The organism is Pseudomonas sp. CFBP2511, assembly GCF_030209255.1.
Lineage (GTDB): Bacteria > Pseudomonadota > Gammaproteobacteria > Pseudomonadales > Pseudomonadaceae > Aquipseudomonas > Aquipseudomonas avellanae.
Genome location: NZ_JARVSI010000004.1, coordinates 173,014 through 403,699, shown reverse-complemented (window position 1 = coordinate 403,699; position 230,686 = coordinate 173,014). Strand labels below are relative to the sequence as shown.

The window sequence follows — 230,686 nt, the reverse complement described above, 5'->3', positions numbered from 1 at the left end:
TCCTCTTTTATATGTCCCTGCAGACTGTACCGCTGGGAATTGCCGTGGCACTGGAGTTCACCGGCCCATTGGCTGTCGCCCTGCTCTCTTCACGCAAGCCGATCGATTTTCTCTGGGTCACGATGGCGGTCATCGGCCTGTTGCTGTTGATACCCCTGAGGCACTCGGATGCCGCCATTGACCTGGCCGGTGCGGGCTACGCCCTGGGCGCAGGTGTGTGCTGGGCTGCTTACATAGTGTTCGGGCAAAAGGCAGGTGCCGACAACGGCGTGCAAACCGCCGCACTGGGCGTGATGATTGCCGCAATCTTCATCGCCCCCATCGGGGTCGTGCACGCCGGCGCTGCGCTGCTGGACATTTCATTGATACCGGCAGCAATCGGCGTGGCCATCCTGTCTACCGCCCTGCCCTACAGCCTGGAAATGGTCGCCCTGACCCGCATGTCAGCGCGCACGTTCGGCACACTGGCAAGCCTGGAACCGGTCTTCGCCGCACTCTCAGGACTGGTGTTTCTTCACGAAAACCTATCACTGACCCAGTGGCTGGCCATCGGCGCAATCATCTTCGCCTCGATTGGCGCAACCCTCAGCTCTGCCAACGCCAAACCACAATTGGTGCCCGCCGACTGAATGCAGCGGATGTCAGGAAACGATATGGCACTAGTATTTGTCTCACGCATGCGCCATGTTTACACCTGACTGATCCATTTTAGAGATTTTGCGTTACCGCTTTACCGATCGACACTCCAGCCAGTCAGATGGACCGCGATCAGTAATGGCCCGCTAAGGAAAGGAATGAAATACATTTTTATCGCATTGGCCATTTTCGCTGTGGCAGGTTGTGCAGCCACCTCCAAACCGGTCAAGCAAGGCAAGCGCGGCATTCACATCAATTGCTCGGGGCTCTCATCCTCCTGGGCCAAATGTTATGAGCTGGCGACCAATGCCTGTACTTCAAAGACCTTCAAGATCATTGCCAAGTCCGGTGATGCCACCGAAGAGCCGGAAGACTATCCGTTCGGCCTTAACCCTGCCGGCTACACCAGCCGCAGCATGATCATTGTCTGCAAGAAAGGCACACCGCTGGCCGATCCATTGCCGCAGGACTGATCCCGCAGCAACCGAAGGGTCTTTATCAGATGGCCGTTGTCCGGGCCTGCAACCATTGCAGTGCAGCCCCCTGCAACAGCGGGCTCAGCCGTGCCAGCACATTTGCGTGGTAGTCATTCAGCCAGTTGCGCTCTTCTTCGTTGAGCATCGAGACCTCAATGCAGCGGGTATCGATCGGGCACAGGGTCAGGGTTTCAAAGCGCAGAAACTCGCCGAACTCGGTTGCACCGGCTGGCTGGTTGATCACCAGGTTTTCGATACGCACGCCCCAGCGCCCGGGCCGGTAGGTACCTGGTTCTATGGACGTGATCATGCCAGGCAGCATCGCCGTCTGTGGCGTCGCCGGTGCCTGATAGGCGATGACCTGCGGCCCTTCATGCACATTCAGGAAATACCCCACACCATGCCCGGTGCCATGTCCATAGTTGACGCCGTCGCTCCAGATCGGCGCGCGGGCAATGGCATCCAGCAGCGGCGACAAGATCCCCTTTGGAAAATGAGTACGCGACAGCGCGATCACACCCTTGAGAACCCTGGCGCAGTCCTGCTTCTGCTCGGTGCTTGGCGTGCCTATCGCCACCATGCGGGTGATATCGGTGGTGCCGCCCAGGTACTGCCCACCCGAGTCGATCAGCAATAACCCGTCACCCTCGATCTGCGCATGTTCTGCTTCGGTCGCGCGGTAGTGCGGCATGGCCCCGTTGGCATTGAAGCCGGCGATAGTGGCGAAGCTGGGCGACATGTAGCCGGGGCGACGTTCCCGTGCCTGGGTGAGTTTTTCGTCAACCGTTACTTCGCTGACAGGCTCTTGCCCCAGCGCGCTGTCCAGCCAGGCAAAGAATTCGCACAACGCTGCGCCATCCTGCTCCATAGCCTGACGGATATGACCGGCATCAATCTCGGTCTTTTGCGATTTCAGCAATGTGCTCGGGTTCAATCCCTCGACCAGGGTGACTTCACTGTCCAGATAATCGAGCAGCCCACAGGTCACACGAGCCGGATCGACCAGCAGCCGCGCGTCTTTCGGCAACTCACGCAGCGCCGCGCCGATCTGGGTGTACTCCATGAGATTGATACCGTCGCGCTCAAGGCTGGCCCTTACATCACCCGGGACTTTCTTCGCGTCCACAAACAACGTGACGCTGTGCGGGCCGATCAGGGCAAACGATATGAACACCGGATTGTAGGAAACGTCCGCGCCGCGCAGATTGAACAGCCAGGCAATATCATCCAGCGTCGCGATAAAATGCCAGTCCGCGTTGCGCTCGCCCATGGAGTGACGAACGCGAGTGAGTTTTTCGCCACGATCAAGCGAAGCCTGCGGAGGCAGATGTTCGTAGATCGGTTGAGTCGGCAAGGCAGGACGGTCCGGCCACAGTTCGATAAGCAGGTCGATGTCAGTGCGCAAACGCGCGCCCCGCTCATAGAGCTTGCTGGCCAGCGTGCGTGAAGAAGCAACCGCCAGAACCGCGCCATCGACCGCCACCACCGTTTCAGCGGTGGCCTGATCAGCCAGCCACTCCAGCGGGCCTCGCTGGCCAGGCATCAGCTTGACCAGTTCGATACCGCTGCCGGCAAGCTCCTTGGTTGCCTGCTCCCAATAGCGGCTGTCCGCCCATACGCCTGCAAACTTCTGGGTGATGATCAGTGTACCGACCGACCCGTGAAAACCTGACAGCCATTGACGACCCTGCCAATAGCCGGGCAGATACTCGGAGAGATGCGGATCCGCCGACGGCACCAGATAGGCATCGATGCGCTCCCTGCTCATCAAGGCGCGTGTGCGCGCCAAGCGTACGGCCACTTCTGAACTGGCGTTGGATTGCGTGCTCATTGACTCTCCTGCTGACCCGGGAATTGACTGCTTTTACCGGTTCAGATAATGGAGCACTCATCGAGACTGAGCAACCGCCCAGAATGCCGGCTGAATCAGGCAGGCGCGGATAGACTCGGCGGCACGCTCGATATCCTGTTCGCGAGTGAAGCGCCCCAGGCTCAAGCGGATGGTCTGGCTGGCAGCCTGCGGGCTCAGGCCCAACGCCAGCAGGACATGTGAAGGCACATTCTTCGCCGAGTTGCAGGCGGAAGTGGAAGAAAATGCGAGTGTTTTGCCTAGCGCGGGGAGGTCCAGATCATTGTTGCCGAACGTAAAGCTGAGCGTGTGGGCAATCCGCTGCGTCGGACTGCCGTTGATACACAACCCCGCAATCCCTGCCAACCGTTCGCGCAGAAGACGATTCAGCCGTTCTGTTTCAAGAACTTCAGCGTCGAGCACGTCGGCCGCAAGGGCGAAGGCCGCGCCCATTCCAGCGATCTGATGCGTCGCCAACGTGCCTGAACGCAAGCCGCATTCGTGGCCGCCCCCGTGAATCTGGGCCAGAACCCGCTGTTGTGCACGCGGGCCAACGTACAAAGCACCAATGCCCTTGGGGCCGTAGATCTTGTGTGCCGAGAACGACATCAGGTCTACCGCCAGCCGACTCAGATCAATCGGCAACTTGCCAGCACCCTGCGCCGCATCAACGTGCAACAGCGCGCCATGACCGCGCACGCGCCTGCCGATTTCAGCAATATCGTTGACCGTGCCCAACTCGTTGTTGACCAGCATCAGCGAGACCAGAAACGTGTCATCGCGCAACGCGGCGCTGACCGCATCGGCAGTGATCAGGCCATCGCTGTCCGGCGCCAGCCAGGTGACCTCGACGCCTTGCTCCTCGAGCTGCCGGGCAGTATCGAGGGTAGCCTTGTGTTCGATCTGGCTGGTAATGATATGACCGGTCAGGCTTGCGAGTCTTTTTGCGCGTTCCTGAGCCACACCCTTGAGCGCCAGGTTGCTGGATTCGGTCGCGCCGGACGTCCAGATGATCTGCGAAGCCTGAGCGCCTACCAGACCTGCAACCTGCTCACGAGCATGCTCGACCGCGCGGCGAGCGTTTTGCCCAAATGAATGGGAGCTGGACGCAGGGTTGCCGAAATTACCCGATGCACCCAGGCACTCGACCATCACCTTGATGACTCGCTCGTCCACGGGCGTGGTAGCCGCGTAATCAAAATACAGCACTGGCTCATTCATGCGCGTTCCTCCGCTTGCAGACCATGAGCGAGATCATGCACGAAATCTGATAGAACTAAAAATTATCAATTAGAATTTATATATATCTTAAAGATATATACAGGGCCACGTACGTTGTTGCCTTCTACCCACCTGACCCGGTCGATGCGTTGACGTCCAGCGTTCTGCCTGCCCGCTGGCGAAGCGCCATTTAAATACAGCCCGTGGGTGATATTTTTTTGACACTCTTGTGAATCAATCAGTTAACTCACAACGAATACCGGTTATCAAAAAATTAACAGAAAGCTGACGAAATAATTTGACAGATTCACTGCCGCCAACGATATATAGGACTGCCAGACGCATCCCGGTTTCACGTCAATGCCACAGAGCAAGGCGTCGGGTAATCAAGTCGAAGTTGGCTGCAGTTCTGTCCCGCAATATCAGTTATTTCCACGGTGCTCATCGAGTGCTGGCGGATGTCTGTTGACTCCTTAAAACCCTTGAAAGTACTGAATGCATTCGGTGTGGCGGTAGCGTGCCCGGCCGTCAGCCACAGCTTGGCTCAGAGAAACAGACTCAGAGAAACAGGGAGGCTTCGATGATTAACGTGACCAAGACTTATCTGGGTGATATCGAACAGTTCAAGCGCTATGTCGAAGGCATTTATGCGCGCGGCTGGCTGACCAATCACGGCCCGCTGGCCAAGGAACTGACGGAGCGGCTCAAGGACTACCTGGGGGTCAGGCATATCATTCTGACCAACAACGGCACGCTGGCCCTGCAAGTGGCCTACCGCGCACTGGGCCTGAGTGGCAGCGCCGTGACAACACCGTTCAGCTTTGTCGCGACCAGCAGCTCGCTGAAATGGGAAGGTATTCGGCCGATCTTTGCCGACATAGACCCGGCCACATGGAACATCTCGCCGCAGCACATCAAAAACAGCATCGCCGAGGACACGAGTGCAATCGTGGCGACCCATGTGTTTGGCAACCCTTGCGCCGTGGAAGCCATCGAACAGATCGCCCGTGAACACACACTCAAGGTCGTCTATGACGGCGCACACGCATTCGGCGTGCGCCACGCGGGCCAGTCGGTGCTCAATCATGGCGATATCAGCACCCTGAGCTTTCACGCGACCAAGCTGTTTCACACCATTGAAGGCGGTGCGATCATCACCCACGATGACGAACTGGCCAGACGCGCTCATCTGCTGTGCAACTTCGGTATTTCCGGGGTCGACCGCATCGACGGTATCGGCATCAACGCCAAGCTCAACGAATTCTCCGCAGCCATGGGGCTGTGCATTCTGGACAACATCGGCAACATTCTTGAAGAGCGCGCAGAGATTGCGCACCGTTACACGTCGTCGCTCAAAGACTACCTGGACCTGCAACAACCCGAGACCGACAGCCAGCTCAATAACAGCTATTACCCGGTGGCGCTGCGCGATGAGCAGCAATTGCTGCAGGTGCGCACGGCACTGAATCTGCGCAATATCAACCCGCGCCGGTACTTTTACCCGTCGCTGGACACGCTGGAGTATCTGCAACCGCAGCCCGTCCAACCGGTGTCACGCGCGCTGAGCGAGCGAGTGCTGTGCCTGCCGATTTACCCCGGCCTGCAGAAAGCCGACCAGGCCCTGGTCATCCGTACGCTGATCGAAACCTGCAGCCTGAGCGACGCAAGCCAGCAGGCCGATGCCATTGCATGGGTCGGCTGATGGTCATGCAAAACAGACACTCGGTGATTCGCAATACCGTTCTGAACTACAGCGGGCAGGCCTACGTGCTGCTGATCGGGATTCTGATCATGCCGTTTTATCTGGGCCATCTGGGTGCCGAGGCCTACGGGCTGATCGGCTTCTTCACCCTGCTGCAAGCCTGGCTGCAACTGCTGGATGCAGGGCTGTCTCCCAGTCTGGTTCGCGCAGTGGCCCAGCAACAGAGCCTGCCGGCAGGTGAACAGAGCCTGGGGCGGCTGTTGCGCTCGTTCGAACTGATATTTCTGCCGTTGGCAGTGCTCAGTGGCGTGCTCATTGTCGCTGCCAGCGCCTGGATTGCGACCCACTGGCTCAATGCCAATACCCTGCAACCTGAAACACTGACCCATTGCATCGCGCTGATGGGCGTCATCATTGCCCTGCGTCTGTATTCGACGCTGTACAAAAGTGGCATTCAAGGCCTTGAACAGCATGCCTGGCTCAACGCTGCCAATGTATCGATCGCCACGTTGCGCTATTTCGGCGGTTTAGTGCTGGTCAGTCAGTTTTCCCGGGACCCGCGGGACTTCTTTGAATTTCAGGTGGCGGTCGGGCTGATCGAAACCCTGCTGTTCGCCGGCAAAGCCCACCGGCAGATGCCCGCCCCGCACTGGATGAGCGGGCTGGACTGGCCCTTGCTCAAACCGATCCTGCCCTTTGCCGCCAGCCTGTCGCTGAGCGCTGTGCTGTGGATCGTGCTGACCCAACTGGACAAAGTGCTGCTGTCCCGTCTCTTGCCGCTGGACCAGTACGGTTACTTTTCACTGGTGGCGTTGATTGCCGCCGGCATCATGATGCTGACCAACCCGCTGGTTCAGACGCTGCTGCCACGCCTGACGGTGCTGATGGCCGAGGGGCGTCGCGATGAGATGCACGCGTTGTTTCTGGCCGCCAACCGGCTTGTTTGTACCTGCCTGTTTCCTCTGGCAGCGCTTATTGCCCTGCAAGCCGAACCGCTGATCTTCGCCTGGACAGGGGACCAGGCCGCCGCGAGCTGGAGCGGCCCGGTGATGGGCTGGTATGCACTGGGCAGCGCGATCATGGCGGCCAGCGCCTTTCAGTTCTACCTGCAATACACCTACGGCCGCATGCACCTGCACCTCTGGTACAGCGTGATCTCGACGCTGATCAGCGTGCCCGTGATGTGCCTGGCGATTCATTGGCAGGGCGTGCACGGCGCGGCGCTGGCGTGGTTTTTCCTGCGTGCAACATCGTTCGCCATCTGGCCGGCCATCGTGCATCAGCGCCTGGCACCCGGCATCCATCGGGCATGGCTGAGCGACATGCTGCGCATCAGCGCAATGACCGCACTGGGGCTGGCGATCAGCACACCGGTCTTTGACCTGATTGCCGGTCAGAGCCGCAGCAGCCTGTTTATGGCGCTGGCCGCCAGCGGGCTGATCACCCTGACGCTGGTAGCGGCAAGCCACAAACCGCTGGCATCGAAAATCTATGTTTTGTTCAGCAAAACGAGTACCTGAGCCATGCCCATCATCACAAAAAACACCGACACGACCTGTCAGACGCCGCCGTTGCTGAGCATCATCTGCCCGGCCTATAACCAGGAAGCTTTCGTTGCCCAGGCGCTGGACGGTTTTCTGTCACAGCAAACCCGCTTCAACTACGAAATCCTGATCAACGACGACGCCTCCACAGACGGCACCGCGCGCATCATCGCGCAGTACGCCGAGCGGCATCCGACCATCATTCGGGCCTTCTACCAACAGGTCAATCAGTACAGCCAGGGCTTGCCCTGCGTTCCCGACCTGTTTGCCGAAGCGCGCGGTCGTTACATCGCCTACTGCGAAGCCGACGATTACTGGACCGACCCGCGCAAGCTGCAGCTGCAAGTGGACTTTCTCGAGAGCCATCCCGATTACGTCATTACCTACCACGACGCCGTCGCCTTCGACGAAAACGGTGAGTATGGCGTGCAGTTGCAAGGCCACCTGCGCGCCGACGCCACGGCGCTGGAGTTGCAGCAGGCACGTCGCCTGTCGACCCTGACGACCTGTTTTCGCAATGTGTTCAGCACGATGCCGCCGGAGCTGAACATCCGCGTCGCGCCGTTGAACGACATGTGCTGGTGGTCGTTGCTGGGCGCGCACGGCAAGGGCAAGTTCATGGCCGACATCAAGCCGGCCGCCTATCGGCTGCACGCGGGCGGGGTGTTCTCCATGCGCAGCGACAAGCGCAAGTTGCACATGAACCTGCAAACCTGCTCAAGCCTGGCCAACTACTACAACCTGCAAGGCAATCACGCGCTGTACGAGTATTTCCTGATGCAGACCGTGTGCCTTTCGCTGGCGGCGCTCACCCCGTCGCACAAACTGCAGACGCTGTGGCAAGTGGCGAGCAACGTGGTTGTCAACCTCAGCAGGCGTTTGTTGCCGACAACCGGCAAAGCTCATGTTCAGTAATGTGTTGGTGCTCTGCGTCGGCAACATCTGCCGCAGCCCGATGGCCGTCGCGATGATCTGTCAGCGCCTGGCGGCGACAAACCTTGGGGCAACACAGATGCATATTCAGTCGGCGGGTATTGCAGCGTTGTCGGGCTCGCCCATCGACCCCACAGCACAGGCCGTTCTGCAATCCCATCAGGTGCACCCGCAAGACCATACAGCGCAGCAGATGACCCGCGAACTGCTGCATCAGGCAGACCTGATCCTGCTGATGGAGCAGGCGCATGTTCATGACGTTCTCAAACGTGCGCCGGAAGTACGCGGCAGGACCTTCCTGATGGGTCAATGGCAACACCGGCTCGACATAGCCGACCCCTATCGGCTACCCACATCAGCCTTTGAACAGACCTACGCGCAGCTTTCGCGCTGTATCGACGACTGGCTTCCTCATTTCCAGGCAGGAGCAACACGATAAATGACCGTCATGAGCCGTCCTACCCTGGATTACTACCAGGACGCACGAATCGACCTGGCCACTGTACTGCGGATCCTGTTCGATCAAAAAGCCTTGGTCCTGTGGACCGTCGGCCTGTTTTTTCTGATTGGCCTGGCCTACGCCGTTCTCAGTACGCCGGTGTATCAGGCCAACGCCATGATCCAGATAGAGCCGAGAAAAATCGGCATCGAAGGCACCCCGGAGGTCAGCGGCAAACCGTTGTCAGTGTCCCAGGCAACCACCGAAATCGAGCTGATCAAGTCACGCGCGCTGCTGGGCAAAGTGGTCGACGACCTGCAGCTCAATGTGCTGCAAAAGCCCGATCTGTTCCCGGTGATCGGCCCTTATCTGTATCGCACGTTTGCACCGCCGCAGGACGGTGCACTGGCCGAGCCGTTGTGGGGCCTGTCGCACTACGCGTGGGGCGGCGAAAAGATCGAGGTCTTTCAACTGGAAGTGCCAGAGCACCTGCTGGGTGAGAAGCTCACCCTGACTGCCGGCAAGCCAGGCCAGTTCGCGCTTTACGACAGCGACCACAATCGATTGCTGGGCGGCGCCGTCAATCGCGTTATCGAGGGCAACGGGGTAAAGATTCAGATAGCTGCACTGCTGGCACGCCCCGGCACGGATTTCACGGTGTCCAGACAACGCACGCTCGGCACCGCGCTGATCTATCAGAATCGCCTGAAGATTGCTGAAGCAGGCAGAGACTCCGGCATCATCTACCTGTCCATCGAAGACCAGGATGCGCAACGGGCCAACCGGATTCTGGATCAGATCAGCCGTCTGTACGTCCGTCAGAATGTCGAGCGCAGCTCTGCGGAAGCCGCCCAGCGCCTGCAATTTCTGCGCTCGCAGTTACCGGCGGTGCGCAAGCAACTGGAAGAATCGGAAGCGGCGCTGAACGCCTTCCAGACCAGCGCCCGATCGGTGGACCTGAGCATCGAAACCAAAGGTTTGCTGGACCAGGTGGTGCATCTGGACTCGATGCTGTCCGAGCTGAAACTCAAGCGCGTCGAGCTTGAGCGGTTGTATACCCGCGAGCACCCGACCTATCGCAGCCTGATGAGCCAGATAAACCAGCTGGAACAACAGAAACAGGGCCTGCTGAAAAAGATCGAAACACTGCCCATGACCCAGCAGGAACTGCTGCGCCTGACCCGCGACATGCAGGTCACCAGCCAGACTTACACGCTGATGCTCAACAAGAGCCAGGAGCAGGACATTCTGCGGGCGGGCAACATCGGTAACGTGCGGGTCATCGACAACGCCGACAGCAACATCGAAAAGCCCGTAAAACCGATGAAGACCCTGATTGTGCTGATTGCCACGTTGCTGGGTGCACTGGCCGCGACGGTCATCATTTTCGTGCGCCAGGCGTTCTATCGCGGGGTTGAAAGCGCCGAGGTCATCGAAAATCTCGGCATGCCGGTCTACGCATCGCTGCCCTACTCGCGTCAGCAGGAACGTCTGGAGAAGCGCGGCAAAAACACGCGGGGCAAGAACATGCCCGGCGAGGAGCGCCATGGCAAAGACAGCCAGAGCGTGCAAGTGTCGAGACTGCTGAGCATTGCCGCCCCCAGCGAGCTGGCTATCGAATCGTTGCGCAGCCTGCGCACCAGCCTGCATTTCGCCATGCTTGAGGCGCGTAACAATGTGCTGATGATCTCGAGCCCCACGCCAGGCGCCGGCAAATCGTTCGTGTCGAGCAATCTGGCCGCGATCATTGCGCAGACCGGCAAGCGTGTGTTGCTCATCGATGCTGACATGCGCAAGGGCTACCTGCATCGCCTTTTCGGCCTGCAACCCAAGCACGGTCTGTCCGACACGCTGGCCGCGCGCTTGCGCTGTACCGAGGTCATCAATCCGACACGGATTCGCCACCTGGACTTCATCTCCTGCGGTTTCGCGGCACCCAACCCCTCGGAGCTGCTGATGCATGACAACTTCCACAAGATGCTGGCCGAACTGTCGCCGCTCTATGACCTGATTCTGGTCGACACGCCACCCATCCTTGCCGTGACCGACGCCACGCTGGTGGGACGTCAGGCAGGCACTTGCCTGCTGGTCGCGCGTTTCGGCATGACCACCGTCAAGGAAATCGAAGCCTGCAAGCGCCGCCTGGGCCAGAACGGCATTCTGATCAAGGGCGCCATTTTCAACGCGGTGGTACGCAAGGCCACGACGTCCGACTACGACTGCGCCGCCTACGGCTACAACTACCACCCTGCGCCCCGGTAGTACGCCAGCACCCGCTACCCCTTGAGCTGTTTCATTTAAAAGGAATTAACCATGTACCTCTCCGACCAGGATGCTCGCTGGTATCTGATCCAGACCAAACCGCGCCAGGAAGCCCGTGCCGAAGAGCATTTGCGACGCCAGGACTTCGAATGTTTCCGCCCCCTGCGGGCCGCGGCAAAAAAAATCGCTGCCAAGGCCCAGGTCGAAGAGGCGCTGTTCCCCGGCTATCTGTTCATTCACATGGATCAGGTGCACGACAACTGGTATCCGATCCGCTCCACCCGTGGCGTTTCACGCATCGTGACCTTTGGCGGTCATCCGGTGCCGGTTCGCGACCACCTGATCGAGCAGATTCGCCAACGCCTCTGCACGCCCGCGCCCGCCCTGCGTTTCACTCAGGGAGATCAGGTCATGATTACCACCGGCAGTTGGTGTGACGTGGAGGCCATTTTCCTGACCACTGACGGCACCGAGCGCGCCGTGATTCTGCTCAACATGTTGCAACGCCAGCAGAAAGTGGTGCTGCCCATCAGCAGCCTGTCGCGCATCGAGGCCACTGCGTAAGGCTTGCAGCATCAGCAGCAACCTGCCCGCCGACGCATGACCGACATCCTGCACCGGCGGCCCGTTTCACTCGCATCGGAAGCGCACAATGCCCCGCCAGACCACCCTGGTGACGCTCACCTATGGTGACCGTTTCGACTATCTGCACACATTGATCAGCCGCTCGCTCGACAGTCCGCTGATCAGCCGCGTCATCATTGTCAGCAACGCTTCTGTCGCGCCGTTACAGGCGCTGTGCGACGAGTGGCCCGGGCAGGTTCAAGTAATCTGGCTGCCCGACAACACCGGCTCGGCCAATGGCTACGCGACAGGCATAGACGCTGCGCTGCAAGCTGGCGCCGAGTACATCTGGCTGATGGACGATGACAACGCACCGGCCCACAATGCCATCGAGGTGCTGCATCAAGCCTTGCACAAACGGGAGCAGATTGACGGTGAAGGCAGCACTGCGGTGCTCGGTTTTCGCCCCAGTCATCAAGCCGACATCGCTGCGGGTGTCCCGCTGCGTTACGCGATTCAGCGTCGATCGAGCTTTTTCGGCTTTCACATCGCCCAGTTGCCTTACAAAATCTGGCGACGCCTGCCCTGGGGACAACCCCAGGCCAACCCGCCCATGCCGGAAATGGTCCAGCTGCCTTTCGCAACCTATGGCGGGTTGCTGGCCCATTGCAGCCTGTACCGAAAAATCGGCCTGCCGCTGGATGCCCTCAAGCTGTACGCCGATGACACCGAATACACCTGGCGCATCACCGACGGTGGCGCAAAGATATTTCTGGTGACCGGAGCGCCACTGGACGATCTGGAAGACTCATGGAACATCAAGGCGCGCAGCCGCAATGTCTATGAAAGTTATCTGTTGGGCGGCTCGGACCTGCGCGCCTTTTACGCGGCGCGCAATCAGGCCTGGTTCGACAAACACGTCTGGGCACGTTCGACGCTGAGCTACCGGTTCAATCGCCTGGTTTTTTTCTGCCTGTTGCGGCTGTATGCATGGCGCTGCGACGCCGGACCGCGACTGCGATTGCTCAACAACGCCATTCGTGAGGGCGAAGCCCGCGTGCTGGGCCTGCACAAGGCTTACCCGCTATGAAAATCCTGTTCATCAGCAGCCTTTACGCACCCGACATCGGCGGCGGTGCAGAGATCATTCTGCAGCGCACCGTCGAAGGCTTGCAGCAACGTGGCTACAGCATCGCGGTGCTGGCCACAACCGATCGGCCCGGCCTGCAGTTGGCAGAGGTCAATCGGGTCAAGGTCTATCGGGCCGGTCTGCTCAACCAATACTGGCACTTCATGCCCCAGCGTCCGGGACGTCTGGCACGGTTTGCCTGGCACTGGCGCGATCGCTACAACGGCGGCATGCGCGATTACGTACGCCAGGTGATTGAACTGGAACAGCCAGAGCTGGTGGTGTGCCACAACCTGACGGGCTGGTCGGTGTCGGCATGGGACGAGATCACCCGCGCCAACCGCCCTGTCGTTCAGGTCCTGCACGACCTTTACCTGCTATGTCTGAGCAGTACCATGTTCAAGAAGGGTCAAAGTTGCCAGCGTCAATGCTCGCTGTGCACGCAGTTTCGCAAGCACCATGCGCAACAGTCAGAGCAGGTCAGTACCGTGGTGGGCGTCAGCCGATTCATGCTCGACACCTTGCAGGCACAGGGCTATTTCAAGGGCGCGCGCGGTTATGTGGTGCACAACGCCAGCCCGTTCACCCCACCGCACGCCGGGCAGACCAAAGCAGCCGACGATACGGCACCGCTGCGCTTCGGCTACCTGGGCACGCTGTCGGAAAACAAGGGCGTCGGCTGGCTGATCAATCAGTTCCAGCACCTGCCATTCAAGGCCACCTTGCAGATTGCCGGTCGCGGCCAATCGAATGACGAGAAAAGGTTCAGGGCCATGGCGACCTCACCCGACATCAGTTTCGTCGGCTTCCAGAAGCCCGAAAACTTCTACCAACACATAGACGTGGCCATCGTCCCGTCGATGTGGAACGAACCGTTCGGCCTGGTGGCCGTCGAGGCCTGCGCGCATTCCCGCCCGGTCATCGCCAGCCGCATGGGCGGGCTGCCGGAAATCATTCAGGACCAGCTCAACGGCCTGTTGTGCAGCCCCGATGACCCCGACTCACTAGGGCTGGCGATGCTCAAGCTGCACCAGCAACCCGAACTGCTGGCACGCCTGGGCAGCCAGGCACGCAACAGCGTGGCTTCGCTGTTGAACCTGGACCTGATGCTGGACCAGTACGAAAGTATTTTTGCCCAGACGCTGCAGGACCGCAGCACCTGGCATGGCGAACGCGTGCAGTTGGACCCCGGTTGATGCGTTCACGGTCATAAACGCCTGACAAGACAGCCCCATTCCAGCCAAATCACCCTCACGAGCAGGATGCTTGAGATGATTTTTATCAATTCGCGGTTTCTCACCCAGGATGTCAGCGGTGTTCAGCGCTATGCAGAACAGATGTGCAGAGCGCTGCAACGATTACGCAACGACCTGATCTTCGTCGCCCCGCGCAACATCAGGTTGCACGACTGTGCCAAAACGCTGGACGTGCAACACATCGGGCATGCCACCGGCCACCTGTGGGAACAGGTCGATCTGCCGCTGCACCTAAAGCGCAAGGGCAACCCGCTGCTGGTGTCCATCAGCAATACCGGGCCGATGTTCTACGCCAATCAGATCGCGACTCATCACGACATCAACTATGTGCGCTACCCGCAAAGCTACACCCGGCTGTTCCGGCTGGCTTATCGGACCATCACCCCGATTCTGCTGTCGCGGGCCAGAACGCTGATTACCGGCAGCAGTTTCTCTCGCGGAGAAATCGCGTCGTTCTACGGCTACGCCGAAGACAAGGTGTTGGTCCTGCCGGCTGCGGTCAGTGATGACTTCACGCCGCGTGCGGTGCATCGCGACCAGCCGGACTACTTGCTGGCGGTGTCCTCGCCCGCTGCGCACAAGAATTTTAACCGGATGATTCAGGCTTTTCTGAGCCTGCGCGGCCACGCTGATCTGCAACTGCACATCGTCGGCGCAGCGAGCAGCCTGTTTGCCGACCCGAACCTGCAACGCCTGGCCTGTCGCGATCCACGAATCCGCTTTCTCGGTCGGCTCAGTGATGCCGAACTGATCGAGCAGTATCAGGGCGCCAGCGCATTTGTCTTCCCTTCGCTGTACGAAGGCTTCGGCATTCCGCCGCTGGAAGCCCAGGCGTGCGGCTGCCCGGTGCTGGCGGCCAATGCTGCCTCGATCCCAGAGGTCCTGCAAGCCAGCGCGCTGTATTTCGACCCGCTGGACGTCAGCCATATGGCCGCCGCGATGCATCGCGTACTCAGCGACGCACCGTTGCGTCAGGCATTGCGTCGGCAAGGCCTGAAGAACGTGCAGCGCTTTTCCTGGGAGATTTCCGCACAGCGTCTTTCCCAGCGTATCGATGCGCTGCTGGAGCCTGCCGTGCAAGGCAAACACCATGTCGCCCCCGAATCGTCCCCAGGCAAACCCTGAAACAACAGCAACGCCAGGACGCGCACTGCCGCGTCTGCAGTAGAGCGGGCCATTACCGCAAGGAACTTCCATGAGAATTGCTATCGTCCACGACTGGCTGGTGAGCTACGCCGGCGCCGAGCGCGTGCTTGCTTCGCTGATCAACGTCTGGCCACAGGCTGATCTGTTTTCAGTCATCGACTTTCTCAGCGATCAGGACCGCGCCCACCTGCGCGGCAAGGTGGCCCGAACAACGTTCATCCAGAAACTGCCCGGTGCCCGCAAACACTATTCTCGCTACCTGCCGCTGATGCCGCTGGCCATCGAACAACTGGACCTGTCCGGCTATGACCTGATCATCAGCAGCAGCCATGCCGTGGCCAAAGGCGTGCTCAGCGGCCCGGACCAACTGCATATCAGCTATGTGAATTCGCCCATCCGCTATGCCTGGGACTTGCAGCACCAGTACCTGCGCGAGTCCGGGCTGGACAAGGGAATCAAGAGCAGCCTGGCGCGCCTGGTCCTGCACTACATGCGCCTCTGGGATCAGCGCACTGCGGCGGGGGTAGATGCATTCATCGCCAATTCGGCGTTCATCGGTGCGCGCATCAACAAGGCGTATCGCCGGGATTCGACGGTCATCTACCCGCCCGTGGACACACTGGCCTTCACCCCGCTGGGTGCCCGGCAGGACTTCTATCTCAGCGCCTCGCGCATGGTGCCTTACAAACGCATGCCGATGATCGTCGAAGCCTTCGCTGCCATGCCCGACAAACGTCTGATCATGATCGGTGACGGGCCGGACCTCACCAAGGCGCAGGCCATTGCGCGTCTGGCACCCAATGTCACGCTGCTGGGTTTCCAGCCAGCCGCTGTCCTGCTGGAACACATGCGCAGCGCCAAAGCCTTTGTCTTTGCTGCTGAGGAAGACTTCGGCATCAGCCCGGTTGAAGCGCAGGCCTGCGGTACGCCGGTGATCGCGTTTGGCAAGGGCGGCGTGCTGGAGACGGTGCTCGGCCTGGATCACATGCACCCGACCGGCGTGCTCTACCGACAGCAGAACGTAGCGTCGCTGACCGCCGCCATCGGTGAATTCGAAGCGGCGCAATCACGCATCACACCACAGGCCTGTCGATCCAATGCAGAGCGCTTCTCGGTCGCGCGCTTCGAGCAGGAGATAAAGGCGTTCGTCGAAAACCGCCTGAGCACTGCGCAGTTGGTTTATCTCGCGCGCCTGCCTCAACAGCACTGGAGCGCTCAACAGGCGCTGGTTGCCAGCAGCGAACTGCCTGGCCGTGTTGTTCCCATAAAAACCGTCTGAGCGAACAACACAATGCGCACCTCCGTCCGCGGCATCCTGCATGCCCATCAGTCAGCGCTGTCGCTCGCCCATCGCCTGCTGGACTTGACCGTCATTGTTCTGATCGGACATTGGCAGTCCGGGCTGACGGCCATCGACAGCACCGAAGCCTGGTTCCACATCATCCTTGCGGTGCTGGTGTTTCACTGGGTCAGCGAGTATCACCAGTTGTATGGCTCATGGCGTGGCGAGCGCATTTTGCGCGAGCTGACCAAAGTCTTCAGTTACTGGGCCATGACCTTCGTCACGCTGCAATCGCTGAACTACCTGCTGATCAACCGGATACAACTGCCCGATAACGGACAGTTGCGCTGGTTCGTGCTGGTTCTTGCGGTGCTGTGCGGCTATCGGCTGCTGATCCGTCTGACGCTGCATAAACTGCGTCGGCACGGCTTCAATACCCGGCGGGTCGCGATTGTCGGCACCGGCCAGGTGGGTGAGCGTCTGGCCCGGTCCATTTCCCTGGCGCCGTGGATGGGGCTGAACCTGCTGGGTTTTTACGATTCGCATCCGCAACAGATGAACCTGCAGGGCGAGAAACGTCGCCTGCCGGTGCTGGGTGATCTGGATCAGTTGATCGAGGACGCCCGGGAAGGCCGGATCGACAAGGTGTACATCACCCTCGCCTTCAGCGCCGATGCGCAATTGAGCGAGCTGATTACCGGCCTGAGCGACACCACCGCATCGGTTTACCTGATCCCGGACGTGTTCATGTTCGACCTGCTGCATGCCCGCAGCGAGAGCATCAATGGCCTGGCCAGCATCAGCATCTTCGACTCGCCCATGGACGGCGCATGGAGCCTGGCCAAACGCGCCGAAGACATTCTGCTGTCCAGCCTGATCCTGCTGCTCATCGCCGTGCCACTGCTGCTGATCGCCACCGCCATCAAACTGACGTCGCCGGGCCCGGTGCTGTTTCGTCAGCGCCGTTACGGGCTGGACGGCCGCTCGATCATGGTCTGGAAGTTTCGCAGCATGATCGTGCAGGAGACGGCCGAAGGCGTGCGCCAGGCAACGCGCAACGACATTCGCGTGACGCCGCTAGGGGCTTTCTTGCGGCGCACCTCGCTGGATGAACTGCCGCAGTTCTTCAACGTGCTGCATGGCGAGATGTCCATCGTCGGCCCGCGCCCGCACGCCGTTGCGCACAACGAACAGTACCGCAAGCAGGTGAGCGGCTACATGTTGCGCCACAAGGTCAAACCCGGCATCACCGGCTGGGCACAAATCAATGGCTGGCGTGGCGAAACCGACACGCTGGACAAGATGCGCATGCGTGTCGAATTCGATCTGGAATACATCGAGCACTGGTCGATCTGGCTGGACCTGAAAATCATTCTGCTGACGCTGCTCAAGGGTTTCGTCAACAAAAACGCTTTCTGACGCATTCGCTGGCTGAGCAGAACGCGCCGAGCCCCTCCTTACCCAGCACTGCCTACACAGCCCCCCAAAGAAAGACAGGAGCAATGCCATGAAAGGAAACACCCTATGAAGCTGACGTTAGCGGCCTTGTTGCTCACCGCTCTGACCCTGCAAGGCTGTGCGTTTGCACCGGGCCAGCACATGACACCGGACGACGTTACCAGCAGCGAGCCCGATGAACCCAAAGCGCAATTGGTCGAGGTGACCCCCAAAAGCCTCCAGCAACAGCAGCAACGCGCTACCGCAGAAGCCAGGGCACTGCCACAGGAATTGCTCGACTACAAAACCCCGGAATACGTGATCGGCGCGGGCGACACCTTGCTGGTCACCGTCTTCGAGCACCCGGAACTGACCGCGCCGGGCTCTCAGGACCAACTGGATGCCAATACCCGGGAAGTGTTGAACGACGGCACGCTGTATTTTCCGTATGTCGGCCGAATTCGCGCCGGTGGCAGGACAGTCGGCGAGGTTCGCGAGCAATTGCGCATGGGCCTGGCACCGCAATACACCGAGGTTAAAGTCGACGTCAAAGTATTGCGCTACAACAGCCAGCGGATACTGCTGTCCGGCTCGTTCAAGGTGCCCGGCCCGCAACCGGTCACCAACATTCCGCTGAGCCTGGTGCAGGCGGTGAGCGTCGCAGGCGTTGACCTGACCGATGCAAACCTGGCAGGGCTGACCCTGCGCCGCGACGGCCGGGATTACCTGATCGACATCGACGCGCTGAACCGCAAGGACTCGAAACTGAGCAGGATTTTCCTCAAGGATGGCGATTACCTGCACCTCAACAGCAACTCCAGAAACAAGATCTACGTGCTGGGCGAAGTGCGCAATCCGCAGGTCATTTCTTTCGGCACCACCCGCCTGACGCTGCTCGAAGCCCTCGGAAACTCTGGCGGGCTCAGCCCCGACAGCGCAGACGGCAATGCGGTGTACGTGATACGCGGCGCGGAAAACTTCGCCGCTGCGACATCCACATCGACCGTTTACCACCTCAATGCCAAAAAACCCACGGCCTACCTGTTGGCGGGACAGTTTGAGCTCAAGGCACAGGATGTCGTGTTCGTCGGCCCGGCCGATATCACCCGCTGGAGCCGATTCATCAGCCAGCTACTCGGCTCGGCCAGCGTGGTGCAGACCGGCGCGGCGTTCCGCAACTGATCAGACTGCAGTTGCACGCCCTCCCTGCGACCCCGGTTGCGGGGATTTTTTTGCCTGCGCACACCGCCATACTGTTGCTGGATCAACAGCCAATCAACAGTTATCAGGCCGATGCGTCAGTGCGCGCAGCCCGCAGTCATTGCGCTGACAACCCCAAGCCCCCGCGCCTTGGGGTTATCGGGACGTTTGCATCGGGCTGGCACACAAGCTGCTTTGCAGAGGGACGCTTATCGCAAGGAATTCCCGCATGCTCGTTGTTTCACTTTCAGGCAGTCCGTCCCCCAAATCACGTTCAGGTGTGGTGCTGGCTCATGCTGGCCGCTGGTTGCAGGAGCACGGGGTTGAAGTCACCACATTGCGCATCCGCGACTTCAATGCCGAAGACCTGCTCTTCGCCCGCTTCGACAGCCCGCAGGTACTGGAGTTTGTCGAAGCCGTCAGGCAGGCCGATGGTGTGTTGATCGGCACGCCGGTCTACAAAGCGTCATTTTCCGGGGCATTGAAAACCCTGCTCGACCTGCTACCGGAGCGCGCCCTGCACGGCAAAGTGGTCTTGCCATTGGCCACCGGTGGCAGTATCGCGCACATGCTGGCTGTGGATTACGCGCTCAAGCCGGTGCTTTCGGCGCTCAAGTCCCAGGAAGTGCTGCACGGCATCTTCGCCATCGATACGCAGATCAGCTATGGCGACAACGAAGAAGGTGGCACGCTGGACGAGATTCTCACCGAGCGGCTGCATGAGGGGCTGGAACATTTCTACCACGGCCTGCAACGCCGATTGCAGGCGCGTCACAAGCAGGCAGGCGGGCATCTGCAACTGGCGCTGTAATGCCTTGGGCTTAATGCTCGACAAACAACGGATAGAGCGATGCGACCAGCAGCGCAGCCATCACGCCGTTGAAAATACGCAGGCCCAGCGGATCGCGCAGAACGTTGCGCAACAAACTGCCAAAACCGGCCCAGATGCCTACGCTGGGCAGGTTGATCAACGCAAACACCGCCGAGATCACCACCACGTTGTAGAAGTAACCCTGCATCGGGGTGTACGTGCTGATTGCACCGATCGCCATGATCCAGGCCTTGGGGTTGACCCACTGAAAAAGCGCCGCGCTCATGAAACTGAACGGCTTGCCCTGGCTGTCAGTGTTCTCGGCAGCAGGGCCTGACGTGGCGATTTTCCAGGCCAGGTACAGCAGATAGGCCGCGCCCACATAGCGCATAACCGTATAGAGAATCGGCCACGCCTTGAACACGCTGCCCAGACCAAAACCGACAGCCAGTACCAATATGAAAAAACCGATGCTGATGCCAAGCATGTGCGGGAGGGTTCGGCTGAAACCGAAATTGACGCCGGAGGCCAGCAGCATCATGTTGTTCGGCCCGGGCGTCACCGATGTGACGAAGGCAAACAACGCAAAAGCGAGAAGCAAATCGAAAGAGAGCACCATAAAGCCTGTCCGCAGCAATGAGTCAGATGCTCACCCTAGCGGAGGCGTTACAAGAAACACACGGACAGTTGTCTGATAATTCTTGCCATACAGTTTTAGGAAACAGAAGTTTCAAGCAGACTGTTAACCCCGTGGAGACGGCTCCATAACGCTCACATCGACGCTGGTTTCGCCGTTGTCATCGAACTCACGCACTTGCTGGATCTGCGGGTCTGCCAGCAATTGCGCCTTGCGTGCCTGATACTCTTCAAACGACAGGCCGCGACGATTCAGGTCTTCAAGCGCCAGTTGATGGCTTTCTTCAGCGCTGAATGCACGTTGTTCGACAGCGTGATGCGTGGAGCAACCGGAGACCAGCGCAACAGTAAATATCAGGACAAGCGCAAGCATACGGTTCATCTGGGGCCTCCGGGCGGGCTTCATTGCAGGAATGGAGCAAGGTTACGCCCGCCCCTGGCGCAGCAAAAATCATCCGCCGTGATAGTGCCTATCGACTTTCCCGAGCGTTTTCGATCAATACGTCGCGCAAAGTCTGCGCAGCGGCGGACAATGTGTGATTGGCGAGCATCATCAGCCCGATACGACGCTCGATGTGCGGTTCTACCAGTGCGATGCAACAGGCCCCGAGTTCCTGCATCTGCCCGATGCACAGCGACGGCACCGCGCTGACGCCCAAGCCATTAGCGACCATGCGCCCGATGGTCGACAACTGATGGCTTTCAAACGCCACCGCCAGCTTGCCATGCAGGGGCTCGACGGCCTGCTCCAGCAGCAAGCGCACGGCTGACGGCCGTTGTAACGCAATAAAGTCCTCGCGCAACAGCGCCGCCCAGGACACCTCGCCAAGTTCGGCCAGTGGCGAATCCCTGGCGACCACCGCCACGAAGCGGTCCGTATAGAACGGTGTAAACAGCAAGGCGCTGCTGGACTCCGGCTCGAAACCGATCCCCAGCTCAACGCGACGGTGACGCACCATCTCCAGTACTTGCTCGTTGATCACGTCATGCACCGCGACATTGACCCTCGGGTAACGCCCGCGAAAAACCTTCAGTGCGGCAGGCAGCAGGTTGCCGGCGAACGATGGCATGGCAGCGATCGAAACCCGGCCCATTTGCAGGGTGAAGCGCTGGCGCAGCAGCTCTTCGGTGTTGTCCCAGTCGGCCAATAGCTGGCGCGCCAACGGCAGCAGGGTTTCGCCTTCAGGCGTCAGGCCGACGTTGCGCGTGGTGCGCGTCAACAGTTGCCCGCCGAGATCCTCCTCCAGGCCCTTGATGGTCAGGCTCAGCGCAGGCTGCGACAGGTTCAGCCGCTCCCCGGCCTGGGCAAAGCTCAAATGCTGCGCCACAGCCAGAAAGGCGCGAAGTTGTTTGATGTTCATATATTTGCTTTTCTTATCAATCAATATGAAAAACAAAATTAACAAATCAGTCTCATCAGGAGAAGATGCACATCAAGCCATCCTCCGGCGGCGCGACTGCCGGTCAACAACTATAAAAGGCGGACCATCATGGCTGGACTCGACAAACGAGTAGCGACCTACGAAGAAGCCCTCTCCGGGCTCACCGACAACATGACGGTGCTCTGCGGCGGCTTTGGCCTGTGCGGCATTCCTGAAAACCTGATAGCGCAGATCAAGCGCATGGGCATCAAGGGCCTGACCGTCGTTTCCAACAATTGCGGTGTCGACGGTTTCGGGCTGGGCATCCTGCTGGAGGACCGACAGATCCGCAAAATGATTTCATCCTATGTCGGTGAAAACGCCTTGTTCGAAAAACAGTTGCTCAGCGGCGAGCTGCAAGTCGAGCTCACCCCGCAAGGCACACTGGCTGAAAAACTGCGCGCAGGTGGCGCGGGCATTCCTGCGTTCTATACCGCCACCGGCTACGGAACACCGGTGGCCGAGGGCAAGGAAACTCGCCAGTTCAATGGCCGCAACGTCATTCTGGAAGAGGCCATCACTGGCGACTTTGCGCTCATCAAGGGCTGGAAAGCCGACCATTTCGGCAACGTGATCTATCGTCATACCGCACAGAACTTCAATCCGGTAGTAGCCACCGCTGGACGGATAACCGTGGTCGAGGTCGAAGAAATCGTCGAGCCGGGCGTATTGCTGCCTACCGAGATCCACACGCCAGGCATTTACGTCGACCGCGTGATTCAGGGCACCTTCGAGAAGCGCATCGAACAGCGCACCGTCAGAAAATCCTGATGACCGAGCCTGTTCAGGCCTATAACAACAAAGAGATTTCAGACCATGGCACTTTCCCGCGAACAAATGGCTCAACGCGTCGCCCGTGAACTCAAGGACGGTTATTACGTAAACCTCGGCATCGGCATCCCGACGCTGGTGGCCAACTATGTGCCGGACGACATCGACGTCATGCTGCAATCGGAAAACGGCCTCTTGGGCATGGGCGCGTTTCCCACCGAAGAAACCATTGATGCGGACATGATCAACGCGGGCAAGCAGACGGTGACTGCGCGCCTCGGTGCGTCGATTTTCTCGTCTGCCGAGTCGTTTGCCATGATTCGCGGCGGCCATGTGGACCTGACGGTGCTGGGTGCTTTCGAGGTGGACGTCGAGGGCAATATTGCCTCCTGGATGATCCCCGGCAAGTTGATCAAGGGCATGGGCGGCGCGATGGACCTGGTGGCCGGTGCCGACAATATCATCGTGACCATGACCCATGCATCCAAGGACGGCGAATCCAAACTGCTGCCCCGCTGCAGCCTGCCACTGACTGGCGCGGGCTGCATCCGCAAGGTGCTGACTGACCTTGCGTATCTGCAAATCGAAAACGGCGCCTTCATCCTCCGCGAACGCGCACCGGGGGTCAGCGTGGAAGAAATCGTGGCCAAAACCGCCGGCAAGCTGATCGTGCCGGATGACGTGATCGAGATGATTTTCTGATCCATACACCTGTCGCTCACAGCTCCAGCGCTCAGCGTTACACACCAATCTGGATGAGTCCAAAACACGGGCTTCTGCCCGAAGGGCGTGGGAGCGGACCGGGCGACGCTTCGCTTGTTCGCGAAAGGGCCGGTACATTCTCCAAATTTCATTGTCTGGACCACAGTCTTCGCGAACAAGTTCGCTCCCACGCCCTTCGGCCAGAATCAAGAACGGATTTATGTATAACGCTCAACACTACGCACAATTTCGCTTTTGATTCTGGCCGGAGGCCGTGGGAGTGGACTTGTCCACGAAAGGGTCGGCGCAGCGCCTGAAAAAGGGTGCGTCTGCACCAACGTCTTCATGAGCAATGCGCATCGCCGACCCGGTCGCTCCCACAGGGATCGCTATACCTAGTGTGCCTACGCGCCGGTAAACCCCAATAATAACGACAAAAAGAGGTGCCTCTGATGGCCGCCAACATTGAAGAAAGCCGCTCCGCCCGATTTGCCTTGCGGTGTGCCGCCTGGGCTGAGCGCTGGTTTCCGGATTCATGGGTATTCGCCGCGCTGGCGGTGGTCATCGTCACGCTGGCGACGTTCGCCATCGGTGCGCGTCCGACCGACGCCGCCAAGGCCTTCGGAGACGGTTTCTGGAGCCTGATTCCGTTCACCATGCAGATGGCCTTCGTGGTCATCGGTGGTTACGTGGTCGCCAGCTCACCGCCCGCAGTACGCCTGATCGACCGTCTGGCACGGGTGCCGCGCAACGGCCGCTCGGCGGTGGCCTGGGTGGCGCTGATTTCCATGCTGGCCTCGCTGCTCAACTGGGGGCTGTCACTGGTGTTCGGCGGTTTGCTGGTGCGTGCGCTCGCCCGCCGCACCGACCTGCGTATGGACTACCGCGCAGCCGGTGCCGCCGCCTATCTGGGGCTTGGCGCGGTATGGGCGCTGGGGCTGTCATCGTCCGCTGCACAGTTGCAGGCCAACCCGGCCAGCCTGCCGCCATCGATTCTGGCGATCACCGGTGTAATTCCGTTCACTGAAACCATCTTTCTCTGGCAGTCCGGAGTCATGCTCGCAGCGCTGCTCGTCATCTCGCTGATCGTCGCCTATGCCACGGCGCCCGGCCCCAACAGCGCCCGCGACGCCAAGGCCTGCGGCATCGACCCGGCGTTCAATCTGCCGCCGCTGCCCGCCAGAACCCGGCCAGGCGAATGGCTGGAATACAGCCCGCTGCTGATTATCCTGATGGTTGTGCTGGGGGTTGGCTGGCTGTTCAACGAGTTTTCCAACAAGCCTGCAATCACTGCGATATCGGGGCTCAATACCTACAACTTTCTGTTCATCATGCTCGGTGCGCTATTGCACTGGCGGCCGCGCAGTTTTCTCGATGCCGTGGCGCGGGCCGTGCCGACCACCACCGGCGTGCTGATTCAGTTTCCGCTGTACGGCTCGATCGCCGCCTTGCTGACCACGGTTAAGGGCGCTGATGCCCAGACCCTGGCGCATTACATTTCGACGTTCTTCACCAGCATTGCTTCCCACGACACCTACGCGATTCTGATGGGCGTCTATTCGGCGATTCTGGGGTTCTTCATTCCCTCGGGTGGCGGCAAGTGGATCATCGAAGCCCCTTACGTGATGCAGGTGGCCAATGATCTGCAGTATCACCTCGGCTGGGCAGTGCAGATCTACAACGCAGCCGAAGCCTTGCCCAACCTGATCAACCCGTTCTACATGCTGCCGCTGCTGGGCGTGCTGGGCCTGAAGGCGCGGGACCTGATCGGCTTTTCGTTCGTGCAGTTGCTGGTCCATGCGCCGCTGGTGCTGTTTCTGCTCTGGGCGCTGGGCACCACGCTGACGTATACGCCGCCGATCATGCCCTGACGTTAAAGGGCGTTGAACGAATAATCGCGCTCCACCTTGCAGACCCGCGTGACAAAGGCCTGATACCAGCGCGCGCGGCCCTGCTCGCGGACCGCGGCGTGCTCGGCCTGCTGCTTCCAGGCCAGGATCGCTGCCTCGTCGGTCCAGTAGGAAACGGTCACACCCAGTCCATCGTCGCCCCGCGCCGACTCCACACCCAGGAAGCCCGGTTGCTGACGGGCCAGTTCGACCATCCGCTGTGCGGCCGTTGCGTACGCCTGCCCCTCGTCAGGCATACGCAACGAGGTGAACACCACCGCGAAGTAAGGCGTGGGGAAACGTGCCGCAATCACGATTCGTCACCCGCTGCAGAGGCGATGCAGGCGCGCAGAAAAGCATCGACCACCGGTGGAATTCTGCCCATCAGCGCAGCACGTTCCGGCTGGAACAGGGTGGCGACGAAGAACGGATGCCCCTGCAACTCCATGCAGCGTACATCACGTTCCGGGCCTCGTCCGCTGACCTTCAACGCCGTGCCGAACAGCGCTGATTCCAGCTCGCTGCGCAGGCCATAGCGGCAATGGTAGCGCTCTTCGATATCCAGCGTGCCGTAGGCCTGAGCGATCAGTGTGTCGGGTTGCAGATGAATCGGTGCCAGGGCATCGACCAACGAGCAACTGAGCGGCGCAATGATCACGTTTGCCGCCTCCGGCGCCGTTTCACCATGCTCGGCGTCCGCCCAGCCCAGGCAGTTTCTTGCGTACTCAACCAACGCATGCTGAAAACCGCCGCACGTCCCCAGAAACGGCACCAGCCGCTCGCGGGCAAAACGGATCGCCGTCAGCGCGCCCTGCATGTCGCGGTACGGGCTGGCGGGTACGCACCACACACCGTCGAACTGGCCGAGACGCGCGCCGTCACCGATCTGCGGCGTCGGCAACCATGTGATGGCGACCTGAGCCTGTAGTGCGTCGGCGGCCATCTGCAACGCCAACGGGATCGCCTGATGCGCAGGCACTTGGGCGATGAAATCCCCTACCAGCCCGATCTGCAATGTTCTGACCGCTTTGTCTGCTACGCCCATACCCTGCTCCCCATCCGGTTTTGTGCAATCGGAACGGACTATAAACAGGCAAAAGCGCAATCAGAATGGGCGGTCCGGCAAGACGCTGCATGCAGCGCTGCACGGTCCTCACTCGGTGATGGGCGTGAGCACCGGCTGGCCGGAAAAGAACGCCAGCAGGTTATCGTTGACCCTCTGCACGCTGTCCCTCGACGCTTCGGGCGACAAGCCTGCCACATGCGGCGTGAGCACCACGTTGTTCAGGGTCTTGAACACGTCCGGCACCTTCGGCTCGTCATCGAAAACGTCCAGCGCAGCCCCGGCAATCTGCTCATTCTCAAGCGCACTGACCAGCGCGCCGGTGTCCACAACGCTGGCGCGGGCAATATTGACCAGAAAACCGTCAGGCCCCAGCGCTGCCAGCACCTGCGCATCGACCAGATGTTGCGTGCTGTTGCCACCGGGCGTGGCAATCATCAAAAAGTCCGACTCGGCCGCCAGCGCCTGCGCCGTTTCATGCCAGGTGTAGCTGCAGTCGTGACGCGGCTTGCGATTGTGATAGCCGATGACGATGTCGAATGCAGCCGCACGCTTGGCGATCGCCAGACCTACCGCCCCCAGGCCGATGATCCCCAGGCGCTTGCCTGCCAGTGAGGGACGCACAGCCTTGCGCCACTCACTGCGGCGTACCGAGGCGTCTGCCTGTGGAATGTCGCGCACCAGCGAAAGTAACAATGCCAGTGCATGATCGGCCACGGTAGGCGCGTTGACCCCGGCGCCATTGGTGACGGTAATACCGCGTGCCTGTGCAGCGGGCAAATCGATCTTCTCGTAGCCGGCACCGCTCACACAAATGATGCGCAGGTGCGGCAACGCGTCCATTTCCCCAGCGAAAAACCCCAGTGGCCCACGCGTGACAACAGCGCTGATGTTCTGCCCGTGAGTGGCAATCGCTTCGGCGCGTTTTTCGGCCGTCGGGGCGCGAATCAACTGGAAGCCGCTGCTTTCCAGAATCGGCAAATACGTGTCCAGATTTTCGACCAGCACCAATACCGTTGTCATGTGCGCTCCTGTTCGGTCATCAAAACGCTGACAGTAACGCGACTCGGTGCATTTGTGCAGCGCTACACCGTCATAAAGCGGACGCATTTGCCGGACAGACTGGGGCACAACCCACCTCGGCAACCCGATAGTGCGCTATCGTTGCGTGCAGCACGACGACCAGCGACGGTAGTGGCTGGCGCAGTCGAACGCCTTTCCCCCACAAGGAACCCACCGCCCATGCACGGATTTTCCACCACGCTGTTGACCACAACCCTGTTGAAAAAGACCCTCCTGGCCGCGGCGGTCATGTCGGGCCTGATGCTGTCATCCGGTATGGCAGCGGCGGCGGATGCGCCGGGCAAGGTGTTGAGCGAGAAATACGGCCTGCCCTGGCCCGCCGCGATCGCCCATCGCGGTGCCTCGTTTGACGCACCGGAAGAAACCATCCCGGCCTATACCCTGGCGCGGGATCTGGGCGCGGATTATCTGGAGATGGACATCCAGCGCACCAAGGATGGCGTGCTGATTGCGCTGCACGACGACGTGCTGGAACGCACCACCAACATCGCCCAAGTGTTCCCCACGCGGGTCAAGGATCCGGTCAGCACCTTCACGCTGGCAGAACTCAAACAGCTGGACGCAGGCTCGTGGTTCAACAAGGCCTATCCGGACCGCGCGCGCGACAGCTACAACGGCTTGCAGATTCTGACCCTGGACGAAGTCATCGACATCGCCGAGGGCGGCGCCAACAAGCCGGGTCTGTACATCGAAACCAAGGTGCCGAACAAGTTTCCCGGCGTTGAAGCCGACCTGAAAAAAGTGCTGGCCAAGCGCGGCTGGCTTACTCAGCGGCCCGCTGCTGCTGCCGGGCATGTCAACGTCGCGCACATGCCGGGGCGCGTCGTGTTGCAGACCTTCGAGAAACAGAGCCTGGAACTGCTGCAAAAAGAAATGCCGCAGGTGCCCAAGGTGCTGTTGCTGTGGATTGGCGAAGGGTCGATAGAGCCTAAATCCAGCGTCGCGTTCAAGGACTCGGGGGCCAAGGACAAGGCCAGCTATTATGCAGCGCAGGAGGTCAAGTCGCCGGAGGAATTCCAGAAGTGGATTGACTGGGCCAAAGCCTATGGCGCGATCGGCACCGGCCCTTCGTCGCAATTGGCCCAAGGCGGCGACCAGAGCTACATGGACCTGGTCAAACCCTGGATGAACAACCTGACGCATGAAAAAGGCATGGTCATCCACCCGTATACCGTGGACGACGCGGCGGACTTCAAGCGCATCCGCAATGACGGTGTCGATGGCTTCTTCACTAACCGCACCGCTGAACTGTTGAAGTTCTATGGTCGGCCCGCGAAAGAAAGCATTGATGCCATTCTCAAGCGTAACGGCTACTGATCGAGCGGCTGGCTGCATCCTGCGATGCAGCCAGCGCCGATTCATCAGAAATCGAGGGTACCGGACAGCTTCAAGGTGCGTGGCTCGCCCTGAGTCAGATAGCCTCCGTAGGCCGATTCCCAATAATCCTTGTTCATCAGGTTTTCGACATTTGCACGCAGTGTGACGTCCTTTTGCGCCACGTTGAAGGTGTAGCGTGCGCCCAGATCGAAACGGTTCCAGGTGGGAATGCTCAGGGTGTTTGCGGCATCGATATACTGTCCACCGGTGCGCAGCATGCGCGCATTGATGGCAGCGCCTGCGATGCCTGGCACATCCCAGTCGGCACCGGCATTGAACTGGAAGGTCGGCACACCAATGGCCCTGTTGCCATCGTTGCTGCCACCGGACGTACCGCTCACCTCGGTGTCCATCAGGGTCAGACCGGCCAGCAGACGCAGGCCGCTGACAGGCTCGCCGAACACGTTCATTTCCACGCCACGGTTGCGCTGTTCGCCCTCGCGGACGTAGCGCGTTCCGCTTCCATCCTGAATCTGATAGCCGTCAGTCGGCTGTTCGATGCGGTACGCACCCAGGCTTGCGCCGAACGTTCCCATGTCCAGCTTCACGCCGGCTTCTACCTGTTTGGAGCGCGCCGGTGCGAACACCTCGCCGGGGTTGATCGTCACTGTGCTCGGCGCCGTCGGCCCCTGCGCCAGACCTTCAATGCGGTTGGCATAGAACGACACATAGCGCCAGGGCTTGAACACCAACCCATAGACCGGCGTGGTAATCGCCTCGTCATACAGCGCGTTGCGCGGGCCACTGCCGTAGTCATAACCCTCGACACGCAGTTGCTGGCGACGCAGGCCTGCCGTCAACAACAGGCGGTCATCGAAAAAACCCAAGGTATCGGAGAACGCTACGCTGCGCATGCGGCTCTTGCCGATAATGCCCGGATCACTGAGGTCACCGCCCGAGAAGCTGTCCAGCGCAGGACGCGTTGTTTCAACGGGGTCGTATAGGTTGCTGCTCGCAGGGCCGCCAAACAGAAAGGCACTGCGCTGCTCGGTCCAGATGCCGGACAGGCCGACGTTGACCTTATGACTGACCGCGCCGGTCTGCAGCTTGCCGTTGATGCCGGCCATAACCGTCTTGTTGTCTTCGTCGTGCGGGATCGAAGACGGTGACGCGGTGATGTTGCCTGCGGCATCGTTGATGGTCGGCGAGCCGTAGATTCCGTTTTCACGGGTGTGCTTGGCACCGGCTGCGGCGTACAGCGTCCAGTCGTCATTGAGGTCGTACTCGGCGCGGCTCATGCCGAAGGTGTCTTCGGTTTCAGTCCAGGTCCAGTTCGGCGCGTAATTGGTGTCGGCATCCGGCGCATGCGGCACGCGGGTCAGGCCGCTGCCGACGAATACCGTGTTGCGGCTCTGGTTGATGCGCTGCTTCTGGTAAGCAAAATCGCCGGAAAGTCGGAAGTTGTCACCCCGATAATCAAGCCCCAGGGCAAACAGCTTGCTGCGATGCTCTTCGTCCTCAACGCCGGTTTCGCCTTCGCGCTGAGACAGATTCAGGCGCGCACCGAAACGATTGCCCTCGCCAAAGCGCTGGCCGAGGTCCAGATGCTCGCCGATCCGGCCATCGCTGCTGATGTCGGTGGTAAAACGCCGCGTCGGTGTGTCCTGTGCACGCTTGGGCTGCAGGTTGACGCCGCCGCCAATCCCGGAGCCGGTCGGGGTGACGCCGTTGATGAAGGCATTGGGGCCTTTGAACACTTCAACCCGCTCCAGCGCATCGGTCGAGATGATCTGGCGCGGCAGCACACCGTAGAGGCCGTTATAGGAAATATCGTCGGTGGTCAGCTTGAGGCCACGAATGACGAAGATCTTCGAGGCGTTGGCATAGCCGCTTGACTGGCGCACCGACGCATCATTGAGCAGTACATCGCCGACGTCTTCGGCCTGCTGGTCCTCGATCAATTGTTCGGTGTAGCTGGTCATGGTGAACGGCACATCCATGATGTCGGCATTGCCCAGCACGCCAAGCTGCCCGCCGCGAGCCACCTGCCCGCCTGCGTACACGGGCGGCAGCGCATGCGGGTCGGCCTTGTCGGCGCTGATGTCGGTCTCGCCCAAGACCATCGGCCCGTCCTGCTGACTGGCAGCCGCCGTAGCGGCCCAGGCCGGAGAACCCATGGAACAGCAAAAAGCGAGCAACGTAAGGCGCATCGGGATCGATGAGGTGTGCATGAAGAGGTCCTGCTGACGGAATGAGCGAGATCGGAAGAAACCTTCCTGGAGATGACCGACTCAGTGGATGCGAAATGCTACCATATGTTACTGGGAATGCTTATCATTTATTTGCATGCAAAAAGTTACACAGTGTGCGCTTCGCGTCACACAGCAATGCTTTGAAACAGGTCGTGGACAGCCACCTGAGCGCGACTCTCGTGTAAGCTCGTACGCTGTTGGTTTTCCCATCGAGAGGCCTATGCAGTCCACTTTCCGACGCTCGACCCTGGCAGCGCTTCGCGGTTTTGCCTTGTCGAGTGATGCAATCTCCATTGTTCCTTCTGCCGCCGACTACCGGCGCTGCCTGCTGGAGAAGATCGCTTCGGCCACGCGGCGCATCTATATCATCGCGTTGTACCTGCAACAGGATGAAGCCGGCCAGGAAATCCTCGACGCGCTGTACGCCGCCAAGGCTGCACGGCCCGAGCTGGACGTGGTGGTGCTGGTCGACTGGTTTCGCGCCCAGCGCGGCCTGATCGGTGCCGGTCGGCAACCGGGCAACTCGACCTGGTATCAGGCACAGAACCTTGAATACGACGAAGAAGTGCCGATCTACGGCGTGCCGGTGCAGACCCGCGAGCTGTTCGGCGTGCTGCACCTCAAGGGCAGCGTGATCGATGACTGCGTGATCTACAGCGGCGCGAGCATCAACAACGTCTACCTGCACAAGCTCGACAAATACCGGCTGGACCGTTATCACCTGATCGAAAGCGCGCCGCTGGCCGACTCTTTCGAGCACCTGGTGCAGCGGGAAATACTGCCATCAGCGGCCGTGCACCGCCTGGACCTGCAATCGCCGCCGAGCTCTCGCAGCCTGCGCAGCGAAATCCGCGCCTTTCGCAGTGATTTGAAGCGCGCCACGTACGACACGTCGGCAGGCGACAAGGAAAACGGCCAGTTGCGGGTGATTCCGCTGCTGGGTGTGGGGCCGCGCAACAGCCTCAACCGCGCGATCTGCGACCTGATCGCGTCCAGCAAGATCCAGCTGACCATCTGCACACCGTATTTCAACCTTCCCGTAGCGGTTACCCGCGAGATCAATCGGGCGCTCAAGCGCGGCGTAAAGGTCGATATCATCATTGGCGACAAGACCGCCAACGATTTCTTCATTGACCCGGACGAGCCGTTCAAAGTGATTTCGGCCCTGCCCTATCTGTACGAAATCAGCCTGCGACGCTTTGCCCACAAGCACCAGAAGGCCATCGCCCAGCAGCGTCTGAACGTGCACTTGTGGAAGCACGGCGACAACACCTTCCACCTCAAGGGGATCTGGGTCGATCAGCGTTATACCTTGCTGACCGGCAACAACCTGAACCCTCGTGCGTTCAACCTCGACCTGGAAAACGGCTTGCTGATCGATGATCCGCAAGGCCAGTGGACCGACCCGCGTGAAGCGGAAATCGCCCAATTGATGCGCAACACACAACGCGTCAACCAGTACGACGAGCTCGACACGCTGGCCAATTATCCTGAAGGAGTGCGCAAGTTCCTCAAGCGGGTCAGCCGGGTCAGGGTCGAGCGTTTGCTCTACCGCATTCTCTGATCTGTGCGTTCACCGCCAACCCGTCAGCTTCCTGCCTGGCCGGTTGGCGGTGAAATAGAAGACCCGCCTGATTTCAAGGCTGTTTAGCCCCCAGCTGTTTCCACATCTTTTGCGTGATTTTGCGCCGGTTGCTGTAACCGGCCCACGGGTCACTCTTGAGCTGGCTCAAGCGTTGCTCAAGGTTGGTGATGTCCCATTGCGCCGACGACGTCAGACCGGTCAGCTCATGCAGCGCAATCGGCACCGAGACCGGCAAACCCGGCCGGGCGCGTACCGAATAGGCGGTCACTGTGCTGCCGCCACGACTGTTGCGCAGGTAATCGATGAAAATCTTGCCGACCCGGTTTTTCGGCCCCATTGTGGCTGTGAAGCGTTCCGGCAACTGACGGCTGATGAACTCGGCGATGGCCTTGGCGAAGGCTTTCACGGTGTCCCACTCGGCCTGTCGCGCCAGCGGCACAATAATGTGCATGCCTTTGCCGCCACTGGTCTTGAGAAAAGCCTCAAGCCCCAGCTCCTCCAGTACGGCGAGAACCATTTGCGTGGCCTCGATCATGCTGCGCCAGGGCAGCGCCGGGTCTGGGTCAAGGTCCAGCACAAAATGATCCGGTGTTTCGATCCTGTCGCGGGTCGCGCCCCAGGTGTGCAACTCGATGGCGCCCATCTGCGCCGCGCCCACCAGCGCCTGCACAGAGTCGATCTCCATCAGCGCGGCGTGGCCGGGATCCAGCGCCCGATCCAGCTGCCTGATATGCGGTATGGCAAGGTGCTCGGCGTGTTTCTGAAAAAACTGCTCGCCGTCGATGCCTTCCGGGCAGCGCAGCAATGCCACTGGCCGCTTGTTCAGGTACGGCAGAATCCAGTCGGCGATAGACTCGTAAAACTGCGCAAGCTCGATTTTCTTCGTGCCTGTAGTGCTGTCGATCACCCGCTGCGGATGACTGATGCCAGTGCCCGCCACATCAACCTTGCCTCGGGCAGTTTTCTTGCCGGGCTACCTGGAGGGCTCAGGAGTGACTGACGCAGCCTCGGCTGGCTGAGCGTCTTCACGCACCACATCGCCAGCTGGCTTGTCGCCGCGCAGGCCGAAAAACGCTGCCTGACGCACGATGCCCTCGCGAGTCCACTGCGCAAACTCAGCTTCGCAGACCAGCGTCGGCTCGACCCACTGCACGCCGCGCGCCTGCGCCGAGGTCAGTTTTTTCGCCAAGGGCGATTCCTCGCGGTGCAGCGGTTTAAGTTGCTTGTGCACGTGTTTGAGCGTCGCCTCGGTAAACCCGGTGCCGACCCGTCCGGCATACACCAGCCCCTGAGCATCGTCATTGACCGCCAACAACAGCGCGCCGAAGGCCGAGCGGCTGCCTTGCGGCGCGGTATAACCGACGATCACGAATTCCTGGCGCAACCGGCATTTGAGCTTGATCCAGTCGGCATTGCGCTTGCCAACGTACGCGCTGCCAGCGCGCTTGCCGATTACGCCCTCCAGGCCCATCGCCGCCGCACTGGCCACGATGTCCTGATGCCCGGCCTGAAACGCATCCGAATAGCGCAGCAAGCGGCTGCGCTGGCTGCCGAGCACTTGTTTCAAAGCGTCGCGACGCTGCTCAAGAGGCACTTCGCGCAGGTCTTCGCCGCTCAGAAACGGCATGTCGAACAGGTAATAGAAAATATTTTTGCTGTGCCCCTCATCAAAGGCATTCTGCAACCCCTGAAAATCCGGCAGCCCTTGCTCGTCGAGCACCACCACTTCGCCGTCGAACCAACTATCTTGCAACTTCAGGCCCTTGAGCGCCTTGGTCAGCTCGGGCAACTGGTCAGTCCAGTCGTTGCCGTTACGGGTGAACAGACGCACCTCGTCATTCTGGATACGCGTCAGCATGCGATAGCCGTCAAACTTGATCTCGTACAGCCAGTCGCCCGCAGGCGGCGCATCGACCAGTGTCGCCAGTTGCGGCGCAAACGTGTCCGGGAAAACGGCTTTCGCCTTTTTGGGTGCGGGCTTGCGCGCAGGCTTCGCTTCAACGGCCTTGGCTTTGGGCTTTGCTGGCGCTGAACGCCCTGCCCCGACGTGCGCACCGCTGATCACGCTTTGCGGTTGCGCCTCGGTGATATCGTATTCGGCGGCAGGTCGCGCGATGTCGTCCTTTTCCTTGATCAGCAGCCACTGCTCCTTGCTGCCACTGCCCTTGAGCCGAGTGCGCACCAGCGCCCACTCGCCACTGAGTTTTTCGCCGATCAGGGTGAACTTGAGTTTGCCGTCCTCATAGGTCTTGCGTGGATCACCATGGGGTTGCCAGATGCCCCTGTCCCAGACGATTACATCGCCTCCGCCGTACTGGCCCTTCGGAATGCTGCCTTCAAAAGCGGCGTAGTCCAACGGATGATCTTCGACATGCACGGCCAGACGCTTCTGTTTCGGGTCCAGGCTGGGCCCTTTGGGCACCGCCCAGCTCTTCAGCGTACCGTCCAGTTCCAGCCGAAAGTCGTAATGCAGGTTGCGCGCATCGTGCTTCTGAATCACAAAACTCAGTGCACCGGACCGCGCCTTGCCTTTACGTTTGCTCTCCAAAGGCTCGGAGGTGACGTCAAAGTTGCGCTTGCGCGCGTATTCACTGGCTGGCTTGACCATGGACGATTTCTCCGTATGCCTCAAAAGGCTTATGGCTCAAGAAGCTTTGCCGGTTTTCTTGCGCACGGCAGGTCGTTTCGGCTTAGGGCTTTGCTTGTCTGCGACCTTGGCCTTCGCAGCAGGCTTGCGTGTTTTACTGGCGCTGCTCTTGCCTGCCAGGCTGCGGCGCAGCAGATCGGTAAGGTCAATGACATCGGCGCTCTTGCGCTCTTCCTCGCCCGGATCAGTTTCGACATCCTCGATCTTGCCTTCACCGGCTTTGGTTTGGACCAGTTGCATGATCTTTTCCTGAAACGTGTCGTGATACTGGTCGGGTTGCCAGTCTGCGCTCATGTCCTTGACCAGACGCTTGGCCATGTCACGTTCGCTCTTGGTCAACCTGGCATCGGTTACGGCCTCGGTCAGCTCCAGTGCGTCGAGCTCACGCACATCGGCGGGCCAGCGCAGGATCACCATCACCAGTGCCGACTCCAGCGGCATGACCGCCGCCAGGTGCTCGCGGGTATGCAACACGACGTTGGCCAGCGCGACTTTTTGGGTGTCGACCAGCGTTTCGCGCAACAGCGCATAGACTTTTTCGCCACGCTTGTCGGGGGTCAGAAAATAAGGCGTATCGATGTTCTGCAACGGAATCTGCTGGCTGTCGACGAAGGCAAAGATGTCGATGGTCTGAGTCGATTTAGGGTGCGCAGAGCGAATCTCCTCTTCACTGAGCACCACGTAACGGTCCTTCTCGTGCAGCACGCCCTTGACGATATTTTCCTTGGTAACTTCCTTGCCGGTGACCTTGTTGATTCGCTTGTAGCCGACCGGGTCCATGCTGCGCTTGTCGAGCCAGTCAAAATCGACACTGTTTGACGTGGTCGCAGAAACCAGTGCGACGGGGATGTGCACCAGTCCGAAGCTGATTGCACCTTTCCAGATTGCCCTTGCCATGGTCTTACTCCTGTGGGTCGTGAAAAAGTGACAGGAGCGGCAGAGTAAAAGTTTCGACGGGCTGACGAGCGCCGGAAAACCCGCGCAAGCTTCAGTTTTTTCAAACCGACTGCATAAACTGTCAACGCTTTGGCTCGGTATTTTGCCCACTGCCAAGTGCCGCGTTTAAAGGCGAAATGCCCGCCAAAGCCCTGTTGTAGAGGGGTTTCAGCAGAGCGCACTCAAGATTTCCAGCCTGACATATTCTTTTACGATCTAAAAATATGGTTTAACGTTATTTTGCGGAATAAATCAGACGAACTATAACTGGGCCCACCTCGAACGCTGTTGGTGAACTGTCTGCAACCCAACAGTTGGTCCCGTCAGCTTTCACCTCGCTGATCATTCCCAAGGATTTGTCATGAACGTTTTCTGGTTTCTTCCGACTCACGGCGACGGCCATTATCTGGGCACGACAAAGGGCGCACGTCCCGTTACGCTCAACTATCTGAAGCAGGTAGCCCAGGCTGCCGATGACCTTGGCTACTATGGGGTGCTGATCCCGACTGGCCGCTCCTGCGAGGATTCGTGGGTTATCGCTTCGGCGCTGGTGCCGCTGACCGAACGTCTGAAATACCTGGTAGCGATTCGTCCGGGGATCATTTCCCCTACCGTTTCTGCACGTATGGCTGCGACCCTGGATCGTCTGTCCGGTGGCCGCCTGCTGATCAACGTGGTGACCGGTGGCGACCCGGACGAAAACCGTGGCGATGGCAGCTTCCTTGATCACAGCGAGCGCTATGAAGTCACCGATGAGTTTCTGCACATCTGGCGTCGTGTGTTGCAGGGCGAAGCGGTCGATTTCGAGGGCAAGCACCTGCGCGTGCAGAACGCCAAAGCCCTTTATCCGCCGATTCAGAAGCCGTATCCGCCGTTGTATTTCGGGGGATCCTCCGACGCAGCGCACGATCTGGCCGCCGATCAGGTGGACGTTTACCTGACCTGGGGCGAGCCGCCGGCGGCCGTCGCGCAAAAACTGGCTGACGTGCGCGAACGTGCGGCACGCAAGGGCCGTACCGTGAAATTCGGTATTCGTCTGCACGTGATTGTGCGCCAAACCAGTGAAGAAGCCTGGAAAGCGGCGAGCACCCTGATCGAACACATCAGCGACGAAACCATCGCTGCCGCGCAGAAGTCTTTCTCGCGTTTTGACTCCGAAGGCCAACGGCGCATGGCGGCCTTGCATGATGGGCGCCGCGACAATCTGGAAATCGCCCCCAACCTGTGGGCCGGCGTCGGTCTGGTACGTGGCGGCGCGGGCACAGCGCTGGTTGGCAACCCGCAGGAAGTGGCAGAGCGCATCAAGGAATACGCAGACCTGGGCATCGAGAGCTTCATTTTCTCGGGCTACCCGCACCTGGAAGAAGCCTACCGTTTTGCTGAACTGGTCTTCCCGCTACTGCCCGAGCCTTATGCCAGCCTCGCCGGGCGTGGTATCACCAACCTGACGGGCCCGTTCGGCGAAATGATCGCCAACGATCTGCCCCCGCAGGCCAAGTGATGTCCGGGCAACTGCTGACCTTACCGCACTCGCCTGCGCTGGCGACCTCGATCAGGGCGACTGCGCAGGTATTCGAGGACCCCAAGTCCAGAGCCCTGCTCGCTCATGTGCGCCAAGTGGCACCCAGCGACGCCAGCGTGCTGATCATCGGCGAGACCGGCACCGGCAAGGAACTGGTTGCAAGGCACGTTCACGAGTTGAGCGCCCGACGTGACAAGCCGTTTGTGGCGGTCAACTGCGGCGCGTTCTCCGAAAACCTGATCGAGGCCGAGCTGTTCGGCCACGACAAAGGCGCGTTTACCGGTGCAATCAGCGCCAAGGCCGGCTGGTTTGAAGAGGCCAACGGCGGCACGCTGTTTCTCGATGAGATCGGCGATCTGCCCATGACTCTGCAGGTCAAACTGCTGCGCGTGCTTCAAGAGCGCGAAGTGGTTCGCCTCGGCTCGCGCAAGAGCATTCCGATTGATGTGCGGGTCCTGGCGGCCACCAACGTGCAGCTGGAAAAAGCCATCAATGCCGGGCATTTCCGCGAGGACCTGTATTACCGGCTGGACGTGGTCAATCTGGAACTGAGCCCGTTGCGTGACCGGCCGGGCGATATCCTGCCGTTGGCTCGGCATTTCATCGAGGTCTACAGCCAGCGCCTGCGCCATGGCCCCGTGCGGATCAGTGCCGAAGCCGAGCACAAACTCAGGACCTACAGTTGGCCGGGCAACATTCGCGAGCTGGAAAACGTCATTCACCACACGTTGCTGGTCTGCCGCGACGGGATCATTCAGCGTGATGACCTGCGCATGTCCAACTTGAGGATTGAGCGTCAGGACGAGCAAAACCAGGCTGACGAGTCGGCCGAACAGTTGCTCAACCGCGCGTTTCAGAAGCTGTTTGAAGAACAGGCTGGTGCGTTGCACGAGAAGGTTGAAGACACGCTGCTCAGAACGGCTTATCGCTTCTGCCACCATAATCAGGTACACACCGCCAGCCTGCTGGGCCTGACCCGCAACGTGACCCGCACCCGCCTGATCAAGATTGGCGAGCTGGCGGTCAACAAACGCAGACCGGGTGAGAATGTGCAGGGCGACAGGATGTTGCACTTGTCGGTGTAGCAGGCAATGGCGCCGAGTGGACTGCCACCAGGAAGTTGTACACATAACTGACTATCGTGCCGTCGCTCCGCGTCGGCATGCAGTTCTGGACGCTCTGCGTCCTTTTTGTGTTTGTGGCGCTGCGCGTCGCAAAGCGGTTTTGCGATGTCAGTCGGATATGCTCCAGGCTCAAGGCGCCTTTTCGCCCCTCGGCGACATACTTTGAAGGATCAAGGTATGCAAAATCCCGGCTCCGTCAGTGATATTGCGCTCGCAAAGCACATCTGAAGCCAGAGCATTATCGCGGAGCGTCATGGCCTTGTGGGCTCAGGCCAGACGCATTGCCAGGGCCTTGGCCTGAATCGCTACGTCAGTGACTGCGGTGCTTTCCCACCACATGCCGCGCAACGGCGGGCCCATGGCGAACAGGTGGGCTGAGCGCTGGCCTTGCGCATCAAGCACCGCGCCATCGTGGGCCGCTGCAATGCCCAGTGCCAGCGGGCCGGGCTGGATCAGGCCTCGAGCCAGTAGCTGGCGAGGCAGAGGACGGTCTACGCGACGCCAGTCGTACTCGATACCTGTGGAGTTGATCAACGCATCGCCGAGGATGTGCGTCGGCTCATGCTCGCCACGCCGACGGACACTGATCTGCACCTGACCTGACGGCAGGCTGGCAACACCCTGCAATGAAGCCGCTTCAATGCTCAGCCGCCCCTGCTTGACCAGCCGTGCCAGCAGTGCCGCGCTCGGTGGTGGCGAGCGGTGGTGATGGCTCTCCCACCACGGCCTTACGTGCCGTACGAATTGTCGACGCTGTGTGTCAGTCGCCTGGTTCCACAACCTGCCGACGTTGGCACGCACAGTGTCCAGCGGGGCCTGCCAGTCAATGCCGCTTTCAATGGCCAGTTCACACTGCTCGCGAACCTTGCGGACCAGTTGACGGGTGCTGCGAATGCTCGGGTCCTGCGCCAGAAAATCCGACCATTCAGGCGGCTGACGGCGCACATGTGGTAACAGACCGTGTCGGGAAAAGACCTGAATCGGCCCGCGGTGTCCGGCCTTTTCCAGAGACACCAGCGCATCGACCATGGTCAGCCCCGAGCCGATAATCAGCACACGGGTTTGCGGATCAAGCTGTTGCATGACGCTTACATCCCAAGGGTCCAGCGATGCAGCGTTCAGCGCGTTCGACTCGCGCTGCGGGGTGCGTGAAGCGGCGTACATGCCAGTCGCCAGCACGGCCTGACTGCCGCGCAGTTCACGACCATCAGCCAGTGTGACGCTCACGCCCTGCTCACTGACCTGCACGTCCACCGCCTCGCCGTGCACGTGCCCGACCGTCGAGCCAAAGCCCTCGCCCACCACCTGCGCCTCGCGCAGACGCTGCTGCACATAAAGCCCGAACACCCCGCGCGGCGGGAACAGTTCGGCGACCGGGATTTTCTGCTCGGCCGCTTCAGGCCAGCCGCCTTCGGCCAGATAGCCGGTCAGCCACTCGGTAAGGTCGTGCGCGTTGTCCGGGTCGACGCTCATGCGCGCCGCGTTGCCATTGAGCGTATGGCCCGGCTCGGTAGCGCTGTAGGCCTCGCCCCGGCCAAGCTCGCTGCGAGTCTCGATGATCAGGATGCGGCGCTGCCCAGGCCTGCGCAACAGTTGCGCCGCCAGCATGCTGCCGCTCAGACCGCCGCCGATGATCAGAATGTCAGCCGTCTGGTGTGGGTCTTGGGTCATCGAACAGCGCCTCGGTCGAGTTACGATAAAAGTCGGGTCACGATAGAGTCAAAGCACCACGTTGCGCACGAAGCGTAAGGTGGTGTCAGCCTCATTGCAGTAGCGGTGCGGCTGATTGCTGGGGAACATGAAGAATTCGCCCGGCCCCACCTGCTGCGCGGCGGCAGGCTCGGCAAAACGCAGGGTCAGCCGACCTTCCACGACGTAGACCTGCTCACTCCAGCCATCCGGGTCGGCTTCTGACACGTAGGCATCGCCGGGAGCCAGGCAGAACTCCCACAATTCAACCTCTCGCCGTGCGATCGCTCTGGCCAGCAGCACGGCTTTGCTGCCAGGGATCGTACCTGCCCAGGCCAGTTCGTTGATACGGCTATGATCGCGATTTTCCGGCGCCTGAATCAGGTCGCTGAAGGCAACCTCAAGCGCCTCGGCCACCCGATCCAGCGTTGCCAGGCTGACGTTTTTCTCGCCGGCCTCGATGGCGACCAGCATGCGGCGACTGACGCCGGATTTTTCCGCCAGCGCGGTCTGGCTGAGGTCAGCGGCGTTGCGCAGACGCCGCACGTTATGGCTGACATGTTGCAGAACCGGCGCGCGTGGCGAGTTTTCTTTGTGCATCGTGGTGCTCACATCAAACCGTTGCGCATTATACTGCCCAATCCCAGGGTGCTGTCAGAGTGCTCAGCCTCTCATCATACGCATTGCTGCCATAGCGCAGTCACAGGAGCCCAGAGCTGAAATGAAGTCTATCAGCCACATACCCCGTATCAGCAAGGCCGAAGCCGTGCTGATCCTGATCACTATGCTCTGGGGAGGCACATTTCTGCTGGTACAGCATGCGCTCACCGTCAGTGGTCCGATGTTCTTCGTCGGCCTGCGCTTTGCCGCCGCGGCGCTTATCGTAGCGCTGTTTTCGCTGAAGGTGCTGCGCGGCCTGACCTTTCTTGAGCTAAAGGCCGGCGTCTTCATCGGCACCGCGATCATGCTCGGCTATGGACTGCAGACGGTCGGGCTGCAGACCATCCCCAGCAGCCAGTCCGCATTCATCACCGCGCTGTACGTACCGTGTGTGCCTTTATTGCAGTGGCTGGTGCTGGGCCGGCGCCCGGGGTTGATGCCGACACTGGGGATCATCCTTGCCTTTACCGGGCTGATGCTGGTGTCGGGGCCACAGGGCGCTACCCTGAACCTTAGCTTCGGCGAAATCGTGACACTGATCAGTGCAGTGGCCATCGCGGCAGAGATCATCATGATCAGCGCTTATGCGGGCAAGGTTGATGTGCGGCGCGTCACCGTCGTGCAACTGGCGACCGCCTCGATTCTGGCGTTTTTGATGATCGTGCCGACCCAGGAGCGCCTGCCGGATTTCTCTTGGTTGCTGGTGGTCAGCGCAGTGGGGCTCGGGCTTATGAGTGCGGCGATTCAGATCGCCATGAACTGGGCACAGAAAAGTGTTTCGCCCACGCGTGCAACCGTGATCTATGCCGGTGAACCGGTCTGGGCCGGGCTTGTCGGAAGACTGGCGGGTGAGCGCTTGCCGGGCATTGCGCTGCTCGGCGCGGCATTGATTGTCGCCGGAGTGATCGTCAGCGAAATGAAACGACGCTCTGTTGCTGGCGAATTTGTTGCCGAAGATGAGGCGAGCCTCAATGAAGAAGGCCTGCGAAACGTCGAATAAAGCGCCGGTGGCGTTGCCGTGAAACATTCTTGCTGTAGCAACAATTTGCTGCATAAAAAACAGCAGACACTTTTTGTAGGAAATTTCGGAAACCGTCCCTTTGGTATAGGGGTGTCTGGCACGTATGATGCTTGACATTCCCCTGCAGATTAGAAGCCTATGTCCCTGATAGTTCTACTGCTTCTGCCGTTCATTGGCAGCTGTCTGGCGGCCATTTTGCCGCACAACGCGCGTAACGCAGAATCGTTTCTGGCGGGTCTGGTCGCCTTGATCGGCGCGATCCAGATGGCGTTGTGGTTCCCGCAGATCGCCGACGGCGGCGTGATTCGCGAGGAATATTTCTGGCTGCCAAGCCTTGGGATGAATTTCGTTCTACGCATCGACGGCTTCGCCTGGCTGTTTTCGATGCTGGTGCTGGGCATCGGTGCGCTGGTGTCGCTCTACGCCCGCTATTACATGTCGCCGGACGATCCGGTGCCGCGCTTCTTCGCTTTTTTCCTGGCGTTCATGGGTGCCATGCTCGGGCTGGTCATGTCCGGCAACCTGATTCAGATCGTGTTTTTCTGGGAGCTGACCAGCCTGTTTTCGTTTCTGCTGATCGGCTACTGGCATCATCGCGCCGATGCACGCCGTGGCGCGTACATGGCGCTGATGGTCACCGGCGCAGGCGGGCTGGCACTGCTGGCGGGCATGATGATCCTGGGGCATGTGGCAGGCAGTTACGATCTGGACCGTGTGCTGGCCTCCGGTGACGCGATTCGCGCCCATGCCTTATACCCGGTATTGCTGACCCTGATTCTGATCGGCGCATTGACCAAAAGCGCGCAGTTCCCGTTCCATTTCTGGCTGCCCCACGCCATGGCGGCGCCCACACCGGTTTCGGCTTATCTACACTCGGCGACCATGGTCAAGGCAGGGGTGTTTCTTATGGCGCGGATGTGGCCCGCGCTGTCCGGCACCGAGCAATGGTTCTGGATCGTCAGCGGCGCGGGTGCCTGCACGCTGATTCTGGGCGCCTATGCAGCCATCTTTCAGAATGACCTCAAAGGACTGCTGGCGTACTCGACCATCAGCCACCTGGGCCTGATCACACTGCTGCTGGGCCTGAACAGCCCGCTGGCAGCCGTCGCTGCGGTGTTCCATATTCTCAACCATGCCACCTTCAAAGCCTCGCTGTTCATGGCGGCCGGGATCATCGACCACGAGAGCGGGACCCGAGATATCCGGCGGCTCAGCGGGCTGGTAAAGCTGCTTCCCTATACCGCGACGCTGGCAATGGTCGCCAGCGCATCGATGGCCGGCGTGCCGCTGCTCAACGGGTTCCTGTCCAAGGAAATGTTCTTTGCCGAGACGGTGTTCATTTCCGCCACGGCCTGGGTCGAGATCGCGCTGCCTGTCATCGCGACCATTGCCGGTATATTCAGCGTCGCCTATTCGCTGCGCTTCACGGTCGATGTGTTTTTCGGACCGGCAGCCAAAGACCTGCCGCACTTGCCCCATGAGCCGCCGCGCTGGATGCGTGCGCCGGTCGAACTGTTGGTGCTGACGTGCCTGGTCGTCGGCATATTCCCGGCGCAGTCCGTCGCGCCTCTGCTGGCAGCCGCTGCACGCCCGGTGGTGGGCGGAACACTGCCCCAGTACAGCCTGGCGATCTGGCATGGCTGGAATCTGCCGATGGTCATGAGCCTGGTGGCGATGGCGGGCGGCATCATTCTGTACCTATTGCTGCGCAAGCCCCTCAAGCACGAACGCATCACCACCCCGCCGCTGGTGGGACGTCTCAACGGCAAACGCTTCTTCGAGCGCAGCCTGGTTGTCGTCATGCACTGGGCGCGGCGTTTCGAGCGCAAGGTCAGTACGCGTCGTTTGCAGCCGCAATTGTTTCTGCTGGTGCTGGCGGCGGTGCTGGGCGGCTTCATTCCAATGTATTTCAGCGGCCTGACTTGGGGCGACCGGCCAAAAATTCCGGGCTCCGGGGTATTTGTCACGCTCTGGCTGATCGCGATTGCCTGCGCCATCGGTGCGGCATGGCAGGGTAAATATCACCGTCTGGCAGCATTGGTCATGGTCAGCGTGTGCGGCCTGATGACGTGCATCACCTTTGTCTGGTTCTCGGCACCTGATCTGGCGCTGACCCAACTGGTCGTGGAAGTGGTGACCACGGTGCTGATTCTGCTCGGTCTGCGCTGGCTGCCGCGACGCAACGAAGACGTCGCACCGCTCAGCGCCCGCCTGCGCGCTCGCACCCGGCGGATACGCGACTTTGGCCTGGCGGTGCTGGTCGGGCTGGGAATGGCGATACTGTCCTACGCCATGCTCACTCGGCAGACGCCCAACGCCATCTCGTCGTTCTACCTGAGCCGCGCGCTGCCACAGGGCGGCGGCACCAACGTGGTCAACGTGATGCTGGTGGATTTCCGTGGCTTCGACACGTTCGGCGAAATCACCGTGCTGGCCGCCGTGGCGCTTACGGTATTTGCCTTGCTGCGGCGCTTCCGCCCACCGAAAGAAAGCATTCTGCTGCCGACCCAACAACGCCTGCTCGCCCGAGACGTGGTGACCGACCTGGTCAACCCGCGCAGCGCCAGCGACACCGCGCTCGGCTTCATGATGGTCCCGGCAGCGCTGGTGAGGTTGCTCCTGCCGATTGCCTTCATCATTTCGATGTACCTGTTCGTTCGGGGCCACAACCAGCCGGGCGGCGGTTTTGTCGCCGGTCTGGTGATGTCGGTGGCGTTCATTCTGCAATACATGGTCGCCGGCACTCAGTGGGTCGAGGCGCAAATGAGCCTGCGACCGCTGCGCTGGATGGGCACCGGCCTGCTGTGCGCAGTCCTCACCGGTGCTGGCTCCATGCTGCTGGGCTACCCGTTTATGACCACCCACACTGCGCATGTCGATTTGCCGATACTTGGCGATATTCACATCGCCAGCGCCCTGTTTTTCGATGTCGGCGTGTATGCGGTGGTGGTCGGGTCGACGCTGTTGATCCTCACTGCGCTGGCTCACCAGTCGGTGCGCAGCCACCGTCCGACACAGCTGCCCAAGCCTGTCGCCAACCCGCAAGGAATCCTCTGATGGAAGAAGTCATCGCAACGGCCATCGGCGTGCTGGCCGCCTCGGGCGTCTGGCTGATCCTGCGTCCACGGACCTTTCAGGTGGTCATGGGGCTGTGCCTGCTGTCCTACGGGGTCAACCTGTTCATCTTCAGTATGGGCAGCCTGTTCATCGGCAGAGAGCCAATCATCAAGGATGGCATTCCGCAGGACCTGCTCAATTACACCGACCCGCTGCCGCAGGCGCTGGTGCTAACCGCAATCGTGATCAGCTTCGCCATGACAGCATTGTTTCTGGTGGTGTTGCTTGCCTCCAGGGGCCTGACCGGCACCGACCATGTTGATGGCCGGGAGCCCAAGGCATGAGCTGGATGAACCAACTGATCATCGCGCCGATTCTGCTGCCGCTGCTGACTGCCGGGCTGATGCTCTGGCTGGGCGAAAAGCATCGACCGCTCAAGGGCCGAATCAACCTGTTCTCCAGCATGCTCGGGCTGGGCATATCCGTGGCGCTGCTTGTCTGGGTGCAGCAGACCGGCAGCAGCGGCTCGATCGGCGTCTACTTGCCGGGCAACTGGGGCGTGCCGTTCGGCATCGTGCTGGTGGTGGATCATCTGTCGGCACTGATGATGGTACTGACCGGGATTGTCGGTGTCTGCGCCCTGCTGTTCGCGCTGGCTCGCTGGGATAGGGCCGGCGCGAGTTTTCACGCGCTGTTCCAGATTCAGCTGATGGGCCTGTACGGCGCGTTCCTGACCGCCGACCTGTTCAACCTGTTCGTGTTCTTCGAGGTCCTGCTGGCCGCCTCCTACGGCCTGATGTTGCACGGCTCGGGCCGGGCGCGAGTGTCGACAGGCCTGCATTATATTTCGATCAACCTGCTGGCGTCGTCGCTGTTTCTGATCGGTGCTGCGCTGATCTACGGGGTGACCGGCACGCTCAACTTCGCCGATCTGGCGATCAAGATTCCCCAGGTGGCAGAGTCCGACCTGGGGCTGCTGCACGCAGGCGCTGCCATTCTGGCCACGGCGTTTCTGGCCAAGGCCGGCATGTGGCCACTGAACTTCTGGCTGGTTCCGGCCTACTCGGCAGCCAGTGCACCGGTCGCGGCCATGTTCGCGATCATGACCAAAGTCGGCGTCTACACCCTGTTGCGCCTGTGGACACTGCTGTTTTCCGGTCAGGCTGGAGCCTCGGCATTCTTTGGCGGCGACTGGCTCATCTACGGCGGCATGGCGACGATTTTTACCGCCGCAATAGCCATCATCGCCGCCCAGCGCCTGGAACGCCTCGCCAGTCTGAGCATCCTGGTGTCGGCGGGCATTCTGCTGTCGGCCATCGGTTTCGCCCAGCCGAGCCTGACATCGGGCGCGCTGTTCTATATGGTCAGCTCGACCCTGGCGCTGAGCGCGATGTTTCTGCTCGGTGAATTGATCGAACGTTCCCGCTCCGCCAACGAGATCCCGTTGGAGGACGACGTGGATCAACTGCCGCGCGTAATGGAATCACTGCATCCGCCGCCCGGCACCAACCTGGACGACGAGCAAAAAGTCGTGGTAGGCCAGGTCATCCCCATGACCGTGGCCTTTCTGGGGCTGAGTTTTATCGCCTGCGCCCTGCTGATCATCGGCATGCCGCCATTGTCGGGGTTCATTGGCAAGCTCACCCTGCTCAGCGCCCTGATGAACCCGCTGGGGCTGGATGTCGCGCAGGATGAAGCGCTTTCTACCCAGGCCTGGATGCTCATCAGTCTGCTGATCTTCTCCGGGCTGGCGTCGCTGATTGCCTTTTCCAGGCTCGGCACTCAGCGTTTCTGGACACCTCACGAGCGTCCTTCGCCGTTGTTGCGACGCAACGAATGCCTGCCGATCATCATTCTGCTGGGCCTGTGTATCGCACTGACGTTCAAGGCCGAACCGCTGTTGCGCTACACACAGGACACCGCCGCCGCACTGCACGAGCCCAAGCAGTATGTGCAATCAGTGCTCGCCACACGCCCGATACCCGGCCCTACCAGTCAGGACGTGAACCCGGAGGGACGACCATGAAGCGTCTGTTTCCCGCCCCGCTCTTCTCGCTGGCGCTGTGGGCGCTGTGGCTGGTACTGAACCTGTCGCTCAGCCCCGGCCATTTGCTGCTGGGTGCCATTCTCGGCTTTCTGGCGCCAGTGCTGATGGCCCCCTTGCGGCCGCTGCCGGTACGCATACGCAAACCGGGTACGATCCTCAGGTTTTTATGCAGAGTAGGCGTCGATGTGGTGGTGTCCAACCTGCAGGTCGGTTTGAGCGTATGGCGACTCAAGCAGCGCCCCCCGCGCTCGGCCTTTGTGCTGGTGCCACTTGAATTACACGATGCCCACGGCCTTGCCGCGCTGGCGATGGTCACCACGGTAGTGCCCGGCACGGTTTGGTCCGAGCTGGCACTGGATCGCAGCGTGCTGCTGATGCACGTGTTCGATCTGGAAGACGAGGCGCAGTTCATCGAGCACTTCAAGACCACTTATGAGCGTCCATTGATGGAGATCTTTCAATGAGTGCACTGCTCGACAACGCGATCCTGATCAGCCTGCTGATCTTCGCCCTGGCAATGGTCATCACCCTGATTCGCCTGATCAAGGGCCCCTCGGCTCAGGATCGGGTTCTGGCCCTGGACTATCTGTACATCATCGCCATGCTGATGATGCTGGTGCTGGGTATCCGCTACGCCAGTGACACGTATTTCGAAGCCGCGATGCTGATTGCCCTGTTCGGCTTTGTCGGCTCGTTTGCTCTGGCCAAATTCCTGCTGCGCGGAGAGGTGATCGAATGACCGGGCTGCCAAACACAGTGCCCTTCTGGGCCGAGATACTGACGGCCGGCCTGCTGATCGCCAGCAGCCTGTTCGCCTTGACCGGCGCGCTGGGGTTGCTGCGCCTCAAGGACTTTTTCCAGCGCATGCACCCGCCAGCTCTGGCTTCGACGCTGGGCGCCTGGTGCGTGGCACTGGCGTCCATCGTTTACTTTTCTGCGCTTAAATCAGAGCCGGTCATCCATGCCTGGCTGATTCCGGTACTGCTGGCGATCACCGTGCCGGTGACCACCCTGCTGCTGGCGCGTACGGCGCTGTTTCGCAAGCGCATGGCCGGTGACGATGTGCCTGCAGAAGTGAGCGGCGCTCGTAGCAACGAAGAATCCGCCGGAGGCTGACGTGCAGAGCCTGGGCCGGGATTACTCGCTGGCCTTGAAGCTCAGCTCACCCTTGCGCCATTTGGCAGCCTTGCCGACAGCCCCCTTCAGGGTCTTGCTCATGCCCATCTGCAATTGCTCTTTGGCGGCAAACACCATGACAACTGTCTGACCTTCCTTGAACACAATGCCGTGGCCTTCAGGGATATCGACGAAGGCATATTCACCCAACCCGTACACGGTCATCTTGATTTCACGGAACTTCAATTCCAGCTTGCCACCTTCGCGGCTGGCCAGAACTGAAGCACGAAAGTGATCGCCTACCTTGAGTTCAAGGCGCGGCTTGTCATCGACGACCAAAGCGCTTTCAGTGTCGATTTCAGCAATATAAATGCCTTCGGCAGATTGCTCGGAGATGTAGACAAAACGGGATTGGAACTGCTTGACCAACTGTGCGCGAAGATCGCCGAGCACGAACAAAGCATGGGTATCCAGGTTACTTACAGCCAAAGTACAAACCCTCAAACATGAAAATGAGGCTGCCTGATGTCAGGACAGTCAAGAAAACGATTCATCCATAGGCCGCATCGAGCACGCCAGACCTTTTGGCATGCTGCAGGCAGTAGCACAGGTTAGCGCCACCACAAATCGGGTGCAGGCGGGAGGCGGATTCTACCGGCTCATGCCATCTACGGGATATATACCTTTTGTACACATCAGTGTCGTAGCAGCGGCGATACCGGGAAATACCGGAAAAACGAACCATCGCCCATGGGCTGGACGGGTTCCGGCCCTGAACATTACAGGTGTGTGCGGCAGTGGAAACATACCACTTGTAGGCAGAGTACAAAAGGCCATCTTTTCAGACCGGCAAATGCATCGAACTCTTGCGTGTGCCGATCACTCCCATGAAGGACTGATGAAAACGGGGATACCCCTCGTCGAGGAGATGACATGGAACTGACCACAAACACGCTGAAAGACTTGTTCGATCAATTGGGACTCGACTCCGACGACCACAGCATCGATGAATTTGTCGCCAACCACCAACTGCCCAATGAAGTGAAAGTGGTCGAGGCCGATTTCTGGTCAGAATCGCAGGCCAGATTCCTGAAAGAAGAACTGCACAAGGATGCCGAATGGGCGCCTGTGATCGACGACCTGAATGTGCTCTTGCATGACGCGCCTGAGTGAATCACTCAGGCGGCTGATTATCATTGCGGATAACCGGGTTGGCCAATATTAAGATGCAATGTGCGGCCACCCGGTTGCGGAGCATGGACGAATACCGCATCCCCCAAAGTGCCGGCTCTGCCGAATACGGCGCTCCAGTGCGCGGACTGATGGATGTAGCGCCAACGCAATAGTTGCTCTTCTTGATCTTCCAGTGAATAAGGGGCGCCTTGCGCATAGGCAGTCAACTTGCGCGCAATGCGCTCCAGTTCAGGTGGAAGCTGAAACTCCGGGCTCTGCGCTACAGGTCCGAAGGGCACGCCTTCGTCGCATGCCAGCGTGTGCATGATGTTCAGGTAGACCCTCGATAGATGACCGAACACCTGACGATTCATACGCACGGCTGCGATAACCGGCTTCATGCCATTGAGCGTTTTTCGGCATGCTTGATAGCCGCTTTCATATAGATGGACTTGCAAAGACGCACGGCTGTCGAGCGGATCAATCCACTGATCGCGACTCATGCTATCCAGTTCAGCCTGGGAGTCCTTCCAGCTGGCCGCCGTGTCAGGTGAGCAGCTTCGGCTGACCAGACTTGTCCGCGGACGAGTCAGCAGGACGTCTTCCTCCATTTGCGGCGGGTAGCCACCACCGATATCGGAGTGAGCGCCGGGCAGCGTAATTTCCATCGGCCACGCTGGCTTGACACTGTTGAGCGCAAAATTGCGCCGCGACTCGTCGCGCGCCACCAGATGCAATACCTGCTCGGCACACCCGGGAGGCAGGTACAGATTGACTCGCCGGTTGTTCGCGTCGCCGGTGTTGCCCAGATCCTTCAAGCTGCCTATCGCAGCGACAGTGTCGAACAGGCCGACAACCTTGAGCCGTACGCTGCCATTACGCCACGTGAAATTTTCGCTTAATTTGACCTTACGGCTGGCGAGTATCGGCTCAAGCATTCCAGCGCTTTGCTTGAGAATTTCGTTGACCAGATGCCTGGCCGACGCAGCGCCACGGCTAAAGCCAAATACATCCAGCTCAAGTGCCTCCAGTACACAATCGGGGTTGTCCTGCGGGAAACCCTTCAACACCGACTCGAGTTTTCTGAACGCATTTTCCACCTTGGAAACCACGCCCGTGGCCCCCCGGCCGAAACTCTGCCCAGGCCACACCGAATCTCGCCCACCGGAGATAGTACCGACACCACTCACGTACAGCGGATAATAAACTTTCAGCCCTTCTCCTTCATTTTCGGCGACAGGTTGTCGACGGTAAAGGCTGACCAGTCGGGCGATATTACTGAGATCGTTATTGTAACTGCTGCCGAGCTGAGTATGGCGCCCGCCGCACTCCTTGATATGCTGACCTGCATTGATATCAATCAATGCCTGACAATCGGCACCAATCTGACTGTTGACGCGGTTGTTTCCTGTGCCATCGAAGAAAATACCGACGCGCGCGGTAACCCGTCGTGTTACCGCGCCTGACAGTGCTGCTGAGGGGTAAACATTCCATTTGTCATTCATGACTTTTCCGTCCTTAGAGGCAGTCCTTGAACAGACTGCACTTAAACCAACATTGTAATAAGTTGATTTAAACAGCTTGCTCAAAGATACCGGACAGTCAACCCATGCAGAGTCGTTTCAGACAAGTCCTACAACTTGTGTAGATTATAAATAAACACCCCATCAATAACGGCCTACGTACTGACCTGCAATCCGCTCTAATTACAATAAATTCATCACTTTGAACTCACCGCATTCAGTCAAGGGTGCACAGTTATAGTCTTGACCTGAATTGCATAGTTATAGGGAGGTGGTCAGCCTTGCGGCTTGTAGCCCAGGCGCAAACCACCCCAGTGTCGCCCTTTGAGCATGATCGGCACGGACAGGTCATGCATCAGCTCGCCCGTGTCGCGGGTGTAGGTTTGCAGCAAAACCGGCAACTGATGGCTGCCGCAGCGAATACCGGTCCGGTCATCGAACTTGCGCTTGCTTCGATTACGCGCATTGTCCACCGCCGCATCACCCGTCAAAGGCTGGTTGAACGCATTGTTGTGCGTGGGTACGTAACCCTGTTGCGTGCAGGCAATGGCAAACACCAGACCTTCGTGCCGGGAAAGCAAGGGCTCTTGCAGCCCTGGCAGCGTTTGGTCGGTGTAACGGTCAAAACGCGTCGTGAACCGGGTGGGCGAAGTATTGGGGACAGGTTTATAGCTACGATCAAACAAGTCGTCCAGGCTGACCCGCCCCTGCTCGATATCAGCCTCGAACTTTTCTGCAATCCGTTGCGCACCTTCACGGGCCAGATCGTAGATACGCTGGTGATAATCATCCAGCCCCACCTGAGCCAGGCGCTGGCTGATGGTCTCAGCCTGCCCCTCCATCTGCACGGCAGCCCTGGCCAGTTGGCGGGTCTGCTCATCGCTGACCGCCAGATCACTGCGCATGTGCTCGACGGCCTCGAACAGGCTCGCCAACTGATCCTGATTACTTCGTGCCCCCTGAGCGATTTCGCTGACCTGGCTTTCGACCTCGACGGCCAGCCGGGCAATATTGCCCAGATGCTGACCGGTCAGCTCGACCTGTTCGACGCCGGTGTCCAGATCGGACGACAACTCGCGGATCTGCTCGACAACCTGTGCGGTACGTTGCTGAATGTCGGCGACCATCTGGCCAACCTCCCCGGTAGCGCTGGCGGTTCGACCGGCGAGCCCGCGCACCTCATCGGCAACCACGGCAAAGCCGCGTCCATGTTCGCCTGCCCGGGCAGCTTCGATGGCAGCATTGAGCGCCAGCAGGTTGGTCTGGCTGGCAATCGACTGGATCACCATCGTTACTCGCTGGATCTCCTCGCTGCGCTGGCTCAGCGCTTCGATCAGCTCACGACTGCCGACCGCGCGCTGGCTCAAGCGATGCATGCGTTCGATGGACTCATTCAGCGCGCTGCTTCCGGACTCACTGCGCTGACGCGCCTCACTGGCCGCAATCAGCGCCTGCTGGCTCAACTGCGCGGTCTGCTGCTCGGTGGCAATCATCTGCTCGGCGCTGCTGACCACCTGTTCGGCGGCCCCCAGTTGCGACTGCACCCTGCCCGCCAACTGCCCCACGGAAAACGCCACCTGAGCGGCGGAAAGCGCGTTATGACTGGTGGTGCGCGACAGATCGCGGGTCAGCAAAGCAATGTCGCTGTCACCGGAATCGACGCGCGAAACCAGGCCACTTTTGCGCGCCAGACGTGGCAGCCAGACCACCAGCAACGCCAGCGGTGTGACCACATAGAGAGACAGCCCGGCCACGCTCATGGCCGCCAGCAGCAGGCACAACGCAACACTCTGCACCGCCGGCACCCACCACTTCGACGCAGCGCCCGAAGCATCGGCCAGCGGCAGCCCGGCTGCCATGGATAGGTTCTCGGCCATGCTGCGTCACCCCGTCAGTATTTATCGTTATTGCGTTCATTAAACGCCAGATAACGGCCTTATGCCATGCGCTGTTGGTCTTAGCGACCAGCGTGACTTCAGACAAACTCCGGGCACAAGAAAACCGGGAGGCAATTGCTTGCGTCCCGGTTCGGTCACTCAGTCGCTGTTGCCTGTGTATCAGGCCTGGCGCTGGTGCTTGTCGATCTGCTCGTGGCGCTCTTGCGCTTCGATGCAATACTTGGTGGTCGGGCTGATCAGCAGACGCTTGAGGCCGATAGGCTCGCCGCTGTCATCGCACCAGCCAAAGGTGTCATCGGCAATGCGCGACAAGGCCATTTCCAACTGGGGCAGCATGCGTTGATCGCGGTCGATCACGTTGACCAGCCAGTGACGCTCTTCTTCAACGGAAGCCGCGTCCGCAGGGTCGGCAGGCGTGTCCAGGCTTTCGATGGCAATACGGCTCTGCTCGATTCGCGCGTGGATCTCGACCTTCATGCCCTGCAACAGCTCGACGAAGAAAGCGTGCTGCTCGGCGTTCATGTAGTCATCGGCCGGCATGGCCAGCAACTTTTCCTTTGTCATTTATTTCTCTATAAAAAAACGTGCATTGAGGAGCGGCTCGACGTTGCCGTACAAACCAGTAATCTCCAAGCGCCACCTGGCACTCAATTTACGAGGGGCGGCAGTCTAAGGCCGGCTCACGGGCTCGGCAACACAATTGAAGGATTTTCGTACAACAATTGCGGTAAAACCCTTTAAACGGGGATGTATAACCCGATCAGCGGGCTGCTTGATGAGGCTCTGACCCACTCAAAGCGTATCGGTTCCTGCAATATCAACAGCGCAAAAGGGCCTGAAAAGGCCCTTTTGCACAAATGATCGAAATCAGCGCTTGGTCTTGCGCTTGTTGCGATATTGATCGATTACCACCGCCGCCACAATGATCAGACCCTTGATGATGTCCTGAACGTAGGCGTCCACGCCAACAAACGTGAAGCCGCTGGCCATTACCCCGAGAATCAGCGCACCGATGACCGTGCCGGTAATTCGCCCGACGCCGCCCGCCAGGCTGGTGCCGCCGATGACTGCCGCCGCGATGGCATCCAGCTCATAGGACATGCCCATGCCCGCCTGGCCGGTTGCGGCTCGCGCCGAGGCAACCACGCCTGCCAATCCGGCCAGCAGCCCGGCGATGCTGTAGACAATGATCAGGTGACGCTTGACGTTGATCCCCGAGGTGCGCGCCGCCTGCATGTTGCCACCAATGGCGTAGGTGTATTTGCCGTACTTGGTGTAGCGCAGCGCAATGTGGAAAATGACCGCCACCACCAGAAAGATGATGACCGGCATCGCGCCTTGGCCAATGGCCGTGTAGGAATCAGAGAGCATGCTCACCGGCTGACCTTCGGTGTAGAAGCGTGCCAAGCCGCGTGCAGAGACCATCATGCCCAATGTGGCGATGAAGGGCGGGATGCCGGTGATCGCGATGATGCTGCCGTTGATGGCGCCGGCGAGCAACCCCACCCCGAGCCCGACCACGATCGGAATCCATACGGGCAGGTCGGTCAGCGAAGGAAACACCGCGCGGGAAAAATCCGAGGTCTGCGCCAGACTCGCGGCAATCATCGCCGACAACGCCAATACCGAGCCGGACGACAGGTCGATGCCCGTGGTGATGATCACCTGCGTGACGCCGATAGCGAGCAGGCCGATGATCGACACCTGAAGAATCATCAGTACCAAACGCTGGGAATTGAGCAGAAAGCTTTGATCGCGAACGATCCAGCCGAACAGTTCAAAGATCAGGCCTATACCGATCAGCACCAGAAAAATACTCAGCTCGGTCGGCAGCCTTCTTTTTTTTCCGGTCGGCGCCAGGGCCGGCTTGTTTTGCAGAATCGCGTTGCTCATGTTGATTACCCTCTTGTTCTTCTACCGGGCTCTGTGGCGCAAGCTCAATGAACCCGGTGGCCGGAGGCCAGATGCATGACTTTTTCCTGGGTCGCTTCGCTACGGTCGAGAATCCCCATCATTTCGCCTTCGTGCATGACCATGACCCGATCGCTCATGCCCAGCACTTCCGGCAGCTCCGAAGAGATCATGATGACGGCCATGCCTTCGCTGGCCAGCAGCGAGATCAGCCGATAAATTTCCGCCTTGGCACCGACGTCGATGCCGCGCGTCGGCTCGTCGAGAATCAAGACCCTGGGATTGGTCATCAACCAGCGCGCCAACAGGGCTTTCTGCTGGTTGCCACCGGACAGCGTGTCGATGCACTGCTCCAGCGAAGGAGTTTTCACCCGCAGCTTCTTGCACATGTCTTCGCACAGCGCCCGCAATGCTTTCTGCTGCACGAAGCCATTACCCGCATAATTGGCCAAGACGGCCATTTCCATGTTTTCCATGACCGACAGGCACGGAAACAGGCCGGTCAGCTTGCGGTCTTCGGTCAGCAGCGCAAACCCCAGTTCGATGGCCTGATGCGGGTCGCCAATGCGTACCGTCTTGCCATCGAAACGGATCTCGCCACTGTCGCTGGGAGTGATCCCGAACAGGGTCTCGGCCACATTGGTGCGCCCCGACCCCATCAGCCCGGCAATGCCCAGAACCTCACCGGCCCGCAGGTCGAAGGATACCTGCTGGAAAATGCCTTTCAGGCTCAGGTCACTGACAGAAAGCAGGACATCGCCCGCAGGCTTTTCGCGCTGCGGGAATAATTGGGTCAACTCGCGACCGACCATCATCGAGATCAGGCTGTCGCCATCCATGCTTTCGGCGCGCTGCAGGCCAATGTAGGTGCCATCACGAAACACCGCCACTTCGTCGGCGATCTTGAACACTTCATTCATCTTGTGGGTGATGTAGATGATGCCTTTGCCCTGCGAGCGCAGGTCGGCAATGATTGAAAACAGGTGCTCCACTTCAGTCTCGGTAATGGCCGAGGTGGGCTCGTCCATGATCAGCACGTCCGAATCGTAGGAAACGGCTTTGGCGATCTCCACCATCTGCCGCTCGGCAATGCTCAGGTTGCCCACCAGTTCTTCGGGATCAAGCTTGATGCGCAGACGCTCCAGCAGTTGCGCCGTACAGCGGTGCATTTCCCGGTGGTCGACCATGTGCAGGCCATTGAGCTGCTCGCGGCCGATCCAGATATTCTCGGCGATGCTCATGAAGGGCATCAGGTTCAGTTCCTGATGGATCATGGCGATACCCGCCTGCAGCGCTGAAAGCGGGGTGGTAAAGCTGATCGGCTTGCCGCGCAAGCGAATTTCGCCGGTATCGGGCTGGTAGATCCCGGCGATGATTTTCATCAACGTTGACTTCCCTGCCCCGTTCTCGCCCATCAGCGCCAGCACACTGCCGGGACGCAGGCGCAGCTGGACATCGTCGAGCGCGATAACGCCAGGGAAGCCTTTGCTGATATGGCTGATTTCCAGCAGATAGGGGCACTGAGCATCTGGCGTGAGGCCAGCACCATCACTGGACGGCAGATCGGGTTTTGCGGGAGGGCTGGCAGTAGCGGAACCGGACATGATCACAAACTCCTCAGGCGGCAGGCATGGGAGGACATCGCCCTTCCCTCCCTGGCCTGTCGACTGTTGTTATTTGAAAGTGGAGACGTTTTCAGGCGTGATCAGACGATACGGAATGACGATTGCCTGTGGCTCGACTTTGTCTTTTTTGGCCATTTTCACAGCGGCATCAATCGCGCCATCGGCTTGCCCTTTGGCATCCTGATAAACCGATACTGTCAGATCACCTTTGGTCACTGCGTTGAGGCCATCGGGTGTGCCGTCGACACCAGCGACAAACACCTTGCCTTTGTCGACTCCAGCCTGCTTCAGTGCCATCGCAGCACCAATGGCCATTTCGTCGTTATTGGCGAGAACCGCATTGAATTTGCGCCCTTGAGTGAGCCAGTCATTAGTCAGGTCCATGCCTTTCTGGCGCAGCCAGGTGCCGGTCTGCTCTTGGTCGATCTTGATATCAGGGTATTTGGCCAGCACCTCTTTGATGCCCTTGGTGCGGTTTTGCGTGGAGTTGTTGGCCAGATCCCCCAAGAGAATCATCACGCTGCCCTTGCCGCCCATTTTGTCGGCGACATATTGCGCCTGCAGACGGCCAGCCTCGGTGTCGTCGGATGTTACGGTGGCTACGCCTGCTGGCAGCTTGGAGTCATCCGGGCGGCGGTTGACGTAGACCAGCGGAATGCCGGCGGCGACGGCTTCCTTGGTGATACGCGCGGTAGCGGCGGTGTCTACCGGGTTGACGATCAGGGCGTCGACTTTCTTGTTGATGAGTTCCTTGACCTGATCGATCTGCTTGTTGACGTCGGCGCGGGCATCAACAAATTGCAGTGTTACGCCGTCAGACATGCTCTTGGCCTTGGTGCCCATGTCCTGACGCAGATAGGTCAGCCAGGTGTCGTCGAATTGCGACATGGCCACCCCGACCTTGATATCGGCCAGCGCAGCGCCGCTGCCGAGCATCAATGCCAGGGCGAGTGAGGTGAAAGCAAGCTTGGTTTTCATGAGGGCTCTCCAGATTCTTGTTGTTGTTTGGATCTGATAACCATTGGTCGGGAGCGACAGTAAAGCCAATCAGCGAGGCAGACGAATGCCCGTTGCACCCGGGATGCAGAACAGTTGAGCGTCCTTGTGCCGTACGCACATGCCACGGGCGACGATCGTGAGAAATCGCTCCATGAGCCGGATCCAGAATGACGAGGTGACAGAAAGCTTGGCGGGCAAGCCAGAAGTGGGGGTTTTCATCGACAGTACCTATCTTTTGTTTTGTTTTTGTTGGCTTGTTCCCCGTGGCCTGAAAAATGACTTCATGCCCGGGTGATTCGATAGTCGGTAACCTGAAAACGACTCTATTGGAAAATATTTTCCAATTCAACTGATTTTAGAATTTTATTCCATTTCATTTTTATTCAGTGCAGAAATGCCAAAACCCGACACGTGTCAGGCGTCGGGTTTTGACTAGCGGGCCTTCACTCGGCGTCGGTATGCAGTTCTTGACGCTCTGCGCCACACGGCGGTTTTGCTATGTCAGTTGGATATGTTCACGGCTCAGGTCACCTTTTCGCCCCTCGGCGACATACTTTGAAGGATCAAAGTATGCAAAATCCTGGCTCCGTTTCCGGCCCGACTTCGTCGGGTTCCTTCGCCCTGACACTGATCCGTATGACTATCGTGCCGACGCTCCGCGTGGGCATGCAGTTCTTGACGCTCCGCGTCACACAGCGGTTCTACGATGTCAGTTGGATATGTTTACGACTCAAGGCACCTTTTCGCCCCTCGGCGACATACTTTGAAGGATCAAAGTATGCAAAATCCTGGCTCCGTTTCCGGCCCGACTTCGTCGGGTTCCTTCGCCCTGACACTGATCCGGGGGTCGCCGCAACGGGCCATCCTTGGCCCGATGCGGCTTGCTCGGCGTCCTGCCTCGCATCCCCCGGATCAGCGCCAGGACTCAGCCGTCACTTACGTCGCAATCCGCGTCGTCAATGCCATCGTGGTTGAAAAGCACATCAAAAACACTGTGGTGCGAGTATGACTAGCTTGCCGACGCGAAGCATCGGCTCGAGGGTGAGTCATGAGTGTGTATGTCTACAGCACCACAACCCGTCCTTCGCGGGCGCTCAGGCGTGCTGCGTCCATGACCTGCGCCGAGGCGATTGCATCGTGGGGGTTGACCGGGTTGCTGCCCTGCTCGTCCACTGCACATTGCAGTTGCTGGTAGAACTCAAGCCAGCAGCCCCGCTCCGAGGGCACGCGTTCGCGATGATCGCCCTGCTCGAACCAGCCCCAGCGCCTATGCTCTTCGACGCCCCAGCGCTCGCCTTCGGACCGTGGAGTCAGGCCGGCAAACGCGGCTTCTTCCTGACCGTCCAGCCCGTCGACGCTGTAACACCCCTTCGAGCCACTGACTCGGAAGCGCGGCTTGGGGGTGTTTTGCAGGCAACTGCCGGACAAATGCGAGACCACGCCATTGGCATGGGTCAGCGCGACGAAAAACGTGTGATCCAGCTCTTCGTCGGCGGCGGCGAAGCGCAATTCGCCGTACACCCGCTCGACCGGTCCGAACAGCACCAGCGCCTGATCCACGAGGTGACTGCCCAGGTCGCGCAACATGCCCCCACCGCTGGCCTTGCCGACGGAGCGCGGCGAATAGCGCTCGATGCTGGACTCGAAGCGGCTGATTTCGCCCAACGCATCGTTGTCGATCAGCTTACGCACGGTGAGGAAGTCAGAATCCCAGCGCCGGTTCTGATAAACACTGAGCAGCACCCCGCGCCGCTCGGCAGCCTCCACCAGTTCACGCGCCTGCGCGGCATCATTGGCAAAGGGTTTATCGCTGACCACCGCCACGCCCAGTTCGATAGCCTCCAGAATCAACGCTCGCCGTGATGCCAGCGGTGTGGAAATCATCACCACATCGACCCCGGCAGCCACAAGTTCGGCCAGCGTGTCGAACGTCGCAACGCCGGGATAATCATTGGCGACGTCCTGCTTTCGTTCAGGCGAACGGGTCACCACGCCCGCAAACGTGGCACCGGGCACACTTGAAATCAGCGTCGCATGAAAGTAACGCCCCCCTTTGCCGTAGCCCACCAGCCCTGCTCGCATGGATATCTCCTGTGGTCCATGAACCTCAGGCCGCAGCCATCGGTTGTGTCGTCGCTGCCACTGTATCAGCGCAGCAGCTCACTTTTGACCCGTTCGAGCATGAATCGGCTCGACTCATCGGCGCGCTCTTCCCAGGCAAATACAGCCACCGTGGCGATACCGTCGAACTTGATGTCCCTGAGTGTCGAGAAAAACGCTTCCCAGTTCACCTCGCCCTGGCCGATGTCCAGGTGCTGATGCACGGTCGCCGTCACGCCGGGCGGGTTGACGATGTAGCGCAGGTTGGACGAAGCCCGATGATTATAGGTGTCGGCAATGATCAGGTGCGTGAGCCTGTCGCCTGCGTAACGCAGCATGGAGGCGATATCCCCCACGCCATCATCGTAGAAAAAAGTGTGGGGCGCAGCGTACAGGTAGTTGATCCAGTCGCGATCGAGCCCGCGAATGATGTCTACCGATTCGTTATTGCGCTCACAGAAGTCATAGGGATGTGCCTGAATATCCAGCTTTATGCCTTCGCGCTCGAAATGCGGCATCAGTTCGTCCATCGACTTCATGAACTGGTTCTCGCAGACCAGCGCATGATCGGATTGCCCGCTGAACTCGGTATTCATCAGGTCGCAGTCCATTTCCACCGCCACCTCAATGGCACGCTTCCAGTTGCGCACGGCGGCAATGCGCAGGTCTTCATCGGGCGCGGCCCAGTGGTACAGCGGCAGCAGCGAGGAGAGCTTCACGCCCGCGTCGCTCAGGGCCTTGCGAAACTCTCTGATCCGCGCCCGGTCCACGCGCGGATACTTGTAAAACGGCATGAAGTCTTCACGCGGCGACAGCTCGATGTAGTCGTAGCCCAGTTCCGCGGTTTTATCGACCATCGCCCCGAGGGACAGATGGCGATACATGTAAGGGTCCAGTGCAATACGCATGATGCCTCCCTTTTATTCTTGTCGAGAGATGTCCGGGTTGCCGGAAAAACGGTCAGGCATAGAACGCCGGACGCATGGCCAGGGTAATCGGCACCACAGCGCCATTGTTCTGTGCCAGTACACAGGCATCGGCGGCCACGGCAGCGGCGTAGCCGTCCCAGGCGGAAGGGCCGTAGATCGTGCCTGCCTTTACGCCGTCGATGAAGTCCTGCAACTCGACGTCATAGGCGGCAATGAAGCGATCTTTCCAGTCCATCAGAATCGCGTTGGACAATTTGGCCTCGCTGCGCAACTGCACCTGAGAAGGCTCAGGCAGTCTGGCAATGCCGCTCTCGCCAACCACTTCACACTGGATGTCGTAGCCATACTGGCAGTTGACGAACACTTCGACGTCAATGCGCGTGCCGCGGGCGGTTTCCAGCATCACGATCTGCGGGTCTTTGATGTGCGCCAGGGCTTTGCCGGTCTTGCGCGGGAACACTACCTGCACCGAAACGTAGTCGTCATTGAGCAGCCAGCGCAGCACATTGAGCTCGTGAATGAGGGTGTCGGTGATGGCCATGTCGGTCTTGTAATTCTCGCCCACACGCGGGTTGCGGTGGGCGCAATGGAGCATCAGCGGCTCGCCGATCTGGCCGCTGTCGATCACTGACTTGAGCGCGCGATAGCCCTGGTCATACGGGCGCATGAAACCCACCTGCACCAGACGCCTTCCACTGGCGATCTCGGCTTCGACGATGTGCCGGCAGCCTTCGGCAGTGACCGCCAGCGGCTTTTCACAGAATACCGGCTTGCCTGCGGCGATGGCCGCCAGCACGTACTCTTCATGGCTGGGGCCCCAGGAGCAGACCAGCACCGCTTCGACATCCGGCGCGGCGATCAATGCGTGCCCGTCGGCATACACTTCGGCGCCAATGCCCAGATCACGCACCACGTTGGCTGCCTGCTCCAGATTGATGTCGGTGACGGCCACCACCTGACTGCCGACCAGTGTCTTGCTGCAACGCCGGATATGATCCTGACCGATTGCGCCTGTGCCGATCACGCCGAGTTTCAATGCCATGTTCAGGTTCCTTTTTTTATTGGTTGTTGCCTGTTATTGGTGTTGCCGTGAACGGGTCACGGGCGCTGCACGATAAAAGTGATCAGTACTGACGCGCCTTGGCCAGCTCGCGGTTGAGCGTGTCGTACACCTGCGCGGTGGTGCCGGTAGTCGACACTTCGGCGACACCGACCCGCCACCACGACAGGTATTTATGAATCATGGTCTTGGGCAGCACTTTGATGTCGATCAGCGTCGAGACGGTCTGAAGCCGGGCATCGGCGAGCGCCTGGTGCAGCTGCTCGGCGGTACTGACCTTGTAGGTCTTGCAGCCATAGGCCGCGGCGCTCATGGCGAAATCCACCGGCACGAAGTCGCCATCGAGCTTGCCGGTCTGCGGGTTGCGGAAACGGAACTCGGTGCCGAAGCTGTTCATGCCGTGTTCCATCTGCAGGTTGTTGATGCAGCCGAAGGTCATGTTGTCGAGCAACACCACGTTGATCTTGCGCCGCTCCTGAATCGAGGTCGCCAACTCCGAATGAAGCATCATGTAGGAGCCGTCGCCGACCAGCGCGAAGACCTCCCTATGCGGCACCGCGAGCTTGACGCCCAGTGCGGCGTTGACCTCGTAACCCATGCACGAGTAGCCATATTCAACGTGATAGGTATCGACGCCGGTACTGCGCCACGCTCGCTGCAGATCACCCGGCAGGCTGCCGGCGGCGGCAACGATGACTGCATCGGGCGGCAAGCTCTGGTTGAGAATGCCCAGCACGCCGCTCTGGGTCAGGCACGAACCGGTCAGTTCGATAAAGTCACGCAGCACGGCCGGGGCCATATGGTCGTTGATTTCCGGGACGAAACCTTCGCTTTGGTACTCGACCGCATAAAGGCGATCAACCTCGGCGTCCAGTTCGGCACGCGCCGCCCGTGGCGCGTCGCCCCAGGCAGCCCGGTAGTCACTGGCCTGCAAAACTTCACTCAACGCCTGCAAGGCGAACTGCGCATCGGCCAGCAACTGCACGCCGTCGAGTTTCTGCACATCGAAAGCGCCGACGTTGATATTGAGAAACTGCACATCCGGGTTCTGGAACAGCCATTTCGACGCCGTGGTGAAGTCGCTGTAACGGGTGCCTACGCCAATGATCAGATCAGCTTCTTTTGCCAGCCGATTGGCCGCCACCGTGCCGGTTTCGCCGATCCCACCCATGTTCAGTGGGTGCGCCGACACGATGGCGCTCTTGCCTGCCTGGGTTTCCGCAAAGGGGATGTCAAAGCGCTCGGCAAAGGCTTGCAGCGCTTCAGCCGCGCCCGAGTAACGCACACCGCCGCCGCAGATCAGCAACGGTTTGCGCTTGCCGGCCAGCAGCTTTAACGCATCGTCAAGCATGGCCTTGCTGGGCGGGCGACGGTCGATACGGTGCACGCGCTTTTGCAGAAAGCTGTCCGGGTAATCGTAGGCCTCAGCCTGCACGTCCTGAGGCAGGGCCAGGGTCACCGCGCCTGTTTCGGCCGGATCGGTCAGCACGCGCATGGCATTGATCGCTGCGCTCATCAGTTGCTCGGGGCGGTTGATGCGGTCCCAGTATTTGCTGACCGCCTTGAAGGCGTCGTTGGTGCTGATACTCAGGTCATGGAACTGCTCGATCTGTTGCAACACCGGGTCAGGCTGGCGGCTGGCATAGACATCGCCCGGCAACAGCAGCAGCGGAATCCGGTTGGCGGACGCCGTTGCCGCGGCGGTGATCATGTTCGCCGCGCCCGGCCCCACCGAGGAGCTGCACGCGTAGATCTTGCGCCGCAGGTGCTGTTTGGCAAAACCGATGGCGGCGTGGCACATGCCCTGCTCGTTACGACCTTGATGAACCACCAGATCGCCGCTGTCCTGCTCCAGCGCCTGGCCGAGGCCCAGCACATTGCCATGGCCGAAGATGGTGAAAATGCCCGCGACGAACTTGCTCTGCACGCCATCGACTTCGACATACTGATTATCGAGAAACTTTACCAGGGCCTGAGCCATGGTCAGTCGGGTTGTACTCATGTTCGCACCTTGTTCTTGTTTGAGGTGGCCAGGGTTTGAGGTGACCTGACGGCTGAAATCAAATCAGTGACGCTGCGAAACAGCTCGTGACAAATGCGCCATGCTCGCCGAGATTGCCTGTGGAATGTCTTCCAGCGCATGGACACTTTCGGCGAACGGCTCGAACGACAGATGCCCCGTATAACCGCTGTCCAGCAATCGTTCGATCTGTGCAGCATTGCCCAGAATGTCAGCCTCCCCTACTAGCACGCGGTGGCCGTCGCGAATGCTGTTGAGGGGTGCCTGTGCATCCTCGACACCGGAGATGTGCACCAGCCCGGTCAGCTCGGGAAACAGCTCGACCTCGCCGGCCAGATGGTGATGAAAGGTGTCGTGAACCAGCCGGTAGACATCCAGCCCACCGACAGCCCTGATCGCATCCACGGCCTGACGCTTGAGGCGCAGGGAACATTCCTCGAAGCCCAGCGGCTCGACGAACCCCAGGATGCCGTGTTCACGGAGAATCGGCGCCAGTGCGGTCAACGCCGTGCGCAACCCGGCGGCACGCTGCGCGCCGTTGCGCGGGTCGGCGCGGTCGTTGAGCGGGCACAGCACCAGCCCTTTGGCACCACAGGCACGTGCGTATTGCGCAAGCTTCGTGGCCTGGGCACTGCGCTCGTCATTCCAGACATCGAACGGGTACAGCGCGTTGATCGAAAGCACCTGTACGCCTTTGGCAGCACACAGATCAGCAACCACCGTTGGCGCGGTGCCGTCTTCGATCTCGATGCCTTTGAGGTCGTTGCGGATTTCGATGGCGTCGGCACCCAGCTTCACAGCCAGATCGACAAATTCCTCAAGCGACAGGCGTGGTGCGACCATTCGATTAAGGGCGAAACGCAGGGGATGACTCATTGTTATTGTTCTCCGCAACATTCCATTGATTGAAGATTATTTAGCGGTCGGCATACTGAATTCCGGCCCTTTGGCAATACTGTCCGGCCAGCGCTGCATGACGCTTTTGTAGCGGCTGTAAAAACGCAGGCCTTCTTCGCCGTAGGCGTGGTGGTCGCCGAACAGTGAGCGTTTCCAGCCACCAAACGAATGCCAGGCCATGGGCACCGGAATCGGCACGTTGATGCCAACCATACCGACCTTGATGGTGCGTGCGAACGCACGGGCCACGCCGCCATCGCTGGTAAAGCACGACACGCCGTTACCGAATTCGTGGGCATTGATCAGCTCGACGGCGCTGGCGAAATCCGCCACATGCACGATGCCCAGCACCGGACCGAAGATTTCTTCCTTGTAGATCTGCATCTGCGGGGTGACGTTGTCGAACAGCGTTGCGCCGACAAAAAAGCCCTGCTCGGCACCCGGCACGCTGAAATTGCGCCCATCGACAATCAGCTTCGCACCTTCTTTCACGCCCTGATCGATGAACCCTTCGACCTTGGCCTTGTGCACGGCAGTGACCAGCGGCCCCATGTCCGAGTCAGCCTGCATACCATTGCCGACCTTAAGCTGGTCAATGCGTGGTAGCAGCTTGTCGATCAGGCGCTGGCCCACGTCGCCCACCACCACGGCAATGGAGATGGCCATGCAACGCTCGCCAGCCGAACCATAGGCGGCGCCGATCAACGCGTCGGCGGCTTGATCCAGGTCAGCGTCGGGCATCACGATCATGTGATTCTTGGCGCCGCCCAACGCCTGCACGCGCTTGCCACGGGAAGTACCCTGCTGATAAATGTACTCGGCAATCGGCGTCGAACCGACAAACGAAACAGCTTCTATGTCGGGGTGTTGCAGCAAGGCATCGACCGCCACCTTGTCGCCCTGCACCACATTGAAAACGCCGTCTGGCAAACCGGCTTTTTTCAACAGCCGGGCCATCAGCAGGCTGGCCGACGGATCACGTTCGGAAGGTTTGAGGATAAAGCAGTTGCCGGTCACCAGTGCCATGGGGATCATCCACAGCGGCACCATGACAGGGAAGTTGAACGGCGTGATCCCGGCGCAGACGCCCAGTGGCTGGCGCAGGTTCCAGTTGTCGATACCACCGCCAATATTGTCGCTGAAATCACTTTTCAGCAGGTTGGGTGCACCGCAGGCAAACTCGACGATTTCGATGCCGCGCACCACTTCACCGCGGGCATCGGACAGCACCTTGCCGTGCTCGCGGCAAATGATCTGCGCCAGCTCGTCATGGTGCTGGTCCAGCAGCTCCTTGAATTTGAACATCACCCGCGCCCGGCGCAACGACGACTGATCGGCCCAGCCGGCAAATGCCGCTTTGGCAGACGCGACGGCCTCATCCACCGTCTTGACGCTGGCCAGCGCGACACGCGCCTGAACCGTACCGATGGCTGGGTTGAAGACGTCGCTGTAACGCTCGCCATCGCCGTTGTTCGACTGTCCGTTGATGTAGTGGCCGATTACCGGTGATTCGCTCATTTGCATGACTCCTAAGCAAAAAGGGGGGTTAAAGATCCAGCAGCCAGCTGTGCTGCGGATCGTTATTGAACTGCCAGGCGCGCGTCGGGCCGGCCATCACGTTCAGGTAATACGATTCGTAACCGTAGGGCACAGACACCGGGTGGTAGCCCTTGGGCACCGTCACCAGGTCGTTGTTTTCCACGGCCATGGCCTGATCGATGCTGCGATCGTCGGTATAAACCCGTTGAAAGACAAAGCCCTGGGGCGGGTTGACCATGTGGTAATAGGTTTCTTCGAGAAAGCTCTCGTGCGGCAGGTTGTCCCTGTCGTGCTTGTGCGGCGGGTAGCTGGAGGAATGCCCCGAAGGCGTGCGCACCTCGACCACCAACAGCGAATGGGCCGACTCGGTGTCCGGCAGAATGTCGCACACGTAGCGCGTGTTGGCCCCTTTGCCGCGCACGCTGCGTTTCATGCTGGCGGGCTGAATCAACCGGGCCGGGAGCCGCTTGCCAGCATCGCCGGGGGCACGACACACCGCCAGATGCACCGGCCCCTGCGCGACAACGTCTGCCTGACTGTGGGGTGGCAGGTAGACCGCGAACGGCGACTTTTCTTCGAACACCGATTGCCGGTCGCCGATGTTCTCCCAGTTGAAAGCGCCCTGCCCCGGTGCTTCGCCAGTCACACTGGCGCGGCCAGCGAGCAATACCACACACAACTCGTGTTCTTCTGCACTGAGAGACAGATGCTCTCCGGCCTCCAGGCGATAGGCGGCAAAGCCCACGTATTCAAGGGCGCCGGGGGCAAGTGCCACGACGTCACGGCCTTCGGGTTTGCTTTTGGTCAGCAGACTCATGATTCAATCCTCCTTATCAGGCATCAGCGCTATCGCGCATCGGCCAGCAGTTGGCGCAGCGTGTCGTAGCCTTTTTTGGCATACACATAACTGGGCGCTACCGCCGGGTCCTGTTCGGCCTCGACCACCAGCCAGCCGCTGTAGTCGGCCTGCAACAACACCTTGAGCAGTGCCGAAAAATCAATGTTGCCGTCGCCGGGCACCGTGAACGTGCCATTGATGATGCAGTCCGGAAAGCTCCAGAGATTGTTGCGCGCCAGTTGCACCACAGGTTTGCGCACGTCCTTGAAATGCACGTGGCAAACGCGCTCGATGTGTTTGCCCAGCACCTGCAAAGGCTCGCCGCCGCCCATATAGCAATGCCCCGAATCGAACAGCAGCCCGACCTCGTTGCCGGTCAGTGCCATCAGCTTGTCGATGTCCTGAGGCGATTCGACGTAAGCGCCCATGTGATGGTGATACGCCAGACGCACGCCACGGGACAGGGTGAAGCGCGCCAGTTCGGTGAGTTTTTCGGCGTACTCACGCCACGCCGCATCGCTGTGAAAGCGCGGTCGTTCGACCAGCGGGATGCGCTGGCCCTGAATGGAGTCGGCCACTTCGCCGTACACCAGCACCGAAGCGCCGTTCTCGGCGAGCAACTGCACGTGCGGGGTAATGGCTTCGATTTCCTCGGCCACCGAGCGCTGCGCCAGACGGCTTGAATACCAGCCGGAGACCAGCGCGAGGCTGTAAGGTCGCAGCACATCGCCGACGCCCTTGGCATCCTTGGGGAACTTGCCGTTGAGCTCGAAACCTTCGTAACCGATGTCCTTGCCTTCGCTCAGGGCAGTGCTCAACGGTGTTTCGCCGCCAAGGGCCGGCAAGTCGTCGTTGCTCCAGGAGATCGGGTTAATACCGATGCGGATCTTGGGCGTGGAAGCTGAAACAGGCATGGTTGTACCTTTTTTGTTATTGCGTTGTGTTGATACAGCGTTGCGTTGTCGTCGCTGCATCACTGCCATTCAGGCGCGGCTTTCGCGCCACGACTCGATCAACCCGCTGAACGTGCTCTGCACCTGGCTGACCAGCGTCGCATCGTCGATCTCGCCGGCCATCCAGGCCCGGCTTGGCTCTCGGAAGATCGTCCGGCCGACCGCAAAACCCTTGCACACACGGCTGTTGCGCGCCTGTGCAAAACCGGCAGCGAGTTCTTCGACCGGCGCATTGAGCCCGAGCAGCACCACACCACGACAGTAAGGATCGCGCTGCTGAATCAGCTCGTCCAGTTGTTGCCAGACCTCTGTACTTTGCGCCTCGATTTTCCACCAGGCCGGATAAATACCCAGGTTGTACAGGCGCTTCAAGGCACGCAGCATGACGTCCGGATGAGCCGATGGATGATCCTTGGGCGGGATGATCTCCAGCAGCAACTCGTGACCGCTGACTTTCGAGGCGTCATACAGCGCCTTGATTTGCGCCTCCTGCTCCAGACGCAGCATCGGTTCGTCGTCTGGGTGATATTGCACCAGACACTTGACGATCTGCTCTTGCGGCCAGTTGATCAGATTGCTGCCAATGGAGCGCCCATGCTCGAACGCCAAAGGCCTTGAACCTTGCACCTCCACGGGACGCGCAAGCCACCAGCCGCGACCGGTGGCCGTGTTGAGCGAATCCTGACCGAAACGCTGATCTGCCAACAGACCCACATCAGCCTCGATGCCGCGTTGGTGCAGGTCCGCCTCGACACGCTCGACCGCTTGTACAAACAACTGTTTGAGCTGGCTGATGCTGTTGAGATCGCGTCCGGCCTGCTGGGCCAGTTCGACCAGTTGCCCGCGATGATCGAAGGCGAAGATGAACAGTTGTTTCCATTGTTTGCGCGGTACGCTGACCTGATGCAGGCGCTGCAATATCACGTCCTGATCCGGCCGGGTGATCGGCTCCGGGCTGTTGAACAGGTAGTCGAGTTCGGCAGGCGTCGGCATGGCCGGCGCGCAGGCATGGCGCGACACCACCAGCCCGCCACAGGCATTGGCCAACTGGCAGCAACGTTCGTCGCTGGCCTCCGTGAGCCAGCCGCTGAGGAAACCGGACATGAACGCATCACCGGCGCCCAGCACGTTGAGCACCTCGACCCGCACGCCGGGGTAGATCGCTCCGTCTTCCAGGCGCGCCGGGATGGCACCATGAATCACCGTGCAGCCTTGCGGCCCGAGCTTGACCACCAGCGTTGCGGCGGTCAGTTCACGCACGGTGCGTAGTGCGCCGAGCAAATCGGTCGAGCCACCGGCAATCAGGAATTCTTCTTCAGTGCCGACGATAAGGTCGAAACGCGGCAGAATGCGCTGCACATGCTGGCTGACCTTCTGGTCGGCAACGAACCGCGTTTCGCCATCCGCCTTTCCGGCCAGGCCCCAAAGCACCGGCCGATAGTCGATATCCAGCACCCGTTTGACGTTGTGCTTTTCGGCATAATCCAGCGCCTGGCTGCTGGCCTTGAACACCTGGTCCGTCGAGAAATGCGTACCGGTGATCAGCAGCGCCTTACTGGATGCGATGTGCTGTTCGTCGATGTCTTCGGCGCGCAGGGCCATGTCTGCGCAGTTTTCGCGGTAGAACACCAACGGGAATGTTTCGCGATCCTTCAGGCCCAGCAGCACCATGGCGGTCAGGCGTTCGGGATCGCGCTTGACGGCGCTGACGTCACAGCCTTCGCGAGCCAGCGACTCGAGCAGAAAACGCCCCATGTGGTCGTCGCCCACCCGGCTGAGCATCGCCGACCTGAGACCCAGCCTGGCGGTGCCGAAGGCGATATTGGCCGATGAGCCACCGAGGTATTTGGCGAAACTGGAAACGTCTTCAAGTCGTGCGCCGACCTGCTGCGCATAGAGATCGACGCCCAGGCGTCCGAGGCAAATCAGATCCAACTGACGCCCAGTGGCAAAGCGTGTCTGGCCCATGGTGGCTCCTGTTATTTTTATCAGCCTGCAGCGCGTGCATCAGGTGCACAAGCTGCCTTTGTGAATGCAGCCTAAAACGTCGCGAAGCATCAATCAATATTTATTCTATAATTATTTTTAGTGGAATATTTTTTCTATAGAATCGCTCAAGTGCTGGCACTCTGCGCAGACAGGTAGGATATAGTTGGTGCTCCTGCCAAAAGCAGCTCCCTCATCAGGGGCGCGACTGCCACCCAGTGCTCCGCAAAGAACAAGCAGAAAGGATTTGAATATGACCAGCGCCGACCCGCCTACTCTGCCCGAGACCAGCGTCGACGTGCCACCGACCAGTGCCGAAGGGCTGCTGAAGCTGATCACCAACGAGTACGACGGCCTGCCTCGCCAGCTCAAGCGTATTGCCAGTTACATGAGCCAGCAGAGCGACCGCATCATGGTCGACCGGATCAGTGATATCGCGCGCGAGTGCGAGGTTCATCCGTCCGCCATCGTGCGCTTTTCCCAGCGGTTCGGGTTCAGCGGTTTCAGCGAGATGCAGACCCTGTTTCGCGAGGCTTACACGCACAAGACCACGCCGGTGCAGAATTACCAGCAGCGCATCCGCAGCATGATCGTCAACAAGTCGCAGAAAGCCAGCGCTGGCGATCTGGCACGCGAGTGCGTGAACGCCACTCTGTCCGGGCTGGAACGCCTGAGTGCCGATCTGGACGATGAGGAATTCGAGAAGGCTGTGGATCTGGTGGTCAATGCCGACAACATCTACGTGGTGGGCGTACGACGCTCGTTCGCTGTGGCGGATTATCTGGTGTACAACCTGCAACACACCAACAAGCGCATCCACCTGATTTCAGGTTTGGGCGGCAGTTACCGCGAACAGATGCGCAGCGTACGCGCCAACGATCTGGTGATTGCCATCAGCTTCACGCCCTACGGCAAGGAAACCCAGCACTGTCTGCGCATTGCCCAGCATCATCAGGCCAAAACCCTGATCATCACCGACAGCAACCTGTCGCCACTGGCCAAACGCGCCAACTCGGTGTTGCTGGTCAACGAAGGCAGCTCGTTCGCCTTCCGCTCGCTGAGCGCGACACTGTGCCTGTGTCAGGCGCTGTTCATCGCAGTGGCGTATCGCCTGGAACTGAAGGTTGACGAGATACATGAGCAGGTCGGGTTTGATGATTGAGGACGCTGCCCCGGTCGCTTCCACAGGCGGCCATACCTTGTGGAATTGATCACTCAGGAATTCGCCTCCTGCCCCATCCGCCGCTGGTTCTTCTCGCCCATTTTTTTCGCACGTTTTTCCAGCACCAGATACACCACCAAGGCAATCATCAGCGGCAGCAGGAAGTAGATAGCCCGGTAGCCAATCAGCGCGGCGAGCAGGCTGCCTTTTGAAAACTGATGCGAGAGCAAGGTGATGAAGACTGTTTCAAGCACACCAAGCCCGGCCGGGATGTGGGTGATGACGCCGGCTATGCTACTGATCAGCAAAACCCCCAGAATCGCCGGATAAAACGCCTTGTCAGGCAGCAGGGTGTAAATCACCGCGGCCATCAGCGCCCAGTTCAATGCGCCCAGGCTGGCCTGCATCAGCGCCTGTTTCATCGAAGGCAGGTTGAATTCCTGATCACGAATCGTCCATGAGCGTTTTTTGGAGAATCGACAGGCCAGCAGGTAGGAAAAACACACCGCCAACAATCCAAAACCAATCAATTGCAGGGTCGTGGTGCCAATCGACCACTCTTCGGGCAGTTCCAGAAAACGCATCGAAAACACAAACCCGGCCAGCAGCATATAGCCCAGCCAGTTGGTAATCAGGCTCAGGCTCAGGATCCGGGTGATGGTCGACACCTCCAGCCCCAGCCGTGAGTAGAGTCGATAACGCAAGGCGATGCCGCCAACCCACGAACTGAGGTTGAGGTTGAATGCATAGCAGACGAACGTGACCGGCACGATCTGCTTGATCGACAACTTATGACGCGTGTAATAACGCGCCAGGATGTCAAACCCGCAATAGGTCGCATAGCTGGCGAATGCAACCACCACAGCGATGGCCAGCGTGCTGGCCTTATACGACGCCAACGCCTTCTTGACCTCTTGCCAGTCCAGATTCTTGACCAGCATAAACAGCAGGACCGGCACGGCGATGAAGAAAAACGCAGTGAAGGCCCGCTTCGCCCACTTCCATTTGGCGCTATGCGCACTTTGCGGCGCTGCGCTCGCGGCCTGAGTCATAAGGTTTTCTCCTGGTCCAGCGGATGATTGTTCTGCTGCTGCTCGATCACTTTGGCTTCAGGCACCACATCGCCGGCACGCAAGGGCTTGAGCCGCACGCCGTGAACCGGGAACAGACCGGCAATCGCCGGAAAACGGCGCAGAAAAAAGAAGCTCAAGACGATCATCGGCGCCCGCCACCATTGACCGCGTGCCGCGCCCTTCAGGCTCATCTGTGTGCTGTGCGCAGCGGCAAGCTCCATCAAGTGGCCTTGCAGGTGCTGATTCAGCGCCTTGTCACGAATGAACAGATTGGCTTCCAGATTAAGTGCAAGGCTGAGCGGGTCGAGGTTGCTGGAGCCGACCGTGGACCATTCCTGATCGATCAGCGCCACCTTGCCGTGCAGTGCGCGCTGCTTGTACTCATGGATGACCACGCCGTCGCGCAGCAAGTAGGTGTAGGTCAGACGCGAACAGACCCGCACGAACGGCATGTCCGGCTGGCCCTGCAGAATCAGCGTGACCTTCACGCCGCGCCGTGATGCGTTACGCAGTTCGCGCAGAAAACGGTAGCTGGGGAAGAAATAGGCATTGGCCAGGGTAATGCGTTGCGTCGCACCACGAATCGCCTCGAGGTATTGCTCTTCGATATCGGTGGTGTGTTCGCCATTGTCACGTTCGGCCAGCAGCATCTGCGCGTCACCGGCACGGTCCAGCTTGAGCGGCGTGGGCGTCAGTTTGGCGCGCACTGCCTTGCTGAGCATGTTCATCGCGCTCTGATGGATACGGCCAACGATCGGGCCGCGTACCAGAACGGCGTAGTCCTGTTTGGCGGTCAGGCCGGTGTCGGTCATGTGATCGACGCTGTAATTGATGCCGCCGATAAAGCCCAGCTCGCCGTCGATCACCACCACCTTGCGGTGCAGGCGACGGAACAGGTTGGTGCGCATGCCCATGAAACGCGGGCGCGGGTCGAACAACTGAATCTGGATGCCGGCGTCAATCATGGTTCTGACAAAGGTAGAACTCAAATCCGAAGTGCCGTAGTCATCCACCGTGACCACCACGTTCGCGCCATTGGCGGCCGCCTGCAGCAGCGCCTGCTGCAGGCCCTCGCCGATCCGGTCTTCAAAGATGATGAAGGTTTCGATCAGCACTTCTTTGCGGGCGGCGCGTATGCACTCGAATACTCGGGTGAAAAAATCTTCGCCATTGATCAGCAGCTCGACCGAGTTGCCATCGCACCACGGCGTTTTGGTATTGTTCATAGGGTCACCTCCACCGCCAGCGGCGCATGATCGGATAGATGGGACCACGGTCGACTGGACAATACTTTCGGCCTGTGGGAAGTCGCGTTGCGCACATAAATCCGGTCCAGCCGGAGCAGCGGCCAGCGGGCCGGAAAACTTTTCGCCGGAGCGCCGAAGCGCTGTACAAACACCTCGTGCAGCCCGGTGCCCTGCAACAACGCATCGGCACGCTGGCGCCAGTCATTGAAATCACCTGCCACAATGACCGGCGCACCTTCAGGCAGGCGGTCCATGAGCTGGGCAAGCAGTTTCAGCTGTTGGCGCCGATGGCTTTCAAACAACCCCAGGTGCACGCAGACCGCATGCACCTGGCCATGATCAGGCACTTGCAGAATGCAGTGCAGCAAACCGCGCTGCTCGGTGCCATCAATGGAAACGTCGAGGTTTTCATGCTGGATGATGGGGTACTTGGAGAGCAGCGCATTACCGTGATCGCCGTCCGGGTACACCGCGTTGCGGCCGTAGGCAAAGTCGCTCCACATGCTGTCGGCGAGAAACTCGTACTGCGAAATCGTCGGCCAGTCCTTGACCCTGCGGGCATGGCTATGGTGTTCACCGTGCACTTCCTGAAGAAATACGATATCGGCCGATACACTGCGTACGGCCTCACGCAACTCTGGAAGAATGAAGCGGCGATTGAAAATGCCAAAGCCCATGTGCATGTTCATGGTCAGTACATTCAATGAAACACTGGCCGATACCGGCGTTACCGGGCCGACAGGCGGGATGGCACTGGTCAAGACGCGCTCCTGGGTGAATATTCACGTCATATGAAGCCACCCGTGAGCACAGGTTCCGTCCTGTGTTGCCCGTGCTGCGTATTTGCCATATGTGATGGGCCGCAATTCAATGCAGCAAGTTCGACGCCTGAAAAAAATCAGACTCAGATGAAACGCATAACCTCGACCCACTGCCTAAGCTGTTTAACGAGCCTGTGAAAAAAAGCGACAAGGAATTCAACCGTGGATGCACCGACCTCTCAACGCTACACCGCGAAGGCCAGATGGCTGCACTGGATCATGGCCACACTGATTGTGCTGGCATACACCCTGATTCTGAGCCGCACCCAGTTCGGCAAAGGCTCCGAGTACCGCACGCTGGTGGTACAGAGTCACTTCTGGGTGGGCATTGTGGTGCTGGTGCTGGCGTTTTTTCGCGTTGCCGAACGGCGCCGTCAGCGCCCGCCCGGCATAACGCCGCCGCTCGAAGGGGTGTTGCGCGCAGCCGCGACCCTGTCGCACTACGCGCTGTATGCGTTCCTGTTCACTCAGCCGTTACTGGGCCTGCTGACGGTGATGGTGGAAAAAGGCGCCCTGCCTATCCCGCTCACCGACCTGCAAATACCCTGGCCCTTGCCGACCTCGGACCACACGGCCGAGTATTTCGAAGACCTGCACAAGCTGCTGGGCAAAATCTTCTACTACGTCATCGGCCTGCATGTCGTCGCCGCGCTTTGGCACCACATCGTGCGCAAGGACAACACCCTCAAGCGCATGCTGTAAGTCAGGAGGCCGACAGCACCCGGGCAAGGGTCGCCTTGACCTTGCCCATGCCGTCGCGCAACGCCTGCTCGATCTCGGCCATGGTAATCACAGCGGTCGACTTGCCCGCTGCCGGGTTGACCACCAGCGCCAGACAGGCGTACTCCAGCTCCAGTTCACGCGCCAGCGCAGCCTCGGGCATGCCGGTCATGCCGACGATGTCGCAGCCATCGCGCTCAAGACGGATGATTTCCGCAACTGTCTCCAGACGCGGCCCCTGGGTGCAAGCGTAGACGCCGCGATCGCTGAACGCACAACCCTCAGCCGCCAACGCCGCAACCAGTCGCACCCGCAGTGCTTCGCTGTAGGGATAGCTGAAGTCGATATGGGTGACTTCTTCCAGATCGTCGGCAAAAAACGTGTGCTGGCGGCCGCTGGTGTAGTCGACCAGGTCATGCGGTACGCAAAAGTGCCCGGTGCCCATCGCCGGATGGATACCGCCCACCGCGTTGACCGCCAGAATCGCCTCCGCACCTGCCTGCTTCAAGGCCCATATGTTGGCCCGGTAGTTGACCTGATGCGGCGGCAGGCGATGCGGATGGCCATGACGCGCCAGAAACATGACTTCGCGACCGGCATAGTCGCCGATCTGGATTTCACCGGATGGCGCGCCATAAGGCGTGTTCATCGGCAAGGACTGCCGAATGTTCAGGCCTTCCAGTTGGGTCAGGCCAGTACCGCCGATAATCGCGTAAACAGTCATCGCAAATCCTTAATCAATCAGTTGAGCCGTGCGTAGCGCCTGAAGCGCGGCCTGCCAGCGCGGGTGTTGCCGATAATCGGTACTGGCAGACGCCTGACCCCGCATGCGGGCGATGCGCGGCGAAGGCTTGACCTTCAAGCGCTGAGCCGCAATTAGTGCCAGCTCTGCGGCTGCACGGTCGTTGCACACCAGCCCCATGTCGCAGCCCGCAGTCAGCGCCGCTTCGATGCGGCTGGCCGCATCACCCACCACGTGGGCGCCGGCCATCGACAGGTCGTCACTGAAAATAACACCGTCGAATTTCAGTTCGTCGCGCAGGATGTCCTGCAACCAGCGCCTTGAAAAACCGGCGGGCTGCGAATCGACTTTCGGGTAGATGACATGCGCCGGCATGACTGCCGCCAGTTGCTGACTCAGGCGCGCAAAGGGCACCAGGTCGTTGGCGCGAATCTGCTCCAGGCTGCGCTCGTCATTCGGAATGGCCACATGAGAGTCGGCTTCCGCCCAGCCGTGGCCGGGAAAATGCTTGCCGGTCGCGGCCATGCCTGCTGCGTTCATGCCACGAATGAAAGCACCCGCCAGCAACGCTGCACGCTCCGGATCGCCCTCGAACGCGCGCGTGCCTACCACCGCGCTGCGCTGATAGTCCAGATCCAGAACCGGGGCAAAACTGAGGTCCAGCCCGACCGCCAGCACTTCGGTGGCCATCAGCCAGCCGCAATGTTCGGCCAGCAGCAGCGCCTCAGGCTTGTCAGCGATGGCGCGCATCGGCGGCAGCCGCACGAACCCCTGACGCAGGCGCTGAACCCGCCCGCCCTCCTGGTCCACTGCCAGCAGGAGGTCCGGGCGAACGGCGCGAATCGCTGCGCTCAGCTCACGAACCTGACGCGGATGCTCGATGTTGCGGGCAAAGATGATCAAGCCGCCCACTTCGGGCTGACGCAGAAACTGACGGTCTTCGCTGGTCAGCCAGGTACCGGCGACATCGACCATCAGGGAGCCTTGCAGGCCAGAACTCATAGAAAAACCCTTACACACCAGTGCCAATTTCCAATCCGGGCATGGTGCTTGATCCTGAGGCCTGACGCAATGCGACGGGGCAGTGCAATATTCAGGCTAAAGGCGTCACTCGGGTTTGAAGCGTCAGGCTTTGGCGACCGCAGGTGTGCTGGTGCCGCTCTTGGTACGCGGCCTGAGCTGGGCAGCAATCATTGCGGGGTCGCTGACACCCGTATCGGCGCGCATGCCGGCGGCCAGAAACGGCACCATCAGACGCATAACCTGCTCGATGGAGGTGTTAACGCCGAAATCGGTCTCGGCAATGGCACGCAACGCCTTGATGCCCGACATGCTGAATGCAGCGGCCCCCAGCATGAAGTGCACGCGCCAGAACAGCTCGATGGGCGGGATACGCGGAGCCGCTTCATTGACCAGCGTCATGTAGCGGCGGAACACCTTGCCGTACATGTCTTCAAGGTAGCGGCGCAAATGGCCTTGGCTCTGGCTGAAGGCAAGACCGAGCAGACGCATGAAAATCGACAGGTCATTACCGCTGCGCGGCTGCACGACGAGCGCTTGTTCAACGAGGATTTCCAGCAGCTCTTCAAGGCTGGGCTTGTGCTCGGGTTTACCCTGGCGGCGCTCCAGCTCACGCTCGAGGCTGATGCAGAACGGCCCGAGGAAACGCGAAAATACCGCCTGAATAAGCGCTTTCTTCGAGCCGAAGTGATAGTTCACCGCAGCCAGATTGACCGAGGCCTTGCTGGTGATAAGACGCAAGGATGTTTCAGCGAAACCTTTCTCTGCGAACAACTGCTCGGCAGCATCAAGAATGCGTTCAACGGTTTCCGACTGGGCCATGGCTCTCTGCCTAACAAACGAACGTTTGAAACATACGTATCAGGCGCACTGCTTGTCAAGCGAGGCGTTCACTTTGTGGCCGGACAGTCACGAAACCCGCTTTCAGATGATCGATCAACCCCCTTATACAAGCTACCTGACAAAGGTTTCAAACCCGATCGACAACCGCTCGGCGGCGATAATGAAATGGATGATTGCCAATACGCTTTCACTGTATATAATCCCAGTCACTGTATAAAAAGCCAGAGCGCCCATCATGATCAAACTGACGCCACGCCAGGCTGAAATCCTGGGCTTCATCAAACGCTGCCTGGAAGACAACGGCTTCCCGCCTACCCGTGCGGAAATCGCTCAGGAACTGGGTTTCAAATCACCCAACGCAGCGGAAGAGCACCTGAAGGCATTGGCCCGTAAAGGCGCCATCGAGATGACGCCCGGCGCTTCACGCGGCATCCGTATCCCCGGCTTCGAGGCACGCCCCGACGAAAGCAGCCTGCCGGTCATTGGCCGCGTTGCAGCCGGCGCACCGATTCTGGCTCAGCAACATATCGAAGAGTCCTGCAACATCAACCCTTCCTTCTTCCACCCTAGCGCCAACTACCTGTTGCGCGTTCACGGCATGAGCATGAAGGACGTCGGCATTCTTGATGGCGACCTGCTGGCCGTGCATACCACCCGCGAGGCCCGCAACGGCCAGATCGTGGTGGCCCGGATAGGCGACGAAGTCACCGTCAAACGTTTCAAACGTGAAGGCAGCAAGGTCTGGCTGCTGGCCGAAAACCCTGATTTCGCCCCTATTGAGGTCGATCTCAAGGATCAGGAACTGGTGATCGAAGGTTTGAGCGTCGGCGTCATTCGCCGCTAAGGAGACGTTATGCAGTTCCACCAAGCACCGCATTCGCAATTGCCACTGTTCGAGGCGTTTCTGGCTCAGCCTATCGCCCCGCTGCTGACAGATGCAGTCGAAACACCCTGGGCCAACGAGCCGGACGTTTTCAGTGAACTGTCTTTGCGCGGCGGCGCCTGGAACTGCCTCAACCTGCTGGCTCCCATCCTGCGGGAACTCAGCGAAGAGACCGACGCTCGCTGGCTGACGCTGATCGCGCCCCCTTCCAGCCTGACCCAAGCCTGGCTGCGCGAGGCGGGGCTGAATCGTGAGCGAATCCTGCTGCTGCAGCCACGCGGCACGCAAAGTGTGCTGGAGCTGACGCGCGAAGCGCTTCGACTAGGTCGTAGTCATACGGTAGTGAGCTGGATCAATCCACTTGGCACATCGGCGCGCCAGCAACTGATCAGTGCTGCAAGAATCGGTGAAGCACAGAGCCTTAACATCCGGCTGGGCTGAAACGCCCGGTCAATGACATTGCCCGGTCGATGCTGCCGGGACAGTATTCAGCACTCAGTGCAGAACGTGAGGGACGTCATCCTTTTCGATCTCGCCTTCAGCCAGACGACCGGCCATCTGCACGCCAACACTCAACATGGCTTTGGCGACTTCAACGTGCTGGCCTTGCATGAACGCCTTGGCATCCGCAGAGAAATCGAGCGTAACCAGAGAACCTTCGTCATCGGCACGACGCAGCTCGATACGCCCGTCAGGCAGTTCGACAATTTCCAGAAAAGAGGTAGGCATTGGTACAGTTACTCCGCAATAGGCGGGCATTGTAACAGCCTGCCAGCCTGCACTTCATTGGTTTTCAGCACTCGCTCAGGCCTTCTCGAAAACGAATCGCCAGCCCTTTCAGGTGCTGACGCCAGCTTTCAAGCTCTTCACGTGTCAAATCAGACTCCGTCTCGGCGTCCAGGTTCACAGCCAGTATCATCGGCTGTGTGACATCACCCTTGAGCTTTTTCGGCGCACGCGGCGGCTCGTACAACGCGTTATAGGCGCCAAGCAATTGCGCGAGCCACGTCTGGCGATTATGGGCAAGCTCGACCAGTTCGGCCATTTCAGGAATCGCGATGGCATCCAGCACTTCCCGGGTCAGCAATTCTTCCGCACGGCGCGTACCGGCCTGTGGCAAACGGTAGAACCCTGCGATTTCATGACACAAGCCCAGCAGCGCCCCGTACAGATGAAACAGCGCAGACTCACGCTCAGCCTGCAACAGCGCCGGGGAATTTACTGCCTGCCCCTTCTCTGCCCTGCCCAGCGCCTCAAGCGCGAGCCCTGCGAAGTAGATTTTCTGGTTGGTACGGGTATAGAGCTCATGAGCCATGACGAAACTCTCCATAACAATGGGACAAGACCAGCATAACCTGTAACACCGAGACAACCTGATGGCACAGGCTCGAGCGTATTGAAAACGGTGTCCGGCTCGCGCGAGCCGGACACATGCGATCAACGCTTGTCTTCAACCTTCCAGGCACTGCCATCGTAGAACGCGCGCCAGCCGGTAGGCTTGCCTTCCACTTCGGTCTGCACATACTGCTCTTTGGTCTTGCGGCTGTAACGGATCACCGTCGGACGACCGTCCGGGTCCTTCTTCGGCGCTTCGCAGAGGAAGTGGTACTTCGGATCGATCTCGTCCTTGTGCGGCGCGATCTCGGCGACCAGCGGTGCGCGGGTTTCACGGTTTTTCGGGAACTGGCTGGCAGCCAGGAACAGACCCGAAGCGCCGTCACGCAGGATGTAGGTGTCGTCAACCTTGTCGCACTTGAGCTCCGGCATCTTCACCGGGTCCATTTTCGGCGGTGCTGCATCGCCACTTTTCAGCAGCTTGCGAGTGTTCTTGCACTCGGCGTTGGTGCAACCGAAGAACTTGCCGAAACGACCGGTCTTGAGCTGCATCTCGCTGCCGCACTTGTCACACTCCAGGCTCGGGCCTTCGTAGCCCTTGATCCGGTAAGTACCCTCTTCAATCTCGTAACCTGTGCAATCCGGGTTGTTACCGCAGATGTGCAGCTTGTGCTTCTCGTCCAGCAGGTAGGCGTCCATCGCCGTACTGCAGATCGGGCAGCGATGCTTGCCGCGCAGAACACGCGATTCGGACTCGTCATCATCATCGGCAATTTCATCACCGGGGGTCAGATTGACAGTCGCCTTGCAGCGTTCCTTGGGCGGCAGGCTGTAGCCGGAGCAACCGAGAAACACGCCCGTCGAGGCGGTACGGATCTGCATCGGACGAGCGCACACCTTGCACGGAATATCGGTCATCACCGGCTGATTGGCACGCATGCCGCTGTCCGGGGCTTCGGCCACTTCCAGCTTCTTGCGGAAATCACCGTAGAACTCGTCCAGCACGTTCTTCCAGTCGCGCTGCCCCTTGGCCACGTCGTCGAGATTTTCTTCCATCCCGGCGGTAAAACCGTAGTCCATCAAGTTGGCAAAGCTCTCGGACAGACGCCCGGTAACGATATCGCCCATTTTTTCCGAGTAGAAGCGGCGGTTATGCAGCGCCACGTAGCCACGGTCCTGAATGGTCGAAATGATCGCTGCGTAGGTCGACGGGCGACCGATACCGCGTTTTTCCATTTCCTTGACCAGGCTCGCTTCGGAGTAACGCGCCGGCGGCTTGGTGAAGTGCTGGCTGGGGTCCAGCGTGTTCAGCTTCAGAACTTCGCCCTGCGCCATGTCTGGCAGCACGTCGTCATCGCCTGGCTTGGCCATTTGCGGCAACGCACGGGTATAACCGTCGAACTTCAGGATGCGGCCTTTGGCACGCAGTTCGAAATCGCCGGCTGCAACCGTGACGGTGGTCGACAGGTACTGCGCAGGAAGCATCTGGCAGGCCACGAACTGGCGCCAGATCAGCTCGTAGAGGCGCTCTGCATCACGTTCCATGCCGGTCAGCTTCGAAGGATGGGTGTTGACGTCGGACGGACGAATCGCTTCGTGAGCCTCTTGTGCGCCTTCCTTGCTGCTGTAGACATTCGCCGCTTCCGGCAGGTACTTCTTGCCGAACTCGGTTTCGATGTAGTCGCGCGCCATGCTGACGGCATCGGCCGACAGGTTGGTGGAGTCGGTACGCATGTAAGTGATGTAGCCCGCCTCGTACAGGCGCTGAGCCATCATCATGGTTTTCTTCACGCCGAAACCCAGGCGATTGCTCGCAGCCTGTTGCAGAGTCGAGGTGATGAACGGTGCCGACGGCTTGCTGCTGGTCGGCTTGTCTTCACGCTTGACAATGCTATAGCTGGACGCCTTGAGCTTTTCAAGTGCGGCCATCGCCTGCTTTTCGTTCAACGGCTTGAACGCTTCGCCTTTTTCACGCGCTACATCAAAGCGCACGTTCGCGCCTTTGGCGGTGCCGAGATCAGCGTGGATTTCCCAGTATTCTTCGGGGTTGAAAGCACGGATTTCACGTTCGCGCTCAACCACCAGCTTCACGGCAACCGACTGCACACGCCCTGCGGACAGGCCACGAGCAACCTTCTGCCACAGCAGCGGCGAGACCATATAGCCCACAACGCGGTCAAGGAAACGACGCGCCTGCTGGGCATTGACTCGTGCGATGTCCAGCTCACCCGGCCTGGAAAACGCTTCCTGGATGGCCTTCTTGGTGATTTCGTTGAACACCACGCGCTTGTAACGACTGTCATCCCCACCGATGGCTTCGCGCAGGTGCCAGGCAATGGCTTCCCCTTCGCGGTCCAAGTCCGTCGCGAGATAGATGGTGTCGGCATCCTTGGCGAGCTTGCGCAGCTCTTCGATAACCTTCTCCTTGCCGGGAAGGATCTCGTATTTGGCTTTCCAGCCGTGTTCCGGGTCGACACCCATGCGCGAGACCAACTGGCGCTGAGCCTTTTCCTTGGGCGTCAGTACCGGGCCTTCGCCCGCAGCGGCCTTGCCGCGCTTGGCAGCAGGGTCTTTGGCAGCACTAGCCGAACCGCTGGTGGGCAGGTCTCGGATATGGCCGATACTCGACTTCACCACGTACTGGTTGCCCAAATACTTGTTGATGGTCTTGGCCTTAGCCGGGGATTCCACGATGACCAGCGATTTGCCCATGGATCAGAAAATTCCTGAATACTAGATGAAAGACAGTGAGGAGCTTGTAAAGGCCACGCTATATATAGTGGCTACAAGGTGAGGTCAAGCACAGCCTGTTGTGCCACTCCGTCTCACGTTCGGGAAAACAGGCTGGGTTCAGCCTCAACCAGAGCAAAGCGCGGGACGTGCTCGCCGTCAACCTCGACCGACTCCAGAAACATGCTCAAGGGACGCACCCACATGCCGAAATCGCCGTACAGAGCCTGATAGAACACGACTTCTTCTTCGGTTTCGGAATGCCTGGCAACACTGAAAACCCGGTACTGAGGGCCTTTGTAATGGCGATAGAGCCCTGGTTGCAATTGCATGCTGCGGTCCTCTTGTAACACGTTCAAAACATTTGGTTAAAAAACCATTTTTCAAAAAAACGAAAGCCGGGGCACCAAGCCCCGGCTCGCATCACACTCGGCAATCAGACGCGTTCGAAAACGGTCGCGATGCCCTGACCCAGACCGATACACATGGTAGACACGCCAAAGGTGCCGCCATTCTGCTTCATGACATTGAGCAAGGTGCCGGAGATGCGCGCACCGGAACACCCAAATGGATGGCCCAGAGCGATGGCGCCGCCGTGCAGGTTAACCTTCTCGTTCATCTTGTCGAGTACTTTCAAATCTTTCAGCACCGGCAAGGCCTGTGCAGCGAACGCTTCGTTGAGCTCGAAGAAGTCGATATCGCTGATACTCAGGCCAGCGCGCTTGAGCGCTTTTTGCGTCGCCGGAACCGGACCATAGCCCATGATCGCAGGGTCTACACCGGCCACGGCCATTGAGCGAATCACCGCCAGAGGCTGGATGCCGAGGTCCTGGGCGCGCTGGGCTGACATGACGATCATGCACGACGCGCCATCAGTGATCTGCGAAGAAGTACCCGCCGTCACGGTGCCGCCTTTTGGATTGAACGCCGGCTTCAAGGCCGCCAGGCTTTCCAGGGTGGTGTCCGGACGAATGGTTTCATCATAGTCGAAGACCCTGAGAAAGCCGTTCTCGTCATAACCCTGCATCGGGATGATCTCGTCCTTGAACTTGCCTTCCAGCGTGGCCTTGTGAGCCAACTGATGGGAACGCAAACCGAATGCATCCTGCTGCTCGCGAGTAATGCCATGCATCTTGCCGAGCATTTCAGCGGTCAGGCCCATCATCCCGGACGCCTTGGCGGCGTGCAGGGACATGTGCGGGTTGGGGTCCACGCCGTGCATCATGCTGACGTGGCCCATGTGCTCCACGCCACCGATGACAAACACGTCGCCATTGTTGGTCATGATCGCCTGCGCAGCGGTGTGCAGCGCGCTCATGGACGAACCACACAGACGGCTCACGGTCTGCGCGGCGCAAGTGTGCGGGATCTGGGTCAGCAACGACGCCATGCGCGCGATGTTCCAGCCCTGCTCCAGGGTCTGGTTGACGCAGCCCCAGATCACGTCTTCGACTTCGGCCGGATCGACCTTGTTGTTGCGCTCGAGCAGTTTGCTGATCAGGTGCGCCGACATATCTTCAGCACGGGTATTGCGGTGCATACCGCCCTTGGAGCGGCCCATCGGGGTGCGACCGAAGTCGACAATCACGACGTCTCTTGGATTAAGGCTCATACGTTCATACCTCGGAAGACGCTTGACCGAAGAAGCTCTGGCCATTGGCGGCCATCTCACGCAGCTTTGCGGTCGGTTGATACAGGGCACCCAGCTCGGCATATCGATCGGCCAGGGCAACGAATTCGGCAACACCGATGGAATCGATGTAGCGCAGCGCACCGCCACGGAATGGAGGGAAACCAATACCGTAGATCAGGCCCATGTCAGCTTCGGCAGCCGTTTCGACGATGCCGTCTTCCAGGCAGCGAACGGTTTCCAGGCACAGCGGGATCATCATCCAGTTGATGATGTCTTCATCGCTGACTTCACGCTGCTCGTAGACAATCGGCTTGAGCACGTCCAGCACCGCCGGATCGTTGACCTTCTTGGGCTTGCCCTTCTTGTCGGTCTCGTAGACATAGAAGCCCTTGCCGTTCTTCTGGCCCAGACGATTGGCTTCATACAACGCGTCAACGGCAGAACGACGGTCGTCTTTCATGCGGTCGGGGAAGCCTTCAGCCATCACGTCACGGCCGTGGTGGCCGGTGTCGATGCCGACAACGTCCATCAGGTACGCAGGGCCCATCGGCCAGCCGAATTTCTCCATGACCTTGTCGATGCGCACGAAATCCACGCCCGCGCTGACCAGTCTGGCGAAACCGCCGAAGTACGGGAACAGCACGCGATTGACCAGAAAGCCCGGGCAGTCGTTGACCACAATCGGGTTCTTGCCCATTTTCTTGGCATAGGCAACGGTGGTGGCGACAGCCTCTTCGCTGGACTTCTCGCCACGGATCACTTCCACCAGCGGCATCATGTGCACCGGATTGAAGAAGTGCATGCCGACGAAGTTTTCCGGGCGCTTGAGCGCTTGCGCCAACAGGCTGATGGAAATGGTCGAGGTGTTGGAAGCCAGAATGGTGTTTTCACCGACGTTGGCTTCGACTTCAGCGAGTACGGCCTGTTTGACCTTGGGGTTTTCGACAACCGCTTCAACCACCAGGTCGACATTGCCGAAATCGCCGTAGGACAGCGTAGGACGAATCGCGTTTAGCGCTTCTGCCATCTTCGCAGCGGTCAGACGGCCTTTTTCAAGGCGACCGCCCAGCAGCTTGGAGGCTTCGTTCAGGCCCAGTTGAATGGCTTCTTCGCGGATGTCCTTCATCAGGATCGGCGTGCCCTTGACCGCAGACTGATAGGCAATACCGCCGCCCATGATCCCGGCCCCCAGCACGGCGGCCTGTTTCACGTCGCGAGCCACTTCGTCGTAGCCCTTGGCTTTCTTTTTCAGCTCCTGATCATTCAGGAACAGGCCGATCAGGCTCTGCGCGGCCGAAGTCTTGGCCATTTTCACGAAACCGGCGGCTTCGATTTCCAGTGCCTTGTCACGGCCAAAGCTGGCGGCTTTCTGGATGGTCTTGATGGCTTCGACGGGCGCCGGGTAATTCGGCCCGGCTTGACCTGCGACAAAACCCTTGGCGGTCTCGAATGCCATCATCTGCTCGATGGCGTTCAGTTTGAGCTTGTCCAGCTTTGGTTGACGCTTGGCCTTGTAATCGAACTCGCCGGAAATAGCGCGCTGGATAAGGTCAAGCGCTGCGGCCTGAAGCTTCTCGGGAGCCACTATTGCATCGACAACACCGACTTTAAGCGCGTCTTCTGCGGAGTTTTCCTTGCCCGATGCGATCCATTCGATAGCATTGTCGGCGCCGATGATGCGCGGCAGGCGCACGGTACCGCCGAAACCTGGATACAGGCCCAGCTTGACTTCCGGCAGGCCGACACGGGCGCTGCTGGAGATGACTCGATAGTCTGCGGCCAGGCACATTTCCAGACCACCGCCCAGCGCAATGCCGTTGATGGCGACAACGGTGGGCACGCCCAGGTCTTCGAAATCGCTGAAAATCCTGTTGGCTTCCAGATTGCCCGCAACCAGTTCGGCTTCCGGCAACTTGAAGTTGTCGACGAACTCGGTGATGTCGGCACCGACGATGAACACGTCCTTGCCGCTGGTGACGATCACGCCCTTGACCGATGCGTCGGCCTTGACGGCGTCGACCGCCTGACGCAACTCGTTGAGGGTGAGGCGGTTGAACTTGTTGACGGACTCACCCTTGAGGTCGAAATTCAATTCGACGATGCCACTTTCAAGAGCCTTAACCGTGATGGCTTTACCTTCGTAAATCATCAACTGATCTCCACAATATGGAAGCTGAACAATACCCGCCGGGCATTGATGCCCGACGAGGCTACGACGTCGCCGTCGATAAACATGCCAAATCCCACGTATACCCGACGCGACATGGTAGTCAGGATTCTGTCAGAGCCGTCTGAAGACCAAACGCTCATTTCATACGCCCGTTTGATTTGGGTATGCACACCATCAGTCAAAACCGGAAGATTGTCAATTCGACAAAACACTCATGAAAACTGCCGGTTTGGCGAAATATTCAAGCAGCCCATAATGCCCACGACCGATTGCCATCCTCCATCATTCGCCAGAGTGATAGTGCAGAGCTTTGCCTGGGTTCTGACTTCATGACGCCGAACTTTAACTATCGTGCCGACGCCCCGAAACAGTTTGTGACGCGCTGCGTTGCACAGCGGTTCTGCGATGTCAGTGGCGTCGTCAGTGACATCGCGATAAAAAAGACCTTTAACCATCCACTATCGTGCGACGCTCCGCGTCGCATGCCGTTCTGGACGCTCTGCGTCCGATCTTGAATGTGCGGCGCAGATCTGTGACGTGAAGCGTCACACAACGGTTCTGCGATGTCAGTGCCATCGTGATAAAAAAGCGCTTTGGTTTATGTGCAGTGATTGCGGGGAAGGCATGACGTTGTGCTGCACCACTGTGAACACCCCGATTTTCAGAAAATGCAGACCAAAACGCACCACCCGAGAGCATAAACAAAAATAGTTGCAGAAATAGCGACAAAAAGGAGCAAAAGGTCTAGAGTCGCAGGACTGCGCCACAAGAGGCTCGCAATGCAGCTGATTTGCGGGTGCGCAACAGCGAAGGCCGACATGGCAGAGAAAGCCTGTCGGCACGCGACGAATTATCGGCCTGCCTGGCCAACCCCGGCCCGATGCTGTTATCGGGCTTTTTATTGCCTGCGATTTGATACCTGCGAGCCAGTCTCAGGCCAATGCCTTGAGCACGGCGTCCATACGCTGTAAAACTTGCGGCTCACCCCGCTCGGCCCAGTACAACGCAATCATCTGGTTGTCAGCCTCGGCTTTGTACACGTCTGCGGGCAACGTAGTCAGGTGGCTCAATAGCTGAGCATCCTCGCAGGCCTCGCGCCAGCGGTTGCGCCAGACGCCCGGTTCGCTTTGCCAGTACACCCAGGCGTCTGTCCTGGCAGCACGGCGCGGTCGATGGTATTGGGCACAAGGGCTTGGCGGCTCTTTCGCCAACCAGTGTGGCCACTCTTGCGGCGTCAGTTGCATGCCCATGCCCATGCGCCTTGCCTCCATGCGCAACGCCATTCTGCCGCTCTGATGGCGCGATGGACGCAGCCAGACAAGCGGGCTCAACATCACACCAATGATTGACAGAACGATCCAGACCGTCATATTTCTTGCCTCCGCCCGATTACAGGCTGTTCACAACAATTTTGAAAACAATGGCTTGCACAAGGGTCTGCCCAGATGCGAACGAAAGAGCCATACTCCCAGCATCGCAATTCTCCCGGAGGACACCCTCATGCCATACGAACACATTCTGGTTGCCATTGACCTCACCGATGAGTGTGATCCGGTCATCCGCCGCGCCAGCCTGCTGGCCAAAGCCAGCGGCACAAAGTTGTCGATCGTGCACATCGTCGAACCTATGGCGATGGCTTTCGGCGGCGATGTACCCATGGACCTCTCGCAATTGCAGCAACAGCAATTCGACCAGGCCAAGGAAAAACTCAAGCAGGTACAGGACAAATACAAAGACCTGGACGTCAAGTGGGGCGAAAGCCACTTGGTCTACGGTCAGCCACGCCAGGAAATCCATCAGTTGGCGAAGAATCAGGCATGCGACCTGATCGTCGTCGGCAGCCATGGTCGCCACGGCCTGGCCTTGCTGCTCGGCTCCACTGCCAATGACGTTCTGCACGGTGCGCCTTGCGATGTGCTGGCAGTGAGCCTGAAAAAAGCGGATGCCCGCAAGCCGGAGTGATCTGAACCGGCTATAGCAAAAAGCCCGGTCACCCGGGCTTTTCTGCATGGCACGAACAGGTCAGACGATCACTCGTCCAGTTCGGCCCAACGCTCCAGCAGCTTGTCCAGATCGGCCTGCAGGTTTTCCAGCTGAGCAAGAACCGCCGCGGTCTGCTCTGCCGAACGCTGGTAGAAACCCGGCTCGGCCATCTCGGCGTTGAGGACGGCCATCTTGCCCTCCACTTCGTCGATCTGCGCCGGCAACGCTTCCAGCTCACGCTGAAGCTTGTAGCTGAGTTTCTTTTTCGCGACCGGCATGTCCTGAGCCGCCACAGGTGCAGCCTGCACCACCGCACTGGCCAGTTCGGCCTTGCCCGACTTGGTGTCGGCAACGCCCAGCAGACGCGGCGAACCGCCCTGACGCAGCCAGTCCTGATAACCCCCCACGTACTCGCGCACCTTGCCCTCGCCTTCGAACACCAGCGTGCTGGTGACGACGTTGTCGAGGAATGCCCGGTCGTGACTGACCATCAGCACGGTGCCCTTGAAGGTCAACAGCACTTCTTCGAGCAGCTCGAGGGTTTCAACGTCGAGGTCGTTGGTCGGTTCGTCGAGTACCAGCAGGTTGGCCGGCTTGCTGAACAGCTTGGCCAGCAACAGACGCGCACGCTCGCCACCAGACAGCGCCTTGACTGGCGTGCGGGCACGCTGCGGACTGAACAGGAAATCGCCGAGGTAGCTCAGGACGTGACGGCTCTGACCATCGATGTCGATGAAGTCACGGCCTTCGGCGACGTTGTCGATCACGGTCTTTTCCAGATCGAGCTGGTGACGCAACTGGTCGAAATACGCCACGTCCAGACGCGTACCCACTTCAACCTTGCCACCGGTAGGCTGCAGGTTGTCGAGCATCAGCTTGAGCAGTGTGGTCTTGCCGGTACCGTTCGCACCCAGCAGGCCGATACGGTCTTCGCGCTGCAGGACCATGGAGAAGTCCTTGATCAGCATCGGGCCGCCCGGATGGGCAAAGCTGACGTTGTCGAGGATCATGACCTGTTTGCCGGATTTCTCGGCGGTGTCCAGCTGGATGTTGGCCTTGCCGGTACGCTCGCGGCGTTCGCTGCGCTCTACACGCAGCTCCTTGAGGGCGCGCACGCGGCCTTCGTTACGGGTACGGCGGGCCTTGATACCCTGGCGGATCCAGACCTCCTCCTGAGCCAGACGCTTGTCGAAGAGCGCGTTGGCGGTCTCTTCGGCTGCCAGCGCAGCTTCCTTGTGAACCAGGAAGCTGGCGTAGTCGCCGTTCCAGTCGATCAGGCCGCCGCGATCCAGTTCCAGAATGCGCGTAGCGAGGTTTTGCAGGAATGCCCGGTCGTGCGTGATGAACAGCACCGCCCCCTGGAATTCCTTGAGGGCTTCTTCAAGCCAGGCAATGGCACCGATGTCCAGGTGGTTGGTCGGTTCGTCGAGCAGCAACAGGTCTGGCTCGGAAACCAGCGCCTGGGCCAGCAGGACGCGACGACGCCAGCCACCTGACAGCTCGGCCAGCGTCTTGTCGGCAGGCAACTGCAGACGGCTCAGGGTGCTGTCGACCAGTTGCTGCAAACGCCAGCCGTCACGTGCTTCGAGGTCCTGCTGAACATGCATCAGCTTGTTCAGGTCTTCCTCGGTGACGCAGTTCTGCGCCAGGTGGTGATATTCAGCCAGCAAGGCACCGACGCCATCCAGACCTTCGGCCACCACGTCGAACACTGTCCGTCCGTCGGCTACCGGCAATTCCTGGGGCAATTCGCCGATCTTGAGGCCTGGCGCACGCCAGACAGCGCCGTCATCGGGCTTCTGAACGCCTTTCACCAGCTTCAACATGCTGGACTTGCCTGTGCCGTTACGGCCAATGATGCACACCCGCTCACCACGGGCGATCTGCCAGGACACCTTGTCCAATAACGGCATGGCGCCGAAAGCAAGGGACACATCGCTGAATTTGAGCAGGGTCATGAGCTTCTCCAAAAACCGGGCGCGCATTCTACCTGAGATAACAGGCGGATGTCGGGATTCATGGCACCCTTGATGACATCCATCGGTCCTTTATAACCGGCAATTATTGCTACATGAGTCAAGCTTGTCGGCAATGCTTTCACCAGACGCTGGCAAAAGGCTAAGCTAGCGATACTTTTCACGACTCATCTGCTCGGAAGTCTCATGCGCAGTCGTTTGTTCAGCTTTTTATCGTGCCTGCTCCTCTCCACCACCGCCGTCCAGACTGCTCATGCGGTAGACCTCAACCAACAACGCAAGTATTACGACGAAGCGAAACGTGCGCTGGCCAAGGGCGATTCAGGCCCCTATCAGATGTACAGCACGGCGCTGGCCGACTATCCGCTGGAGCCTTACCTCGAATACGACGAGTTGACCGCTCGCCTGAAAACTGCCAGCAATGCGGAAATCGAGAAGTTTCTTGCCGAGCATGGCGACCTGCCGCAGGCCAACTGGATGAAGCTGCGCTGGTTGCGCTGGCTGGCAGACCGTGGCGACTGGCAGCCCTTCGTCAAGTATTACGACCCGAAGATGAATTTCGTCGAACTGGACTGCCTGTACGGGCAGTACCAGTTGAACAACAACCAGCGCGCCGAAGGTTACGCCAGCGCCGAAAAGCTCTGGATGACCGGCAAAACGTTACCAGCAGCCTGTGACGGCTTTTTCGCCCAGTGGGCAGCCGCCGGCCAGCTGACCGAACAGAAGCGCTGGCAGCGGGCCAAACTGGCGGCTCAGGCGCGCAACTACAGCCTGGCCAACACGCTGGTCAACAGCCTCAACTCCCTGGCACCGCAAGGACGTCTGCTGCTGGCTGTCGCGCAGAAGCCGGACATGGTCAGCAACCCGGGGCAATTTGCGCCGGTCGATGAGGCCATGTCCGACGTGGTCGGCCTTGGCCTGCGCCGCCTGGCCAAGGACGATCCGCAAAAAGCCCTGTCGATGCTCGACGGTTACTCGGCGACCATGCACTTTTCCCGTGAAGAGCAGGTAGAAATCGCCAAGCAAATCGGCCTGACCCTGGCACGTCGCTACGACGACCGTGCGCTTGAGGTCATGACCAAATATGATCCAGAACTGCGCGACAACACCGTGACTGAGTGGCGCTTGCGTCTGCTGTTGCGCCTCGGGCGCTGGGAAGAGGCCTACGAACTGGCGCGCCGCCTGCCCAAGGACCTCGCTGCAACCAATCGCTGGCGCTATTGGGAAGCGCGCTCCCTGGAACTGGCCCAACCCAACAGCCCGTTGATTGCCTCGCTGTACAAGGACGTCGCCAAAGAGCGTGACTTCTACGGTTTTCTGGCGGCAGACCGCACCCAGAGCCCTTATCAACTCAACAACAAACCGCTGGTGCTCAGCCAGGCGCTGATCAACAAGGTGCGCAACACGCCAGGTGTGCGTCGCGCGCTGGAGTTTCATGATCGCGGCGAAATCGTCGACGGGCGTCGCGAGTGGTATCACGTCAGCCGCCTGTTCAGCCGTGATGAAATGGTGGCCCAGGCCAAACTGGCTTACGACCTGAAGTGGTATTTCCCGGCCATCCGCACGATCAGTCAGGCGCAGTACTGGGATGACCTGGACATTCGCTTCCCGATGGCGCACCGCGACACGCTGGTGCGCGAAGCCAAGGTCCGTGGCCTGCACTCAAGCTGGGTGTTCGCCATCACCCGTCAGGAGAGCGCGTTCATGGACGACGCTCGCTCGGGCGTCGGTGCCAGCGGCCTGATGCAACTGATGCCTGCCACCGCCAAGGAAACAGCCCGCAAGTTCAGCATTCCGCTGTCTTCCCCGCAGCAGGTGCTGGACCCGGACACCAACATTCAGCTCGGCGCTGCCTACCTGAGCTCGGTGCACGCCCAGTTCAACGGCAATCGCGTGCTCGCCTCCGCTGCCTACAACGCAGGCCCCGGGCGCGTGCGTCAATGGCTCAGGGGTGCCAACCATCTGGCCTTCGACGTCTGGGTTGAAAGCATCCCGTTCGACGAAACCCGCCAGTACGTGCAAAACGTGTTGTCTTATTCGGTGATCTACGGCCAGAAGCTCAATTCGCCACAGCCGCTGGTGGACTGGCACGAACGTTTCTTCGACGATCTGTAAGCCGTCGACAAGGGTGCCGCGCAGAGCACCCTTGCCGCCGGACGCTGCTATTCGAGCACGTGCACCGGCATGCCCACTTCCAGCTCGCCCGGCCCGTCATTGACCATGTTCTGGCCAAACAGCACATTGCCTTCCACTTCCCGATAAGTCTTGAGCGTGGCGAACGGTTCGCGGTCTGGACTGCGTTCGCCGGTGGCCGGGTCGATGGTGGTCAGGATGCAGCGCGCACAGGGCTTGAGCAGGCGGAATTCGATAGCGCCGATGCGGATGCGCTTCCAGCCATCCTCGGCAAAGGCCTCGGCACCTTCGATCACCAGATTGGGCCTGAAGCGCAGCATGTCCATCGGTCGGCCAAGACGCGCCGAAAGGTCATCCAGCGAACCCTGGCCGATGAGCAGCAACGGGAAGCCATCGGCAAAATTCACCCGGTCATCGATTGATCCATAGCCGCTGGGCATCCACCGCGCACGCTCGACAGGCAGGTACACCATGCGTGTAGGTTTGCCGATAAACCTGCTGACCCACTCGGCCGCCGCATCGCCGGCGTCCGGCACTCGCAGCGAGTCGCTCCAGATGGTCACACCGCGCAGATTGGCGTCGGTGTCCAGCGGTTCTACGACATCCAGAGGCTCGAAACCAGGTGCAGAAAGGGTTACACCACCATCGGCATTCCACAGCACCGACAGCCGCGACATGTGCGGCAGCGCCCTCTGGGTGAAAAACCGCCCGTTGCTTTCGTCGACCAGCATCCAGCGTCGATCCCCCGCCAACCCCAACCGGTCAAACGATGCGCGCTGCAACGTCTCAGCCTTGCAGGATTTGAGGGGGAAACGATAGAGCGAGCTGAGACGTAACATGAGGGCCGGTTCCTTTGAGGGCTCGATAAGCTTTGAGGCGAACATCAAAGCTTATATCAAGCCGGAGCGGCAGGCATCTGTGATCAGCGGTTTCAGATCACCATCAACAGGCGCTCACGCACCACTTCGACGAGCTTGTCGGGCTGGAACTTGGACAGGAAGTTGTCGCAACCGACCTTCTTCACCATCGATTCGTTGAAACTGCCGGACAAAGAGGTGTGCAGAACGATGTACAGGCTGCGTAAACGGGGATCGTTACGGATCTCGGTTGTCAGGCGATAACCGTCCATTTCCGGCATTTCCGCGTCGGTGAACACCATCAGCAGTTTTTCCTGCACGTTCTCGCCTGCATCTGCCCAGCCCTTGAGCATGTTCAGCGCCTTGAGGCCGTCGCTGGCCACATGCAGCTTCAGACCCAACTGAGACAGTGTGTCACGCAACTGCGACAGCGCCACCTTGGAATCATCGACCAGCAATACTTCACGACCCCGCGCGTTTTCCAGCACCGGGTCTTCGAGCTTCTCGCGCGATACCTTGGCGTTGTAAGGCACGATCTCGGCGAGGACTTTTTCGACGTCGATGATTTCCACCAACTGGTCATCGACCTTGCTGATAGCGGTCAGGTAATGCTGGCGACCGGCGCTGACCGGCGGCGGCATGATTGCATCCCAGTTCATGTTGACGATGCGATCCACACCGCCGACCAGAAACGCCTGAACCGAGCGATTGTATTCGGTGACGATGATGGTGCTGCCAGGGCCTGGCACCAGCGGGCGCATACCGATCGCCTGGGACAGGTCGATCACCGGGAGGGTCTGACCACGCAGGTTAACCACCCCACAGACGAATGAGTGGCGTTGCGGCATCAGGGTCAGCTTGGGAAGCTGCAGCACTTCCTGCACCTTGAACACGTTGATCGCGAACAATTGCCGACCGGCAAGGCGAAACATGAGAATTTCCAGGCGATTCTCGCCCACCAACTGTGTGCGCTGATCTACTGTGTCGAGAATGCCTGCCATTATTAGCTCCTGAAGCGATGGTCACGATGAGTCTGTTGAATGTGTATCGGCTGAAACCATCCGGACCTTTAATGGCGATGAACGGCAACGCCCAAGCATTGATGTCACTTTACCATCATGCTTTACTGGTGTCGCATCTCAAACCGATGAAGACCGCGACAAACCTGCGTTATCGACCTGCCCCCTGAAAATATTCAAGCCCGCACCTCGTCAGCCCGCAAAAAGTCAATCAGGGATAACCTGATATGATCAACATCTCATTGCCACTATTGTGACGCCATTCTCAATACATGAATGGAGTCCGGTTCGTGTCCGCTTCCCAAGTCCTGCAATCGAGCGGCACTGGTAACAATCGGAAATGCCCTACATACTTTTGTTTGAAATCGACATTAACTGTCAGCCATTCGCCGCGGGCGGAAGTTCGCTATCCATGATCAGTGGAGACAAAGGATGCTGAGCAATAACGATTGGCAGCACAAACATGATCAGTTCCTGAGCACGTCTCAGGCGCTTCTCTACACGTCTGAAGAATGTCTTTCGCATCTGGAGTTGATCCCCAATGACGAAGATGCAACCGGCTGCCTTCTGACCACCCTGCGCAAACTGGGTCAGGAAGCAGAGGCAGCCGCTGTTCCCTGTATTGCTGATTTCTCGCGTCAGTTGTGTGTGTTACTGAAAACAGGGCATCAAGCCCACCCACTGTCACAGGAAACATTGTCGACGGTTAAAAACTGCCTAATGCTGATTTCCTGGCAGGTCGAACTTCTTGATCCGCAGACGGGCGAGTTGCCGATGGACAACAACGAACAACTGGAATTGCTCGAAAAACTGGCCAGCGGTTCGACAGCGTCGACTTCTGCAAAGGATGCAGCCCGGCCGTAATGGCTGTTCAGGCCTGAGGGTTGAATACGCCTTTGCACTGTCATTGAAGAGGCATTGTCACTTCGGCCATTTCCGTCCATTGTCTTCAGGGTTGAAGAAGGGCCGCTCGCACTCATGAGCGGGCCAATTTGCACAAGAAGCCACAATGACCTGCAATTTGTTACTGGTCGACGACCACTCCCTGATCAGAGCCGGTGTGCGAGCACTGGTCGCTGACATACCGGGTTACGCCATCGTCGGCGAAGCGGCTGACGGCGCGCAGCTATCAGGCCTGGCACAGCGCCTGGAGCCCGATATCATCCTGCTCGATATCTGGATGAAAAGCATCGACGGCTTCGACGCGTTGAAGCAACTGTTCAAGGTGCAGCCGCACTGCAAGGTGCTCATCCTGTCGATGCATACCGACCCGGACATGATCATCCGCGCGCTCGACGCAGGCGCTCGTGGCTACCTGCTCAAGGACACCACCGCCACTGAACTGGAGCAGGCACTGGAAGCGCTGCGTAACGATCAGCGTTACCTGAGCCCGGCCATCGCCCATACTGTCCTTGAGCGTGCAGTGCACGGTACGCGGGCCGAACGGGCCAGGGCTGCGAGAGAACGTTACAACCTCACCGCCCGCCAATTGGAAATCCTGCGCCTGATAGTGCGTGGCAAGTCCACACGAGAAATCGCCAGCGGCCTGGGCCTGAGCATCAAGACGGTCGAGACTCACCGCTCGCAGATCATGAAACGGCTGCAGATTTTCGACGTCGCAGGATTGGTACTGTTTTGCGTGCGCGAACGGATTATCAGTCTGGACGATTGAGCAGCGGCGTGCTGCCCAGCACCGGCGAGTTTGCAGGCAAGTGCACTTGCAAGGCCCCTGGCCGCGCGACGAAACGCAGGTCCTCGCCCGACAGCGGCTCACCGTCAAGATTGATGTCCAGCCCCTGAGCCGACTTGAGTTCCACCCACGGCAGGCGTGCACGAATAAACATGTTGTCGATGCCCAGGCCGCCTTCCAGCAGGCTTCTGAGCGTGCCAACCACTTCCTGCGGTGCTGGCAGGATGCTGATGTCGAGCAGACCGTCGTCGGCCAGCGCGGTCGGGCACAGTTCGTGCCCACCGCCCGCCTGGCGGCCATTGCCGATGCCCAGCGCGAGCAGATCGCCGCGCCAGTGGAAATCCGGACCCGTGAGTTCGCCATGCGCGGCATGCAGCTCGCTGAAGCGCGTCAGGCCGGTGAACAGATAGGCCGCGCCACCCAGCACTTTCTTCAGGTCTTCGGAAGTATTGGCCGTCACCTGGCTGCCAAAACCACCCGTGGCCATGTTGAGAAACAGCTTGCCGCCCACCTCGCCCAGATCGACAGCGCGCGGCGCCACGTCCATGAGCTGCAGGGCCTTGGACACATCAAGCGGCACACCGGCAGCACGGGCAAAATCGTTGGCAGTGCCCAGCGGCAGGATGGTCAGACTGGCCTTGGTTGCAGCCAGCGCCAGCGCTTCGGCAATGTCACGCAAGGTGCCGTCACCGCCGCCCGCCACGATATGCCGGTGCCCGGCCGCCAGCGCTTCATTGACCAGACGCTGCGCATCGCCCGCCTCCCAGGTCAGCCGAACATCCAGCTCCCAGCCCTGCTTGCGCTTGTCCGCGACAGCATCACGCACGTCTTCGTTGAGTGACTGCTTGCCGTGAAGAATGAGCATTGCCCTGCGTTGTGTCATGACACCTCCCCTGCCGAACTGTACGGATCAAAATCTGCGAGCGACGCTCTTTCTGTATCAGCGCCCGCGTACATTTCGCACGACGCATGACTGTGACCCCGGCCAACTCAAAAAAACCCATTGGCTGCAGAAAAAAATTTCACGTCATCGAGAAGGCGTTCAACCCCGCCAACACGGGATAAAACCCGGAGTCGGCGTTTCTGGATACAGCGTTGCATCAGTATTTGAACACTTTCGTACTGACGCCCTTTGTTTCATGAGCTTTACTGACATCCACACCCATTCGTTTGAATAAGGTTTCATCCTCAACCGATTGAAAAGGCTTAAATAAAATCCGCCACCGGACGACATATATAAAGTGATATTCACAAAATACAGTCCGGATTGCTCCGCATTGTGACACTTGGCTGACTACGCTAGATCATTATCTGCGATGAGATAGTTTTTTGACTCCTCAAACACACCATCAAAAAGAGACGTCCAGGATCCGCAAGGTTCAGACGTATACAGGTAGAAAGGGAGTTCTATGAGGTTGCAGCCCGTTGACAGTCTTTCACTCACCCGTACCAGTCTGGTCGAATACTTTCTGTTCGGCATCCGCCTGGCTCACGGTGTTGCCTGCATTCTGCCCGGCCTGGCGATTCTCTTGCTGATCAAGGACAGCAGCCTGCATACACCGCAAAGTTACCTGACCATGTTGCTGTTTTTCGGCTGTGTCGGCGTACTGGTGTTTCAGGCCATGGGCGTTTATTCCGAGGTCCTGTTCAGCAATGACCTGCGCATGGGCGCGATGGCACTTGCCTGGACGGCCGCCTTCGGGCTTTTGCTGTTCATGCAGCAGGCAATGGGGCTGTTCGGTTATCTCTCCAACGAAGAACTGCTTATCTGGTACCTGACCAGCCTTGCACTGTTCGGCGTCATTCGCCTGTTGCTGCTGATGCTGTTCAAGCACCAGATGCGCAAGGGCGTGTTTCTGCAAAACGCGGTGATTCTGGGTGCCACGGAAAACGGTCTGCGTCTGGCCGAATACCTGCTTGAACATCAGGACATTCGTTCGGGCGTAATCGGCTTTATCGATGACCGCATCGGCCGCATGCCCAAGACTGTTGCCAATCTTCCGCTGCTGGGCAACACCAGCGATCTGGAACGGCTGATTCGTGAAGAGAAAGTGACCCAGGTGCTGGTGGCCCTGCCGTGGACCGCGGAAAACCGCATGGATTACATCATCCGCGAGCTGCGCCGGTTACCGGTCAATGTGCTGCTGGTGCCCGACATGATTGCTTTTCGGCACACCCACAACCGCATTACCGAAGTCGCCAGGCTGCCGATGTTCAACGCCTCGGACTTGCCCCTCAACGGTTGGTCACCGTTCATCAAGCGCGCTGAAGATATCGTCCTCTCCTCGCTGGCCTTGCTGCTTCTGTCGCCGGTGATGCTGCTGGTCGCGCTGGCGATCAAGCTCGATTCGCCAGGCCCGGTGCTGTTTCGCCAGAAGCGTTATGGCTACAACAATCGCCTGATCGAAGTGTTCAAGTTCCGCTCCATGCATCAGCACCAGGCTGACGCGACGGCCGAGCAACAGACCACCCGGGGCGATTCCAGAATCACCCGCGTCGGGCGCTTCATTCGCAAGACCAGCCTGGATGAACTGCCCCAACTGTTCAACGTGGCAGCGGGGAGCATGTCGATGGTAGGGCCGCGCCCGCATGCGACAGCGACCAAGGCAGCCGGCATCCTATTCGAGCAAGCGGTGAAGGAGTACACGTCGCGACATCGCGTCAAACCCGGGATTACCGGGCTGGCGCAGATCAACGGCTATCGTGGTGAAACAGACACCGTGGAAAAAATCGAAAAACGCGTCGAGTTCGATCTTGAGTACATAGAAAACTGGTCCGTCTGGTTCGACCTGTACATCCTAATGCGCACTGTGCCTGCAGTGCTATTCACTCGTGAGGCTTATTGATGAGCATCCTCATCCCCTGCATTATCGCTGGCGGCTCCGGGACACGCTTGTGGCCCGTATCGCGCGAAGCCATGCCCAAACCGTTCATGCGTCTGCCAGATGGCGAAAGTCTGCTGCAGAAAACTTTTCTGCGTGCCGCCGGCCTGCCTGGCGTAGACCGGTTGCTGACCGTCACCAACCGGGAAGTGTATTTCCGCACGGTGGACGACTATCGGCTGCTGAACAAAAGCCATGCGCGTCTGGATTTCATCCTTGAACCCTTCGGCCGCAATACCGCAGCGGCCATTGCCGCCGCGGCGCTGCATGTCAGCACGCTGTATGGCGACGATGCGCAATTGCTGGTGCTGCCGGCCGATCACCTGATCACTGATGTAGCGGCCTTTTCCAGGGCGGTGGCCGCCGCCCAGACACTGGCCGCCGAGGGCTGGCTGGTCACGTTCGGTATCGTGCCGACCGCACCGGAAACCGGTTTTGGCTATATCGAGAAAGGCCAGGCGCTCAACGCCGAGGCCTGTCAGGTCGCCCGCTTTGTCGAAAAACCCGATGCGGCCGTTGCGCTGGGCTATCTGCAGAGCGGTCTGCACCTCTGGAACGCCGGCATGTTCTGCATGCGCGCCGACGCCGTGTTGCGCGAATTGCAGACCCACGCGCCCGATGTACTCAGCGCGGTCAGCACGTGCATGGCGGTAAGCCCGCGCAAGGAAGGCGGTCGCGAACTGCAGATCGAACTCGACAGTGAGTCGTTTGCCCTGACCCCGGACATTTCCATCGACTACGCGCTGATGGAGCGTTCCGACAAGGTTGCCGTGGTGCCCTGCCAGCTTGGCTGGAGCGACATCGGCTCGTGGCAGGCGGTGCGCGAGCTGTCTCCCGTCGATGCGCAGGGCAATCATTGCAACGGTGAAACGGTGCTGCATGACGTCAGTAACTGTTACATCGACTCACCCAAACGGCTGGTCGGCGCTGTCGGTCTCGATAACCTGATCATCATCGACACCCCCGACGCCTTGCTGATCGCAGACGGTCGTCGCAGCCAGGACGTCAAGATCATTGCCCAGGAACTCAAGCGCCAGGGCCATGATGCGTACCGCCTGCACCGCACCGTCACCCGCCCCTGGGGCACCTACACCGTGCTCGAAGAAGGAAAGCGCTTCAAGATCAAACGCATCGTGGTTCGTCCCCAGGCGTCCCTGTCGTTGCAGATGCACCATCACCGCAGCGAACACTGGATCGTGGTCAGCGGCATGGCCACGGTGACCAACGGCGAGCGCGAATTCATGCTCGACACCAACGAATCGACGTTCATCAAGCCGGGCTTCACGCACCGGCTGGTCAACCCCGGCGTCATCGATCTGGTGATGATCGAGGTGCAGAGCGGCGAGTACCTGGGTGAAGACGACATCGTGCGGTTTACCGACATCTACGGACGGGTGCCTGAAAAGGCCGTGAAGAGCTGAGCGCACACCTGTAAATGCACACCGATAAAAAGGCCGTTCACGTAAACGGCCTGGATCGATAGCCACCGGAACAGGCAGTACCCGCCAACATGAATTTATTACCCGCAAGGGAGCCGTATTTGTGCATGACAGGAGCTCAGGACCAATGAAAAGCATGATGCTGATCGCCAGCTTATTGCTGTTGAGTGCGTGCAACACCCCGTCAAGGGTGGGTTTGCCCGACGACCGTGCACAGATAGAGGCGGGCCAGGCGGCTGGCCGTGCGCTTGCCGGCAAACCACTGCCGCCGGAGAGGATTCGTCCCGGCGACACCTTGCGAATCGTGCGCAACAGCGGCGAGGCACCGTCGATTTCGGCGTTCACGGCCAACTCTATCTATGAACTGACCCTGTTTCAGGTGCTCAACGACGGCACTTTTTCCTACCCGTATATCGGCACCGTCAAGGCTGCCGGCCTGACATTGCAACAGCTCAATGATTTGCTGGAAAGCAAGTTGCAGAACGTTTACCGCGAGACTGCCCTGACCATCAATATTTCCCAGTCGCCAGGCAATACCGTGTTTGTCGGCGGCGCGGTGCGCAACTCGGTCACGCTGCCTATCAACGTGGCCACCAACCTCAATCAAGCGATTCTCGGCGCAGGCGGCGTGGCGCTGGACGCCGACGCTGGCCAGGTCGCACTGCTGCGCCAGGAAGAAAACGGGCTCTACAAGACCTACTTTTTCGACTACAGCAAGTTCCTCTGGGCGGATGCCGGTGGCATGACCGCGCCAGTGCTGTTGAAACGCGGCGATATCGTGTTCGTTCCCAAATCCACGGTCGGCAACAAAGTTGACGGCGTATCCCTGTATTTCAACCAGCTGATTCCCTTTGCGAAGTCGATCGGCCTGGGCCTGAACTACGAGTTGCGCAGTACCAATTAATTGTCAGGGATACAGACATGATCAACATCCGCTCCTTCCGCGACCTGCTGCGCCTGTTCTTCATTTTCAAGCGCGAGGTCAAGATTACTGTAGTGGCGACCTTCGTCATCATTTTGCTGGGCGCCTTTCTGCTGCCCAACCGCTACGAATCGACGGCCCTGCTGCTGGTCAAGCCTGGCCGCGACAGCAGCACCGTGCCTATCGAGCTTTCCGACCGACAAGCCATCGTGATACCGAGCGGCCTGCGCGACCCGTTGCTGGACGAAGAGCGCATGCTGACCGGTCGGCCGATCATGCGTGCGGTGTCCGAGAAGTACCTGGCGGAGTTGTCGATGGTGCCCCCTGAAACCGGTGTGCTGGCGTCAATCAAGAAAGGCATCAAAGCGGTCGTTGGCGCCGTCATTGACGGCGTGCGCAGCGTTCTGCAGTTTATCGGCCTGGTGGAAAACCGTTCACAGTCCGACCGGCTGGCCGAAGACCTGGAGAAAAACTTCAAGGTCAGCCATGAGCCTGGCTCATCGGTGATGGAACTGAGGTTTACCTGGAACGACCCTGCCACCGCGCAAACCGTGCTCAGGACCTGGATCGAGGAGTACCAGTTGCAACGCACCAAGACCCTTGGCCGGGTCAGCCTGTATGCGTTTTACGAGTCGGAAGTGAAGAGCACCGGCGAGAACATCATCGAGTACAAGAAACAGATTCAGAACTACCTCAATCAACTGAGCGCGGTGAGCATTTCCCAGCGCCTGGCCGATACCTCGCAGGGGCTCAACGATCTGCGCACCGAGCGCAATAACACGACCCGCTCCATCGCCTCGACCAAGGCCGGCCTGGACCTGCTGAAAAAGCAACTGGCTGAGCAGCCAAAGACGGTTTCGGCCGGACGTGAGCTGGCGCTCAACCCCAATCGCCAGGACTTGCAGACCCGCATCAACGGCAAGGAAGTGGAACGCCAGGAAATGCTTCGTTCCTTCAAGGAGCAGGCACCGCCGATTCGCGCCATCAACGAGGAAATCGACAACCTCAAGAAGCTGCTCAACGGGCAGGATGCGACGGTTCAGCGCTCGGAAAGCATCACGCCCAACCCGATCTACAACCGGATGCAGAACGTCTATGCCGATCAGCAGACCAGCTACGCACGCCTGCAAACCCAGTTCGCCCAGCAGAACGCGCAGATTGCTCAGTTGGAAACCGACCGTCAGCAGGCCCTGAATCTGGAGCCGGAGCTTTCGCGCCTGCAGAACGAACTGGACGCGGCCGAGAAAAGCTACGCGCTGTACAAGGACAGCCTGGAAAAATCGCGTATTGACCGTGAACTGGACAACAGCCAGATCAGCAATATCGCGACCATCGAGGAAGCGACCTTCAACCCGAGCCGGGTCTTCCCGAAAAGCCTGCTGATGCTGCTCCTGGCACTGCCGCTGAGCTTCGTGGTGGGGGCGCTCGCGCTTTATTTCTTCTACCTGCTGGACCAGCGTATTCATGACGGCGACAAGATCGAGCGCAGTTTTGGCGTTCCGGTCTGGACCAGCCTGCCCGATCTTGAGCGCGCTCAGGAACGCAGTGCCGCCTTTAGCTCCAACCTGCATCGGGTGTACGGCATTCTGCCGCTGGATCAGGTGGAAGAACGCGGGCTTACCCTCGGTTTCACCTCGGTCAAGTCCGGCGCAGGTGTGTCGTTTGTGATCGAGCGGCTCAGTACGCTGTTGACCGAACAGGGCCATCGTGTCCGCAGCCAAGGCCCCGGCCCGGCAAGCCCTGGCGAAATCGTCCTGATCAACGCCTCGGCGCTGTCGGCCAATCAGGACGCATTTGTGCTGTTGCGCAAGGCCGAACTGATCGTTCTGGTGGTGCGCGCCGAGGACACCACGGTGCCCATGCTTGAAGACACGCTGCACAACCTCAATACCGCGTTCAAGAAAGTCGACGGCATCATCATCAACCGGCGGCGTTTTGAAGTGCCGGAGCAGGTTCTCAGATTCCTCAAGCGGATAGGGAGCCGTGGCTGATGCGCATTGCCCTGCTTGCGCCACTGCCTCCCGAGCAGAACGGCATCGCCGACTACGCCGGGCATCTGCGTCAGGCGCTCGAAGGCCTCGGCCTGCAAGTCAGCACGCCGCTGCAGGGGATCGGTAACGATCCTCGTGCCGCGCAGCAGCGTGTTGCCGACACGGACTGGAGCGAAATCAATCTGGTTCATGCCGAACTGGGCGGCGGGCGGCTGGCTGAATTTCAGGCTCTTCGCGCCCTGCGCAAGCGGTTCCCGAACCTGCCACTGACGGCCACCGTGCACGACCCGGAGCGGCTGGTGTGGCGGCGCGAGAAACTGCCATGGCCGCTGTCGATAGCGGCCGGCATGCGTTCGCCCTTGCCGGAGATCGCCACGGTGCTGGCCGACCCGCTGTGCCTGCATGAGGAGCGGCAACTGGCGCGGCACATGACCCGCCTTGTAACGCTGACTCAGGCTGGCAGCCTGAGCCTGCGCCAGCGCATGGGGCTCGACGCCACGCAGATGGTGGTGATCAATCATGGCAACGTGGCCATCGAGCCTGTGCCGCTGCCGCCCTTGAAGCCCTTGCGCCTGCTGTATTTCGGTTTTATCTATCGCGGCAAGGGCATTGAGGACCTGCTCGATGCGCTGGCCAATGTGTTCACCGCTCAGCCGCAATTACGCTTCGCCGTACGCCTGACCCTGGCCGGCGGCAGCGCGCCGGAAATGGCCTTCGGCCCGTCGGGCAGCTATCTGGAGCAGTTGCGCCTGCACATTCGTCAATTGGGGCTGGTCGACCTGATCGACTGGCAACTGGACCTACCTGCCGAACAAATCCCGCAGGTCATTCAGGCCCATCATGTGATGGTCCTGCCTTATCGCGAGTCGAGCAAACTGAAGATTCTTGGCAAACTGCGCGGTACCAGCGGCGCACTGTCGTGGGCAGTGGCCTGTGGCAGGGGCGTGATTACCTCCGATGCGCGATCATTTGCCGAGGAAGTCTCGCACGGCAACGGCATGATCTACCCGCAGGGCGATGTAGCGGGGCTGACCAGCGCGCTGGCACGTGTTTGCGCAACACCGGGGCTGGTCGAACAATGGGCCGCAAACGCCGCGCACATGGGCAAGGCCAGGGTCTGGAGTCGCACTGCCGAACATTTCCGGGATGTCTTCCGCCAAGCCTGCGAGGAAAAATGATATGCAACGTTCATCCAGATTCCGGCTCGCTGTCACCACTGCACTGATCGCCGCCACACTGAGCGCCGCCGCTCAGGCTGCGACAGTGCTCAAAGGCCCGCGCGAAGTGGTCTGGAAGGATTTTCTCGGCGTCAACGTGCAGTTTCAGTACTTCGCGCCGGACATCTATCAGCAACAGATGAACCGCCTCGACGAGCTGGGCCTGAACTGGGTTCGGCTGACCATCCACTGGCCAATCATCGAACCGCAAAAGGACCAGTACGCCCTGACCGAACTGGATGCCGCCATGGCGGCGATCAAGGCCCGCAACTACAACACGCTGGCGTACATGGTCGGTTCGGCGTCTTTCGCCAGCAGCGCGCCGGCCGACGCGCAGAGCCGCGATCAATACCCGCCCAAGGATTTCAGCGTGTTTGCCGCACGCATGACCGCCCTCGCCCAGCGTTACCCACAGGTGAACAACTGGCAGGTCTGGAACGAGCCGAACATCATCTGGCTGCCCAAGGAAGACCCGGCGGCGTATGGTCGCCTGCTGACCACCACCGCCGATGCGATTCGCGCCGTGCTGCCGAACAAGACCATCGTCACTGCAGGCATGGCCTATTACAGCCAGATGCACAGTACCTCCGGCTATATGTTGCAGACCTTGATCGACAACGGCCTGGGCCAGCAGAACATCGTCGCCGCCTACCACCCGTATTCCGAGTACCCGGAAGGCGACTCGGTGCCGGACCGTGATTTTCTGGTGCGCGCCAACGCCATGAACCAACTGCTGCACAGCAATGGCGTCGGTCAGGTGTGGGCCACCGAATGGGGCTGGTCGAGCTACGCCGGCCCTGTGGAGATGCAGCGTCTGATCGGCACTCCCGGCCAGGCCGACTACACCCTGCGACGCCTGGCGCTGATGAGTGCAATGGATTTCCAGCGTATCTTCCTGTTCAACCTCAGCGATCTGGATGAACGCGCGTCGGCCCGCGACCAAGGCTACGGGCTGCTCGACCTGCAAGCCAGCCCCAAACCGGTCTACACCGCGCTGCAGAATTTTCTGAAGATCACCGGCCCGCGCCTGCAACCTGCCGATCCGCCCGCGGTAAGCGCTGTACCGGACGACCTGTACGCCGTGCCGTGGACCCGTGAAGACGGCACTCGCCTGCTGATGTTCTGGAGCGCTGCCGGCACATCGCTGACGCTCCCGAACATCACCAGCGCCGTCGTGCATGACCCGCTGACCGGCAGCCGCACCCCGCTGTCCGGCAGCCAGGGCATTACTCTGCTGCTCAAGCCGTCTCTGCAAATCCTGGAATGGAAGCCCTAAGCCATGCGAATTCTATGGACGCTCCCCTATCTGCCGTGGCCGACCACCAGTGGCGGCAAGACCCGGGAATACCATTTGCTGCGCAACCTGGCAGCGCGCGGCCACCGTATTACCCTGCTGGTACAGTCCAAGACTGCCCTGGACGAAAACACTCGCTCGGCGCTGGAGCCCTGGCTGGAGCGCCTGATCGTGATCGAACGTCGCCCGCTGTCGAGCCTGCGCACCCTGCTGGCCGTGGCGTTCGCACCGGCGCCAATGCTCGCCAGCGTCAACGGTTACGCGCCGAAACTGGAAAAAGCCTTCGAGCAGTTGCTTGCGCAACACTGGGACATCATTCAGTTGCAACACACCTACTCCTTTCAGCCATTCGAGCGCGCGCTGAAGCGCTCGGGCAAGCCGTTCGTGCTCACCGAGCACAACGTCGAGTCCGATCTGGGTGCGGCCAGTTACGACCGCCTGCCACGCTGGGCCAATGCGTTCGCGGTATACGATCGCTGGCGCTACCGACGCTGGGAAACCCGCGTGTTTCGCCAGACCGGCGAACTGATCGCGGTCACCGAAGACGACGCCAAAGTGCTGTCGCGCCTCAGCGGCAGGGCCACCTCCTATGTGGTCAACAGTGTCGATTGCGGCTACTACGCCAGCGTTCACGCTGACCGCAACAGCCGTCGCCTGCTGTTCATCGGCAACTACGAGTACGGCCCCAACATCGACGCCATCGAATGGGCGCTGGACGAAATCATGCCGCAGGTCTGGGCCCAGGCACCTGATGTGAGCTTTGCCATTGGCGGCTTTGGCATGCCTCAAACCTGGCGTGAACGCTGGCCTGACCCGCGCATCGAGTGGATGGGTTTTGTACCGGACTTGCGCACCCTGCAGGCCGGCGCTGCGATGTTCTTCGCGCCACTGCGCCAAGGCGGCGGCTCGAAACTCAAGACCCTTGAAGCCATGGCTGCCGGTCTGCCGGTGGTGACCACCGCGCAGGGCGTTTCCGGCCTGTCGGTCACCAATGGTGAACATTATCTGGGCAGCGAAGACGCGTCCGGGCTGGCAACACTGATCGTCGAATACGCCGACAAACCGGCACGGCTCGAACAGATCGGCGAGGCTGGCCGCGTTTATGTACGCGCCAGGCACGACTGGTCTGTGTCGGCCGCGCAACTGGAAGTCATCTACACCCGTTTTTCGCAACCCAAGCAAGGATCGCGCTCATGCGTATAGGACTCGACTACCGCGCGGCTGCCGGTTATCCCGTCAGCGGCATTGGCCGGCAGAACTTCGCGCTGGAAAAAGCCTTCCGCGAACACCCGGACGTGCAACTGCAATTGTTCGGTGTAGCGCCTTACGACCATCCGGTGCGCCGCCTGATTCATACCCCGCGCTGGGCAGCGCCACTGGACTCGGTGCATCGTCTGCCCGATCGCCTGCGCTTCGAAGGCGCATTTCTGCCCGGTGCATTGCGCGACGCAGGGGTCGATATCTACGTAGCGAATATCAACATGGGCCTGCCGCTGGGCCGCAAACCGGCGGGCATGCGCTACGTGCTGCAATTGCATGACCTGTTTCAGCTCACCGAGCAGAACAATCATGGCTCACGGCTTAAAGCGCGGGTCTACCGCTTTACCGACTACGCGTCGATAGCCTGGTCGCTCAAGGTCGCCGATCAAATCTGGGTGCCCTCACAATTTACCGCCGACGAGGCCGCACGCCTGTTTCCCGCCATCAGGGATAAACTGCGCGTCGTGCCATTGCTGGTCGAGCGCTTCCAGGGCGAGCCGGCCGATATCACTCAGTTGCGTCTGCCTCAGCGTTACTGGCTGTGCGTGGGCACGCGCGAGCCGCGCAAGAACATCAAATGGTTCGTCGATGCTTGGCAGACCGCGCGCATGCAGTTTGTCGAGACCCCGGAGCTGGTGCTGGTCGGCGGCGACGAGCCGTTGACCGAAGCCCAGCGTCAGTTGCCCGGGCTGCATGTGCTGAGCGGCCTCAGCGATGCCGAGCTGCACGCGGTCTATAAGCATGCCGAGCGGCTCTGGCAGCCGTCCAGACGCGAAGGGTTCGGCTTGCCGGTGATTGAGGCGCTGAACGTCGGCACACCGGTTGCCGTGGCTACCGGCTCGTCGCTGAATGAAGTCGCCCCGCCCGACAGCCCACGCTTTTCGCCTGACGACAGCGGCAACCTCATCAGGCTGATGGGCAGCCTTTCGCAGGCGCCTGAAGAAGACCCGGCTATCGCCAGAGACTGGACTGAACGCTATCAGTTGAAAGCCTTTTGCGAACGCGTGCACGCTGCGCTGGAGGAACTGCGCTGATGCCATTGGCCATGCCCGTAGGATTGCTGATCAGCCTGTTGTTCGGGGTGATGATCTGGCTGTTGCCGATACCGCTGGTGCTGATGGCTATGCTCGGTATCGCCGCGGTGGTCACGGTGATTCGCCGCCCGGTGCTCGGGTTGCTGCTGTTTGGTCTGATCGGCACCTTTCTGCCCTATTCCACGGTGCAGATCGGCATCCGCACCACGGTGTCCGAAGCGCTGATCATGCTGACGTGGGCCAGCTATCTGTTGCAGGGTGTGTTCCAGATGCATGACAAAGCACCCGCCATGCTGCGCACCGAGCGGCTGCTGGTAGCGTTGATGCTGTTCAGTGCTTTCCCGTTTCTGGTCGGCCAGCTGACCGTCGTCGCCGAAGGCAACGGGCCGGTCAACTGGGTCCGCTGGCTGTTCAACCTGTCGATTCTGTTTCTCGTGCCGCGCCTGCTCACCGACCTCAAGACCCTGGAAAGCCTGGTCGTAGCGGTGCTTGGCGGGACATTACTGTTGTTGCTGATGTCGATTTCGGTCTACGTGACCAAACGCTCGGGGACGGCCATTATCCCCATCCTTGGCAGCCTGGGTTACAGCGGCGCCGATATTCTCAACGAAAGCCTGCAATCGTTCTCCAGCCGGATGGGCTCGCCGTGGATGCACCCCAATGTGGCAGGCGGAGCCCTGGCAATGCTGATGCCGCTGGCGTTCTGCTTTGGCATGACGCGCAGTGGCGCAGCCCGCAAGCTGGGCCTGGCGGTGGCGGTGCTGGGGGCCATCGGCCTGCTGCTGACCGGTTCACGCGGTGCGCTGGTGAGCCTGGTGGCCGTGATGCTGTGGATGGCCCGGCGGCGTATTCCGCATTTGGGACGGCTGTTGATGGGCGGCATGGTTGCCGGTGTCGTGCTGTTGATGTTCTATCCGCCGCTGCAAGAGCGGTTGATGGGCCTGTTCAGCGATGACGACGTCAGCACGGCGATTCGCTTTCTGGAGTACAGCCACTTTCCGGACGCCATGGCCACCTTTCCGTTCGGCATCGGCTTCAAGACCGACCCGCCGGTGCTGGGCTACACCCAATTCGGTATTTCCAACCTGTGGCTGAATTTCATCTACAAGATCGGCCTGCCGGGCATGCTGCTGTTCATTGCCGTCACCGTCAGTTGGTGGAAGGACGTGCGCCCCGCGTCCGGCCGGGTGGTGCTGACTCACCAAAACGCCATTGCGCTGGGCTGCACGACGGGTGTGCTGGCGGCGTTGTTCAGCGGCCTGTTTGACCACTATTTCAGTTTTACCAGCGTGCTGGCTGCCTTGTTCTGGCTGTTTGTCGGCATCAGCCTGCACGAAACCCGACGCCTGCGCGCCCAGGCCGCACGCACTCATCAATACCCTGTCACCTCACCCGAGCCGGGAGCCTCCTCATGAAACACCGCATGCTGCATTCTCATAATCTCAGAGAGGCACTGCCCGACTATGCACGCAAGATGGCGGTGCCACTCGACGAGCTGGAAGCAGCCTACCAGTGGATGCTCGACAACGAAGTGTGCTTCGAGACACGTATCAAGGAGCGGACCCTGTCGTTCATCTGCTACCTGAACATCGAGCCCAGAATCGAAAACCCGCTGGCGCGGCGCTTCTACAAGCTGCTGGCGAGCGAGACGCTGGGGGAGCTGATTCCGCTGTACGGAATCAACTGGCCGACCCTGCGTGACCGTATGTTGCGAACCTGGGAGCAGGCTTACAACATCCTCATCTGCAAGATCCCCAGCCATACTCTGCGCCTGCTGTGGCTGCGCATCGGCGGGGCGAAAATCGGCAAGGGTTCGACCGTCTGGCGCAACACCGAGGTGCTCGGCGTCGACAGCCTGCGCATTGGCAACGACACCACCGTGGGTTGGCACTGCCAGCTGGACGCGCGCGGCGGGCTGGTGATCGGTGATCACGTCACCATCGCTTCGCATGTGCTGATCATCGCCGGCGGCCACGACCTCAACGAACCTGAATTCTGGGCCGTCGGCGGGCCGGTGTTCATCGGCGACTATGCGTGGATCTGCAGCCGCGCCCTGCTCTCCTTCGGCGCCGATATCGGTGAAGGCGCGGTGGTGGGCGGCAACAGCGTGGTGTCCAAACCTGTTGCGCCCTACGCGATCGTCAGCGGGCCGAACGCCGAGGTCAAAGGCGAGCGCGCGCGTAATCTCAATTACAAGGTGGGCGGCAAAGGCCTGTTCACCTTGTTCCACTGATCAGCGGCGCAGGCGATGCTTGGCTCGACACTCTGGCTGACACTGGCCACCCTCACCGGCCTGGCAGCCGGTTTTGCCCGTGAATGGCTGCTGGTGGCGGCCTGGGGTGCGGGGGGCCAGAGCGATGCCTTTCTGGTCTCGATGTTTGTGCCCGAGGCGCTGCGCATGTCGCTCGCAGCGGGGTTGCTCAGCGCTGCCGCATTGCCGCTGTACCAGCAACGTTCGGCCGAGCGGCAGCAGCGCTGGCTGGCAGGCATGGCCCCGCGCCTGCTGCTGACCGGTGTGGCAGTGAGCATCCTGCTGGCAGCGGGTGCCGGAATACTGGTCCGTTTGATCGGGCCGGGGCTGGATGCCGAGGGTTACGCCCAGGCTGCCAGCGGCCTGCACTGGCTGGCGTGGTGCGCACCCGGCTTTCTGTTACACGCGCTGTTCTGCGTGCCGTTGCAGGCGCGTTCGCGGTTTGTGCTGGCCGGGCTGGGTTCGCTGCTGTTCAATTTGCCGCCGGTGATCTACCTCGCCGCCTTGGGTCATGCGTCCACGTCGATGGGCGTGGCCAGTGCCTGCGTAGTGGGCAGCGTGCTGATGCCGAGTGTGCTGTTGCCGGCGCTGTACCGTTCAGGCTGGCGACCTTGGCAGTGGCAATCGGAAGCCGGTGCCGTGCGCGAACTGTTGCAACGCATCGGGCCACTGCTGAGCAGCAACCTAGCCAGCCAAGGGCTTGCCCTGCTTGAGCGAATGGTCGCTTCGCTGCTCGGAGAAGGCGCAGTGACCTGGGTCAATCTGGCACGCAAGCTGATCAACCTGCCGTTGATTGCGTTGATGAGCCTGAATCAGGTGCTGCTGGGGCTGATGAGCGGCAGCGCGGGCGATCAGCGTCTGTCCCTGTTGAGACGCGGGCTGGGCAGCGCCACGCTGTTGACCTTGCCCGCCGTAGCCGGCCTGATTGGCGCGGCGGGTGCGCTGGTCACGCTGTTGTTGCCCAATCAGACCCACGACGGTCCGCTACCGGGGCTGCTGGCCTGGTTCGCAGCGCCGCTGATGTTCGGTGCCTGGAACGCCCTGCTGGCGCGCTATGCCTACGCGGCCGGTGACACGCGCCTGCCGCTCAACTGCGAACTGATCGGCAGCCTGTGCAACGCGCTGTTGCTCGGCACATTGCCCTTTGTGTTCGGCCTGACCGGCATCGCCATCGCCGCACTGGGCGGCGCACTGGTCACCGGTGTGCTGCTGATGCGTCGGCAGTCGTTGCTGGGCGCCTTGCCGTGGCGCAGCCATTGGGCGTTGGGCAGCCTGCTGATGGCGATCGCCGCCCTGTTGCTGCACCCGCTGCAAAACACCTGGCTGCAACTGGGCTTGAGCGGCCTTTATGGTGTGCTGCTGCTGATCGGGCTGGCGTTGTGGCTCAAGCCGTGGCGCAACGTGGCCGCCTGATCGGTGGCCTGGCGACAGGCTTCGCGGAAACGCTCCAGGCTCGGCGAAATGAACTTGTCGCGGTGCCGGATCATGAAAAAGCGCCGATTCAACGGCGGCAACGGGCTGGCAAGCGCTTTTAACTGCCCGCTCGCCAGCAAGTCAGCCACCACCCGACGGGACAGGCAACTGATGCCGATGCCCTGAGCCAGGGTGCGCTTTATCGCCTCGGAGCTGCCTATCTCGCGCAGGTCTTGTAGATCATGCAAGTGCCTGAGCAACAGGTGCTCGACTTCTTCGCGGGTGCCTGAACCCGGCTCGCGCAACAGCCATTCCGCGTCCTGCAGCTCACCCAGCGTTACCTGTTTCTGGCGGGCCAGCGGGTGATTGATGCCAGCAACAATGACCATCTCATCGACACTCCACGGCTCGGCGATCAGTTCCGGAAGATGACAGGGTGCCTCGATCAGCCCCATGTCGATCTCGAACCGGGCGACCTTGCGAGCGATCAGCGCGCTGTTGCCGATGTCCACGTCCACCCGCAGCAAGGGTGCTGATTCGCGCAGTGCGCCGACGATCGACGGCAGCTCGTAATTGCCGATAGTGCTGCTACTGCCGATTCGCAAACGTGCGTTCAACGTGGCATCGGGCACTAGAAAGCTGTCTTCGATCTGCTGGGCGTTTTCCAGCATTTTCATGGCGCGCGGCAATAAGCTCTGGCCGCTGTCGTTGAGTACCAGGCGCTTGCCCACCCGGTCAAACAGGCGGGTGCCCAGCGCGCCTTCCAGTTCATTGAGCGCAGCACTGGTTGCCGATTGGGACAACGCCAGTGCATTGCCGGCGCTGGTGGTGCTGCCAAAGCGGGTGATCGCACAGAAAATCTGCAACTGACGCAGGTTGAGTCTCACGCCTGAACTCCGACAGATCTACCTGAAAATCAGGTAATGAGTATCGAGATTACCCGTTTATGGAATTGATTGTCGACCCGTAGACTGCTGGCAGATTCCACCGCCACCCAGCAGGACAACGTCATGAGCCGCTTCGCCACTGTCATCACGCGTAACGCACCCTTCACCGCTTTGGCAAGCCCACGCGAAGCCATCCGCCAGTTCACGCCCAACTGGTTCGCCGTCACCATGGGCACCGGCATTCTGTCGCTGGCACTCGCCCAACTGCCGGGAAATCTGGCCTGGTTGCGCGACGCAGGTGAAGCGCTGTGGTTTCTCAATGTGGCACTGTTCGCCCTGTTCAGCGTGATGTACGCGAGCCGCTGGATGCTGTTTTTCGACGAGGCGCGGCAGATCTTTGGCCATTCAACGGTCTCGATGTTCTTTGGCACCATCCCCATGGGCCTGGCAACCATTATCAACGGCCTGCTGGTGTTCGGACCGGCGCGCTGGGGCGATGCAGTGGTGCCGGTCGCCGAAGCCTTGTGGTGGCTGGATGTAGCGATGGCATTGGCTTGTGGCGTGCTGATCCCGTTCATGATGTTCACCCGTCAGGAGCACAGCATTGAAAAGATGACGGCTGTGTGGCTGTTGCCTGTGGTCGCGGCAGAAGTTGCAGCGGCCTGCGGTGGTTCACTGACCGCGCATCTTGCAACGACAAGCGCGCAGTTCACCGTGCTGATCACCAGTTATGTGCTGTGGGCCTATTCGGTGCCCGTGGCGCTGAGCATTCTGGTCATTCTGCTGCTGCGGCTGGCGCTGCACAAACTGCCCCACGAGAGCATGGCGGCGTCGAGTTGGCTGGCACTCGGGCCGATCGGTACGGGCGCACTGGGCATGCTGGTGATGGGCAGCGACGCCCCGGAGATCTTTGCTGCGCACGGGCTGGCATCGGTCGGCACCGTGACAGCAGGTGTGGGCGTGATTGTCGGTACGCTTTTCTGGGGGCTGGGCCTGTGGTGGATGGCGCTGGCCGGGCTGATCACGCTGCGTTATTTCAAGCAGGGCCTGGCGTTCAATCTGGGCTGGTGGGCGTTCACCTTTCCGCTCGGTGTGTACGCATTGGCAACCCTCAAGCTTGGCGCGACATTGAACCTGAGTTTTTTCGATGTGTTTGGCGTGGGCCTGGTCGCGATGCTGGCCGTCATGTGGTCGATTGTGGCAGTGCATACCCTGGGTGGCGCGTATCGGGGTCATCTGTTCGTTTCGCCTTGCATTGCATTGCTGCACGAGCATGTGCCCGCCGGTAAATCTCCTTGAACTTACGTTCCCGGCGAGACGCCTGAGGTAGACACCTTCAGGATAGAGAGCCCCATGCACAACTCAGCGTTCACTGGCAGCTACGGCACTCGAGACCAGAACATCGTCATCAATTCCTACACCACCGTGCTGCGCAAGAACGGCGTGCCTCACGAGTTGTTTGCCACTTACTGGCGAGATGTCCACGGCCCGTTGTGCGCGCGCCTTGCGGGGTTGGGCTGGTACGTGCAGCACCACCTGACCCGCGAAAAGGACGGTCACTTGTGGCCCGTCATTGAAGGCGTCAAGCCTCTGCAGGGTTACGTGCTGGATGGCGGCGTGGAAATCGGCTTTTTGTCTGCCGCAGACCAGACGCAATTCAAGGACGCCAGCGCCCTGCTGTTTTCCGACGAGCAGAACATGTTCGAAGAAACCATCGCCTACGATGTGCCGGACGGTTCCAGCACGCTGGTAGATCGCCTGGCCAACCCGATCCCCAATGAAACAGCCACGCTGGACAAAATGCACCTGCATTTCCACCTAGACGGCAACAACCTGCCCGCCGCCCGTGATGCGGTAGAAAAGCTTGCGCGCGCGATGGCCGCTTGCGATGCAGTGCTCAAGCTGCGCCTGCACCTGGCGCAACCCTACGACAACGCCGAGCCTGCACCGCCTGCGCCAGGGGTTAATCACCAGGTCCAAGCATCGCGGCTGAATATCGTCATGATGGAACTGGTTTTCGAGTCGGCCTGGACACGCCGCACTTACTACGCTGGCGAGCATTTCAAGGCGATCACCGAAGGGATCAGCAAGCACGTGCGCCATGTCACGCCGTTTGGCGTGAGCGGTGTCTACACCTACGTGCGTGATGCAGTGATGACCACTGCAGGCATACGTGGCAGCCGGCAGGCGGAGCTGATCCGCCAACTGGGCGCGATCAACCAGACCCGGCCCGAGGTCGAAAACCTGTTTGCTGCCGCGGCGAAATCCTGAAGGGTTTTCAGCCAGTTTGAATGACTCATCAACCTTATCGGACTCGGGTCAAAATCGTGCTTTACTCCATGCACATGCAACCGGGTGAATTCGATGAGAACCTTGAGCACGCGTGAGGTTTACCAGCAACTGCGGGACGCTGCGATGGGCACAAGGTCACTGCGGCTGATCGGCGAAGCCTCTGACGCGGGGTTGCAGCAGGTCGAAATAGAAGGCTGGCTGCTCACCCTGGAAATTACCGACAGCAGTCCGACCCGTTGCCGATACTGCCGATGCCCGCAAGGCCGGGAAGGCTCGTTCGAAAGCTGGCTGCGCACCGACCCGGTCAGCTTGCTCAGTGGCTGGGAGCACGCGCAGATCGAGCGGCTGCTGGGCGATGCTCGTGCTGGTCAGATGCCGGGGTGAGTGTGCATCAAGCCCTCGCGAGCAATGCGGCTCGACGCCCCGGCCGCGGTAGCGCATTTGTGTGAACCGGGCGACGCTTCGCTTGCTCACGAAAAAGCCGGTGCAGTCGCTGAATATCGCGCAGTTGCTGAATCGTTTAACTGAGCGTTAAATAGGCGTCCAAATGCAACACCATAATTCCAATAATTTCAGAAGGACCACCGCCATGAAATCCCTTCCCCTGCTCGTAGGCCTCGGCGCGTTGACCGCCGCTTCCAGTGTTTTTGCCTGGGATTACGTGCTGCTCGACACCGACAAGGCTGCGCAGAATCAGCAGATCACCAGCCAGCAACTGGGCGTCAAGACCGACAAGCCGTTTACCATTACCCTGCGCACCCTGCACGGTGGTCGTCAGGAAGGCGTGAGCATCATCGATATCGATAACGGCACCATGAAGCTTTCGGTGGTGCCGACCCGTGGCATGAACGTGCTGCAAGCGTCGGTTGGCGATGTGCGCATGGGTTGGGATTCGCCGGTCAAGGATGTGGTCAACCCGGCGTTCATCGAGCTCAATGGCCGTGGCGGACTGGGCTGGCTGGAAGGCTTCAACGAACTGGTCGCGCGCTGCGGCTACGAGTGGGTCGGTCATCCGGGCATGGACAATGGCGAGTTGCTGACCCTGCACGGTCGCGCCGCCAACATTCCGGCCAGCAAGGTCACGCTGCAGATCGACGAAAAACCGCCGTATGCGATCCGCCTCAAGGGTGAGTTGAAGGAACAGGCGTTCAAGAAAGTCGATTTCTCGGTGCAGACCGAACTGGTCACCGAGCCCGGCAGCACGAGCTTTTCGCTCAACGATACGCTGACCAACAACGGCGATTATCCGAAAGAATACCAGGCGCTCTACCACAGCAACTTCAGCACGCCGTTCCTGGAACAGGGCGCGCGTTTTGAAGCGCCGGTCAAACAGGTCTCGCCGTTCAACGAGAAGGCCAAGGGTGATCTGGGCGACTGGCAGACTTACCGCGCACCGACGCCGGACTACGACGAAACGGTCTATAACATCGTGCCTTATGGCGACGCCAAGGGCGACACAGTCACTGTGCTGCACAACAAGGCCGGCAACCTCGGCGTAGCGGTTGGCTTCAATACACAGCAACTGCCGGTGTTCTCGCTGTGGAAAAACACCGACACCAAAGGCCAGGGTTACGTGACCGGGCTGGAGCCAGGCACCAGTTTCTCCTACAACCGCCGCTTTCAGCGCCCGCTGAACCTGGTACCGACCATCGCGCCCAAAGAGCAACGTCAGTTCCAGATCACCTACAGCCTGCTGGCTGACAAGGGTGCGGTCGACAAGACGCTGGGGCAGATCAAGCGCATTCAGGACGGTCGCGAGACCGAAGTGCGCAAAGAGCCGTTGGTGGACCTGACCAAGGAGCAATGATCCATCACTGAAACTTTCAGCGCTGCTTGCTGAACAAGGCCGGGCCTCGACGTACGCCAATACGTCGACATCCGGCCTCGTTTCGTTTGGGCTGTAAAGTTTCTGATAACTCCTCAGGCTTTTGCCTGTCTACACCCTCTCAACCCTTAAACAACGAGCGTGCATATGAAAATCCTGATGGTTCTGACTTCCCATGACCAACTGGGCGACACCGGCAAGAAAACCGGTTTCTGGCTCGAAGAGTTTGCTGCGCCGTACTACGTGTTTAAAGATGCCGGCGCCGAAGTCACGCTGGTTTCGCCTGCTGGCGGTCAACCGCCGCTTGACCCGAAAAGCGATGAGCCTGACGCACAGACCGCTGAAACCGAGCGTTTCGCCAAAGACGCCGATACTCAGAAAGTGCTGGCCAATACTGGTCTTCTCGCCGAGGTTAACGCTGCCGATTTCGACGCAGTGTTCTATCCGGGCGGTCATGGCCCACTATGGGACCTGGCAGAAGACCAGCATTCCATTGCCCTGATCGAAGCATTCGCCAAGGCTGACAAGCCGCATGGCCTGGTGTGCCACGCGCCCGGCGTGCTGCGTAAAGTCAAAGCGCAAAATGGCGAGCCGCTGGTCAAGGGCCGTCGCGTTACCGGCTTTACCAACAGCGAAGAAGAAGCAGTTGGCCTGACCGACGTGGTGCCGTTTCTGGTCGAAGACGCACTCAAGGAACTGGGCGGCGACTACTCCAAGGGCGATGACTGGAGCGTTTACGTGCTGACCGACGGCAAGCTGGTCACCGGGCAGAACCCGGCCAGCTCTGCGCAGGCGGCCAAAGACGTGCTGACCTTGCTGAGCTGATGCGTTTTGCGCGGTTCAGTGCCTGAAAAGCTGCACCGGACCGCGCGTCATATAAATCGAATCTTGCTGCACGCCCAGTGACCAATATCCAGATAGCCCAGCCATCTGGAGAACAGTCATGAAAGATGAATCCAAGCGTGAAGACCTCGATCACAAACCAGAAAACGCCGGCAAAGTAGGCGAAAAAAACAAAGCACTCAACCAGCAGGGCGAACAGCCCCGGCCTGCTACCTCACCTGATCCGCAGAAAGACAAGTCCTGAAAAACCCGGAAAGCGGTTTTCTGCGCGAGCAACAGTTACAAGATTATCGTGCGACGCCCTGCGTCCGATCTTGAGTGTGCAGCGCAGCGGGGTTAAGTTGGATTCCAGTACAACACCGCTCAAAGCAACCCGCGCTCGGCGCACACCTTCACGATCTGCTCACGCAGCCAGCCACTGGCCTCGGCCTGATCAGCGTTTTCGCTCCAGAGCATGTCCAGGCTGAAACCCGGCAGGTCGGGCGGTAGTTCGAAAACGGATATCCACGGCTCGTTGCCCAGCAGGGTCTGGATGCGCCGTGGCAGCACCAGGATAAAGTCCGTGCCTTCCAGCAATTGCAGCGCCGCACGGTAGCTGTTGGCACGCACGACATGTCCCGCGACAGCCCCTGCTCATGCAACCAGCCATCGACGATATTGGTGTCGGATGTCCACGGTGTCGGGTACACGTGGCGCCGCTGGGTGAACGTCTGCGTGTCGATCAATGCGCTCAGCGGCGCAGATCGCGTGTCCATGACACAGACTAGGTCATCTTCAAGCAATACCTGCGAAACAAGGCTGTCTGGCAGGCGATGAAATCCCGGGCCAAAACACAGAGCCAGGTCGATACGACCATCGCTCAGCGGCTCGGCTGGCAGTTGTTTGTCCAGTTTTTGCACATTGACCGTGACCGAAAAACCGGCAGTCGCAAAGTCACGCAGCAAATGCGGCAATACCAGCAGTTCGAAATACTCGGGAGCGCAGACGGTGAACGTGGTGTGCCTGCGGGTCGGGTCAAACAGGTTCAGGCCGTCATGACACAGATTGACCCGCTGCAGAATCTGCTGCACGTGGTCATGCATCGCCAGCGCCTTACGGGTCGGACGCATGCCGTTGCGGGTGCAGATGAACAGGTCATCTTCGAAATTGGCACGCAGCTTTTTCAGGCAGTAACTGACCGTCGACTGGCTGACATGCAGCGCCTGCGCAACCAGCGTCAGGTTGCGCTGCTCATACACTGAGACAAAGACCATCAGGTCCTGCATGTCCAGCTTTCTCAGGGCATTACTGTTGAGCATCGAGGCATCTCGCTGGCGCTGCGACCGGCTGAGCAGGTCTGCGCGAGCACGATAGCATCAAAATGCAATCAAGCAGCGCCTCGCCCGACGATATCAGGCATTTTGCCGACGGCAGTTACAGGACCGTTCGCCACTCGCCGGATGCGCCTGAGTTGACTCGGGCGCGACCACTTCATCGACCCCCAGCCACCAGGTCATTGCGCGACACGGGTATTGCAGATAGAACGGCTGGCCCATCATCGGCGTGGTGATCGACACATTCTGCTCCCAGGCCAGGGCCAGAATCCGGTCGAACGGTTCGTGCCAGGCGTGCATCGCCAGGTCGAAGGTGCCGTTATGAATCGGCAGCAGCCAGCGACCGCGCAGGTCAAGGTGGGCCTGCAGGGTCTGCTCTGGCTGCATGTGCACCTGCGGCCATTCGACGTTGTAGGCACCGGTTTCCATCAGGGTCAGGTCAAACGGCCCGTACTGCTCACCAATGGTCTTGAAACCGTCGAAGTAGCCGCTGTCACCGCTGAAGAAGATCCGCTGATCGTCATCGATCATCACCCAGGAGGCCCACAAGCTGCGGTTGCTGTCGCGCAACGTGCGTCCGGAAAAATGCTGCGAAGGCGTGGCGACGAATGTTATGCCCGCCACCTCTGTGGACTGCCACCAGTCCAGTTGCTGCACCTTGTGCGCAGGCACGCCCCATTCGATCAGCTTGTCACCCACGCCCAACGGTGCGAGGAAGTGCTCGGTCTTGTCGACCAGCGCCTTGATGGCCATATGGTCAAGATGATCGTAATGGTTATGCGAGAGGATCACGCCAGTGATCGGCGGCAGTTCTTCCAGGCTGATCGGCGGCTGATGAAAGCGCTGCGGCCCGGCCCATTGCACCGGCGAAGCACGCTCGGCAAACACCGGGTCGGTCAGCCAGAACCGGTTGCGCAACTTGAGCAGCACGGTCGAATGCCCAAGGCGATACACGGTGTTGTTCGGTGCTGCGAGCAATTGCTGACGCGACAGCGGTTGCACCGGAATCTCCCCCGCCGGGCGCGTGTCCCTGGGTTTGTTGAATGCCTGATCCCAGAAGATGCCGAGCATGCGAAAAAAGCCTAATGGCTTCATGGGCGTGTGATTCTGATAGCGCCCCTCGTGACGAGACAAGACAGGCAGTGAAGAGACATCCTTTTTCGGGTGTGTCGAGGCCATGATTTGCTGACTCCTGGGGACAGGTTGAGGCTCCAGCCGTGCATACTTTGTACGTGAATCCCGTTGCAGGATGTCCGATGAAAAATATGTAACAGTGTTTTACACTACACGGTGTAGTTTTAAGCTTGCATGATCCTTGGCGACAAGTAAACTGCCGAGTGTAATTTTCTCTAAACGCACGTTTGAAGCGAACCTATGACCGAACCCATGCGCCTCACCGATCAGAAACGCGAGTCCATCGTCCAGGCGGCCATTGCCGAGTTTGGCGATCGTGGTTTCGAGATCACCAGCATGGACCGTATCGCCGCGCGGGCGGAGGTTTCCAAACGCACGGTGTACAACCACTTTCCCAGCAAGGAAGAACTGTTCGCCGAAATGCTTCAGCGCCTGTGGAACTGTGCTCCGCCGCAATCGGAGGTGGTTTATCGGCCGCTCGTCAGCCTGCGCGAGCAACTGCTGGAATTGCTCTGGGGCAAGATGCGCAACCTCACTGACAGCAGTTTTCTGGACCTTGCGCGGGTAGTAGTAGGTGCCACGATACACTCGCCGGAACGTGCTCAAGTGTGGCTGGCGCGCATCAACGAGCGCGAAGAAACCTTCAGCGCCTGGATTCGCGCCGCGCAAAAGGACGGCCGCCTGAAACCCGTCGATCCAGGCTTTGCAGCGACGCAGATGCACGCCCTGCTCAAGTCGTTCGCATTCTGGCCGCAAGTGACCTTCAATGCCGCGTTGCTCACCCCGCAAGAACAGAGCAATGTCGTCGAGTCAGCCCTGAACATGTTCCTCGGCTGGTACGAAATACCCGGTTGACCGGGCAATCGCTCAGCCCGTCACCCTGCCCCGGCACTCGCCAAAGCCAATCGATACCTGCCCTTCACGATGACACCGGGCTCGCAGAATCACCTCGTCACCGTTCTCCAGAAACGTTCGTGTTTCACCACCGGGTAACGTCACAGACTGTTTGCCGCCCTCGGTCATTTCCAGCAGGCTGCCAAACTGGCCCGCCTGAGGGCCGGACAACGTGCCGGTGCCGAGCAGGTCGCCCGCTTGCAGCTTGCAGCCGTTGACGCTGTGATGCGCAACCATCTGCGCGACGGTCCAGTACATGTTCAACGAGTTGCTCAAGCCCAGTCGATGAGGCGCCAGCCCTTGGGTTTTCATCTGTTCGGTGAGCAGCAAAACCTCCAGCTCGATGTCCAGCGCCCCGCGCAGTTGATCGTCCTGGTCAAACAGGTACGGCAGCGGCTGCGGATCACCTTCCGGTCGCGACGGCTGAGGGCTGCGAAACGGTTCGAGGGCTTCGGCGGTGACCACCCAGGGCGAAATCGTGGTGGCAAAGCTCTTGGACAGAAACGGACCCAGCGGCTGGTATTCCCAAGCCTGAATGTCACGCGCCGACCAGTCGTTGAGCAAACAGAAGCCGGCAATGTGCTCCGCCGCGCGGTCGATGCCGATAGCGTCACCCTGCGCGTTGCCTGGCCCTATCCATACGCCCAGTTCCAGCTCGTAATCCAGTCGTTTGCAAGGGCCCAGGGCCGGGGCTTCCTGACCGGGTGCCAGGGTCTGGCCGCTGGGCCGTCTGATGGATGTGCCGGAGGGGCACAGGGTCGAAGCCCGGCCGTGATAGCCGATGGGCACGTACTTGTAGTTGGGCAGCAAGGGGTTGTCCGGACGGAACAGTTTGCCGACGTTCAGCGCATGGTGAATGCCCACATAAAAATCGGTGTAATCACCGACCCGCGCCGGCATGTGCATCGTGCACTCGCTCATGAGCAGCAGCACGCCGGTCGTGGCTTGCAAACGGTCGCGTTGCGGGCTGCTTTCATCCAGCAGTTGTAACAAGGCGCTGCGCAATGCCTGCCGGGCAGCCGCGCCCAACGCGAAGAAATCATTGAGCTGATCGCGGCTGGCGACCTCGGCCGCCTGCACCGCCGGGCCCTGAAAGAACCCGGCGGCCAACGCTGCACGCAAATCAACAATCAGCTCGCCGATGGCCACGCCGCCGCGCGGGCCGGTGCCACCGTGGCTGAACACACCCAGTGGCAGGTTCTGCAGCGGAAAATCGGCGTGACTATTGGCCGACGCGACCCAGCTGCGGCGATGTGAAGAGGCGCTCATCAGGATGATTCCTTGTTGAAAGTTCTGGCCATGCCGTTCCAGCAGGCGTCGTAATCGGCCTGCAACTGCGGGCAGGCCAGCGCATGCAGGCTGGGGCGCAGCACTTTGCCGGTCTCGAACATGAACGCCATGGTGTTTTCGATCTTGTGCGGTTTCAGGTCCGCAGCAATGGCTTTTTCCGCGGTGATATTGTCCGGGCCGTGGGCGCTCATGCAGTTGTGCAGCGACGAGCCACCCGGCATGAAACCCTCAGCCTTGGCGTCGTAGGCGCCGTCGATCAGACCCATGAATTCGTTCATCAGGTTGCGATGGAACCACGGCGGCCTGAAGGTGTTTTCAGCGACCATCCAGCGTGGCGGGAAGATCACGAAATCGATGTTGGCCTGACCGTGGACGGCGCCTGGCGAGGTCAGTACGGTGAAAATCGACGGGTCGGGATGATCGTAGCTGACCGTGCCAATCGTATTAAAACGCCGCAGATCGTACGTGTACGGCACGTTATTGCCATGCCAGCCCACCACATCGAATGGCGAGTGTTGCAGTTGCGTCGTCCACAGTTCGCCGAGAAATTTCTGCACCAGTTGCACAGGCTCGTCACGCTCTTCAAACCGGGCCACGGGCGTCAGAAAATCACGCGGGTTGGCCAGACCATTGCTACCGATCGGCCCCAGTTCCGGCAGGCGCAAGACACCGCCGTGGTTCTCGCAGAGGTAACCCCGAGCGCTGCCGTCGAGCAGTTGCACGCTGAATTTCAGGCCGCGTGGCAGCACGGCGATTTCCAGCGGGCCGATGTCCAGCACACCCAGCTCGGTGACGATTCTGAGTCGCCCCTGTTGCGGCACGATCAACCATTCCCCGTCAGCGCTGAAAAACGCGCGCTGCATCGACGTATTGGCTGCGTACACATAAACGCTGACGCCCTCGGCCTGATCTGCCGCTGAAGTGCTGGCCAGCGCAATCAGCCCGTCAATGAAATCGACGGGCTCGGCCGGGATATCGAACGCGTTCCAGCGCAGTCGATTGGGGTTGATCGGGCCTTGTTCACGGCCAGTGATTTGCCGGTCCATGCGTTGATAGCGCGGATGTGCCGCCGACGGTTTGATGCGGTACAACCAGGTCCGTCGGGCCTCGTTGCGGGCGACGGTGAAAGCGGTCCCTGAGAACTGCTCGGCATACAGGCCCAGGGGGTGTTTCTGCGGCGAGTTCTGGCCCATGGGCAAGGCGCCAGGCAGCGCCTCGCTGCTGAACTGGTTGGCGAAGCCCGATTGATAGGCCAACGCTTCGAAGCTGGAATGAATAGCCATCTGGACCTCTTGTTGTTATTGGGTCACACAGCAATAGATGAAATATCGTAAAACAATTACGCATAACGTAATTTGAGTTTGAAAGCCGGTCAAGCTATAAAGCTGCCTCTCCAGACGGGCGCATGACCATGACTCAAGAAACCGAAAGCCCGGCAGGCGGACGCCAGCAGAAGGTTCAGGCCGCCGAAGTCGGCCTGGGCGTGCTCAAGGCGCTCGCTGAACTGTCGCCCTCCACGTCCCTGTCAAAACTGGCCGAACATTTGGGTATGCCGCCCAGCAAAGTCCATCGCTACCTGCAGGCGTTGATCGCCAGCGGCTTTGCCGAGCAGGACGCCGTCAACAACCATTACGGGCTGGGGCGCGAGGCGCTGCAGGTCGGGTTGGCGTCGCTGGGCAAGCTGGACGTGCTGAAAGTGTCAGCGCCGTGGCTGGCCAGCCTGCGTGACGAACTCGATCAGACCTGCTTTTTGGCCGTGTGGGGCAACAAAGGCCCGACGGTGGTGTATGTCGAACCGTCGATGGGCGCGGTGACGCTGGTGACACAAATCGGCTCGGTGCTGCCGTTGCTCAGCTCGTCTACCGGCCTGGTGTTCGACAGCTTTCTGGCTCAGGGTGAAACGGCGCTGCTGCGCGAGCAGGAAACGCCTCGTCTGAGTGCTGATCAGTTGCACGAGGTCGAGCGCCACATAAAGCAGATCCGCGCCACTGGCGTGCATCAGATTCAAGGGATGTTGATGCCGGGCATCAACGCAGCGTCCTCGCCGCTGTTTGCCATGGGCAACAAGCTGGTGGGCGTGATCACCGTGGTCGGGCCGGGGTCGGTGTTGAACGATAAGGCGCAGGGTCAGGCGGCTCGACGTCTTTTAGAAACAGCGACCGCGATCAGTGAGCGTATGGGGGGCAGCCGCTTGCGCAGCTAAGTCACGACCGTTCTCGCCCCTGGTTTCTGGCGATCATTGTCATACCTGAGTCTCGTTGGACGTGGAGAACAGGGCTTCTGCCCGGAGGGCGTGGGAGCTTCAGGAGGTTACGACGGCTGCGATGGGCTGCAAAGCGGCCCTGGAACCGGTGACCTCGGCTGTGTCTGGCATACCGAGGCAGCCGGGTTTGCTGCCGGCTCCCGGCAGTTCGCGGACAAGCGAAGCGTCGCCCGGTCCGCGCCTGCAGGAACTCAACTTTCTGGACTCATCGGCGCAAGTAAGCCAGTCAATCCGGCGTCAGCACCCCGCGCTGGATCTGGTCGCGCTCGATGGATTCGAACAGCGCCTTGAAGTTGCCTTCGCCAAAGCCATCGTCGCCTTTGCGCTGGATGAACTCGAAGAACACCGGCCCCATCAGGGTGGCGGAGAATATCTGCAACAGCAGCCGACGCTCGCCGCCTTCCGATGAGCCGTCCAGCAGGATGCCGCGCGACTTGAGTTCGGCTTCCGGCTCGCCGTGATCAGGCAACCGGCCCTGAAGCATTTCGTAGTAGGTGTCCGGCGGTGCGGTCATGAAGCGCATGCCGGTGGCTTTCAGCGCATCCCAGGTCTTGATCAGGTCATCGGTGAAGAACGCCACGTGCTGGATGCCTTCACCGTTGAACTGCATGAGGAACTCTTCGATCTGCCCTGCGCCCTTGGACGACTCCTCGTTCAGCGGGATGCGGATCATGCCGTCCGGCGCGCTCATGGCCTTGGACGTCAGGCCGGTGTATTCGCCCTTGATGTCGAAGTAGCGCAGTTCGCGGAAGTTGAACAGCTTTTCATAGAAATTCGCCCAGTAAGCCATGCGCCCGCGATACACGTTATGGGTCAGATGATCGATGAATTTCAGGCCCGCGCCGACCGGATGACGGTCAACGCCTTCGATAAAGTTGAAATCGATGTCGTAGATCGACGTGCCTTCGCCAAACCGGTCGATGAGGTACAACGGCGCACCGCCGATACCCTTGATGGCAGGCAAGCGCAATTCCATAGGGCCAGTGGCGATCTCCAGCGGCTGCGCGCCCAGTTCCAGTGCCCGGTTATAGGCGTGCTGTGCGTCCTTGACGCGGAACGCCATGCCACATACCGAAGGCCCGTGTTCGGCCGCAAAGTAGGACGCCAGGCTGTGCGGTTCGTTGTTGAGGATCAGGTTGATCGCCCCCTGGCGATACAGGGTCACGTCCTTGGAACGGTGGGTCGCGACCTTGGTGAAGCCCATCATCTGGAACACGGGCTCAAGGCTGTTGGGGGTCGGCGAGGCGAATTCGATGAATTCAAAGCCCATCAGGCCCATCGGATTTTCATACTTGTCAGCTTCGTAGAGATCAGCCATGACTGGCTCCTTGCAGGAAAGTGAGAGTGAGCAATCGACGCAATCACTGTCCTGCGGGCGGCGCACACGGGATCCCGCGCACGCTGCGCGCAAGGAAGTCACCAAAGATGAGTTGCAGACCAAAATGCTTCATGAGGGCAGCCTACTCCGGCTTGTCCGGTTGTGCATCAGGATGTGCCCGTTGAAAGGCCGGATGTTGCAGGGCCAGGCGTTCGACTCGCTGAATACGCGGGTACGCACTCAGTTCAACGTTATAGCGATGGGCTGCATGCAGCTGGGGTAACAGGTAAATATCTGCCAGGCCAGGGCTGGCGCCAAAGCAGAAGCAGTCCTCCTCGATCAACTGCTCGACGGCTTGCAGGCCTTCGCCGATCCAGTGACCGGTCCAAGCGAGAATAGCCGGCTCATCATGGCCCAGACCGCGCAACCGATTGAGCACCGAAACGTTGTGCAACGGATGAATGTCACAGCCGATCAACGCCGCCACTGCCCGCTGGCGAGCGCGCTGCACAAAATCCTGTGCCAACAGTGCGGGCTGTGGATAGCGCTCTTCCAGGTATTCAATGATCGCCAGTGACTGCGTGATGACCTCGCCATCGTCGAGCCTCAACGCAGGCACCCTGCCCTGCGGATTGACGGCCTTGTAGCCGGGTGTGCGCTGCTCACCCCCATCGAGCAACAGGTTGATCGGGATCGCGGTGTAATCCAGCCCTTTGAGGGCCAGCGCGATGCGCACGCGGTAACTGGATGTCGAACGGTAATAGGTGAATAGATCCACGGAAGTCGCCTGCTCAACGCACGGAACGTTGCTTGTTGTTATTTTTGTAACCACATTACGCAATGCGTAAATTGCGCGATCCGCCCTCACCTGTCAACTCAAGCCTCGCACCGAATGAGCTACGATGCGTTAACCCGATAAAAACAATGCTGGGTGGCCTGATGAATATTCTCTACGACGAACGCATTGACGGCGTGCTGCCCGCTGTCGACAAGCAGCAATTGCTCGATGAGCTGCGACGCCAATTGCCCGACCTGGACGTATTGCACCGCACCGAAGAGCTGCGGCCTTACGAGTGCGACGGGTTGTCGGCTTACCGCACCACGCCGATGCTGGTGGTGTTGCCGCGCCACCTTGAAGAGGTGCAGACGCTGCTGCGGCTGTGCCACGCGCATCGCGTGCCAGTGGTTGCACGCGGTGCGGGCACTGGCTTGTCGGGTGGCGCGCTGCCGCTGGAAAAAGGCGTTCTGCTGGTGATGGCGCGCTTCAACCAGATCCTCGCTATTGATCCGGCCGCACGCGTGGCACGGGTCCAGCCCGGCGTGCGCAACCTGGCCATTTCCCAGGCAGCTGCGCCTCACGGGCTTTATTATGCCCCCGACCCGTCCTCGCAAATTGCCTGCTCTATCGGTGGCAACGTGGCGGAAAACGCGGGCGGCGTGCACTGCCTCAAATACGGTCTGACCGTGCACAACCTGCTCAAAGTCGAGATCCTCACCGTCGAAGGCGAGGCCATGACGCTGGGTAGCGATACGCTGGATTCACCGGGGCTCGACCTGCTGGCCTTGTTCACCGGCTCCGAAGGCATGCTCGGGATCATCACCGAAGTCACGGTCAAGCTGCTGCCCCGACCGCAGGTGGCCAAAGTGCTGCTCGCCGCCTTTGATTCGGTGGAAAAAGCCGGGCGAGCGGTGGCCGATATCATCGCGGCGGGCATTATTCCCGGCGGGCTGGAAATGATGGACAACCTGGCGATTCGCGCCGCCGAAGACTTCATCCACGCGGGCTATCCGGTCGATGCCGAAGCGATCCTGCTGTGCGAGCTTGACGGCGTCGAAGCCGATGTCCATGCCGATTGCGAGCGGGTTCGCGAGGTGCTGACACAGGCGGGCGCGACCGAAGTACGCCAGGCGATAGACGAGGCCGAACGGGTGCGTTTCTGGGCCGGGCGCAAGAACGCTTTCCCCGCCGTTGGCCGCCTGTCGCCGGATTACTACTGCATGGACGGGACCATTCCGCGCCGTGCATTGCCGGGGGTGCTGCGCGGCATCAGCGAACTCTCCGCGCAATACGGCCTGCGAGTCGCCAATGTGTTTCACGCCGGCGATGGCAACATGCACCCGTTGATCCTGTTCGACGCCAATCAACCCGGAGAACTGCAGCGCGCCGAGGCGCTGGGCGGCAAGATTCTGGAACTGTGTGTCGAAGTGGGCGGCAGCATCACCGGCGAACACGGCGTTGGCCGCGAGAAAATCAATCAGATGTGCGCGCAATTCAACAGCGACGAACTGACCTTTTTTCATGCCATCAAGGCGGCATTCGACGCCAGCGGCATGCTCAACCCCGGCAAGAACATCCCGACCCTGCAGCGCTGCGCGGAGTTCGGCGCGATGCACATCCACGCAGGCCAGTTGCCCTTCCCTGAACTGGAGCGCTTTTGATGAACACAACGGACAGGGACGCCAGCCATACGCTGCTTGAACAGGTCAATCAGGCGTTGCAGGACAATACGCCGCTGCGCATCCGGGGCGGCAACAGCAAGGCATTCCTCGGTCGTGAGGTAACAGGCGAACCGCTCGACACCCGCGCGCATCGCGGCATTGTCAGCTATGACCCGACAGAACTGGTGATCACTGCCCGCGCCGGTACACCGCTGAGCGAGGTGTTGCAGGCGCTGGACGCCGCAGGGCAGATGCTGCCGTGCGAGCCGCCCGACGTTGGCGCGGCGACACTTGGCGGCGTGGTCGCTGCCGGCCTGTCGGGGCCGCGCCGCCCGTGGAGCGGATCGGTGCGTGATTTTGTGCTCGGCACACGACTGATCACAGGCCTCGGCAAGCACCTGCGTTTCGGCGGCGAAGTCATGAAAAACGTTGCCGGCTATGACGTCTCGCGTCTGCTGACCGGCAGTTTCGGCTGCCTTGGCGTGTTGACCGAGGTGTCACTCAAAGTGCTGCCCAAACCGCGTCTGTGCAGCAGCATCGCGCTGGAAATGGACAGCGCCCGCGCGCTGGCCTGCCTTGCCGAATGGGGTCAGCAACCGATGCCGATCAGCGCGGCCAGCCATGACGGTCGCGTGCTGCGGCTGCGTCTTGAAGGCGGCGAAGGCTCGGTGGCAGCCGCGCACGAGCGACTCGGCGGCGAACTGATCGACGCGACGTACTGGCAGCAGTTGAACGAACAGCGTCTGCCGTTCTTTTTCGGCCCTGGCCCGCTGTGGCGGGTTTGTGTGCCTGCCGACACGGGCGTGCTCGACCTGCCGGGCGAACAACTGATCGACTGGGGCGGCGCACAGCGCTGGCTGAAATCCGATGCCAGCGGCGACGCCATCCGGGCCATGACAGCCTCGGTCGGCGGGCATGCAACCTGTTACAGCCAGGGCCGCGACGATAGCCCTTTTCACCCCTTGACCGCGCCGCTGCTGCGCTATCACCAGGCCCTCAAGACCCGGCTCGACCCGCAGGGCATTTTCAACCCCGGCCGACTGTACAGGGAGCTTTGAAGCATGCAGACCACCTTGAGCGAACACGCCCGAACGCAGCCCCGCGCCGAAGAAGCCGAACGCATCCTGCGCAGTTGCGTGCACTGCGGTTTTTGCAACGCCACCTGCCCCACCTATCAACTGCTCGGCGATGAGCTGGACGGGCCGCGTGGGCGGATCTACCTGATCAAGCAAGTACTGGAAGGCCAGCAAGTCACGGAAAAAACCCAGTTGCACCTGGACCGCTGCCTGAGCTGTCGCAATTGTGAGACCACCTGCCCGTCGGGCGTCGATTATCACAACCTGCTGGACATCGGGCGTGCCGCAGTCGATGCCGTTGTGCAACGGCCACTCGGCCAGCGCTTGCTGCGCGAAGGCTTGCGGCTGGTCGTGCCCAACGCCGGACTGTTCAAACGCCTGACCGGGCTGGGCACGACCTTCAGGCCGCTGTTGCCCGGGGCACTGAAAAGCAAACTGCCGGCGACCACTCCGTTTGCCGGGCTGCGTCCGGCACCCCGCCATGCCCGAAGCGTGCTGCTGCTGGAAGGCTGCGTACAGCCCGGCCTGTCGCCCAATACCAACGCGGCGACTGCAAGGGTGCTGGATCGCCTCGGCATCAGCGTCACCCCGGTCAGCGAGGCCGGATGCTGCGGCGCGGTGGATTACCACTTGAATGCACAGGCGGCGGGGCTGGATCGGGCGCGGCGTAATATCGATGCCTGGTGGCCGGCCATCCAGAGCGGTGCTGAAAGCATTGTTCAGACTGCCAGCGGCTGCGGCGCCTTCGTCAAGGATTATGGCCACCTGTTGCGTGACGACCCGGCCTATGCAGACAAGGCCGCACGCATCAGCGCCCAAACCAAGGACCTGGTCGAAGTCCTGCGCGACGAACCATTGGACAGCCTTGGCATCAAGGCCGACACACGGCTGGCGTTTCACTGCCCCTGTACCTTGCAGCACGCACAGAAACTCGGAGGCGAGGTCGAACGTGTCCTGGCGCGGCTGGGCTTCAACCTGACCAGCGTGCCGGATGGCCACTTGTGCTGCGGCTCGGCGGGCACTTACTCGATCACTCAACCGGTGCTGGCTGGCCAGCTACGCGACAACCGCATGAACGCGCTGGAAAGTGGCACGCCAGCGGTAATCGTCACCGCCAACATCGGCTGCCAGACCCATCTGGCAAGCGCCAACCGGACACCGGTCCGGCACTGGATCGAACTGATTGACGAAGCCCTTGGCACTCTTCAATCGCGCTGAACTCATAGTCAATAACCCTTGCCCTGGAGAGCCCCATGAAAATCAAAGCCGTCCTTACCCAGACCGAAGTCAGCCTGATGCTCGGTGCCGCGCGCGACGAGGCTCAGGCCAACGGCTGGGCAGTGGCCATCGCTGTCGTGGATGACGGCGGCCATCTGCTGGCGTTCGAGCGACTTGACGACGCGTCGCCGATCAGCAGTTACATCTCGATTGAAAAGGCCCACACCTCGGCACTCGGCAAACGCGAGTCCAAGGGCTATGAAGAGATGGTCAACGGCGGGCGCACGGCATTTCTCAGCGCCCCGTTGCTGACCTCGCTGGAGGGCGGCGTGCCGGTCATCGTCGACGGTCAGGTGATCGGCGCAGTCGGCGTTTCCGGCGTCAAGGCCGATCAGGACGCGCAAGTGGCCAAGGCTGGCGTCGCTGCACTGAATGCGGACTGAGTTTGCTGATTCAGAACTGCCTGCCAGACGCCCCATAGCACGCCCTCTACATGGAGCCCACTCGATGACCGATTTCGTCAAATGCCAACGCCTCAAGGTAGCCGTCAAGCTGCAACGTTTTGTCGATGAAGAAGTGCTGCCCGGTACAGGCCTGGAACCAGAGGCATTCTGGAAAGGCTTCGATGCGCTGGTTCATGACCTTGCGCCAGTCAATCGCGAACTGCTCGCCGAACGCGAGCGTTTGCAGGGCCAACTGGACAAATGGCACAAGGCGCATCCCGGACCGATCACCGACATGCCCGCCTACCGTGCGTTTCTGCACTCGATTGGCTACCTGCAGCCCGTGCCGGAACACGTTGCAGCCACTACCGCCAATGTCGATCTGGAAATCAGCGAGCAGGCTGGCCCGCAACTGGTGGTGCCCGCCAGCAACGCACGCTATGCGCTGAATGCTGCCAATGCGCGCTGGGGCTCGCTGTACGACGCGCTGTATGGCACCGACGTGATCTCGACCAGCAACGGCGCTGAAATCCGCGCCGGGTACAATCCGCTGCGCGGCGCCAAGGTCATCGCGTTTGCCCGCGAGCTGCTCGACACCAGTGCGCCCCTTGCTAACGGCAGCCATAGCGACGCAAACCGCTATCGCATTGAAGATGGCGAGCTGCGCATCACCCTGGCGGATGGCAGCCAGACGCTTCTGCAACACCCGGAAAAATACGTCGGTTTCACAGGTGAGCCTGATCAGCCCCAGGCGATTCTGCTCAAGAATCATGGTCTGCACATCGAAATCCAGTTCGACCCGCAGCATCCGGTCGGCAAGACCGATGCCGCCGGCATCAAGGACCTGCTGCTGGAATCGGCACTGTCGACCATCGTCGACTGCGAAGACTCGGTCGCCGCCGTTGACGCTGATGACAAGGTGCTGGTCTACCGCAACTGGCTGGGCCTGATGAAAGGCGACCTGACCGAAACCCTCGACAAGGGCGGCAAAGCCATCACCCGCAGCCTCAACCCCGACCGCGTTTACCACGCCGCAGCCGGTGGTGAACTGACGCTGCGCGGTCGCTCGCTGCTGTTGATTCGCAACGTCGGCCACCTGATGAGCAACCCGGCGATTGTCGACCAGGACGACAGGGAGATTCCCGAGGGCATTCTCGACGGCGTGATCACCAGCCTGATCGGCCTGCACGACCTGACCCGGCGTGGCAACTCGCGCGCCGGGAGCATTTACATCGTCAAACCGAAAATGCACGGCGCGGCCGAAGTGGCGTTTGCCGACCAGTTGTTCAGCCGCATCGAGGAGGTGCTGCACCTGCCGCGCAACACCTTGAAAATGGGCATCATGGACGAAGAGCGACGCACCAGCGTCAACCTCAAGGCCTGTATCAATGCGGCGTCTGCTCGGGTCGCGTTCATCAACACCGGTTTTCTCGACCGTACCGGTGATGAAATTCACAGCGCCATGCAGGCCGGCCCTGTGCTGCGCAAGGGCGAGATGAAAAACACGCCGTGGATCAAGGCCTACGAGCGCAACAATGTGCAGGTCGGCCTGGCCTGCGGCTTGCGCGGCAGGGCGCAGATAGGCAAGGGCATGTGGGCGATGCCCGATCGCATGGCCGACATGCTGGAGCAGAAAATCGCTCATCCGAAATCAGGCGCGACCACCGCTTGGGTGCCTTCGCCGACTGCCGCCACACTGCATGCGTGGCATTACCATCATGTCGATGTGCGTCAGGTTCAGGAGCAACTCGAGCAACAGTCACTGGTCGATGTCAGCGATCAGTGGCTCGACGACCTGCTGACCATTCCCGTGGTGGGCAAACCCGAGTGGACACGCGAACAGATTCTCGAAGAACTGGAAAATAACGCCCAGGGCCTGCTGGGCTATGTTGTACGCTGGGTGGAGCAAGGTATCGGCTGCTCCAAGGTGCCGGATATCCATAACGTCGGGCTGATGGAAGACCGGGCGACCCTGCGCATCTCCAGCCAGCACATGGCCAACTGGTTGCTGCACGACATCGCAGGCAAGGAAGACATACAAAATGTGCTGGAGCGCATGGCCAAAGTGGTGGACAAGCAGAATGCCGGGGATTCGCACTACCGGCCGATGACCAGGGACTTCAAGAACTCCGCCGCCTTCAAGGCCGCCTGCGCGCTGGTATTCAAAGGCACGGAGCAGCCTTCGGGCTACACCGAGCCACTGCTGCATGAGTCCCGGCTTGCGTTCAAGGATGCCCACTGATCGATTGCGAAGATAATTGAAACCCGACTGAAGTTAACGGCAGGCTGCAAAAGCAGCCTGCCGTTGAGTCAAGCACTTCGTAGAGGTCAGCACTGCTTCTGCGTTATCCGCTAACTGTCGCTGCGCCATTCGATGGCGTTTCATGGGGCTTGCTTACCCAGCAATAAAAACCCATCAGTCCAGCGAATGTCCATGTTCTCAACCTTCTTCAAAGCGGTGAGTCGTCCATCCCCCAACTGCAAATAATCATAAAGAAGATCATAGACAAATACGCCATTTGCACATTTATTCTCAGGCTGATATTTGTCTTTCGAGTCATCCTGCCTGAGACGCTCTTCAATATCCGCGTAACGCTGACACGACTGTTCAAGGGCAGACTTAAGCGTTCCCCGTTCAGGCACATCGTTATTGAAAAAATTGAGCGTATAGTAAAGCGAACTCAACCCAACGAAATCAGTTTGAGTGTAATTACTTGATGCGACAATAGCGTCCAGCTTTTTGATTTCAGACTGATAGTTTGCGGCAATGGCCTCATCATAGACAAGGTCGCACGCTGTGAAATCAAACGCACCCGTCGTGGGCACTTTCATTATAAGCGCGCCCTGCGGGTAGCAACGCTGGTCCTGCGGTCTTACTTTATTCATGGCCGTCCTGGCAGCATCGGCACCCAGGCCGAGCAGGCTCTCGCTGATGACCGAGTAGGTTTTTCCATCCCACATTACTGTACGAGCATTTTGACTGACGTCTGCTTTATCCATCGGTGGAGACCTGAGCGCGAAAGTGATTTGACTTGAGGCACCGCCCATTTCGATTATGCCTAAGGTGTTGTCAGACGTTGCCAGCCCTTTTAAAAAGTTGAGGTGCACCCAGGCAAATATCCCCTCATCCCTGCCGTCTATCGTGCCCACCTGCCCCAACGCCCAGCCCTTGGCCAGAATCGACGTCTTCACAGCTTCATAAATAACCCCTTGCTGACCCGCAGACAACTCGCGCATGCCAGCGGTGCCCAGAACATTCACAAGAACAGTCTTCTTTTCCAGTGCGTATTTCTGGTCATTGGCAAGCCTCTCCAGCGTGTCCAGCAAGGGCGCTATTAACAGGTTGCCTGATTCGTCGGGCACACCCGCATAACGGGCCAGTGGCAGTTTGGAGTTGTATTCCACAACCGGCGTCACTGCATCGGCAGATAACCGATAAAGAATACCGCGCGTTTTGCTGCTGCCGGCATCGACAACCACCTGCCATGTCTCCGGCCGAACATCTGCCCTGACCGTTGCAAGCGACACGCTCAAAAACAATAACGCAACACCGACAGCTCTGAAATACCTGAAACCCGATAACAACAACATGAAAACCACTCCTTGTGAATGTTTAAATACAGGACGTCAAGACAAAAAACTCAAGCACCCGACAACGACTGCCCCTTTCCAGAAAACATCAAAACGTGTTCAACCTGCCGACAATTCCTTTCAACAGCTTCTCGCCCGGTAGCCATCAAAGAACGGCTTACAGCCGGTAAATGGAAATCCAGCTCATGTCCGGATGCGTGGAGTAGATGTAGGTCGCGGTCTTGTTGAGCACGGCGCCCCCCACGGAAGGGAAGTACGCGATGCAGGTCGCAATGCCCTTCACGGTGTCGATCCGGTAGACGTCGTAATTGCAGGTATAGATCGCGTAGACATAGCGATCATCCGGCGTGACACCGATGACTTTTACCGGGTACCCCTGAGTGCCCAGCTTTTCCCGATAAAACGTTTTGTGAGTGGCCGCATTGACGATATAGACCTCGTCGATTCCACCCACATACAGCCACGCGCCGTCGGAACTGAACGCCATTGAGCGCGGATCGGAAAACCCCGGGATGTCATTTTGCAGGTAATCGATCCGGTTGATCGCCATGACATCGGTAGGTGCGGTGCGGTCTACCAGCATGGTGGCGTAGAACCTGTCGTTCAACGGGCTGATCCCGAGGGCCAGCGACGCGTTGGTCAACGCGCCGAGATCGAACTCATTCTCGACCGTGTAGTTTTCGGTTTCGATCAGGCGGATCAGCCCGCCGCGCGCGTTCTGAAACGACAGACAGATGAAACGGCCATCCGGGCTGCACAGGATCCTGTTGACGTTGGCCGCCGGCAATATCCTGATGACCTCACGCAAGCGTGTATCGACCACGTAGCAACGTTTCTGGCCGATGGTGTAAAGCCGTTTGCCATCGGGGCTCAGGGTGATAGCACCCGCCCCGGCTCTCTTGATGCTGCCCACCACGCTCATGGTGGCGATGTCGACCACGCTGACCTCGCGACCACTCTCGTGGGCCACATATAGCGTCGTTTCATCGGGACTGATTGCGATCTCTGCGGGCACAAAACCCAGAGGGATGATGCCGGTCAGCCAAGCGATGTCCAGAGGCGCTCCGGGGCTGACCGGTTCTGTCATGTGAGTCAACGCGCTTGTGTTCCGAGATGCTTTTTTTTGCATGTCTCTCACCAGTCAATAAGTCTTGCAAGACCGCCAGAACGGGGAATAGATAAGAAGATATATCCCCGTCGCCCAACGATGCGGCCAAGACTCCTATGCCGCTTCGATCCAAAAGCATGCAGTCATTGAATACTCAACACGAGGGGATGGGTACTGTCAGAAATAACAGTCCAGAGGCTTCAAAAACACTCTCACGAGGGGAGCGAAAACGCCTCGCAGACAGCGCCGTCGGGCAATGCAGCCAAGCCGTCGCAAGCCTCTTGAGTAGGGCTACCATTGGTCAGAGAGCACATCGGGATACGGTTGCAAAGCCAGGCCCTGAGGAAACGTTCAGGAGCTTTCCCGCACTACCAGCTCGAAGCCCAGGTCTACTTGCGGATGCTGGGTGATCCCGTCGAGCAGCCCCAGCAACAGCTGCGCAGCGCGCTGGCCGACTTCCTGGCGAGGTGTGCGAATCGAGGTCAGGCGCGGAACCATGTGCGCCGAGCCAGGCAAATCGTTGAAGCCCACCAGCGACACCCGCTCGGGGATCGCCACACCCAGGCGCAAAGCTTCCAGCGCTGCACCCTGAGCCAGGTCGTCGTTGCAGAAGAAAACTCCGTCCACGTCCGGGTGCTCGTCGAGCAGGCGGGCGAACAACTCACCGCCCAGGCCAATCGAGGATGACTGACGGGTCGAGACTTGCAGCGCGGGATCGAACACTCCGGCCTCTTCCAGCACCTGACGAAACCCCGCCCCGCGCTGCAATACGCGAGGGTCGAGCTGCGCCGCCATATAGGCCAGGCGCTTTCGCCCACGGCCCAGCAAATGGCGGGCGGCTTCGGCCCCGGCCTGTTGCTGGGAGAAACCGACACAGTAAGCACCGAGACGGGTATCGAGTTCCATCATGTGCACGCACGGCACGCCGCTGGTCTCGAGCATCTGGCGCGATGCAGCGGTGTGGTCAAAGCCGGTCAGCAGAACGCCGCGCGGACGATTGACCAGATGGTTGCGCAGCAGCTTCTCTTCTTCTTCCGGCGAGTAGTGATAGTTGCCGATCACCACATCCAGCCCCCGCAGGCGCAGAACGTCCTGAATGGCTTCAAGGGTTTCGATAAACAACTGGTTGGACAGCGATGGCACCAGCACGACCACTGTCTGGCTGCAGGAAGAGGCCAACGCTCTGGCCGCCGGGTTGGCGACATAGCCCAGGCTTTGCGCAGCGGCACGGACTTTCTCGACCAGCTCCGGGGCAACAGTGGCAACACCGCGCAATGCACGGGAAGCGGTAATCGGCGAAACGGCCGCCAGCCGCGCCACCTCGTTCAAGGTGGGCCGACCTGTAGAGCGGGAACCAATGCGTGTCATGCGTTGCCAACTAACATAGGGGTTGCCAAATATGTCGAATGCCCCATAAGGTAGCGCTGTCTCATGGAACGTGACAATGCTTTATCGCTGGTTTCACATGCGGGCGCCCTGCCAGGCTGCCCCCGGAGAACAGCCTCCGATGGTTGACGATGAACCCAAAACAACGACAAGAACTGGAACGGCTGCAGCTGAACCCGATGTCCACCGGACAAAGACAGCGCTGTCTCCAGACGAGGTGCCTACTGTGACAACTGCGAATACCGCTATTTCCGCCCTTGTAGTCATGGGGGTTTCGAGCTGCGGCAAAAGTGCCGTCGGTGCAGAAATCGCCCGTAACAGCGGCGGTCGCCTGATCGAAGGCGATGCGTTCCATCCCCAGGCCAACATCGACAAGATGAGCGCCGGCACCCCCCTCACCGACGAAGACCGTGCCGGCTGGCTGACCCGTCTGGGTGAAGAACTGGCCGCAGCCCTTGCCAAGGGCGAACATCCGGTGCTGACCTGTTCGGCACTCAAGCTCATTTATCGTGAACGCCTGCGTGCGGCGGTGCCGGGCCTGGGTTTTGTCTTTCTCGAACTGAGCAAAGAGCTGGCCACCGAGCGTTGCGCCAACCGGACCGGGCATTTCATGCCTGCGAGTCTGGTCGATAGCCAGTTCGCGACCCTGGAACCACCGATCGGCGAGCCACTGACCCTGGTGGTCGATGCCAGCAAGCCTATCGATGTAATTGGTGAACAAGCCGCGGCATGGTGGAAAGGCTCTCACGCCTGATAAAGGCGTGAGTGCAAAAGACAGCGCTGTCTTGCGCACACACGACACACGCCGGCGCTGTTAGCAGCTCCTTAAAATAATAACCGGAGAAACACCCATGTTCGGTATGACCCATGAGACGTTCCTGCTCGTCGATGCGTTGGTGACCATCGTCGGCCTTGTGCTACTGATCACCACCTTCAAGGTTCACCCTTTCGTCGCGCTGACACTGGCGGCAGGCTTTCTTGGCCTGACGTCGGGAATGCCAGTAGAAAAAGTCATGAAGTCCTTCCAGGAGGGCTTCGGCGGCGTGCTGGGTTTCGTCGGTATCATCCTTGGCCTGGGCACCATGCTCGGCAAGCTGATGGCCGATTCGGGGGGTGCGGACCAGATTGCGCAGACCCTGATCCGCACCTTTGGTAAACAGAAAGTGCATTGGGCAATGATGTTCTCCGCGTTTCTGGTGGGCATCCCGCTGTTCTTCGAGATCGGTTTTGTGCTGCTGATCCCGCTGGTGTTCATCGTCGCCCGTCGTACCGGCGTGTCCATCGTCAAGATCGGCATCCCGTTGCTGGCTGGCCTGTCGGCCGTACACGGCCTGGTTCCACCGCACCCGGGCCCGCTGCTGGCCATCGGCATTTTTGGTGCTGATATCGGCAAGACCATTTTTTATGGCCTGATAGTCGCGCTGCCAACCGCCATCATCGCGGGTCCCATCTACGGCAACTGGATCTCCAAGCGCATCCCCGGTACGCCGTCGCAGGAGTTGATGGACCAGATCGCCAAGGAGTCGAGCACTGAAAACCTGCCAGGCTTTGGCATCACGCTGATCACCATCCTGCTGCCTGTATTCCTGATGCTGCTCAAGACCTTTGCTGACGTGGTGTTGCCGGAAAACAACATGTTCCGCATCTGGATGGACCTGATCGGTCACCCGATCACTGCCCTGCTGGCAGCGCTGTTGCTGGCGTTCTACACCTTTGGTGCGGCACGCGGCTTTGACCGCACCAAAATCATGAAACTGCTGGACCAGAGCCTTGCACCGGTTGCAGCCATCGTCCTGATCGTCGGCGCAGGTGGCGGCTTCAAGCAGATGCTGGTGGCCAGCGGTGTGGGTGATGTCATCGGGCACATGGCCGTACAGGCACAGATCAACCCGATCATGCTGGCTTGGCTGGTGGCGGCGGTGATTCGCATTGCGACCGGTTCGGCTACCGTGGCGACCATTACCGGTGCAGGGATTGTGGCGCCAGTGGTTGGCCTGATTCCAGGCGTCAATCGCGAGCTGCTGGTGCTGGCCACGGGTGCCGGCTCGTTGATCCTGTCGCACGTCAACGATGCCGGTTTCTGGCTGGTTAAACAGTATTTCAACATGACCGTTGCCGAAACGTTCAAGACCTGGACAGTGATGGAAACCATCCTGTCGGTGGTCGGCCTGATCTTCATCATGCTGTTGTCGATGGCACTTTAGCCCCAGCGTTACACACGGTCTTTGCGGGTGATAGAACCCGCAAAGGCCTGTGCCAGAACAGACTTCCTCCCCCGCTGTCGGTGCGTCACCTCACACAAAATCGACCTGTTACCAGGCTCGAACACACCCCGCACGACTAAACCAGCCTTCCGCAAACCGCCCTTTCCTACAACCTCGCACCGCACTTTCATTTGAATTTTCAGAAAGCTCGGGCAATCTTTGCAAGTCATGCCTACGCTTACACTCACGTGGAGATTGGCTCGCCGATCCCCCCGAACGAGGCACGGATGACCTCGAAGCGTGCAGCTGTTCCCTTTACTTTTCATGTTACGCCAGTAAATACGGGCATTTTCACGTCGAAACGGGCAGAATTGGCGCACTCGTCGTATCGGGGATGCAAATCTCGATGACAAGAAAATGAACCGAGGGAATTAAATTCACCAGTGTGACGTCATAAGACGGATGCATTTGGATGCACTCGGCAACAATCACCACGCAAAGGCAAACGCCAGCCTCTTGAGAGAGGCGTTTTCAAGAGGCCATCAAGGAAAAGATTATGTTGATACTCACTCGCAAAGTAGGCGAAAGCATAAACATCGGTGACGAGATCACCGTCACGATTCTTGGCGTTCAAGGGCTTCAGGTCCGCCTGGGCATCAATGCACCCAAAAATGTTTCAGTGCATCGTGAAGAAATCTACAAACGTATCCAGGCGGAACTGGCTCCAAACCAGGACCCACAATAATTCCTGCAACCCCCCTTATTCAATGCTGAACTGCCCGGCATGGGCAGAGCGGCCATACGGCGTCCCTGGGACGCCGTTTTTTATGGCCCATCGTTTTTCTTCCCCGCAACACACCGTCTAGCCGGCCTGCAAACGAAGCGCCTGCGGAGCGAATACATCCGCACACAATGCTTCGGTGACTGAGGCCTTGTGCGCGAGCCTGTTGATGACCGCCTCAAGCACCGCTCGGCTGGCATCATGATGAAATTGCCAGACACCGTAGATTCGCCCATCGAAGGCCGGCTCACTCCCCAACTGTGGGTCAACGCCAAGCCCGGCCCCCAGACCAAAGAGATACAGCCCGTTCAGCCTGCGCCCATGCTGGTCCAGCGGGCAGCCAGATGCGTCGGAATCCAGCCCCCCCTTGCTTTCACGCAGACTGACCAGACTGCCATCGGCATCGCGCAGCGTCGGCAACACCGCCTGATAGCCAGAGCACTGTACGACCACGCCCGAGTCGGCCAGCGCGAGCCTGGCTTGCTCGTGATCACCGATGGGCCCATTCAGCGTCTGAAACATTTTTACCCGCACGCCGGTCTTGCCAACCCGGCCAGTGAGCGCCGCCTCGCGCCCGATGTCCAGCGCCCGGTAACGCAAGCCGCCAGAACGATTGACCCGCCCGGATATCGGACACACGTCCTGCAGCGAGTCGACCTGATAACCGGCTGCGTGCGCCTGTTGGACGTTTTCATAAAACAGCCTGATGCGGCTGCGATGGACCAGTGTCAGCTCCTGCAAACCGGCGAACTCGAGGGCATCCGCCAGGTTTTCCAGCATCGAAAAAGCACTGTGCGAGCCGCCCACCAACGTGATGCGTCTGTTGCTGGCAAGTACAGAGGCAAACACTTCGCGCAATTGCACCGCATTCATGCGCAGCAGCCTGTCGGCGCTTTGAATAGTCGTCGTACCGGATAGCATCAGGTCCTGCCGGGCAAGGCTGGTGATCAGTTGCTGTGGGTCCTGACGTGCACCCAGATTGAGTACCAGCGCCTTGCAGCGGACACGTCTGGTCCCGTCCGGGCTTTCAATCTGCAAGCGAAAGCTGTCGTCTTCAATGACGACTTCGGTAATGGTTGTACCTGCCCAGACCGTAACGCCGTAAAGACGCACGATGTGGCTCAGCACCAGCCTTGAGGCCTCGGCCATTAGCAGCCCCACATCGGACAGCTGCGGCGCACTTTGCGCTTGCGCCTTGATACGCCAGTACGCTGCCGAAGATTCCAGCGGCCGAAACACATCACGCAGTGCCGGGTCGCGCAGGCAGTCGATAAAGACGTCACCTACCGAGTTAGCGGTGATCCGGTAATGCCCCAGCATGCCCGTGCCCGGTTGATCACTCGCATCAATGACAATCAGCCCTTTTTCAGCAAGGTCGGCCAACGCACCGCTTTTCAGGGCATTGAACAGAAAGCCCATACCGGCAAGCCCGGCGCCCCCTACGATGCACCCGCAGGTCGTTTCCATACGTGTTTCAAACATGATGGTGCTCCATCGTCATTTAACGTTGGTGCATTCCAGAAGTTCTGGATGATCGAATACCTGGCGAGTAAGGCGAACCAGCGTCCATGCACGATTCAGAGTGAAGTGATTCAGAGTGAGAAAAGGCAGGGTGAACACGATGAGTGGTCAGCCACCGAAGTGATGGGATGTCACATAACAACGACGTATTGTCACAAGTAGTTACAGTAACCCCGGCAGCAACTGCAAACAGGGAACTGCACTTATGGACCGCAGCAAAAATAAACAACCCATGCTACCGCCCTTTTTTTGCAGAACGTTGGTCGGCCTGAAAAATAATCAACCTTGAAAGAGTGACAATGCGTTACGAGGCACGGCACTCGAGTTGAATATTTGCAAACAAACCCCGCAGTGTCAAACCGGCTGCGATGCGTAAAGACCGTTCAGTTTCCAACGACAACCCGATGATTTGAATGGTGTTGTGTTTTTCACAACCTGATTTTGCTCAGGTCCGGCGACGTTAAAAAGCGTTATGCGTTCTAACTATTTTTCAATCACCCGACGAATAACTCACTGTTTTCCAGCGCCGTGAAGTTGGCGGGCAGCGAAATAGCCTTGCCGGGGGAATTCTGGAGGATCTGGATCAGGGATGAGGCAGGATCAGATGGCAAGCCTGACAAAAGCGGATCTGCAAAAATGACAAAGCCCCGATCAGCGATGACCGAGGCCTACAGACCGATGCCAAGGGCATCAGCGGGTGCAACAGCGTCAGGCAGCGTTGTAATGCGCGTGAGACACTTTGGCAGTGGACAACCCGTGACGCAGCCTGGCTACCAGATCGGATATGTCACGGCTGGTATTGATCCGGCGTAACGAGATACCCGTTTCGTGAAGAATGCGCCCAGACGTCAGGTCGTTTATCTGCACGGTCATCTCTTGGTTGGCAATCGTGCAGGTACAACGCGACGGCAGGAACGCACGCTCGACAATACTTCTGAGTTCTAACTCAGACAATCCACTCGCGATCATCTCTTTATCTCCTTATGGGTGTAAGCATGTCCCGACAGTGACAGAGTTCCGATAATTTTTATTGTTGATCAACGTTTAAAAACGGCCCGTGCCGGCCCGCCAATTATCTGTCGCCACTCACTTGATGCTTAACGCAGTTATACACCCTTGAGCACATCGCCAGCAACTTTCATAACTGAATATGCACAGAACGTTTAAACCGTCCTGCTATTAAAAAACACACAGCAAAAACGATTCACCCTACTGTTTTCCAATAAATGGGCACAGGAGGCGAATCAGCACTTCAAGGAATGGATGGCCTGCGCCGTATATAAACTGACGAACGGTCAGGGGTTACGCGGGTAGTTCGGAGAAGAGGGACGCACGGCCGATACAGGCAACGGCCGTACGCCCTTTATGAAAAGCCTCAGGCTTGCTCGCCAGACAAGCGCAAATGAATCAATGCAACCCGAGCGCCCTGCTTGTCGCGCTTTTCTTCGATCGAGTAAGGGCGAAAGCCCATGCGCGGGTAAAACAGCAGCCCCGGCACGTTGTGGTTGTAACAGGAAGCGATGAGCTCGGTGGCTTCGTGCTTGTCGAAGGCGATCTCCATCATGCGGGTGATCATGTAACGGCCTACCCCTTTGGAGCGGGCCTTGGGCGCGATAATGACGTTGCCCAGCGAGCAGCGGCCGCGAAAGTGGCATTGCGAGAAGTTGGCGAAGCCAACGACCTCACCGTCCATCTCGATGACCGTCGAGTCCTGACGGGTCTCCAGCGCGTCCGCGAGCTGCGGGGGTGTCAGCGGCCAGTTTGCTCTGGGGAACATGTAAAACAGTTCGTCGGCATTCTGCGGCAGTTCGCAGATGACAGGGACATCTTTTTCTTCCAGGGGACGGTGGTGGAACATTGGCGGTAACCTCTTGAAGAAATTGAACAAAGCGCGATCGATTCGGTAAGCAGAGTGTCGATTCAGGCGGCGGCAGGTGACAAAAACACAGCGCCCGCGCAGACACAGCATAATCCGCAGCTATGGGCCAGGGCTACCTCAATAACCAATCGTGCTAACCAGTGACGTTTGTTGACGCTGCCTTCGTGGGCTGTGGCGCAAGGTATTGAAGCATAGGGGTTTGCGTCAGCACCGTGCTCTGACCCAAGCTGTCGCCGTCTTCATTGCCCAAGCAAGCAATATCCTGTAACCGATGTTTGGCGTCTCGTCTTGCAAGACTGGTGCAAAACCTGCATTTATTTCACTTTGTTGACTGAGACCCGCACCTCATGGCGATTTCACTGCTGGCCCGCTTCAAGGCACGCCCGATCAGATGGGTGTTGATGGCAGCCATTATCCTCGGCCTGCCGGTGGGCTGCGCCGTTCTCGAACACAAGGAACGCGAGCTGGTGTTTCGCATCGAGCCTGGCACAGCAAGCTGGTACCGCGGGCTGCCCGCCGATGTTCAGGAAATAGAGCTGCGTACGCCCGCCTTTGGTACTTCCCAGAATATTCATGCGTGGTGGTGGGCTGCACCCGACAAGAATGCTCCGGCCATCCTGTACCTGCACGGTTCAAGATGGAACCTGACCGGCCAGTTGTTTCGTATCCAGCAACTCAAGGCGCAGGGCTACTCGATACTGGCCATCGATTACCGCGGCTTCGGGCAGAGCATGGGCCAGTTGCCGTCGGAGAAATCCGTGTATGAAGACGCACGCATCGCCTGGCAACGCTTGAAACAATTGCAACCTGACCCGCAACGCAGGCTGATCTACGGGCACTCGCTGGGCGGCGCGGTCGCCGTGGACCTGGCCGCAGAACTGGGCCATGACGCCGAAAAGGACAATGCCCCGGTGCAAGCGCGCGGGCTGATCATAGAGTCCACCTTCACCAATCTGGCCGACGTCGCCACCGCCCTCGCCAACACGTCGCTGCCGGTGCGCTGGCTGCTGTCACAGAAGTTCGACTCGCTGGACAAGATCGCCGACATTCACATGCCCGTGCTGATCGTCCACGGCACCGAAGACCGTTACGTGCCCGCCCGCTTCAGCGAGCAACTGTTTGCCGCCGCGAAAGAGCCAAAGAAACTGATACTGGTGCCCGGCGGCACGCACAACAACAGCATGCAGATCGGCCAGCCCACCTACAGCCGGGCGATCCGCTCACTGCTCGATACGCCCGCAACGCCCTCTCAGGCCAACAGGCAGAACAAGGGGCAAAAAGACGCCGGTTAGACAGCGCCAGACACCAGACAGTAATCTCGCTGTACCTCACTCAAGGACAGCGCAATGAATGCCATTGTCGAGTACTCGGACTCGCATCACCGCCTCGCGGTCATCCAGCTCTGGAAGACCGTCTTCAATGACACCACACCGCATAACCGCCCGGACCTGTCGATCGACAAGAAACTGGCTGTCGAGGACCGGTTGTTTTTTGTCGCCACTGCCACTGACGACGACCGTGCCGACCGTATAGTCGGGACCATTCTTGCCGGTTATGACGGGCACCGCGGCTGGCTGTATTCGGTTGCGGTCGATCCGCAACAGCGCGGCAAGGGCCTGGGCAGCGCGCTGGTGAAACACGCCGAACAGGCACTTGCTCATCTGGGCTGCGTAAAGATCAATCTGCAGATCCATACCTTCAATGAAAGCGTGCAAGCCTTTTATCAAACACTTGGGTATACGTCGGAGCCTGTCATCAGCATGGGCAAGCGGATCGACGCCAACTTAACGCTCCCTTGTGACCTGGCCTGATACTGCAAAGAGCACTGTTTCAAGACTGATACAAACGCGCATCAGTCATTCACTCATTTACATGAGAATCACTATCAAATTACAATTATTGCTATTAACGTCATGACAGAGCATCTCCCTTGAGCATCTCCTCCCAACGCCCTCGCCGTCCCGGCCCTTTTCTGTTGTCTGCGCTGTCTCTGGCAATGTTCTCCAGCGGTCCAGTGCATGCAGCAGAAACCGCCACGCTGCCTGCCACGCAGGTTTCCGCCGCGGCCTCCGAAGCCTCGGAAGGCTACAACGCCAAAAGCACCAGCACCGCGAGCAAGAGCGATGTGCCTATCAAGGAAGAGGCACAATCGGTCAACATCGTCACGCCACAGACGATCGCCGATTACAACGTGCGCTCGCTGGACGACGCCATGAAATTTGTCAGCGGCGTCAGTCAGGGTAATACCTTGGGCAACACCAAGGACTCGGTGATCAAGCGCGGTTTCGGCACCAACGATGACGGCTCGATCCTGCGCGATGGCGTACGTTCGGTGGTGTCGAAGAATTTCGGCGCGACCACCGAGCGTGTCGAGGTGCTCAAAGGCCCTGCATCGCTGCTGTACGGGGCGATGGAACCGGGCGGCGTGATCAACGTGATCAGCAAACAGCCACAGTACGTGCAAAGCACCACCCTGAGCGGTTCTGCGTACAGTGAAGGTGGCGGCAGCTTCAGCGTCGACACCACCGGCTCGCTGGGCGATTCCGGGCTGGCCTACCGGCTGGTGGCTGAACGTCAGAGCGAGGACTACTGGCGTAACTACGGCGTTGACCAGCACACGCTGATCGCGCCATCGCTGTCCTGGACCGGTGAGCGCGCCAGCCTGACCCTGGCCTACGAATACAACGACTACATCAGCCCGTTCGACCGCGGCACTGTTTTCACCGGCGGCCACCCGGCAGACATCAGCTATGACAAGCGTCTCGACGAGAAGTGGTCAAACACGGTCGGCATCAGCGAAACCGCAACTGCACGTTTCGAGTATCAGCTCAGCGACGACTGGAAAACCCGCCTGACCTATGGCTGGAACAATGACCGCTACAGCCTCTCGATAGCCCAGCCCAGCACTCTGTCGAGCAGCGGCGTGTTGCGTCGTCAGGCCAACGGCGGCCACTACGATTACGAAACCCGTTACGCCAGCTGGGACTTCATCGGCAAGCAGGACATTCTCGGCCAGCAGCACGATCTGCTGATCGGCGCCGAGCAGGAAGACTCCGACAAGTATCGCGGCAAGACTTACCGCAACACGGCTCAAAACGGCTTCAATATCTTCTCGCCCGTTTATGGCAGCCTGGCCGAGCCCAGTGTCGTCAGCGCGGCGAACAGCAACCTGAGCAATCAGCTGACTTCGTCTTCGCTGTACCTCAAGGACAACTGGCACCTTAACGATCGCTGGATTCTGGTGCTTGGCGGCCGTTATCAGCACTATGACCAGTACATCAAACAAGGCCTTGGTGCCAGCCGCGTCACTAATCTGGACAAAAACGACGATGTGTTCCTGCCGATGGCCGGCCTGGTGTTCAAGGTCAATGAAGACCTGTCGCTGTACGGCAACTACAGCCGTTCGTTCGTACCCAATGATGACGTGAACGACGATGGCACGACCTTCGACCCGGAAGAAGGTCGCAGCTATGAAGTTGGCGCCAAATACGCGCTTGCGCCGGAACTCAACTTCAACCTTGCAGTGTTCGATATCGAGAAGAAAAACGTCGTTACCCCGACCGGCGTTACCGGCGTCAGCGAAGCGGCGGGCAAGGTGGGCTCGCAAGGCGTAGAGCTGGACGTGACCGGGCGCATCGCCGAGCGCTGGGACATGATCGGCACTTACGCCTACACCCACACCGAAGTGCTCGATGACCCAAGCAACAAGGGCAATCGTTTGAGTCAGGCGCCGAAACATACCGCCAGCCTGTACCTCACCCACCACCTGCAGATTCCTTCGGACCTGGGCGAATGGCATGCCGGTGGTGGCGCGCGTTACGTTGGCGAGCGCGCTGGCGACGATGCCAACACCTTCTATATGAGCAGCTACACCGTAGCCGATGCGTTTTTGCGCTGGGACGTGCCGATGGCCGGGTATAAAACCCGCCTGCAATTGAACGTGGACAACCTGTTTGACAAGCAGTACTACCCGTCAAGCACCGGTAGCCAGTTGCAGGTCAACGTGGGCGAGCCGCGCACCGCACGCTTGAGCGCCAGCGTCACGTTTTAAGTCGCCACGTTCTGAACCGCCAGGCTCTTGATCGTAGCAATGGAGCAAGCCCCACGGCTTGCTCCGCTTGAACCGTGAACACTCAACCCATTGAATCAGAGCTTCATCCGGTAAAAACTGATCAACGTTTCGTTGCGCTGAATGTATTCGATCTTGCCAATGAAGGCGCTTTTCTCCAGCCAGTCGTTAGGGCCAAGCGAAACCTGGAAACGTGGCGTGCACGTACACTGGTAGTGGCCTTCGCTGATGGGCCATACGCCGCTCTGCAGTTCCTGCTGACCCTCTTCATCCATGAGCAGAACGCCTTTACATTCGACGTTGATCAGTTCACCCAGTTGAGTGATCAGGGTGAAGCGGGTTTCCAGAAAGGCAAGCTCTGACGACAACTCGACAAGCACATTGCCACCACCGGAAAGCACCGAACCGCTGAAATACTCCGCCTGGAATTCACCGCCCAGAATAGCGCTGTTACTGCGCAGCCCGTCGCTGCATATGCCCATAAGGACAGGCACATCGGTTTTCAGAATGACGGTCAGCACTTTCTCGAGCGGAGGTGCCGGTGCCGTATTTCCGCGAAAAGAGCGTTTGACGGGCTTATTGAAATCAATGATGTTCATAGACCTGTTCACTCCATCGTCGGATACATTTTAGGCAATGGATGCCGGGAGGCAGCTCATCGATTTTGCAGAGTTGAACACCGCATCCATTCGTCGGCATTTATCTGGAACTGCTTTTCAAGTAAGCTCCACGAAGCCGGCTGAAATCGTACCGAACGGTTCAGTTCCAGTCTAGAGATTTTTTGCACATACTGCACTACCCGGTTCACTAAGGGATTGAGGATATAAATGAAGGTCCGTACTGAAGCTCGTCGCGAAGCCATCATTGATGCGGCAGCGAGCGTTTTCCTCGAAATGGGCTACGAACGCGCGTCCATGAACGAAGTCACCAAACGGATGGGTGGCTCCAAGGCAACGATCTACAGCTATTTCCCCTCCAAGGAAGAGCTGTTCATCGCCGTGGTCAACAGGCTCGCAACGGCCCATCTGGCCGACGCGGTTTCGGAGCTGACGACCTACCACGGCGCTGATACAAACGCAGAGTTGAGAACGCTGTTCACTCGTTTCGGCGAGCGAATGCTGATGGTGCTCATCAATGATGACAATGCGCTGGCCGTCTACCGCATGGTGGTCGCTGAATCCGGGCACTCCGCCATCGGCATGATGTTCTATGATTCCGGCCCTCGGGAATGCCTCCAGACAGTGACCGCACTGATGACTGCAGCCATGCAGCGCGGCCAGTTGCGCGAGACCGACCCACATATAGCCGCGCTGCAACTTACCTCGTTGCTGACGGCAGAAACCGACATTCGTCTTTATCAGCAGACACCCGAGCGGCTGAGCGTCGATCAGATCAGCGCCATGGTCGAAAGAGCCGTCGATACGTTCATGCTGGGGATGGAAAAACGCTGATCCGACGCGCCGCGAGCAATCAACAGCGTCTCAGGTTGACGGTCTCGAAGGTTACCGTTGCCAGCATCCAGTTACGTTTACTTACAACTTGTGTGTAAAGCCTGATTTTTTAAGTCAGGCAGCGTGTCAAGAAAGTCCGGAGGAAGGCGATAGCTTCTTGCATCCTTCGGAGTAATTACAATGATTTTAAGAAAACTCAACCTCGCCCCGCGTTCGGCTTTATGTTTCGGTATCTTCTGTCTGATGATCGTTGCATTGGGTGTATTGGCTCTGCGTCAGGCAGCACTTCTCAACACCGCAGAAAAATTCATTGAAGAAAACGTTCTGCCCAGCGTGAAGCTGCTGGGTTCTCTGGACCGGGAATTTGTCGGCATCAGGGGCAGCAACGCCCGCTTGCGCAACCCGCTTGAGCCGCAGGATCGCAAGACCAAGGCGCTCAGCGACATTCAGCAGTCTCGCGCGCTGATTGCTGGCTTTTCGGATGCACTCGGCAAGTTGATCGTGACCCCTCAAGGACGTCAGGCATTCGACGAGCTCAACAAAGCCACCAGCGATTATCAGACTGCCCAGAATCATTACCTGGCTTCCGTTGCCGCGGGAAATCTCGAGGAGGCAGTCACCATCTCCAATGGCGAGATGAAAAACGCGGCGGACCAGGTTGAAAACACGCTCAAGAAACTCATCAGCATCAATGATGGCAAAGCAGAAAGAGCGGGTAATCAGGCCGACGACGCCTACCAGCAAACCCTGTGGATGGTGGGTATTTTTATCGCTGTCGGCGTAATCGCTACGTTGTTGCTCGCCTGGCTGTATACCCGCAGCCTGACCGGCTCGATCAATGAGTCGCTGAACATCGCGCAACGCATCGCCGCCAATGATCTGAGCAAAGACATTCCACAGAGCGGCAGCGATGAAGCGGCCAGGCTGATTGCCGCCCTCGCCGCCATGCAAACCAATCTGCGTGGCGCGCTGACGCTGATTGGTGATTCCTCCACTCAACTGGCCGCAACGTCGGAAGAAATGCATGCAGTGACTGAAGATGCTTCGCGGACCATTCAGCGCCAGAGCAACGAAATCGAGATGGCCGCTACCGCTGTCAATCAGATGAGCGCTGCGGTCGAGGAAGTGGCCAGCAACGCCGCATCGGCCTCCGAAGTGACATCGCAATCGAGCACAGCGGCCATGGCGGGGCGCGCACAGGTCGATGAAACGGTCACGGCCATCAACCTGATGGTGTCCAAAGTGCAGCTCACGTCCACCGAGGTACAAGGTCTGGCGGTCATGGCAACGGACATCAGCAAGGTACTGGATGTGATCCGCGCCATCGCCGAGCAAACCAACCTGCTGGCACTCAACGCCGCCATTGAAGCAGCCCGCGCTGGCGAAGCCGGACGCGGTTTTGCGGTGGTCGCCGACGAAGTTCGTGCACTGGCGCACCGTACGCAGCAATCGACCCGTGAAATCGAACAGATGGTCGGTTCGATTCAGACCGGCACCGGCAACGCTGTCACCGCGATGGAGCAGACCAGCGTGCAGGCGCACAAGACGCTGGAAATGGCCAACGGCGCAGGCAAGGCACTGCTCGAAATCACTGAATCCATCAGTCAGATCAACGAGCGCAACCTGATGATCGCCACTGCCGCAGAAGAACAGGCTCAGGTGGCGCGTGAGGTGGACAGAAGCCTGGTCAGCATCCGTGACCTGTCGAGTCAGACCTCCGAGGGCTCGAACCAGAACGCCATCGCCACCGCCGAGTTGTCGACGCTGGCCGCTGGCCTGAACCGCCTCACCAAGCAGTTCCGCGTTTAAGCGTTTATTGCCGGGAAGCGCGCTTCCCGGCATATCCCCCTTGTCGAATGCCCCAGCCTGATCTAAGTTGTACGATGACAGATGAACTATTCAGCTGTACAGGTTCCGCCACATTCGATAATGACAAGAAAAGGGATGAAGATGAAAAAGCTGACACTGCTTATGGGCTTTCTGTGCCTGTTCTCCGGCTACGTTGCAGCGGCAACGACCGACGAAGCCGACGTTACCAAAGCTGTAGAGCAGTTGACACAAGCCATGCTGCACAAGGACATTGCACAGCTCAACGCGCTGACTGCCGAGAACCTCACCTACGGGCATTCCAGCGGCACGATTCAAGACAAGAAAGCGTTTATTGCCGACCTCGAAACCGGTAAGAGCGCCTTCAACACCCTGCAGATGCTCAACCAGAAAATCACCCTGTCAGGCGACGTCGCGCTGGTGCGCAATCACTTTTCCGCAGAGGCAGTCAACAGCGGCAAGGTGGTGCCGACCGAAATCGAGAATTTCCAGATCTGGCAAAAGCAAAAGGGCCAGTGGTTGTTGATCGGCCGCCAGGCGTTTCGCTTCTAAACGTCACACAAAAAGTCGCTGCGTTCGGCCATGCTGCGCTATTGCTGCGTGCCGAACATGGCTGTCCAGTAAATCCCCGCGTCACTTTTGGGGTCCATCGCGTAGGCGGCTCCCAGCTCGCGAAAACCGGGGGTCATCAGGTTGGCGCAGTGGCCCGGGCTGACCAGCCAGCCGTCCACGACCTTGCGGGCAGTGTCCTGGCCTGCGGCAATATTCTCACCGATCTGCTGGCCCAGATAGCCGGCAAGCTCGGCCCTGTCACCCGGCGTGCGGCCGTCGCGCCCCTTGTGGTCAAAGAAGTTCTGATTAGCCATTGCCTGCGAGTGTCCTTGTGCGGCCGTCCCCAATACCTGATTCCAGCTCAACGGTGTAGTGGCCGCGAAGGATTGAGAACCGCACTGACGCGCCTGGGTACGGGCGGTGTTGATCATCTCCAGAATTTTCTGACCTTCTGCTTGCCAGTCACCCAGACGTGATGCCACCAGCGAGCGCGCCAGCACGATGCGCCAGTCGCGCCCGTCCCGGCTGACCCCGATATCGACGAACTGCGGGTCCAGCACCACGCGGCAGAAACTCTCCTGCACCGCCTTCAACGCCGACGCCGCATCTCGCGGTCCGGACAGACTGATCGCCTGCACGGTGACCATCGGATAAGACGCGCGGGTCAGCGACTGTTGCAGGTTCAGGTTGCCACTGGCGGGCAGCACCAGACGCGGGTCGGTGCTCAGCGGCGGCAGTTCCATGGACACCTGCTCGCCACAGCGCTGCGCCTGGCCACGGTAGGCGTTGAGGGATTCGATCAGTTGCGTCTCGTCGCTGGCGAATGCCGCGCCGGCAAACAGTGCAGACGACAGCATGCCCAAAAGTGATAACGACACGCTCAGGCGCGACAGTCGCAGGACAGATGAAGTAACAGACATGAAAAGTCTCTCTCGGGCTGAGTACGCCTATGATGCGCGATATCACCCGGTGTGGCGCAATGCCTTTTTCATGCCTGACCGGAATTTCCTGTTCTGTGGCTGCCCGGTACGGCAAAGACGTGCGCCAGAAGACCGCTTTATCAGAGCTTGAAGTTAGCAACCAGCGAATTAAACGAAGTGGCCAGGCGCGACAATTCCTGGCTCGAAGCGCTGGTCTGGTTGGCACCGGCGGCGCTCTGGGTCGAAAGGTCCTGAATGTTGAGCAGGTTGCGATCCACCTCACGCGCCACTTGGGCCTGCTCTTCGGACGCGGAAGCGATGACCAGGTTACGCTCGTTGATCGTGGCGACACCCAGGGTGATTTTTTCCAGCGCGGCACCGGCACGCAGGGCCAGTTCCTGAGTATTGGTGGCCAGCGACAGGCTTTTGCCCATGGCCGCTACAGCGCCGTCAGCACCGGACTGCACGGTGCTGATCATGCCTTCGATTTCCACGGTGGACGCCTGAGTGCGATGCGCCAGCGCACGGACCTCATCGGCCACCACCGCAAAGCCGCGCCCTTGCTCACCAGCCCGTGCAGCTTCAATGGCAGCGTTGAGCGCCAGCAGGTTGGTCTGTTCGGCGATGCTGCGAATCACGTCAAGCACCTTGCTGATTTCCCGCACGTGCCCGGCCAGCTCGGAAACGGCACCGGTAGAGTCGGTGATCTCCTGCACCATGGTGGTGATGCCCTTGACCGTGTGATCAACCTGACCACGACCATCGACCGCATCATCGGTCGCAGCCTTCGACGCTTCGGATGTCGACACTGCGTTGCGCGCCACTTCTTCAACGGCAGCCGTCATCTGGTTGACCGCCGTTGCGGCCTGCTGGATTTCATCGTTCTGGCGCGTCAGCCCGCGAGTGCTTTCGTCAGTCACAGCGCTCAGCTCTTCGGCCGCCGATGCCAACTGATCAGCCGCACTGGCGATCTGCACAATGGTGTGTTTCAGGCCGGACTGCATACCGGACAGCGCATCGAGCAGTTGACCGGCTTCGTCGCCACGATCAGAAACAATCGGCTGGGTCAGGTCACCACCGGCAATACGCTGTGCACTTGCCACTGCAATGGCCAGAGGACGGGTGATCATGCGGGTGATCATCACGCCGAGCATGATCGCGACCAGAAACGCGATCACCACACCGACTTCCAGCATCAGCACCGAGCTTTGCTTGAGTTTTTCGGCAGCGATGGCGCCTTCCTTGATCTGGCGATTGTTGGAGTCGATCATGGTCCGCATGTAGCCGCGAATCTTGACGAAACCGTCTGCGGAAAGAGCGTTCAAGCGGGTCCGAGCATTATCGTAATCGCCGGCTCGCATCAGTTCGACGACCTGCTGGGAGCCCGCAATGTAGGCTGGCAGCATTTGCTCCATCTGGTCACCAGCAACACGTTCGTCATCTTCCAGCGGCGTCGCCCGGTAGATAGAAAACACTTTCTGGGCGCGAGCCAGGTCATCGCCCAGCGCCTGACGAACACGCTCCTTGTCGGACTCCGGCACACCACCGCTCTGCGCATCCAGCAGGCGATACAGCCCACGGTTGTGTGCGGTAAGGCTGGTCAGCGTCTCACTGGTGTTGCCGACGGATACCAGATTGTTGGAGAAGGTCAGCTCCAGCGCGCTGGCCAGGCGGGTAACACCGGTCATGCCCAAACCGCCGACGGCCAGCGTGATCAATGCACAAATGATGAACGCAGAAAGAAGCTTGGTCGAAAACTTGGACTGACGCAGGAAATTCATAGGGCTTACCGGGGCTGAATGGGGAGTGACGTTGTGCCGAGTGAATGATCAAACAGCAGTGATATCATAATGACTTCACCCCATTTGGATCGTTCCACCGCCCCACGCTTATTTGCCGGATGACTTTGACAAACAGTGCTTATGCAGCGCCTACATCCCCTGTTTAAAGCCTTGCCAGCACGAAACGCCCACGGTCAGTGCAGACGAACGGTTGCTGAAACCCCGTGCACCGAATCGCCATTCTCAAGATGCTGTTCGGCGAACGCCCTGGCCTCGCGGGTCATCCGATCGAGGTGACGGTCGCGCTGTTTCTCGGCATCGAGCATTGCTGTGTTGCCGTGCTGCTTGAGCAAGTAAGCGTGAATCTGCCGTACCTCCACGGAGCTGTAAATGGGCGCTATGTCCATGACCGCGAGCAGACCGTCAGTGCCATGATCGCGAGTGTTCATGATTACCTGCGGGCCACGTGCACCCAGCACCTGAAACCCCATTGCCTGGAAATACGGCACTTTGGCGACCGTGCAGTACAGCTCTGCATGCGCATAGCGGCTGACCATCCTGTCCAGCATCAAGCGTGCAATACCCTGACGACGGTGGCTCTCGAGCACTGCCATGTAGGCGACCGCACAGGCCTGGGGGTCATCCTGTACGGGCAGGTACAGCAGAAAACCCAATACGGTTTCGGGGTCTTCATCGTCCAGAGCGACAATCAGCTCGACGGTCAGGCTTTGTGAGCCATTCATGGCGTTGAGATAGAGATGCACCTCGTAGCCCACGCCGTACTGATAGAGGTTGTACAGCGGGTTGCCCGGTGCGATGGCAACCATGCTGATATCGGTCACGTAATCCACGACCATTTGCTGGATCTGACTGCGGATGAACTCCGGCGGCGGGGTGTGTAGCAGCATGACGGTGGGCATAGGACGATGGGCTCCAGAAAACAAAACGTTGCCGTTGAGGGCAGTGACAGCATGATAGCGCGTCGAGCTGTCGAGCAACGACACTGTCATCTTCCTGCCATTATTTTGGGTGGCCGTTATTTAACGCATTGACTTAACACGAACAACCCTGTTTAAAAGACATCAAATAGCCACTAACCGAACATGAACTTTAATTGACTATTCAGTACGCTCGTTCCACATTCACCTGACTTACTGGCAAATAGTCATCAGCCATCAAGTTGATAATGATTACTATCCCGCCCATAAAAGCGACCGCCAGCAGGCTTTTAATTTTCGCCGTCATACAAATAAAAACCTATTTATTTTCAATGAGTTAAACAACTAAAAACTTTTTAAAACAGAAATAAAATGCACTCTTAACGTCGCGCCGGCCGCCTTGAAATCCGGCATCACACAGTTGTTAGCGCTCGGTTCCCTGGCGTGATAAGCATTTATCTCAATCAACCCCATACATTTTTTTAATCACCACTCTGCCCTCACGCGCATAAGATTCTTCGGCCTACTAAAAAAATATGAGGGATTCAAAATGCCGTTATTAAACTGGTCCAGACACATGGTTCATTTAACAGCCATCGGCCTTATCAGCATTCCGGCTGCCTATGCAGCGGACACCCTGACCCGCGACAATGGCGCAGCGGTCGGCGACAACCAGAACTCTCAGACTGCAGGCGCCCAAGGGCCTGTCCTGCTGCAAGACGTACAGCTGCTGCAGAAGCTGCAGCGTTTTGATCGCGAGCGTATCCCGGAGCGTGTGGTCCACGCACGCGGCACTGGCGTGAAAGGCGAATTCACAGCGTCCGCCGACATCAGCGACCTGAGCAAGGCGACCGTCTTCAAATCGGGTGAGAAGACCCCGGTATTCGTACGTTTTTCTTCCGTGGTCCACGGCAACCACTCGCCAGAAACCCTGCGCGACCCGCATGGCTTCGCCACCAAGTTCTACACCGCTGATGGCAACTGGGACCTGGTAGGCAACAACTTCCCGACGTTCTTCATCCGCGACGCCATCAAGTTCCCGGACATGGTCCACGCCTTCAAGCCTGACCCACGTACCAACCTGGACAACGACTCGCGCCGCTTCGACTTCTTCTCGCATGTACCGGAAGCCACGCGCACGCTGACCCTGCTGTACTCCAACGAAGGCACACCGGCCGGCTATCGCTTCATGGACGGCAACGGCGTTCACGCCTACAAACTGGTCAACGCCAAAGGCGAAGTGCACTACGTCAAGTTCCACTGGAAGACGCTGCAAGGCATCAAGAACCTCGACCCTAAAGAAGTCGCTCAGGTTCAGTCCAAGGACTACAGCCACCTGACCAACGACCTGGTCGGCGCCATCAAGAAGGGTGACTTCCCGAAATGGGACCTGTACATCCAGGTGCTGAAACCTGAAGACCTGGCCAAGTTCGACTTCGACCCGCTGGACGCCACCAAAATCTGGCCTGATGTGCCAGAGAAGAAAATCGGCCAGATGGTCCTGAACAAGAACGTCGACAACTTCTTCCAGGAAACCGAGCAGGTCGCCATGGCACCCGCCAACCTGGTCCCTGGTATCGAGCCTTCCGAAGACCGTCTGCTGCAAGGTCGAGTGTTCTCCTATGCCGACACGCAAATGTATCGCCTGGGTGCCAACGGCCTGAGCCTGCCGGTCAACCAGCCAAAGGTTGCAGTGAACAACGGCAATCAGGATGGCGCGATGAACAGCGGCAAAACCACCAGCGGCGTGAACTACGAGCCTAGCCGTCTGGAACCCCGTCCTGCCGATGAGAAAGCACGTTACAGCGAGCTGCCAATCAGCGGCACTACCCAGCAGGCGAAGATCACGCGTGAGCAGAACTTCAAGCAGGCGGGTGATCTGTATCGCTCTTACAACGCGAAAGAGCAGACCGACCTGGTGCAGAGCTTCGGCGAATCGCTGGCCGACACTGACACCGAAAGCAAGAACATCATGCTGTCGTTCCTCTACAAGGCAGACCCCACCTATGGCACTCGGGTAACCGAAGCGGCCAAAGGCGATCTGGCCAAGGTCAAGTCACTGGCTGCCAGCCTGAAAGACTGATGATCTGCTGTCCCGCCCTGACGTTATTTCACGTCAGGGCGGGCCTGGCCTGGAGAATGCCCATGAAGAATCTCATCTACGGTCTGTTGCTGTTTGGCGCCATGGCCAACGCCGCAGAGCCCGCCGCCACGCCTGATCTGACCGCCGAACAGACTGCCAGCCAACTGCGCACACTGTTTTTCGACGCGTCCCGTGAAGGCAACAACCCAATGCTCGATACCTTCATCGAGGCCCATTACGACCTCAATGTTCGTGACGAACAAGGCTATACCGGCCTGATTCTGGCGGCCTACCACGGTCACCAAGACTCGGTCACCCGCCTGATCGACGCAGGCGCAGACCCTTGCGCGAAAGACAATCGCGGCAACACGGCGCTAATGGGGGCGATTTTCAAAGGTGAACTGAGCATTGCCAAACAATTGGTAAAAGCCGACTGCGGCCCCGATCTGACCAACAACGCAGGGCAGACGGCAGCCATGTACGCAGCCCTGTTCAAACGCACTGAAGTGCTCAAGGCGTTGACCGACAAAGGCGCCGACCTGAGCATCCGCGACAGCATGGGCAATGACGTGCAGGGTTTGTCCAAGGGTGAGTTTCAGGCGCTGCCAAACCGCTGACAGCGATCAGATTCAGTCGTCACGCTCGATCATTTCGTAAATGCGGCTGGCGAACGCTTCCATGGTAAACGGCTTGGTCAACACCCACATGCCCGGATCCAGATGGCCATTGCCAATTATCGCGTTCTCGGCATAGCCCGTGATGAACAGCACCTTGAGGTCGGGCCGGATGATTCGTGCCGCATCGGCCAGCTGTCGACCATTCATGCCGCCCGGCAGACCGACATCGGTCACCAGCAAATCAATCCTTGCATCCGAATCCAGAATCCGGAGTGCCGACGCGCCCTCTCCCGCCTCGATGGGGATGTAACCCTGGTCTTCGAGGACTTCGGCAACCAGCATACGAATGGTCGGTTCGTCATCAACGATCATTATCGTGCGCTCGGTCTGCACCGGCGGTGAAACGTCTGTGCCGACGGCCTCGATTTCCTCAGGGGCTCCAAGGTAATGGCGCGGCAGGTACAGACACATGTTCGTTCCCTGATCCGGCTCAGAGTAGATGCGCACCTGTCCGCCGGACTGACGCACAAAGCCGTACACCATCGACAACCCCAGGCCCGTGCCCTGCCCCAATGGCTTGGTGGTAAAAAACGGGTCGAACGCCCGATTGATGACCTCCGGCGACATGCCGGTACCAGTATCGCTGACACACAGTGACAGGTATTGCCCCGGAGACAGGTCACGGGCCTGTGAGCCGCGCTCGTCAATCCATCGGTTGGCCGTCTCGATAGTGATCCGCCCGCCTCGCGGCATTGCATCCCGGGCATTGATGCACAGGTTCAACAAAGCGTTCTCAAGTTGCGGCGCATCAATGAACGTTGACCACAAGCCGATCGACGTCACGACTTCCAGGGTGATGTGCGGCCCGACCGTACGCCGAATCAGCTCTTCCATGCCGATCACCAGCCGATTGATATCGACCGGCTTGGGGTCCAGCGTCTGTCGCCGCGAAAACGCCAGCAGGCGGTGAGTCAGCGAAGCGGCACGCTTGGAGGCATCCTGCGCAGCCGCCACGTAACGGTCTATTTCAGTAAACCGCCCTTGGCTCAGGCGCGTCTTGAGCAGTTCCAGCGAGCCGGTGATGCCGGTCAGCAAGTTATTGAAGTCGTGGGCGATACCGCCCGTCAACTGGCCGACAGCCTCCATCTTCTGCGACTGACGCAAAGCTTCTTCGGCCTGGGTCAGACGCTCCTGCTCGCGCCGCCGCTCGCTGACATCATACGCAAACAGGTAAGCGCCAATGGCCTGCCCATCTGCATTGCGCAGGGTGCTGTAGCGCATTTCAAAGTGTCTTACCGGGTCATTTGAATCGCTGAAGCTGACACTTTCGGCAAACTCCTCGCCCGACAACGCACGCGTCCAGCGCTCCTTGAGGCCAGCCTTGCTGATCGGGCGGTCATCCAGCAAATCGAGCATGTTGTCACCGACTTGCGGTCGGACGCCAAACAGGCGCTCGAACTCGCGCAGTGCAGAGCCATTGATGGCCATCCAGCGGTAGTCGGAGTCGATGACATGGATGAACGCACTGGTGCCATTGACCACATTGGCAAGCACATTACGCTCGGCAACTGCCTCGACGATACGCGCTTCCAGCGTTTCATTGAGCTGCTGCAGTGCACGTTCGGCACGCTTGCGCTCGGTGATGTCCTGAAACAGCACCGCGACCTGATTGCGACTGGCAGGCTCGATGCGAAAAGCCGTCAGCGCAAGGTAACGCCCGGTCGCCACCAGCTCGCGCTCGAAACGCACAGGCTTGCCGGTACGCAACACCTCGCCATAGAACTCCACCCAGCCATCGGCCTCTTCGCGAACCATTTCGCGCAGCTTCTTGCCGACCACATCGGGAATACCGGCGTGGTACTAGCCGGGTTGGCCTCGATATGAATGTAATCACTCAGCGGGCCATGTGGCCCGTCGAAGAACTCGATGATGCAAAAACCTTCATCCATCGCGTTGAACAGAAAACGGTAACGCTCCTGAGACTGCGCCAAGGCGTGCCGGGCTTCCTGGCCACTAACGCTCAGGCTCTCTTTAAGGGAGGCGTTTTCCTGCTCCAGAGCGGCTAATCGGCTCTGGAGACCTTGTAAATCGGTCGGGGTCACGGCGGCTGCACCTGCGGCATGGGTTGCGCCGCGTTCCCATCGGACAGGGCGGCACGAGCACGCTACGAGAAAAACCGTCCGCTTGCAAAAATAATGGCGTTTTGCACACAGTTTTCCCTGCTTTTATGAAAAAACCGTGCAACACGTCAGATTCCGGTTGGTATGCTCGTCATTCAGACTGATGACAACCGCAACCATTCGTCCACAACCTGCCCCATGTTTTTTGGCTCGCCATTGTTGATCCAGGCCATGAACGGCCGATCAAACCTGAACGAGGGGCCACACTGCTCGGTCATGAAGCGCCGCACGTTCTGTGTGTTTCGATAGTGATCATTCACCGGCGTGTCTCGCGTGATGAGGTCAGAATGCCAATCGAAGGCCATGCCCGGTTCCTTTGCTGTCGGTGTGCGGAGGCTATTTATAGCTTATAGCGGGATTGGGGGGCTGTATCGAGGGTGGAGTGGGCTGTTCGATCAGTTCGATCCACACGGTTTTAGCTGCTCGACGTCCGTACCACTTTCAGGCGAGGTATCGACCTGGCCTTTCGCGTTGAGGTAAATGTGCGTTCTGGGCCATTGCGGGTTGATTGAAATGCAGCCACTGATGCCTTTATTGTCCCACCAGTCAAACTCGTCAGACCGTTCCGATTTTTATCGAGGAAATAGTACGAATGTGGTGGTGAACCCGCCTCACTCTCCCGCAAACGGCACCAGCGAATCCAGCAACCATGCTCCTGCAGGCCCCAGGCTGCGTTCGAACGACCAGATGATGTCCACCGCCGAACGACGCGGCCATCCCGAGACCTTCAGTTCCTTGAGCAGCCCGCCGGAATAGCGCGACACCAGCCAGCGCGGCAAGGCCGACCAGCCAAAACCGAAGGCAGCCATGTCCATCAGCAGCAGGTAATTGGGCGCTGACCAGTGACGGTGGCCACTGGTGGGCAGGTCGTCGGTGGGGATGCTGTGCTCGACCAGTGTGTTGAGGCGCAAGGCGCGGTAGCGCGCCAGTTGCTGATAATCGACCCGCTCCAGCGCGGCCAGCGGATGTTTGTGCGACACGAACAGACCAAAATCGGCGCTTTCGTCGATGGTAGCGTGGCCTATTTCCGGTGGGTAGCTGGCCTGCGCCGACAGCAGCCCCAAGGATGCCCGCCCCGACTGCACCAGGCTGATTGCATCGCCATGCTCGGCAAACACGCACTCCATTTCCAGCTCCGGGAAGCGCTGATCCAGCTCAGTCATCAGCCGCTCGAAATCCGCAAACTGGTTGGCATCGGACAGCACCAGCGTCAACCGTGGCTCGACGCCCGCCGCCAGTCGCGCGGCAGCACGGCGCAGCCGGTCCGAGGCGCACAACAGGTCATCGACGCGGCCAAGCATGACCCGCCCCGCGTCGGTCAGCACCGGCTGCTTTGACGAGCGATCAAACAACGCCAGCCCCAGGTCGATTTCCAGCCGGGAAATTGCCTCACTGATGGTCGATTGGCTCTTGCCCAGGCGCCGAGCAGCGGCGCTGAACGAACCCAGTGCAGCGATCTGAACAAAAGCTTCCAGGGCTTCAGGTGAGTAACTCATGGCAATCTCTTATCGGTTTTACCGATGGTAACGATTTTCAGATTAACGTAAACACCGATGATAATGCGGCCATGAACGAGCAAAAGGACAGCCTGAACATGACTCACCGTGAACAGCCCACACGTCAGCAACCACCCGTGGTGCATAAAACTATCCGCGAACGCGCGCTGCACGCCACCCTGTTCGAGGTCGGCGGCGTGATTCTGGTCGCGCCGCTGCTGGCCTGGATCATGGACCACTCGCTGGCCATGATGGGCATCATGACGGTGATGATCTCCACCGTTGCCATGCTCTGGAACATGGTCTACAACGCCCTGTTCGACCGGCTGCGGAGCCGATTCGGATTTGCCATGACGACCATGACCCGCATCCTCCACGCCATCGGTTTCGAGGCCGGGCTTATTCTGGCAGTCGTGCCACTGGCCGCCTGGTGGCTGTCGATCAGCCTGATGCAGGCATTCTGGCTGGACATCGGTCTGCTGATAATGTTTCTGCCGTACACCATGCTGTTCAACTGGGCCTACGATAACCTGCGCGAGCGGCTGGTCCAGCGGCGTATGGCGAGGTTTGAGGTGCTTTGAGTGTTCGGGTTTGCACGGGCGCTAACGGGCCTGCACTGTTAGTATGTGCGAACTTCGTTCAGCCAGAAGAGACCTATGAACCTGACCAGGCTTTGCCTTAAGAACTACCGTCGCTTTGCAGAGTTCGATATCGAATTCGATCCCCAATTGACGGTAATTTCCGCACGCAATGGGCAAGGCAAGACGTCGGTTCTTGAAGCCATTGTTGCGGCTCTAGGCCCCTTCGTCGGCTCGTTCGATCAGGGAATGTCCAGGCACATCGAGCGCACTGATGCCCGTTATGCGCGGGTAGGCGAAGGCTTTGAAAGCGAGCAGCAATTTCCCGTGATCATCAGCGCAGAAATGTCCAACCCTGCGAAACGTTGGCAACGAGCACTTAACGGTCCCAAAAGCCGTACAACCACCAAAGAAGCCGAGCCGCTGGCGGCGTGGGGAAAAGAACTTCAGTTACTGCTGCGCAGCGATTCGGCAATTTCACTGCCGGTTGTGCGCTATTACAGTTCAAGGCGCCTTTGGGTCAGTCACAAAAACGTCTCCAGCAAAGCGATCCTGACCGAGAGTCGCACGGCAGGCTACGAAGATTGTCTGTCCGCGTTCTCTACTTATGTGCAGTTACAGGAGTGGATGAGGAAGGCGACCCTAGCCGTCATTCAGCAAAAACAGCAGCCCGGTTACGAGCACTCCAATCTTGCGCCACGTTTGCAGGGCATCAGAAATGCGGTGAACGAGGTGATGGCGGAGGAAGGCTGGAGCGACTTCCATTACAGCCTGACGTATGAAGAGTTGTCCATGTCTCATGCCGACCACTCTGCACTGCCACTGGGCCTGCTCAGTGACGGCGTGCGCGCCATGATTACGCTGGTCGCTGATCTGGCATTGCGTTGCTCTCGCTTGAATGGCCACCTCAAGGAACAGGCCTCACTACAGACAACAGGCATCGTATTGATTGATGAAGTCGATTTGCACTTGCATCCGGCCTGGCAACAACGTGTGGTTGCCAGTCTTCGTAAAGCGTTCCCGAACATCCAGTTCATTGTCAGCACGCACAGCCCGCAGGTACTCTCGACGGTAAAACGTGAATGTATACGCATGGTATTTCAGGACGCCGATGAAAACTGGCAAGCTGCATGCCCGCCACAGGAGGTCAAAGGCGTTGAAAGCGCCATTGCGCTCAACGACATCATGGGCGTGAACCCCATTCCTCCGGTAGCTGAAGCACTTTGGGTAGCCGAATACACCGCAAAAATCGAAAATGGCTCCCATGAAGATCACAACGGCCTGGCTCTGCGCAAAAAGCTTCTCGATTTTTATGGAGCACAGCATCAGGTGATTCTGGACGCTGACAGGCTGATCCGTTTTCAGACGTTCAAATTGCAAAAACACTCGAACACCAAGGGCTGACCGTCGTGCTCAAACTGGATCGCACCTCTGTGGATGCTCCTCCCTGCCTCGCCGACTACAATCATCCGACCCATGAGTGGTCAGACTTTCGCGGGACCTGCAAGAAACAGCTGCGCTTTGCGCTCGTACAGCTACAGGGTATCGACGGTGTCACTACAGAAGACGCCGCCGGGTACGGCGTGCGATGTGCTTATTGCGAGGGGGCCATTTTTCATGAAGGCCATATCGAGCATTTTCGGCGCAAGAATCCGGATCACTTTCCGGAACTGACATTTGCCTGGAGCAACCTTTTTCTCGCCTGTGGCAGTACCCAACATTGCGGCCACCACAAGGATCGACGCTCGGCTCCTGCCTACGACCCAGACCTTCTCATCAAACCCGACGAACATGATCCTGAGCATTACCTGTATTTCCATTCTTCTGGAAAGGTGCTCGCCCGTAACAACCTGAGTGATCACGAAAATAGCTGCGCCACCGAGACCATTCGCGTGTTTGGTCTCGACAATCCAGCGCTTGAGGGCGCTCGGGCAAACGCAGTGCGCAGCTACCGCAAGATGCACGATGCGGATCTGTCTGAGATCGCTTCGTGGTCAGACGCTGAGCGTGACGCGTATTTCCGGGGGGAGATCGAAGCCACCCGCTGCCTCCCCTACGCTACGACGATCAGACACTTCTTGCAGAAGTGATGGCGATTTCCCACATCCTGCCCGCCTTTCTCACTGGATTATCCGCCCCTCTGCATAGCACACTGTGCGCCCCTGACCACGGCAAGGACCCGAGCTCATGACAACCGAAATACTCAAACTGGCCGCGTTCAGCGATGGCGATCAAGGCGGTAATCCGGCGGGTGTATGGCTGGGTGCCTCGCTGCCTGATGAGGTACGCATGCAGCAGATCGCGGCCGACGTCGGCTTTTCCGAAACCGTGTTCGCCGCCCCTCTCGAAAACGGCTGGCGAGTGCGTTACTTCTCGCCACTGGCCGAAGTGCCGTTCTGCGGTCATGCCACCATTGCGCTGGGTGCCGTCCTGGCGGCGCAGCAAGGCGACGGTGTGTTCGATCTGACCCTCAATCAGACACAGATCACGGTCGAGGGGCATGCTCAGGGTTCGCTGACGTCGGCTGCGCTGCAATCGCCGCCCACGTTCAGCAAACCGGTCAGCGCGCAGTTGCTGGAAGAAGCGCTGACGCTGTTCGGCTATACGCACAGCGATCTGGATGAGCGCATCCCGCCAGCGCATATAAACGGCGGTGCCGGGCATCTGATTCTGGCGCTGAACAGCCGCGCAGCGCTCAAGGCCATGCATTACGACCAACAGGCCGGGCGCGAGTTGATGGTGCGTGAGGGCTGGGCAACGATTCTGCTGGCCTGGGCAGAAACCGATCAGATGTTTCATACCCGCAACCCGTTTGCGTTCGGTGGCGTGTACGAAGATCCGGCCACGGGCGCAGCTACGGCGGCGCTGGGCGGTTATCTGCGCGATATCGGCTGGCCGCACGGCGGGTTGATCGACATCCTGCAAGGCGAAGACATGGGCAGCCCGTCGCGTCTGCGCGCCGAGATCCCTGAGCAGATCGGCAGTTCGATCCGGGTTTCAGGAATGGCGCGCAAGTTATAGCGGCATTCAGGTGCGCAGCTTGCTGCCACCGATTGCAACGCCCAGCAGCATGACGGCAACGATCATGAACGCCAGCTCAAGGCTGCTGACGTGAGCGATAAAGCCAATCGCCGCAGGACCGATCAGAATCCCGGCATAGCCCACTGTGGTAATCGCCGGGATGGCCACACTTTGCGGCATGGTTTTCTGCCGACCGACTGCGCTGTAACACACCGGCACGATATTCGAACAGCCCGCGCCCACCAGCGCATAGCCCAGCAATGCCGCCTGCCAGACCGGAATCAAGGTCGCCACTGCCAACCCGCCCGCCGCACACAGCCCGCCCAGAATGATTACCCGGTTGGAACCGACCCGTCGGACAATCGCATCACCGAACAGCCGCCCCAGGGTCATGGTCACCGCGAACACCGCGTAGCCCAGCCCGGCATAAGAGGCTTCGACGCCGCGCAATGAGGTCAGGAACACCGCGCTCCAGTCGAGCATCGCGCCTTCGGCCAGAAACACGGTAAAACACAGCAGGCCGATAAACAGCACTACGCCACGCGGGACCGCAAAAGCCGGCCCGTCCGACGGGCTGCCGTAGGGCAACAGGTTCGGCGCCGCCTTGGCCAACGCCACAAGGGTCAGCACGACCACCACCAGCATCGAATAAAACGGCGAAATGCCGAGACTGAGCAGGCCGGCAACCCCGGCAGCACCCACAATACCGCCAAGACTGAACAGGCCGTGAAACCCCGACATCATGGTCTTGCCGCTGTTGCGCTCGACAATCACCGCCTGAACGTTGGCCGTGCAATCCACCCCGCCCATGCTTGCGCCGAACACAAACAGTGTGGCGATCAGCAGCGGCAGACTGGATATCGTCGCCAGCAACGGCAGGCACAGACAGATCAGCAGCGTCGAACAGACCAGCAATCGCCGACAACCGAACCGCGCAGCCAATGCGCCTGCCAAGGGCATGGAAAGAATCGAGCCGACGCCAAGACACAGCAACAACAGACCCAGCGCACCCTCATCAAGGCCCATGCGCTGCTTGACGTACGGCACCAGTGGCGCCCACGACGCCACGCTGAAACCGGCAATGAAAAACGCGATACGCGTCGAAGATTGTTCCGCCCCAGCCTTGGCGTCCTGGGCTGCGGTGCTGAAAGAGGTCATGCATGCTCCTTGTGATTGCCGGACAGAATCGCGCCAGCCAGCGCGACAGCCTAACAAAGCTGATCGATTAACCAAACGTCTGACGCGCGCGACAGACCAGCGTTCCCGGCACATTGATTGGCGAAGCCTGCGGGCGTGGTCTAGATTCACCGCCACCGAAAGGTTAAAGATTACCAGTTGGCTTAAACACAATAATAAGGAGTAAGCATCAATGGCCCTTTCTGCGCTGTTGTTTGACTTGGACGGAACCCTCATCGACACCGATGAACTGCATTTGAACGCCTATAACCAGTTGCTGGCTCGCTGGGACCGGTCGATGGATATCGAATACTACAAGGCCCATGTGATGGGCTTTCCGGACGACATGATTTTTGGCGGTCTGTTTCCCGATATTCCCGCGTCGCAATACGCAGGTCTGGCTGCCGAGAAGGAAACGATGTTTCGCGCCCAGCTGGGTGAGACGATTCCTGTGGCAGGCGTGCTGCGCATTCTTGATCACGCACAAAAAGCCGGACTGCGCACCGCAGTCGTCACCAATGCGCCGCGGGAAAACGCGGTGGCCATGCTCACTGGCCTGGGCATCGTGGACCGTTTCGAGGCCATCGTGATCGGCGGAGAACTGCAGCGCGGCAAACCGCACCCCATGCCCTACCTCACGGCGCTGGAGCTGCTGGGCGTGAAGGCCGACCAGGCCATTGCCTTCGAGGACTCGCTGGCCGGCGTGCAGTCAGCCCATGCGGCGGGCATCCACACGTTTGGCGTGCTGTCGGGTTTGCAGGAACATCAGCTTCGGCAGGCGGGTGCGCGTGACGTGATCCGTGACTTCAATGCCGATGCCCTGTGGCAGTTTCTGCAAACGGCTGATTGAAGCGGTCACTGCTCGCTCGACAGACGCGGAACAACACGCCCTCCTGGTCGCAGGAGTTACAGCTTTTTACACGCCAGCGCACTAAAATGGCGGCGCATGCTCCATACCGGGGCAGACTCGATTCAAGAGGCGGTTGTGTACAAAGGTGTCGTGCTGTCGGTTCTGGCTTCCGTGCTGTTCGGGGTCATGTATTTCTATACCTCGCTGATGAAGCCTCTCGACGGCGAAGAGATTTTCGGCTGGCGCATGCTGCTGACGGTGCCGTGCGCCACGCTGTTCATGCTGGTCAGCGGTGACTGGCGGCGAGTCCGCGACCTGGCCGCGCGGCTCTGGCAGCGACCGCTGCTGATCTTCGGGCTGCTGCTGTCATCGATGTTGCTCGGCGCGCAACTGTTGATTTTCATGTGGGCGCCGCTGCACGGGCGCAGCCTGGAAGTGTCGCTGGGTTATTTCCTGCTGCCGCTGAGCATGATCTTCACCGGCCGGGTGGTATACGGCGAGCACCTGTCGTACCTGCAAAAGGTTGCTGCGGCGTTTGCCATGATCGGCGTCGGTCATGAACTGTGGCGGCTGGGCAGCTTTTCCTGGGAAACCCTGTTGGTTGCAGGCGGCTATCCGCTCTATTTCGTGCTGCGCCGTAAACTCAAGACCGATCACCTGGGCGGCCTGTGGTTTGACATGCTGCTGATGCTGCCCATCGGCTTGTGGTTCATCAGCAACGGCCACCCGCACGCCATTCAGCAGGCACCGCTGCTGTACCTGCTGATTCCGCTGCTCGGGGTGATCAGCGCCTCGGCGCTGGTCAGTTACATCGTCGCCAGCCGCTTGCTGCCGTTCAGCCTGTTCGGGCTGCTCAGTTACGTCGAGCCGATCCTGCTGGTGGGCGTTGCCCTGCTGCTGGGCGAAAGCATCGGTCGTGATGAATGGCTGACTTACCTGCCGATCTGGCTGGCGGTCGTGGTGCTGATGATCGAAGGCGCCAAACACATGCTGGCCCAGCGCCGCCGGGATGCGGCGTGAGTATCATGACTCGGTGAAGCGCTCCAGTTGCATTTCCTGCAGCCGGCTGAGCGTGCGACGGAAGGCAAATGACAGATAACCCTGGGTGTAGAGCTGGTCCATCGGCACTGGCGCTTCGACGTACAGCGGAATGCGCCGGTCGTAGCACTCATCCACCAGCGCAATGAAACGCCGCACGCCATCGTCGTTGGGCGACAGTTGCGGCAGTTCACGATCCCCCGCCGTGACCTGCTCCACACCATCTTCGGTGCCACGGGCAATCTTCGCCTCGCGCTGCACAGCGCCCAGAACCGGCACTTCGCTGAGCAGGATCACCGAAAATCGATCGCACAGCGCGATAAAGTCCATCGCCGCCAGCGGCTGCTCACACAGGTCGCGATAGCGGCACCACACCGCCGTGTCGGAATGCTCAACCACATTGATGCTGCGATAACCGAGCATGACCTGGGAGTCGTGCACCGGCTGGCCGGCACTCAGGGCTTCGAATATCCCCTGCAGGGCACTCGGCTGACCCGCTTGGGCCACCCAATAGCGCTGGTGCAACTGGCCGGGGTGCAGGCGATGGTCTTCACCGCCGTCCACCGCCACGACCTTCATGTATTTCTGGATAGCCGCAACGGCGGGCAGGAAGCGCTCACGGTTGTGGCCGTGGCTGTACAACTGGTCCGGTGGCTGGTTGGAGGTGCAAACCAGCACCACGCCCTGCTCGAACATCACTTGCAGCAGGCCGCCGAGGATCACCGCATCACCGATGTCGGTCACGAACAGCTCGTCGAAACACATCACCCGCACGTCCCGCGCCAGCTCTTTGGCGACCACGGTCAGCGGCTGGGGCGTGCCCATCAGTTCGAACATGCGCTTGTGGACCCAGCGCATGAAGTGATGAAAATGCTGACGCCTTGCCGGCACATTGAGGCTTTCGAAAAAACGGTCCATCAGCCAGGTCTTGCCGCGCCCGACCGGGCCCCACAGGTACACGCCCTGCGCCTGGCCGCGAGACTCGGTCAGCGCCAGGTAACACGCTTGCAGCTGCTGCACGGCCTGCAACTGCGCCTGATCGGGCTGAAAACCACGCTGGACCGCACGTTCATAAGCATCCAGCGGAGAGACGGCATCCATCAGGCACACACCTTCGGTTCAGGAAATGACAGTCAGCCTACACAAGACAGGGCCTGGGCACACGGCTCAAGCGTGCTGCACGCCCGCGCGCTTGAGCAGACGCTTGCAGCGCTCGGACAAGTGCACCACCCGCAAATGCTTGCCCGCCTTTGCGTAGCGCTCACGCAAGGTTTTCAGCGCAGCAATCGCCGAGTAATCGACAAAGCTCAGGTGGCGACAGTCCAGTGTCACTTGCGCAGGGTCTTCAGAGGGGTTGAACTGGTCAAGAAAAGGCGTGGTCGAGGCGAAGAACAGCGTGCCGTGCAGGTGGTAGATCTTGCTGCCGTCTACCTCGACATGGCTGTCGGCGTACAGCTCGCGGGCCTGTTGCCAGGCGAAGTTGATGGCGGCGATGATGATGCCGAACACCACAGCGGTGGCCAGATCGGTCAGCACTGTAACCACCGTCACCGCGATGATCGCCAGCACGTCGTTGACCGGCACCTTGCGCAACACGCGCAGCGATGCCCAGGCGAAGGTCTGCTGCGCGACCACGAACATCACACCCACCAGCGCTGCCAGCGGAATGCGCTCGATCAGCGGCGACAGAAACAGCACGAACATCAGGATCATCAAGCCCGCGACCACGCCGGAAACCCGACCGCGCCCGCCAGAACTGAGGTTGATGACCGTCTGGCCGATCATCGCGCAACCGCCCATGCCACCGAAAGCACCGGACACCATGTTGGCAGCGCCCAGCGCCACACACTCGCGGTCCGGGTAGCCACGTGTTTCAGTGATCTCGTCGGTGAGGTTCAGGGTCAGCAGGGTTTCCAGCAGGCCGACCAGCGCCATCAGGATCGCGTACGGCGCAATGATACGCAGGGTGTCGAGGTTCCACGGGATGTCCGGCAAAGCAAATACCGGCAGGCCGCCAGCGATGTGCGCCATGTCGCCCAAGGTGCGGGTCGGCAGGCCGAGCAGGTACACCGCCAGCCCGACACTGAGGATCGCCACCAGCGCCGGTGGTGCAACGCGGGTGATGCGTGGCAGCAGATAAACGATTGCCATGGTCAGCGCCACCAGGCCGAGCATCACGTACAGCGACGTACCGCTGAGCCACGATTCGCCGACCTTGAAATGCTCCAGTTGCGCCATCGCAATCACAATGGCCAGGCCGTTGACGAAGCCGAGCATCACCGAATACGGCACCAGCCGCACCAGCTTGCCCAACCGCAACAGCCCGAACAAAATCATGATCAGGCCGCCGAGCAGCACGGTCGCCAGCAGGTACTGCACGCCCTGCTGCACCACCAGCGCCACGATCACCACCGCCATCGAACCGGCCGCACCTGAGACCATGCCCGGACGCCCGCCGAACAACGCGGTCAGCGTGCAAATGATGAACGCACCGTAAAGCCCCATCAGCGGGTTGAGATGGGCAACCAGCGCAAAGGCAATGCACTCGGGCACCAGCGCGAAGGATGTGGTGAGCCCGGCCAGGACTTCGGCACGCATACGGATAGTTTTCATGGTTTACCTGAGCGGCGTTCCGTGGAGGAAGCGCAAAAAAGTGGGCATATTACGCAAACCTTTAGCGACCGACCACCGCGGCAGGCCCCTGATGCAAGCCCGCTGATGATCGGCACACCCTCAAAACAACAAGGAATTACCCCATGCAACGCAATGGAACGCTGCTCTGCACAGGACTTCTGCTGGTCAGTTCAGTCGCGTTTGCCGAGGACAACTCTGCCGCCCTTGATACGTTGGTGCAGACAGAAGCGCGCAAGGTGATGCAGGAAAACAACATCACGGGCCTGTCCATCGCCATCACCCATCACGGTAAGCAACAGTTCTACAATTATGGCGTTGCCTCAAAGGCCACGGGCCAGCCGGTGTCCAGCGATACGCTGTTCGAGCTCGGCTCGATCAGCAAAACCTTCACCGCCACGCTGGCCACCTGGGCGCAAGCCAACGGGCGATTGTCATTGACGCAAAGCATCGACAGCTACATGCCGCAATTACGCGACACGCGCCTGGGCAAAATACCGGTGTTCCATCTGGGCACGCACACGGCGGGCGGCTTCCCGATTCAGGTGCCCGAAAAAGTGCAGAACACCCGGCAACTGATGGACTATTTCAAGGCCTGGCAGCCCGAATACCTGCCCGGGACGCATCGCACCTACGCCAACCCCAGTATTGGCCTGCTGGGAGTGATCGCCGCGCGCAGCATGAACATGCCATTTCAAGAGGCGATGCAACAACGCCTGTTCCCGGCACTGGGCCTGAACAGCACCTACGTCAACGTGCCCGACGACAAACAGGCGCTTTACGCGCAGGGCTATAACACGCTCGACGAACCGGTCAGGGTCAACCCCGGCGTACTGGCCGACGAAGCCTATGGCGTGAAATCCAGCAGCCGCGACCTGATCCGTTTTGTCGAAGCCAACATCGGCCTCGGCCAGTACGACGCACCACTGCAACGCGCGCTCAGCGACACGCGGATCGGTTATTTCAAGGTTGGCGGCATGACTCAGGACCTGGCCTGGGAGCAGTATCCGACGCCGATTCATCTGGACGTGCTGCTTGCGGGCAATGCCAGCGCAATGCTGAACACGCAGAAGGCTGACGCTATCGAACCGCCGCTGGCAGCTCAGCCCACCGCCTGGGTCAACAAGACCGGCTCAACCAACGGTTTTGGCGGCTACGTGGCGTTCATAGCGCAGAAGCAACTCGGCATCGTGATCCTGGCCAACAAAAACTACCCGAACGAAGAGCGGGTCAAGCTGGCCTACCGGATTCTGCAACACGCCGAGCCGCTCAACTGAACAGCCCTGTGCCGCCGCCCGATTCGATGTCCAGCAGCTTGCGCTTGCGCTCGACACCCCAGCGATAACCGGACAACGAGCCATCACTGCGCACCACCCGGTGGCAGGGAATGGCCACCGCCAGCTTGTTGGCACCGCAGGCATTGGCGACGGCCCGAACTGCGCTGGGCATACCCAATTGCCGCGCGATTTCGGTGTAAGTGGCAGTCGATCCGGCCGGGATGTCTCTGAGCGCCTGCCATACCCGCTCCTGAAATACCGTGCCACGGATGTCCAACGGCAGCGTGAGACCGGTCGCGGGCGATTGAACAAAGCCGACGACGGTCGCAATCAGCGCTTCAAACTGTGCGTCTGCGCCGATCAGGTTGGCGTTGGGAAACTGGTCCTGAAAACCCTGAATCAGTGCATCGGGGTCATCCCCGAGGGAAATCGCGCAGATCCCCTTGCGGCTGGTCGCCACCAGAATCGACCCCAGCGAACTTTCACCCAACGCGAATCTGATATCGATGTTGGCGCCGCCCGCCCGGTATTCGGAAGGTTTCATGCCGAGCATGTTCTGCGAAGCCTCATAGAAACGACTGTTGGAGTTGTAGCCCGCCTCGTACAGCGCACTGGTGATGGTCACGCCCCGGGAAAGCTGGGCCTGCACCCGCGAGCGCATGGAAGCGGCGCCATAAGCCTTGGGCGTGAGCCCGGTAATTTTCTTGAACGTGCGGTGAAAATGAAAGCTGCTCATCCCGACCGCTTCTGCCAGCTCGGCCAGGTTAGGCATCGAATCGCAGGCGTCTATCGCTCTGCACGCGTCAGAGACTGCCGCCGCGTGCTTGAGATCGACGCTTTGCTGATCCTCAGCGCTGCGCCTGGAGGGCCGAAAACCGGCGGCTTCGGCCTGGCTTGCACTGTCAAAGAACACGACATTTTCCGGCCGTGGCAGCCTGCTCGGGCTGCCGGGTGTGCAATAGACACCGGTCGTGCGCACCGCGTAGACAAAATCAGCACTCACCGCAGAACCAGAGCGGCGGTTGAGCAAAATATCCCAGCGCGGGTCATCTTCAGTACGCAGTGCCTGCTCTGGCGCCGAGGCGTTGATGCTGTCCATGTGTTGCCCTGCCTTGAGTTTCAGTGAGCCTATCCCTGTCAGCGCTGATAAGCACCCCGAGTCTTGCTTTCAAATTCACAACGGCACAGAAAAAAGCGCCAAGCGTAAAAATCAGCCAGCTGAACCTGACCTGAACAAGCTGCCAAAAACGAGAGGCAGACAAAAAACAACTACCCGCATTCAAGAATGAGTATCATTATGTTACGCAGTGTTTCCAGCTGATGGCTCGTCGAAACACCTTCACCCTTTAGTCTCGACCCGGTGGGATATGCTCGTTCCGTTTTTGATCATGCTGCGCGAAGGCATCGAAGCCGCCCTCATTGTTGGCATCATCGCCAGCTACCTGAAACAGACCGGCCGCGGCGAGTGGATGCCTGCGGTGTGGGTTGGCGTGTTCCTCGCCGCCTCCCTTTCGCTGTTCGTCGGTGGCGGGCTGGAATTGATGAGCGCTGAATTCCCGCAAAAGCAGCAGGAATTGTTCGAAGGCATTGTCGGCCTTATTGCCGTGGGCATTCTCAGTTCGATGGTGTTCTGGATGCGCAAAGTGGCGCGCTCGATCAAGCACGCGCTGCACGAATCACTGGACGCCGCCCTCGCCGGCTCGAAAAACCAGACCTACGCGCTGATCGCCATGGTGTTCTTCGCCGTGGCCCGCGAAGGGCTGGAAACCGTGTTTTTTCTGCTTGCCGTGTTTCAACAGAGCGAAGGCTCAAGTGCGCCACTCGGTGCCCTGCTCGGCCTGTTGCTGGCCGTCGGTTTCGGTGTGGCTATCTACAGCGGCAGCATGCGCCTGAACCTGGGCCTGTTTTTCCGCTGGACCGGGCTGTTCATTCTGGTCGTGGCGGCGGGCATCCTGGCCAACTCTGTGCAGGCGCTGCATGAAGCCGGCGTGTGGAATCACCTGCAAGGCGTGGTGTTCGACATCAGCGCGCTGCTGCCGATGGACGGCCCGGCAGGCTCGGTACTGGCCGGCATGTTCGGTTATCAGGATGCGCCGACGGTCAGCACCCTGAGCGTTTATCTGATCTACCTGATCGGGGCACTGGTGCTGTTTTTCATGCCGCACACCCCGAAGGCCGGCAAGCCGGTCCAGCCACACCCATCTTCTGTTACGAACGAATAAGGGCACCCATGTCTAACCGTCCCTCAGGGCTTTGCGAGAAAGCCAGGCCGCCCCGTGTCCTGCGATTGGCCGTCGCCGGCTCAGTGATCCTGATGATTGCCGCAGGCGGGCTGTTCTACTACGCCTCGCAAGTGGCCGCCAAAAAACGCGCAGCCAATGCCGGCACTGAAACCGTGGTCAACATTCACGCGCACAATTGCGAACCGAATGCCCTGACCGTGGCCGCTGGCAAGAATGCCTTCCGTATCGTCAACCGCTCCGAGCGGGCCGTTGAGTGGGAAATTCTCGACGGTGTGCTAGTGATCGAAGAGCGGGAAAACATCGCGCCTGGCCTGAGCCAGGTGATCAACGCCAACCTCGCACCGGGCGATTACGCCATCACCTGCGGCCTGCTCAGCAACCCGCGCGGCACTTTGCACGTGACACCGACCGCCGAGTCCGACGCCAAGGCCAAAGCGCGCCCGTCGATGACCGCGTTCATCGGCCCGCTTTCCGAATACCGCGTGTACCTGAGCCTGCAAGGTTCGGCGCTGATCAAAGCCGTGACCGCCCTGCAACAGGCCATTGACGCCGGCGACCTGAGCGCCGCGCAGGCGGCTTACCTGCCCGCCCGCGCAGCCTATCAGCGCATTGCACCTGCCGCACAGCGCCTGTCAGAACTGGACAATGCCATCAACGCGCGCGCCGATTACTACGAAAAGCACGAGCAGGATCCGGGCTTTACCGGCTTCCACCGCGTCGAATACGCGCTGTTCGAGCAACGCAGCGTCGAGGGCCTGTCGCCGGTGGCGCAGCGTCTGCAAAGCGATGTCACCCAGCTCAAGAAACAGCTGATGGCGCAATCACTGACACCCGAGCAATTGCCTGCCATCGCCACACGCACGATGCGCAGCCTGGCGGACGTGCGCAGCAATGGCGAAGAAGAGCGCTACAGCCACAGCGACCTCAACGGCTTTGCCGCCAATCTGGACGGCACGCGCAAGATTGTCGATCTGCTGCGTCCCTTGCTGACGCGTAGCGCAGGCGAGCTGTTGCAGAAAATCGATGCGGCAACTGCTGACCTGGACACCACGCTGAATGCGCTCGCCACCGCTGACGGCTATCGCCCTTACGATCAGGTGGACGCCACGCAGCGCCAGCAGATCACGGCCAAGGCTGGCGCACTGGCCGATGCACTCGGCGACATCGATTCGGCACTCGGCCTTTCTGACCTCTGATCCACCGGAGCACCGTACACCACGATGAAAACCCCAGACAGCAATCCAGACGCCACTAACGCCCCTGTTTCACTGCAGCGTCGCCGTGTCCTGATGGGCCTTGGTGCCGCGGGTGCCGCGCTGGCTGGCAGCAGCCTGAGCGGCAACGTGCTGGCCGCCGCGCCTGCGCAGGTCACCGAAGCACCGAACAGCGAAAAGACACAGGACCACAACGACTTCCACGGCCTGCACCAGACCGGCATCGTCAACCCGCGCCCGGCCGCCGGCATGCTGGTGGCATTCGATGTGCTGGCCGCTGACCGTAACGACCTGGAACGCCTGTTTCGCACGCTGAACGAACGCATCGCGTTCCTGATGACCGGTGGCCCGGTGCCGGAGATCGACCCGAAACTGCCGCCGCCGGACTCAGGCATTCTCGGCCCGATCGTTACCCCGGATAATCTGACCATTACCGTGTCAGTAGGCGAGTCGCTGTTCGATGAGCGTTTTGGTCTGGCTGCGCTGAAGCCCCTACGCCTGAGCCGCATGACCGGCTTTCCCAATGACGCGCTGGACCCGGCCAGCTGCCACGGCGATTTGAGCATTCAGTTCTGCGCCAACACCGCTGACAGCAACATTCACGCCCTGCGCGACATCGTCAAGAACCTGCCCGACCTGCTGCTGGTGCGCTGGAAACAGGAAGGCACCGTGCCGCCCCAGGCACCGAAAAAACCCGGCCAGCCGGCGGAAAGCGCACGCAACTTTCTGGGCTTCCGAGATGGCTCGGCCAATCCGGATTCCAACAACCAGAAGACCATGAACGAACTGGTCTGGGTGCAACCGGGCAGCGACGAGCCGGCGTGGGCCGCCAACGGCAGCTATCAGGCGGTGCGCATCATCCGCAACTTCGTCGAACGCTGGGACCGCACGCCGCTGCAGGAACAGGAGTCGATCTTCGGCCGCAGCAAAACCACTGGTGCGCCCATGGACGGCAAGGTCGAGAGCGATGTGCCCAACTACGCGGCTGACCCCGAAGGCAAGAAAACCCGGCTGGATTCGCACATCCGCCTGGCCAACCCCCGTACTGCCGAAAGCCAGCGCAACCTGATCCTGCGTCGCCCGTTCAACTATTCCAACGGGGTGAACAAGAACGGCCAGCTGGACATGGGCCTGCTGTTCATCTGCTACCAGGCCGACCTGGAAAAAGGCTTTATCACCGTCCAGAGCCGCCTCAACGGCGAACCGCTTGAGGAATACCTCAAACCGGTCGGTGGCGGCTACTTCTTCACCCTGCCGGGGGTAACCGGCGAACAGGATTTCATCGGTCGCTCGTTGCTGGCGGCTGCATCGTCCACTCAAACCGCATGACCTACCCACTCCCTACCCGGAAGACACCCATGAAAAAGACGCCTCTGGCTTTGCTCCTGACGCTTGGCCTGCTTCAGACCCCGCTGTCCGCCTTCGCCGCCACCGCGCCGCTGGACCTGGTAGGCCCGGTTTCGGATTACAAAATCTACGTGACCGAGAACATCGAAGAACTGGTCAGCCACACCCAGAAGTTCACCGATGCGGTAAAGAAAGGCGACATCGCAACCGCTAAAAAACTGTACGCCCCGACTCGCGTGTATTACGAGTCGGTCGAGCCGATTGCCGAGCTGTTCAGTGACCTGGACGCCTCGATTGACTCGCGCGTCGACGACCACGAAAAAGGCGTGACGGCTGAAGATTTCACCGGTTTCCATCGCCTGGAATATGCACTGTTCTCGCAGAACTCCACCAAGGACCAGGGCCCGATTGCCGACAAGCTGTTGAGCGACGTCAAGGACCTGGAAAAGCGCGTGGCCGAGCTGACCTTCCCGCCTGAAAAAGTCGTCGGCGGCGCAGCAGCGCTGCTGGAAGAAGTGGCCGCGACCAAGATTTCCGGTGAAGAAGACCGTTACAGCCACACCGACCTGTACGACTTCCAGGGCAACATCGACGGCGCGAAGAAAATCGTCGACCTGTTCCGTCCGCAAATAGAGCAGCAGGACAAGGCCTTCAGCGCCAAAGTCGACAAGAACTTCGCCACCGTGGACAAGATCCTGGCCAAGTACAAGACCAAGGACGGTGGCTTTGAAACCTACGACAAGGTCAAGGAAAACGACCGCAAAGCCCTGGTCGGCCCGGTCAACACCCTGGCCGAAGACCTCTCGACCCTGCGCGGAAAACTGGGCCTGAACTGAGCTGAGGCGCCCCAAGAATGGGTTTTCTGCCCGGAGGGCGTGGGAGCGAAGCGTCGCCCTGCGCCCCTAGATTCCGCTGAACCAGTTGTAGCCCTGATCTTCCCAGTACCCGCCGGGGTTTTCGTTACTGACGAAAATCTCGACGATGTGCTTGGGGTTCTTGAAGCCCAGTTTGGTCGGCACCCGCACGCGCAGCGGGTAACCGTAGTCCGGAGGCAGCGCGACTTCGCCGAAGTCCAGCGCCAGCAGGGTCTGCGGGTGCAGCGCGGTGGGCATGTCCAAACTTGAGTAATAGCGGTCGGCGCACTTGAAGCCGACGAAGCGCGCCGTAGTATCCGCTCCGATGTACTCCAGAAACGTTTTCAGCGGCACACCGCCCCACTGCCCTATCGCGCTCCAGCCTTCAATGCAGATCAGCCGCGTGATGTCCGTGCGTTGCGGCAATTTGCGCAGCGCGTCTATCGTCCACGGCTGCTTGTCGCGTACCAGCCCGGACACCGCCAGCCGATAGTCGGCAAGCTCCAGCTCAGGCACGTTGTATTCAGGGTAAAACGCATTGAACGGGAACGGGTTGGTCAACTGCGCCTTGGTATAAGTCGGGGCCAGTTTCTGGCCGTTGAACAGCCAGGCCTGAACCCGGTCGTTCCAGCGCGACATGGCCCACAGCACCTTGTCCACCTGATCACCGTCCTGCAGATTACAGCCGGTGAGCATCGACATAGCGCCTACGGTCAGCCCTGCGCGCAGGAACGAACGACGCTGGATATCGATCAGTTGGCTCTGCTGTGCAGGCTCCAGGCGAATACGCTGGGTGATGCGTTTACGAGGTTCGTTCATGGTTGAGCAGTTCCGTCTTCGTTCGGCTGGCGGCCGCCGGTAATCATCGGTAACAAGGTACTGGGCACCAGCACGACCAACACCAGGTGAACCACGACAAACGCGCCGATCGCCGTCATCGCGCCAAAATGCACCCAGCGGGCAAAATCAAAACCGCCCAGCAAGGCAACCAGCCCCTGAAACTGCACCGGTTTCCAGATGGCCAGACCGGACACCACGACCAACACGCCCATAATCAACACCAGCCAGTACATCAAGCGTTGCACCGCGTTGTACTGACCTTTGACGTGGGCCAGGCGAAAATGCAGCGCGTCACTCATGTCGCGCTTTACCTCGGACGGCCGAACCGGCAATAGATCTCGCCTGAAATGGCGACTGAACACGCCGTACAGCACATAAATCAGGCCATTGACGACCAACAGCCACATCACCGCAAAGTGCCAGGCGATGGAGCCGCCCAGCCAGCCGCCGAGTGTCAGGAATTTGGGGAACGTGAATGGCATCAATGGCGATGCGTTATAAATGGCCCAGCCGCTCATGAACATGCAGACCATGCCCACGGCATTGACCCAATGCGTCAGGCGCACCGGCCACGGATGAATCGGGCGGGTTTTCATGCGCAGATCCCTCTAGATCAGGTGTAACCGAGGGTGTCAGCAGCAGCCTGCCACTGACAGCCTCGGCTGCGATTACATCGGCGGGGTAAAACCGTCCTTGCCGACTGCGACACCGCGTGCCGACTTGCCGTCATCGGCCGGGAACAGCACAACCTTGGCACCTTTGGTCAGTTGTTCTTTTTTGCCAGGCTCAACGTAGGCAATAGGCACGTCTTCCGGCACCACCAGCTTCTTCTCGCCACCTTCATATTTGACGGTCAGGGTGCGGCCATTGGCTTTGGACAGGGTGCCCACGGTGCCATTGGTCATGGTGCCGGTGCTGCCGTCGGCATTTTCCCAGCCGTAGTGACCTTCACCGCTGCCTTTCAGGCTTGCTTCAAAGACCGTGACTTCCAGCGCTTTCAGCGTGCCGTCAGCCTGCGGAATTGCCGCAGAACCGACAAAGCTGTCAGCCTTGATCGACTCCAGGTCAGCCTTGGAAACCAGGCGAATGCCGGTCTTGTCAGTCAGTTGAATACTCTGATGCTCACCCGCACGGGTGGTGAAGTTCAACGTGTCGGCCTGAACGCTGTCAACCGTGCCGCGCATCGGCTTGACAACCTTCATGTCAGCAGCCTGAGTCATGACAGCAGCGCTGAGCAACAGCAGGCCGAACGTAGTAGAGAGTGCAGTCTTCATCGGTACTTCCTTGGCAGTTGATATCTGAAACCCATCCTTGCACCGCTACCGGCACCGCAGAATGACCGGGCAATGACATTTTTGTCATTCGCCGGACACCCCGTCGGCAACTGGTTAGACTTCGGCATCGGTGCACCGAGGGTGCCTGCAAAGCGTAGCGGACAAAACGATGCATATCCTGCTGATTGAAGACGACACCAAGACCGGCGAGTACCTGAAGAAGGGCCTGGGCGAATCCGGCTATAAGGTGGACTGGACCCAGCACGGCGCCGACGGCCTGCACCTGGCGCTGGAAAACCGCTACGACCTGATCGTGCTGGACGTGATGTTGCCCGGTATCGACGGCTGGCAGATCATCGAAGTGCTGCGCGCCCGGCAGGACGTGCCGGTGTTGTTCCTGACCGCCCGCGATCAATTGCAGGACCGGATTCGCGGCCTGGAGCTGGGCGCCGACGATTACCTGGTCAAGCCGTTTTCCTTCACTGAACTGCTGCTGCGCATTCGCACCATCCTGCGCCGTGGCGTGGTGCGCGAGGCCGATCACTTTCATCTGGCCGACCTGGAACTCGACCTGTTGCGCCGCCGCGTGACACGTCAGCAACAGGTCATCGTGCTGACCAACAAGGAGTTCGCCCTGCTGCACCTTTTGTTGCGCCGCGAAGGCGATGTGCTGTCACGGGCACAGATTGCCTCGGAAGTCTGGGACATGAATTTCGACAGCGACACCAATGTAGTGGACGTCGCCATCAAGCGCCTGCGCAGCAAGGTCGACCTGCCCTACCCGGTCAAGCTCATTCACACCGTGCGCGGCATCGGTTATGTGTGCGAGGTGCGGCCATGCGACGCCAGCCTTCCCTGACCCTGCGCTCGACCCTGGCCTTTGCGCTGGTGGCAATGCTCACGGTCAGCGGCGCAGGCCTTTATCTCTACCAGTCCATCGAACAGACGGTGCTGCAACGCAGCGACCACGCGGTCCTGGCGCGGCTCGACCACTTTCGCAAACTGCTGCGCTACGACCTGACGATGGACAACCTCAAAGGCAGCCCGCAACTGTTCGAGAACATGCTCGACAGCGAGGAAGACATCTTTATTATCGGCGAGCCAGGCAAGCCGCCGGTGGTTTCGGTCAACCCGCAACACGCACCGCTGCCGGACTTGCCGACGGTTGCCCAGGATCAGCCGCTGCGGGTCGATGACCTGCGCAGCGGCATGAGTCTGCAAGGCGTGCCGTTGCGCGCGGCGGCGGCGCAAGTCATGTCCAACGGCGTCGAAGTGCGCTTGCAGGCCGCGCACCTGATGGTCAAGGAAATGGCCATGCTCGCCAGCTTCCGCCAGAGCATTTATATCGCCGTGGCACTGGCGTTTCTGATCACCGCCGTGCTGGGTTACGTACTGCTGCGACGCGGTCTGCGCCCGTTGCGCAAAATGGCCGCGCACGCTGCAGCGATCACCCCGGCCAGCCTGCACAAACGCCTGGACAGTCACGACACGCCTGTCGAGTTGCAGCAGTTGAGCAATGCCTTCAATGCCATGCTCGACCGGATTGACGACGGTTATCGACGCCTGATGCAGTTCTCCGCCGATCTGGCCCACGAGATCCGCACGCCGGTTGGCTCGCTGATGGGCCATTGCCAGGTGGCGCTGCGTCAGGACCGCAGCGTCGATGAATACCAGGCATTGCTGGCTTCCAATCTGGAAGAGCTGGAGCGCATCTCGCGGCTGGTCGAAAGCATTCTGTTTCTGGCCAGGGCGGACGAGGCGCAAGCGGCCCTGGAACGCCAGCCGCTCGACCTGCACGATGAATTGCAGCGCGTGGCCGGTTATTTCGAGGGCCTGGCCGACGAGCGCAATCTGAAGTTGAGCCCCAGTGGGCAAGGTACGCTGCTGGCCGATCCGATATTGCTGCGTCGCGCCCTGAGCAACCTGGTGGCCAACGCCATCCGTTATGCGGATGCAGACAGCGAGATTCTGATTCGTGTAGTGACCGTTGATCAGCAGTGGCGAATCGAAGTGGAAAACCAGGGGCCGGTGCTGCCACACGCCACCCTGGCCCGGCTGTTCGACCGCTTTTATCGTGGCGACGCCTCGCGCCATGAACGCTCAGACTCCAACGGCCTGGGGCTGGCCATCGTCACGGCAATCATGCACCTGCATGGCGGGTGTGTCGAAGTGGCGCAACCGGCTGTCGGCAGGATTTGCTTCAGCCTGGTGTTTCCGGCGGCCTGATCAACCGCCGGGGCACGATCAGGACTTCTTGTCGTGAGCGATTGCCAGCTTGTAGAACGTCGCCGAACCGCCCTCGGTGGTGTAGCCGGTATTGTCCTGGGTATAGACCCCTGCCTTGAAGTAGAACAGTTTGCTGCTCCAGGCCGAATCAAGCTTGGCGTACCAGACCGCGTCGAAAGCACTGACCGTCAGATCGCCGGAAGGCGACAGGTTGATGGTGTAGCTGAACTGCTGATCAAGTGGCACACCCTGCGCGATGGTAATCACCTCGATTTCAGAATCCGGCGTACGACGGAATTTGGCGACGATATTGCCGGTTTTCAGTTTTTCCTTGTACTGATACTCCACCTTCAGCAACGGCTCGGTGCTCTGGTAGCAGTGAATCTGCCCGATCACGATTTTGCCGGTGGAAGGCACCTGATCGACTTCCAGCGTAGCGCGCAGAAAATTGTCGGCGCTCGAATAGGCCCAGTTGAAGACTCTGCCATCGGACGTCGTCTCGCGTAACTCGGAGCGCGGGTACTTGGCGTTCTCTGTCGTTGAACCGGTCACCGGTGCCCAGAAAAACAGCGTGTCCCCGGATTGAAAATAACCGTCCCGATACCCCTTGAGCAGCTTGGGCGTTTCGATGATGGTGGCGGGATCTCCGACAGGTACGGACAAATTCCAGGTGGCAAGATCGATCATGGGTTGCTCGCAAGGTACGCATCCGTACCGGCAAATAGGGCTCTGGAATGGGCGTGCTGGCCCGTTCCGTTCAAGCAGACTATCGGCTGAATCGTTTATTTTTTAAACAGCGCCGACAACTCGATGACGCCAAAAAACTGCCTGAAAAACCCCAATGCCACTATTTTGATGCCAATTTACCAATTGCGGCCAAGTGCCAGCTATAGGCTGCAGGTGCCGATTTATCTGCACGCGTCGATTCGGGTGCTGCGTCATTTTTTTGGAAGGGACATCACAAAACAGCCTGAACAAAGTGCTTATTTCCGACGAGCGGTAGAAACTATTTACGTAAACAATGAACTTTCCCTGAGCCACGTTGACCCAGGCGACCATTTATTATCGATTTCTGGCTTGATCCGGGTCGATGATCCCCCTGGCCCTATTCAAAGCCACCGTCTGGCAGTTACGGGTTGACCGTAAGATCTTGTTACGAGATATTAGTTAGCAAGCTATTAATATTCTCACTAACAATGTTGCTCCTAACTAAATTATCGGTGTTTTCATGCCTGTCGATTCATTGCATCGGGCGGTCAGTAGCGGTCTGGTAGCAGCGTCTCGCCAATGGCGACGCATCTGTCAGAACACGCTGGTCACCTACGGGATTTCCGAAGCGTGCGCAGGGCCTTTATTGGCGATTGCGCGCTTGGGTGACGGTGTCCATCAGGTCAAAGTGGCGCAAGCCGCCGGCATGGAAAGCCCGACGCTGGTGCGCCTGCTCGATCAGCTGTGCAAGGCCGGCATCGTGTGCCGCAGCGAAGACCCCAACGACCGCCGCGCCAAGGCCCTGAGCCTGACCGACAAGGGCCGCACGCTGGCAGGTTCCATCGAACTGGAACTGACCCGGCTGCGCGCCGATGTCCTCAAAGGTCTGCAGCTTTCTGACCTGGAAGCCACATTGCGTGTGTTCCAGGCGTTCGCCGAGGCGGCGCACACTGAATCGGGAGGATCGGCTTGAGCGGATTTTTCTCCAGCGTGCCACCCGCGCGCGACTGGTTCTACGGTGTGCGTACCTTCGGCGCTTCCATGCTGGCGCTTTACATCGCGCTGTTGATGGAAATGCCCCGCCCCTACTGGGCAATGGCCACCGTGTACATCGTTTCCAGTCCGTTCGTAGGCCCGACCAGCTCCAAAGCGTTGTATCGCGCCGCCGGAACCCTGGCCGGTGCGGCCGCGTCGGTGCTGCTGGTGCCGATGTTCGTGCAGACGCCCTTGCTGTTGGCCATCGTGGTCGGGCTGTGGACCGGCACGCTGCTGTTTCTGTCTCTGCACCTGCGCACGGCCAACAGTTACGCGTTGATGCTGGCGGGCTACACCATGCCGTTGATTTCGCTGCCGGTGGTCGATAATCCACAGGCCGTGTTCGACATTGCCGTGTCGCGTACCGAGGAAATTTTCCTTGGCATCATCTGCGCCTCCGTTGTCGGCGCGATGTTCTGGCCCAGACGTCTGGCTCCGGTGTTTCAGGCCACCACAGAAAAGTGGTTCGGTGACGCCGCGACCTACAGCCAGCGCTTCATCAGCCGCACCTGTCAGGCCGAAGAAATCGGCACGCTGCGTAATTCCATGGTCGGCAGCTTCAATTCGCTGGAAATGATGATCGGTCAGTTGAGCCACGAGGGCGCACGCAAACAGACCGTGCGCAACGCCAATGAACTACGCGGCCGAATGATTCACCTGCTGCCGGTCATTGATGCGCTGGACGATGCGTTGTGGGCACTGGAGCGGCGCACGCCCGAGCTGCTGGCCAGCCTGAAACCCATGCTGCAAAGGGCTTGCGACTGGCTCGAAAGCACCGCCGATGGTCCGCAACATGAGCCGTGGCAACAACTGCACCGCGAGCTGGAAGACCTGCAACCGGGCTCTGCGCAACTCGATGACCGAGACCGGTTATTGCTCTCCAATACCCTGTTCCGCCTGAGCGAATGGATCGACCTGTGGCAGGATTGCCGCACGCTGCAGTACGCGATCAAGACCGACGATCAGTCGCCATGGCGCGCCGTCTATCGCCACTGGCGTCTGGGTCGCCTGACACCGTTTCTGGACCGCGGCCTGATGCTCTATTCAGTGACTTCGACGGTACTGGCGATCATCGCCGCATCGGTGTTGTGGATTCTGCTGGGCTGGAAAGACGGCGCCAGTGCGGTCGCGCTGGCCGCGGTGTCGTGCAGCTTCTTTGCCGCCATGGACGACCCGGCCCCGCAAATCTACCGGTTCTTCTTCTGGACCCTGCTGTCGGTAGTGTTTGCCAGCCTGTACCTGTTCGTGGTGCTGCCCAACCTGCATGACTTCCCGATGCTGGTACTCGCCTTCGCCGTACCGTTTATTTGCGTCGGCACCTTGACCGTACAGCCGCGCTTCTTTCTGGGCACGCTGCTGACCATCGTCAATACCTCGTCGTTCATCAGCATCCAGAGCGCCTACGACGCGGATTTCATGAACTTCCTCAATTCCAATCTGGCCGGGCCTGCCGGGCTGTTGTTCGCCTTTATCTGGACGCTGGTGTTCCGCCCGTTTGGCGTCGATCTGGCGGTGAAGCGCCTGACCCGTTTCAGCTGGCGCGACATCGCCAGCCTCAGCGAACACTCGTCTCTGGCCGAGCACCGGCGCATGGGCGTGCAAATGCTCGACCGCCTGATGCAGCAACTGCCGCGCCTGACGATTACCGCGCAGGACACCGGGATTGCTCTGCGTGAGCTGCGGGTGGCGCTGAACATGCTTGACCTGCTCGCTTACACCCGGCGCGCAACACCTGCCGCTCAGGTGTTATTGCGGCAGGTGATCGATGAGGTCAGCGGCTATTTCAAACACTGCAGCAAAGCCGGCGAGCGACTGCCCGCGCCCAGAGGCCTGTTGATGGCCATGGACCGCGCACGCCGCGCGCTGACCGATCAGGAAATGGGCGACAACCCGGCTCGCGTTCATCTGCTGCACGCGCTCAGCGGCCTGCGTTTGGCGCTATTGCCGGGCGTGGAGATCGTCACTGTGGGGGGTGAGCTGACCGAGCAACTGCCACACAACATCGATGGAGCGCCGCTGTGATCGGTGATCTGGACATCAGCGGGATCTTCATCCCCACGTTTCTGGCGATGATGGGCATTGCCTATCTGCTGTTCCTCGGCGTGCACGCCGTGCTGTCGCGCGCCCACTTCTACCGTCTGGTCTGGCACCGGGCTTTGTTCAACGTAGGTCTATACGCTTTGCTGCTCGGCGCCGTGGATACTCTCAGTCGATACCTGATGACATGAAAAAACCGATACTGACACTGGGCCGCGTGGTCCTGACCCTGCTGGTTGTCACTCTGGCTGCCGTCGTTGTGTGGCGCATGGTGATGTATTACATGTACGCGCCGTGGACCCGCGACGGGCACATTCGCGCCGATGTCGTGCAGATCGCGCCGGACGTGTCCGGCTTGATCCAGAAGGTCGAGGTGACGGACAACCAGCCCGTGCACAAGGGCCAGGTGCTGTTCACCATCGACCAGGACCGTTTCCGCCTGACCCTGCGTCAGGCCCAGGCAACGGTTGCCGAGCGTCAGGAAACCTGGGAGCAAGCGCGCCGCGAGAACAAGCGTAACCGCGGCCTGGGCAATCTGGTCGCGCGTGAGCAACTGGAAGAAAGCCAGTCACGCGAAGCCCGCGCCCTCTCGGCACTGGGTGAATCCCGCGTGGCCGTGGATGCCGCACAACTGAACCTGGATCGCTCGGTGATCCGCAGCCCGGTGGACGGCTACCTCAACGACCGCGCGCCCCGCGATCATGAGTTCGTCACGGCCGGGCGGCCGGTGCTGTCGGTGGTCGATTCGGCGTCGTTCCATATCGACGGCTACTTCGAGGAAACCAAACTGGACGGCATTCATGTTGGCCAGGGCGTGGACATCCGGGTCATTGGTGACAACGCACGGCTGACCGGCCACGTGGTGAGCATCGTTGCCGGCATCGAAGACCGTGACCGCAGCAGCGGCTCGAACCTGCTGCCCAACGTCAACCCGGCGTTCAGTTGGGTGCGCCTGGCGCAGCGGATTCCGGTGCGCATCGCCTTCGATGAGGTGCCTGGCAACTTTCGCATGATCGCCGGGCGCACCGCGACGGTGTCGATCATTGACGATACGCAGGAGGCGCAACGATGAAACGCGCTTTACGCGTGGCGGCCCTGGGGCTCAGTGCAGTGCTGTCGGCCTGCCAGATGGTCGGGCCGGATTACCAACTGCCGAAAGACGGCGCGATCAATCGCCCGGATTTACAGGGCGAACTGGCCGGCCGTTCGGTCAACACCGTTTCGGCGCCGGTGCCTGCGCACTGGTGGCGGCTGTATCAGGATGCGCGTCTGGATGAACTGGTGCGCCAGGCCATCGCCTCCAATACCGACCTGCGCATTGCTGCCGCCAACCTGCAACGTTCTCGCTATCAGACGTCCGAAGCCCAGGCCGCAGGCGGTTTTACCAACGGTGCGAAGATCGGCGCGCAGCGTGTGCAGGAATCGGGCGAGGCGTATCTATTGACCGAAAAGGTGCCGGTGTCCAACGTCGGCGACGTTGGCCTGACCACTTCGTATCAGTTCGACCTGTTTGGCACGTTGCAGCGCGGCATCGAAGCCGCGCAGGCCAATGTCGATGCCAATCAGGCGGCGGTCGATACGGCGCGCATCACGGTGGTCGCCGATGTGGTGCGGGCCTACACACAGATCTGCGCGGCCAACGAAGAACTCGGCATCGCCCGCGAATCGCTGGCCCTGCAACAGCAGAGCGTGACCCTCAACCAGCGCCTGCGCGATGCGGGCCGTGGCGATGAAACCCAGGTCACGCGCTCACAGACGCAGTTCAAATCGTTACGTGCCGAAATGCCACGTTACGAGGCGCGACGTCAGGCGGCGATGTTCCGCCTGTCGATGCTGCTGGCCAAACCTGTGGAACAATTACCTGTCGGGGTCAGCACCTGTAACGAACTGCCGCACATCGCACAGGTCATGCCGGTGGGCGATGGCGCCACACTGCTCAAACGCCGCCCGGATGTGCGTCAGGCTGAACGTCATCTGGCGATGTCGACGGCCGAAATTGGTGTGGCCACCGGCGAGTTGTATCCAGACATCAGCATTGGCGCGAGCATCGGCACCACCGGCCTGATCGAGAACCTCGGCAAACCGGCCGCCAACCGCTGGGGCTTCGGGCCACTGCTGAACTGGACCCTCCCGTCCAACGGCTCTCGGGCACGCATCCATCAAGCCGAAGCGTCGGCGCAGGCATCGTTGGCACGCTTTGACGGCGTGGTGCTCAACGCCATCCGTGAGACCCAGACCGGCCTTGCGCAATACACCGCCCTGCTCGACCGCCGCGATGCCCTCAAGGAAGCCGAACAATCGGCCAGAGAAGCTGCTGACCAGACCCACCGCTTCTACGAGGCCGGACGCGCCTCGTTCCTCGCCGACCTGCAAGCCACCCGCACCTACACCGACGTACGCGCACAGATGGCCGAAGCCAACACCGAAGTGGCCATGGGGCAGATCAACCTGTTTCTGGCGCTGGGTGGAGGTTGGGAGAAGGATGACGTGGCGCAGAAGTAGAGATTATCGTTCCTACCACTCCAGCGTAGGAATGCGGTTCTGGACGCTCTGCGTCCGGTCTTGAATGTGCAGCGCGGCGCAGAGTTGTGACGCAGAGCGTCACGAAACGGCATGACGACACAGAGCGTCGCACGATAGTTGAGATTATCGTTCCTACGCTCCAGCGTAGGAACGCGGTTCTGGACGCTCTGCGTCCGGTCTTGAATGTACAGCGCGGCGCAGAGTTGTGACGCAGAGCGTCACGAAACGGCGTGACGACGCGGAGCGTCGCACGATAGTTGGGGTTATCGTTCCTACGCTCCAGCGTAGGAACGCGGTTCTGGACGCTCTGCGTCTGATCTTGAATGTACAGCGCGGCGCAGAATTGTGACGCAGAGCGTCACGAAACGGCATGACGACGCGGAGCGTCGCACGATAGTTGTGGTTCTCGTTCCTACGCTCCAGCGTGGGAACGCGGTTCTGGACGCTCTGCGTCCGGTCTTGAATGTGCTGCCAACGCGCTTGCACTTGACCGGCCATGCTCCTAGGCTCTGCCGATCTTTGTATCGGGAAGCACCATGGACACCTCTCTGAGCCGTCGCGAGCGGTTGCATATCGTTATTTTCGAGGCCAATACGCCTGCCGGGCGGATGTTTGACAAGATTGTGCTGGTGGCGATCCTGCTCAGTCTGCTGGTCACGGTCATCGACAGCATCGAAAGCATTCATCGCGATTACGCGACGCTGTTCGCCTGGATCGAATGGGGCTTCACGCTGCTGTTCGCCATTGAATACATCATGCGTCTGTACTGCTCGCCCCGGCCACTGAAATATGCGTTCAGTTTCTACGGGCTGGTCGATTTGCTGGCGATTGTGCCGGGGGTTCTGTCGATTTATTACAGCGACGCACAATACCTGCTGATCGTGCGGATCATCCGTATGCTGCGGATTTTCCGGGTGCTCAAGCTCGGTACTTACCTGCGCCAGGCCAACTACCTGCTGGCAGCGCTACGCGGCAGCAAGCAGAAGATCATCGTGTTTCTGGTCACCGTCTCAACCCTGGTCACGGTGTTCGGCACGCTGATGTACGTGATCGAAGGCCCGGAGCACGGTTTCACCAGCATCCCCAAGGGCATTTACTGGGCTATCGTGACCCTCACCACCGTCGGCTTCGGCGATATCGTGCCCAAGACACCCGTCGGGCAGATGCTCTCGTCGCTGGTGATGATCATCGGTTACTCGATCATCGCCGTGCCCACCGGGATATTCACCGCCGAGCTGGCCAACGCCATGCGCGGCGAGCAGTTGAAACACGATTGCCCGGTGTGCTCGAAGAATTTCCACGAGCATGGCGCAGCGTTCTGTTCGCGATGTGGTAATCAATTGTTCGCAAAAGTAGAGCACAAGGCATAAGCAAAGACCTTTTCAGTCTTTAAACAGCAGGCGCGATACTGATAGTGTCGCGGCATTACGCCATCAGACTTCATCACAATGATCTCAAGGACCTTGCAGTGAACAAACTCTTCGCCGCCTCGCTACTGGCCGCAGGCCTGGCCTTTGCCAGCGCAACTCAGGCGGCTCAGCCGCTACTCAACGTCTCTTACGACGTGATGCGTGATTTCTACAAGGACTACAACAGCGCCTTCCAGAAACACTGGAAAGCCGAAAAGAATGAAGACGTGACCGTGCAGATGTCGTTTGGCGGGTCGAGCAAGCAGGCGCGCTCGGTCATCGACGGGCTGCCGGCTGATGTGATCACCATGAACATGGCCACCGACATCAATGCGCTGGCCGACAATGGCGAACTGGTGCCGAAAGACTGGGTCAGCCGCCTGCCGAACAACAGTGCACCGTTCACGTCGGCCACTGTGTTTATCGTGCGCAAGGGCAACCCAAAAGCCCTCAAAGACTGGCCGGACCTGGTCAAGGATGGCGTCGAAGTCATCGTGCCCAACCCGAAAACCTCGGGCAACGGCCGCTACACTTACCTGTCGGCGTGGGGGTACACCCTGAAAAACGGCGGCGATGAAGCCGCTGCGAAGAAATTCGTCGGTGATCTGTTCCGCCATGTGCCAGTGCTCGACACCGGCGGCCGTGGTGCGACCACGACGTTCATGACCAACCAGATCGGCGACGTGCTGGTCACCTTTGAAAACGAAGCCGAGATGATCGCCCGCGAATTCGGTCGCGACCAGTTTGAAGTGGTCTACCCGTCCGTGTCGGCAGAAGCCGAGCCGCCGGTGAGTGTGGTCGACAAGGTGGTGGACAAGAAACAGTCTCGCCCACTGGCTGAGGAATATCTGAAATACCTGTGGTCGCCAGAAGGTCAGGAAATCGCTGCCAAGAATTACCTGCGCCCACGCGATCCGCAGATTCTCGCCAAGTACAAGGATCGTTTCCCGAAAGTGGACTTCCTCTCGGTGGAGAAAACCTTCGGCGACTGGCGCACTGTGCAGAAGACCCACTTCATTGACGGCGGTGTGTTCGACCAGATTTATCCGGGCAAGTAAGCACCCCCGCAAAGCAAAACGGCGACCCATAAGGTCGCCGTTTTTAGTTGCAGACTTGAATCAATTGCTGAACTGTTTACCCAGCCCGGCCGGTACGCCGCTGGCGTCGGTCGCCTGCCACGGTCCGTTGGGGTTGGTCGCCCAGCTCCAGCCGTTGTTCCATTGGTAGTAAGTGCGCTGGCGATAGAACGTATTGGGCTGGTCGTCCATCACGTACACACCCAGGCGAGGGTCCCAATGGCTGCCACCGCCCGGTGGCGGGGCGAAGCTGGCCGAGGTCTTCGGTGCTGCCGCTGGCGCTTTGGCAGGCTCGGCAGGCGCAGTGCCAGGGCGCGGTGCGCCAGGCTGCTGGCCACCCGGCAGGTTAATAATCGGATCCTGGCTATGTGGCGGTGCCGGATGCTGGACTGCACAGGCACTCAGGCCAACGACCAGACCCAACAAGGTGATGCGTGCGGTACGGTACATAAGCGTTTTCTCTAGTTATCCGGACTGTCGATGGTCACTACCTGCTGCGCCTCGGTATCGCTGGCCAGCGGCTGACTGCGGCCGACCCACTCACCAGTGGTTGGCTGCCCTGCGCGAGACACTCGCGCAACCAGTTGGACTTGTGCAAAGTTCGACAGGTTCAGTTGCGGCATCATTGCGTCGGCATCGCTCAGTTCCACCTCGGCGGGCAGGTCCGCCACAGTGATGCGCTTGACCGCCAGTGGCGCGGCTGGCCCCTTGATTGCGCGGGCGAAGATGAACACGCTGTCAGTTGGCTGGACGTTATTTTTGAGCGATTCAGCCAGCGCGACACGCACTTTGAGTGACCGGGCTTTGACTGGCGAGCTCTGTTGCGCAAGATTCTCTCGTGCCCGGGCTATCCCGCCTTCCAGCGCCGAGCGCGATGCGTCCTGCGCGGGCAACGCCGCCAGCAGGCGGGTCCAGTAATCCACCGCTGCCTGATAACGCTGCGTTTCAAACGCGGCAATCCCCAGCAGGCCAAGGCTGGTGACTTCTTTGCGGTCGGCCTGCAGCGCTTCGTCGGTCAGCGCCTGCACCTGCGGGGTGAAGTGCTTGTCGCTAGCAAAATACAACGCCTGCGCCCACTGACCGAGCAACTCGGGCGATCTTCCGGCCAGTGCCACCGAACGCTCGAACATCCGTGCTGCATCGCCGGGACGATTTTGCGCCATGTAGCTGCGCGCCAGAAAATACAGGTTCTCGGCAGAATCCGGCTGGGCCTGCACGCTGCGCTCAAGGCGCTGGGTCATGTCGGCCAGTGAGGATGGCGGCTTGGCGAATTCGCGGCTCAGCTCGACCCGGTCGCTGGCGCCCAGATGCAGATAGCCCATAAGGCCGAGCAGCGGCACCAGCACGGCAGCCAGAAACAACAGCGGCTTGCCCAGCCGGGAAGCGTGAACGGTTTCTATGCCTTCGGTGTCGGCAAGCAACTCTCGGGCAGCCTCGGCGCGAGCGTCCTGAAGCTGCTGCGCCGACAAAACGCCTTGCTCGTGCTGAACCTGCAACTCGGCCAGGCGCTCCTGATACAGCGCCACATTGAGCGCGGTGCGGTCTTCTTCGCGCTGCGCACGATGGCCGCGCAGCACCGGGATCAGCAAAAAGCCCAACGCCACCAGCAACAACAGCCCGGTTGCTATCCAGAAATCAATCATGTGCGGTGATCGTCCAGCAATCGGGCGAGGCGCTGCTGCTCGTCTTCGGATAACGCAGCGGCGGGGGCAAAGCGCTGTTTGCGACGGCGCATCACGATAAAACTAATCACCAGCAGGCCACCGAGCAACAGACCGGCCGGGCCGAACCAGAGCAGCCAGGTGCGGGAGTTGAGGCTCGGTTTGTAACGAACGAAGTCACCATAGCGATCGACCATGAAATCGATGATCTGCTGATTGCTCTGCCCTTCGCCCAGCATGCGGTAGATTTCCTTGCGCAAATCAGCCGCAATGGGTGCATTGGAGTCGGCGATGTCCTGATTCTGGCATTTGGGGCAGCGCAGTTCGCGGGTCAGCTCGCTGTAGCGGGCGCGCTCGGCGTCGTCACGAAAGGTGTAAGCGTCGATGGCCGCATGGGCGATGCCGCACAGCAACAGGTTCAGCAAAATCACGCTCAAGCAGCGTTTCATGGTCGGCCCTCGTCAACCAGCGCCTGATAGCGGGCAGCAATTTTTTCGCGCCAGACCGCCTCATCAATGACCCCGACATGTTTGTAACGAATGATGCCCTGACGGTCGATCAAGAAGGTTTCCGGTGCGCCATACACACCCAGGTTCAGGCCCAGCGAGCCGTCTTCGTCACGGATATTCAACTGGTAAGGATCGTGAAATTCCTTGAGCCACTTTATCGCATCGGCGTTGACGTCCTTGTAGTTCACGCCGTAGATCACCACGCCCTGCTGCGCCAGCCGGGTGAGCAGCGGATGCTCGACCCGGCAGGCCACGCACCAGGTGCCCCAGACATTGACCAGCGCGGGTTTGCCCAGCAGGTCGGCACGGGTCAACACCCGATTACTCTGCACTGCCTGCAACGAGAACGGCGGAAAAGGTTTGCCGATCAGCGCTGAAGGCAGCTCGGCGGGGTCCAGATACAAACCGCGGTACAACAACGCCGCCACGCCGAGAAACAGCGCCAGCGGCACGACCATGATCCAGCGCTTCATCGCGCAGCTCCCGACAGGCCAAGCGCCTCACGCACTCTGGTTTTGACCCGCGTGCGATAACGCCGGTCCAGCGCCGCCAGCACCCCGCCAAGACCGGTCAGCAAGCCGCCGAACCAGATCCAGCGCACGAACGGTTTGACGTGAACCCGCACCGCCCAGGCGCCATTGCCCAGCGGTTCGCCCAAGGCCACGTAAAGATCGCGGCTGAAACCGGCGTCGATGCCCGCCTCGGTCATCATTGATTGCTGCACGCTGTAAAGGCGTTTCTCCGGGTGCAGTTCAGTGAGCTGCACGCCGTTGCGCAGGACGCGAACGGTGCCACGATCCGAGGTGAAATTGGGCCCTTCGTAATGCTTCGCGCCCTCGAACACAAACACATAACCGCCCAGCTCGGTGGACTCACCCGGGGCCATGCGCAAATCGCGCTCGGCGCTGTTCTGGCTGGATAGCACCACGCCCAGCGCGCACACCACGATGCCAAAGTGCGCAAGCTGCATGCCCCAATAACTGCGGGTCAGGCTGCGTGCGCCTTTGAGAAGCCCCTTGTGACGGGTCTTGTCAAACAGGTCGCGCAGCCCGGCCAGCAGCACCCAGGCAGCGAGCATGAAGATGGCCAGCACCGCCCACTGAAAATCGCCCATGACCAGCCCGGCGATCACCGCCAGCACGGCGCTGCCGATCAGCACCGGGGCGAGCATGCCCAGCAGCCATTTCAGCGGCGTGTCCTTCCAGCGCACCAGTACACCGACCGCCATGACTGCCAGCAACAGCCCCATCAACGGCACGAACAGCGCGTTGAAATACGGCGGACCGACTGACATCTTGTCGCCGCTGATGGCGTCGATCACCAGCGGATAAAGCGTGCCGAGCAGGATCATCGACGCGGCCACTACCAGTAACAGGTTATTGCCGAGCAGCAATGTTTCCCGCGACCACAGGCCAAAGCCGACGTGGCTTTTCACCACCGGCGCACGAATCGCGAACAGGGTCAGCGAGCCGCCCACCACAACCAGCAGGAACATCAGAATGAACACGCCGCGTGCCGGGTCCGAGGCGAAAGCGTGCACCGACGTCAGCACCCCGGAACGCACCAGAAACGTGCCCAGCAGGCTCAGGGAAAACGCCGCAATTGCCAGAAGCACCGTCCAGCTCTTGAACACGCCGCGTTTTTCCGTGACCGCCAGCGAATGGATCAGCGCCGTACCCACCAGCCAGGGCATGAACGAGGCGTTTTCCACCGGGTCCCAGAACCACCAGCCGCCCCAGCCCAGTTCGTAATACGCCCACCACGAGCCAAGGCTGATGCCGATGCCGAGAAACGCCCAGGCCACCAGTGTCCAGGGTCGCGACCAGCGCGCCCAGGCAGCGTCGAGTCGCCCGCCGAGCAGCGCCGCAATGGCAAACGCAAAGGCTACGGAAAACCCCACATAGCCCATGTACAGCATCGGCGGATGCACGATCAGGCCGATGTCCTGCAACAACGGGTTGAGATCGCGTCCGTTGGCAGGCATTTGCGGCAGCAGGCGGGCAAACGGGTTGGACGTGAGGATCAGAAACAGCAAAAAGCCCAGGCTGATCATGCCCATCACGGCCAGCACCCGCGCCAGCATCACCTGCGGCAGTTGCCGGGAAAACACCGACACCGCGAAGGTCCAGCCACCGAGAATCAACGCCCAGAGCAGCAACGAGCCTTCATGCGCGCCCCACACGGCGCTGAACTTGTAGTACCAGGGCAGCGCGGTGTTGGAATTCTGCGCCACATAGGTAACGGAAAAATCATCGGTCATGAACACGTAGGTCAGGCAACCGAAGGCGAAGATCAGAAAGCTGAACTGGCCCCACGCCGCCGGACGCGCCAGGCTCATCCACAGGCGGTCACTGCGACACGCGCCGATCAGCGGGATGATGGCCTGTACCAGCGCAAAGCCCAGTGCCAGAATCATGGCCAGATGGCCGAGTTCGGGAATCATCGATCAGCCTGCCTTGCGGGCATGGAGGCCGGAGCCGGTGTCGCCTGGCCGCTTTCACGCAGTGCTTTGCTCACTTCGGGGGGCATGTACTTCTCGTCATGTTTGGCCAGCACTTCGTCGGCAACCACCACGCCCTGAGCATCGAGCTTGCCCAACGCGACAATGCCCTGCCCCTCGCGAAACAGGTCGGGAAGGATGCCGCGATAGGCGATGGTCACTGACTTGTTGAAATCGGTGACCACAAAACGCACGTCCAGTGAATCCTTCGAGCGCTGCAATGACCCTTTCTCTACCATGCCACCCGCGCGAATGCGGGTGCCGAGCGGGGCTTGGCCATTGGCGATCTGGCTTGGCGTATAGAACAGATTGATGTTTTCCTTGAGCGCACTGAGTGCCAGGGTCAGGGCCAGACCGACACCGCCCAGCACGGCCAAAATGATCAACAAGCGCTTTCTGCGCAGCGGGTTCACGGCCGGCTCTCCCGCTTCAAGCGTTGCGCCTGTTGCTTCAGATAACGCCGCCGCGCCAGCACCGGCAACGCCACGTTGATCAGCAGCACCAGCAGACACAGGCCGTAAGCCGACCAGACGAACAGCCCGTGGCGGCCCATGGCGAGAAAATCGCTGAATGACTCGAAGCTCAAGGCGTGTTCTCCAAAGGCGTCGGCGTGTGCCCCAGGCTGCGCTGAATCTCGGCCCTTGCCCACTGGGTGCGCGACTCGCGACGCAGCACTTCAAGCCGCATGCGCAACAGCAGCACGACGCCAAAGAAGCAGTAAAAACCCAACACGGTAAACAGCAGCGGCAGCCACATTTCGGCAGGCATGGCCGGTTTCTCCGTGAGGCTGAACGTCGCGCCCTGATGCAAGGTGTTCCACCACTCGACCGAGTATTTGATGATCGGAATATTCACCACGCCGACGATGGCCAGCACTGCACAGGCCTTGCCGGCGCTGTCGCGATTGCTGATCGCGTTGCCCAGCGCGATCAGGCCCAGATACAGGAACAGCAGAATCAGCATTGAAGTCAGTCGTGCATCCCAGACCCACCAAGCGCCCCAGGTCGGCTTGCCCCAGATCGCCCCGGTCGCCAACGCCAGCGCAGTCATCCACGCCCCGATGGGCGCCGCGCAGTGCAGCGCAACGTCGGCCAGTTTGATCTTCCATACCAACCCGACCACGCCGCACACCGCCAGCATCACGTAGCAGGACTGCGCCAGCATGGCGGCAGGCACGTGAATGTAGATGATCCGAAAACTGTTGCCCTGCTGGTAATCCGGCGGCGCGAACGCCAGGCCCCAGACCATACCGATGCCCAGCAACAGACACGCAGCCACACTCAGCCACGGCAGCAGGCGCGCACTAATGCGGTAAAACGCTTTCGGTGAGCCGAGCCTGTGCAACCAGGCCCAACCGATGCTGCTTTTCATGGCGTTGCTTTTCATCAGGTGTATCCAGGGTTTTGCCGGGCATCGGTAACCCGATGCCCGGCACCTCAATTATTCGCCGACGCTGATCTTCAGGCCCGCGGCGATTGCAAAGGGTGTCAGGGTAATCGCCAGCACCGTGAGGCTGCCGAGCCACAACAGGTAGCCGGTCGCGGGCATGCCTTGCAGGGCGGCTTGCAGCGCAGCGCTGCCCAGAATCAATACCGGGATGTACAGCGGCAGAATCAGCAGGGCGAGCAACACACCGCCGCGCTTGAGGCCCACCGTCAACGCGGCGCCCACGGCGCCCAACAGGCTGAGCACCGGCGTGCCGAGCAGCAGCGAAAGCATCAGCACCGGCAGGCACTGCACCGGCAGACCGAGCATCAATGCCAGCACCGGCGACAACAGTACCAGCGCCAGCCCGGAAAAAACCCAGTGTGCCAGTACTTTGCCCAGAATCAGAAGCGCCAGAGGGTGCGGCGAAAGGACCCACTGTTCCAGTGAGCCGTCCTCGAAATCGCCGCGAAACAGCCCGTCCAGCGAAAGCAGCACAGCCAACAGCGCCGCCACCCAGAGCAGTCCCGGCGACAAGGCTTGCAACAATTGCGTGTCCGGGCCGATGGCCAGCGGGAACAGGGCGATGACCAGCGCGAAGAACACCAGCGGGTTGGCCAGCTCGGCCGGACGACGCGCAAGCAGGCGTGCTTCGCGCAGGATCAGCGCCGCAAAGACACGGCTCATGCTGACCCCTTTGCCAGATCGATGCTGCGATAACCCGCAGGCAAGCGACTCAGGGTGTGGTGAGTGGTGATCACTACCATACCGCCCTGTTCACAGTGGTCTGCCAGGTGATTCTCCAGCTGGGCGATGCCTTGTTGATCGAGCGCGGTGAAGGGCTCATCGAGTATCCAAAGCGACGGGCCGGGCATGTGCAGACGTGCCAGCGCAACGCGACGCTGCTGCCCGGCAGACAAGGTGTGACAAGGCACGTCCTCGAACCCGGCCAGCCCGACCGCGTTCAGCGCATGACCAATAGCGTCGGCACCGGCTGGCTGATGCAGTGCGCAGAGCCAGGCCAGGTTCTCAAGCGGTGTGAGCAAGTCCTTGAGCGCTGGCGCATGGCCAAGCCACAACAGATCGCAGCCCGGCGCTCGCTGGCGGCCAAGCACTTGCCCGTTGAGCAGCACCTGCCCGGCGGTCGGCTGCATCAGCCCGCACAGCAGGCGCAGCAGGCTGGTCTTGCCGCTGCCGTTGGGGCCGCTGACCTGCAACATGTCCCCGGCGCACAGGTGCAGATCGAGGTTTTCGAACAGCACCCGCCAGTCCCGCTCGCATGCCAGAGCCGTCGCTTGCAAAAATGGGGGGGCTGGGGTCATCAGGCGTTTCCAGTGCTGTTGCGTCGCGAAATGTGTCAAAACAGACACATACGGAGTAAAAGACGGTTCAAGTCAGGATTGATGCAGCCGTTACATGAAGAGAACTTAATGGCGGCCAGCCCGGTTTCGGCCGGTATTATACATACGAGTCCTGTTATCAAAGGGGCAATTTCCTCAGGTCGACATTTCAATGACAGGCGACATCACCAGCGTTCCGGCGGCTACCGCCATCACCACATTGCTGCGCGCCGGCATCTCCCCTGCGCAGGTCCTGACCTTAGTGCAATCGGCGGAAAATCTCATCCCCGAAGGCGAGACCGCCGACGCCGAAGTACTGACCCTCAAGCAGGTCAACCAGAACTTCCAGTTGCTGCTGCGTCTGGTGCTGGCCAATGGCACCCAGACCAGCCTGCCGGTCACCAGCAGCGTACCGTTCACGCCCGGTAGCCTGTTGCAGGTGGCGCAGGCGTCGTCCAACGAACTGACACTGACCCTGCAACAGCTCAACAGCGCGCTGAAAAACTCGATGACCAGCCTCGATACTCAGCGGTTGCCGGTCGGCACCCTGTTGCAAGGCAAGGTCATGACCAGCCAGGTGATCGCGCAGGCGGTCAACCTGCTGGCCGGGCAAAACCCGGCTGCGGCAACGCCCACGTACCGCTCCATCGTGATGCTGCTCAACACCGCACTGGCAGGCTCCAGCCTGACCATCGAAAGCCCGCAGCCGTTGACCGTCGGCAGCCTGTTGAGTGCCCAGGTGCAAGGCAGTCAGGCACTGAATTTCGTCGCCCTGCCCGGTCGCTTTGATCAACTGGCAGTGGCGCAACAACTGGCCACCCAGCAAAACCGTCAGGGCTCGCTGAGCACCCTGATCAATGCCCTGCAAAATCTGCAAAACGTGCAGAGCAACACGGCGGTGAACAGCAATCCGGTTGCGAACACGCCAGCCATCAGCGCGCCGCTGCAAGCCGCCATCGGCCAGTTGCTGGACGATTTGCCCGATATCGATCAGATGACCACACCCAAAGGCGTTGCGCAGGCGCTCAATGCCAGCGGCGCATTTCTGGAAGCAAAACTGCTCGCCGGGCTCAATCCGGCGCAGGTCCCGGACATGAAGGCCAACCTGATGCGCCTGATCGCGCAGATTCTGCCCGGCCTGCCGGAAAACACCACTTACAGCGCCGCCGCTGCGTCCAACACCCTGGCGCGGGCCATGCCCAACGCCATTCGCAATGCGCTGGGCACCCTGGGGCTGGTGGCTGCGCGCACCCAGCCAAGCATCTTTCCGTTGCCGTCGCGCAACGTCAGCGGTGGCGAAAAAGAGGACGACCTGGAGATTCTGCTCAAACTCGCGGCCGCCGCTGTTTCGCGCCTGCAAAGCCACCAGTTGGGCGGCCTGGAGCAGACCCGTACCAATGCCGATGGCACTCAGGTGACTACATGGCAACTGGAAGTGCCGATGCGCAACGCCCATGACATCGTGCCGTTGCAGGTCAAGGTGCAGCGCGAAGACAAGCCAGATCAGGACGCCACCGAAGACCGCGACGATATCGAGATCAAGGAAACCCGTGAAAAACTCTGGAAAGTCGATCTGGCTTTCGACCTGGAGCCGCTTGGCCCCATGCAGGTGCATGCGCAACTGCTGCGCGGCACGCTGTCCAGCCAGTTATGGGCCGAGCGCCCGGACAGCGCAACACTGATCGAACATGAACTGGGGCATTTGCGCGAGCGCCTGATTGCCTGCGGCCTGGCCGTCGGGGAACTGGCTTGCAGCCATGGCGTTCCGCCGCAAGGGCCGCGCACCGCCCTCGAACAACGCTGGATCGACGAGAACGCCTGATGACCCTACCCGATCATGTCCCGCGCCAGGCCATCGCCCTGAGCTACGACGGCCAACAGGCGCCGACCCTCAGCGCCAAGGGTGACGACCAGTTGGCCGAAGCCATTCTGGCCATTGCCCGCGAATACGAAGTGCCGATCTACGAAAACGCCGAGTTGGTCAAACTGCTGGCCCGCATGGAGCTGGGCGACAGCATCCCGGAGCCGCTGTACCGCACCATTGCCGAAATCATCGCCTTCGCCTGGCACCTGAAAGGCAAGTTTCCGGCCGGTCAGGACCCCGATGCGCCGCCTGTAGAGCGGGATATCACCCCGCGCTACTGACAGCGAAGCAGTTGAACGGCTTCACAAGGCAATCGGTTTGCGCCCGGCAAACGAGTGCGCCAGGGTGCCGCCGTCAACCAGGTCCAGCTCGCCACCCAGCGGCACGCCGTGGGCAATGCGCGAGGCCACCAGGCCTTTGTCGTGGAGCAACTGGGCGATGTAGTGCGCGGTGGCCTCGCCCTCCACGGTCGGGTTGGTGGCCAGAATCACTTCCGTGAAGGTGGCCTGCTGGCTGATGCGCTCCATCAGTTGCGGAATGCCGATGGCCTCCGGGCCCAGGCCGTCGAGGGGCGACAGGTGGCCCTTTAGCACGAAATAACGACCGCGATAACCGGTCTGCTCCACCGCATAGACATCCGTCGGGCCTTCGACCACGCACAGCAGGGTGTCATCGCGACGCAGGTCGGAACACTGCGGGCAGAGCTCTTCTTCGGTCAGCGTGCGGCACAAGCGGCAATGACCGACGCCATCCATTGCCTGCCCCAACGCCAATGCCAGCCGCGAACCGCCGCTGCGGTCGCGCTCCAGCAGCTGCAACGCCATGCGTTGCGCGGTTTTCTGACCGACGCCCGGCAGCACGCGGAAGGCATCGATCAACTGGCGAATCAGGGGGCTGAAGCTCATGGAGAAAAATCCGACAAAAACACAAGACGCGGTTTATACCCGCGCGTTGCTGTGAGCGTCAATTGAGGTGTTCGATACTGCGACCAACAGCGCCTGTGCGACTGACGTGATCAGCCCTTCAACGTCGTCTCCAGAAACTCCGTCAGTGCCTGCACCCGCGCGCTGCGGTGCTTGCGCACAGGCACCAGCAGGTTGATCGGGGCGCTGGCCAGTTGCCAATCGGCAAGGACGCGCACCAGGTTGCCGCTGGCGATCGCATCGCTGACATCCCACTGCGAGCGCAACACGATCCCCAGCCCCTGCTCGGCCCAGCGCCGCGCCACCGAGCCGTCGTTGCTGAGCAGTGCGGGCTCGATGCGCAGGGTCTTTTTTGCGTGCCCCTTGCTCAGGTGCCAGAGGGTCACGTCTTCGTCGTTTTCACGAATGCAGATGCAGCGGTGGCTGGCCAGTTCATCGGGCATCGAAGGCACGCCGTGCTGCTCAAGATAAGCCGGGCTGGCGCACAGCCAGCGATGGTTCTGCGCCAGAGGCCTGGCGATCCACAGGCTGTCATTGAGGTTGCCGATGTGAATCACCGCGTCGCTGTCGTGGCGATCCGGCCACGGCGTTTCGCGCAGGTCCAGGTGCAGGGATAATTGCGGATGCAGCTTGGCGAAGCGTGCCAGCAGCGGCGCAATGCGCTGCCGGCCATAACCAAACGGCGCAGCCAGGCGCAGGGTGCCGACCAGTCGTTCGTCGCGCTGTTTGAAAGATTCCGGAAGCGCTTCAAGCTGTTCCAGCAGGTGCGCGCTTTCCCGTGCGAAACGTTCGCCATCGGCGGTCAGGCTCAGGCGTCTGGCGTCGCGGTTGGCCAGGGTGATACCCAGTTGCGTCTCCAGTTTGCGCAAGCGCATCGACAACGCGGGCGGCGAGACATTCAGCACTCGGGCGGCAGCACTGAGGGATTCACAGCGCGAAAGCGTCACGGCCAGACGCAGGTCTTCGATGGCGATCATTCAGCTCAGCTTAAGGATTGATGACAATCCATTGAACCACAGCTTCATCATCAGTGAGTAGAGTGCCTGTCGTACCCCGTCATGCGAGCCTTGCCCATGTCAGCTTCTCTGCTCTCTCTCGATACGCCTGTTGCATTGCTGGACATGCCGCGCATGCAGCGCAATATTCAGCGCATGCAGCAACGCATGAATGAACTGGGCGTGCGCTTGCGCCCGCACGTCAAGACCAGCAAGTCGCTGCCGGTCATTCAGGCGCAGATGGCTGCGGGTGCCCGTGGTGTGACGGTCTCGACCCTGAAAGAGGCCGAGCACTGTTTTGCCGAGGGCATCAGCGACGTGTTTTACGCCGTTGCCATTGCACCCGGCAAACTGGATCAAGCACTCAAGCTGCGGCGCATTGGCTGCCGCCTGAGTATCCTGACCGACAGCGTGGTCGCAGCACAGGCCATTGTTGCCTTTGGCCAGCAGCACGATGAGCAATTCCAGGTATGGATCGAGATCGATTGCGATGGCCATCGCTCGGGGCTGACGGTCGAAGACAACGCGTTGATCGAGGTGGCGAGAACACTGGTCGAAGGCGGCATGCAACTGCGCGGGGTCATGACCCACGCAGGCTCCAGCTACGACCTCGACACGCCTGAAGCACTGCAAGCCCTGGCCGAGCAGGAACGCCTGCTCTGCGTCAGCGCCGCCGAACGCATTCGCCAAGCCGGGCTGCCCTGCCCGGAAGTCAGCATCGGCTCGACACCCACCGCATTGTCTGCACAAGGTCTTGCAGGCGTGACCGAGGTGCGCGCGGGCGTGTATGTGTTCTTCGATCTGGTGATGCACAACATCGGCGTGTGCGGTGCAGACGAGCTGGCCTTGAGCGTGCTGACCACCGTTATCGGCCATCAGCAGGACAAGGGCTGGGTTATCGTCGACGCAGGCTGGATGGCCATGAGCCGGGATCGCGGCACCCAGCGCCAGCGTCAGGATTTCGGTTACGGCCAGGTCTGCACTGAAACCGGCGAGTGGATCGATGGCGCGCGAGTGACCGGGGCCAATCAGGAGCACGGCATTATCACCCTCGCCACAGGCGACAGCACAGACATCACCGGCCGCTTCCCGATTGGCAGCCGGCTGCGCATTCTGCCCAATCATGCGTGCGCGACCGGCGCGCAATTCCCGGACTACCACGCCTGCGACGCCGACGGCGCAGTGCACATCTGGAGTCGTCTGCATGGCTGGTGATATCGAACTGATTCGCACACCCTCGGCCGCAGCGCCGGGCGGGCACTATTCCCAGGCGGTGCTGCACCAAGGCATTTTGCATGTTTCCGGGCAATTGCCGGTTCGCGCTGACGGCAGCCACAGCGTTGACGAACCATTCGAAGTGCAGGCGGCCATTGCGCTGGACAATCTGGTTGCGATACTCAGCGCAGCTGGTTGCGGCACGAATGATTTACTCAAAGTGACGGTCTACGTCGCTGGCATTCGGCATTGGCCTGATTTCGACCGGATCTATGCGGGCTATCTGGGCGACCATCGCCCGGCTCGCGCCGTGGTGCCGGTTCCAGAACTGCACCACGGCTACCTGATCGAGATCGAAGCCTTGGCGCGCGCCGCACGATGAACACTATCGAGAGCACCTCATGACCCCGCAAAAAAGCGACGTTCTGATTATCGGTGGCGGCTTCATGGGCTCGTCATCGGCGTTTTTCCTGCGCCAGCACGGGCGCTCGGTGACCCTGCTGGAACGCGACCAGATCGGCCAGTACGCCAGCGGCGTCAACTTCGGCAATGTGCGCCGTCAGGGCCGGTTTCTCGGCCAGCTGGAACTCTCCAATCGCTCCTGGGCGCTGTGGAAACGCCTGCCCGAGCTGATCGGCGAAGACCTGGAGTTCATTCCCAGCGGCCACATGCGCGTGTGTTATCGCGAAGACGAAATCGCCGAGCTGGAGGCCTACGCCGCGGCACCCGAAGCCCGCGAGCTGGATTTGCAGGTCATCAGAGGCAAGGCGCTGCATGAGCGCTTCCCGTTTCTCGGCCCGGAGGTCAAAGGCGGCTCTTATGCGCCGCACGACGGGCACGCCAACCCGCGCCTGGCCGCGCCCGCCTTCGCCCGTGCGGCGATTCGCGCCGGGGCAAGAATCGAAGAGCGCACCGAAGTGGTCGAGGTGCAGAAGGTCGGCGGCGAGTTTCACGTCACCACCACTGACGGCCAGCTGTTCGTCGCCGAGCAACTGCTGATCACCGCAGGAGCCTGGGCGGCCAAGCTGGCCGAGCAGTTTGGCGAGCCGGTTCCGCTGGAGCCCAACGGCCCGCAAATGTCCGTGACCGAGCCGGTGCCCTACGCCCTGCCCACGGTGATCGGGGTGTTCACCAAAATCAAAGAGGAAGTGATCTATTTCCGCCAGATCCCGCGCGGCAACATCATCATTGGCGGCGGCAATCGCAACAAGCCAGACATGGTCAACCGTCGCGCCTATTTCAAGCCGCAAAGCCTGATCAATCAGATGAAACAGATGAGCCGCCTGATACCCGGCGCAGAAAAGCTCAACATCATCCGCGTCTGGAGCGGCATCGAGAGCTATACGCCAGACTCGCTGCCAATCATGGGCCGCAGCGGCAAGGTCGATGGCCTGTTCTACGCCTTCGGCTTCTGCGGTCATGGCTTCCAGCTCGGCCCTGGTGTCGGTGACGTGATGGCCGAGCTGATCAGCACCGGCAGCACCCGCACGCTGATCAGCCCATTCGATATCCGCCGCTTTACGGACCCAGGTGCCATCGAGATGCCGTTTGTCTCCAGCCTGATGAACGCAGGCAAGCTGATATGAGCCCGATCATTCATTCTTAGGAAGGCGCCATGCCCACGACTTCGGACACCCGCTATCACTACCGCCCGGCCACTGCCGCAGACACACTGGCAGCCCATGCGCTGTCGGTGCACCTCAAATGGCCACACCGCGAAGAGGACTGGGCGATGGTGCAACGCACCTCGGATGGCTTTGTCGCCGAACATGACGGGCAACTGGTGGGCGTAGCCTTCACCTGTCATCAGGGCGACTGGTCGTCGATTGGCCTGGTGATTGTCAGTGACGAACATCAGGGCAAAGGCCTCGGTCGTCGCTTGATGAACCTGTGCCTGGACGCCACCGCGCCCCGCACGCCGATCCTCAATGCCACGGAGTCGGGCGCGCCGCTCTACAGGAGCATGGGTTTCGTTGACTTTGCACGGATTCAACAGCATCAGGGCATTGCTCAGGTGCCTGATGCTGAAAGGCTGAGCGAGGGCTTGCCTGTTCGGACACTGGGGCCTGCCGACCACGCCGAGTTGATCCGCCTGGCCAACGCTGGCAGCGGTCTGGACCGCAGCGTGGTGCTGACCGATCTGCTGCATGATGCCGAACAGGCGGTGGGTATCGAGCATGATGGCCAGTTGCAAGGTATCGCCCTGCTACGGCGCTTTGGTCGCGGCCATATCATCGGCCCGGTGGTCGCGCAGGATGTCGGGCAGGCGCAACGGTTGATCACCCAGTTGCTGCGCCTGATACCCGAGCGGTTTGTGCGTTTCGACATCATGGCCGACTGCGGGCTCGCGCCGTGGCTGGAAAGCCTGGGCCTGGCGTGTGTCGACAGAGCGCCGCGCATGGTGCTCGGCACGCCTCCGCCGAAGAGCCCGGACGTGCAGCAGTTTGCGCTGGTGACTCAGGCGATTGGCTGAACCAAGGGCGGATGGCGGGCTGAAACAGGTCCGCGAGGTTAGCGGGTTGCATACAGCAGATTATTCTTTGCAGCCCGCCAGATCGGCGCTTTTTGTCCAGACCGCTTTGTTAGCTTATGGCTATCAAATCATTATCGCTCCAGGGAGCCCGCTGGATGATCACACAGCCCTTGAACAGCCATCGCGTTGATCCGCACACGGCGCAAAAATTCTATATCGATGGTCACTGGTCTGCGCCGCAGAGCCCCGTCAGTATTGCGGTGGTCAACCCGGCGACTGAAGAGGTCGTGGCGCACGTTGCCAGTGGTTCCGCTGCCGATGTAGACCGCGCCGTTGCAGCCGCTCGTGCGGCCTTTGCGGGCTGGTCCGGCACCTCGCCTGAGGTTCGCGCGCAGGTCATCGGCCGGATTCATGAGCTGATCATCGAGCGCAAGGAAGAGCTTGCGCAGGCGATCTCGCTGGAAATGGGCGCAGCCATCAGTTCTGCGCGTGCCATGCAGGTGCCGCTCGCCGCGGAGCACGTGCGGGTTGCGCGCGATCTGCTGGCAACCTATCGCTTCCAGACGGTCGAAGGCGGCACGGCCATCGAACGTGAACCGATCGGTGTGTGCGCGCTGATCACGCCGTGGAACTGGCCGCTCTATCAAATAACCGCCAAAGTTGCCCCGGCCATCGCTGCCGGTTGCACGGTGGTCCTCAAGCCCAGCGAACTGTCGCCATTGAGCGCATTGCTGTTCGCGCAACTGGTGCACGATGCCGGGCTGCCGCCTGGGGTGTTCAATCTGGTCAATGGCAGCGGCCCTGAAGTGGGCGGCGCGATGGCTGCGCATCCTGACATCGACATGATTTCGATCACCGGTTCGAACCGTGCGGGCGCTTTGGTCGCGCAGGCATCTGCGCCGACCGTCAAGCGCGTCACCCAGGAACTGGGCGGCAAATCGCCGAACATTCTGCTGCCTGACGCCGACTTCGCCAACGCTGTGCCGCCTGGGGTGATGGCTGCGTTTCGTAACGTCGGCCAGTCATGCAGCGCACCGACGCGCATGATCGTGCCGAGAAACCGCCTGGCAGAAGTCGAAGCGCTGGCTGCCCAGACGGCCGGGACGATCGTCGTCGGTGATCCGCAATTGGACCACACCGTGCTGGGGCCGATTGCCAACGAGGCCCAGTTTCATCGCGTGCAGGCGATGATCAATGCGGGTATCTGTGAGGGTGCAAAACTGGTCTGTGGCGGGCCGGGGCGTGTGCAAGGTCACGAGCAGGGCTTTTATACGCGGCCGACGGTGTTTTCCGAGGTGGATTCGTCGATGCGCATCGCCCGTGAGGAGATTTTTGGTCCGGTGCTGTGCCTGATTGCCTACGATACGATCGATGAAGCGGTGGCGATTGCCAACGATACGGTTTATGGGCTGGGCGCCCACGTTCAGGGCCAGGACCTTGAGCTGGCCCGCTCGGTGGCTTCGCGCATTCGCGCCGGCCAGGTGCACCTGAACTATCCTGCCTGGAACCCGATGGCGCCGTTCGGCGGCTATAAGCGTTCGGGTAATGGGCGTGAATATGGCGTGCATGGGTTCGAGGAGTATCTGGAGACCAAGGCGATTGTGGGGTTTGCTCCGGCTGACTTGATGTAACGGTCGTGCCAATGCAGAGCACCCAGCGTCATGCACATATCGTGCGACGCTCCGCGTCGCATGCAGACAGAAAAATGCCAGGCACCTGGCCTGGCATCAATCATTGCGCAGTTGCCATCAGAACGGCAGTTTCATGCCCGGTGGCAGTTGCATGCCGGCGGTCATGGAGGCGGTCTTGTCCTGACTGGCCTGTTCGATCTTGCGCACGGCGTCGTTGACGGCGGCGGCGATCAGGTCTTCCAGCACTTCCTTGTCTTCTTGCATCAGGCTGTCATCCAGATTGATGCGCTTGACGTCGTGACGACCGGTCATCACCACACTCACCAGGCCTGCGCCCGATTGACCGGTAACTTCCGCGTTGGCCAGTTCTTCCTGCATCTTGGCCATTTTTTCCTGCATTTGCTGCGCCTGCTTCATCAGGCCAGCCATGCCACCTTTCATCATGGGATATCTCCTCGAAAATGCATGGTTTGTTTGCGCGGCGCCGAAGGCGCCCTGTCTTCAATTATTGAGTCTGCACCACCGGCGCGTCCACGGGCTTGATCGTATCTTCGCGGATCACAGCGCCAAACTGCTGGAGCATCTGCTGGATGTACGGGTCAGCCTGAATCGAGGCTTCGGCCTGACGCTGGCGTTCGGTGCGCAAGCGTGAAGCGGCCTGGGCAGGGGTTTCCTGCTCGGGCTTGATCAGCTCGATACTCAGGTTGATCGTGCGCCCATGGTACTGGTTCAACGCATCGTTCAAGCGGCGCTGTTGCGTGGAGTTGAACAGCGCGCTGTGCGCCGGGTCCAGGTGCAGCAGCCAGTTGTCGCCATCGACCGCTATCAATGTGCAGTTGGCGGCGATGCTGCCGGTCATGCCGGAGATTGGCAGTTTGGGAAACACTTCAAGCCAATCGGCAGCAAGACCGGTGGCCGGCATGGCGGCCGGAGCAGGCTCGGGCTCAACGGCCTCGAGCTCGACGACGCTGTCGTGGGCCAGTTCATCCAGATAGCTGTACGACGCCGGGTCGATGTCGATGTCCGGCTCGACGTAATCATCGTCCGCTGGCGGTTCGTCATCGCGGTCCATCGGGGCGGACAGATAGGCTGAGTCAGGAATCGCTTCGAGCATCGCAGGCGTGACCTGCTGTTCCTCAACCGGCGGCGACGGCTGGCCCTGCGGCGCATCCGGCACGGGGCTGGCGGGCGCAGGGGCTGGCATCGGCGTGAGGTCCGGCTGCTCGGAAACCGTTTCCAGAACCGGTTCGGCTACCGGCTCAGGCTGGGGCTCTGCTTCAACTTCTGCCACAGGATCGGGCTCGGGCTCGGGCTCGGCAGGCTTTTCGGCCACCGGCGCTTTCGGCTCGTTCCACGGCAGATCGATTTCTTCGACCGGCGCAGGCTTGGGTTCAGGCTGCGGCTCAGGCTCGGGTTTGATTTGCGGCGCAGGCTCGGCTTTTGCCTCTGGCTGAACAGCAGCAGCCGGCGCCGGCGCATACGCAGGCGGCTGCGCTTCGAAGGCCGGGTCAGGCGCAGCCACGACCGGCGGCGTCGAAGCGGGCGATGCAACAGGTGTCGCATCAGCCACCGTTTTGCGGGAATCAGCCGTGGCCTGGCTGATCCCCACTGGCTTTAGCGGTTGCCTGGGAGCGTCTTCGCTGTCAGCCGGACGAAACGCCAGCATGCGCAGCAGGACCATCTCGAAACCGCCACGCGGGTCCGGTGCCAGCGGCAGGTCACGACGGCCGATCAGGCCCATCTGGTAATAAAACTGCACGTCTTCGGCGGGCAGTGCCTGCGCCAGGGCCAGCACCCGGTCGCGGTCGCCATGGCCGTTGTCGACGCCTTCGGGCAACGCCTGGGCAATTGCCACGCGGTGCAGCACGTTGAGAATTTCCGAGAGTACGCCATTCCAGTCAGGCCCCTGCTCGGCCAGATGGCGCACGGCTTCCAGCACACCACGGGCGTCACCTTCCAGCAGCGCGGTCAGCACATCGAAAACCTGGCCGTGATCCAGCGTGCCGAGCATGGCGCGCACATCGGCCGCCATGACCTTGCCTTCACCAAAGGCAATCGCCTGATCGGTGAGGCTCATGGCATCGCGCATCGAACCGTCGGCAGCGCGCCCGAGCAACCACAGCGCGTCATCTTCAAACGGCACGTTTTCGACGCCCAGCACGTGGGTCAGATGCTCGACAACGCGCTCGGGCGTCATGTTTTTCAGGGAAAACTGCAGGCAGCGCGACAGAATGGTCGCCGGCAACTTTTGCGGATCAGTGGTGGCCAGAATGAACTTGACGTAGGGCGGCGGCTCTTCAAGCGTCTTGAGCAAGGCATTGAACGAGTGGCTGGAGAGCATGTGCACTTCGTCGATCAGGTAGACCTTGAAGCGTCCGCGACTGGGCGCGTACTGCACGTTGTCCAGCAGCTCGCGGGTGTCTTCGACCTTGGTGCGGCTGGCGGCGTCGATCTCGATCAGGTCGACAAAACGGCCTTCGTCGATCTCCTTGCACACCGAACAGGTGCCGCAGGGCGTCGAGGTGATGCCGGTTTCGCAGTTCAGGCACTTGGCGATGATCCGCGCAATGGTGGTCTTGCCGACGCCTCGCGTACCTGTAAACAGATAGGCGTGGTGCAGGCGCTGGCTGTCCAGCGCGTTGATCAGGGCCTTGAGCACATGGGCCTGGCCGACCATTTCGCGGAACGAGCGCGGACGCCATTTACGTGCAAGAACCTGATAACTCATTGAAAACCGTCGCAACTGGTAAGCGGAAGACCGCCAATGCTAGCCGAGCAGGGGCAAAATTGCATCCGGTGTCCGTCTCTATTGTGTCTACGCTAGCTAAATGGATGAATTGAAGCGCTGTATCCGGGCTCTTGCACGGCCTCAAACTGCCCGTGCGATCGTGATCGCGACGGGCCTGTTGCTCTCATTCTTGCAAACCAGCCAGGCGGGGCAGGCATCGCTGCGCTTTGCGGTAAACGAGGGCTGGAGCATGCCGATGATGCACATCACCGACTACCAGCCCGAATCCGGCATTCTGTTCGATATCATGCAAAGCCTTGCGCATCAGGTGGGCAGAGAAGCTGAGTACCACGTCATGCCGCGCCTGCGCATTCAAGGGGCGCTTGAGCGCGACGAAGTGGACATCCATTGCTACAGCGCCCAGGCATGGTATCCCGACCTGTCAGGCGACTATTTATGGAGCCTGCCGATTCTCTACCAGCGCGACTGGCTGGTGGCCTCGGCCGAGACCGCTGCCGGGCCTTACCCCGAGCAGTTCGATACCGAGACCGTCGGCACCGTGCTGGGCTACAACTACCCTGCCCTGCAGCACCTGTTCGACAGCCACCAGTTGAATCGTGAAGACGCACGCACTCAAAGCCAGACGCTGGGCAAGTTGATGGCAGGACGCTACAACTACGCCGTGACCAATCAGTTGATCCTCGACTGGACCAATCGCAGCCTGCCCACCGGCAAAAAACTCAAGCCTATTGCCCTGGTTGCTGACCAGCCCGCAGCCTGCCTGATTCGTAACAACCCGGACCTGCCGGTGAACAGGATTCTGCGCACACTGGTACGAATGCGTATGTCGGGAGAAATCCAGCGAATCATCGATCGCTACACCGCGCCACTTGCGCCTTGATACCCCGGCAACGTGTAGCAATACCGTCACATTTCATCGCTACGCTCGCCTGAAATCTTTGGTAACAAACTAACCAGCGCGGGTATTCGGCATGAGCGACAAACCAGAAGACGAAAACACCAACGAGAACCCCGGCCGCCGTCGTTTTCTCGGTGGTATGGCAGCCTTGGGCGCAGGTGTGACGCTCAGTGGTTACGTCTCGGCTCATGAAAGACCGCCCGCAGAGGCTGAAAAACATCATCTGGTCGGACCGGCGCTGGACCGTGCACTGCGTGAAAACGTCAAGACCGTGGTGGTCATCTACGCCGAAAACCGCAGCTTCAATAACCTGTTCGGGAATTTCCCGGGCGTGCAGAAACCCCTGTCTTCCGTCAGGCCTGCCGATTATGTGCAGCGCGACCGCAATGGCACCCTGCTGGACAAACTGCCGCCGGCCTGGGGCGGTGTCCTGCAAGTCGGGCCGCAGACCGTCGACGGCGTGACCTACCCGGTGGGCGTGCAGTTTCAGGAAAACCTGCCTAACGCGCCCTTCCCGCTCAAGGGACCCAACGCCGAGGACCTGCCGCTGAGCCTGGTCACCCGCGACCTGTGGCACGTTTTCTATCAGAACCAGATGCAGATCAACGACGGCAAGAACGACCGGTTCGTCGCCTGGGCCGATGCCGGCGGGCTGACCATGGGCAACTACGCGCAGACGCAGTACTCGTTGCGTCTGTGGGACGTCGCCAAGGAATTCGTGCTGTGCGATAACTTCTTTCAGGGTGCATTCGGCGGTTCGTTCCTCAACCATCAATACCTGATCTCGGCCACTGCGCCGATCTACCCGAACGCCGCCGACTCGCCTGCAAAGTCGCAGATCGCCTCGTTGCAGAGCATGAATCCGCTGGACTCGCGCCTCAAACCACTGGACAAGTCACCCGCCAGCGCCATGGAAGGGCCTCCACAGTTCGGCCCCAGCGCCATCACCCCGGACAACTACGCCGTCAACACCCTGGCCCCGCCGTACTGGCCAACCTGGCTGCGCGACCCGCAGAACCCGGATTACTCCAAACCGGACCTGGCCAACGTGCTGGTGCCGCAAAGCCACGAGCACATCGGTGACAAGCTGTCGAAAAGGAATGTCGACTGGGCCTGGTACGCCGGGGCCTGGCAGGTGACGCTGGATGAATTCAAGGACTCCACCGGCATCCCGAAAATCCCCAACTTTCAATACCATCACCAGCCGTTCAACTACTTCAAACAGCAAGGCCCGCAGAACCCTGAGGAGCGTAAGAAGCGCCTGCGCGATGGCGGCCTGGGCGACGAATCGAGCACCAATCGCTTCCTCGCGGACGCAGAAGCGGGCAAGTTGCCTGCCGTGGCCTTCTACAAACCTCAGGGCAACCTGAACATGCACGCAGGTTATGCCGACGTGGCGTCGGGTGACCGGCACATCGACCGGGTGATCAAGGTGCTGCGCAACAGCCCACAGTGGGACAACATGGTCATCGTCGTCACGGTCGACGAGAACGGCGGCTGGTGGGACCACGTCGCACCGCCCAAAGGCGACCGCTTCGGCCCCGGTACGCGTATTCCGGCACTGGTGATTTCACCGTTCGCGCGCAAAGGCAAAGTGGACCACACGGTTTACGACACGGCCTCGATCCTGCGCCTGATCACCCGCGTTCACGGCCTGGAAAAACTCGACGGCCTGAAACGCCGCGACGAAGCGATGATCGCGCGCGGCCAGGCGCCCATGGGCGACCTGACCAACGCCCTGCACTTTCCCGCCTGATAAAACTGCTTACGCGTTAGCGTCGGCAGCTTCCAGCGCGGTGTGCCGTGAGGTTTTCACAGGTGGCAAGGACGCCACGTACACCGTGCGGGACGGGAATGCGAAACGCACATCCATCTCGGCAAAGGCTTCCATGATCTCGAGATTGATCGCCTGCTGCACATCCATATAGACGTTATAGCTGGGGTCGAGAACGATAAAGACCGTCTCGAACTCCAGCGACGTCTCGCCAAAGCCACGGAAATGCGAGCGGTCGAAGCGCGCCAGCTTCTGCGCGTTGATGATCTTCTCGACCTTCTTCGGCACTTCGCGCACCTGATCGGCAGAGCAGTCATAGGTGAGCCTGAAGTCAAAGACGATGCGTCGTTCCTGCAAGCGTTTGTAGTTCTGAATGGTGCTGTTGATCATGTCCGCGTTGGCCATCACGATCTGTTCGCCACCCAGGCTGCGAATGCGCGTGGTCTTCAGGCCGACGTGCTCGACCGTACCCGCTAGCGCCCCGACGACGATGAAATCGCCGATCTCGAACGGCTTGTCCACTGCAATCGACAGCGAGGCAAAGACGTCACCGAGGATGTTCTGCACCGCCAGCGCCACTGCAATACCGCCAACCCCGAGACTGGCCACAAACGCGGTGATATTGACCCCGACGTTGGACAGCATCGCCATCACCACCGTTGCCCACAACAACACCTTCGCGCCCCAGAGACTCAGGGTCGCCAAGGCACTGCCCTGAAAGGTTTCATCGGTGTTATGGCGAACGAAATAGCGCTGCAACGCCAGGGCGATTGCCCGGTTCGCCCACAGCCCGACCTGCAACGCCGCGACCACGAACCACAAACTGCTCACTCGCCCAAGCCAACGCTCCGGCAGATCAAGCATACCGATGCCGACCAGAATCGACGCCAGCAGCAACAGCGTATTACTGGTGCCAGACAGCACCTGCACAACGATGTAGCTCATATGCCGATTGGGCGTGACTGGCCGCGCGCGCATCTTTCGCAGCACAAAGCCGATAACACCCCTGACCAGCAAAAAGCTCATGGTCGAGACAAAAACCGCAACTATCCAGTTAGCGAGCGAAATACCCAGAAATTCTGAGTCTGTGAAAAATCTGATGATGTCCTGTTCCATCCGGCCCCCGGCTCCGATGCTGCGAGAAGCCTGACCGAAAAGCCCGTGACACCCGCAGCGACCTGAATTGCCCCTTGCCGTAAAACGGTTTCAAGCGACGCGTAAGGGGGTTAGGCGATGTGTGGGGGTGAGGGTTCAGTTTGATTTGGCTGGTGGCTGACGGCGCGACAATGACAGCGCACACCCTCTGCCTGTCAAAACCGACCGACTGACGGAACCGCTCTTCAACTGGTTGCCACCAAGGCCCCGGTCATTGGGAAATCAAACACGGCTATTTAAAACGCCTGCGAGGCGGCCCCAACTTTGAACCATCCATTTACCCGGAGGAAATGCCTATGATCAATAGCATCCGTGGCGGAGCGGGCACATCGGCCTATCACATCCAGCCCCAGCCATTTGATGAGTTGAAACTGAAGCCTGAAGTCATTGAGAAAAAGACGGAAAGACTCAAGGATAAGGGATATTTCAGCGTTCGTATGTCGGAGCCTACGAAAAGCTATTTGCATCAGCGAAGCACGCTCAGCAATCCCGCATGGCGAAACCAGACCGTAGGACAAGTCATCGACTTGACGGGAACGGACTATGAGCGCTCGGTCACGGCAGTGGCAAAAGACATTGCAACGAGACTTACCGGGAAACAGGAACAACTGAAACCACAAGAATTTCAGCTGCGGCGGGCCAAAAATCAGGGGGCGGATAAATGGCACCAGGATAAGGAGCCGAAAAAGGTCATCTGCATCGCAACCGTTGAAGGCCGAGGCACCGAGTTCATCAAGCCATCAGAATCGAAAAAGCTTTTTGAAACAGGGGAATACGCAGAAATGATCCCCAAAAATGCCGAAGCTGACGCACAAAAAACCGCCGAAGCTATCGCAAAAAAAACCAACGAAGCCAAGAAAGACCGCTTCTACTTCTTTGCAGGCAAAGGCATCACTGAAGAAAGCATTCCCAAGCTGGTTCATCGCTCACCGCATGAAAGCGGTAGGGCCATTTTCATGGCGCGCTGGAAGTAAGACAGGACACGCAGGATCAACCGCTGGATTATAAACATCCGGCGGTTATCTCTGCGTGTCGGGCAGACGGTTTTACAAATGCACGAAGTTCTCGCCGGCTCAACACGCCGTCGAAACAGGAATGAATTGATATTTCATTGGCAGGGCTTTTTCAAAAAATACCTTGAGATAGGTGGTGCCCCCACCAGCCACACCCCGGCACACAATGTTCCCGCTGTGGCTGCTTCCTTCCGGATCTGACCAGGTTCACGGGTAATCGTTGCGGGGGGACCGATGGGGTCACCATAACGACGCTCGCCAGTGGCGAGCCGCGCCATTGTACCGGTCTTGCGCGAGTTTACAACCGTTGCCCTGGATAAAAATTTCGATAGCGCTCAAGCACTTGTGTACCGGGGCCGAAACGCAAATCCGCCTTCACCGGCAGTGCTTCAAATCCTCGAAATACCCCCGCACGATCCTGTACCCTGCCCGCCTCAATAATAATCAGCCAGCAGGTTGCTCATGCAGACTCGATTGGTCGGCTACCACGATCTCGATCCACACCAGTGCCAGCAGCTGGAAAAACTGGAAGTCACGCCGGAACAGACGCAGTTCTCCGGCGACATCTATACGGCGCTCAATACGCTTCTGGTCAATCCCAATCCGAACGTTTGCGGCTTCGTGCTTCTGGCCGATGAGAGGCCTGTGGGCTTTTTTCTGCTCAAGCGTGGCGACTGCCTGCCGCACTGGGCTCAGGAAGAACTGGCTGCGACGCTGCATGCCTTGCAGATCGACCGCCGTGAACAGGGCAAAGGGTTGGGCAAGGCATGCCTGCAGGCGTTGCCTGCCGCACTGAGTCTGAAATGGCCGGACATCACGCAGTTGATGCTCTCGGTGGACGCCGACAACAGCGCTGCCATCGGGCTTTATGTGGGTCAGGGCTGGATTGACACCGGAGAGGCGTATCGCGGACGGATCGGTTTCGAGCGCAGGCTGGTATTGAAGCTTTGATACGGAGTTTGAGCGCGCGCCTGACATCCCGGGATGTCAGGCGCTGCCTGGGTTATTGAGCCAACAAGACCTCATCGGCCTTGCCGCCTGCATCCTGAATGACCAAGTGGATGAAGTGCAGCTTGGCAATCACCGCCGGCGGCAGCACGAACGGATAGAAATCCGGCTGCCCCATGCTGCGTGACAGCTCGTTGAGCATGCTTGCCAGCTCGATCCAGGCATTGACGAACGACAGGAACGCCGGGCCGCCGGGGTGCTGTGGATCGTAGAGGACTTCCAGCGGAAATGGCTGGTAGTCGAGCTCCATGTCGCGGGCGCTCATGCCAAAGCCCAACGCGGTATCGACCGCATCCATCATGTGCAGGTAATGAGCCCAGGTTTCGGCCCAGTCTTCCCACGGGTGCATGGTGGCGTAGGCACTGACGAAGCTTTCCTGCCAGTTGTCGGGCGCGCCGTTCTTATAGTGGTGATCGAGCGCATCGGCGTAGCTGGCGCGCTCGTCGCCGAACAGGTTGCGGCAACCGTCCTGCCAGCGGGTATCGGCAATCAGCCGATCCCAATAGTAGTGACCGACTTCGTGGCGGAAGTGGCCGAGCAAGGTGCGATACGGTTCGTGCATCTGCACGCGCATGGCTTCGCGGTGTGCATCGTCGGCTTCTTCGATGTTCAGCGTGATCAGGCCATTGGCGTGGCCGGTGGTCGGCAGCTTGCCTTCCAGATCGACGCCGACAAAGTCAAAGGCCAGGCCGGTTTCTTCATCGACGGTCTTGGGGATGACTTGCAGACCCAGTGAAATCAATTGCGCGACCAGGCGGCGCTTGGCGGTCTCGACCTTGCGCCAGCGCTCGCCGTTTTCGACGATGGACAGGTCGGGAATGGTCCGATTGAGACTGCATGCCACGCAAAACTCACCGGCGTTGTGCGCCGGAAATAACCAGTTGCACGCCGCTGGCGTGTCTAGGTTGGCGCAACGCCGATACAGGCCTGCGCCCGGCTCGTCACTCAAGCGCCAGGTCACGGCGTCAGGACCCGCTTCAAGTGCAGCCACCCGGCTCTGCTCTGGCAGATAACCCAGCGCCGCCGAACAGGCCAGGCATTGAGAATTGGGGAAAAACACCGACTGGCCGCAGGTGCACTGCCAGACCTTGCTGTTACGTTTGGATTCGCCGACAAATGGGGCGGTAATGCGTGAACTCAATTGCTCGAAAAAGCGATACATGGCGATCTCCCGTTGGCCTTGCATGGACTAGATCATGCCGACGCTGCAGGGGTTCAAAATATTATCGAGCGGCGGAGACGGACAGTGTTGGCGGCGTTTTTTGTGGGCGAAAACGGTGCGTCGGTGGGGTCTGGCACTACCCATGCAAGATCGGACGCAGAGCGTCCAGCACGGCGCACCGACGCGGAGCGTCGGCACGATAATCAAAGGCTGGAAACTGCATGCTTACGCGCAGTGCATCGCACGATAGTCGAGATTATCGTTCCAACGCTACAGCGCTCAGCGTTACACACACGTCCTGATGACCGCGCAAAACAGGGCTTTTGAGGTGCCGGGCGCACCGGTTTTACTGTCGGCTCACGACAGTTCGCGGACAAGCGGAGCTTCGCCCGGTCCGCCTCCACAGCGGACAAGTGCGTAGGCATGCATCACCGGCCTTGCTCAATCAACCGCTACGCCCAGTTCGGTCAGGCGCTTGAGCAGTGCCTCTTCGTCCAGCACGGTCAGGCCCAGTTCGTTGGCTTTGGTCAGTTTGGAACCCGCACCTGGCCCGGCGACCACGGTGTGGGTCTTGGCCGATACCGAGCCGGACACCTTGGCCCCAAGGCTTTCGAGTTTTTCCTTGGCCACGTCGCGACTCATGCGTTCCAGCGAACCGGTCAGCACCCAGGTCTGGCCTGCCAGCGGCAAGCCTTCGACGGTTTTTTTCTCGCTGCGCCAATGCATGCCGAAGTCCTTGAGCTGGGCTTCGATGGCGCGGGCGCGTTCGGCGTTGGCGTTGTCGTCGAAGAAGTCGCGGACCGATTTGGCCTGTTTCTCCGGCAGCGTCTGGCGCATGTCCAGCCAGTCAGCGCTGATGACCGCCTCCAGCGTGCCGAACCGGTCAGCCAGTTTCTGTGCAGCACCCGGCCCTACAGATGGAATGTGCAGCTTGTCGATCAGGCCTTCCAGCGTGGTGCTGGCGGCAAACTCTGCACCCAGCTCACCCTGATCCTGCAATTGCAGACCGCACTCGCCCAGCAGCGCGTCGATGACGTTGCGGTTGTGCTCATCCTCGAAGAAGCTGTGAATTTCGTAAGCGACTTCCAGACCGACATCCGGCAGATACGTCAACACCTCCGGCAGTGCCTGTTTGACGCGGTCCAACGACGCCAGTGAGCGCGCCAGTACCTTGGCCGTCTCCTCCCCTACATCGGGAATACCCAGGGCATAGATGAAGCGCGCCAGGGTCGGCTGTCGGCTGTCGGCAATCGCCTTGAGCAGCTTGTTGCTGGAGATTTCAGCAAAACCCTCCAGGTCGATGATCTGTTCGTATTTCAGTTTGTACAGGTCGGCAGGCGAACCAATGAGCTTTTCATCGACCAGTTGCTCGATGGTCTTGTCGCCCAGGCCTTCGATGTCCATTGCCCGACGCGACACATAGTGAATGATCGCCTGCTTGAGTTGCGCACCACAGGCCAGCCGTCCGACGCAGCGATACACCGCGCCTTCGGTGACGGTTTCCTTGCCCTTGCTGCGTTTGACCAACTGCGTGCGCTCGACATGCGAGCCGCACACCGGGCAGCTTTGCGGGACTTCGACCGGTTTGGCGGTTTCGGGGCGACGCTCGACGACGACCTGCACTACCTGCGGAATCACGTCACCGGCGCGACGGATAATCACCGTGTCGCCAATCATCAGCCCCAGCCGCGCCACTTCATCCATGTTGTGCAGCGTGGCGTTGGCGACCATGACACCGGCAACCTTGACCGGCTTGAGGCGCGCGACCGGCGTGACCGCGCCGGTGCGGCCGACCTGAAATTCAACGTCCAGCAGTTCGGTCAGCTCTTCCATGGCCGGAAACTTGTGGGCAATCGCCCAGCGTGGCTCGCGGGCACGAAAGCCCAGTTCGCGCTGCGCCGCCAGGTTGTTGACCTTGAAGACCACACCGTCGATCTCGTAGGTCAGCGAAAGACGTCGCTCACCAATGTCGCGGTAGTAAGCCAGACATTCCTCGACGCCGTCCGCCAGTTTCAGTTCGCGACTGACCGGCATACCCCATTTTTTTAACGTTTCAAGCACGCCGATGTGCGTGTCGGCAATTTCTGCCGAGGTCTGCCCCAGGCCATAACAGCAGAATTCCAGCGGACGGTTGGCGGTGATCTTCGAATCCAGCTGGCGCAGGCTGCCAGCAGCGGCGTTGCGCGGGTTGGCGAAGGTCTTGCCGCCGACTTCCAGCTGGCTGGCGTTGAGCCGCTCGAAACCGGCCTTGGACATGAACACTTCGCCGCGTACTTCCAGCAGCTCTGGCCAGCCCTTGCCTTGCAGCTTGAGCGGGATATTGCGCACGGTGCGCACATTGACGCTGATGTCTTCGCCCGTGGTCCCGTCGCCGCGCGTGGCACCGCGTACCAGTGCGCCGTCGCGGTACAGCAGGCTGACCGCCAGACCGTCCAGCTTGGGCTCGCAGCTGTATTGCACCTTGCCGCCTTCGCCAAACAGATCCCCGGCAGGCAGGTCCAGCCCTTCGGTTACACGGCGGTCGAACTCGCGCAGGTCGTTTTCTTCAAAGGCGTTGCCCAGGCTGAGCATGGCCATTTCGTGACGCACCTGGGTGAAAGCCGACAAGGCGGCACTGCCCACCCGCTGGGTCGGCGAATCGGGCGTGACCAGATGCGGGTTTTCTGCCTCAAGGGCCTTGAGCTCGTGGAACAGGCGGTCGTATTCGGCATCCGGGATGCTCGGCTCGTCCAGAACGTGATAGCGGTAGTTGTGCTGATCCAGCTCTGCACGCAGTTCCAGGATTCGGGTTTCGGCGGCCTTCATACGGTGTTCTCTCAAAAAGCAAAAAAGCAGCCGAGGCTGCTCATCTGTTGGTTCTGTTCTTTTTCAGTCCGGTTCCGCGCAAGGCATGCCCAAGCACACGCCTGGCACGGGACCGGTGCAATGACGCTTACCCGCGACGCTGGGTTAGCGCACGACGCTCGAACTCGACGATACGCTGGCGATAATGCTCGATGGTCTGCGCGGTCATGACACTGCGCTGGTCATCTTTCAATTCGCCATCCAGCTCGTGAGCCAGCTTGCGAGCAGCGGCAACCATCACATCAAAAGCCTGCTTGGGACGACGAGGGCCCGGCAAGCCAAGGAAGAAGCTCACTGCGCGGGTGCTGAAATGGTCGATGTCGTCCAGATCAAATACCCCGGGCTTGACCGCATTGGCCATCGAGAACAGCACTTCGCCGTTACCGGCCATGCTTTCGTGACGGTGGAAAATGTCCATCTCGCCAAAACGCAGACCGCTTTCCAGAATGTTCTGCAGCAACGCAGGGCCCTTGAAGCCGCCTTCATTACGCGAGATCACGCTGATGACCAGTACTTCTTCTACTGGTGGCAGGTCCTTGTCTTCGGTGATGCGCTGGGCCGGTTTATCATCCGGGAAATCGTCGTCGCGCGCCGTGAACAGGCTCGGGCCGTCCAGATCAAGATTAAGATCGCCCTGCTGCGGCTCGTCCTTACGCTTCTTGTCACCACGTTTTTCGCTGCCGGCACCGCGCTTGTTGTCACGCGGGTTGGCGCTCATCGACGGCAAATCATGCTCGTCAAGCTGCGGCTCCTTGTGCGTGTCCAGCACACGCGGCGGACCCAGCACTTCGGCAGACGTGGTTTCTTCTTCATCCGGAAGGTTGGAGAAGCTCCGATCCAGCCTGAATTTCAATTTGCCCTTGCCGCCGCGCATACGGCGCCAGCCATCAAAGAGAATACCGGCAATGACTATTATGCCGATGACGATCAGCCACTCGCGCAGACCGATTTCCATGTAATCCAGTGCCTCTAATGAAGAAATCTGAAAATAAGGGCCTAAACCCCTTTAATACGTGGTGCCAAGTCTATGTTCTGACTGGCATTTTGCCCACATGAAAATAAAAAAAGTGGCCACTAAACTAGCACGACCAAAGGTAACTTTACACCGTCTGTTACCTCTCTTCGCTGTGCATGTTGCCATCTATCGTACAAACGTCACATTTTCATACCGCAATTCTGCGTTTTCGCCGCCGTAACGAGCCCGATTCAAGCATCCACCAACGCCATGGCCTGCTCGACGTCCACCGCTACAAGCCTTGAACAGCCGGGCTCGTGCATCGTTACCCCCATCAGTTGATCGGCCATTTCCATGGCGATCTTGTTGTGGGTGATGTAGATGAACTGCACAGTTTGTGACATTTCTTTCACCAAACGCGCATACCGTCCCACGTTGGCGTCATCCAGTGGTGCATCGACCTCGTCAAGCATGCAGAACGGTGCAGGATTGAGCTTGAAGATGGCAAAAACCAGTGCCAGCGCCGTCAGTGCTTTTTCCCCACCCGACAGCAAATGGATGGTGCTGTTCTTCTTGCCAGGAGGACGCGCCATGATTGTCACCCCTGTATCGAGTAAATCTTCGCCTGTCAGTTCCAAATAAGCGGAGCCACCACCGAAAACTTTCGGGAAAAGTGCCTGAATTCCGCTATTTATCTGATCGAAGGTATCTTTGAAGCGGTTTCGGGTTTCCTTGTCGATCTTGCGAATGACGTTTTCCAGCGTGTCGAGCGCCTCCACCAGATCGGCGTCCTGCGCATCCAGATAACGCTTGCGCTCGGATTGCTGCTGATACTCGTCGATGGCGGCGAGGTTGATCGCGCCCAAGCGCTGACTGCGCCCGGCGATGCTTTCCAGCTGCTGCTCGGCGGCCTGCTCGCTGGCTTCCGATGTCAGGGTGGCGAGCACGCCGTGCAGGTCGTAGCCGTCTTCGTGCAACTGGTCCTGCAACGCGGTGCGGCGCACGCTCAGCGCCTGCCACTCCAGGCGTTGCTGCTCGAGCTGACCACGCAGCAGTTGCGATTGCTGCTCGGCCTGAGTACGGCGTTTCTCTGCTTCACGCAACTCACGATCGGCGTCTTCGAGTGCGTTTTTGGCGATGCGCATTTCGTCATCGACCACCATGCGCCGCTCCAGCAGCTCTTCAAGCTTGAGACGCAGCTCTTCAAGCGGCGCCTCGCCCTCCTCCAGGTTCAGGCTCAGTTGTTCGCGTTTTTCCGTCAGCCTTTCGGACTGCATGCGCAGGCGCTCCAGCGCCTGACGCGTCGAATCGTATTGCGCCTTGATCGAGCCCAGACGCACGGCCAACTGGTGGCTGTGATCCTTGTGTTGTCGCGCGTCCTGACGTATCCGGTCCAGACGCTCGCGCAGCGCATCACGCTGGGCCTGGAGCACTTCTCGCTGTTCGGTATCCAGCGCCATCGAATCCAGCGCATCCTGCAGTTGCAGGCGCGACTCCCCCAGATGCTCATGTTCCACAGAGCGCTGCTCGCCCAGCTCGGCCAGCTCTTCGTCCAGACGCGTGCGGCGCAGGGTCAACTGCTCGACTTTGACCCTGGCGGCCGACAGCTGCGCCTTGAGTTCGCTTTGCTGACGGGTTTCGTCCTGCACCCGACGACGCAGTTGCTCGCGGGCGTCTTCCTGCTGCGATTGTTGCTCGCGCAGGCTCAGTAATTGCTCTTCAAGGGATGCCAGGGTCGCTTCGCGCTCGTCGCGTTCCAGCCCCAGCCGCTGCAATTCCTGACCACGCGCCAACACGCCACTCTGCGCTTCGCTGGCACGTCGTACCCGCAAGAAGTGCCGGCCGACCCAGTAACCGTCGCGGCTGATCAGGCTTTGCCCGGCGCTCAGTTGCGTGCGGCGCGCCAGTGCTTCGTCCAGATTCTCGACGGGCATCACCTGACCCAGCCAGGCCGACAGATCGACCGTGCTTTCGACCTTTTCCAGCAAGCTGCCCGGCACCCGGACCGTGTCGGCACTGGCGCTGAGCAGGCGCAAATCGCCCTGCTGAAAGCTGGCCAGATCGAGCCCGTCAAAGTCATCGACCAGCACCGCCTGCAAATCGGCACCCAATACAGTTTCGACTGCCAACTCCCAGCCCGCCTCGACGCTCAACCCCTCGGCCAGGCGCGGGCGCTCGGCCAATTGCTGATCACGCAGCCATTCGGCGGTGCCAGTATCCGGATCGAGCGCAGCCTGTTGCAGGGCTTCCAGTGAAGCCAGTCGGCCGTTGAGGCGTTGCAGCTCGCCCTGGGCCTGCTGTTGTGCCTGACTGGCGTTCTGCAGGGCCTCGCGCAATTGCTCCAGACGCTCGACCGCTTGCTCTTCACCGATGTGCAGTTCTTCGAGGGTCATGTCTCGGGTCGCAAGGTCTTCGCTCAACTCGAGAATGGCCGCGTCTTCAGGGTCGGCCGTCAGCAGTTGCCGCTCCTCGGCCAGACGTCGCTGGCGCTCGGCCAGACGCTCGATGCTCTGTTCCAGTTGCTGAATACGTGACTGCTGGACCTGCGCCTGACGCTGTGGCTCGGCGGACTGTTGGTTGAAAACATCCCACTGTTCCTGCCAGCCCTGCATCGCCGACTCGGCATCTTCCAGCGCAATGGCCGATTCCTCGGCGGCGGCACTGGTCATTTCCTGCTCGGGCTCAAGCATTTCCAGCTCTTCGCCCAGGGTGGCGAGCAAGGTGCTGTCGTGGCCCAGGTGCGATTCGGTTTCCAGACGGGCGCGCTCGGCTTCGCGCAGGTCATCCTGCAACTGGCGCAGGCGCTGCTGACCGTGCTGAATGCTCTGCTCGACGCGGGCGATGTCGCCACCCACCGAATAGAAGCGTCCCTGCACCAGATTGAAGCGCTCGGACAGGTCATGATGCCCGTCGCGCAGGCGCTCGATGCTGGCATCGGCGCTGCGCTGATCGGCCACCAGTGCCTCGAAACCGACTTCCTGATTGCCGATCACCGCCTCGCGCTGCCCCACCTGCTCATTCAATGCCTGCCAGCGCAGGGCTGACAGTTGCGCCTTCAACTGGCGCTCTTCGGCCTTGTATTTCTGATACTTCTCGGCAGCCTGAGCCTGGCGGTGCAAGCGCTCCAGCTGGCGCTCGAGTTCTTCGCGAAGGTCCGTCAGGCGGGCGAGGTTTTCGTGGGTACGGCGGATACGGTTTTCGGTTTCCCGACGGCGCTCCTTGTACTTGGAGATGCCGGCGGCTTCTTCGATGAAGTTGCGCAGGTCCTCGGGCTTGGCTTCGATCAGCTTGGAGATCATGCCCTGCTCGATGATCGAGTAGCTGCGCGGTCCCAGGCCGGTACCGAGGAAGATGTCGGTGATGTCGCGACGACGGCACTTGGTGCCGTTCAGGTAATAGCTGTTCTGGCTGTCGCGGGTGACTTTGCGGCGAATGGAGATTTCTGCGTAGGCCGCGTACTCGCCGACCAGCGTGCCGTCGGAGTTGTCGAAGACCAGCTCGATGCTCGCCTGGCTGACCGGCTTGCGGCTGGTCGAGCCGTTGAAAATGACGTCGGTCATGGACTCGCCGCGCAGGTTCTTGGCCGAGCTTTCGCCCATGACCCAGCGCACGGCGTCGATAATATTGGATTTGCCGCACCCGTTGGGGCCGACGACAGCCGCCATGTTGCTGGGGAAGTTCACCGTGGTGGGGTCGACGAAAGATTTGAACCCCGCCAGTTTGATGCACTTCAGGCGCATGCGTCAGCTCGCTTCCAGAGCGGACAGCACGAGCTGGCAACTGCGCTGACAGTAGCGGGTCAGCACCACGCGAATCTGCGCCAGATCGCGCGCCAGGACGGCGGCGAGCATGTCACCGAACAGCGCCAGATACTCGCTCATTTCAGCCTTGCGCTGCTCAAGCGCCAGAAAATAGCTGCGACTCATCGAAGGCTGCAGGTTCTCGACGGTTTCTTCAAGGTACAGGTTGTTGGCGAACGGATAGGCCGCGCGCATCACGTTGAAGCTCTCTTCGACGAACATCCTGACGTCCTGCTGCTCGAAACTGGCCTGCAGGCGCTGCTGGCTCTGCAGAAACGGCGCGAGCTCGTCTTCACTCTGCCAGCGCTGTGCGACGGCATTGGCCAGCAGGATATACAGCTCGCTCATCAGGTTGCACAGGCTGGTGACGTTGTGGGCATTGAGCACGGTCACTTGTGCGCCACGACGCGGCAGGATCACCACCAGATGGCGGCGTTCGAGGATCAATAATGCTTCGCGCACAGAGCCACGACTGACGTTCAACGCCTGCGTGACTTTCTGCTCCTGAATGCGCTCTCCAGGCTTGAGCTCACCGCGAATGATCCGCTCGGCAAGGTGATGAGCAATTTGCTCAGCGAGGCTGTCCGGGGCCTTGAACGTCATGACTATCCTTCAAAAAAGCTGTTCTGCACGCAAGTCGCGGAGTGTATCGCAACCGATGCGGGTGGCGCAGGGCCATAGAGGAGGAAACTGGCACGAAATACGCAAAACCTTGAATTATCCTTGGCTCGATACACGGGAGCCTGTGCAAGCGTAATCGGAAAGCCGAGGGAAAGCCGATTTCCTGACTTAAGAGTCAGAAACAAATTGACCCAATTGGCAGAGCTGATAGATTCATCGATATGTCCGATGACAACACATGTGAGGGCTTTGCGCCGTGATTCAGTTCCTTTTGAACCAAGAGCTAAAAACCGAGCGCAGCCTGAATCCGAACATGACCGTGCTGACCTACCTGCGAGAGCAGGCACACAAGCCCGGTACCAAGGAAGGTTGCGCCAGTGGTGACTGTGGCGCCTGTACGGTGGTCGTCGGCGAGCTGCACAGCGACGCAGACGGCCAGCAGCAACTGCGCTATCGCAGCGTCAATTCATGCCTGACCTTTGTCGCCTCGCTGCACGGCAAGCAGTTGATCAGCGTTGAAGACCTCAGGCACCAGGGCCAGTTGCACAGCGTGCAAAAGGCGATGGTCGAATGCCACGGCTCGCAATGCGGCTTTTGCACGCCTGGGTTTGTGATGTCGCTGTTTGCCCTGCAAAAAAACAGCAGCGACGCCAACGCGCATCAGGCCCATGAAGCATTGGCCGGCAACTTGTGCCGCTGTACCGGTTATCGACCGATTCTGGCCGCTGCCGAGCAGTCTTGCAGTCAGCGTGTGCCAGACCAGTTCGATCAGCGTCAGGCGCAGACTATAGAGCGCCTGCGCGCGATCACGCCAAGTCAGACCGGCGAACTCAATGATGGTGAAAAGCACTGCCTGATTCCGCTGACCGTGGCCGACCTCGCCGATCTGTATCAGGCCAACCCGCAAGCGCGTCTATTGGCGGGCGGCACCGATCTGGCGCTGGAAGTCACACAATTCCACAAAGCACTGCCCGCGATGATCTACGTTGGACATATCGCCGAAATGAAACGTGTCGAACGCTTCGACGACCGTCTGGAGATCGGTGCAGCCACGCCACTGACCGATTGCTACGCAGCGCTGAAGGCTCAATACCCGGACTTCGGCGAACTGCTGCAGCGCTTTGCTTCGCTGCAGATCCGCAATCAAGGCACGCTGGGCGGCAACATCGGCAATGCCTCCCCCATCGGCGACTCCCCGCCGCTGCTGATCGCCCTCGGTGCACAGATCGTGCTGCGCAAAGGCGACACCCGCCGTACGCTGGCGCTGGAAGATTATTTCATCGACTACAAGGTCACCGCCCGCCAGCCAGGCGAGTTCATCGAGAAGATCATCGTGCCGACCGCCAACCCCCGGCAGGTCTTCCGGGCCTATAAAGTCTCCAAGCGCCTGGATGACGATATTTCTGCGGTGTGTGCGGCGTTTCGTCTGAATATAGAAGGCGGCGTGATCCGCGAAGCCCGCGTGGCCTACGGCGGCATGGCGGCAATCCCGAAACGTGCAGCGAACTGCGAGCAGGCCTTGGTCGGCCAGCCATGGAACAACGACACCGTCGAACAGGCCTGCGCTGCGCTGAAAGAAGATTTCAGCCCACTGTCGGACTTTCGCGCCAGCAAGGAGTACCGCCTGTTGAGCGCGCAGAACCTGCTGCGCAAATATTTCATCGAATTGCAGACCCCGGCCATCGCAACGCGGGTGACCGACTATGTCTGAGCATTCCTCCCCCCTCACCCAGGCCGACATGCTGGCCCTGTTTCAACAGGACCTGAGCACCGGCGTCGGCAGCAGCGTGAAGCACGACAGCGCCGACAAACATGTGTCCGGCGAAGCGGTGTACATCGATGATCGCCTTGAGTTTCCCAATCAACTGCACGTTTACGCGCGCCTCTCGGACCGCGCCCATGCGCGCATCGTCAGCATTGATACCGCGCCCTGCCATGCGTTTGAAGGCGTAAGAATCGCGATTACCCACGAAGACATTCCCGGCCTGAAAGACATCGGCCCGCTGCTGCCCGGCGACCCGTTGCTGGCCATCGACAAGGTGGAATTCGTCGGCCAGCCGGTGCTTGCGGTTGCCGCGCGGGATCTGGACGTCGCGCGTCAGGCAGCGATGGCGGCAATCATCGAATACGAAGACCTGGAGCCGGTGCTGGATGTGGTTCAGGCCTTGCGTCAGAAGCATTTCGTGCTCGACAGCCACACCCACAAGCGCGGCGATTCGGCGACGGCTCTGCAAGGCGCAACCCACCGTTTGCAGGGCAACCTGCACATTGGCGGCCAGGAACATTTCTACCTGGAAACCCAGATCTCCTCGGTCATGCCGACTGAAGACGGCGGCATGATTGTCTATTGCTCGACCCAGAACCCCACGGAAATCCAGAAGCTGGTGGCTGAGGTGCTGAACGTGCCGATGAACCGCATTGTGGTCGATATGCGGCGCATGGGTGGTGGCTTCGGCGGCAAGGAAACTCAGGCCGCCAGCCCGGCGTGCCTGTGCGCAGTGATTGCGCGGCTGACCGGTCAGCCGACCAAGATGCGCCTGCAACGCTTCGAAGACATGCAGATGACCGGCAAGCGCCACCCGTTCTACATCGAATACGACGTGGGCTTTGACGATAACGGTCGCCTGCAAGGCATCCAACTGGATCTGGCCGCCAACTGCGGCTATTCGCCAGACCTGTCGGCCTCGATTGTCGACCGCGCAATGTTCCATGCCGACAACGCCTATTACCTGGGCGAAGCAACCATCAACGGCCATCGCTGCAAGACCCACACGGCGTCCAACACCGCGTACCGGGGCTTTGGCGGCCCGCAAGGCATGGTGGCCATCGAAGAAGTCATGGACTGTATCGCACGTTTTCTGGGCAAGGACCCGTTGGCGGTCCGCAAGGCCAACTACTACGGCAAGACCGAACGTAACGTCACCCATTACTACCAGACCGTCGAGCACAACCTGCTGGAAGAAATGACGGCGGATCTGGAACAGAGCAGCCAGTACGCCGAGCGCCGCGAGGCCATCCGGGTTTTCAACGCCAGCAGCCCGATCCTGAAAAAAGGCCTGGCGCTGACGCCGGTAAAATTCGGCATCTCGTTCACCGCCAGCTTTCTCAATCAGGCGGGGGCGCTGATCCACATTTACACCGACGGCAGCATCCACCTGAACCACGGCGGCACCGAGATGGGCCAGGGTTTGAACACCAAGGTCGCGCAAGTCGTGGCTGAAGTGTTTCAAGTTGATATTGACCGCATTCAGATCACCGCGACCAACACCGACAAGGTGCCGAACACCTCGCCGACGGCGGCGTCCAGCGGCACCGACCTGAATGGCAAGGCGGCGCAAAATGCCGCTGAAATTCTCAAGCAACGTCTGGTTGAATTTGCCGCGCGGCATTACAACGTGGCAGAAACCGGGGTCGAGTTTCGTAACGGTCATATACGGATCGGAGAGATTGTCCTGCCCTTTGCCGAGTTGGCTCAACAGGCATGGATGGGTCAGGTTTCGCTATCCAGTACCGGTTATTACAAGACGCCGAAGATCTTCTACGACCGCAGCCAGGCGCGTGGCCGGCCGTTCTATTACTTCGCGTTCGGTGCGGCCTGCGTCGAGGTGATCGTCGACACCCTGACCGGTGAATACAAGACCTTGCGCACTGACATCCTGCATGACGTCGGCGCGTCGCTGAACCCGGCCATCGACATCGGTCAGGTCGAAGGCGGCTACATTCAGGGCGCTGGCTGGCTGACCACCGAAGAGCTGGTGTGGAACGATAAAGGCAAACTGATGACCAGCGGGCCGGCGTCTTACAAGATCCCGGCGGTGGCCGACATGCCGCTGGATTTGCGGGTCAAGCTGGTGGAAAACCGCAAGAACCCGGAAGACACGGTGTTCCATTCCAAGGCCGTGGGCGAACCGCCGTTCATGCTCGGCATCGCCGCGTGGTGCGCAATCAAGGACGCCGTGGCAAGCCTGGGTGATTATCGCCATCAACCGAACATCGACGCCCCGGCGACGCCGGAAAAGGTGTTATGGGGCTGTGAGCAGATGCGTCAGAACGGTGGCACGCGTCGTTTATCAAATGAGCAGGCCGAGCTGATTGGTTCAAGTGCTGTGACGGCCTCTTCGCCAGCAAGCGAAGCGCCGCCCGGCTCTCCAAAGCGTCAGTTCATGACCCCGACAGGGAGCAAAAATGACTAACTGGATCAGCGCCCTGGCCGAGCTTCAGGCCCGCAGCGAACCGGGCATTCTGATAACCATCATCGAAGAGTTGGGCTCGACGCCGCGCAATGCCGGGTCAAAAATGGTGGTCTGCGCCGAGTGCATCTACGACACCATCGGCGGCGGGCATCTGGAATACAAGGCCATGGAAATTGCCCGCGAAATGCTCGCCAGCGGCACCCGGCAGACGCGACTGGAACGCTTCAACCTCGGCGCGAGTCTTGGTCAGTGCTGCGGCGGCGTCAACGTGCTGCTGTTCGAACCGATGGGCGAGCCCGTTGCGCAGATTGCCGTGTTCGGCGCCGGTCATGTCGGCCGTGCGCTGGTGCCGTTGCTGGCCAGCCTGCCCTGCCGGGTACGCTGGATCGACGCCCGTGAGCACGAATTCCCCGAATCAATGCCAGAAGGCGTGCTGAAAATCGTCAATGACGAGCCGGTCGATGAGGTCGCGCAGTTGCCGGTCGGCACTTACTGCATCGTCATGACCCACAACCATCAGCTCGACCTGGAACTGACCGCTGCCATCCTCAAGCGCGGGGATTTCGGCTATTTCGGGCTGATCGGCTCGAAAACCAAGCGGGTCAAGTTCGAGCACCGCTTGCGTGAACGCGGTTTCGACGCCAGCCTGCTGCAACGCATGCGCTGCCCGATGGGCCTGGCCGAGGTCAAAGGCAAGCTGCCCATCGAGATTGCGGTGTCCATCGCCGCCGAAGTCATCGCCACCTATAACGTCAGCTTTGGCCAGCATAGTGCCAACGCCGAACCTATCGCCAAGCTGCTGCCCGCGTCACGCCGCAGCCAGTCGCAATGGCCGCAGCCAGTCACAACGAGAGTGCCATGAGTTCAGTTTCCAACCGTAAAGCCTACCGCGCCGCCATCGTTCACAGCATTGCCGACCCGGCTGAAGTGGCAATTGAAGCGTCTTATGCGTATTTCGCCGACGGCCTGCTGCTGGTCGAGGATGGCAAGATAGTTGCGCTGGGCCATGCCGCCGATCTGCTGGGCAGCCTGGGCAGTGACGTGGAGCTGATCGAGTATCAGGACGCGCTGATCACGCCGGGCTTCATCGACACGCACATTCACCTGCCGCAAACCGGCATGATCGGCGCGTATGGCGAGCAACTGCTGGACTGGCTGAACACTTACACCTTCCCCTGCGAAAGCCAGTTCGCCGACCCCGAGCATTCTGCCGAGGTGGCGGATATCTTCATCAAGGAATTGCTGCGCAACGGCACCACCACGGCGCTGGTGTTCGGCAGCGTGCACAAAGAGTCGGTGGAGGCATTTTTCAGTGCGGCGCAGGCGCTTGATCTGCGCATGATCGCCGGCAAGGTGATGATGGATCGTAACGCGCCGGATTATCTG

200 protein-coding genes, 1 other RNA gene and 4 pseudogenes (2 of these 205 running past the window's edge) are annotated in these 230,686 nt (G+C 59.9%); 110 read left to right on the top strand and 95 right to left on the bottom strand.

The genetic code is table 11. The features are described 5' to 3' along the window. Nucleotides 1–629 carry the 3' portion of a threonine/homoserine exporter RhtA gene (gene rhtA, locus QRN38_RS04645; protein WP_007247000.1) on the top strand. 259 nt of this gene lie to the left of the window's left edge, so only the last 629 of its 888 coding nucleotides appear in the window; its start codon lies off the left edge, out of view; its stop codon occupies nt 627–629. A 165-nt stretch (nt 630–794) separates the two neighbouring features. Then, entirely contained in the window at nt 795–1,109 is a 315-nt protein-coding gene (locus QRN38_RS04640) for a hypothetical protein (protein WP_003373224.1), read from the top strand. Nucleotides 1,110–1,134: 25 nt separating this feature from the next. Here QRN38_RS04640 and QRN38_RS04635 read toward each other — a convergent pair whose 3' ends face one another. Together QRN38_RS04635 and QRN38_RS04630 are read right to left on the bottom strand one after the other, a co-directional pair. Next, on the bottom strand, nt 1,135–2,943 hold the full coding sequence (locus QRN38_RS04635; protein WP_057418986.1) for an aminopeptidase P family protein: 1,809 nt from the start codon (nt 2,941–2,943) through the stop codon (nt 1,135–1,137). 57 nt (nt 2,944–3,000) lie between these two features. Then, nucleotides 3,001–4,182, bottom strand: coding sequence for a cysteine desulfurase family protein (locus QRN38_RS04630; protein WP_005760611.1), 1,182 nt, complete (start codon nt 4,180–4,182; stop codon nt 3,001–3,003). 580 nt (nt 4,183–4,762) lie between these two features. On the opposite strand from QRN38_RS04630, the gene QRN38_RS04625 reads away from it, so the two are divergent. From QRN38_RS04625 to ssuE, 13 genes are all read left to right on the top strand, one after another. Next, nucleotides 4,763–5,884 carry a DegT/DnrJ/EryC1/StrS family aminotransferase gene (locus tag QRN38_RS04625; protein ID WP_024668204.1) on the top strand — a complete coding sequence of 374 codons (1,122 nt, stop codon included), beginning with the start codon at nt 4,763–4,765 and terminating at the stop codon, nt 5,882–5,884. Next, nucleotides 5,872–7,404: a lipopolysaccharide biosynthesis protein gene (locus QRN38_RS04620; RefSeq protein ID WP_057418985.1), complete on the top strand. Its 1,533-nt coding sequence runs from the start codon at nt 5,872–5,874 to the stop codon at nt 7,402–7,404. The genes QRN38_RS04625 and QRN38_RS04620 overlap by 13 nt, the downstream gene beginning before the upstream one ends. 3 nt (nt 7,405–7,407) lie before the next feature. Further along, nucleotides 7,408–8,343: a glycosyltransferase family 2 protein gene (locus tag QRN38_RS04615; protein ID WP_057418984.1), complete on the top strand. Its 936-nt coding sequence runs from the start codon at nt 7,408–7,410 to the stop codon at nt 8,341–8,343. Continuing rightward, a complete protein-coding gene (locus QRN38_RS04610) occupies nt 8,333–8,800 on the top strand; it encodes a low molecular weight protein-tyrosine-phosphatase (protein WP_007246995.1) in 468 nt (155 codons plus the stop codon). The genes QRN38_RS04615 and QRN38_RS04610 overlap by 11 nt, the downstream gene beginning before the upstream one ends. After that, nucleotides 8,801–11,062 carry a polysaccharide biosynthesis tyrosine autokinase gene (locus QRN38_RS04605; protein WP_057418983.1) on the top strand — a complete coding sequence of 754 codons (2,262 nt, stop codon included), beginning with the start codon at nt 8,801–8,803 and terminating at the stop codon, nt 11,060–11,062. It abuts the gene before it with no gap. A 51-nt stretch (nt 11,063–11,113) separates the two neighbouring features. Next, nucleotides 11,114–11,626: a transcription/translation regulatory transformer protein RfaH gene (gene rfaH / locus QRN38_RS04600; RefSeq protein WP_005760598.1), complete on the top strand. Its 513-nt coding sequence runs from the start codon at nt 11,114–11,116 to the stop codon at nt 11,624–11,626. Nucleotides 11,627–11,714: 88 nt separating this feature from the next. Next, nucleotides 11,715–12,716, top strand: a complete 1,002-nt coding sequence (locus tag QRN38_RS04595) for a glycosyltransferase (protein WP_005760596.1) — start codon at nt 11,715–11,717, stop codon at nt 12,714–12,716. Beyond that, the gene (locus tag QRN38_RS04590) at nt 12,713–13,951 is read left to right on the top strand and encodes a glycosyltransferase family 4 protein (protein ID WP_057418982.1); all 1,239 of its coding nucleotides are present in this window, start codon (nt 12,713–12,715) and stop codon (nt 13,949–13,951) included. The genes QRN38_RS04595 and QRN38_RS04590 overlap by 4 nt, the downstream gene beginning before the upstream one ends. A gap of 75 nt (nt 13,952–14,026) precedes the next feature. Next, nucleotides 14,027–15,136 carry a glycosyltransferase family 4 protein gene (locus QRN38_RS04585; protein WP_057418981.1) on the top strand — a complete coding sequence of 370 codons (1,110 nt, stop codon included), beginning with the start codon at nt 14,027–14,029 and terminating at the stop codon, nt 15,134–15,136. A 70-nt stretch (nt 15,137–15,206) separates the two neighbouring features. Next, nucleotides 15,207–16,436 carry a glycosyltransferase family 4 protein gene (locus QRN38_RS04580; RefSeq protein ID WP_057418980.1) on the top strand — a complete coding sequence of 410 codons (1,230 nt, stop codon included), beginning with the start codon at nt 15,207–15,209 and terminating at the stop codon, nt 16,434–16,436. Between the two features lie 12 nt (nt 16,437–16,448). Continuing rightward, entirely contained in the window at nt 16,449–17,858 is a 1,410-nt protein-coding gene (locus QRN38_RS04575; RefSeq protein ID WP_057418979.1) for an undecaprenyl-phosphate glucose phosphotransferase, read from the top strand. Between the two features lie 105 nt (nt 17,859–17,963). Further along, on the top strand, nt 17,964–19,058 hold the full coding sequence (locus QRN38_RS04570; protein WP_057418978.1) for a polysaccharide biosynthesis/export family protein: 1,095 nt from the start codon (nt 17,964–17,966) through the stop codon (nt 19,056–19,058). 247 nt (nt 19,059–19,305) lie between these two features. Continuing rightward, on the top strand, nt 19,306–19,887 hold the full coding sequence (ssuE, locus tag QRN38_RS04565) for an NADPH-dependent FMN reductase (RefSeq protein ID WP_005740505.1): 582 nt from the start codon (nt 19,306–19,308) through the stop codon (nt 19,885–19,887). Nucleotides 19,888–19,897: 10 nt separating this feature from the next. Here the strand turns inward: ssuE and QRN38_RS04560 are convergent, their stop codons facing one another. The 3 genes from QRN38_RS04560 to QRN38_RS04550 form a co-directional block, all read right to left on the bottom strand. Beyond that, complete coding sequence (locus tag QRN38_RS04560) at nt 19,898–20,506, bottom strand: LysE family translocator (protein WP_057418977.1); 609 nt, start codon at nt 20,504–20,506, stop codon at nt 19,898–19,900. Between the two features lie 123 nt (nt 20,507–20,629). After that, entirely contained in the window at nt 20,630–20,905 is a 276-nt protein-coding gene (locus QRN38_RS04555; RefSeq protein ID WP_005771197.1) for a lipoprotein, read from the bottom strand. A gap of 88 nt (nt 20,906–20,993) precedes the next feature. Continuing rightward, a complete protein-coding gene (locus QRN38_RS04550; protein ID WP_057418987.1) occupies nt 20,994–21,884 on the bottom strand; it encodes a LysR family transcriptional regulator in 891 nt (296 codons plus the stop codon). Nucleotides 21,885–22,013: 129 nt separating this feature from the next. Here QRN38_RS04550 and QRN38_RS04545 point away from each other — a divergent pair, with 129 nt between their 5' ends. The 3 genes from QRN38_RS04545 (at nt 22,014) to QRN38_RS04535 (ending at nt 25,288) form a co-directional block, all read left to right on the top strand. Then, on the top strand, nt 22,014–22,715 hold the full coding sequence (locus QRN38_RS04545) for a CoA transferase subunit A (protein WP_057418976.1): 702 nt from the start codon (nt 22,014–22,016) through the stop codon (nt 22,713–22,715). Between the two features lie 45 nt (nt 22,716–22,760). Further along, nucleotides 22,761–23,417, top strand: a complete 657-nt coding sequence (locus QRN38_RS04540; RefSeq protein ID WP_005771194.1) for a CoA transferase subunit B — start codon at nt 22,761–22,763, stop codon at nt 23,415–23,417. Nucleotides 23,418–23,869: 452 nt separating this feature from the next. Beyond that, nucleotides 23,870–25,288, top strand: a complete 1,419-nt coding sequence (locus QRN38_RS04535) for a short-chain fatty acid transporter (protein ID WP_057417050.1) — start codon at nt 23,870–23,872, stop codon at nt 25,286–25,288. Nucleotides 25,289–25,290: 2 nt separating this feature from the next. Here QRN38_RS04535 and QRN38_RS04530 read toward each other — a convergent pair whose 3' ends face one another. From QRN38_RS04530 to QRN38_RS04520, 3 genes are all read right to left on the bottom strand, one after another. Beyond that, nucleotides 25,291–25,620, bottom strand: coding sequence for an antibiotic biosynthesis monooxygenase family protein (locus tag QRN38_RS04530; RefSeq protein WP_024665987.1), 330 nt, complete (start codon nt 25,618–25,620; stop codon nt 25,291–25,293). Next, on the bottom strand, nt 25,617–26,351 hold the full coding sequence (locus tag QRN38_RS04525) for a CTP synthase C-terminal region-related (seleno)protein (protein ID WP_057418975.1): 735 nt from the start codon (nt 26,349–26,351) through the stop codon (nt 25,617–25,619). Before QRN38_RS04525 ends, QRN38_RS04530 begins: the two co-directional genes overlap by 4 nt. 108 nt (nt 26,352–26,459) lie before the next feature. Continuing rightward, entirely contained in the window at nt 26,460–27,392 is a 933-nt protein-coding gene (locus tag QRN38_RS04520) for a 2-hydroxyacid dehydrogenase (RefSeq protein ID WP_057418974.1), read from the bottom strand. 219 nt (nt 27,393–27,611) lie between these two features. Here QRN38_RS04520 and QRN38_RS04515 point away from each other — a divergent pair, with 219 nt between their 5' ends. Continuing rightward, the gene (locus QRN38_RS04515; protein WP_057418973.1) at nt 27,612–28,769 is read left to right on the top strand and encodes a glycerophosphodiester phosphodiesterase; all 1,158 of its coding nucleotides are present in this window, start codon (nt 27,612–27,614) and stop codon (nt 28,767–28,769) included. A gap of 44 nt (nt 28,770–28,813) precedes the next feature. Here the strand turns inward: QRN38_RS04515 and QRN38_RS04510 are convergent, their stop codons facing one another. Continuing rightward, nucleotides 28,814–31,000: a TonB-dependent receptor gene (locus QRN38_RS04510; RefSeq protein ID WP_057418972.1), complete on the bottom strand. Its 2,187-nt coding sequence runs from the start codon at nt 30,998–31,000 to the stop codon at nt 28,814–28,816. Between the two features lie 241 nt (nt 31,001–31,241). Between QRN38_RS04510 and pssA the strand changes: the two genes are divergently transcribed. Then, the gene (gene pssA, locus QRN38_RS04505; RefSeq protein ID WP_057418971.1) at nt 31,242–32,585 is read left to right on the top strand and encodes a CDP-diacylglycerol--serine O-phosphatidyltransferase; all 1,344 of its coding nucleotides are present in this window, start codon (nt 31,242–31,244) and stop codon (nt 32,583–32,585) included. A 73-nt stretch (nt 32,586–32,658) separates the two neighbouring features. Here pssA and ligD read toward each other — a convergent pair. Further along, nucleotides 32,659–35,214 (bottom strand): annotated as a pseudogene (ligD, locus tag QRN38_RS04500) (DNA ligase D). Nucleotides 35,215–35,250: 36 nt separating this feature from the next. Next, nucleotides 35,251–36,150, bottom strand: coding sequence for a non-homologous end joining protein Ku (ku, locus tag QRN38_RS04495; protein WP_057418970.1), 900 nt, complete (start codon nt 36,148–36,150; stop codon nt 35,251–35,253). A 400-nt stretch (nt 36,151–36,550) separates the two neighbouring features. On the opposite strand from ku, the gene ssuD reads away from it, so the two are divergent. Continuing rightward, on the top strand, nt 36,551–37,690 hold the full coding sequence (gene ssuD / locus QRN38_RS04490) for an FMNH2-dependent alkanesulfonate monooxygenase (protein ID WP_046463564.1): 1,140 nt from the start codon (nt 36,551–36,553) through the stop codon (nt 37,688–37,690). Then, nucleotides 37,690–38,796, top strand: a complete 1,107-nt coding sequence (locus tag QRN38_RS04485; protein WP_007246973.1) for a sigma-54 interaction domain-containing protein — start codon at nt 37,690–37,692, stop codon at nt 38,794–38,796. The genes ssuD and QRN38_RS04485 overlap by 1 nt, the downstream gene beginning before the upstream one ends. 306 nt (nt 38,797–39,102) lie before the next feature. On the opposite strand, the gene QRN38_RS04480 is transcribed toward QRN38_RS04485, so the two are convergent. Beyond that, nucleotides 39,103–40,506: an FAD/NAD(P)-binding protein gene (locus QRN38_RS04480; protein WP_057417045.1), complete on the bottom strand. Its 1,404-nt coding sequence runs from the start codon at nt 40,504–40,506 to the stop codon at nt 39,103–39,105. Between the two features lie 48 nt (nt 40,507–40,554). Next, entirely contained in the window at nt 40,555–41,124 is a 570-nt protein-coding gene (locus tag QRN38_RS04475; protein WP_044390342.1) for a helix-turn-helix domain-containing protein, read from the bottom strand. 121 nt (nt 41,125–41,245) lie between these two features. Here QRN38_RS04475 and QRN38_RS04470 point away from each other — a divergent pair, with 121 nt between their 5' ends. The 7 genes from QRN38_RS04470 (at nt 41,246) to QRN38_RS04440 (ending at nt 48,425) form a co-directional block, all read left to right on the top strand. Next, nucleotides 41,246–42,184 carry a DMT family transporter gene (locus QRN38_RS04470; protein ID WP_057417044.1) on the top strand — a complete coding sequence of 313 codons (939 nt, stop codon included), beginning with the start codon at nt 41,246–41,248 and terminating at the stop codon, nt 42,182–42,184. 159 nt (nt 42,185–42,343) lie between these two features. Next, entirely contained in the window at nt 42,344–45,262 is a 2,919-nt protein-coding gene (locus QRN38_RS04465) for a monovalent cation/H+ antiporter subunit A (RefSeq protein WP_007246970.1), read from the top strand. Then, nucleotides 45,262–45,606 carry a Na+/H+ antiporter subunit C gene (locus QRN38_RS04460; RefSeq protein ID WP_003380836.1) on the top strand — a complete coding sequence of 115 codons (345 nt, stop codon included), beginning with the start codon at nt 45,262–45,264 and terminating at the stop codon, nt 45,604–45,606. The genes QRN38_RS04465 and QRN38_RS04460 overlap by 1 nt, the downstream gene beginning before the upstream one ends. Beyond that, a complete protein-coding gene (locus QRN38_RS04455) occupies nt 45,603–47,288 on the top strand; it encodes a monovalent cation/H+ antiporter subunit D (RefSeq protein WP_005771172.1) in 1,686 nt (561 codons plus the stop codon). The genes QRN38_RS04460 and QRN38_RS04455 overlap by 4 nt, the downstream gene beginning before the upstream one ends. Then, nucleotides 47,285–47,773, top strand: coding sequence for a Na+/H+ antiporter subunit E (locus tag QRN38_RS04450; protein ID WP_005771170.1), 489 nt, complete (start codon nt 47,285–47,287; stop codon nt 47,771–47,773). The genes QRN38_RS04455 and QRN38_RS04450 overlap by 4 nt, the downstream gene beginning before the upstream one ends. Beyond that, nucleotides 47,770–48,048, top strand: a complete 279-nt coding sequence (locus tag QRN38_RS04445; RefSeq protein ID WP_005771169.1) for a K+/H+ antiporter subunit F — start codon at nt 47,770–47,772, stop codon at nt 48,046–48,048. Before QRN38_RS04450 ends, QRN38_RS04445 begins: the two co-directional genes overlap by 4 nt. Then, complete coding sequence (locus QRN38_RS04440) at nt 48,045–48,425, top strand: Na+/H+ antiporter subunit G (RefSeq protein ID WP_005771168.1); 381 nt, start codon at nt 48,045–48,047, stop codon at nt 48,423–48,425. Before QRN38_RS04445 ends, QRN38_RS04440 begins: the two co-directional genes overlap by 4 nt. Nucleotides 48,426–48,446: 21 nt before the next feature. Here QRN38_RS04440 and QRN38_RS04435 read toward each other — a convergent pair whose 3' ends face one another. Continuing rightward, nucleotides 48,447–48,914: a hypothetical protein gene (locus QRN38_RS04435; RefSeq protein WP_005771167.1), complete on the bottom strand. Its 468-nt coding sequence runs from the start codon at nt 48,912–48,914 to the stop codon at nt 48,447–48,449. A gap of 444 nt (nt 48,915–49,358) precedes the next feature. On the opposite strand from QRN38_RS04435, the gene QRN38_RS04430 reads away from it, so the two are divergent. Next, nucleotides 49,359–49,598, top strand: a complete 240-nt coding sequence (locus tag QRN38_RS04430) for a DUF2789 domain-containing protein (RefSeq protein WP_005771165.1) — start codon at nt 49,359–49,361, stop codon at nt 49,596–49,598. Between the two features lie 20 nt (nt 49,599–49,618). On the opposite strand, the gene QRN38_RS04425 is transcribed toward QRN38_RS04430, so the two are convergent. The 15 genes from QRN38_RS04425 to QRN38_RS04355 form a co-directional block, all read right to left on the bottom strand. Next, nucleotides 49,619–51,103 carry a T6SS phospholipase effector Tle1-like catalytic domain-containing protein gene (locus QRN38_RS04425; protein ID WP_057418969.1) on the bottom strand — a complete coding sequence of 495 codons (1,485 nt, stop codon included), beginning with the start codon at nt 51,101–51,103 and terminating at the stop codon, nt 49,619–49,621. 293 nt (nt 51,104–51,396) lie between these two features. Further along, entirely contained in the window at nt 51,397–52,614 is a 1,218-nt protein-coding gene (locus QRN38_RS04420; RefSeq protein WP_375232811.1) for a methyl-accepting chemotaxis protein, read from the bottom strand. Nucleotides 52,615–53,178: 564 nt separating this feature from the next. After that, nucleotides 53,179–53,583 (bottom strand): TraR/DksA family transcriptional regulator, encoded by a 405-nt coding sequence (locus QRN38_RS04415; RefSeq protein ID WP_003380850.1) that lies wholly within the window; start codon nt 53,581–53,583, stop codon nt 53,179–53,181. 303 nt (nt 53,584–53,886) lie between these two features. Next, nucleotides 53,887–54,912, bottom strand: coding sequence for an ABC transporter permease (locus tag QRN38_RS04410; RefSeq protein ID WP_003380853.1), 1,026 nt, complete (start codon nt 54,910–54,912; stop codon nt 53,887–53,889). A 44-nt stretch (nt 54,913–54,956) separates the two neighbouring features. Then, a complete protein-coding gene (locus QRN38_RS04405; protein WP_005771154.1) occupies nt 54,957–56,534 on the bottom strand; it encodes a sugar ABC transporter ATP-binding protein in 1,578 nt (525 codons plus the stop codon). 69 nt (nt 56,535–56,603) lie between these two features. Further along, nucleotides 56,604–57,533, bottom strand: coding sequence for a sugar ABC transporter substrate-binding protein (locus tag QRN38_RS04400; RefSeq protein ID WP_057416894.1), 930 nt, complete (start codon nt 57,531–57,533; stop codon nt 56,604–56,606). Between the two features lie 1,083 nt (nt 57,534–58,616). Next, nucleotides 58,617–59,636 (bottom strand): Gfo/Idh/MocA family protein, encoded by a 1,020-nt coding sequence (locus QRN38_RS04395; protein ID WP_057418936.1) that lies wholly within the window; start codon nt 59,634–59,636, stop codon nt 58,617–58,619. Nucleotides 59,637–59,701: 65 nt separating this feature from the next. Then, complete coding sequence (locus QRN38_RS04390) at nt 59,702–60,562, bottom strand: sugar phosphate isomerase/epimerase family protein (protein WP_007245364.1); 861 nt, start codon at nt 60,560–60,562, stop codon at nt 59,702–59,704. 52 nt (nt 60,563–60,614) lie between these two features. Continuing rightward, nucleotides 60,615–61,625, bottom strand: a complete 1,011-nt coding sequence (gene iolG / locus QRN38_RS04385; RefSeq protein WP_044390334.1) for a bifunctional inositol 2-dehydrogenase/D-chiro-inositol 1-dehydrogenase — start codon at nt 61,623–61,625, stop codon at nt 60,615–60,617. A gap of 82 nt (nt 61,626–61,707) precedes the next feature. Then, on the bottom strand, nt 61,708–63,645 hold the full coding sequence (iolD, locus tag QRN38_RS04380) for a 3D-(3,5/4)-trihydroxycyclohexane-1,2-dione acylhydrolase (decyclizing) (RefSeq protein ID WP_011104587.1): 1,938 nt from the start codon (nt 63,643–63,645) through the stop codon (nt 61,708–61,710). 63 nt (nt 63,646–63,708) lie between these two features. Next, entirely contained in the window at nt 63,709–64,539 is an 831-nt protein-coding gene (locus QRN38_RS04375) for a TIM barrel protein (RefSeq protein ID WP_005765016.1), read from the bottom strand. A 36-nt stretch (nt 64,540–64,575) separates the two neighbouring features. Beyond that, nucleotides 64,576–66,078 carry a CoA-acylating methylmalonate-semialdehyde dehydrogenase gene (locus QRN38_RS04370; protein ID WP_057418935.1) on the bottom strand — a complete coding sequence of 501 codons (1,503 nt, stop codon included), beginning with the start codon at nt 66,076–66,078 and terminating at the stop codon, nt 64,576–64,578. A 28-nt stretch (nt 66,079–66,106) separates the two neighbouring features. Next, the gene (gene iolB / locus QRN38_RS04365) at nt 66,107–66,916 is read right to left on the bottom strand and encodes a 5-deoxy-glucuronate isomerase (protein WP_005765020.1); all 810 of its coding nucleotides are present in this window, start codon (nt 66,914–66,916) and stop codon (nt 66,107–66,109) included. 29 nt (nt 66,917–66,945) lie between these two features. Next, nucleotides 66,946–67,851, bottom strand: a complete 906-nt coding sequence (gene iolE, locus QRN38_RS04360; protein ID WP_057418934.1) for a myo-inosose-2 dehydratase — start codon at nt 67,849–67,851, stop codon at nt 66,946–66,948. Between the two features lie 69 nt (nt 67,852–67,920). After that, nucleotides 67,921–69,858 (bottom strand): bifunctional 5-dehydro-2-deoxygluconokinase/5-dehydro-2-deoxyphosphogluconate aldolase, encoded by a 1,938-nt coding sequence (locus QRN38_RS04355; RefSeq protein WP_007245359.1) that lies wholly within the window; start codon nt 69,856–69,858, stop codon nt 67,921–67,923. A 271-nt stretch (nt 69,859–70,129) separates the two neighbouring features. Here QRN38_RS04355 and QRN38_RS04350 point away from each other — a divergent pair, with 271 nt between their 5' ends. Then, nucleotides 70,130–71,038, top strand: a complete 909-nt coding sequence (locus QRN38_RS04350) for a MurR/RpiR family transcriptional regulator (protein ID WP_005619235.1) — start codon at nt 70,130–70,132, stop codon at nt 71,036–71,038. Between the two features lie 53 nt (nt 71,039–71,091). On the opposite strand, the gene QRN38_RS04345 is transcribed toward QRN38_RS04350, so the two are convergent. From QRN38_RS04345 to QRN38_RS04335, 3 genes are read right to left on the bottom strand one after another with little or no spacing between them, the layout of a single operon-like run. After that, nucleotides 71,092–72,090 (bottom strand): lysylphosphatidylglycerol synthase domain-containing protein, encoded by a 999-nt coding sequence (locus QRN38_RS04345; protein ID WP_007245358.1) that lies wholly within the window; start codon nt 72,088–72,090, stop codon nt 71,092–71,094. Continuing rightward, nucleotides 72,087–73,337, bottom strand: coding sequence for a cardiolipin synthase ClsB (gene clsB / locus QRN38_RS04340; protein ID WP_044390327.1), 1,251 nt, complete (start codon nt 73,335–73,337; stop codon nt 72,087–72,089). Before clsB ends, QRN38_RS04345 begins: the two co-directional genes overlap by 4 nt. Next, nucleotides 73,334–74,119, bottom strand: a complete 786-nt coding sequence (locus tag QRN38_RS04335; protein ID WP_010204659.1) for an endonuclease/exonuclease/phosphatase family protein — start codon at nt 74,117–74,119, stop codon at nt 73,334–73,336. Before QRN38_RS04335 ends, clsB begins: the two co-directional genes overlap by 4 nt. Nucleotides 74,120–74,341: 222 nt before the next feature. Here QRN38_RS04335 and QRN38_RS04330 point away from each other — a divergent pair, with 222 nt between their 5' ends. Further along, nucleotides 74,342–74,881: a cytochrome b gene (locus QRN38_RS04330; RefSeq protein ID WP_024666107.1), complete on the top strand. Its 540-nt coding sequence runs from the start codon at nt 74,342–74,344 to the stop codon at nt 74,879–74,881. A 1-nt stretch (nt 74,882) separates the two neighbouring features. On the opposite strand, the gene QRN38_RS04325 is transcribed toward QRN38_RS04330, so the two are convergent. The 3 genes from QRN38_RS04325 to psrA all read right to left on the bottom strand — a co-directional run bounded on the left by QRN38_RS04325 (nt 74,883) and on the right by psrA (nt 77,483). Continuing rightward, nucleotides 74,883–75,623, bottom strand: a complete 741-nt coding sequence (locus QRN38_RS04325; protein ID WP_005765040.1) for an S-methyl-5'-thioinosine phosphorylase — start codon at nt 75,621–75,623, stop codon at nt 74,883–74,885. Nucleotides 75,624–75,632: 9 nt separating this feature from the next. Continuing rightward, nucleotides 75,633–76,643, bottom strand: coding sequence for a beta-N-acetylhexosaminidase (gene nagZ / locus QRN38_RS04320; RefSeq protein WP_011104591.1), 1,011 nt, complete (start codon nt 76,641–76,643; stop codon nt 75,633–75,635). Between the two features lie 123 nt (nt 76,644–76,766). Next, nucleotides 76,767–77,483, bottom strand: a complete 717-nt coding sequence (psrA, locus tag QRN38_RS04315; RefSeq protein WP_007245354.1) for a transcriptional regulator PsrA — start codon at nt 77,481–77,483, stop codon at nt 76,767–76,769. A gap of 256 nt (nt 77,484–77,739) precedes the next feature. On the opposite strand from psrA, the gene lexA reads away from it, so the two are divergent. Together lexA and sulA are read left to right on the top strand one after the other, a co-directional pair. Beyond that, entirely contained in the window at nt 77,740–78,348 is a 609-nt protein-coding gene (lexA, locus tag QRN38_RS04310; protein ID WP_002554100.1) for a transcriptional repressor LexA, read from the top strand. Between the two features lie 9 nt (nt 78,349–78,357). Further along, nucleotides 78,358–78,828, top strand: a complete 471-nt coding sequence (gene sulA / locus QRN38_RS04305; protein ID WP_007245353.1) for an SOS-induced cell division inhibitor SulA — start codon at nt 78,358–78,360, stop codon at nt 78,826–78,828. 54 nt (nt 78,829–78,882) lie between these two features. On the opposite strand, the gene QRN38_RS04300 is transcribed toward sulA, so the two are convergent. The 7 genes from QRN38_RS04300 to QRN38_RS04270 form a co-directional block, all read right to left on the bottom strand. Further along, nucleotides 78,883–79,116 (bottom strand): hypothetical protein, encoded by a 234-nt coding sequence (locus QRN38_RS04300; RefSeq protein WP_003315798.1) that lies wholly within the window; start codon nt 79,114–79,116, stop codon nt 78,883–78,885. Nucleotides 79,117–79,180: 64 nt separating this feature from the next. Continuing rightward, nucleotides 79,181–79,702, bottom strand: a complete 522-nt coding sequence (locus QRN38_RS04295; protein WP_007245351.1) for a DUF6586 family protein — start codon at nt 79,700–79,702, stop codon at nt 79,181–79,183. 122 nt (nt 79,703–79,824) lie between these two features. Then, the gene (gene topA, locus QRN38_RS04290; RefSeq protein ID WP_005765057.1) at nt 79,825–82,434 is read right to left on the bottom strand and encodes a type I DNA topoisomerase; all 2,610 of its coding nucleotides are present in this window, start codon (nt 82,432–82,434) and stop codon (nt 79,825–79,827) included. Between the two features lie 113 nt (nt 82,435–82,547). Then, nucleotides 82,548–82,784 (bottom strand): DUF1653 domain-containing protein, encoded by a 237-nt coding sequence (locus QRN38_RS04285; protein ID WP_003380890.1) that lies wholly within the window; start codon nt 82,782–82,784, stop codon nt 82,548–82,550. A gap of 104 nt (nt 82,785–82,888) precedes the next feature. Then, the gene (gene fadA / locus QRN38_RS04280; protein ID WP_057416213.1) at nt 82,889–84,064 is read right to left on the bottom strand and encodes an acetyl-CoA C-acyltransferase FadA; all 1,176 of its coding nucleotides are present in this window, start codon (nt 84,062–84,064) and stop codon (nt 82,889–82,891) included. A gap of 4 nt (nt 84,065–84,068) precedes the next feature. Beyond that, nucleotides 84,069–86,234: a fatty acid oxidation complex subunit alpha FadB gene (fadB, locus tag QRN38_RS04275; protein ID WP_010216792.1), complete on the bottom strand. Its 2,166-nt coding sequence runs from the start codon at nt 86,232–86,234 to the stop codon at nt 84,069–84,071. A 953-nt stretch (nt 86,235–87,187) separates the two neighbouring features. Beyond that, nucleotides 87,188–87,625 carry a hypothetical protein gene (locus QRN38_RS04270; RefSeq protein WP_057418933.1) on the bottom strand — a complete coding sequence of 146 codons (438 nt, stop codon included), beginning with the start codon at nt 87,623–87,625 and terminating at the stop codon, nt 87,188–87,190. 130 nt (nt 87,626–87,755) lie between these two features. Between QRN38_RS04270 and QRN38_RS04265 the strand changes: the two genes are divergently transcribed. Further along, the gene (locus QRN38_RS04265; RefSeq protein ID WP_003378068.1) at nt 87,756–88,217 is read left to right on the top strand and encodes a universal stress protein; all 462 of its coding nucleotides are present in this window, start codon (nt 87,756–87,758) and stop codon (nt 88,215–88,217) included. A 68-nt stretch (nt 88,218–88,285) separates the two neighbouring features. Here QRN38_RS04265 and QRN38_RS04260 read toward each other — a convergent pair whose 3' ends face one another. Continuing rightward, nucleotides 88,286–90,196 (bottom strand): ATP-binding cassette domain-containing protein, encoded by a 1,911-nt coding sequence (locus tag QRN38_RS04260; protein ID WP_007245346.1) that lies wholly within the window; start codon nt 90,194–90,196, stop codon nt 88,286–88,288. Nucleotides 90,197–90,400: 204 nt separating this feature from the next. On the opposite strand from QRN38_RS04260, the gene QRN38_RS04255 reads away from it, so the two are divergent. After that, a complete protein-coding gene (locus QRN38_RS04255) occupies nt 90,401–92,329 on the top strand; it encodes a transglycosylase SLT domain-containing protein (protein ID WP_007245344.1) in 1,929 nt (642 codons plus the stop codon). A 47-nt stretch (nt 92,330–92,376) separates the two neighbouring features. Here the strand turns inward: QRN38_RS04255 and QRN38_RS04250 are convergent, their stop codons facing one another. Continuing rightward, nucleotides 92,377–93,186, bottom strand: coding sequence for an MOSC domain-containing protein (locus QRN38_RS04250; RefSeq protein WP_057418932.1), 810 nt, complete (start codon nt 93,184–93,186; stop codon nt 92,377–92,379). Between the two features lie 92 nt (nt 93,187–93,278). Beyond that, the gene (locus QRN38_RS04245) at nt 93,279–94,205 is read right to left on the bottom strand and encodes a chemotaxis protein CheV (RefSeq protein ID WP_003378076.1); all 927 of its coding nucleotides are present in this window, start codon (nt 94,203–94,205) and stop codon (nt 93,279–93,281) included. Between the two features lie 450 nt (nt 94,206–94,655). Between QRN38_RS04245 and QRN38_RS04240 the strand changes: the two genes are divergently transcribed. Further along, entirely contained in the window at nt 94,656–95,087 is a 432-nt protein-coding gene (locus QRN38_RS04240; RefSeq protein WP_005765087.1) for a hypothetical protein, read from the top strand. Between the two features lie 145 nt (nt 95,088–95,232). Continuing rightward, entirely contained in the window at nt 95,233–95,895 is a 663-nt protein-coding gene (locus tag QRN38_RS04235; protein WP_005765089.1) for a response regulator, read from the top strand. Here the strand turns inward: QRN38_RS04235 and yegS are convergent. Further along, nucleotides 95,879–96,796 (bottom strand): lipid kinase YegS, encoded by a 918-nt coding sequence (gene yegS / locus QRN38_RS04230; RefSeq protein ID WP_005765091.1) that lies wholly within the window; start codon nt 96,794–96,796, stop codon nt 95,879–95,881. The genes QRN38_RS04235 and yegS overlap by 17 nt on opposite strands. On the opposite strand from yegS, the pseudogene QRN38_RS04225 reads away from it, so the two are divergent. The 12 genes and pseudogenes from QRN38_RS04225 to QRN38_RS04170 all read left to right on the top strand — a co-directional run bounded on the left by QRN38_RS04225 (nt 96,795) and on the right by QRN38_RS04170 (nt 111,616). After that, nucleotides 96,795–96,978, top strand: a pseudogene (locus QRN38_RS04225) (hypothetical protein). The gene yegS and the pseudogene QRN38_RS04225 sit on opposite strands and share 2 nt — an antisense overlap. A gap of 344 nt (nt 96,979–97,322) precedes the next feature. Continuing rightward, complete coding sequence (locus tag QRN38_RS04220; RefSeq protein ID WP_057416210.1) at nt 97,323–98,759, top strand: undecaprenyl-phosphate glucose phosphotransferase; 1,437 nt, start codon at nt 97,323–97,325, stop codon at nt 98,757–98,759. Further along, complete coding sequence (locus tag QRN38_RS04215) at nt 98,759–100,216, top strand: mannose-1-phosphate guanylyltransferase/mannose-6-phosphate isomerase (RefSeq protein ID WP_057418931.1); 1,458 nt, start codon at nt 98,759–98,761, stop codon at nt 100,214–100,216. Before QRN38_RS04220 ends, QRN38_RS04215 begins: the two co-directional genes overlap by 1 nt. 145 nt (nt 100,217–100,361) lie before the next feature. Further along, nucleotides 100,362–101,138, top strand: coding sequence for a polysaccharide biosynthesis/export family protein (locus tag QRN38_RS04210; RefSeq protein ID WP_003378084.1), 777 nt, complete (start codon nt 100,362–100,364; stop codon nt 101,136–101,138). 17 nt (nt 101,139–101,155) lie between these two features. After that, on the top strand, nt 101,156–103,147 hold the full coding sequence (locus tag QRN38_RS04205; RefSeq protein ID WP_005765098.1) for a GumC family protein: 1,992 nt from the start codon (nt 101,156–101,158) through the stop codon (nt 103,145–103,147). Next, nucleotides 103,147–104,325: a glycosyltransferase gene (locus QRN38_RS04200; protein WP_057418930.1), complete on the top strand. Its 1,179-nt coding sequence runs from the start codon at nt 103,147–103,149 to the stop codon at nt 104,323–104,325. Before QRN38_RS04205 ends, QRN38_RS04200 begins: the two co-directional genes overlap by 1 nt. A 1-nt stretch (nt 104,326) precedes the next feature. Further along, nucleotides 104,327–105,640, top strand: coding sequence for a cellulase family glycosylhydrolase (locus tag QRN38_RS04195; protein ID WP_122247839.1), 1,314 nt, complete (start codon nt 104,327–104,329; stop codon nt 105,638–105,640). A 3-nt stretch (nt 105,641–105,643) separates the two neighbouring features. Next, complete coding sequence (locus QRN38_RS04190; RefSeq protein ID WP_057418928.1) at nt 105,644–106,861, top strand: glycosyltransferase family 4 protein; 1,218 nt, start codon at nt 105,644–105,646, stop codon at nt 106,859–106,861. Continuing rightward, entirely contained in the window at nt 106,852–107,952 is a 1,101-nt protein-coding gene (locus tag QRN38_RS04185) for a glycosyltransferase family 4 protein (protein ID WP_005765101.1), read from the top strand. The genes QRN38_RS04190 and QRN38_RS04185 overlap by 10 nt, the downstream gene beginning before the upstream one ends. After that, a complete protein-coding gene (locus QRN38_RS04180; RefSeq protein WP_057418927.1) occupies nt 107,952–109,367 on the top strand; it encodes an O-antigen ligase family protein in 1,416 nt (471 codons plus the stop codon). Before QRN38_RS04185 ends, QRN38_RS04180 begins: the two co-directional genes overlap by 1 nt. Then, the gene (locus QRN38_RS04175; RefSeq protein WP_005765105.1) at nt 109,364–110,185 is read left to right on the top strand and encodes an acyltransferase; all 822 of its coding nucleotides are present in this window, start codon (nt 109,364–109,366) and stop codon (nt 110,183–110,185) included. Before QRN38_RS04180 ends, QRN38_RS04175 begins: the two co-directional genes overlap by 4 nt. A gap of 15 nt (nt 110,186–110,200) precedes the next feature. After that, nucleotides 110,201–111,616 carry a lipid II flippase MurJ gene (locus tag QRN38_RS04170; RefSeq protein WP_057418926.1) on the top strand — a complete coding sequence of 472 codons (1,416 nt, stop codon included), beginning with the start codon at nt 110,201–110,203 and terminating at the stop codon, nt 111,614–111,616. Here the strand turns inward: QRN38_RS04170 and QRN38_RS04165 are convergent. Next, entirely contained in the window at nt 111,550–112,503 is a 954-nt protein-coding gene (locus tag QRN38_RS04165; protein WP_057418925.1) for a LysR family transcriptional regulator, read from the bottom strand. The two genes, QRN38_RS04170 and QRN38_RS04165, sit on opposite strands and share 67 nt — an antisense overlap. Before the next feature lie 123 nt (nt 112,504–112,626). Here QRN38_RS04165 and QRN38_RS04160 point away from each other — a divergent pair, with 123 nt between their 5' ends. The 6 genes from QRN38_RS04160 (at nt 112,627) to QRN38_RS04135 (ending at nt 117,707) form a co-directional block, all read left to right on the top strand. Continuing rightward, nucleotides 112,627–113,802: a TDT family transporter gene (locus tag QRN38_RS04160; protein WP_057418938.1), complete on the top strand. Its 1,176-nt coding sequence runs from the start codon at nt 112,627–112,629 to the stop codon at nt 113,800–113,802. Between the two features lie 54 nt (nt 113,803–113,856). Beyond that, nucleotides 113,857–114,774 (top strand): hypothetical protein, encoded by a 918-nt coding sequence (locus QRN38_RS04155; RefSeq protein ID WP_057418924.1) that lies wholly within the window; start codon nt 113,857–113,859, stop codon nt 114,772–114,774. Between the two features lie 93 nt (nt 114,775–114,867). Then, entirely contained in the window at nt 114,868–115,179 is a 312-nt protein-coding gene (locus QRN38_RS04150; protein ID WP_005765119.1) for a DUF7693 family protein, read from the top strand. 205 nt (nt 115,180–115,384) lie between these two features. Then, nucleotides 115,385–116,602, top strand: coding sequence for an aldose 1-epimerase family protein (locus QRN38_RS04145; RefSeq protein WP_005765121.1), 1,218 nt, complete (start codon nt 115,385–115,387; stop codon nt 116,600–116,602). Between the two features lie 165 nt (nt 116,603–116,767). After that, nucleotides 116,768–117,445, top strand: a complete 678-nt coding sequence (locus QRN38_RS04140; protein WP_057418923.1) for a type 1 glutamine amidotransferase domain-containing protein — start codon at nt 116,768–116,770, stop codon at nt 117,443–117,445. Between the two features lie 118 nt (nt 117,446–117,563). Beyond that, the gene (locus QRN38_RS04135) at nt 117,564–117,707 is read left to right on the top strand and encodes a hypothetical protein (protein ID WP_003378113.1); all 144 of its coding nucleotides are present in this window, start codon (nt 117,564–117,566) and stop codon (nt 117,705–117,707) included. Between the two features lie 119 nt (nt 117,708–117,826). Here QRN38_RS04135 and QRN38_RS04130 read toward each other — a convergent pair. Further along, a pseudogene (locus QRN38_RS04130) lies at nt 117,827–118,761 on the bottom strand (LysR family transcriptional regulator). 93 nt (nt 118,762–118,854) lie between these two features. Further along, a complete protein-coding gene (locus QRN38_RS04125) occupies nt 118,855–119,955 on the bottom strand; it encodes an MBL fold metallo-hydrolase (protein ID WP_005765125.1) in 1,101 nt (366 codons plus the stop codon). A 195-nt stretch (nt 119,956–120,150) separates the two neighbouring features. On the opposite strand from QRN38_RS04125, the gene QRN38_RS04120 reads away from it, so the two are divergent. Beyond that, nucleotides 120,151–120,765, top strand: a complete 615-nt coding sequence (locus QRN38_RS04120; RefSeq protein ID WP_005765127.1) for a TetR/AcrR family transcriptional regulator — start codon at nt 120,151–120,153, stop codon at nt 120,763–120,765. A gap of 12 nt (nt 120,766–120,777) precedes the next feature. On the opposite strand, the gene fahA is transcribed toward QRN38_RS04120, so the two are convergent. Further along, nucleotides 120,778–122,073 carry a fumarylacetoacetase gene (gene fahA / locus QRN38_RS04115; RefSeq protein ID WP_057418922.1) on the bottom strand — a complete coding sequence of 432 codons (1,296 nt, stop codon included), beginning with the start codon at nt 122,071–122,073 and terminating at the stop codon, nt 120,778–120,780. Then, complete coding sequence (gene hmgA, locus QRN38_RS04110) at nt 122,073–123,377, bottom strand: homogentisate 1,2-dioxygenase (protein ID WP_007245325.1); 1,305 nt, start codon at nt 123,375–123,377, stop codon at nt 122,073–122,075. The genes fahA and hmgA overlap by 1 nt, the downstream gene beginning before the upstream one ends. Nucleotides 123,378–123,499: 122 nt before the next feature. Between hmgA and QRN38_RS04105 the strand changes: the two genes are divergently transcribed. Next, nucleotides 123,500–124,297 (top strand): IclR family transcriptional regulator, encoded by a 798-nt coding sequence (locus QRN38_RS04105; protein ID WP_032621456.1) that lies wholly within the window; start codon nt 123,500–123,502, stop codon nt 124,295–124,297. Between the two features lie 286 nt (nt 124,298–124,583). Here QRN38_RS04105 and hppD read toward each other — a convergent pair whose 3' ends face one another. Together hppD and maiA are read right to left on the bottom strand one after the other, a co-directional pair. Then, nucleotides 124,584–125,675 carry a 4-hydroxyphenylpyruvate dioxygenase gene (gene hppD / locus QRN38_RS04100; protein ID WP_005765135.1) on the bottom strand — a complete coding sequence of 364 codons (1,092 nt, stop codon included), beginning with the start codon at nt 125,673–125,675 and terminating at the stop codon, nt 124,584–124,586. Nucleotides 125,676–125,817: 142 nt separating this feature from the next. Next, the gene (maiA, locus tag QRN38_RS04095) at nt 125,818–126,453 is read right to left on the bottom strand and encodes a maleylacetoacetate isomerase (RefSeq protein ID WP_057418921.1); all 636 of its coding nucleotides are present in this window, start codon (nt 126,451–126,453) and stop codon (nt 125,818–125,820) included. Nucleotides 126,454–126,614: 161 nt separating this feature from the next. On the opposite strand from maiA, the gene glcD reads away from it, so the two are divergent. From glcD to QRN38_RS04070, 5 genes are all read left to right on the top strand, one after another. Beyond that, on the top strand, nt 126,615–128,114 hold the full coding sequence (gene glcD / locus QRN38_RS04090; RefSeq protein WP_057418937.1) for a glycolate oxidase subunit GlcD: 1,500 nt from the start codon (nt 126,615–126,617) through the stop codon (nt 128,112–128,114). Next, a complete protein-coding gene (gene glcE / locus QRN38_RS04085; protein WP_057418920.1) occupies nt 128,114–129,172 on the top strand; it encodes a glycolate oxidase subunit GlcE in 1,059 nt (352 codons plus the stop codon). Before glcD ends, glcE begins: the two co-directional genes overlap by 1 nt. A gap of 3 nt (nt 129,173–129,175) precedes the next feature. After that, nucleotides 129,176–130,408 carry a glycolate oxidase subunit GlcF gene (glcF, locus tag QRN38_RS04080; RefSeq protein ID WP_057418919.1) on the top strand — a complete coding sequence of 411 codons (1,233 nt, stop codon included), beginning with the start codon at nt 129,176–129,178 and terminating at the stop codon, nt 130,406–130,408. Between the two features lie 35 nt (nt 130,409–130,443). Continuing rightward, complete coding sequence (locus QRN38_RS04075; protein ID WP_057418918.1) at nt 130,444–130,851, top strand: heme-binding protein; 408 nt, start codon at nt 130,444–130,446, stop codon at nt 130,849–130,851. A 64-nt stretch (nt 130,852–130,915) separates the two neighbouring features. Beyond that, entirely contained in the window at nt 130,916–133,093 is a 2,178-nt protein-coding gene (locus tag QRN38_RS04070; protein WP_057418917.1) for a malate synthase G, read from the top strand. Between the two features lie 140 nt (nt 133,094–133,233). On the opposite strand, the gene QRN38_RS04065 is transcribed toward QRN38_RS04070, so the two are convergent. The 3 genes from QRN38_RS04065 to gntR all read right to left on the bottom strand — a co-directional run bounded on the left by QRN38_RS04065 (nt 133,234) and on the right by gntR (nt 136,918). Then, a complete protein-coding gene (locus QRN38_RS04065) occupies nt 133,234–134,442 on the bottom strand; it encodes an acetate and sugar kinases/Hsc70/actin family protein (protein WP_032622311.1) in 1,209 nt (402 codons plus the stop codon). Nucleotides 134,443–134,599: 157 nt separating this feature from the next. Further along, on the bottom strand, nt 134,600–135,529 hold the full coding sequence (locus tag QRN38_RS04060) for a beta-propeller fold lactonase family protein (protein ID WP_162491764.1): 930 nt from the start codon (nt 135,527–135,529) through the stop codon (nt 134,600–134,602). Nucleotides 135,530–135,901: 372 nt separating this feature from the next. Further along, nucleotides 135,902–136,918: an HTH-type transcriptional regulator GntR gene (gene gntR, locus QRN38_RS04055; RefSeq protein ID WP_005765154.1), complete on the bottom strand. Its 1,017-nt coding sequence runs from the start codon at nt 136,916–136,918 to the stop codon at nt 135,902–135,904. A gap of 283 nt (nt 136,919–137,201) precedes the next feature. On the opposite strand from gntR, the gene QRN38_RS04050 reads away from it, so the two are divergent. The 3 genes from QRN38_RS04050 to csrA all read left to right on the top strand — a co-directional run bounded on the left by QRN38_RS04050 (nt 137,202) and on the right by csrA (nt 139,885). Beyond that, the gene (locus tag QRN38_RS04050) at nt 137,202–137,690 is read left to right on the top strand and encodes a gluconokinase (protein WP_007245315.1); all 489 of its coding nucleotides are present in this window, start codon (nt 137,202–137,204) and stop codon (nt 137,688–137,690) included. Between the two features lie 97 nt (nt 137,691–137,787). Then, on the top strand, nt 137,788–139,140 hold the full coding sequence (locus QRN38_RS04045; protein WP_005765159.1) for a GntP family permease: 1,353 nt from the start codon (nt 137,788–137,790) through the stop codon (nt 139,138–139,140). 556 nt (nt 139,141–139,696) lie between these two features. Next, nucleotides 139,697–139,885, top strand: coding sequence for a carbon storage regulator CsrA (csrA, locus tag QRN38_RS04040; protein WP_002554157.1), 189 nt, complete (start codon nt 139,697–139,699; stop codon nt 139,883–139,885). Nucleotides 139,886–140,002: 117 nt separating this feature from the next. On the opposite strand, the gene QRN38_RS04035 is transcribed toward csrA, so the two are convergent. The 3 genes from QRN38_RS04035 to QRN38_RS04025 all read right to left on the bottom strand — a co-directional run bounded on the left by QRN38_RS04035 (nt 140,003) and on the right by QRN38_RS04025 (nt 143,300). Continuing rightward, the gene (locus tag QRN38_RS04035) at nt 140,003–141,403 is read right to left on the bottom strand and encodes a pyridine nucleotide-disulfide oxidoreductase (protein WP_057418915.1); all 1,401 of its coding nucleotides are present in this window, start codon (nt 141,401–141,403) and stop codon (nt 140,003–140,005) included. A 747-nt stretch (nt 141,404–142,150) separates the two neighbouring features. Beyond that, nucleotides 142,151–142,411 (bottom strand): DUF1652 domain-containing protein, encoded by a 261-nt coding sequence (locus QRN38_RS04030; RefSeq protein WP_005765163.1) that lies wholly within the window; start codon nt 142,409–142,411, stop codon nt 142,151–142,153. Between the two features lie 406 nt (nt 142,412–142,817). Further along, nucleotides 142,818–143,300 (bottom strand): GNAT family N-acetyltransferase, encoded by a 483-nt coding sequence (locus QRN38_RS04025; RefSeq protein ID WP_005765165.1) that lies wholly within the window; start codon nt 143,298–143,300, stop codon nt 142,818–142,820. 368 nt (nt 143,301–143,668) lie between these two features. Between QRN38_RS04025 and QRN38_RS04020 the strand changes: the two genes are divergently transcribed. The 3 genes from QRN38_RS04020 (at nt 143,669) to QRN38_RS04010 (ending at nt 147,372) form a co-directional block, all read left to right on the top strand. Then, entirely contained in the window at nt 143,669–144,613 is a 945-nt protein-coding gene (locus tag QRN38_RS04020) for an alpha/beta hydrolase (RefSeq protein WP_005765167.1), read from the top strand. A gap of 54 nt (nt 144,614–144,667) precedes the next feature. Beyond that, nucleotides 144,668–145,132, top strand: a complete 465-nt coding sequence (locus tag QRN38_RS04015) for a GNAT family acetyltransferase (protein WP_005765169.1) — start codon at nt 144,668–144,670, stop codon at nt 145,130–145,132. A 119-nt stretch (nt 145,133–145,251) separates the two neighbouring features. Continuing rightward, complete coding sequence (locus tag QRN38_RS04010) at nt 145,252–147,372, top strand: TonB-dependent siderophore receptor (protein ID WP_081025477.1); 2,121 nt, start codon at nt 145,252–145,254, stop codon at nt 147,370–147,372. A gap of 95 nt (nt 147,373–147,467) precedes the next feature. On the opposite strand, the gene QRN38_RS04005 is transcribed toward QRN38_RS04010, so the two are convergent. Next, nucleotides 147,468–147,989, bottom strand: a complete 522-nt coding sequence (locus tag QRN38_RS04005; RefSeq protein ID WP_007245310.1) for a DUF3237 domain-containing protein — start codon at nt 147,987–147,989, stop codon at nt 147,468–147,470. Between the two features lie 228 nt (nt 147,990–148,217). Here QRN38_RS04005 and tvrR point away from each other — a divergent pair, with 228 nt between their 5' ends. The 3 genes from tvrR to QRN38_RS03990 all read left to right on the top strand — a co-directional run bounded on the left by tvrR (nt 148,218) and on the right by QRN38_RS03990 (nt 151,220). Beyond that, nucleotides 148,218–148,841 (top strand): TetR/AcrR family transcriptional regulator TvrR, encoded by a 624-nt coding sequence (gene tvrR, locus QRN38_RS04000; protein ID WP_057418913.1) that lies wholly within the window; start codon nt 148,218–148,220, stop codon nt 148,839–148,841. Nucleotides 148,842–149,021: 180 nt separating this feature from the next. After that, nucleotides 149,022–150,650 (top strand): methyl-accepting chemotaxis protein, encoded by a 1,629-nt coding sequence (locus QRN38_RS03995; RefSeq protein WP_057418912.1) that lies wholly within the window; start codon nt 149,022–149,024, stop codon nt 150,648–150,650. A gap of 141 nt (nt 150,651–150,791) precedes the next feature. Then, nucleotides 150,792–151,220 (top strand): nuclear transport factor 2 family protein, encoded by a 429-nt coding sequence (locus tag QRN38_RS03990; protein WP_032622221.1) that lies wholly within the window; start codon nt 150,792–150,794, stop codon nt 151,218–151,220. Nucleotides 151,221–151,258: 38 nt separating this feature from the next. Here the strand turns inward: QRN38_RS03990 and QRN38_RS03985 are convergent, their stop codons facing one another. The 3 genes from QRN38_RS03985 to QRN38_RS03975 form a co-directional block, all read right to left on the bottom strand. Further along, nucleotides 151,259–152,140, bottom strand: a complete 882-nt coding sequence (locus QRN38_RS03985; protein ID WP_010206379.1) for a CAP domain-containing protein — start codon at nt 152,138–152,140, stop codon at nt 151,259–151,261. 140 nt (nt 152,141–152,280) lie between these two features. Next, nucleotides 152,281–153,921, bottom strand: coding sequence for a methyl-accepting chemotaxis protein (locus QRN38_RS03980; protein ID WP_007245305.1), 1,641 nt, complete (start codon nt 153,919–153,921; stop codon nt 152,281–152,283). Between the two features lie 194 nt (nt 153,922–154,115). Beyond that, nucleotides 154,116–154,841 (bottom strand): GNAT family N-acetyltransferase, encoded by a 726-nt coding sequence (locus QRN38_RS03975; protein WP_024667750.1) that lies wholly within the window; start codon nt 154,839–154,841, stop codon nt 154,116–154,118. 595 nt (nt 154,842–155,436) lie between these two features. Here QRN38_RS03975 and katB point away from each other — a divergent pair. Both katB and QRN38_RS03965 read left to right on the top strand, forming a co-directional pair. Beyond that, entirely contained in the window at nt 155,437–156,942 is a 1,506-nt protein-coding gene (gene katB, locus QRN38_RS03970) for a catalase KatB (protein WP_005765193.1), read from the top strand. 62 nt (nt 156,943–157,004) lie between these two features. Next, nucleotides 157,005–157,559 carry an ankyrin repeat domain-containing protein gene (locus tag QRN38_RS03965; RefSeq protein WP_057418911.1) on the top strand — a complete coding sequence of 185 codons (555 nt, stop codon included), beginning with the start codon at nt 157,005–157,007 and terminating at the stop codon, nt 157,557–157,559. 12 nt (nt 157,560–157,571) lie between these two features. Here QRN38_RS03965 and QRN38_RS03960 read toward each other — a convergent pair. From QRN38_RS03960 to QRN38_RS03950, 3 genes and pseudogenes are all read right to left on the bottom strand, one after another. Beyond that, a pseudogene (locus tag QRN38_RS03960) lies at nt 157,572–159,661 on the bottom strand (PAS domain-containing protein). 173 nt (nt 159,662–159,834) lie between these two features. Further along, nucleotides 159,835–160,044: a DUF6434 domain-containing protein gene (locus tag QRN38_RS03955; RefSeq protein ID WP_007245300.1), complete on the bottom strand. Its 210-nt coding sequence runs from the start codon at nt 160,042–160,044 to the stop codon at nt 159,835–159,837. Between the two features lie 306 nt (nt 160,045–160,350). Further along, entirely contained in the window at nt 160,351–161,235 is an 885-nt protein-coding gene (locus tag QRN38_RS03950) for a LysR family transcriptional regulator (RefSeq protein ID WP_024667752.1), read from the bottom strand. Between the two features lie 98 nt (nt 161,236–161,333). Between QRN38_RS03950 and QRN38_RS03945 the strand changes: the two genes are divergently transcribed. From QRN38_RS03945 to QRN38_RS03930, 4 genes are all read left to right on the top strand, one after another. After that, nucleotides 161,334–161,816 (top strand): multidrug/biocide efflux PACE transporter, encoded by a 483-nt coding sequence (locus QRN38_RS03945; protein ID WP_122223294.1) that lies wholly within the window; start codon nt 161,334–161,336, stop codon nt 161,814–161,816. A 75-nt stretch (nt 161,817–161,891) separates the two neighbouring features. Continuing rightward, complete coding sequence (locus QRN38_RS03940) at nt 161,892–163,217, top strand: AAA family ATPase (RefSeq protein WP_057415516.1); 1,326 nt, start codon at nt 161,892–161,894, stop codon at nt 163,215–163,217. Between the two features lie 5 nt (nt 163,218–163,222). Beyond that, complete coding sequence (locus QRN38_RS03935; RefSeq protein WP_230854179.1) at nt 163,223–163,903, top strand: retron system putative HNH endonuclease; 681 nt, start codon at nt 163,223–163,225, stop codon at nt 163,901–163,903. A gap of 97 nt (nt 163,904–164,000) precedes the next feature. Beyond that, complete coding sequence (locus QRN38_RS03930) at nt 164,001–164,834, top strand: PhzF family phenazine biosynthesis protein (RefSeq protein ID WP_005765205.1); 834 nt, start codon at nt 164,001–164,003, stop codon at nt 164,832–164,834. A 6-nt stretch (nt 164,835–164,840) separates the two neighbouring features. On the opposite strand, the gene QRN38_RS03925 is transcribed toward QRN38_RS03930, so the two are convergent. After that, nucleotides 164,841–165,992, bottom strand: a complete 1,152-nt coding sequence (locus tag QRN38_RS03925; protein WP_057418909.1) for an MFS transporter — start codon at nt 165,990–165,992, stop codon at nt 164,841–164,843. Between the two features lie 211 nt (nt 165,993–166,203). Between QRN38_RS03925 and QRN38_RS03920 the strand changes: the two genes are divergently transcribed. Both QRN38_RS03920 and rarD read left to right on the top strand, forming a co-directional pair. Then, nucleotides 166,204–166,860: an HAD family hydrolase gene (locus tag QRN38_RS03920; protein WP_005765207.1), complete on the top strand. Its 657-nt coding sequence runs from the start codon at nt 166,204–166,206 to the stop codon at nt 166,858–166,860. A gap of 135 nt (nt 166,861–166,995) precedes the next feature. Beyond that, on the top strand, nt 166,996–167,880 hold the full coding sequence (rarD, locus tag QRN38_RS03915) for an EamA family transporter RarD (RefSeq protein WP_024667755.1): 885 nt from the start codon (nt 166,996–166,998) through the stop codon (nt 167,878–167,880). Nucleotides 167,881–167,883: 3 nt separating this feature from the next. Here the strand turns inward: rarD and zapE are convergent, their stop codons facing one another. Then, nucleotides 167,884–168,999 (bottom strand): cell division protein ZapE, encoded by a 1,116-nt coding sequence (gene zapE / locus QRN38_RS03910; protein WP_005765211.1) that lies wholly within the window; start codon nt 168,997–168,999, stop codon nt 167,884–167,886. A 66-nt stretch (nt 169,000–169,065) separates the two neighbouring features. Continuing rightward, nucleotides 169,066–170,511: a SulP family inorganic anion transporter gene (locus tag QRN38_RS03905; protein ID WP_054089878.1), complete on the bottom strand. Its 1,446-nt coding sequence runs from the start codon at nt 170,509–170,511 to the stop codon at nt 169,066–169,068. Nucleotides 170,512–170,654: 143 nt separating this feature from the next. Between QRN38_RS03905 and ampC the strand changes: the two genes are divergently transcribed. Then, nucleotides 170,655–171,806 (top strand): class C beta-lactamase, encoded by a 1,152-nt coding sequence (gene ampC, locus QRN38_RS03900; RefSeq protein ID WP_057418908.1) that lies wholly within the window; start codon nt 170,655–170,657, stop codon nt 171,804–171,806. On the opposite strand, the gene ada is transcribed toward ampC, so the two are convergent. Further along, a complete protein-coding gene (gene ada / locus QRN38_RS03895) occupies nt 171,799–172,905 on the bottom strand; it encodes a bifunctional DNA-binding transcriptional regulator/O6-methylguanine-DNA methyltransferase Ada (RefSeq protein WP_057418907.1) in 1,107 nt (368 codons plus the stop codon). The two genes, ampC and ada, sit on opposite strands and share 8 nt — an antisense overlap. 268 nt (nt 172,906–173,173) lie before the next feature. Here ada and efeU point away from each other — a divergent pair, with 268 nt between their 5' ends. The 4 genes from efeU to efeO (QRN38_RS03875) are packed head-to-tail and all read left to right on the top strand — an operon-like array spanning nt 173,174 to nt 177,446. After that, nucleotides 173,174–174,028, top strand: a complete 855-nt coding sequence (gene efeU, locus QRN38_RS03890; protein ID WP_007245292.1) for an iron uptake transporter permease EfeU — start codon at nt 173,174–173,176, stop codon at nt 174,026–174,028. An 8-nt stretch (nt 174,029–174,036) separates the two neighbouring features. After that, nucleotides 174,037–175,245 carry an iron uptake system protein EfeO gene (gene efeO / locus QRN38_RS03885; RefSeq protein WP_057418906.1) on the top strand — a complete coding sequence of 403 codons (1,209 nt, stop codon included), beginning with the start codon at nt 174,037–174,039 and terminating at the stop codon, nt 175,243–175,245. A gap of 24 nt (nt 175,246–175,269) precedes the next feature. After that, on the top strand, nt 175,270–176,592 hold the full coding sequence (gene efeB / locus QRN38_RS03880) for an iron uptake transporter deferrochelatase/peroxidase subunit (protein WP_054089880.1): 1,323 nt from the start codon (nt 175,270–175,272) through the stop codon (nt 176,590–176,592). 29 nt (nt 176,593–176,621) lie between these two features. Next, a complete protein-coding gene (gene efeO / locus QRN38_RS03875) occupies nt 176,622–177,446 on the top strand; it encodes an iron uptake system protein EfeO (protein ID WP_005619373.1) in 825 nt (274 codons plus the stop codon). A 66-nt stretch (nt 177,447–177,512) separates the two neighbouring features. Here efeO (QRN38_RS03875) and QRN38_RS03870 read toward each other — a convergent pair whose 3' ends face one another. The 3 genes from QRN38_RS03870 to QRN38_RS03860 all read right to left on the bottom strand — a co-directional run bounded on the left by QRN38_RS03870 (nt 177,513) and on the right by QRN38_RS03860 (nt 179,578). Continuing rightward, on the bottom strand, nt 177,513–178,283 hold the full coding sequence (locus tag QRN38_RS03870) for a molybdopterin-dependent oxidoreductase (RefSeq protein ID WP_005619379.1): 771 nt from the start codon (nt 178,281–178,283) through the stop codon (nt 177,513–177,515). Further along, nucleotides 178,280–178,900: a cytochrome b/b6 domain-containing protein gene (locus QRN38_RS03865; RefSeq protein ID WP_007245289.1), complete on the bottom strand. Its 621-nt coding sequence runs from the start codon at nt 178,898–178,900 to the stop codon at nt 178,280–178,282. The genes QRN38_RS03870 and QRN38_RS03865 overlap by 4 nt, the downstream gene beginning before the upstream one ends. Before the next feature lie 72 nt (nt 178,901–178,972). Then, on the bottom strand, nt 178,973–179,578 hold the full coding sequence (locus tag QRN38_RS03860) for a hypothetical protein (protein WP_003378210.1): 606 nt from the start codon (nt 179,576–179,578) through the stop codon (nt 178,973–178,975). Nucleotides 179,579–179,747: 169 nt separating this feature from the next. Here QRN38_RS03860 and QRN38_RS03855 point away from each other — a divergent pair, with 169 nt between their 5' ends. Both QRN38_RS03855 and QRN38_RS03850 read left to right on the top strand, forming a co-directional pair. Further along, nucleotides 179,748–180,437 (top strand): heavy metal response regulator transcription factor, encoded by a 690-nt coding sequence (locus QRN38_RS03855; protein WP_002554192.1) that lies wholly within the window; start codon nt 179,748–179,750, stop codon nt 180,435–180,437. Continuing rightward, entirely contained in the window at nt 180,416–181,804 is a 1,389-nt protein-coding gene (locus tag QRN38_RS03850; RefSeq protein WP_024667761.1) for a heavy metal sensor histidine kinase, read from the top strand. Before QRN38_RS03855 ends, QRN38_RS03850 begins: the two co-directional genes overlap by 22 nt. Nucleotides 181,805–181,822: 18 nt before the next feature. Here the strand turns inward: QRN38_RS03850 and QRN38_RS03845 are convergent, their stop codons facing one another. Continuing rightward, nucleotides 181,823–182,491, bottom strand: a complete 669-nt coding sequence (locus QRN38_RS03845) for a polysaccharide lyase family 7 protein (RefSeq protein ID WP_003378216.1) — start codon at nt 182,489–182,491, stop codon at nt 181,823–181,825. A 123-nt stretch (nt 182,492–182,614) separates the two neighbouring features. Here QRN38_RS03845 and QRN38_RS03840 point away from each other — a divergent pair, with 123 nt between their 5' ends. The 8 genes from QRN38_RS03840 to QRN38_RS03805 all read left to right on the top strand — a co-directional run bounded on the left by QRN38_RS03840 (nt 182,615) and on the right by QRN38_RS03805 (nt 190,574). Next, nucleotides 182,615–182,944 (top strand): hypothetical protein, encoded by a 330-nt coding sequence (locus tag QRN38_RS03840; RefSeq protein ID WP_235814772.1) that lies wholly within the window; start codon nt 182,615–182,617, stop codon nt 182,942–182,944. A gap of 88 nt (nt 182,945–183,032) precedes the next feature. Next, the gene (locus QRN38_RS03835) at nt 183,033–183,485 is read left to right on the top strand and encodes a MarR family winged helix-turn-helix transcriptional regulator (protein ID WP_005765235.1); all 453 of its coding nucleotides are present in this window, start codon (nt 183,033–183,035) and stop codon (nt 183,483–183,485) included. Next, complete coding sequence (locus QRN38_RS03830; protein WP_010208197.1) at nt 183,482–185,569, top strand: FUSC family protein; 2,088 nt, start codon at nt 183,482–183,484, stop codon at nt 185,567–185,569. Before QRN38_RS03835 ends, QRN38_RS03830 begins: the two co-directional genes overlap by 4 nt. Continuing rightward, entirely contained in the window at nt 185,566–185,775 is a 210-nt protein-coding gene (locus tag QRN38_RS03825; protein WP_003378219.1) for a DUF1656 domain-containing protein, read from the top strand. The genes QRN38_RS03830 and QRN38_RS03825 overlap by 4 nt, the downstream gene beginning before the upstream one ends. Beyond that, nucleotides 185,772–186,656 (top strand): efflux RND transporter periplasmic adaptor subunit, encoded by an 885-nt coding sequence (locus QRN38_RS03820; RefSeq protein ID WP_005765239.1) that lies wholly within the window; start codon nt 185,772–185,774, stop codon nt 186,654–186,656. The genes QRN38_RS03825 and QRN38_RS03820 overlap by 4 nt, the downstream gene beginning before the upstream one ends. Continuing rightward, nucleotides 186,653–188,086, top strand: coding sequence for an efflux transporter outer membrane subunit (locus QRN38_RS03815; protein WP_057419327.1), 1,434 nt, complete (start codon nt 186,653–186,655; stop codon nt 188,084–188,086). The genes QRN38_RS03820 and QRN38_RS03815 overlap by 4 nt, the downstream gene beginning before the upstream one ends. A 557-nt stretch (nt 188,087–188,643) precedes the next feature. Beyond that, complete coding sequence (locus QRN38_RS03810; RefSeq protein ID WP_005619395.1) at nt 188,644–189,477, top strand: ion transporter; 834 nt, start codon at nt 188,644–188,646, stop codon at nt 189,475–189,477. A gap of 98 nt (nt 189,478–189,575) precedes the next feature. Continuing rightward, the gene (locus QRN38_RS03805; RefSeq protein WP_024665914.1) at nt 189,576–190,574 is read left to right on the top strand and encodes a sulfate ABC transporter substrate-binding protein; all 999 of its coding nucleotides are present in this window, start codon (nt 189,576–189,578) and stop codon (nt 190,572–190,574) included. 60 nt (nt 190,575–190,634) lie between these two features. Here the strand turns inward: QRN38_RS03805 and QRN38_RS03800 are convergent, their stop codons facing one another. From QRN38_RS03800 to ccmA, 10 genes are read right to left on the bottom strand one after another with little or no spacing between them, the layout of a single operon-like run. Beyond that, on the bottom strand, nt 190,635–191,042 hold the full coding sequence (locus QRN38_RS03800; protein ID WP_024665915.1) for a hypothetical protein: 408 nt from the start codon (nt 191,040–191,042) through the stop codon (nt 190,635–190,637). An 11-nt stretch (nt 191,043–191,053) separates the two neighbouring features. After that, the gene (ccmI, locus tag QRN38_RS03795; protein WP_057419326.1) at nt 191,054–192,235 is read right to left on the bottom strand and encodes a c-type cytochrome biogenesis protein CcmI; all 1,182 of its coding nucleotides are present in this window, start codon (nt 192,233–192,235) and stop codon (nt 191,054–191,056) included. Beyond that, nucleotides 192,232–192,702: a cytochrome c-type biogenesis protein gene (locus QRN38_RS03790; protein WP_057419325.1), complete on the bottom strand. Its 471-nt coding sequence runs from the start codon at nt 192,700–192,702 to the stop codon at nt 192,232–192,234. The genes ccmI and QRN38_RS03790 overlap by 4 nt, the downstream gene beginning before the upstream one ends. After that, entirely contained in the window at nt 192,699–193,235 is a 537-nt protein-coding gene (locus tag QRN38_RS03785; protein WP_007245279.1) for a DsbE family thiol:disulfide interchange protein, read from the bottom strand. Before QRN38_RS03785 ends, QRN38_RS03790 begins: the two co-directional genes overlap by 4 nt. After that, entirely contained in the window at nt 193,232–195,205 is a 1,974-nt protein-coding gene (locus tag QRN38_RS03780) for a heme lyase CcmF/NrfE family subunit (protein WP_057419324.1), read from the bottom strand. Before QRN38_RS03780 ends, QRN38_RS03785 begins: the two co-directional genes overlap by 4 nt. Continuing rightward, entirely contained in the window at nt 195,202–195,675 is a 474-nt protein-coding gene (gene ccmE, locus QRN38_RS03775) for a cytochrome c maturation protein CcmE (RefSeq protein WP_024665920.1), read from the bottom strand. The genes QRN38_RS03780 and ccmE overlap by 4 nt, the downstream gene beginning before the upstream one ends. Beyond that, nucleotides 195,672–195,848 (bottom strand): heme exporter protein CcmD, encoded by a 177-nt coding sequence (gene ccmD / locus QRN38_RS03770; protein ID WP_005765257.1) that lies wholly within the window; start codon nt 195,846–195,848, stop codon nt 195,672–195,674. The genes ccmE and ccmD overlap by 4 nt, the downstream gene beginning before the upstream one ends. Beyond that, nucleotides 195,845–196,648: a heme ABC transporter permease gene (locus QRN38_RS03765; RefSeq protein ID WP_024665922.1), complete on the bottom strand. Its 804-nt coding sequence runs from the start codon at nt 196,646–196,648 to the stop codon at nt 195,845–195,847. The genes ccmD and QRN38_RS03765 overlap by 4 nt, the downstream gene beginning before the upstream one ends. Nucleotides 196,649–196,702: 54 nt before the next feature. Next, complete coding sequence (gene ccmB / locus QRN38_RS03760; protein ID WP_044390241.1) at nt 196,703–197,374, bottom strand: heme exporter protein CcmB; 672 nt, start codon at nt 197,372–197,374, stop codon at nt 196,703–196,705. Beyond that, complete coding sequence (gene ccmA, locus QRN38_RS03755) at nt 197,371–198,009, bottom strand: cytochrome c biogenesis heme-transporting ATPase CcmA (protein ID WP_054089887.1); 639 nt, start codon at nt 198,007–198,009, stop codon at nt 197,371–197,373. Before ccmA ends, ccmB begins: the two co-directional genes overlap by 4 nt. A 190-nt stretch (nt 198,010–198,199) precedes the next feature. On the opposite strand from ccmA, the gene fliK reads away from it, so the two are divergent. Next, entirely contained in the window at nt 198,200–199,849 is a 1,650-nt protein-coding gene (gene fliK / locus QRN38_RS03750; protein WP_044390238.1) for a flagellar hook-length control protein FliK, read from the top strand. Then, on the top strand, nt 199,849–200,172 hold the full coding sequence (locus QRN38_RS03745; protein WP_003383046.1) for an EscU/YscU/HrcU family type III secretion system export apparatus switch protein: 324 nt from the start codon (nt 199,849–199,851) through the stop codon (nt 200,170–200,172). The genes fliK and QRN38_RS03745 overlap by 1 nt, the downstream gene beginning before the upstream one ends. A 21-nt stretch (nt 200,173–200,193) precedes the next feature. Here QRN38_RS03745 and recR read toward each other — a convergent pair whose 3' ends face one another. Both recR and QRN38_RS03735 read right to left on the bottom strand, forming a co-directional pair. Beyond that, a complete protein-coding gene (recR, locus tag QRN38_RS03740; RefSeq protein WP_003383044.1) occupies nt 200,194–200,796 on the bottom strand; it encodes a recombination mediator RecR in 603 nt (200 codons plus the stop codon). Between the two features lie 110 nt (nt 200,797–200,906). Next, nucleotides 200,907–201,791 (bottom strand): LysR family transcriptional regulator, encoded by an 885-nt coding sequence (locus QRN38_RS03735; protein ID WP_005765268.1) that lies wholly within the window; start codon nt 201,789–201,791, stop codon nt 200,907–200,909. A gap of 96 nt (nt 201,792–201,887) precedes the next feature. Here QRN38_RS03735 and QRN38_RS03730 point away from each other — a divergent pair, with 96 nt between their 5' ends. From QRN38_RS03730 to QRN38_RS03710, 5 genes are all read left to right on the top strand, one after another. Then, the gene (locus tag QRN38_RS03730; protein ID WP_057419323.1) at nt 201,888–203,024 is read left to right on the top strand and encodes a DSD1 family PLP-dependent enzyme; all 1,137 of its coding nucleotides are present in this window, start codon (nt 201,888–201,890) and stop codon (nt 203,022–203,024) included. Further along, nucleotides 203,014–203,406: a RidA family protein gene (locus QRN38_RS03725; protein ID WP_005765271.1), complete on the top strand. Its 393-nt coding sequence runs from the start codon at nt 203,014–203,016 to the stop codon at nt 203,404–203,406. Before QRN38_RS03730 ends, QRN38_RS03725 begins: the two co-directional genes overlap by 11 nt. 19 nt (nt 203,407–203,425) lie before the next feature. Beyond that, nucleotides 203,426–204,610, top strand: a complete 1,185-nt coding sequence (locus QRN38_RS03720; RefSeq protein ID WP_057419322.1) for an NAD(P)/FAD-dependent oxidoreductase — start codon at nt 203,426–203,428, stop codon at nt 204,608–204,610. A gap of 29 nt (nt 204,611–204,639) precedes the next feature. Then, nucleotides 204,640–205,497: a GNAT family N-acetyltransferase gene (locus QRN38_RS03715; protein WP_057419321.1), complete on the top strand. Its 858-nt coding sequence runs from the start codon at nt 204,640–204,642 to the stop codon at nt 205,495–205,497. Between the two features lie 155 nt (nt 205,498–205,652). Next, nucleotides 205,653–207,128, top strand: a complete 1,476-nt coding sequence (locus tag QRN38_RS03710) for an aldehyde dehydrogenase family protein (RefSeq protein WP_057419320.1) — start codon at nt 205,653–205,655, stop codon at nt 207,126–207,128. Between the two features lie 117 nt (nt 207,129–207,245). Here QRN38_RS03710 and QRN38_RS03705 read toward each other — a convergent pair whose 3' ends face one another. Together QRN38_RS03705 and dnaX are read right to left on the bottom strand one after the other, a co-directional pair. Further along, nucleotides 207,246–207,572, bottom strand: a complete 327-nt coding sequence (locus tag QRN38_RS03705) for a YbaB/EbfC family nucleoid-associated protein (protein WP_002552818.1) — start codon at nt 207,570–207,572, stop codon at nt 207,246–207,248. Nucleotides 207,573–207,633: 61 nt separating this feature from the next. Then, the gene (gene dnaX, locus QRN38_RS03700) at nt 207,634–209,856 is read right to left on the bottom strand and encodes a DNA polymerase III subunit gamma/tau (RefSeq protein ID WP_057419319.1); all 2,223 of its coding nucleotides are present in this window, start codon (nt 209,854–209,856) and stop codon (nt 207,634–207,636) included. A 100-nt stretch (nt 209,857–209,956) separates the two neighbouring features. Here dnaX and QRN38_RS03695 point away from each other — a divergent pair, with 100 nt between their 5' ends. Together QRN38_RS03695 and QRN38_RS03690 are read left to right on the top strand one after the other, a co-directional pair. Next, nucleotides 209,957–210,757, top strand: a complete 801-nt coding sequence (locus tag QRN38_RS03695) for a substrate-binding periplasmic protein (protein WP_057419318.1) — start codon at nt 209,957–209,959, stop codon at nt 210,755–210,757. 91 nt (nt 210,758–210,848) lie between these two features. Continuing rightward, nucleotides 210,849–212,531: an acid phosphatase gene (locus tag QRN38_RS03690; protein ID WP_011104648.1), complete on the top strand. Its 1,683-nt coding sequence runs from the start codon at nt 210,849–210,851 to the stop codon at nt 212,529–212,531. A 9-nt stretch (nt 212,532–212,540) separates the two neighbouring features. Here QRN38_RS03690 and QRN38_RS03685 read toward each other — a convergent pair whose 3' ends face one another. Beyond that, a complete protein-coding gene (locus QRN38_RS03685; RefSeq protein ID WP_007245264.1) occupies nt 212,541–213,665 on the bottom strand; it encodes a mechanosensitive ion channel family protein in 1,125 nt (374 codons plus the stop codon). A gap of 335 nt (nt 213,666–214,000) precedes the next feature. Here QRN38_RS03685 and QRN38_RS03680 point away from each other — a divergent pair, with 335 nt between their 5' ends. After that, entirely contained in the window at nt 214,001–214,678 is a 678-nt protein-coding gene (locus QRN38_RS03680) for a type III effector HopAZ1 (RefSeq protein ID WP_057419317.1), read from the top strand. A 179-nt stretch (nt 214,679–214,857) separates the two neighbouring features. On the opposite strand, the gene ffs is transcribed toward QRN38_RS03680, so the two are convergent. After that, an RNA gene (gene ffs, locus QRN38_RS03675) (signal recognition particle sRNA small type) lies at nt 214,858–214,954 on the bottom strand. Between the two features lie 225 nt (nt 214,955–215,179). On the opposite strand from ffs, the gene QRN38_RS03670 reads away from it, so the two are divergent. Then, nucleotides 215,180–215,668, top strand: coding sequence for a GNAT family N-acetyltransferase (locus tag QRN38_RS03670; RefSeq protein WP_005765287.1), 489 nt, complete (start codon nt 215,180–215,182; stop codon nt 215,666–215,668). A gap of 52 nt (nt 215,669–215,720) precedes the next feature. Here QRN38_RS03670 and QRN38_RS03665 read toward each other — a convergent pair whose 3' ends face one another. The 5 genes from QRN38_RS03665 to QRN38_RS03645 form a co-directional block, all read right to left on the bottom strand. Continuing rightward, nucleotides 215,721–216,887, bottom strand: a complete 1,167-nt coding sequence (locus tag QRN38_RS03665) for a zinc-binding metallopeptidase family protein (protein ID WP_005765290.1) — start codon at nt 216,885–216,887, stop codon at nt 215,721–215,723. A 441-nt stretch (nt 216,888–217,328) separates the two neighbouring features. Next, nucleotides 217,329–219,692 carry an NAD-dependent DNA ligase LigA gene (gene ligA / locus QRN38_RS03660; RefSeq protein ID WP_057419316.1) on the bottom strand — a complete coding sequence of 788 codons (2,364 nt, stop codon included), beginning with the start codon at nt 219,690–219,692 and terminating at the stop codon, nt 217,329–217,331. Nucleotides 219,693–219,819: 127 nt separating this feature from the next. Then, nucleotides 219,820–220,686, bottom strand: coding sequence for a cell division protein ZipA (gene zipA, locus QRN38_RS03655; protein ID WP_003376124.1), 867 nt, complete (start codon nt 220,684–220,686; stop codon nt 219,820–219,822). 251 nt (nt 220,687–220,937) lie between these two features. Then, nucleotides 220,938–224,426: a chromosome segregation protein SMC gene (gene smc / locus QRN38_RS03650; RefSeq protein WP_057419315.1), complete on the bottom strand. Its 3,489-nt coding sequence runs from the start codon at nt 224,424–224,426 to the stop codon at nt 220,938–220,940. 3 nt (nt 224,427–224,429) lie between these two features. Beyond that, nucleotides 224,430–225,089, bottom strand: a complete 660-nt coding sequence (locus tag QRN38_RS03645) for a GntR family transcriptional regulator (RefSeq protein WP_005765300.1) — start codon at nt 225,087–225,089, stop codon at nt 224,430–224,432. 274 nt (nt 225,090–225,363) lie between these two features. Between QRN38_RS03645 and xdhA the strand changes: the two genes are divergently transcribed. The 4 genes in view from xdhA to guaD are tightly spaced (each overlapping or abutting the next) and all read left to right on the top strand, a layout consistent with a single transcriptional unit that may run on beyond the window. Beyond that, on the top strand, nt 225,364–226,818 hold the full coding sequence (xdhA, locus tag QRN38_RS03640) for a xanthine dehydrogenase small subunit (protein ID WP_057419314.1): 1,455 nt from the start codon (nt 225,364–225,366) through the stop codon (nt 226,816–226,818). Further along, nucleotides 226,811–229,300, top strand: coding sequence for a xanthine dehydrogenase molybdopterin binding subunit (xdhB, locus tag QRN38_RS03635; protein WP_122290372.1), 2,490 nt, complete (start codon nt 226,811–226,813; stop codon nt 229,298–229,300). Before xdhA ends, xdhB begins: the two co-directional genes overlap by 8 nt. After that, nucleotides 229,293–230,162, top strand: a complete 870-nt coding sequence (gene xdhC, locus QRN38_RS03630) for a xanthine dehydrogenase accessory protein XdhC (RefSeq protein WP_057418435.1) — start codon at nt 229,293–229,295, stop codon at nt 230,160–230,162. The genes xdhB and xdhC overlap by 8 nt, the downstream gene beginning before the upstream one ends. Further along, nucleotides 230,159–230,686, top strand: partial view of a guanine deaminase gene (guaD, locus tag QRN38_RS03625; RefSeq protein ID WP_057418436.1) — the 5' portion only. Its footprint extends 786 nt past the window's final position; the window shows 528 of its 1,314 coding nt (coding positions 1–528); the start codon lies at nt 230,159–230,161; its stop codon lies beyond the right edge, outside the window. The genes xdhC and guaD overlap by 4 nt, the downstream gene beginning before the upstream one ends.

What these genes read in the sequence shown, in the direction of transcription:
- QRN38_RS04640 (WP_003373224.1), top strand. Translation starts at nt 795, where the DNA reads ATGAAATACATTTTTATCGCATTGGCCATTTTCGCTGTGGCAGGTTGT.
- QRN38_RS04635 (WP_057418986.1), bottom strand. Translation starts at nt 2,943, where the DNA reads ATGAGCACGCAATCCAACGCCAGTTCAGAAGTGGCCGTACGCTTGGCG.
- QRN38_RS04630 (WP_005760611.1), bottom strand. Translation starts at nt 4,182, where the DNA reads ATGAATGAGCCAGTGCTGTATTTTGATTACGCGGCTACCACGCCCGTG.
- QRN38_RS04625 (WP_024668204.1), top strand. Translation starts at nt 4,763, where the DNA reads ATGATTAACGTGACCAAGACTTATCTGGGTGATATCGAACAGTTCAAG.
- QRN38_RS04620 (WP_057418985.1), top strand. Translation starts at nt 5,872, where the DNA reads ATGGGTCGGCTGATGGTCATGCAAAACAGACACTCGGTGATTCGCAAT.
- QRN38_RS04615 (WP_057418984.1), top strand. Translation starts at nt 7,408, where the DNA reads ATGCCCATCATCACAAAAAACACCGACACGACCTGTCAGACGCCGCCG.
- QRN38_RS04610 (WP_007246995.1), top strand. Translation starts at nt 8,333, where the DNA reads ATGTTCAGTAATGTGTTGGTGCTCTGCGTCGGCAACATCTGCCGCAGC.
- QRN38_RS04605 (WP_057418983.1), top strand. Translation starts at nt 8,801, where the DNA reads ATGACCGTCATGAGCCGTCCTACCCTGGATTACTACCAGGACGCACGA.
- rfaH (WP_005760598.1), top strand. Translation starts at nt 11,114, where the DNA reads ATGTACCTCTCCGACCAGGATGCTCGCTGGTATCTGATCCAGACCAAA.
- QRN38_RS04595 (WP_005760596.1), top strand. Translation starts at nt 11,715, where the DNA reads ATGCCCCGCCAGACCACCCTGGTGACGCTCACCTATGGTGACCGTTTC.
- QRN38_RS04590 (WP_057418982.1), top strand. Translation starts at nt 12,713, where the DNA reads ATGAAAATCCTGTTCATCAGCAGCCTTTACGCACCCGACATCGGCGGC.
- QRN38_RS04585 (WP_057418981.1), top strand. Translation starts at nt 14,027, where the DNA reads ATGATTTTTATCAATTCGCGGTTTCTCACCCAGGATGTCAGCGGTGTT.
- QRN38_RS04580 (WP_057418980.1), top strand. Translation starts at nt 15,207, where the DNA reads ATGAGAATTGCTATCGTCCACGACTGGCTGGTGAGCTACGCCGGCGCC.
- QRN38_RS04575 (WP_057418979.1), top strand. Translation starts at nt 16,449, where the DNA reads ATGCGCACCTCCGTCCGCGGCATCCTGCATGCCCATCAGTCAGCGCTG.
- QRN38_RS04570 (WP_057418978.1), top strand. Translation starts at nt 17,964, where the DNA reads ATGAAGCTGACGTTAGCGGCCTTGTTGCTCACCGCTCTGACCCTGCAA.
- ssuE (WP_005740505.1), top strand. Translation starts at nt 19,306, where the DNA reads ATGCTCGTTGTTTCACTTTCAGGCAGTCCGTCCCCCAAATCACGTTCA.
- QRN38_RS04560 (WP_057418977.1), bottom strand. Translation starts at nt 20,506, where the DNA reads ATGGTGCTCTCTTTCGATTTGCTTCTCGCTTTTGCGTTGTTTGCCTTC.
- QRN38_RS04555 (WP_005771197.1), bottom strand. Translation starts at nt 20,905, where the DNA reads ATGAACCGTATGCTTGCGCTTGTCCTGATATTTACTGTTGCGCTGGTC.
- QRN38_RS04550 (WP_057418987.1), bottom strand. Translation starts at nt 21,884, where the DNA reads ATGAACATCAAACAACTTCGCGCCTTTCTGGCTGTGGCGCAGCATTTG.
- QRN38_RS04545 (WP_057418976.1), top strand. Translation starts at nt 22,014, where the DNA reads ATGGCTGGACTCGACAAACGAGTAGCGACCTACGAAGAAGCCCTCTCC.
- QRN38_RS04540 (WP_005771194.1), top strand. Translation starts at nt 22,761, where the DNA reads ATGGCACTTTCCCGCGAACAAATGGCTCAACGCGTCGCCCGTGAACTC.
- QRN38_RS04535 (WP_057417050.1), top strand. Translation starts at nt 23,870, where the DNA reads ATGGCCGCCAACATTGAAGAAAGCCGCTCCGCCCGATTTGCCTTGCGG.
- QRN38_RS04525 (WP_057418975.1), bottom strand. Translation starts at nt 26,351, where the DNA reads ATGGGCGTAGCAGACAAAGCGGTCAGAACATTGCAGATCGGGCTGGTA.
- QRN38_RS04520 (WP_057418974.1), bottom strand. Translation starts at nt 27,392, where the DNA reads ATGACAACGGTATTGGTGCTGGTCGAAAATCTGGACACGTATTTGCCG.
- QRN38_RS04515 (WP_057418973.1), top strand. Translation starts at nt 27,612, where the DNA reads ATGCACGGATTTTCCACCACGCTGTTGACCACAACCCTGTTGAAAAAG.
- QRN38_RS04510 (WP_057418972.1), bottom strand. Translation starts at nt 31,000, where the DNA reads ATGCACACCTCATCGATCCCGATGCGCCTTACGTTGCTCGCTTTTTGC.
- pssA (WP_057418971.1), top strand. Translation starts at nt 31,242, where the DNA reads ATGCAGTCCACTTTCCGACGCTCGACCCTGGCAGCGCTTCGCGGTTTT.
- ku (WP_057418970.1), bottom strand. Translation starts at nt 36,150, where the DNA reads ATGGCAAGGGCAATCTGGAAAGGTGCAATCAGCTTCGGACTGGTGCAC.
- ssuD (WP_046463564.1), top strand. Translation starts at nt 36,551, where the DNA reads ATGAACGTTTTCTGGTTTCTTCCGACTCACGGCGACGGCCATTATCTG.
- QRN38_RS04485 (WP_007246973.1), top strand. Translation starts at nt 37,690, where the DNA reads ATGTCCGGGCAACTGCTGACCTTACCGCACTCGCCTGCGCTGGCGACC.
- QRN38_RS04480 (WP_057417045.1), bottom strand. Translation starts at nt 40,506, where the DNA reads ATGACCCAAGACCCACACCAGACGGCTGACATTCTGATCATCGGCGGC.
- QRN38_RS04475 (WP_044390342.1), bottom strand. Translation starts at nt 41,124, where the DNA reads ATGCACAAAGAAAACTCGCCACGCGCGCCGGTTCTGCAACATGTCAGC.
- QRN38_RS04470 (WP_057417044.1), top strand. Translation starts at nt 41,246, where the DNA reads ATGAAGTCTATCAGCCACATACCCCGTATCAGCAAGGCCGAAGCCGTG.
- QRN38_RS04465 (WP_007246970.1), top strand. Translation starts at nt 42,344, where the DNA reads ATGTCCCTGATAGTTCTACTGCTTCTGCCGTTCATTGGCAGCTGTCTG.
- QRN38_RS04460 (WP_003380836.1), top strand. Translation starts at nt 45,262, where the DNA reads ATGGAAGAAGTCATCGCAACGGCCATCGGCGTGCTGGCCGCCTCGGGC.
- QRN38_RS04455 (WP_005771172.1), top strand. Translation starts at nt 45,603, where the DNA reads ATGAGCTGGATGAACCAACTGATCATCGCGCCGATTCTGCTGCCGCTG.
- QRN38_RS04450 (WP_005771170.1), top strand. Translation starts at nt 47,285, where the DNA reads ATGAAGCGTCTGTTTCCCGCCCCGCTCTTCTCGCTGGCGCTGTGGGCG.
- QRN38_RS04445 (WP_005771169.1), top strand. Translation starts at nt 47,770, where the DNA reads ATGAGTGCACTGCTCGACAACGCGATCCTGATCAGCCTGCTGATCTTC.
- QRN38_RS04440 (WP_005771168.1), top strand. Translation starts at nt 48,045, where the DNA reads ATGACCGGGCTGCCAAACACAGTGCCCTTCTGGGCCGAGATACTGACG.
- QRN38_RS04430 (WP_005771165.1), top strand. Translation starts at nt 49,359, where the DNA reads ATGGAACTGACCACAAACACGCTGAAAGACTTGTTCGATCAATTGGGA.
- QRN38_RS04425 (WP_057418969.1), bottom strand. Translation starts at nt 51,103, where the DNA reads ATGAATGACAAATGGAATGTTTACCCCTCAGCAGCACTGTCAGGCGCG.
- QRN38_RS04420 (WP_375232811.1), bottom strand. Translation starts at nt 52,614, where the DNA reads ATGATTGCCACCGAGCAGCAGACCGCGCAGTTGAGCCAGCAGGCGCTG.
- QRN38_RS04415 (WP_003380850.1), bottom strand. Translation starts at nt 53,583, where the DNA reads ATGACAAAGGAAAAGTTGCTGGCCATGCCGGCCGATGACTACATGAAC.
- QRN38_RS04410 (WP_003380853.1), bottom strand. Translation starts at nt 54,912, where the DNA reads ATGAGCAACGCGATTCTGCAAAACAAGCCGGCCCTGGCGCCGACCGGA.
- QRN38_RS04405 (WP_005771154.1), bottom strand. Translation starts at nt 56,534, where the DNA reads ATGTCCGGTTCCGCTACTGCCAGCCCTCCCGCAAAACCCGATCTGCCG.
- QRN38_RS04400 (WP_057416894.1), bottom strand. Translation starts at nt 57,533, where the DNA reads ATGAAAACCAAGCTTGCTTTCACCTCACTCGCCCTGGCATTGATGCTC.
- QRN38_RS04395 (WP_057418936.1), bottom strand. Translation starts at nt 59,636, where the DNA reads ATGCGAGCAGGGCTGGTGGGCTACGGCAAAGGGGGGCGTTACTTTCAT.
- QRN38_RS04390 (WP_007245364.1), bottom strand. Translation starts at nt 60,562, where the DNA reads ATGCGTATTGCACTGGACCCTTACATGTATCGCCATCTGTCCCTCGGG.
- iolG (WP_044390334.1), bottom strand. Translation starts at nt 61,625, where the DNA reads ATGGCATTGAAACTCGGCGTGATCGGCACAGGCGCAATCGGTCAGGAT.
- iolD (WP_011104587.1), bottom strand. Translation starts at nt 63,645, where the DNA reads ATGAGTACAACCCGACTGACCATGGCTCAGGCCCTGGTAAAGTTTCTC.
- QRN38_RS04375 (WP_005765016.1), bottom strand. Translation starts at nt 64,539, where the DNA reads ATGAGTCATCCCCTGCGTTTCGCCCTTAATCGAATGGTCGCACCACGC.
- QRN38_RS04370 (WP_057418935.1), bottom strand. Translation starts at nt 66,078, where the DNA reads ATGAGCGAATCACCGGTAATCGGCCACTACATCAACGGACAGTCGAAC.
- iolB (WP_005765020.1), bottom strand. Translation starts at nt 66,916, where the DNA reads ATGAGTCTGCTGACCAAAAGCAAACCCGAAGGCCGTGACGTCGTGGCA.
- iolE (WP_057418934.1), bottom strand. Translation starts at nt 67,851, where the DNA reads ATGCCTGTTTCAGCTTCCACGCCCAAGATCCGCATCGGTATTAACCCG.
- QRN38_RS04355 (WP_007245359.1), bottom strand. Translation starts at nt 69,858, where the DNA reads ATGGGCCAGACACGCTTTGCCACTGGGCGTCAGTTGGATCTGATTTGC.
- QRN38_RS04350 (WP_005619235.1), top strand. Translation starts at nt 70,130, where the DNA reads ATGACCAGCGCCGACCCGCCTACTCTGCCCGAGACCAGCGTCGACGTG.
- QRN38_RS04345 (WP_007245358.1), bottom strand. Translation starts at nt 72,090, where the DNA reads ATGACTCAGGCCGCGAGCGCAGCGCCGCAAAGTGCGCATAGCGCCAAA.
- clsB (WP_044390327.1), bottom strand. Translation starts at nt 73,337, where the DNA reads ATGAACAATACCAAAACGCCGTGGTGCGATGGCAACTCGGTCGAGCTG.
- QRN38_RS04325 (WP_005765040.1), bottom strand. Translation starts at nt 75,623, where the DNA reads ATGACTGTTTACGCGATTATCGGCGGTACTGGCCTGACCCAACTGGAA.
- nagZ (WP_011104591.1), bottom strand. Translation starts at nt 76,643, where the DNA reads ATGAGTTCTGGCCTGCAAGGCTCCCTGATGGTCGATGTCGCCGGTACC.
- psrA (WP_007245354.1), bottom strand. Translation starts at nt 77,483, where the DNA reads ATGGCCCAGTCGGAAACCGTTGAACGCATTCTTGATGCTGCCGAGCAG.
- lexA (WP_002554100.1), top strand. Translation starts at nt 77,740, where the DNA reads ATGATCAAACTGACGCCACGCCAGGCTGAAATCCTGGGCTTCATCAAA.
- sulA (WP_007245353.1), top strand. Translation starts at nt 78,358, where the DNA reads ATGCAGTTCCACCAAGCACCGCATTCGCAATTGCCACTGTTCGAGGCG.
- QRN38_RS04300 (WP_003315798.1), bottom strand. Translation starts at nt 79,116, where the DNA reads ATGCCTACCTCTTTTCTGGAAATTGTCGAACTGCCTGACGGGCGTATC.
- QRN38_RS04295 (WP_007245351.1), bottom strand. Translation starts at nt 79,702, where the DNA reads ATGGCTCATGAGCTCTATACCCGTACCAACCAGAAAATCTACTTCGCA.
- topA (WP_005765057.1), bottom strand. Translation starts at nt 82,434, where the DNA reads ATGGGCAAATCGCTGGTCATCGTGGAATCCCCGGCTAAGGCCAAGACC.
- QRN38_RS04285 (WP_003380890.1), bottom strand. Translation starts at nt 82,784, where the DNA reads ATGCAATTGCAACCAGGGCTCTATCGCCATTACAAAGGCCCTCAGTAC.
- fadA (WP_057416213.1), bottom strand. Translation starts at nt 84,064, where the DNA reads ATGAGCCTTAATCCAAGAGACGTCGTGATTGTCGACTTCGGTCGCACC.
- fadB (WP_010216792.1), bottom strand. Translation starts at nt 86,234, where the DNA reads ATGATTTACGAAGGTAAAGCCATCACGGTTAAGGCTCTTGAAAGTGGC.
- QRN38_RS04270 (WP_057418933.1), bottom strand. Translation starts at nt 87,625, where the DNA reads ATGACGGTCTGGATCGTTCTGTCAATCATTGGTGTGATGTTGAGCCCG.
- QRN38_RS04265 (WP_003378068.1), top strand. Translation starts at nt 87,756, where the DNA reads ATGCCATACGAACACATTCTGGTTGCCATTGACCTCACCGATGAGTGT.
- QRN38_RS04260 (WP_007245346.1), bottom strand. Translation starts at nt 90,196, where the DNA reads ATGACCCTGCTCAAATTCAGCGATGTGTCCCTTGCTTTCGGCGCCATG.
- QRN38_RS04255 (WP_007245344.1), top strand. Translation starts at nt 90,401, where the DNA reads ATGCGCAGTCGTTTGTTCAGCTTTTTATCGTGCCTGCTCCTCTCCACC.
- QRN38_RS04250 (WP_057418932.1), bottom strand. Translation starts at nt 93,186, where the DNA reads ATGTTACGTCTCAGCTCGCTCTATCGTTTCCCCCTCAAATCCTGCAAG.
- QRN38_RS04245 (WP_003378076.1), bottom strand. Translation starts at nt 94,205, where the DNA reads ATGGCAGGCATTCTCGACACAGTAGATCAGCGCACACAGTTGGTGGGC.
- QRN38_RS04240 (WP_005765087.1), top strand. Translation starts at nt 94,656, where the DNA reads ATGCTGAGCAATAACGATTGGCAGCACAAACATGATCAGTTCCTGAGC.
- QRN38_RS04235 (WP_005765089.1), top strand. Translation starts at nt 95,233, where the DNA reads ATGACCTGCAATTTGTTACTGGTCGACGACCACTCCCTGATCAGAGCC.
- yegS (WP_005765091.1), bottom strand. Translation starts at nt 96,796, where the DNA reads ATGACACAACGCAGGGCAATGCTCATTCTTCACGGCAAGCAGTCACTC.
- QRN38_RS04220 (WP_057416210.1), top strand. Translation starts at nt 97,323, where the DNA reads ATGAGGTTGCAGCCCGTTGACAGTCTTTCACTCACCCGTACCAGTCTG.
- QRN38_RS04215 (WP_057418931.1), top strand. Translation starts at nt 98,759, where the DNA reads ATGAGCATCCTCATCCCCTGCATTATCGCTGGCGGCTCCGGGACACGC.
- QRN38_RS04210 (WP_003378084.1), top strand. Translation starts at nt 100,362, where the DNA reads ATGAAAAGCATGATGCTGATCGCCAGCTTATTGCTGTTGAGTGCGTGC.
- QRN38_RS04205 (WP_005765098.1), top strand. Translation starts at nt 101,156, where the DNA reads ATGATCAACATCCGCTCCTTCCGCGACCTGCTGCGCCTGTTCTTCATT.
- QRN38_RS04200 (WP_057418930.1), top strand. Translation starts at nt 103,147, where the DNA reads ATGCGCATTGCCCTGCTTGCGCCACTGCCTCCCGAGCAGAACGGCATC.
- QRN38_RS04195 (WP_122247839.1), top strand. Translation starts at nt 104,327, where the DNA reads ATGCAACGTTCATCCAGATTCCGGCTCGCTGTCACCACTGCACTGATC.
- QRN38_RS04190 (WP_057418928.1), top strand. Translation starts at nt 105,644, where the DNA reads ATGCGAATTCTATGGACGCTCCCCTATCTGCCGTGGCCGACCACCAGT.
- QRN38_RS04185 (WP_005765101.1), top strand. Translation starts at nt 106,852, where the DNA reads ATGCGTATAGGACTCGACTACCGCGCGGCTGCCGGTTATCCCGTCAGC.
- QRN38_RS04180 (WP_057418927.1), top strand. Translation starts at nt 107,952, where the DNA reads ATGCCATTGGCCATGCCCGTAGGATTGCTGATCAGCCTGTTGTTCGGG.
- QRN38_RS04175 (WP_005765105.1), top strand. Translation starts at nt 109,364, where the DNA reads ATGAAACACCGCATGCTGCATTCTCATAATCTCAGAGAGGCACTGCCC.
- QRN38_RS04170 (WP_057418926.1), top strand. Translation starts at nt 110,201, where the DNA reads ATGCTTGGCTCGACACTCTGGCTGACACTGGCCACCCTCACCGGCCTG.
- QRN38_RS04160 (WP_057418938.1), top strand. Translation starts at nt 112,627, where the DNA reads ATGAGCCGCTTCGCCACTGTCATCACGCGTAACGCACCCTTCACCGCT.
- QRN38_RS04155 (WP_057418924.1), top strand. Translation starts at nt 113,857, where the DNA reads ATGCACAACTCAGCGTTCACTGGCAGCTACGGCACTCGAGACCAGAAC.
- QRN38_RS04150 (WP_005765119.1), top strand. Translation starts at nt 114,868, where the DNA reads ATGAGAACCTTGAGCACGCGTGAGGTTTACCAGCAACTGCGGGACGCT.
- QRN38_RS04145 (WP_005765121.1), top strand. Translation starts at nt 115,385, where the DNA reads ATGAAATCCCTTCCCCTGCTCGTAGGCCTCGGCGCGTTGACCGCCGCT.
- QRN38_RS04140 (WP_057418923.1), top strand. Translation starts at nt 116,768, where the DNA reads ATGAAAATCCTGATGGTTCTGACTTCCCATGACCAACTGGGCGACACC.
- QRN38_RS04135 (WP_003378113.1), top strand. Translation starts at nt 117,564, where the DNA reads ATGAAAGATGAATCCAAGCGTGAAGACCTCGATCACAAACCAGAAAAC.
- QRN38_RS04125 (WP_005765125.1), bottom strand. Translation starts at nt 119,955, where the DNA reads ATGGCCTCGACACACCCGAAAAAGGATGTCTCTTCACTGCCTGTCTTG.
- QRN38_RS04120 (WP_005765127.1), top strand. Translation starts at nt 120,151, where the DNA reads ATGACCGAACCCATGCGCCTCACCGATCAGAAACGCGAGTCCATCGTC.
- fahA (WP_057418922.1), bottom strand. Translation starts at nt 122,073, where the DNA reads ATGAGCGCCTCTTCACATCGCCGCAGCTGGGTCGCGTCGGCCAATAGT.
- hmgA (WP_007245325.1), bottom strand. Translation starts at nt 123,377, where the DNA reads ATGGCTATTCATTCCAGCTTCGAAGCGTTGGCCTATCAATCGGGCTTC.
- QRN38_RS04105 (WP_032621456.1), top strand. Translation starts at nt 123,500, where the DNA reads ATGACCATGACTCAAGAAACCGAAAGCCCGGCAGGCGGACGCCAGCAG.
- hppD (WP_005765135.1), bottom strand. Translation starts at nt 125,675, where the DNA reads ATGGCTGATCTCTACGAAGCTGACAAGTATGAAAATCCGATGGGCCTG.
- glcD (WP_057418937.1), top strand. Translation starts at nt 126,615, where the DNA reads ATGAATATTCTCTACGACGAACGCATTGACGGCGTGCTGCCCGCTGTC.
- glcE (WP_057418920.1), top strand. Translation starts at nt 128,114, where the DNA reads ATGAACACAACGGACAGGGACGCCAGCCATACGCTGCTTGAACAGGTC.
- glcF (WP_057418919.1), top strand. Translation starts at nt 129,176, where the DNA reads ATGCAGACCACCTTGAGCGAACACGCCCGAACGCAGCCCCGCGCCGAA.
- QRN38_RS04075 (WP_057418918.1), top strand. Translation starts at nt 130,444, where the DNA reads ATGAAAATCAAAGCCGTCCTTACCCAGACCGAAGTCAGCCTGATGCTC.
- QRN38_RS04070 (WP_057418917.1), top strand. Translation starts at nt 130,916, where the DNA reads ATGACCGATTTCGTCAAATGCCAACGCCTCAAGGTAGCCGTCAAGCTG.
- QRN38_RS04065 (WP_032622311.1), bottom strand. Translation starts at nt 134,442, where the DNA reads ATGTTGTTGTTATCGGGTTTCAGGTATTTCAGAGCTGTCGGTGTTGCG.
- QRN38_RS04060 (WP_162491764.1), bottom strand. Translation starts at nt 135,529, where the DNA reads ATGACAGAACCGGTCAGCCCCGGAGCGCCTCTGGACATCGCTTGGCTG.
- gntR (WP_005765154.1), bottom strand. Translation starts at nt 136,918, where the DNA reads ATGACACGCATTGGTTCCCGCTCTACAGGTCGGCCCACCTTGAACGAG.
- QRN38_RS04050 (WP_007245315.1), top strand. Translation starts at nt 137,202, where the DNA reads ATGGGGGTTTCGAGCTGCGGCAAAAGTGCCGTCGGTGCAGAAATCGCC.
- QRN38_RS04045 (WP_005765159.1), top strand. Translation starts at nt 137,788, where the DNA reads ATGTTCGGTATGACCCATGAGACGTTCCTGCTCGTCGATGCGTTGGTG.
- csrA (WP_002554157.1), top strand. Translation starts at nt 139,697, where the DNA reads ATGTTGATACTCACTCGCAAAGTAGGCGAAAGCATAAACATCGGTGAC.
- QRN38_RS04035 (WP_057418915.1), bottom strand. Translation starts at nt 141,403, where the DNA reads ATGTTTGAAACACGTATGGAAACGACCTGCGGGTGCATCGTAGGGGGC.
- QRN38_RS04030 (WP_005765163.1), bottom strand. Translation starts at nt 142,411, where the DNA reads ATGATCGCGAGTGGATTGTCTGAGTTAGAACTCAGAAGTATTGTCGAG.
- QRN38_RS04025 (WP_005765165.1), bottom strand. Translation starts at nt 143,300, where the DNA reads ATGTTCCACCACCGTCCCCTGGAAGAAAAAGATGTCCCTGTCATCTGC.
- QRN38_RS04020 (WP_005765167.1), top strand. Translation starts at nt 143,669, where the DNA reads ATGGCGATTTCACTGCTGGCCCGCTTCAAGGCACGCCCGATCAGATGG.
- QRN38_RS04015 (WP_005765169.1), top strand. Translation starts at nt 144,668, where the DNA reads ATGAATGCCATTGTCGAGTACTCGGACTCGCATCACCGCCTCGCGGTC.
- QRN38_RS04005 (WP_007245310.1), bottom strand. Translation starts at nt 147,989, where the DNA reads ATGAACATCATTGATTTCAATAAGCCCGTCAAACGCTCTTTTCGCGGA.
- tvrR (WP_057418913.1), top strand. Translation starts at nt 148,218, where the DNA reads ATGAAGGTCCGTACTGAAGCTCGTCGCGAAGCCATCATTGATGCGGCA.
- QRN38_RS03995 (WP_057418912.1), top strand. Translation starts at nt 149,022, where the DNA reads ATGATTTTAAGAAAACTCAACCTCGCCCCGCGTTCGGCTTTATGTTTC.
- QRN38_RS03990 (WP_032622221.1), top strand. Translation starts at nt 150,792, where the DNA reads ATGAAAAAGCTGACACTGCTTATGGGCTTTCTGTGCCTGTTCTCCGGC.
- QRN38_RS03985 (WP_010206379.1), bottom strand. Translation starts at nt 152,140, where the DNA reads ATGTCTGTTACTTCATCTGTCCTGCGACTGTCGCGCCTGAGCGTGTCG.
- QRN38_RS03980 (WP_007245305.1), bottom strand. Translation starts at nt 153,921, where the DNA reads ATGAATTTCCTGCGTCAGTCCAAGTTTTCGACCAAGCTTCTTTCTGCG.
- QRN38_RS03975 (WP_024667750.1), bottom strand. Translation starts at nt 154,841, where the DNA reads ATGCCCACCGTCATGCTGCTACACACCCCGCCGCCGGAGTTCATCCGC.
- katB (WP_005765193.1), top strand. Translation starts at nt 155,437, where the DNA reads ATGGTTCATTTAACAGCCATCGGCCTTATCAGCATTCCGGCTGCCTAT.
- QRN38_RS03965 (WP_057418911.1), top strand. Translation starts at nt 157,005, where the DNA reads ATGAAGAATCTCATCTACGGTCTGTTGCTGTTTGGCGCCATGGCCAAC.
- QRN38_RS03955 (WP_007245300.1), bottom strand. Translation starts at nt 160,044, where the DNA reads ATGGCCTTCGATTGGCATTCTGACCTCATCACGCGAGACACGCCGGTG.
- QRN38_RS03950 (WP_024667752.1), bottom strand. Translation starts at nt 161,235, where the DNA reads ATGAGTTACTCACCTGAAGCCCTGGAAGCTTTTGTTCAGATCGCTGCA.
- QRN38_RS03945 (WP_122223294.1), top strand. Translation starts at nt 161,334, where the DNA reads ATGACTCACCGTGAACAGCCCACACGTCAGCAACCACCCGTGGTGCAT.
- QRN38_RS03940 (WP_057415516.1), top strand. Translation starts at nt 161,892, where the DNA reads ATGAACCTGACCAGGCTTTGCCTTAAGAACTACCGTCGCTTTGCAGAG.
- QRN38_RS03930 (WP_005765205.1), top strand. Translation starts at nt 164,001, where the DNA reads ATGACAACCGAAATACTCAAACTGGCCGCGTTCAGCGATGGCGATCAA.
- QRN38_RS03925 (WP_057418909.1), bottom strand. Translation starts at nt 165,992, where the DNA reads ATGACCTCTTTCAGCACCGCAGCCCAGGACGCCAAGGCTGGGGCGGAA.
- QRN38_RS03920 (WP_005765207.1), top strand. Translation starts at nt 166,204, where the DNA reads ATGGCCCTTTCTGCGCTGTTGTTTGACTTGGACGGAACCCTCATCGAC.
- zapE (WP_005765211.1), bottom strand. Translation starts at nt 168,999, where the DNA reads ATGGATGCCGTCTCTCCGCTGGATGCTTATGAACGTGCGGTCCAGCGT.
- QRN38_RS03905 (WP_054089878.1), bottom strand. Translation starts at nt 170,511, where the DNA reads ATGAAAACTATCCGTATGCGTGCCGAAGTCCTGGCCGGGCTCACCACA.
- ampC (WP_057418908.1), top strand. Translation starts at nt 170,655, where the DNA reads ATGCAACGCAATGGAACGCTGCTCTGCACAGGACTTCTGCTGGTCAGT.
- ada (WP_057418907.1), bottom strand. Translation starts at nt 172,905, where the DNA reads ATGGACAGCATCAACGCCTCGGCGCCAGAGCAGGCACTGCGTACTGAA.
- efeU (WP_007245292.1), top strand. Translation starts at nt 173,174, where the DNA reads ATGCTCGTTCCGTTTTTGATCATGCTGCGCGAAGGCATCGAAGCCGCC.
- efeO (WP_057418906.1), top strand. Translation starts at nt 174,037, where the DNA reads ATGTCTAACCGTCCCTCAGGGCTTTGCGAGAAAGCCAGGCCGCCCCGT.
- efeB (WP_054089880.1), top strand. Translation starts at nt 175,270, where the DNA reads ATGAAAACCCCAGACAGCAATCCAGACGCCACTAACGCCCCTGTTTCA.
- efeO (WP_005619373.1), top strand. Translation starts at nt 176,622, where the DNA reads ATGAAAAAGACGCCTCTGGCTTTGCTCCTGACGCTTGGCCTGCTTCAG.
- QRN38_RS03870 (WP_005619379.1), bottom strand. Translation starts at nt 178,283, where the DNA reads ATGAACGAACCTCGTAAACGCATCACCCAGCGTATTCGCCTGGAGCCT.
- QRN38_RS03865 (WP_007245289.1), bottom strand. Translation starts at nt 178,900, where the DNA reads ATGAAAACCCGCCCGATTCATCCGTGGCCGGTGCGCCTGACGCATTGG.
- QRN38_RS03860 (WP_003378210.1), bottom strand. Translation starts at nt 179,578, where the DNA reads ATGAAGACTGCACTCTCTACTACGTTCGGCCTGCTGTTGCTCAGCGCT.
- QRN38_RS03855 (WP_002554192.1), top strand. Translation starts at nt 179,748, where the DNA reads ATGCATATCCTGCTGATTGAAGACGACACCAAGACCGGCGAGTACCTG.
- QRN38_RS03850 (WP_024667761.1), top strand. Translation starts at nt 180,416, where the DNA reads ATGCGACGCCAGCCTTCCCTGACCCTGCGCTCGACCCTGGCCTTTGCG.
- QRN38_RS03845 (WP_003378216.1), bottom strand. Translation starts at nt 182,491, where the DNA reads ATGATCGATCTTGCCACCTGGAATTTGTCCGTACCTGTCGGAGATCCC.
- QRN38_RS03840 (WP_235814772.1), top strand. Translation starts at nt 182,615, where the DNA reads ATGACGCCAAAAAACTGCCTGAAAAACCCCAATGCCACTATTTTGATG.
- QRN38_RS03835 (WP_005765235.1), top strand. Translation starts at nt 183,033, where the DNA reads ATGCCTGTCGATTCATTGCATCGGGCGGTCAGTAGCGGTCTGGTAGCA.
- QRN38_RS03820 (WP_005765239.1), top strand. Translation starts at nt 185,772, where the DNA reads ATGAAAAAACCGATACTGACACTGGGCCGCGTGGTCCTGACCCTGCTG.
- QRN38_RS03815 (WP_057419327.1), top strand. Translation starts at nt 186,653, where the DNA reads ATGAAACGCGCTTTACGCGTGGCGGCCCTGGGGCTCAGTGCAGTGCTG.
- QRN38_RS03810 (WP_005619395.1), top strand. Translation starts at nt 188,644, where the DNA reads ATGGACACCTCTCTGAGCCGTCGCGAGCGGTTGCATATCGTTATTTTC.
- QRN38_RS03800 (WP_024665915.1), bottom strand. Translation starts at nt 191,042, where the DNA reads ATGTACCGTACCGCACGCATCACCTTGTTGGGTCTGGTCGTTGGCCTG.
- ccmI (WP_057419326.1), bottom strand. Translation starts at nt 192,235, where the DNA reads ATGATTGATTTCTGGATAGCAACCGGGCTGTTGTTGCTGGTGGCGTTG.
- QRN38_RS03790 (WP_057419325.1), bottom strand. Translation starts at nt 192,702, where the DNA reads ATGAAACGCTGCTTGAGCGTGATTTTGCTGAACCTGTTGCTGTGCGGC.
- QRN38_RS03785 (WP_007245279.1), bottom strand. Translation starts at nt 193,235, where the DNA reads ATGAAGCGCTGGATCATGGTCGTGCCGCTGGCGCTGTTTCTCGGCGTG.
- QRN38_RS03780 (WP_057419324.1), bottom strand. Translation starts at nt 195,205, where the DNA reads ATGATTCCCGAACTCGGCCATCTGGCCATGATTCTGGCACTGGGCTTT.
- QRN38_RS03765 (WP_024665922.1), bottom strand. Translation starts at nt 196,648, where the DNA reads ATGAAAAGCAACGCCATGAAAAGCAGCATCGGTTGGGCCTGGTTGCAC.
- ccmB (WP_044390241.1), bottom strand. Translation starts at nt 197,374, where the DNA reads ATGAGCCGTGTCTTTGCGGCGCTGATCCTGCGCGAAGCACGCCTGCTT.
- ccmA (WP_054089887.1), bottom strand. Translation starts at nt 198,009, where the DNA reads ATGACCCCAGCCCCCCCATTTTTGCAAGCGACGGCTCTGGCATGCGAG.
- fliK (WP_044390238.1), top strand. Translation starts at nt 198,200, where the DNA reads ATGACAGGCGACATCACCAGCGTTCCGGCGGCTACCGCCATCACCACA.
- QRN38_RS03745 (WP_003383046.1), top strand. Translation starts at nt 199,849, where the DNA reads ATGACCCTACCCGATCATGTCCCGCGCCAGGCCATCGCCCTGAGCTAC.
- recR (WP_003383044.1), bottom strand. Translation starts at nt 200,796, where the DNA reads ATGAGCTTCAGCCCCCTGATTCGCCAGTTGATCGATGCCTTCCGCGTG.
- QRN38_RS03735 (WP_005765268.1), bottom strand. Translation starts at nt 201,791, where the DNA reads ATGATCGCCATCGAAGACCTGCGTCTGGCCGTGACGCTTTCGCGCTGT.
- QRN38_RS03730 (WP_057419323.1), top strand. Translation starts at nt 201,888, where the DNA reads ATGTCAGCTTCTCTGCTCTCTCTCGATACGCCTGTTGCATTGCTGGAC.
- QRN38_RS03725 (WP_005765271.1), top strand. Translation starts at nt 203,014, where the DNA reads ATGGCTGGTGATATCGAACTGATTCGCACACCCTCGGCCGCAGCGCCG.
- QRN38_RS03720 (WP_057419322.1), top strand. Translation starts at nt 203,426, where the DNA reads ATGACCCCGCAAAAAAGCGACGTTCTGATTATCGGTGGCGGCTTCATG.
- QRN38_RS03715 (WP_057419321.1), top strand. Translation starts at nt 204,640, where the DNA reads ATGCCCACGACTTCGGACACCCGCTATCACTACCGCCCGGCCACTGCC.
- QRN38_RS03710 (WP_057419320.1), top strand. Translation starts at nt 205,653, where the DNA reads ATGATCACACAGCCCTTGAACAGCCATCGCGTTGATCCGCACACGGCG.
- QRN38_RS03705 (WP_002552818.1), bottom strand. Translation starts at nt 207,572, where the DNA reads ATGATGAAAGGTGGCATGGCTGGCCTGATGAAGCAGGCGCAGCAAATG.
- dnaX (WP_057419319.1), bottom strand. Translation starts at nt 209,856, where the DNA reads ATGAGTTATCAGGTTCTTGCACGTAAATGGCGTCCGCGCTCGTTCCGC.
- QRN38_RS03695 (WP_057419318.1), top strand. Translation starts at nt 209,957, where the DNA reads ATGGATGAATTGAAGCGCTGTATCCGGGCTCTTGCACGGCCTCAAACT.
- QRN38_RS03690 (WP_011104648.1), top strand. Translation starts at nt 210,849, where the DNA reads ATGAGCGACAAACCAGAAGACGAAAACACCAACGAGAACCCCGGCCGC.
- QRN38_RS03685 (WP_007245264.1), bottom strand. Translation starts at nt 213,665, where the DNA reads ATGGAACAGGACATCATCAGATTTTTCACAGACTCAGAATTTCTGGGT.
- QRN38_RS03680 (WP_057419317.1), top strand. Translation starts at nt 214,001, where the DNA reads ATGATCAATAGCATCCGTGGCGGAGCGGGCACATCGGCCTATCACATC.
- QRN38_RS03670 (WP_005765287.1), top strand. Translation starts at nt 215,180, where the DNA reads ATGCAGACTCGATTGGTCGGCTACCACGATCTCGATCCACACCAGTGC.
- QRN38_RS03665 (WP_005765290.1), bottom strand. Translation starts at nt 216,887, where the DNA reads ATGTATCGCTTTTTCGAGCAATTGAGTTCACGCATTACCGCCCCATTT.
- ligA (WP_057419316.1), bottom strand. Translation starts at nt 219,692, where the DNA reads ATGAAGGCCGCCGAAACCCGAATCCTGGAACTGCGTGCAGAGCTGGAT.
- zipA (WP_003376124.1), bottom strand. Translation starts at nt 220,686, where the DNA reads ATGGAAATCGGTCTGCGCGAGTGGCTGATCGTCATCGGCATAATAGTC.
- smc (WP_057419315.1), bottom strand. Translation starts at nt 224,426, where the DNA reads ATGCGCCTGAAGTGCATCAAACTGGCGGGGTTCAAATCTTTCGTCGAC.
- QRN38_RS03645 (WP_005765300.1), bottom strand. Translation starts at nt 225,089, where the DNA reads ATGACGTTCAAGGCCCCGGACAGCCTCGCTGAGCAAATTGCTCATCAC.
- xdhB (WP_122290372.1), top strand. Translation starts at nt 226,811, where the DNA reads ATGTCTGAGCATTCCTCCCCCCTCACCCAGGCCGACATGCTGGCCCTG.
- xdhC (WP_057418435.1), top strand. Translation starts at nt 229,293, where the DNA reads ATGACTAACTGGATCAGCGCCCTGGCCGAGCTTCAGGCCCGCAGCGAA.